Raw genomic sequence first — 230,686 nt, 5'->3', positions numbered from 1 at the left:
GGCACTAAGGTAATAGACACACATTCGCTTTTACGGCCGGAATATCCACAAAAATAAACAAAGCTACCACCACTAGCGGAATGAATCATGGACCGAATCAATTCCATCTTACGTACTGTTTTGCTGGGGCTGGTTTGGGTCGCGCCTGTCTGCTACGCCGAAGCGGATAAAACCTACGTTATTGTTAATGATGCCTATCGGGGACGAGTGCTGTTGGATTTTCAACGCACCGATGAACCCTGCCTGACTGCTCCACTATTGCGTGAATGGGGTGTACATTACGAAACCGTACAGAAGATGGCATTCTCTGCCAATTCTTGCGTAGTGCCCAAAGCGCTGGACCGGCTGAACATCCTGCATTTTTACGATCCTATTGCACAACTCCTGACGCTGGTGATCCCTGACGAGCTATTTTCCAATATGGAAAATGGTGTAGCTACCAGCCGCTGGGATGAAGGTGTAACCGCGATGTTCGTCGATTACCACATCAATTACGCCAGCTATCTTGGTGAAAAGTATCAGGATGCCGATCGCAACAATAGCCTGTATGCGGATATTACTACCGGCCTCAATCTCGGGGCCTGGCGTCTGCGCTATGAACCGGTGTATCAGAAAGACACCTGGGGCAATCCTCAATGGCATACCGAACGAGCGGTAGCATTTCGTAGCCTTCAGGCATGGCGCTCGCTTCTGACCTTGGGTGACAGCTCCACTTCATCGACGCTGTTTGACAGCGTGAAGTATCGCGGCCTGAGCCTAAACTCTGACGACCGTATGCTACCCGATGGATTGCGTACCTTCTCCCCGTGGATTCGGGGCTATGCCCGTAGTAATGCGGAAGTTAAAGTGCGGCAAAATGGCGAAGTGATCTACCAGACGTTTGTTTCTCCCGGTACTTTTATTCTGAAAGATGTTTATCCTCCGGCACACGATGGGGATATCGACATCACCATCAAGGAGAGCGACGGAACCGAAAGCGAGCGAAAGATCCCTTATTCAGCCATGCCAAATCTGGTTCATCCCGGGCAGTGGAAGTACGATTTGATTGTGGGTAAATATCAAAACTATTTTGGTGTAGAACAGCAGGAACCGGGATTCCAACAGGCTTCCGTCAGTTATGGTTTACCGGGCAATACCACATTGTATGGTGGAACCCTTAACTCAGGAATTTATCGCAGTACGGTCATGGGAATGGGCCGAAGTCTGGATAAATGGGGGGCGTTGTCGCTGGATTATAGCTATGCGGTGGCGGACGATCCGCGCATTAAGGGCAAAGATCGCGGCGGCATGGTGCGTATGCGTTACGCCAAAGCATTTCCAGCTCAGGAATCGGCTCTCAGCCTGTTAGCCCAGTACTATCCGAATCAGCACTACCGTACTTTGGGCGAAACGGTAGCACAGCAAAAGACCTACTGGTGGGATTGGGAAGACGGAGCGTACGTTGGTGATTTCGATGACGAAAGAAAATACCGGCTGGAAGCCCGCTATAACCAGTATATTTCTGACTCCAGTAACCTGTATCTGACATTGTCGCGTGAGGCAATGCGCGGCAAAGACAAAGGAGACACCAGCGTAGAGTTGGGCTACAGCAATACCTGGGGAGATGTGGACATCAATCTGTATGCGGAATATACCAACTACAGCTACAGCAAAGCGCAGGCTCAGGTCGGGATCTCATTCTCGGTCTCGCTGGGAGAGATAGGCATGCCGCGCATGAAGCTTAACTACGACCATACTCAGACAAAAAATGGTGCAAACAGCCGACGGGTAGGGGTGAGCGGCACCATGCTGGATGACTACAGCCTGAGCTATAACGCCAGCACCAGCCAGAGTCAGGAGTATGGCAGCAGTCAGGATCTCAGTGCTGATTACCAATATAACGCCGGGGGATTGCGGTTGGGCTACTCGCAGGGTGAAGGCTATCGCCAGAAAACCCTTGAACTGACCGGCAGTGCCATGGTCCATCAGGGGGGCGTCACGCTGGGACAAAGTTTGGGTGAAACCATGGCGATTGTGAATGTACCAGACCGGCCGGGAGTTGGGGTTGATAACCAGTATGGCACCACCACCGACTGGCGTGGTTATGCGGTGGTCACTACCTTAACCCCTTATCGGGTTAACCGACTTTCACTCAATACTTACGACTTGCCGGATGATGATGATTCTCCGCTGATGGAGATTGAAGTGGTTCCTACCGCTGGCGCTATTATGTTTAGCCGCTTTACGCCAGAGCAAAAAGTGAATTGATGATGTCTGATGGAGATAAACGAGGTGTCTCGTTTATCTCCTCAGGTGGCAGTGCTATCAGCTTTCAGCGCGATATATCACATCAAATAAAGCTTCCATTTTTTCGTGCAGAATAAACTGCAACGACTCTTTGATCGACGCCTCATCAATAGTTAATACCGCACTGGCAAGGGCAAGGCACTGTTCCGCCAGTTCCAGCAGATCGTTTGGGGTAGAATCGATCGGATTAACCATGAAGATATCCCCCATTTTTCAGGTAGTTTGCTGAAACAGGGGATCGTTTTTTCGATCCAGATCTGAAATTGGATCTCGGGTGATATATAAAATTGGGGCGAGTTTGGGTATGCTTCAAAACAGCCATGATGTTACTCCTTCTAACGTTGTGGTCAGAGACCCCGTAAGTGTTGCTGCACTGCGGGGTTTCGCTTTTTTAACTACCGGTAAATCTGCGGTAGCAAGGCTACGGTATATTTATACCGCCAACAGGGTCAATGGGAGAATCAGGCTATTGTTCAGGCTGTAGATACATACCGCAAAAATGATGAAAACAAGGGGAGATTTGCAGAAAAAGCCCCAGGCAAAACAACAACAGACTAAAACTCATTTCAAACGTAAGCTGCTTGAATCACATCAGTTTTGCGAGCATTATCGCAATAACTTCAAATTGTTAGCAGGCTGCTTATATGGTCACCAGTAAAACACTGCAAACGGCAATGTCTCATCTTTCCATCTGGCGTAAGGGAGATCAGCGTGCACCGCATAAGCCATTACTGCTGCTGTATGTTTTATCTGAATATCAAAAAGGTCATCAACGGCTATTTAGTTATGGAGAGGAAATACATCCAGCACTGATTGAGCTACTTAAAAGTTTTGGCCCCCAAAGAAGAGAACATTATCCTGCGATGCCATTTTGGCGCTTACGTGGCGACGGGTTTTGGGAGTTGAAAAACGACGATCTCTGTACTCCACAAACAGGCAGTAAAGAGCCTCCAAAGCGAGAGTTGATTGAACACAACGTAATGGGCGGTTTTGATCTGCAAAGTTATCAACTGTTACTCGACAATCCTAAGTTGATCGATAAGTTATGCCAACAGATCCTGAGTGAGCATTTTCCAGATAGTGTTCAGGAGCTGATTGCCAACCGTTTAGACCTGTCCCTTATTGATGTTCGTAAAGCTCGCGATCCTCATTTTCGTCAGAACATACTGCGTGCATACAACTATCAATGTGCGGTATGTGGCTATAACCTGAGGCATGACAGTACGCCCGTTGGATTGGAAGCTGCCCATATTAAATGGAAACAATATGGAGGTCCTTGCACTGTAACTAATGGGTTGGCGTTGTGCTCATTGCATCATTCTGCATTTGATATGGGGGTGATTGGTATTGATGACGGCATGAGGCTATTGGTTTCTGAAGGGGTAAACGGTAGCCAAATGGTTGATCGCCTGTTCTGGGATTTTGCCGGGCATGCGATCTTACTGCCAAAAAGCCCGGAATATTACCCACTGGAACAGTTTGTTGAATGGCATCAAAAGCAGGTGTTTAAAAGCTAATATCAGCAGTTAAAACCGGATAAATTTCACACACCCTCACTATGTTATCTGACAAGGCTCTCAGGCTAATGTCATCTCAAAACAACCTATCCATCATGTTGATTCAGATACTTGTAATGTTTTTGTTAAAATATCTCTGTTAATTTCACAACGCATTGGATTTTGTTTTTATCAATAATTATCTGGTTCAATAAAATTATTTTTTCAAATTTGTTGTTATTTTTCGTCAGATGAGTTGATATTTTGACTATGGTAGTTTTTATTATTTAATAAATAAATGCCCGGTTTTTATAATAGCCTTGTCGATCTTAAAAACTATTTTTTATGCTATGTATCAATATAAATTTTGATAACGTATTCGACCGTAAAATTTAATATAGCAAAAGATCCAAATCTCAAAATTTCCCATTAGTCAATACGGCTAAAAAACCACATCATTTAGAACTAAAATCTAACTTACTTAAATTATGTAGATTTTTAGATCGTTTACAGCATAAATTCGATATGTTAACTTAAAAATAAGAACGGGATCTGAACTGGGGTTTAATTGATTTCATCTGAAACAAAATTATATGTAAATTAAATTTAACACTCATTAAGTATTTTTATTTTCATATAAACGTTATGGCTATCCATATTTCGTTCAGACTCGTTTTTTCTAAAAATGAAACAGGGAGATTCTCTTCCTCCCTTATTTCATCGACTAAAACAGAAGAGAAGAAAAAACACTTTTATCAAAAAATGGAGTTTTTATGAAACTGAAGAACGTATTTTTATCCGCTGCGATTGTTGCTGCATTAGGAACTACAGCTGTACAGGCCGCTTCTAACGGTACCGTGAACTTTACCGGTGAAGTTATCGACCAAACCTGTGATATCACCATTGATGGTAACACCAGCCCGGCGACCGTAGCGCTGGATGCAGTTGATAAAGCGCAGCTGGCCAGCCCGGGTGCAACGGCTAAACGTACCGGTTTTAACATCGGCCTGTCTAACTGTTCCGGTACCGCAACGGTCACCAAAGCGTCCGCGTTCTTTGAAAACGGCGCAACGGTTGACCCAATCAACTACCGTCTGCTGAACACCCTGACCGGTGCTACTGCGGCAACTAACGTTCAGCTGCAACTGCTGGATGCCACTACCGGTACACCAATTCAGGTGGGTAACCCGAGCCAGGCCACTAACTCAACCACTTATGACCTGACTTCTGGTTCAGCCACCCTGCCATATGCCGTTGAGTACTATGCAACAGGTACTGCAACGCCGGGTCTGGTTGCCAGTGCGGTTAACTTCACCATTAACTATTTCTAATCGTTATACGGTGAATTTCCTTCAGGGTGGGGCATATGCCTCGCCCTGCATCAGGGAGGATGAACAAATGAATAACAGAATAATATTCCGTCAATTGACCGCGCTGGCCTTTGCCCTGTCACTAACCGCTCCGGCGTTGGCTGGCGTGGTGATCACTGGAACCCGGGTGGTTTATCCGGCAGGCGAACGTGAAGTGATGGTAAAAATTGATAACAAAGGCGACAAACCGGTACTGATACAAAGCTGGGTAGATGACGGCGATCCGGAAGCCACGCCGGAAACCGCTAAAGCCCCCTTCACCATTACTCCACCGGTTAACCGGGTGAATGCCGGTAAAGGCCAGACCCTCCGCCTGATGTTTACCGGAGAAGAACTGCCAACAGATAAAGAATCGGTGTTCTGGCTCAGCGTGTTGGAAGTGCCACCGCGGGCGAAAGAGCAGAAGAATCAGTTGCAGATGGCGTTCCGCTCACGCATCAAAGTTTTCTATCGCCCGCAGGCACTGCCGGGTGATGCCAATATCGCCGGTGAGTCTGTGACCTGGCGCAAAGTACAGGGCGGGGTGGAAGCCAAAAACCCAACGCCGTATTACGTCTCGCTGGCCAATATCGCCTCGGATAAAGAGGGTAAAAATCTGGTGGGTGAAGGAGGAATGATTGCACCTAATAGCACGCAATTTTTCCCGATGAAAAAAGGTCTGAGCACCATTTATCCGTCCTATATCAACGACTATGGCGGCATTCGACCAACGTTACAGCAGGTAGCTCCCTGACAGTATCAGAGTAACAGCAGAACAATAACGGGGAAGTCATGGCTTCCTGAAGATGAAATGATGTCCTGAGTGAAAGGAATTCACATGTCAGCTTTTAACCGTTCGCTTTCTCCATTGACAGCTGCCGTCTTGCTCGCCCTGTCCGGCTGGGCCGTAGCGGATGACGCCAATGACGAGTTTGAGTTTAACCCCTATTTTATGAGCCTGGATAGCCAGCAGCGTATCGATCTGACCCGCTACAATCAGGATTTAACGCCAGTTGGCACCTATCGGGCTGAACTGATCGTCAACGGTCGACGAATTGGTCGCGATGAAGTGTCGATTAAAGATCGTCTGGTTGATGGTAAAGCCATATCCAAAGTGGATGTCTGTATTAAGCGCAATACCCTGAGCGCGCTGGATATCAACGTCGAAAAGCTCAGTGCCGAAGCACAAACACAAATTAATGATGCTAAACCGGACAGCTGTCTGGCGCTGAATCAACTGCTACCGGAAAACAGCGTGGCGTTTGATGCCAACGATCTGACCCTCAATTTGGATCTGCCGGAAATCTATCTGATCCAGCGTCCGCGGGGCTATGTTAATCCCGAACAATGGGATCAGGGGATCACCGCCGCCACGTTGGGCTATAACCTCAATGCCAGCCGCACCCATTACGGCAATAAAGATTATGACAACCTGTATGGCAACCTGAACGCCGGTTTTAACCTGAAAGGCTGGTACTTTCGCCATAACGGTATTTACACCAAACCCAATGACAGCAGCGGCGATTACAACAATATCAATACCTTTGTGCAGCGGGATATTGCTGCGATACAGGGCCGCCTGTTAGTCGGTGATGCTAATACCAAAGGGGAGCTGTTCGACACCCTGTCATTTCGCGGTGCACAAATTGCCAACGAAGAGCAGATGCTGCCAAACGCCCTGCGCGGCTATGCCCCAGTGGTGCGCGGCAGTGCCCGTACTGCGGCGAAAGTAGTGATCCGCCAGTCCGGCGATATCATTTATGAGAAAAATGTGGCGCCGGGACCGTTTGAAATTACCGACCTGTATCCTACCGGTTACGGCGGTAATCTGGATGTCACTATTGAAGAGGCCGACGGCAGCTCACAGAACTTCCAGATGCCTTACGCCTCCACCAGTAATCTGCTGCGTCCGGGCACCCATCACTACAGCCTGACCTACGGTAAATTGCGTTCCAGCTGGCTGAAAAGCGAACCGGTGTTGCTGGAAGGTACCTATCGTCGCGGTATCAATAATAGCCTGACCCTGTACGGCGGCGTGCAGGGTAATGAAGACTATCAGGCGATACAGGGCGGGACTTCTATTGGTACGCCCATTGGTGCTTTCTCCTTTGATGTTACCCATGCCAAAACCAAGCTGGGCGAAGCCTGGGGAGTAGATCAGGGCTCGATGTCCGGCCAGAGCTATCAGCTGAAATACAGCCAGAATATTGAATCTACCGGCAGTAATTTGTCGGTGGCGGCCTATCGCTTCTCCACCGATGGCTATATGGATTTCACCACCGGCATGTCCACCCGGGAGGTGATGAGTAATGGTTACAACAAAGACTGGATCCGTCGGGCGAAGAATCGCCTGTCGGTGAGTGCCGCACAAACGCTGCCGGAGGATTACGGCCAGTTCTATATCAGCGCCTGGCAGCAGGCGTACTGGAATGACGATCGTACCGATCGCCAGTATCAGTTTGGCTATAACAATCGTTTCAAAAGTATCAGCTATGGTCTGAATATGACCCGCAGTCAGGATGGTTATGGCAAAGCGCAAAACACCTACATGCTGAACATTATGGTGCCGCTGGATAACCTGTTTGGTTTTAACCAGATGGGGATCACCGTTAACCGTGGGCCGGATAGCACCATGAATGAACAGGTGTTTGTTAACGGCACCGCCGGGGAAGATCGTCAATATAACTACAACATTAATGCCGGTATGACCCGCGATGGTCGTGAAGACAGCCGCAGCACCAGTCTGGTGGTGAATGGCTCTGCGCGCACCCCTTATACAACGGTTAATGCGCTGGCGGGGGCCGGTAAAGGTTATGAAACTTATTCTGCCGGTTTAAGCGGTGCCATGGTGGCCCACAGCGGTGGCCTGACCCTGACCCCATACAGCGGCGATACCTATGCGCTAGTCGAAGCCAAAGGGGCCAAAGGGGCGAAAATGGTCAGCTATCCGGGGATTAAGGTGGACAGCTTCGGCTATGCGGTCGTGCCTTATCTGACCGCTTACCAGATGAATGATGTGGAGATCAGTCCAAAAGGCCTTTCCAACAACGTTGAGCTCAACCTGACCCGTCAGAAAGTGGCGCCGTACAGCGGTGCTGTGGTGAAAGTGAGTTATGACACCACGGTGGGTTATCCGGCACTGATCAATGCGCCAATGGCCAATGGTAAAGCACTGCCTTTTGGTGCCGATGTGTATGACGAACAGGATCGGCATATTGGTGTGGTAGGGCAGGGTGGTCGTCTGTTTGCCCGGGTGCCGGCAATGGAAGGGAAATTAAAAGTGATATGGGGCGATGCGGTGGATCAGCAGTGCTCCCTGAGTTATCTGATGCCGAAGGAGGCGAATCCGGAGCAGGATAACGTAATTAAATTTAACTCAGTCTGTCAGTAAGGAGGACGTGATGATACGCCTAAATCCAGAGTGCCCTCATTGCCATCGTAAAGAGGGGATCAGAAAGCACGGAACCAGCAGAACCCGATTACAGCGCTATATGTGTATTGACTGCGGTAAGACGTTCCAGACCCGCTATTACTACCGGGCAAACTACCACAATATCAATAGCCAAATCAGCGATCTGGTCAGTAAGGGCTGGACACCGCAGAAGATAGGCACGCATCTGAAGATCAGCGTTAACACGGTAAACCGTCGGTTGAAAGACCTGTTAATTCATAATGACTCGCTAGCGGACTGAGGGACGAGTAATGAGGGAACCAATAGTGAAAGTGCTATGTGGCAAAAGGAAGATGGGGCTGGCAGGTAAGTTGATATTGGGGTTACTGGCGCTGGTGGCTGTAGAGGCAAAGGCGGCAACCTGCGCTCCTTACGATCCGGCTTACTACCGGGATCTTTCTGTTCCAGTGGTGGGACCGGGTATTGCCAGCGTTGGGGAAGAGGTGGCCGTTGGATCGATCATCTATTATGGCTCATACCAGATCGAATATATGAATATGGGATGGTGGTGTCATTGGGCTTTTGGGGAGGCGCCTGTCACCATAGAAGCCTTTACAAAAGTTAATGTGATTTCCCAGCCATCTGGTGCTCCGGTGCTGATGGGGAATAAAACCGTCTTTCCAACCAATATTCCGGGAATTGGCATGGCTGTTCAGATGAGCACGGGTATTATGACCAGTTGGCAATATCCGGTGGATTGGATTCATACTCCCTATGTGAGTACTTCACCGACAGGGGCAGGGATGTCGCATTCGCCTCTGGGTCATTTCAACGTTCAATTAATCAAAACCGGACCCATTTCAACTTCCGGAACTCAACAGGTACTGGCGTCATCATTTCCCGTTTTTGAGGCATCACAGGGAACGACGGCTCCCTCCTTTTTTAGTCAGAAATTCTGGACCGTGCGTTTTAACGGCGCGATTAATATTGTAACTAAAACCTGTCAGGTTGAAGATGTGGATGTAGATTTAGGTTCGCATCAGTTATCTGATTTCCCTACCAGATACAGTACTTCTGAGTGGAAAGATTTTAATATTACCCTGAAGAACTGCCCGCCTTTTCATGGGTATATGACAGGTACCGGCAGATATATTTATGACGAAAAAACCGGTCAAACAACCTCATCGGGCTCTCCGATAACAGCCAATAAATTGAATTTTTCATTTACCAGCGTTCACGGTAATTACAATACTTATGCTGCCAATACTGAAACCGGACCGGGTACGGCAGAAGGATTTGCCATTCAGATGGCAACTCAGGACAGCAGCAATGCAAATATTAACCTGACTTCAAACGTTCCCCATACTTCATTGGGTATTACGCTGACGACTAATGATGGGGCTAATTATGTGATCCCATTGAAGGCTCGATATTATCGGTATGGTGCTACGGCGAAGGCCGGGAAGGCGAATGGGGCGGTGACGTATACGGTGAATTATTATTAGGATATTTCTTGGTTTTTAGAGGGATTTAGTTTTTTAGTTCTGGGTTAGTTTCGTCCGCAAATAGTACAGTGTTTTACTTGGCTGTCGTGCGGCGGCCGAGCAGGGGGCGTTGGGGCGAACGTCCCCTGCACCCCCGCGCCTTCGCACACGAATTCAGGTCGCTGCGCGACTTCCTTCCTCCTTCGTTCGGGCTTACGCACCGGCATGGATTCGTTCCAGACGAAGCCATGCCTCGCCAAACTTCCATGTTTGGCGTGCTACCCTCTCTCAGTCGTCAGCTGAATTCCAGTGCTCCTGAAGGTCAAAGGATTAAGGTCAAGGGATTAAGGTCAAGGGATTAAGGGCTGGTCCGATCCGATACGCATTGACGCCAGATACCGATGGTCTTCCAGCCGAACACGAAGGTGATATAAGCAATATCATTTTTACGGCCGGAACAGGAACTGTTGCTGATTAATCTGGTTTATCCGCAGTCAAAAAAAGACGCCATTTGGCGTCTTTTTTATCTTACAACGCTAACTTACCGCTTATATCCTGGCTGTCGCCAGATATTTTGCCATTTCGACTTCCGGTACCATGCCGCCGCCGGTTGCCCATACCAGATGGGTGGCATTACGCATTTTTTCAGCGGTCAGTTGTTTACTTTCCAGATAGGCTTTATCGGCGGTGACGCGGGACGGGCCCGGCATACCTGCCAGTGCGGAAGGTTCCAGTTGAATGCCTTCGTCGCGATTCATTAAGCCTAACAGATCGTACATTTCCTGATCGCTTAAGGTGTAATAACCATCCAGCAGGCGTTCCATTGCCCGGCCAACAAAACCGGAGGCTCTGCCTACTGCCAGACCGTCGGCGGCAGTGACGTTATCAATACCGAGGTCCTGTACTGAAATGCCATCGTGCAAACCGGTATGTACGCCTAACAGCATACAAGGGGAGTGAGTTGGTTCGGCAAAAATACAGTGGACGTTATCGCCGAACGCCAGTTTCAGACCGAAGGCTACGCCGCCGGGACCGCCGCCCACGCCGCAAGGTAGATAGACAAATAACGGATGGTTTTCATCGACTACCACATTCATCTGCTCAAACTGGGCTTTTAATCGACCTCCTGCCACAGAATAACCAAGGAACAGAGTTTGAGAGTTTTCATCATCAATAAAGAAGCAGTTAGGATCGGATTCCGCTTCTTTACGGCCTTGTTCTACCGCAACACCATAGTCCTGTTCGTATTCCACCACGTTCACACCGTGGGAACGCAGTTTCTGTTTTTTCCACTCGCGGGCATCGGCAGACATATGGACGCTGACGCTAAAGCCCAGTTTGGCGCTCATGATGCCGATAGACATACCGAGATTACCCGTTGAACCAACCGCAATGCTGTACTGGCTGAAGAATTGTTTAAACTCTTCGGAGAACAGTTTGCTGTAGTCGTCGCTCTCTTGCAGTAATCCTGCCTGCATTGCCAGCTTCTCGGCGTGGGTCAGCACTTCATAAATACCACCACGTGCTTTAATCGAGCCGGAAATCGGTAAATGACTGTCTTTTTTCAACAACATTTTTCCTGTGACCTCAACGCCATAGCGCTGATTCAGGGTTTTCTGCATGTCAGGGATAGCCACGACGTCTGATTCAATAATTCCGTTAGTCACCTGAGTTTCCGGGAAGGCTTTGCACAAATAAGGGGCAAAACGCTTCAGTCGGGCTTCGGCTTGTTGTACGTCGCGGGTATTCAGCCCTACGTATGGCAGACCTTCTTTCAGCGTGGTGGCACGCGGGTTAAACCAGCTCACTTCTTCCAGATCAATCAGGCGTTTAACCAGAGGGAAGTCGTTGATTAATTGTTGAATCTCTGTGCTTTTCATAATGTATCTCTTTTTCAATTAAACCACGTAAGAAAGGAGGAATGTGCCAGCCAGGGCAATCAGCGAGGCGATAAAGGTCGCTGTGGTGTAATACTTGAAGGTTTCGTTCAGGGTTGCTCCGCAGTACTGTTTCACCAACCAGAACAGAGAATCGGTAACAATGGTACAACCGATAGCACCCGAACCGATAGCCAACGTGATGATTTCAGGGCTGATATCCGGATACATTGGCAGTAATGGCGAAACAATCGCCGTTGCGCCCATCATGGCGACGGTGGCGGAACCTACCGCAGCGTGCAGGATGATGGCGACCAGCTAGGCCAGCAGAATTGGATGCATATCCAAATTCGACAGAATAATGGCCAGCGTATCGCTCAGGCCGCTTCCTTTCAAAATACCGTTAAATGCACCGCCGGCACCGATGATCAGCAGGATGTTAGCAATAGAGCCAAAGCATTCCTCGGTTTTGACCAGCAGGGTGCTCATACCCATGTTGCGTTTAATGCCCAGAATGTAATAGGCCACAAACGCCGCAATAAACATGGCGGTAATGGGGTTACCGACAAACTCCAGCACGGTATATAGCGTGGTGCCTTTGGTCATGTTCAGTTCTGCGGCGGTTTTGATTAACATCAGTGCGATAGGCAGCAGAACGGTAAATAACGTCGCGCCCAGCGATGGTAAATCTTCTTCTTTACGCACTTCGATATCGGAAAACTCAGCCGGAACCGGTTTAAATGACAGACGGTTACCGAGAAACTTCAGGAACAGCGGGCCGCCGATTAGCGAAGCGAACAGGCCAACAATCAGACCGTACACAATCACCGAACCAATATCGGCACCCAGTTTATTGGTAACGTACAGCGCTGCCGGATGAGGAGGAACAATACAGTGAACCGCCATCAGTGCGGTACACAGAGGAATAGCCAGTTTTAATAAAGAAGTATTGGTTTTTTTAGCAATGGAGAATGCCAGAGGAATAAGTAATACCACACCGACTTCCACAAACAGCGTGATACCACAAACCAGACCCACCAGCACCATGATGACATCCGGTGAGAGCCAGCGGCACCGTTGCAGGGTGATACCAATGCGTTCTGCCGCACCGGATATCTCCATCATCTTACCCAAAATGGTTCCCAGACCAATGACTGCTGCCAGAAAGCCCAGTGTGCCGCCAATACCGCCCTCAATGGCGTTAACCATTTCCAGCGGGTTCATTCCCATCAGCGCACCGACATAGAAACTTGCCAATAACAGCGCCAGGAACGGGTGAATCTTCAATTTAACAATGGTAAAAACAATCAAAATGATACTTGTCAGTAAAGTACTGATAACCCAGAGATGTGAGTCCATATCCGACCTCGTTTTATAATAATAAATCCCGTTTGTATTGGATAAGAACCGGCGTTTCCTGACAAACGATAAAAACGACGTCTTAGATGAGTCAGATTGAATCAAATGAGTGATATTTATCAAAAAACCATCACGGTTTGCGCTTTGAATCACATAAATTCATGCTAAAAGCCTGTCAGGACATGCTCTTCGGTATACTTATTAAACGCTTTACCATCAGGTTTGAGACTTATGTATACCGAAGACAGCTACCTTGCCAGAAATCGACTGCTGAACAGTTATCAGTTATCAAAACTTCACACGTTTGAGGCAGCAGCACGTCACAGCTCTTTTGCCATGGCGGCGGATGAACTCAGCCTCAGCCCCAGCGCCGTTAGCCATCGGATTAATGGGCTGGAGGAGGAGCTGGGCATTAAGCTGTTTCAGCGTTTTCACCGTAAGATTGAGCTGACGCCAGAAGGGCAGCGGGTTTATTGGGCGCTGAAGTCATCGCTGGAGTATCTGAATCAGGAAATTCTGGAGATTAAAAATCAGGAGCTGTCGGGTAATCTGACGGTTTATTCCCGTCCCTCCATTGCTCAGTGCTGGCTGGTGCCTAAGCTGGCGGATTTTGGCCGCCAGTATCCTTCCATCAGCCTGAATATTCTTACCGGTAATGAGAATGTGAATTTTCGTGGTTATGGTATCGATCTGGCGATCTATTTTGATGATATAACGCCGGAAAAACTGGCCTGTCAGCATCTGATGGATGAGTCGATGGTGCCGGTATGTAGTCCGGAATATGCCCGACAGCATCAGTTGCAGGGAAATATCCATAATCTGAAGCACTGCACGTTGCTGCACGACCGGCAGGCATGGAGTTATGATTCAGATACCGATGAATGGAGTTCCTGGGCTGAGCACTTTAACCTCACATTAGACGCCGATCGCCACAGTATGGGATTCGATCGTTCCGATTTAGCGATTATCGCGGCAATTAACCATGCAGGGGTGGCAATGGGCAGGAAGAAGCTGGTGAATAAGCGGCTGGCCAATAACGAATTGGTAACGCCGTTTCCTGAGATGGAAGTGATGTGTGAACAGCGCTATTACATTGCAACCTTGCCGGAGCGTCGGGATCCGAAAATTGATGCGTTTATTGGCTGGTTAAAGGCGGTGGTGTGAGGGCATAATTTTGTGTTTTAAGGCAAGTTTGTTCACCGATCCTGTTTGTCTCACTATGCTCTCACAGTATAGCTCCTACAGAAGCCGACGGGCTAATATAGCCGAAGATCTTCCTCTAAAGTGATGAAGGAGGATCGACCATATTTTTTATAAAATCAATGGTTTCTTTTACCTGTGGAGATAACGCTTTATCTGCTACCCATGCCGCTCCCACTTCCAGATCGGGGATCTGCTCGCTAATATCACGCCGAATAATACGATTGCCTTCCAGTGACCAGGGTCTGTAGGAAAAATCGGACAGAATCGAGACGCCTAACCCGAGTGCAATCATGCTTCGAACCGCCTCAATGGATTTGGTTTGCAGTTTTATATTTGGGGTAAGCTGGTATTGTCCCCAAAACATATCGGCCGTTGCGACATGCCCTTCCATATCCAACAGCAGGTAGTCTTGTTCTGTGATATCGGCTAAAGATATTATCTCTTTTTTCTGAAGTGGATGGTGAGGTGAGAGCCAAAGCTTTCGTTTAGAATGCAATAATGGTGTGACTCGGATAGCGGAAGACAGCTTATAGTTCGATGTTAGCATCAGGGCGAAGTCGATGGTTTCTGCCAGCAGTGCTTTCTCCAACCCCTGCTGGTTGTTTTCAAACAAAATCATCGACAGTGCCGGAAAACGTTGGTCCATTGCCTGAAGAACATTGGGCATTAGATAAGCCGCGATGGTATCGGTGATACCGATACGTATTTCCCCGGCTAACGCCTGAGGTTGTTGATTGGCAGAATTGAGGGCGGTTTGAACTGAGTCCATAATTTGCCTGGCGTGTTCTAAGAACGATCGCCCAAAATCAGTGAGCCGGACCCCTTTGGCATGGCGGGTATACAGCTTTGTCCCAAGTATCTTCTCCAGATTTTGGAGTGAGATAGTCATTGAGGATTGTGAAATGTTACACCGCTGCGCCGCGCTTGATATCTTGCCGGTCTCCGCAACAGCGATAAAAAATTCAAGTTGCCTTAATGAGAATGACATTGATAGAACCAATAATGTGTAATGGATAATTTATATTAGCATTACTGGTAAGAGATAAGTACCATTTCAAGTCGGATTTTAATACGTTGTTTTTCATGTAATGATGAATGCATAATGGTATTATTCAATTCCAATTTTTTTTGTGGTGAGAATAATTAAAATTTAATTTATTTTTTATTGTTATATTTTGCTAACCATCTATTTTATGGGTTTTTATTCTGTAAAGTATTTAATTTACATCCTTGATAAATACAATGCTATATAATGACATATATATCATATCAAAGTACCTTACTTTCTTACTATGTTTTTTGTTGGGGGTTATAATTTTAACTACATGTATTTACTATAAATTTTATTGATAATAAAGGTATTGCTATTATTAATATTATTTTATAATTAATTATTTTCTACTAAAAATAACATATTAATTTTAATTCACTATCTTTTAATAAAGGTTGCTAATGTTCTTTGATTTATTTTTTAATATGTTTCTTGATGCGTATTTTCATGTTTTTAATTTTCTACTCATGAGAGGTGTTAATTTATAAAAGGTATTTAGCGTGCTATTTAATCATTTTTAAAAATATCAATAAATTATATAAATATTGATGTAATTATTAGGTCTGGAGTTAAACATGACGATTTTCTCAAAGAAGAAAAAAACTATTTGCCACATTTGCGGCAGAAACGATGGCACCAAGAAGTATGGTGTCGGGGCGGCCGGGCAGCAACGCTATTATTGTATGCACTGTAATAAAACTTTTCAGACAACTTACATATACAAAGGAAAGGAGTTCAACATTGCTGCTCAGGTAGAGGCGTTATGGGAAAAACATCATACACCTGAGCAAATCAGTACTGAGCTTCAGGTACCGTTAGTAAAGGTGAAGTCGCTTGTTATGCTGTTAGAAGAAAAAGATGTGTAGTTATCGCCGATAATCATGATTTCTGTTGAGCCGTCAGTGAATAATAGATAAAGAGCCCATGACTCCAGAAAGCAAAGGGCTCCAAATATTAAAGCCTGAAACACGATGTTATTCAGCGTGGTAGAGCGCCTGAAACAGGGATTCCATCTTTTCATGCAGGATAAACTGTAGCGATTCTTTTATTGCTGCATCATTAATTTTGATTACCGCATTGGCAAGGGCAAGGCACTGTTCTGCCAGTTCCAGCGGATCGACAGAGGTTGAATCGATGAGATTAAGCATGGGAGCATCTCCCGGCTTTCAGGCAACAAATAGAAATCGAGGATCGCTTTTCCGATCCGGATCTGCAATTGGATCGTTGCGAGTGTATAAATTCAGGGTGAGTTTGGGTATGCTTCACGACAGCCATGATGTTACTCCAGTAACGTTGTGGTCAGAGACCCCGTTAGTGTTCGCGCACTGCGGGGTTTCGCTTTTTTAGCTACCGGCAAAATTGCGGGTAGTGAAAGGACTGTATATTTGGGCAGTCTTGGGGTCAATGGGATGACTTGGTGGTTGAGGGGTTTATTTTAGAGTGGGGGGATGGATCGCAAAAAATTAAGAATCATTGCATAACAGCATATGATGGAAAGAAAATAGTAATTTTCTGGTGTTTTTACGAGGTGTTAAACCACCAATAATCGTGATAATTTACACATGTAATTGTGAGTCGATAAGTAACATTATGATAAGAATAACTTTAATATTAGTATTATTTGAAATAATAAAGTGAGTAATAAATTTTCTAACAATCTATCGTATTCATATATATGAAAAATAAGCGTTCATAACTTTTGGTGTGTTGATGCTATTTTGTTATCATTTTAATTAAGATATTTATTTTATGAAAAAAATTACAGATAGCTTAAGAGATCGTCATATAGGAAAAATAATATTATCAACGAGAAATTATATAAGGCTTAGTATTCTTTTAATATCGATAACGATAATATCTTTCGGTGCAAATTATGCACTTCTTGTTCAGTATGCTTTTATGCCTGAAGATGTAACAAACCCTGCCGTATATCGCTTTATGGAGTCTGATTTATTTAAAAGTAATACTAAAACTATTTTTAAAGAACTCGAAGATTTTAATAATGGAGTTCATGGAGCATCTTATCCAAAAGATATATATTTAAAATTTCCATCAAGCTTTGGCTTGAATATAAATTGGCATTATAAAATATCACCTATAAATAATTTTAATAACAATAAGTTAAAGTACGACTCTTTTATTAGTGTAAAATTAAATAATAATATATTGATTTTATTTATTTTAATAGAGAGTATTCTTTTTATTTTACTTGTTTATCTCATTTTAAATAAAAAATCTGAACCAGAAATAGAATATGAAAATAAGAGAATAGAGGAGTACTTAAAAGGTGAAAACTATCATATTGAAAATTATCATTATGATGCAATCAAGATTGTTACTGATATTTTTCATGGGTTTAATAGGTTTTATTTGCAACTAAACCAAAGATATAATAATAGGGCCAGTTTGGTAATAAAAGATGAGTATGATGTTCAGGATATTTTTAATGCTCTTTTAAAACTTCATTTTAATGATGTTAGAGCTGAGGAATATACACCGAGTCATGCGGGTTCATCTTCTAGAATTGATTTCTTACTAAATGATGAAAAAATAGCAATTGAAATAAAAATGACCAGAAATGGACTGAAAGATGCTGAACTTGGAGGTCAAATGCTAATAGATATTAATCGCTATTCATCTCATGATAAATGTAATTTTTTATTCTTTTTTATATATGATCCGAATTTTTTAATTAAAGAACCAGAGGCATTATGTGCCGATATTAAAAGTAAACATAAAAATGTAAAAGTTTTTATTTCGCCATTAAATATAAGTTAATTTATTTTTTACCTAATAATCAGAGGCTAAAATGAGTAAATATCTATACATAATTATCACAACCATAGTTTTTCTATTATCGCCTTCATTTTTATCTGCCTCAACCAACCTCAAAACCACCCAACTCCCCCTAAAATTCATGGATATCTATACCTGTGACTCTAACTGCGAGTCCCGTTACCCGATGCATCAGCTGTCCCAACTTCCCGCGCCACTCCAACAGTTAATCAACCAACAAAACCAGAAAAATATCTATAACCTGGACGGTGGTGAAGACGACGGTTACCTCTTTCTACCTGCACGAGGCGAGATACAAATTCTGATAGCCGCACGCTCCATCGTGGTTAACAGCTTTAGGTTAATGACCATAAAAGACAACAAACTTATCGACCAACAGCTGATTGGCTTTTCCGGCCCGGACGATACAGGCGTCATTAATTTCAGCATTGATAAAGACTATCGCCTGACGATCAAACGCGGAATATCAGATACCGAACATGAGAAGCCGGTTGTCTGGAGCGAACAGCGAGTTTATGAAATTAATGAAAACGGTAAACTTTCTGAAATCAGTAAAAAGACGTTTAAAGCGCAGAAGGGGAATGGCGGTTAATCTTCTCTGATGACTGGGGTTTTTTATTCACAGGCCACGAATAGCAGCCTGTGAACAGGCATGGTGATTAATGACAGAACTGGATCTCGCAGTTTTCGATAATCACTTTCTCACCGGGTTTGATCTCTTTCTTTGTGCCGGTTTTGGTATCGCTTAAATAGCACTTACCGTTTTCCAACGTAATCAACGAAACCTCTTTGCTCATGGCAATGCCTTTGGCTTTCAGCAGGATATCCATATCTGATGAGTAACCAACCTGAATCGCATCCTTACCCAGATTAAGCACATACTGGTTAATCGGTTTTGCCATACTGATGCCGCTCTGTTTCAACGGTTCAGAATAAACTGTCACATCAACCCAGCCTTTACGGAACATCACTTCAGCGCTTGCCACCACAATTCCGATAACAGCACCGGTTACCGCAACGCCGGTTACAAAGCCTAAATGGAGATACATCAGCAGGCAACCCGCTACGCCGCCGATTGCGCCGGCGATAATCGCCAACTTAGCGCCCATATTAGGTATGTTTCTGGAGACCAAAAATCCACAGGTCGCCCCACAGATACCCCAGCCAACAATACGGCCATAATAGGCAAACTCAGAGTTTGTCATAATGCAGAAATAGACAATCGCACCGCCAAGGGCACCAAACATAAGGCCCTGAAACAGAACAGCGGTCAGTTTTGATAAGATCGGGAAGGTTCGTGATTGGTAATAGGATTGACCAATTACGATAAATAACGAAATCAGCGCGGCATTATAGCCTCCACCAACGGACCAGCTTGTCAGTGGGCCAGGAATAGGTGTCGCATGGTACAACAACGCGCTGAGAAAACCGGCCACGCCTCCAGTGATGCCAAAAACGATACTTTTCTTGCCGTTAAAAATTGCCATAAAATCATCCAATTGATTTAAAGAGTATATCCAGAAAACATCTGTTTACAGGCCACTGAATATGGCCTGTAAACAAGGGTAGGCTTAGTTACAAAACTGGATTTCACAGTTCTCGACCATCACTTTCTCGCCCGGTTTGATCTCTTTCTTTTCGCCGGTTTTAATGTCATTCAAATAGCACTTATCGTTTTCCAGCGTAATCTGAAAAACCTCTTTGCTCATGGCAATGCCTTTAGCTTTCAGCAAAATATCCATATCCGCTGAATAACCAACCTGAATCGCATCTTTACCAAGATTAAGTACATACTGGTTAGTTTTCTTTGCCATGCTGATGCCATTCTCTTTCAACGGTTCAGAATAAACCGTCACATCAACCCAGCTTTTGCGGAACATCACTTCAGCGCTTGCCACCACAATCCCGATGGCCGCACCCGTCGCAATAACGCCTGTTACATAACCCAGATTGAGATACATTAACAGGCAGCCTACAGCGCCACCGATAGCACCGGCTACCATCGCCAGCTTCTTACTCATATTAGGGATTTTCTTGGATACCAGAAATCCACAAACCGCTCCGCTGATCGCCCAGCCAATAACGCGGCCAATATCTCCGGAGGAGGTTACCGCCATAAAGATGTATACCGCCAGACCGCCAAGGGCACCAAAAATGAAACCTTGAATCAGTATTGATATCAATCTTGATGTGACGGGAAGCGTTCGCGACTGGTAATAGGACTGGCCGATAACAATAAATAACGAAATCAGTGCAGCATCAAAACCGCCAGAAATTGTCCAACTTGCCAGTGCGTTGGTAATATTGACCGATTCATATAACAGAGCGCTGAGCAGGCCTGCGAACCCGCCGGTGATGCCAAAGACAATACTTTTTTTACCGTTAAAAACTGCCATAAAACCATCCATTTTATTAAGAGAATATCCGATAAATTCCAACCTGCGGATTTAAGCGTCCGGATAGTATCGTGAATTCCGGTTGCCAGTAAACCTGCTATAACCTCTTAATTTTTCAGAAATCAGTCAATGGAAATTAACCGTTTTATATCCCACAACCACAAGCTAAACCATTTAGGAAGTATATTAATAACCCCAACAGTGATTGTTGCTCTGCGAACGTTAAGTATAAATTGGTAAGCCTAAGCAGATAGATTGTTTAGCGTGTCCGAATTTTATTACTTATTGCGAATCACATGGAGATGAATAATCATGACGTTACTTAGTAAATTGATTAAAACTACTGCTGCGCTTTCCTTCTTAACTGCTTCTATTTTTTCGGCTCAGGCCGATACTATTCCGCTATCCGGAAACGTACAAACAGAGCTGCTTGTCGCGAAAGTAGTTTCAGTGGACCAGAGTAACCATGTCATTGTGTTGTCCGGTAAAGATGGTGAAGAGACTAGTTTTCAACTGACCGATCGGGCAAAAGATCTGGAACATGTAAAAACCGGCGACATGATTGAGGTCACTCTGGAGCATTCTGTTGCTGTAGCACTGGAAACCGATGTGAATCAGGCAGCCCCCATTATGCTGACAAAAGAAGAAGTCAGTCAGGCTACCAAAGATAATCCTACGCCAAACGCCAACGCACTCCGTCAGGTGAATATATCGCTGAAAATTACGCATATCGACCTTAAAAAGCACCAAATAACGTTCGAAGGCCCCGCAGGTCGTAGCAAAGTGGTTTCAGTTAAAAAACCTGAAGTTCAGGCTCGCTTAAAAGATCTGAAAGTTGGCCAAAGTGTACAAGTAACCTATACCGATTTGGTGAAGATTACCGCTGACCACGGTAAAAAATGATTTGATATAACTGCCACTGCTCTATTTATGAAGGAAAATTATTTATCCGAAATAATTTTCCTTCTTTTTTACTATGAATATTTCTAATTAAAATCAATACCGTAGTGGTATTTTATTGATTTTAACCAGATGCCCCTTATTCAGCTCAATGTAATTTCCTGTTCTGAGTTGCGATAACATTTTCATCACACCACTACGAGACAATCTCGTATGATCCTGAATATATTGAACGGCAGTAATATTATTCCTGACTTCTTCTGGCTCATTAATAAGATTAATCAATTGATTACGGGTGATTTCATAAGCACCGAGCGCAGTTATCTTTGTATGGTACTCATGCATGCGACGTATGATAAACGCCTGGAAAATAGATAATTGTTCCCACAATTTTTCACTTTCGATGATCTGTGTTGCCTTTGCGGTGGGGAGTATTGCGATGGTCGAAGTGGTCTTAGTAGTAAAGAAATAATCCTCTGCTCCCGGGATAAGATGGTTGCTTAACCCTAAAACGGTAGGAGCGTCTGCTGAATAGATAACCATTTCATCTACTACTCTGTGTAACTGCACATGACCATCCTGAACCAGATAACATTGGTCGGTACAACAAAACTTCTTATGGGGCGGACTGATTTGTTGATGAGCGTAAGGGAGTAATTCATTGATTAATGTTTGAATGGCATCTATTGGTTTATTGATACTGCTTAATGGCAAATCCATTCTCGTTCTCCATTCGAGTATGCTTATTATTTCTTGTTTGGTCTTATTGAGTATTTCCGCAAGCGGGTATTAAGTAAGTTTAAACATCCTGTTATAGGTTCTTCAACCATGCTTAATATCTTTACTGGATATTAATAGTGTCGAAAATAATGAAGTGGTTAACATATTGAACTACGGTTATTAAAAATGGATATAACTATAAAACAAGTGTTGCTTTCATCGTTTCTGTGAATCGTGAATTATTCTATGATGTTTTTATTATTACAAATTTTATTTTGTCTGTTTTAGGATTTTTTAATTAATGATAATTTCAATCATGGGGTTTTAAATATTAAAAGTTACCTAAAACCTTTGATTTACTCTCTTGAATATCACTTTTTTTTATTGTCTTTTATAAAGTGCTTTGATGTGCGGTGTAATTTTACACCGTTACTTTTTTATTGGTTACTGTATATTGTCAAGATTGTGAATGATGGAATAACTGAGCTCTTTATATAATTATAGACATATTAAATGCATGCCATAAAGACTATTTATTATATTATTGGAGCGGTTTCCAGAAACCGGAGAACAGCTTTTTCGCCGTCTTTAGAAAGATTGAACTTATCAGGTTCTGCCAGCCAATACTCAATGATACCAATAACAAATATCCTGATCATGGTGGCGTTTTTTTGTATATCAAAATTTTCCTGATAAACCCCGGACTCTTTACATTTAATGAGCGCAGACTCAATGTCGCCATCATTAAAAAGAATATTTTTACGAATGTTCTTTATTGCGTCATTTCTGTATGCCAGTTCACGATCGAAAAATATTAACGACATAATCATAGCCTGTTTTTTATCGTGATAAATAATATCTAATGTTTTAATTAGCGCTTCTTTTAGTGCAATAAACGGATTTGTGTTTAGCATTATATGAAAGGGTTTTATATGTTCAGACTTCATCATTTCAAAGTCGCAGAAAATTTCATGCAATATGTCGTCTTTGTTTTCGAAATGCCAATAAATAGCCCCTCTGGTTACCTTTGCTAAGGTGGAAATATCAGAAAGAGAGGTTGATGTGAACCCTTTGCTGGAAAATATTTCCAGTGCGGCATTCAGGATATTTTGTCGTGTAATGAGTGCTTCTATTTTTGTTTTTCTGGCCATAAGACTTGCTGAATATATTTTAGTTAAGATGTTTTCTTTGAGGATATAATGAAAAGTCAAAATAAATCTGCTTTATTCCAGTGTATTATTGGATTAACAATTGTACTTGCCATTACTGGCTGTAATGATGAAAAAAATACCAGTGCTGCATCGGTAGTACTTCCGGTTGATGTGGTTACCGTAAAAGGAATTATTCTTCCGGTTACGACAGAATTACCCGGACGTATTTCCGCTTATCGCACAGCAGAAGTTCGTCCACAGGTTGGTGGAATTTTACTTCATCGCTATTTCTCCGAAGGTAATGATGTTAAAGCCGGGGATTCGCTCTATCAGATCGATCCGGCGACCTATCAGGCAGAACTTGAACAGTCAAAAGCAGATTTGGCTAAATCATTAGCCGCGGCAGAGCTGGCAGGCTTAACGGTGAAACGTTACTCTCCTCTGAGAAAAAATCACTATGTCAGCCAGCAAGATTACGATAGTGCTGTGGCTACCTCGCGTCAGGCTGATGCGCAAGTGTAGGTCTCTCGTGCGGCGGTCGACACCGCCAACATTAAACTGAATTACACCAAAGTCATCTCTCCCATTAGCGGTCGCGCAGGCAAATCATCGGTTACAGAAGGTGCACTGCTGACCACTAACCAGCAAGATGCCATGGTCACCGTGCAGCAGCTTGATCCTATCTATGTTGACGTTACTCAATCCAGCGATAGCTACCTGAGCTTAAAACGCGCCATATCAAATGGCGAAATGCAAAGCCCGCAGCAGAACGGCGAGGTGAGTTTGCTGTTGGATGATGGCAGTCAATATAGCTTAAAGGGCCGTCTCGAATTTTCTGATATTACGGTAGATAAAGATACTGGCTCTATCACCATAAGGGCGTTATTTCCTAACCCTAAATATGAGCTATTACCCGGCATGTATACCCGTGCTGTTGTGAATGAAGGCACGCTCAAGAGTGCAATTTTGGTTCCGCAGGAAGGCGTAATGCGCGATCCAAAAGGCATGGCCACTGTCATGATCGTCGATGACGCCAATAAGCTTGAAATTAGACAAGTTAATGCAAGCCGGGCCATTGGGGAGCAGTGGTTGATTTCGGATGGATTAAAAGAGGGTGACAAAGTTGTGGTCAGCAATCTTCAGAAAATCAGACCAGGAATGACGGTATCAGCCACAGAACGTCACCTCGACAGTCAGGTTAAGTGAGACGGATTTCATTATTATGATTAAGGCAAAATAAGTATGTCTAATTTCTTTATTGAACGGCCAATATTTGCCTGGGTTTTGGCAATTATCGTCATTCTGGGAGGAACGCTGGCTGTTCTTAAACTTCCTATTGCGCAATATCCGACGGTAGCGCCTCCTGCCATTGCAGTTTCGGCCACTTATCCCGGCGCGGATGCTCAAACCGTACAAGATTCGGTCACTCAGGTGATCGAACAGAATATGAACGGAGTGGATAACCTGATGTATATGTCCTCAACCAGTGATTCGGCTGGCGGAGTGACTATTACATTAACGTTTAGCTCTGAAACTGACCCGGATATTGCTCAGGTTCAGGTACAGAATAAACTGCAGGGAGCCATGCCGTTACTGCCGCAGGAAGTTCAGCAGCAGGGTATTAGCGTGGAGAAATCCAGCAGCAGCTATTTGCTGGTTGCCGGTTTTGTTTCTGAAAATGCTGATTTAACCGATGCCGATCTGTCGGACTATGTATCATCAAATATCAAAGATGAACTGAGCCGCACCAGCGGCGTAGGGAATGTACAGCTGTTCGGTGCGCAATATGCGATGCGTATCTGGTTAGATCCCAATAAATTAAACAAATACCAGTTAACACCACTTGATGTGGTTAACGCGCTTAAAGAACAGAATGCGCAGATTGCAGCAGGGCAGCTCGGCGGTACACCGCTGGTGGATAATCAAAAACTGAACGTTTCAATTATTGCGCAAACCCGTCTTACTTCTCCGGATGAATTTTCACAAATTCTGATAAAAGTGAATTCTGATGGCTCGCAAGTCTTATTAAAAGATGTCGCCAGAATTGAGCTGGGCAGTGAAAACTACAACACGCTGGCGAAGATTAACGGCAAGTCAGCCACCGGACTGGGGATCAAGCTGGCGACCGGTGCCAATGCACTGAATACTGCCGCAGCAGTGAAAGCACGGCTGGTTGAACTACAGCCTTTTTTCCCGGAAGGGATGAAAACCGTTTACCCTTACGATACAACCCCATTCGTTAAAATATCAATTTTTGAAGTCGTAAAAACGCTATTTGAAGCCATCGTTCTGGTTTTTCTGGTGATGTATATCTTCTTACAGAATATCAGAGCAACGCTGATCCCAACCATTGCTGTGCCGGTAGTTCTGTTAGGGACTTTTGCCGTTTTAGCCGCGTTTAATTACTCGATTAATACATTAACCATGTTCGCGATGGTACTGGCGATTGGATTGTTGGTGGATGATGCGATTGTTGTGGTAGAGAACGTCGAACGAGTAATGGAGGAGGAGCTTTCGCCTAAAGAGGCCACTCGTAAATCAATGGGGCAAATTCAGGGGGCGTTGGTAGGCATTGCACTGGTGCTGTCTGCAGTATTCTTCCCGATGGCTTTCTTTAGTGGTTCTACCGGGGCGATTTACCGCCAATTTTCAGTCACCATTATTTCCGCCATGGTGTTATCGGTATTTGTTGCTTTAATACTGACTCCGGCACTGTGCGCCACGTTATTAAGAAGTCATGATGAGAAGCAGAAAGAATATGCCTTCTTTACCTGGTTCAATAAACTGTTCGAAAAGAGTGCCGACCATTACACCGATAGCGTTAGCCGGGTGTTGAGTAAGTCAGGGCGCTTTATTGTTATTTATCTGTTTATCTTTATCGGTATGGTGACACTATTTATTAAGCTACCAACCTCCTTTCTTCCTGATGAAGATCAGGGCGTTTTCATGACTATGGTACAACTGCCAGTAGGTCAGACTCAGCCTCAAACTCAAGTGGTTCTTGATCAGTTAACGGATTATTTTTTGACTCATGAAAAAGATAACGTTGAGTCGGTATTTACCGTTAATGGATTTAGCTTTAGTGGACAGGGGCAAAATGCGGGGCTGGCGTTTATTAGCCTGAAGTCCTGGGATGAGCGTAGCGGTTCGAAAAACAGTGCGCAGGCCATTATCGGACGGGCATTCCTTGAATTTCGAAAAATTAAAAATGCCATCGTTATTCCTTTTAACCTGCCGGCGATTATTGAACTGGGTACCGCAACGGGGTTTGACTTTGAATTAACCGATAAAGGTAATCTTGGTCATGAGAAACTGATGCAGGCCCGTAACCAGCTATTAGGTATGGTGGCAGAGCATCCTGATATTTTGCAGAACGTTCGTCCCAATGGTCTGGAAGATACGCCACAATATAAATTACAGATTAATCAAAGTAAGGCTCGTGCGCTAGGCGTATCGATTTCCAACATTAATCAGACCATCAGCACTGCGTTGGGTGGCAGCTATGTTAATGATTTCGTCGATCGTGGAAGGGTGAAGAAGGTTTACGTTCAGGCTGATGCTCCCTATCGAATGTTGCCGGAGGATATAACCAATTGGTTTGTTCGTAGTAACAACGGGGAAATGGTGCCTTTCTCTGCTTTTGCTTCATCCATCTGGACTTATGGTTCTCCACGTCTGGAACGTTATAACGGTCTGCCTTCTATGGAAATTCAGGGGGAGGCCTCTGCGGGTAAAAGTACCGGTGAAGCCATGACGCTAATGGAAGATCTGGTGGGAAAACTTCCTGCCGGTATCGGCTATGACTGGACGGGCATGTCCTATCAGGAACGTCTTTCAGGTAATCAGGCTCCTGCGCTTTATGTTATATCGCTGGTGATAGTCTTTTTATGTCTGGCGGCGTTATATGAAAGTTGGTCAATACCCATATCGGTAATGCTGGTTGTGCCACTCGGTGTCGTGGGTGCGCTGCTGGCGGCCACTATGCGAGGATTAAACAATGACGTCTATTTTCAGGTAGGGTTACTGACAACGATCGGTTTGTCGGCTAAAAACGCCATTTTGATTGTGGAGTTTGCCAAGGATTTGATGGAGAAAGAGGGCAAAGATCTTATTCAGGCCACCCTTGAAGCAGTAAGAATGCGTTTAAGACCAATACTCATGACATCGCTGGCCTTTATTCTGGGGGTATTACCTCTGGTTGTGAGCCACGGTGCGGGTTCAGGGGCTCAAAATGCCGTAGGTACTGGGGTAATGGGCGGCATGATTACGGCAACGCTGTTGGCAATATTCCTGGTGCCGGTATTCTTCGTGGTGGTTCGCCGTCGGTTTTCGAAGAAATAGCGGCTGAAAAGTATTATCAGACGCAGAAATAAGCGGGAGAGCATTATGCTCTCCCGTTTTTCATTTGAATTGTGCCCGCCTGTTTCCTGGCCCGGAGTCGTTCATTTACCTGTTTTTTTGTTGATAAAAAACCACGCAATTCAAATAGCATGATCGACTCTATGTCAGGGTAATTCATGCTGATGGTTTTAATCTGAAAACCCTGGTCGGCATCATTAACTATATGTAATTACTTCTGTGGTTAATTATATAAAACGGCTGTATTTGCAAGGCGTTATTGATTGTGCCCTAATGCGTTCTCCGTAAGAGAAGTGGCGTTTAAGAGCAGGTTTTGGCACTGGTAAATCATTCACATCAGACTGGTTTTCGCAAAGCTAATGCTTACTCGATGCCCGGAATAGAGAAGCGGACTATTTTTATCATGGTTTATGATATTCCTCTTGCTCAAGAGGGCGTCAATCCTGCTCTCTGGCGGAAGAGACAATGGTTAAACTTTCCGGTGAATTTATTGCTCTGTTAAATTGGCTGTTTTATTTTTCGGGTAGCAATAGTTTTAAACCGTAAGTGAAAAAGTGTACGAATGGTACAACTCAATGGAACGGTAAATGGATAATTTTCGCTTTGGAACATGGATGGTTGCCATCATCTTATGTGCCTTTTCACCAATAAAAACGGCGTTTGCCGACCAGACCGATATCATTCGTCCGGAGAAAACCGCGCTGACGGTGACGACGATGTCCCCCAAAATGATGGAGTGGGACAATACGCTGCTTGCGACCGGTAATATCGTTGCCTGGCAGGAAGCTAATGTAAGCACCGAAGCCAGTGGTTTAAGTATCACTCGAGTGTTGGTTGATGTGGGGGATAAAGTCGCTAAAGGCCAACTGCTGGTTGAACTACAAAATCATACGCTGGAGTCTGAATTAGCCCATGCGAATGCAGAACTGGTTCAGGCCATAGCACAGCGAGAAGAAGCGAGAGCCGACGCGGAACGTGCGCGTAAATTACAAAAGTCTGCTGCGTTGAGCGCTCAGCAAATTACCCAATATTTCATTACGGCAAAAATCGCAGAGGCGCGAGTTAAGGCCCACGAGGCAAAAGTCAGCTCCGCGCAGTTTCGCCTTTCTCAAACCCAAATTGTTGCCCCGGATGAGGGGACGATTACCGTCCGACAGGCTACATTGGGTCATGTTGTCTCCCCCGGCGATATCCTGTTTAAACTGAACCGTCAGGATCGCATGGAATGGCGTGGTGAGCTGCCGTCAAATGAACTGGCTCAGGTTCAGTCAGGGCAAAGCGTAAAACTATCGGTTAACGGACAACAAACCGTTACCGGTCAGGTACGGCAAGTTGCCCCTACGGTGGACCCAAAAACGCGTAATGGGCTGGTGTATGTTGAGTTGCCCAATACGCCACCGATTCGTGCTGGGATGTTTGCTTCGGGAAATATTACCATCAGCCAGCGCAAAGGGCTGGCAGTTCCCCTTTCAGCCTTACTGTTACAGGATGGGATGGCGTTTGTATCCCGGGTAGGTCCCGATAATAAAATTGTGCAAACCAAAGTGACTGCCGGACCTCAGGTTGACGGTTGGGTGCCAATCCTCAATGGATTACAACCAGAGGATACCATTGTTGTCAGCGGCGTCAGTTTCCTGTCGGAAGGTGATTCAGTACGTATTGCCTCCCATCAGGCCGACTAAGGAGAAATGCATGAACGTTTCATCCTGGTCTATCAATAACCCCATTCCGGCCATTTTGCTGTTTATGTTACTGACCATTATTGGGTTAGGGGCGTTTAATAGCATGAAAATCCAGAGCATGCCGGATGTTGAACTTCCTATTGTTACGGTTACCGCAACCCTGCAAGGGGCAGCACCTTCTCAGATAGAAACCGATATTGCACGCAAGCTGGAAAATACCATTTCGTCGGTACAGGACGTCAAACATATCATCACCACCGTACAGGATGGCGTCGCGACTCTGGTTATCGAGTTTCGGATAGAGAAATCGATTCAGGATGCAATGGACGATGTGCGTGATGCGGTGGCTCGGGTTCGCTCTGATTTACCTGCCGCCATGAACGAACCCATTATTGCCAAGTTGGATCTGGCCAATATGCCGGTTTTGGCCTATGCGGTGCACTCTGCCAAAATGGATGATCAAGCGCTGTCATGGTTTGTGGATAACGATATCGCCAAGACATTGTTAAATGTTAAGGGCGTCGGTTCCGTGAACCGGGTGGGTGGGGTGACGCGGCAAATCAACGTTGAACTGTCGCCAGAGCGGTTACTGGCGCTACAAATTTCCGCCGCTGATATCTCTCGACAGTTAAAAATGACTCAGCAGGAAGCATCCGCAGGGCGTGCTGATATTGGTCAGTTGGAGCAGCGCGCCCGTACGCTGGCAACGGTACGTAATGTTGATGAACTGGCAAACATGAATATGCTGCTATCCGACGGGCGTCAGGTGCGTTTAAACCAAATAGCTACCGTTAGTGATGCTACCGCAGAACAGCGCAGCGCCGCGTTTCTTGATGGAAAGCCGGTGGTGGCGGTTGAAGTGGTGCGAACCAAAGGCGGCAGCGATGTGGATATCATGTATGCCGTACGGGAACAGCTGGAAGAGCTTCATCAAAAGCACCCGGACATTGTGATAAGTGAAGCGTTCAACTTTGTTGACCCCACCATTGAAAACTATGAAGGTTCGATGAGCTTACTGTATGAAGGTGCTTTTCTGGCCATCATCGTAGTATGGATTTTTCTGCGTAACTGGCGGGCAACCTTCGTGGCCACGGTGGCGCTACCACTGTCGATTATTCCTACTTTTGCCGCAATGTACCTGATGGGATTTACCCTTAATACCGTCACATTGCTATCGCTGTCACTGGTGGTGGGTATTCTGGTGGATGATGCTATCGTTGAAATTGAAAACATCATGCGTCATCTGTCGATGGGGAAAACACCGATGGAGGCGGCCAGAGAAGCGGCCGATGAAATCGGTCTGGCCGTTATTGCCACCACCTTCACCTTGATTGCGGTCTTCTTACCCACGGCCTTTATGCCCGGTATTGTTGGGCGCTTCTTTATTCAGTTTGGCTGGACGGCCGCTATCGCGGTATTTTTCTCGCTGGTGGTTGCCCGTTTATTAACCCCAATGATGGCGGCTTATATGCTCAAGCCGTTAACGCATGCGCATCGTCAGGCTGGCTGGGAGCGGGGCTTTTCCCGGGCGGCAAGCTGGGCAATGAAGAATCGCCTCAAAACCGTGATGATTACCATGTTGTTTTTCTTTGGTGTGTTACTGGGGCTGGGGCCACTTCTGCCTACCGGATTTACCACGCCAGATGATTTGTCACAAACTCAGGTGAATATCACGTTGCCACCGGGCAGCCGCTTTGAACAGACATTGGCCCTGACTAAGCAGGCAGAAGCCATTGTTAAAACCCATCCCCATGTGCGAACCATCTATACCACCATTGGCGGTGGTGCTGCCGGGGGAATCTGGGGGACGATCAGGGGCCGGTTATGCTGGCGAATGTGGCAACGGTTACTGTGGTTGATGGTATCGACCAGATAAAACGCTACGATCGTCGCCGTACCGTGGATATCGAGATTGAACTCAACGGTATCCCCCTCGGTGATGTTGACGAGAGCGTTTACAACTTACCCAGTATGAAACAGCTTCCTCCGGGGATTTACACCACTCAGGTCGGTGATGCCGAACTGATGGTGGAGTTAATGTCAGGGTTTGCGGTTGCCATGGGCACCGGTGTTCTGTGCATTTTTGTGGTGTTGGTGCTGCTGTTTAAGGATTTTATGCAGCCAGTCACCATTCTTGCGGCATTGGTGCTGTCAGTGCCCGGAGCCATTCTGTCGCTGTTTCTTGCCCAAAAGGCCTTCTCTATGCCCGCCATGTTGGGGCTGATTATGCTGATGGGGGTAGCGACTAAAAACTCGATTCTGCTGGTGGAATACGCTATTAAGGCTCGGGCAGAAATGGGAATGGCGCGCTTTGAGGCGTTAGTCGATGCCGGTAAAAAACGCGCACGTCCTATTGTGATGACCACTTTTGCCATGGGTGGCGGTATGTTGCCGATTGCATTGGGGCTGGGCGTGGATCCCAGCTTTCGCTCTCCAATGGCGATAGCGGTAATTGGCGGCTTAATAACCTCTACATTCCTCAGCCTGATCGTTATCCCGGTGATTTTTACCTATGTTGATGATTTGCGCTTGTGGGGAATACGTTTTTTTGCGCGCCTGCGGCATCGCTAAGCGCTATTTTGTATCAGAAGGGCAAAACTCAGGTTTCGCCCTTATTTTATTATCAGCAATATTTTTATGCTCACCTTTCAAATTAAATTCTGCATTAATTATGATATTTCACTTTAGCAATCAATAAACTACCTTTTCTGACTGTTGATTTTCTTATGATTATTCATTAATCACCAGTTTAAAAATGTTAATAGGGTTATTTTATTTATTGTTGGTGAATATAACTACTCTTATGTAGGCTGGCCAATAGAATTGATCGTAAATTCATTTTATTTTTTATTTTTTATTTAATATTGATTCTCTTTTTTTTATTTATTTACAACACTTATTGTATTTTTGTTTTTATTTTTCAGCAAAGAATTGAAAGTGAAAAATAGTATTATGGGCTACATAACTAAGTAATGCCTGTTGAAAATTTTACCAGATAATCAAAAAACAGTTGTTTGTTGATGTTTTTTAGTGTTTTTAGTTGTAAAAGCTCGGTTTATTGCGTTTGATTGAAATTATTGATCGTGTTTCAATATGTAAAGAGTTGTTTTTATGTGTGAGTAAGGACATATTGAAATACTGAACGTGCTGAGAATTTATATATAAAAATATGGAGATGCGCTATGTTCAAAAGAAGGGTTTGTTGTCGTTATTGTTCCAGAACGAATGCTGTTAAAAAGCATGGTACTGCGCCTTCAGGGTACCAGCGCTATCGGTGTGGCCACTGCCAGAAGACGTTTCAGATAAATTATATTTACCAGGCCTATAAAACCTCTGATGAGGCGATTGTAAATAAAATGCAAAATGGTTTGGATAATGAGTTTAATGATTTAAGTATCAATGTTAATTATCTTTAATTATAAATACGTAAATTAATAGTCGGTGATTTTAACTATTACGGGGTATTTCTTACCTTCATTTTCTATCAGTTCATATTGATAAATAAAATATAGAAATATTTTAAAGAGTTAGTTAGTGACGTGTTTTTTAATAACTACCATTTAACGTTAGAAAATAATTAAAAGAAAAATATCTAAAGTTGCAACTCGTTTGGTGATGAATGATGTGCCGAATAGAGAGGATAGAAAAGTATCAATATGGAGAATTATAACATCATGAGAAAACAATGGAAAAAAGTGATGCCGGTAGTATTGGGGAGCTCTTTTCTTTATAGCCCCATGACTCAGGCAGCGGAACTGACAGATCAGTTTTATACCAGCAGCATTAGTTCGATTACCAGTGGAAACCATACCGTTAACAATGGTGATGTCACTTTAGATGCTTCCGGCTATACCGGGGCGTTTGCCTATCAAAGGGCAATCATCAATACAATGAATGGCGCGGTTAATATTGGTATTGGCCAGGGCAACACATTAACTATAAAAGGTTTTAATAATAATTCCTCTCAGCAAAATTCTACGCTTTACGCTTACAAGAGAGCGCCAACTCTCAGTGGAACCATGACCTTTACCGGCGGTAACATTGTTGTCAGTAACGAAGTCACCAATAGTTATGCCAATGTTTATGGTCTGTTTGCCGATAATGAAGGGCAGTTTAGTTTTAAAAGTGATGGTGACAATAAGATCAACCTGACTGTATTAATGCCACAGGCTGGGCTGGTGGATACCCATCGTCATGGTATTGCACTCTATCATTCCGGGCTCGATTTTGATGGTGGAAATTTTATCGTCAAAGTGGATGGCGATCCTGGTGCGAATTCTATTGACCGGCGGGTTGGCATTGCGGTATCGGCGGGGAGCAATGTGGATGTCAAAGCCGATAACGTTTTGATTGAGGCAAATGAGGTGGCGTTATTCTTCCCGGCTACTATCGGAGATTATCCTAATCATCCAACGGCTTACGATGTGGTAAATACGGCAAAGTTTGATGCTGATACCATTATCTTTAGAGGTAGTCAGGGCATTATGGCCGGACTGTCGAGTAATACCTTCAGAACTCGAAATGTGGTTGAATTTACCGGTAATACGTTAATTGAAGCCATTGTGCGAGGCGATGAAACCAACATTTTTGGTGAAATCGGCGGAGGCCGGGCAATCGATGTTATGGCGACGGATATCACCTTTAACAGTAATGATACCGTCAGGATTATTGGTGAAAACTTAACGCCATTGGGTATTCGCCCTGGCTATGAACATGACTATTTAGGATGGATAGACGGTTACTGGCTTAGAACCGTTTCTCTTACCGATGGTTCAACGCTGACATCGAATGCTGACCTGTCATTAAGCAGTGACGGTGGTTACTACAATACCGGCCTGTATGTATGGAAAAGTCAGGCGCAATTTAACGGTAAAACCGAGATTACGCTTAAAAATGGTGTCGACACCGCAAGAGCGGTGTATGTCTATGACGGTGGTACAGGAACCAGTAAGGCAGAATTTAACGATGATTTAAGCATTTCTCTGGTTGATACTCAGGCATCTTATATTGCCGGAATTGAGGCCGCGGCAGGTGGTAAGGTCGATGTGAAAAAGGGCCTGCTGTTAAATGATAACAGCGATATTTATTGGTCACTTTATTCCCGGGGGGCAAATAGTCAGATTGGCGTAAATACCACCGCGGCAGGAACGGTGCAGGTGGAAGGAGATATTGGCGCGATAAATGGTGGCGCAATTGATATGACGATGAATAATCAAAATTCATATCTGACCGCGGCCAGCTACACCTCGACTTCTGGTTCAACCAGCAGAGGTATGGTTAATCTGGATATTTCCAATCAGGCAGTCTGGAACATGACCGGAAACTCCAGCGTAACCAGTCTTTCTTTAGCTTCGCAAGGTCGGGTTAATATTCTGTCTCCGGACAATAATGGCTCGTTTAAAACGTTAACGGTTCACGGTGATTATACCGGCGGCGGTTCCCTGACGATCAATACTGCATTAGGTGGTGATGATTCTGAAACCGATAAAATGATGGTGGAGGGAAATACTTCCGGCATTACCGATTTGTATGTTAACAACTACAACGGCACGGGTGGACAAACCACTAACGGCATCGAAGTGATTAATGTTGCCGGTGAATCGGATGGTATCTTTCAGTTGGCTGCCGGACATCGGGTAGTGGCGGGAGCTTATGAATATAATGTCGCCAAATCGGGTAACAACTGGTATCTGGTTAATACCATTCCACCGGTTGTGATTCCACCGGAACCAACTCCAGAACCAGAGCCAACGCCTGAACCAACACCGGAACCTGAGCCAGAGGAAGGTGGTGAGAATATCAAAGTTATTCGCCCTGAAACCGGTGCTTATATTGCCAACCTGGCGGCGGCAAACTCCATGTTTACTACCCGTTTGCACGATCGTTTAGGTGAAACCCAGTACACCGATTTCTTAACCGGTGAAAACAAAGTGACCAGTTTGTGGCTGCGTCAGGAAGGGGGGCATAACCGCAGCAGAACCCAGTCTGGCCAAAGCAAAACCCAAACTAACCGTTATGTGGTGCAACTGGGTGGCGATATTGCCCAGTGGAGCAGTGACGGACTTGATCGCCTGAATTTAGGGGTAATGGCGGGTTATGGCTACTCTCATGGTAATACCAATGCTAAATACAGTGCTTATCGTTCCAAAAACACCGTGGATGGTTATGCACTGGGTTTATACGGTACCTGGTATGCCAATCAGGCCGATAAGTCCGGACTGTATGTTGATAGCTGGGTTCAGTACGCCTGGTTTGATAACAGCGTGAAGGGCGATGGTCTGGCGGAAGAGAAGTATGACTCAAAAGGTTGGTTAGCCTCGGTGGAAACCGGTTACAGCTTTAAACTGGGTGAAGCTGAGCGTGCCAGCTACTGGTTACAGCCGAAAGCGCAGCTGACCTGGATGGGGGTGCATGCGGATAAGCATTATGAAACCAACGGTACCAAAGTTACCGGCAACGGCGATAACCTATCCACTCGTTTAGGTTTACGGGCTTATGCTCAGGGGCACAGTGCACTGGATGATAACACCGGTCGGGTATTCCAGCCGTTTGTGGAAGTCAACTGGCTGTACAACAGCAAAAACTTTGGCGTCACCATGAATGATACCTCTGACTATCAGGCCGGTACCCGCAATATCGGTGAGTTGAAGGTAGGTATTGAAGGACACTTAAACAAAAACCTGAATATGTGGGGCAACGTTGCTCAACAGATTGGTGATGAAGGCTATAGCGATACTCAGGCAATGATTGGGGTTAAGTATAGTTTCTAATCTCTTATGATTTTATTCTCTGATAAAAAAGCAGAACTTAAGTTCTGCTTTTTTTTTGTCGTTCTATCTTCAAACTCATTATTCAATCGATAAATTGCAATAAGTTAGCTTAGCCAGCAAGAGGAGCACATTGACTATGGATACCAACCGAACCTGCACTAATTATGCTATCGGAAAAATAGCAATAGAGAAATTTAATTTTTTTCAATGAATACCTTAATTAAACGATATTTATGCCCATGAAATGATCTGTGATTAATATATTTGTTTTATTTGATGTGAATCATTTAATGATAAATATCTGCAACACATGTGTTTTTATTTAAATATTTATTTTTTTGATTAAAAAGTGTCATTAACTACATTTTTAGCCTATTGGTGGTGAAAGTGTTGGTTCATCGCGAATTGCTCGATCTGTTAATCTGGTGGTTAAGCTTAAATGTTTATAATAATCTGTGTTTGAGTATTTGATCGAGATTATAGATCGTGTTTAAATGTGTTTTAGTACATATGATGCTCATAAGAGCCGCGTGAACTCTATTAATTGGTTAAGCGCCGGTTTTATCGTCTTTAGAAAGTTAAGGCGTGTTTTTATTAATCGCTCACTGATTTTTATGGGGTTTTATATAGGCAGAATAATGGAGAAACACGATGTTCAAAAGAAGGATTTATTGTCGATATTGCTCCCACTCAAATGCGATTAAAAAGCACGGTACGGCACCTTCAGGCTATCAGCGCTATTTGTGTGGTCATTGCCAGAAGACATTTCAGGAAAACTATATTTATCAGGCTTATAAAAAAGCTGATGAAGTCGTAGTAAAAGAAGCCCAAAGGAGTTTGAGTAATGAGTTTATTACTCAGGAGGTTAGTACTAGCTAAATTTAATCAGACTTAATTATATTCGGAAAAATAAATATAAAACCAATTTTATCATTTGCATGGTTAGCTATTCCCCATTTTTAACTAGTGGTAGTAACGAGCAATTAAATAAAAAGTATATTTTTCGTTCCTGTTGGGGAATGCCATACAGAGATTAAGGATGGCGAAAATATCAAAATGGAGAGTTATAACATAATGAAAAAACCATGGAAAAAAGTGATGCCGGTAGTATTAGGGAGTAGCCTTTTGGGTGTTCCCTTAATGGCTGAAGCAAGAGAATTGACTGATGAAACTTATACTACCTGGATTAATCAAATTGATTCTGGTAATCACACCGTTAGTCATGGTGATGTGACGCTCGATGCCAGTGGATATACCGGAACTTATAATAATCAAAGATCGGTTATCAGTACGCTTAATGGGGCAGTGAATATCGATATCAGCGAGGGTAACACCTTAACGATAAAAGGTTATAACTATAATTCGGCAGACTATTATTCAGCACTGCACGCTTATAAAAGAGGCAATTTAAGCGGAACAATGACGTTTACTGGCGGTAACGTTGTTGTCAGTAATCATGCGACCAGTACTAACTCATTTAGTAGTTATGGAATGTATGGTCGTGCCGGTGGGATATTCGATTTTAAAAGCGACGGTGATAATAAAATCAATTTGACCGTTTATGTACCGGTATCTGGCAAGTCTACCAATCGGACTGGTATCTATCTTAATGATAGTGCATTCAATTTTGATGGGGAAAATCTTACCGTCAATATTGATGGTGTCCCTGCTCCTAATCTTTATAACAGTGAGACCCGCACGGGTATCAATATTAATGATAGCGCATTCAATTTTAATGGAAAAAATCTTACCGTCAGTATTAATGGTAACCCTACGCCTAATCCTTATAGCAGTGAGAGCCGAACGGGTATCAGTGCTTATGATAGTGACTTTACGTTTAATGGCGAAGATTTTACTGTCAGCATGGATAGTAATCTTGGAACAGGTGGACGTCGGACGGGCTTAAATATTAATAAGAGTGAGTTTAACCTTAACGGGAAAAACTTTACTGTCAGAATTGATGGTAATCCTGAGAGTGGCATGCTTGAGAACCAGATAGGGTTGAGAGTATACGGCGGAAGCAATGTCGATATTAATGCCGAACAAATTTTAATTGAGTCTGATGGCTATGCATTACGGATGGGAAACTACGCCTCTTATGATGCGATTAATTCGGCGAAATTTGAAGCCGATACCCTTATTTTTAGAAGCCGGGGTGGGATCCATGTTGGAAACCATGCCTATGCGTTAGGCATTTATGATGGTATTCGAAATACGCTCGAGTTTACGGGGCATACGCTAATTGAATCAATCGCCCGGGGTGGCGAGGATGATACTTATCGACTGAATAGTAATGGTCAGGCACTGAGTCTGGTGGGAACGGATGTCACCTTTAACAGTCATCGTGGCGTGACGGTTTATGGCGAAAACCTTACGCCCCAAGGACTCATTCCTGAAATAGTTGGAGATTTAGCGCCACTAGAACCCCAACCCTACTGGTTGCGAACCGTTTCTCTGATTAAAGATACCGAGTTTAAGGCTAATACAGATTTCTCCATAACCAGTAACGGTGGTTATTATAATACGGCGTTATATATATCAGAGAGTCAGGCGCAATTTAATGGCAAAACCAGTATTTCAGTGAAGAATGGCATAGATACTGCGAGGGGAATGTATCTCCATGGTGGTGTGTATGGTCGGCCGACTAAGGCGGTATTTAATGACGATTTGTCTATTTCACTGGCCGATACGCAGGCTGACTTTATCTCCGGAATAGAGGCGGACGCTGGCGGTAAAGTCGATGTAAAAAAAGGTCTGTTTATCAATGATAATAGTGACATCTACTGGTCACTTTATTCCAGTGGCGTGGATGATCAGGGGGTGGGAAGCCAGATTGACGTAAATAGCACCGGGACTGGTACGGTTCGGGTCGTGGGTGATATTGGCGCTTATGATAATGGTGTGCTTCAGATGACGTTAAATAATCAACACTCATATCTGACAGCATCCAGCTATACCTGGGACAATAGCGGTACTGTTAATCTGGATATTTCTAATCAGGCGGTCTGGAACATGACCGGAAACTCCAGCGTAACCAGTCTTTCTTTAGCGCAGCAAGGGCGCGTCAATATCTTGTCTCCGGATAATAACGGTTCGTTTAAAACCCTAAAGGTTGAGGGCGATTATATTGGTGGCGGTTCCCTGACTATTAACACTGCGCTAGGCGGTGATGATTCTGAAACTGATAAAATGATGGTAGAGGGTAACACCTCTGGCGTTACCGATCTGTACGTTAATAACTACAACGGCAGCGGTGCATATACAATCAATGGTATTGAAGTGATTAACGTTGCCGGTGAGTCAGACGGCGTCTTTCAGTTAGCGTCTGGCCACCGGGTAGTGGCAGGCGCCCATGAATATCATGTGGCTAAATTGGGTAAGAACTGGTATTTGACCAATACCCTTTCACCACAGCCACCCGATCCGACCCCGGAACCCACACCTGAGCCTGAACCAACCCCAGAGCCGACGCCTGAGCCAACACCGACTCCGGAACCTGAAGAGGGCGGTGAGAACATCAGAGTGATTCGCCCTGAAACCGGTGCCTATATTGCCAACCTGGCAGCAGCAAACGCCATGTTTACCACTCGCCTGCACGATCGTTTAGGTGAAACGCAGTATACCGACGTCTTAACCGGTGAAAACAAAGTCACCAGCCTGTGGCTGCGTCAGGAAGGAGGGCATAACCGTAGCAAAACTCAGTCGAGCCAAAGCAAAACCCAAACCAACCGCTATGTGGTGCAAATCGGTGGTGATATTGCTCAATGGAGCAGCGATGGTCTCGACCGTCTGCATTTAGGTGTTATGGCAGGTTACGGCTATGCCAGTGGTAATACGGATGCCAAATACACCGCTTACCGGGCAAAAAGTCGGGTAGATGGTTATGCGCTGGGTTTATACGGTACTTGGTACGCCAATCAGGCTGATAAGTCCGGACTGTATGTTGATAGCTGGGTTCAGTACGCCTGGTTTGATAACAGCGTGAAGGGCGATGGTCTGGCGGAAGAGAAGTATGACTCAAAAGGCTGGTTAGCCTCGGTGGAAACCGGTTACAGCTTTAAACTGGGTGAAGCTGAGCGTGCCAGCTACTGGTTACAGCCTAAAGCGCAGCTGACCTGGATGGGGGTGTATGCGGATAAGCATTATGAAACCAACGGCACCAAAGTCACCGGCAATGGCGATAACTTATCCACCCGCTTAGGCTTACGGGCTTATGCTCAGGGGCACAGCGCACTGGACGATAACACCGGTCGGGTATTCCAGCCGTTTGTGGAAGCTAACTGGCTGTACAACAGTAAAAACTTTGGCGTCACCATGAACGATACCTCTGACTATCAGGCCGGTACCCGCAATATCGGTGAGTTGAAGGTGGGTGTTGAAGGGCACTTAAACAAAAACCTGAATCTGTGGGGCAACGTTGCTCAGCAGATTGGTGATAAAGGCTATAGTGATACTCAGGCAACCATTGGGATTAAGTATAGTTTTTAGTGGTTGGTTGTTTTAACAATATATCAATTCATCGAATATACTTTTCAATCAAACACCACGCTTAACCGGCGTGGTGTTTTTTTATCAAGGTACTATCACGATGCGGAGTCATCATAAGCTTAATGGTTTTACCGCCGCTGAATTTCTTTTGCCAAATCGATAAATGCTCTTAGCCCCGCAGGAACAAGACGCCGACCGAGGTAGTAAAGTTGTAATCCGCCAAAATAAGGGCACCATTCATCCATCACACTAACCAGCGTGCCGGTGGCCAGATCTTTATTGATGAACCAGTCAGAAATAAAGGCAAGTCCAATGCCACTCAGGGCCGCCAAATGAATGGCTCGCATTTCATTCAGGATTATTCTGGGGGGAACAGTGACTGAAAATTTTTGCTGATTTTGCTGAAGCTCCCAATGGTAAATACCACCATGAGACATGCGCATACCGATGAGGTGGTGATGTCGTAAATCGTCCGGCGATTGTGGTTTTCCATGTCGGGCAAGGTAGTCAGGGGTAGCGACAATTAACATTCTGGCCTGACTGGTCAGGGGAACGGCGATCATATCCAGCGGAACGGATTCCGCAAGGCGGATACCGGCATCAAATCCCTCCGCCACGATGTCGACCATGCGTGGTTCACTGGTCATTTCCAGACGCATCTGGGGGTAGCGTTGTATATATTCCCGGATCAGAGGTTCAAATAATAACGTAGCGCATTCGTTAGGGGCATTAATCCGTAGGGTTCCTCTCGGTACACCCGGTTCACTTGCTATTTCCTCTGATGCCCGCTGGATCTCCGCTAATGCTGGGGCAATTCGTTCGACATAACGCCGCCCTTCATCCGTTAATGCCACACTGCGAGTTGAGCGGTTAAATAAACGTACTTTCAGGCGGTTTTCCAGCCCGGCTACGGCATTACTGACGGCAGTTGCTGACATTCCTAACTCTCTGGCTGCTGCACGGAAGCTCTGTTTATGTGCTACAGCCAAAACCACTTCCAGTTCAGTAAGGCCAGTACGATGCATAATGAATTGTCCTGATTTTCGGTACAGTCCATCCAGAATAGACCCGCTTATCCTTTTAGTCATGCTTTCCTATAATTTGAACATCATTAGTTTTTGGAGGCTGCTATGCATTATCTCGACAAGATTTATATCAATGGTGAATTCGTGACGCCGGACGGTGATGAGTATTTTGAACTGTACAATCCGGCAACGGAGGAGGTCATTGGTAAAGTACGTTTGGCTAACGATGTTGATGCACAGCGAGCCATTTCTGCTGCTAAAGCCGCGTTTGGCAAGTGGTCTAAAACCTCAAAGGCAGAACGTATCACTGTGTTGCAGCGGATGTACTCTTCGGTTGCGGCCAGAGAAGAGGAGCTACTTGAGGCGATTATTACAGAATATGGCGCTCCACAATCCCGATCTCGCTGGATGGCTAAATATCCGGCAGATGTCATCGCGCAGGCCATTGAGGCGCTGGAGAATTTTGAGTTTATAGAACAGGCAGGAGAGGCTCAGATCATTATGACGCCCGTCGGCGTTGCCGGATTGATTACACCGTGGAACAGTGATGCGGGCTTTATCTGTAATAAGTTAGCAACGGCGATGGCCGCAGGTTGCACCGCCGTCATCAAGCCCAGCGAAATGAGTGCGATTCAGACACAAATCGTAATGGAAGCGCTGCATGAGGCACAAGTTCCTGCCGGCGTATTCAATATTATTACCGGACGCGGAGAGGTGGTTGGTGATGTTATTAATCATCATCCTGATATTGCTAAGATTTCATTTACCGGTTCTACCGCAGTAGGTAAACATATTGTTGAGCGTGGGGCACAATCACTGAAGCGTATTACTCTGGAATTGGGCGGGAAATCTCCAACGCTGATACTGGAGGATGCAGACCTGACGCAGGCGATACCATTGGCATTGCAGGCAGGCTTTATCAATAGCGGGCAGGCTTGTATTGCAGGAACACGGATTTTAGTTCCGCACAGTCGGCTGGAAGAGTTCCGTCAAATGATTACCGTCGCGGTAAATAAAATACAGTCGGGAAATCCCCGCGATCCGGATACAGAAATAGGCCCAATGGTCAGTAACAGGCAGTGGAAACGTGTACAGGATTATATCCGTTTGGGGTTGTCAGAAGGGGCAATACTGCTGGCTGGTGGCGAAGGTCGTCCGGAAGGGTACACCCAAGGCTGGTATGTAAAACCGACAATTTTCCTGGGTAACAATCAGATGCGTATTGCACAAGAAGAGATTTTTGGGCCGGTTCTGATGGTTATTCCTTATGAAAACGAGGCCGACGCGATTGCTATTGCAAACGACACCGCTTATGGCCTCAGTGCCCTGGTGCTCAGCGGCGATCGTGCCCGGGGTGTCGAGGTAGCAAGGCATATTGATGCGGGGCGGGTGCTGGTTAATACTCTGGCCCATGAACCGAAAGCCCCATTTGGCGGATTTAAGCAGTCCGGACTGGGGCGCGAAATGGGTAAGTGGGGGATACAGACATACCTTGAACCCAAAACGCTGATGGTCGGTTAATCGAGATTTGTTTTAAGTTAAAGGCTATCAAATAGCGTTAATCACAGTATAACCCGAACCCCGCAGGTGTTAACTCCCTGCGGGGTTTCACTTTTTTAGCTACCCTTAATGTAATAATCATTAAGGAGCTGCTATGAGTGAGAAAATCCCTGTTGGTATCAGCGCCTGTCTGTTAGGGGAAAATGTTCGTTTCGACGGCGGACATAAGCGACTTGCGTTTGCGGTAGAGGAGCTGAGTCCCTGGGTTCAGTTTGAGCCGGTTTGCCCGGAAATGGCCATCGGCCTGTCAGTACCGCGTCCGGCGTTGCGACTGGTTAAACAAGATAATGGCGAGATAACTCTGCGCTACAGCGATAAGCGGCAAGGAGACTTAACCATTGCTATGCGTGAATTTTCACAGCAGCGCGTGGCTCAACTCTCCCATCTGTGTGGCTACATCGTTTGCGCCAAATCGCCAAGCTGCGGTATGGAGCGCGTGCGGGTTTATGAACCGGATGAAAACAATAACCGCAAGGCAGGTCGTGGCATCTATACCGATATACTGATGAAAGCCATGCCGTGGCTACCGGTGGAAGAGGATGGTCGACTACAGGATCCGCACATTCGGGAAAATTTTGTGGAGCGTATTTATGCCCTGCATGAACTGAACCAGCTCCATCAGCAGGGGCTGACTCGCGGTGCGCTCATGGCGTATCACAGCCGTTACAAGTTGCTGTTACTGGCACATTCTCAACCCGATTATCGGGAGCTGGGTCGTTTTGTGGCGGCAATGCATGAGTGGCCACAGCTGGAGGATTATTTTGCAGAATACCGCCTGCGGTTGATGAACCTTCTTTCACATCAGGCCACCCGGCGCAATCACACTAACGTTCTGATGCATGTTCAGGGCTATTTTCGACCTCATCTTAACCCACGCCAGCGCCATGAACTGACCATGTTGATTGAACGCTATCGTCAGGGGACTCAACCGTTACTTGCACCGGTGACCTTACTCAAACACTATATGTCTGAATTTCCGGATGCTTATCTGGCAGGACAGCGCTACTTTGATCCCTGGCCGGAAGCATTGCGCTTACGTTACGGACATTAATTCTGGATAAATATGGCTTCTCATTTGATGTGGTTTCGCGCAGATTTGCGTGTGCATGATAATCTGGCTTTGGCTGCCGCCTGTCGTTCCGACGACACGGAGGTACTGGCACTGTTTATTGCCCCGCTAAAGCAATGGCAGCAACATGATATGGCACCTCGTCAGGCGGCATTTTTACAAAGTCAGCTTAATGCCCTACAACAGGCACTGGCGGAGAGGGGAATTCCTCTTCTGGTTAAGCAGGTGGATGACTTCACCGCCAGCATAGAGGTGTTACGCGAAGTGTGTGAAACCCATAATGTCACATCGCTGTTTTATAACTATCAGTATGAATTTAACGAGCGTCAGCGTGATGTTGCTGTGGAGCAGGCGCTGACTGATGTTACCTGTCAGGGCTTTGATGATAGTGTGATGCTGGCACCGGGTAGTGTGATGACCGGCAATCATGACATGTATAAGGTATTCACACCGTTTAAAAATGCCTTTTTACGCCGATTGGGTGAAGATCTACCGGAATGCGTGAATCCACCCAAGGTGCGTCCGGCCGGTGCGCTGACCGGCAAGTTAGCACCCATTGAGCTAAATTACCCGCAGCAATCGTTTGATACCACTTGGTTTGCTGCCGATGAGAACAGTGCACAGGTCCGGTTGCGGCATTTTTGCCAATACGATGTGGCGAGTTACGACACGCAGCGCGACTTTCCTGCTGTTGATGGCACCAGTCGACTTTCTGCCAGTCTGGCGCTGGGGGCACTGTCGCCGCGCCAGTGTCTGCACGCTTTATTGAAAGCTCACCCCGATGCACTGGAAGGAAAAACCGGGGCAGTCTGGCTGAGTGAACTGATCTGGCGTGAGTTTTACCGTCATCTGATAACTTACCATCCAAACTTATGTAAACACCGTCCTTTTATCGACTGGACCGATAACGTGCAGTGGAATAACGATAGCGCTGCGCTGACGGCCTGGCAGCAGGGAAAGACCGGTTATCCCATCGTTGATGCGGCGATGCGTCAATTGAATCAAACCGGCTGGATGCATAACCGATTACGAATGATTGTCGCCAGTTTTTTGGTAAAGGATCTGTTGATCGACTGGCGGCAAGGTGAACGCTATTTCATGTCTCAACTTATTGATGGCGATCTGGCGGCAAATAACGGCGGCTGGCAGTGGGCAGCATCTACCGGCACCGATGCGGCACCCTATTTTCGTATCTTTAATCCCACTACTCAGGGGGAACGGTTTGATAAACAGGGGGTGTTTATCCGTCAATGGCTGCCTGAATTGACGGATGTTCCGACAACAGCGATACATACGCCATGGATATGGGCAGATAAGGCGCAGCGAACCATTGATTATCCGCGTCCGATAGTTGATCACAAACTGGCGCGGAACCAAACTCTGGCGGCTTATGAAGCGGCAAGAAAGAAAAATTAACAGGATATCTGCGTAATACTGATGGAAGTAAAAGGGGGGGCGGTTGAATAATCTCCCCTACCTTAAATTAGGTATTATTTCATTAATACAGCAGAGTTTACCTATATAAAGCCTTTTCAGTCTAATCATTAACTGATTTTAAGTTAATTTTAACACGCATATACTGTTTGATTAATATTCATTTTTGAATAAGCCTTAATTATTTGTGGTTATTCTTTATGTTATAAAAGTAAGTTGTATTAAAATAGTTTTCCAGTTAACTATATTATCTTGATATTAATCTGGTATGGTAAAGGTTATTAATTTTTAATACGCATTAACTTTATAATAACAATTGATTTAACTAATTGTTTTTATTAATTAAAACAAATAAAATTTCATTTTAAAAGAGTTGCTATTGAAAACATTATATTTTTATATAGAATGTTCATTGATTATATAACTATTTTTTGTTTTTTATTTACAACATAATTGCTTGTAATTGCTTGTAATTGCGTGTTTGATTAACTGTTGTTGATGGTCATTTTTGGGTTTTTAGCAACGCTTTAATTAAATGGACTTATAACGTATTTGAAATGGATGTCACTATGTCTGTTTATAGTAAGTATTTTCTTCTTATCAGTGCAGTAGCCACCCCTTCAATTGGCTTTTCAGTTAATGCCGCCCCTCCTTATTACAATGAATCTGGTACTGCCAGTAGCGGTCTGTGGGACTGGGAAAATAAGGGTAATGTTATTGGCGGCGACGATGGAAATCGCGGTGAGTTAATTCTGCAAGGTTCCGCCAGTTACAACAATATGTTTTCCATTGGCTATAACGGCGGCAACGGTGCACTGACAATCAAAGATAATGCTACACACACCGGTGAGACTACTCGTTTTTATGTAGGGTTTGTCAGCAATACGCAACCGCGAACCGAAGACACGGTCGGTGTTTTGAATCTGATTGGTTCAGGTATTGGGCATATTGATACCTCAGTGTTGAGGATCGGCGATACCACGGTATATGACAGACATACGGTGCGGGATAAAACGGTTACTGGCACACTCAATATTCTTGAGGGTGCCAGTGTCAATGTGGGCCCGGTTTCAGGTACGCCAGGAGGTGTTTCTGGTGGCGTGATGTGGGTGGGAACCGGAAACGCAGTGAATACCGGTACCGTTAACATCAGTGGTGCAAACAGCAAGCTTTCCCTGATCAATAAGGTTTTTGAGTCGAGTCCTTATGTTGAAGATTATGTTGTCAATGGCGATGCCTATTTAGGCTATTTCGGCGATGCTAATATTAATATTTCTGACGGTGGCTCACTGACTACCGGTCGTATGATCGCCTCATTTGCAAAATACAATGACGTCATCAATAGCGGTGAAAAATTATCCACGGTAAATATTAATGTTACCGGTGCAGAGAGTAAATTAGCTATTCAAAGCGTACTGGCTCTGGCTTCGAGTGCTGGCGGAGGTGTTTCAAGTATCGATTTTGCTGCCGACATTAAGGGCGTGGGAACCGCCATTTTAACCGTTGAAGACGGTGCGGAAGTTTATTTCGAAGGCAAAGCCTATGCGGATGCATTTGGCTTTCCTGAGAAAACGTCCGGGTTATTCCTGGCCAGTGATGCGGGTTCTTCTGCAACGGTTAATCTTAACGCGGGTGGTACCATTTCTATCTCTGACAGCAATTTATCGCCAACTAAAGATGGGATTGTCGCCGGTGCCGGTGATTATAACTTTAACCTGAATGGTGGAACGCTGCGGGTTAATTCATGTGAGTATTGCGACGATAAGCTAACGACCTCAGTTAATATGAATGTGCTGTCTGAGTCGTTTCTGGAAGCGGATACCGCCGATAAACGCATGCTGTTAAACGGTAATCTGGTAGGTGACGGTGGACTGGTTAAGACCGGTGAAGGAACCGTTATTTTCTCCGGTGAGAATAATTACACGGGGGGAACTCGCGTAGAAGCCGGTGAACTTCGGGCAAATTCTGCCGGGGCATTCGTTGATAACACCACCTATATTGTTAACGGTGGTCTGTTAAATCTGAATAATCATGATCTGATTATGTCATCACTGTCGGGTGCCGGTGGTGTGGTTGATGTCACGCCTGCAAATCTGACAATCAATCAAAACAATGATAGTTACTTTGCCGGTCAGTTTGCCGGTTCAGGTACTATCACCAAATCAGGAACCGCTCAGTTAGCCCTTAGCGGAGACAGCAGCGGCTATAGCGGTTTGACCACCGTTTCCAGCGGTAATCTTGATTCAACTAACTCGCTGGGCGGTCAGATCGTGGTTGAGCAGGGGGCTTTGCTTTCTGCTACCGGTTATCTTGGCGAGACCACCGTAACATCGGGCGCTAACATGATGGTGGGAAGCCTGTATCATACCAATCCACCTGCTTTATCTACGCTGAATATTGATACTAACCTCAATAATCAGGGAAATGTCTATGTGGGCCGAGCCAATAACAGCGACCCGTCACTGGTGGGTAATCAACTGGTAGTGAATGGTAACTATCAGGGCGGTGGCGCACTGCATTTTAATACGGTTGTTGGTGATGATAACTCTGTTACTGACCATATGACGGTAACGGGTGATACCTCAGGGGAAACCAAAGTCTATGTAACCAATGTTGGCGGTATGGGGGCCTATACCGAAAAAGGGATTGAACTGATTCAGGTTACGGGCCAATCCGATGGCGACTTCCAGCAGGGCGGCCGTATTACTGCCGGTGGTTATGATTATTTCCTGAACCGTGGCAATAGCGAAAAAGGGGCTGATGAGAAAAACTGGTATCTGACCAACTATCAGCCAAGCCCAACGCCGACGCCTGAAGAGCCGGCCCCTGAACCTGAACCAACCATCAGACCGGAAGCCGGTGGTTATATCCATAATATCGCTGCCTCCAATATGTTGTTTGTTCACCGTCTGCACGATCGTTTAGGGGAAACCTACTATACCGATGCGCTAACGGGTGAAGAAAAAGTCACCAGTATGTGGATGCATAATGTGGGTGGTCATACCCGCTCAAGAGACAGCAGCGGCCAGTTAAGAACACAAACCAATCGCTATATATTACATATTGGTGGTGATGTGGCTCAGTGGAGTACTGATGGACAGGATCGCTGGCATCTTGGGGTGATGGGCGCTTACGCTAACAGTCACAGTAATACCCGTTCAGCCGTTACTCACTACGGTGCGGATAGCTCAGTGGATGGCTACAGCCTGGGTGGTTACGCCACCTGGCAGCAGAATAAAGGTGAGAACACCGGCGCCTATGTTGATACCTGGGCCTTATACAGCTGGTTTGATAATGAAGTGAAAGGGCATCAACTGGCGACGGAATCCTATAAGTCTAAAGGGGTGACTGCCTCTATCGAAACCGGCTATACCTTTAAAACCGGTGAATATAAAGACAGCAAAGACGAAACCAATGAATGGTTTGTGCAACCTCAGGCACAAATCGTCTGGATGGGGGTTAAAGCCGATTCATTCAAAGAAGCAAACGGCACCCGGATTCACAGCGACGGTGACGGTAATATCCAGACGCGCTTAGGGGTTCGTACTTTTGTTAAAGGACATCATCAGTCTGATGAAGGAAAAGGGCGTGAATTTGAGCCATTTATCGAGGCTAACTGGATACACAACACCAAAAAATTCAGTACCGAAATGGGCAATGAACGCATCAAACAGGCTGGTACCGATAACATCGGCGAACTTAAACTGGGTGTGGAAGGCCAGATAAACCCTAACTTTAACCTGTGGGGCAATGTTGGCGTTCAGGTAGGCGACAGTGGATACAGTGATGCTGCCTTTACGCTAGGGTTTAAATATAACTTCGGGCAGGCTTCGAAGAGATAACTCGGTTGTTTTTGTGAGCGAATACCGATGCCCTGGCAATATGCCGGGGCATTTTTTTGCGCTGAAATGAGAGACAGCTCAAAAACTCCCATCACCTGACAGGACATGTCATCAACGCGACCCTTATAGTGAAATTTACTGTGGAGCGCGGTAATTGCGATCGTTAGCTCAAACCGGGAAATAAAATAGTGGTATTTCAATAAACCTACCCGACCCCCATCATGTTATTAAGCCGAGCTTTTAAATATGAATGAGATAAATTCACCAACCCAGCCGATCCCTCAGCCAATAGTGGCTGAGCAGAAAAACCAGAATACACCTGCTGTACCTGCGGCCGACAGTGATAGCCCGGCAGTGCTGATGGTGCCGGTAGGTATCTCGAACCGGCATGTCCATTTGTCCCGCGAAGATATGGATACGCTGTTTGGCACCGGTTCATCGTTAACCCGTATGAAAGCGGTAAAACAGCCCGGACAGTTTGCCGCCGAAGAGACGGTCACCCTTAAAGGGCCGAAAAAAGCGCTTCACCATGTGCGCATTCTTGGCCCGCTGCGTAACGAAACGCAAATTGAGATTTCGGTGGCGGATAGCTTTGTGCTGGGGGTGGATGCGCCAATAAAAATGTCCGGCGACCTTGCTGACTCCTGTCCGATTGAGATTATTGGCCCTGAAGGCAGTGTGAGTAAATCAGGCGGCGTGATTGTGGCGTGGCGGCATATTCATATCCCTTGTGATATGGCCGTACAGTATGGCCTTACTGATGGTCAGGAAGTCAGCGTGCAAATTGACGGCGAGCGAGCCGGTATTATGCAGCGGGTAGTGGTGCGGGCGACGGAAACTTCCGCATTAGAGATACACGTTGATGTGGAAGAGGCGAATGCTTACGGACTAAAAAATGATAGTCTGGTTAAAATTGTGAAATAGGGTATTGAGTAGGGTTAGCGCTTACTCAGCGGAAGAATTTATCTGGCGCCATCAATAAAGGAATATTAGACAGTAATGCTTTTGGCTATTGACGTTTATTATATTGATAATTCAGCAAAAACGGTTGGGGTTTTGTTCGATAACTGGCAGGCAGATTCTCCTGCGGAAATCTTAGTGGCTTATAAACATGATGTTGCGCCTTATCAGTCCGGAGAGTTCTATATACGCGAACTTCCCTGTATCACTGAGCTGCTTAAACAGGTCGATTTATCGACATTATCCGCCATTATTGTGGATGGCTATGTCTGTCTGGACAATCACGGAAAATCCGGTCTGGGAGACTATCTGTATCAATATATCGATCGGCAGGTGCCGGTAATTGGTGTGGCAAAGAAAGCATTCAATGAAAATACCAAATATGTCGCGGAGGTTTTTCGTGGCAAAAGCAGTAAGCCTCTGTATGTTACCGCGGTGGGTTTGCCATTAGAGCGCGTGGCGGAAGCGGTTGGCACTATGCACGGCAAGCATCGAATGCCAACGCTACTGACGCTGATGGATCAGCAGACGAAGATCTTTAAGCTGGAGTGATTGTTATTATCGCGGTAAATAGCCTGTTGCTCTGTTCAGACTATTTCCTTCCGGAGAGTTTTCAATTTCAATGGTTATTCCACTGAACCGACCTTTACAGAGCATTGCCTGCAAAGGTCGGTCTTTGATTAACGCGTTTCGGATGACAATATTGAATTACCCGATAGGCTACCTGGCTGATAATCAGACTGAACTCTCTGCGTTATCAAGCGCCTGAAACAGCGCTTCCATCTTCTCATGCAGAATAAACTGCAATGACTCCTTTACCGCTGCCTCATTGATTTTGAGTACCACAGTAGCCAAAGCAAGGCACTGCTCCGCCAGCTCCAGCGGATCGCCGGGGGTTGAGTCGATAAGATTAAGCATGATAATCCCCCCAAATTGTCAGGCAACTTGCTGAAACAGGGGATCGTTTTTTCGATCCGGATCTGAAAATGGATCCCGGGTGATATATAAAATTGGAGCGAGTTTGGGTATGCTTCACGACAGCCATGATGTTACCTCCAGTAACGTTGTGGTCAGAGACCCCGTTAGTGTTAGCGCACTGCGGGGTTTCGCTTTTTTAATTACCCGCAAATTTACGGGTAATCACCACAAGGTATATTTGTACAGAGAAAGGGTCAATGGAGCAGGGAGGGGATATTTGGAAATGTCGGGGAAGATCGCAAAAGTTTGCAAGTGGAATGTAAAAGTGGGGATATGTTTACCTGACGGTGCTAGGGTTTGTTTTCTATATTTTATTTAACTTATTGATATTTAATTGAACGCTATCGACGTGTCAATGATTAATGAATCAGATAAATAAGGCTATTCGTGGTGGCTAAATAATCAACCTGAATAATTCAGGTAGTATTACAGTAAAACCGACACAGAGGAGATAGCCTTGAAGACACTTTTAAAAACACTGGCGTTTTGCATAATGACGAGTGGCCTTATAGCCCAGTCGGTTAACGCAGAACCATTGATTATTCAGGAACAGGGAAGCTTTTCTGCCGGTGGAACTGTCATTACCACCCCCGGAAAGTTTGAGGCTAAAAACCCGCTGGATTCCGCCGGTCAGACTTATCATGGCGATCACGCTTCCGTGTTTTATCAAATTCCACCAAATCCTCATAAATATCCATTGGTTATGCTGCACGGTGCCGGGCAATTTTCCCGTACCTGGGAAAGAACGCCGGATGGTCGTGAAGGATTTCAGAACATTTTCCTGCGCCGTGGGTTCTCAACTTATCTGGTGGATCAACCTCGTCGGGGTAGTGCAGGCCGCAGTACGGTTGAAGGAACTATCACACCAAAACCGGATGAGCAGATGTGGTTCAATCAGTTTCGTGTTGGTGTCTGGCCTGACTATTTTGCAGGCGTTCAGTTCTCTCATGATAAAGACGCACTGAATCAGTATTTTCGCCAGATGACTCCAAATACCGGGCCTTTTGATATCAACGTCATATCCGATGCTATGTCGGCGGTTATTGATAAATCAGGCCCGGCTATCCTGTTTACCCATTCTCAGGGCGGTGGCCCGGGTTGGTATACGGCGATGAAAAACAGCAAGGTGAAGGCGATTATTGCCTTTGAGCCCGGCAGCAGCTTTGTCTTCCCGGAAAATGAATTGCCTGCACCAATGCCCAGCGCATTCGATACTCTGCAAGGTGAGCCGGTACCTTTGAATCAATTTATGGCATTAACCAAAATTCCAATTGTGATTTTTTACGGCGATAACATTCCGGATAAACCAACCACCATGCCTGCGCAGGATAGTTGGCGAGTTCGTCTGGCAATGGCTCGTGAATGGCGCGATGTGGTGAATAAATACGGTGGTGATGTTACGGTTATTCATTTACCTGAGATGGGCATTAAAGGTAATACCCATTTTCCGTTCTCCGATCTGAACAATGTCCAGATTGCCGATCTGGTTAGCAATTTTCTGAAAGATAAGAATCTTCAATAGCATCAATACCAAAAGCAGGATTCATCATTTTATTTATGAATCCTGCTCATTAACCCTAGCGAATTAGGGGCTCTAATCGAATAAATAATTTTGCGTTATGCTTCTTAAACACAATGCTTTGAGGGTGATGTTATGCAAACAGTAAAACTGAATAACGGTGTTGAAATGCCTCTGTCAGGCTTTGGTGTCTTTCAGATGACAGATGCCGCAGAATGCGAACGCGCCGTTATTGATGCCATTGAAACCGGCTATCGCCTAATTGATACCGCGGCTTCCTACCAGAATGAAACTCAGGTAGGCAATGCGCTTAAACAGAGCGGTATTGCACGAGATGAATTGTTTATCACCACCAAATTGTGGTTGCAGGATACCCACTATGAAGGTGCAAAAGCGCAGTTTGAACGCTCTTTGAATCGTTTACAGTTGGATTATGTCGACCTGTATCTGATTCATCAACCCTACGGCGACGTTCATGGCGCATGGCGTGCGATGGAAGAATTGCATCAGGCTGGCAAAATTCGCGCAATTGGTGTCAGTAATTTCCACCCTGACCGTCTGGCTGACTTGATCGCATTTAACAGGATTGTTCCCGCTGTAAACCAGATTGAAGTGAACCCATTTAACCAGCAATTGCATGCGGTACCGTGGATGCAAAGTCGTGATATCCAACCGGAAGCCTGGGCACCCTTTGCTGAGGGGAAGAATGGCCTCTTCCAGAACCCGGTATTAGCCGCTATTGGCAAAAAATATGGTAAGAGTGTGGGGCAGGTTATATTGCGTTGGCTCTTCCAGCGGAGCATTGTGTCACTGGCAAAATCGGTACGCAAAGAACGCATGGCTGAAAATATTAATGTAAGGGACTTCGAACTTAGCAATCAAGAGATTTTAAAAATCAGTGCGATGGATACCGCAACCAGTGCTTTCTTCTCTCATCGTGATCCAGCCATGGTTGAATGGTTAACGGGGCGTAAACTTGATGTTTAATGGTTCAATAGAGGGTGAATTGCTCAGTGTTGAGAACGGTAATGTTATTGGCGAATGTTAGTTCATTTCCTTACCGGTTAGCCTGATCCGTTAATGTTTTATGGTTTGCCGTAATTCACAGGCCATTTACTCAGAATAACGCAAAGCATTAATCATGAGAGCAAAAGCAGGGGATGCTGTTTTCTGCTGGGGTAGTAAAGGTAATAGCCAGGAAAATTTGTACACCATTCTTCAAGAACCTGAATAAGCTCACCAGATCTGATCAAGCCCTGAACCATATCCTCCGGTATGCACGCAATGCCGAATCCTGATAATGCGGCGTCTATTCTCTCTGACAACAAATTAAATGTCAGTTGTTCTTCAACTCTGACGCGTAGCGGTTTTCCTTCTCTTTTGAACTCTCAGTGATACAGGTCACCGGGAGTAGGCATGCGCGTATTGATGCACCGATGGTGCTGTAGTTCATTCAGTCCATACGGTCTTCGCTGTACGCTTACCTTTGAACAATATACTCATCGAGTGCTTGTTTGGCATTAATACAAAAGATCTTATATTGAATATTTGATTGGTTAATTTTTATCTTCATTAAAAATATTCAATAGAGGTGGTTTTTGTTAACAAATTGAATTTAAATTAATTAATTTTTTTAAAAAGAATTGTATTTGAAGTTATTCACAATTTATTAAACAAAATTAGTCATTTCACGGCGTGTAATATAGCATCAGACTTCAATCAATTGATTAGTAACTGAACATATGATCAACATTAAAAAATAAAGTGTTCAACTGATTTATTTAATAAAAGGTGTGTTGCTATGACGACTCATTATCAAGGTATTGGACGGCGCTGGTTATTATTTATTCCTGTCGCTAGTATTATGTATATGTTGGCTTTTCTCGATCGAACCAACCTCTCTTTTATCTTGCCCTATATCGGTGAAGACCTGCACTTGACCAACAGTACTAAAGGGATGGCCTCTGGCATTTTTTTTCTGGGATATCTGATATTGCAAGTCCCGGCGGCGTTGCTGGCTGAGCGCTGGAGTGCGAAGAAGACAATTTTTATTTTAATGATTCTGTGGGGATTGGCGGCGATTTGGACAGGATTAGTTCAAACAACCAATGAGTTATTAGTTGCACGTTTTGTGTTGGGTGTATTTGAAGGCGGGGTGCAACCGGCAACCTTAGTTTTGTTACTCAAGTGGTTTCCCCAGCGTGAAAAAGCCAGAGCAAATGGATTCTGGTTATTGTGTATTCCTATCTCTGCGATTTTGGCCGCTCCGTTAACGGGATTCCTACTGGAACACTTTAGCTGGCGAACCGTACTGGTGATTGAAGGTTTTCCTCCTATCATTTGGGCTATTGTTTGGTATGTCATGGTTTCAGATTCACCGAGTAAAGTGTGGTGGATGAAACCCGGTGAGCGTCAATATATTGTTGAACAGATAGCGTTGGATGAAGCCCAGAAAAAAGAGACGTTGGCACAGGATTCTGCTCGCTATCGTGATGTATTCCGTAATCCTAAAGTATTAATTTTAATTGGAGCATGGTTTCTTTATTGTGCCGGATTCTATGGTTTTACCATGTGGCTACCGCAGGTGATTGCCAATATTTCTAACTCGACACCGGGCGTTGTTGGTGTATTAACAGCGATTCCTTATATTGTTGGTTTGATTGGTATGGCAACCATTGCTGTTCGTACCGATAAGCGCGGTTTGAGTAAAACATCCGCTGCTTTACCCCTGACAATTGCCGCGATTGCTTTACTGATTGGGCAGTTTTTTCCATCACCGGTTATTCAGTTCATTTTCTTATGTATCGTGGCGGCCGGTTTATATATTCATGGCGCTTTCTTTGCTTTACCTCCACTTATTTTACGTACCGATATTCTGGCGTTATCGCTGGGATTGATTGGCGGTATTGGTAATTTGGGTGGTTTTGTTGGGCCATATATTGTCGGTTGGTTTATCGATATAACCGGAACGACGATGGCTGGTTTTGCCATTATGGCCGGGGCGTTATTCCTGTGTGGTCTGGCTTTAGCGTCGGTTACGCCAAAAGTGAAAAGCTCACAGACCGAGCGCCAGCCTGACGCTATTCCCGAAGCAGAGTAAACATAACCCGATGCTTTAATGACTAACAAGTAGGGAAAAAAATGAAAACGATACATGAAAAGTTAGGGTTAGAAACAAAATCAGAAGGTATTACCCTAATCGATGCGCACCACCATTTGTGGAATCTGGATTTGCACCACTATCCATGGTTGAAAAACTATGATCCCAACACGTTTCTTGGTGATTATCGTTCATTGATTCGCAACTATTTACTGGAGGATTACGCAAAGGATAGCGCCGGGCATCGCATACTGGCGACGGTTCATTGTGAAGCTGACCATGATTATAACCATGAGGTTTCTGAAACTCGCTGGGTACATGAACAGGCAGAACGAACAGGATTTCCAAATGCCGTAGTGGCCCATGTTTGGTTTCATCACGATAATTGTGAAGAGATTTTAACGCAGCATAAACAGTTTCCATTATTACGCGGTATTCGGAGTAAACCCGTAACCGCATCCTGCTCTGAGCAAGCGGAAACGGTAAAAGGTGCAGCGGGCAGTATGCAGGATGAGAAATGGTTGACGGGTTTTGCTTTATTGGAAAAATACCAGCTGTCATGGGATTTACGTGTTCCTTTTTGGCATTTAGAGGAAGCTGCGCAAGTGGCCCGGGCTTTTCCGAATACTCGCATTGTGCTTAACCATATGGGATTTCCGTGGGATCGTTCTGAACAAGGGTTAGCATTGTGGCGCAAAGGGATGAAGGCGCTTGCGGCTTGCCCTAATGTTTATGTGAAGATCTCTGAGTTGGGGCTACGCGATCAACCCTGGACAGTGGAAGGGAATCGCGGCGTAGTGTTAGAGACGGTAGAAATGTTTGGTATTGCTCGCTGTATGTTTGCCAGTAATTTCCCTGTAGCCGGGTTACAAATTTCTTATCATGACTTGGTTAATAATATATCGGAAATTTTGTCAGGCTTTAGTCAGCAGCAACGAGATGCCTTTTTCTGGCAAAACGCACAGTCTTTTTACCGTATAGATTTATCCTGATATTCATATCTTACTGATAATAAAAAGCCTCGATGAGCAATCATCGAGGCTTTTATCTGGTTGTTGCTTCATCCTTAAATGTGTCTATACATCAAGAACTGTCCCATACTAAAAATTTAGTATGGGACATAGCGGCAACCTTATTTCAGTAGGGCATACGCATGCTTCAGTATGTTCTCAACGCTAAAGCCAAACTCGGCAAACAGCTGTTCAGCGGGTGCCGACTCACCAAAGCTGCGCATACCTATAATGCGCCCATTCAGGCCTACATACTTAAACCAGAAGTCCGCAATACCCGCTTCCACGGCCACACGTGCACTCACGCCGGATGGCAGCACGGATTCACGGTAAGCCGCATCCTGACGGTCAAACACTTCGGTACAAGGCATCGATACCACCCGAACTTTACGGCCTTCTGCGCTCAGCGTATCTGCCGTTTCCACCGCCAGACCCACTTCTGAGCCGGTAGCAATCAGAATTAATTCCGGAGTGCCGACGCAGTTCTTCAGTATATAGCCACCACGGGCTACATTTGCCAGTTGTTCAGCCGTACGCGGCTGCTGTAACAGATTCTGACGGGAGAAAATTAGCGCGCTTGGGCCATCCAAATGCTCGATGGCCGCTTTCCACGCGATAGCTGATTCAACCTGATCGCATGGACGCCAGGTATTCATATTTGGCGTTAAGCGCAGGCTAGCCATTTGTTCTACCGGCTGGTGAGTCGGGCCATCTTCACCTAAGCCAATCGAGTCGTGCGTATAAACAAACACACTGCGGATTTTCATCAAGGCAGCCATACGGATGGCGTTACGAGCGTACTCCATAAACATCAGGAAGGTTGCCCCGTAAGGAATAAAACCACCGTGCAGAGCCAAACCATTCATTATGGCCGACATGCCGAATTCACGCACGCCGTAGTGAATGTAGTTACCCGCCAGATCGTCAACAATGGATTTAGAGCCGGACCACATAGTCAGGTTACTTGGAGCCAGATCGGCAGAGCCGCCGAGAAATTCTGGCAACAGTTTACCAAAGGCTTCCAGCGCATTCTGCGATGCTTTACGACTGGCGATATTGGCAGGATTAGCCTGAAGTTGTTCGATATAGGCCAGAGATTCATTTGCCCAGTTTGCGGGGAACTTATGTTCAACACGACGCTTAAACTCTGCCGCTAACTCAGGGTGGGTTGATGCATAATCAGCAAACTGCTGTTGCCACGCCTGTTCTTTGGCCTGACCGATCGCTTTCGCATCCCATTGCGCATAAATATTTTGTGGAATAACAAAAGCCGGGTGTTGCCAGCCTAATGCCTGACGCGTTGCCGCAACTTCCGCTTCACCCAGTGGTGCGCCATGGCTATCGTGCGTACCGGCTTTATGTGGGGAGCCAAAACCAATGACCGTTTTACATATTAATAAAGAGGGTTTGTTGGTTTCCTGACGCGCCAGCTCCACAGCCTGACGAATAGCGTCCGCATCGTGGCCATCAATGTCGCGAATAACCTGCCAGCCGTAAGATTCAAAGCGCATCGCTGTATCATCGGTAAACCAGTCTTCAACATGACCATCGATGGAAATACCATTATCATCATAAAAGGCAATCAGTTTACCCAGCTTCAGGGTACCGGCCAGTGAACAGGCTTCATGAGAAATCCCTTCCATCATGCAGCCATCGCCCATAAAGGTATAAGTGTAGTGGTCAACAATATCGTGGCCGGGGCGGTTAAATTGTGCTGCCAGCGTACGCTCGGCAATCGCCATACCTACGGCATTACAAATGCCCTGACCCAGCGGGCCGGTGGTGGTTTCTACGCCTAGCGTATACCCATATTCCGGATGGCCCGGCGTGCGGGAATGTAGCTGACGGAACTGTTTCAGGTCTTCAATGGACAAATCATAACCGGTGAGATGCAACAGGCTGTAAATCAACATGGAACCATGACCGTTAGACAGTACAAAACGGTCGCGGTTGACCCAGTTTGGGTTGGTTGGGTTATGGTTTAAGAAATCGCGCCACAGAACTTCAGCGATATCAGCCATGCCCATCGGGGCTCCGGGATGACCGGAATTAGCCTTTTGTACTGCATCCATACTCAGGGCCCGAATAGCATTCGCTAGTTGTTGATGAGAGGACATTGTTAGCTCCATTGGGGTAAACGATATCCAGAGTAAAATAGAACAACAGCGATACTTGTCTATTTACTCTGGAAGGTTAGTTGGTTAATAAGATAATTAAAGTCGTGCCGCCAGCATGGTTTCCAATTTCTCCTGATCTGCTGCAAACTGGCGCAAGCCTTCAGCCAGTTTATCTACTGCCATTGGGTCCAGCGTGTGCTGCCAACGAAATTCAGCTTCAGTCATTAAGCTTGGGCGATTTAATACATCATTGGTGGGGGAGAGCTTAAGCTCTACGGGCTGATTATTTTCTTGTAGCTGTTCTAACAGGCCCGGAGAAATGGTTAATCGGTCGCAACCCGCTAATGCCAGAACTTGTTCCGTGCGGCGGAAGCTGGCTCCCATAATTACTGTTGGATAACGGTGCTGCTTGTAGTAGTGATAAATATTCCTGACGGAGATAACTCCGGGGTCGTTATCCGCCTGATAATCTGCCGTTGGTTGTTTTGCCTGATACCAGTCATAAATTCGACCGACAAAAGGTGAAATCAGATAAACGCCGGCTTCAGCACAGGCTCTTGCCTGAGCAAAGGAGAAGAGCAAGGTAAGATTACAGTTGATACCTTCGCTTTCCAGCTCTTCAGCAGCGCGGATCCCTTCCCAGGTGGCGGCCAGCTTAATTAAAATGCGTGACTTATCGATGCCTGCTTTTTCATACAGCGAAATCAGTTTGCGCGCTTTAGCAACGCATAAACCGCGATCGAAAGATAAACGGGCATCAACTTCAGTTGAAATTCTACCGGGAATACTTTTAACAATTTCAGCACCAATATAAACGGCAAGCCGATCGCTGGTATTAATCAATTGGATATCTTTGCTGCCGCCTTGTTTTTTTGCATCGTTAATGGCTGCCTCGATCAGATATTCGTATTGTGGTAGCTCTGAGGCTTTAAGAATCAAAGAGGGGTTGGTGGTGGCATCAATTGGAGAAAAACGGCGGATAGATTCGAGATCGCCACTGTCTGCGACAACCGTTGTGACTTTCTTTAGTGCATCGAGTTGGTTCATAAGGGATTTCCTTTAATCGTCTATAAACCGTTGTCCGGCTCCGCATGATGAATATCGGGGAGCCGGAAATCACAGCATCAGATTAATTTTGCTGCATTTTTTGTTCGTAATAGCTGATTTTATCAACTTTAGGTCCTGAACTTTTTCCGTCGAACTCAGAGTCCAGCCAGTTTTCAACAATATTTTTGGCAAGCTCAAGGCCAATGACGCGAGCACCCAAAGAGATGATTTGTGCATTATTACTTTTTCTGGCGCGCTGTGCTGAATAAGCATCATGACACTGAGCGGCGCGAATACCCGGAACTTTATTCGCTGTGATACTCATGCCAATCCCGGTTCCGCAGATTAATATTCCACGCTCATGTTTGCCGGCTTTAATCGCTTGAGCAACGTCTACGGCAATATCCGGGTATACCGTGGGTTCAGGATGCTGATCGCAGCTGTAATCAATAACGGCAATGCCTTTTTGTTTTAAAAACTCAACAAGTTGGTTTTTCATCTCGATGGCAGCATCATCACAGCCGATAGCAATCGGTAACATATTTCACCTCTTAACATATTAAACGGTTATTCAGTTGTTCATTTTTATTGTCGCAATACTTCAATCGCTAGCCGGGCTAAGGGCATGACGATTGCCTGATTGCAGTAAAAATGAGCGCTTAACAAAAGTTCAATCACCGTTCCTTTGTTACATACTTATCCTTTTCATATGTTAAGTCAATAAACTTATGTTCATATAAATGCCTGTTTTTGTCTTTTTTGAGTTTTTAAGGCTGGGGAAGCAGGTCTTAATCGCTTTAAATCAGCCTGTATTACTGATTTAAAGTGGAGGGAAAGGGTTTTGTAACCGACGTATAGCGAAAACTGTTCAATAGTTTCCTAAATGTTCTTATGTCCAAAAAGATCGGCAGGTTTTTGCTGATAGAGAGGATTTATTGGATAGATAAAAAAATACCGACTCAAAAACAGGTTTGAATCGGTATTTAATCAGACCATACAGGCAAGTATTATTGCTGCTGCAGCATATTCAAAATAGTACGGGCATTGGAAGCGCTAGTGGCAATAATATCAATGGCACCGGTACGCAGAGCACCTAAAATAGCCAGCGCCTTCGTGCTTTCTGAGGCGATGGCGATAACACAAGGCATTTGGCGTAGTTCTTCCGTGCTAAGGCCAATAACGCGATCGTTCATTACAGTGTTTGCTGGTAGCCCTTGAGCATTAAAGAAATCATATCCGGCAATTTCTCCCGTAACACCCTGATGTAAGCTGGCGTCAACGATTTCTTGTGGGGTAAACCAACCCAGCTTCACCATATAGCTATTTTCATTCATATCACCAATACCAACGAGTGCGATATCGGCTTTACGGGCACGGTCCAGCGTTTCTTTAATGGTGCCATTTTGCATAAATGCTTCTTTTAATGCACGGTTTTCTACATAAGCAGGGGCATAAAGAGTTTCACTGGTTCCTCCGAATTTTTTCGCCAGACGTCGGCTGATATGGTCGGCGTTAATCGCGTCTCCGGGGCGATGGGTGCCGCCAATCCCACAAATAAACTTACAGCTTCGTTCCGGCACCATACTGACATGATCGGCTACGGCAGCAATATTGCGCCCCTGACCAACGGCGAGGACGGTATTGTCCTTTAAGTTAGTTGCCAGATAGTTAGAAACCAGAGAGGCAACCTGACGCCGTTGTTCATCTTCATCCTGATGGTCCAGGGCGATGAGGGCTCGTTTCAGGCCAAAATGTTCAATCAGTTGTTGTTCTAATCGGGTACTGAACACCGGGTGATAGCGCACAGTAATCTCAACAATGCCTTCAGATTTAGCCCGTTTAAGTAAACGACCAACCTTGATTCTCGATATACCGAACTTATGAGCAATCTCTTCCTGGGTCATTTCATCCTGATAATAAGCAACGGCAATTTCTGTCAGCAGTTCATTATCATGAGGAACAGTTTGTTTTTCCATTGAGTTCATGCCTTTTAGTTAATCATGATAATAATAACATTATGTTATTACATGGATTCTAATGATAGCGATCTTACTTAATTGGGCTTATTAGAACATTTGTTACTCATGATGAATAGAAATTTTTCATTTGTTCTGGTTGCGTACTTTTTATTATCTTCAGTAAAAACGATTCAGCTCACGAAATTAGAAATATAAGCCAATAAAAAGGACAGAATGCGATCTTTGTCTTTTTTTATTGCTTAATTTTTGCTGATATAGATGAACAAAAGTTTTGCATTTGTTCTTTTGTATTATTGAGGGCTAACAATAATACGGCAGTAGTAGTCGAAATAAGGAAAGCATTCCCTAAAGCTACGCAAAACAATAAGCGGAGGAAACCGAGCTTGTTAATTTGCAAAAGAAGAGAAACGGCTTCAGGTATGCCAACCCACTAATAAATCTTACCGATTAATAAAAGCGGTTTAGGGGAAGACTATGTTTCAACTAAGAGCCAGAACAAAGATACTCGCATTATTCTGTGTCATGTCTTTTTTAATGTATGTTGACCGAGTGAATCTGGCTGCAACAGCTGGGTTGATTAAAGATGAACTCGGGCTAAGTAATACAGAATTAGGTGTTATTTTTTCTGCATTTGCATACACCTACGCAATATTCCAGATAATTGGTGGCTGGTTTGTGGATCGCCTTGGCGCTCGCAGAATGATCATTTTTTGCGGAGTCATATGGGTGATCGCGACGGTATTAACCGGTTTTGTGGGCGGTTTTATTTCTCTCTTTATGGCGCGTCTGCTTCTGGGCGTAGGTGAAGGGGCTGCATTACCCTCGCAAGCTCGTGCAATTACTTACTGGTTTAAGCCTCAGCAGCGCGGTTTTGTTCAGGGGATCACGCACTCTTTCTCGCGTTTAGGTAATGCCATTACACCACCCATTATTGTTGTATTAGTTGCCTTCTGGTCATGGCGTGGTGCATTTATCAGCCTGGGGATTATCACATTTATTTGGTTAGTATCATGGATTATTTCATTTAAAGATGACCCAAGGGACCATAAAGACATTACGGCAGATGAATTAGACGGCGTACCAGTCTATGAGAAAAAGGATCTTAGTATAAAAGCAGAGCCAACTCCCTGGGGCCCGTTATTAAAAAGAATGGGACCTACTATGGGGGTTTATTTCTGCTATGGCTGGACAAGTTGGCTGTTTTTTACCTGGTTACCAACATTTTTTATGCACGGAAGAAATATGGATCTGAAATCATCGGCGCTGTTCACGGCTGGCGTTTTCTTATCTGGCGTTGTTGGTAATACCGTTGGTGGGCTAGTTAGCGATCGCGTGCTCAAAAATACGGGCAACGTGGTTACCGCCAGACGCAATATTATTATTTTCAGTTTTATTACGGTTTTGCTACTGCTTATTCCCGTGATTAATACCCAGTCACTCTTAGTGATGACCATTTGTCTGAGTGTGGCGTTCTTTTGCCTGGAGTTAACCATTGGTCCAATTTGGGCGGTGCCTATGGATATCACGCCAAAATATGTCGGGATTGCCAGTGGGTTAATGAATGCGGGGTCTGCCGTAGCGGGAATTATCTCGCCTATCGTTTTTGGCGTGATTATCGACAGAACAGGAAACTGGAGCTTGCCGTTCTACGGTTCAGTGGTGCTGTTGGTTGTTGGTATTTTCCTTACTTTCTTCATGCGTCCGGATATTCAATTACGTGTGCCGGAAAATAAATTTTGATTTAACCAAAAATAAATAGGTAATGATTATGACAATTCCATCAATAGCATTAATACTTGGCGATCCTGCAGGTGTAGGCCCTGAGTTAGTGGCGAAAGTATTATCAAAACAAGAGAATCGTTTAAAGGCTAATATTGCCATTATCGCCGATAAGGATGAGCTGGAAAAAGGGATGAAAATTGCCAATTGTCGCTTTTCTTATGAAGAAGCGGACGATATTGCCAATGTCATTTTTAAACCCGGTGTTCCGGTCCTGTTCCAACATAAAAACAGCCACCCTGCGCCATTTGAGTACGGTGTTGCTACCGAGCAAAGTGGTGTCTATATGCTGGAAACCCTGAAGCGTGCCGTAGAGATGACTCAGGCAGGTTTCACTCAAGGTATTTGTTTTGCCCCTCTCAATAAACAGGCGATGCATAAAGGTGGATTGAAACACCGTGATGAACTTCACTGGTTCGCCGAATTAACCGATTTTAAAGACTTTGCCTGTGAATTAAACGTGGTGGATAACATCTGGGCGGGTCGCGTTACTTCGCATATTCCGTTTAAAGATATTGTTGCTAATCTATCCATTGAAAGCGTTGTAGATTGTATTGAGCTGATGCAGAAAACATTAGTTCAGGCAGGCATTGCTCAACCCAAAATTGCCGTTCAGGCATTAAACCCACATGGTGGTGAAGGCGGGTTATTTGGTGATGAAGAACAGACCATTATCAAGCCAGCAATGGAGCTGGCTAAAGCAAAAGGGATTGATGTTTATGGCCCTTATCCTGCGGATACCACCATTAAGGCAGTTCAAGATCTTAAATTGGATGCCGTTGTATCTATGTATCACGACCAGTTTGCCACTGCGTTAAAAATGCTGGGATTTGAACGAGGTGTGACAGTTCAGGGTGGCGTGCCAATTCCTATTGCAACCGCTAACCACGGCACGGCTTATAACATTTATGGTCAGAATCTGGCTTCGCCACTGGCGTATGAAAATGCGCTGAGTATCACCGTTAATATGGCAAAAAATGTCCTTCTGGTAAGTAAACAATAAAGGATGATGTTGAGATGAGTATCAGAAAACCTAAAAAACTGCTTAACGATCCGCATAACGTTCCCGAAGAACAACTGGAGGGTTTGATTGCTGCCAGCGGTGGAGATATGCAAAAAGTTGAAGGCTTTTGTGCCACCGTACGTCGCGATATTCCTGATAATCAGGTTATTGTTTTAATTGGCGGAGGCAGCGGCCACGAACCGATGTTTGCTGGTTATGTGGGTAAAGGCTTAGCGGATGCCTCTGCGTTGGGTGAAATATTCACTTCGCCATCACCTGATATCATTATTGCCGCTGTGCAAGCGGCAGATCGTGGTAAAGGGGTGCTATTCGTTTATGGCAATTATGCTGGCGATAATATGAACTTTGATATTGCCGCAGAATTACTGGAAGAAGAGGGGATTCCAAGCCGGACAATCCGGGTTACCGATGATATCGCTATTGAGAAGAAAAGCGATCGCCGGGGTGTTGCGGGCGACATGATGGTGTTGAAAATTGCGGGTGCCGCTGCATCGCAAATGAAGGATCTTGATGAAGTTCATCGCCTGGCCGTTAAGGCGAATGATAATACGCGTTCTATGGGCGTTGCATTATCCGCATGTTCTTTACCGCTAAATGATGGCTTTAACTTTGAACTGGCTGATGATGAATTAGAGTTGGGAATGGGGATCCACGGTGAGCAAGGCGTTCGTCGTCAAAAGATGGTGACTGCAGATGAAATTGTGACCGAGATTGTTGAACGTTTATGCGCTGATTTACCTTTCAAGGCTGGCGATCGTGTGAGTTTGCTAATTAATAACCTCGGTGGTTCAACTGTGACGGAATTATTAATAGCTAACCGAAAAGCGCATCAGTTACTGAATGAACACGGGATAATTATTCACGATACCTTAGTCGGTAGCTTCTGTACCGCGCAGGAAATGTCAGGATATTCCATCACGCTAATGAAGCTGGATGATGAGTTACTTCCTTTGTATGACGCCCCTTGCCACAGTTTTGCTTGGAGAAAATAAGATGATGGATTTAACAACAACACGCAATGTTCTTCGTAGTACGGCAGAAAAAATGGTTGCCAGCGAGCCGGAATTAACCCGTTTAGATCAGGTTATTGGCGATGGTGATCACGGCTTAGGGATGCAAAGAGGTTTCGCCGCGGTTGTCACTTTACTGGATGGAGATAGCTGTAATCCTCAAGATATTGGCGCTCTGCTACTGCAAGTCGGTACCCGTATGATGTCCAGTATGGGCGGTGCATCCGGGGCGATTTTCGGTACGTTATTCCGTGCTGGCGGCAAAGCTATCGCCGGGGAAGCCAATTTAACCACACCGGTTCTGTCCCGGTTTTTGACTGAAGGATTGAATGCAGTATTTCAACGTGGTGGTGCAAAACCTGGCGATAAGACGATGGTTGATGCTTTAGCGGCGGCGGCAGAAAAAGCCCAAGCTTTGGGGAATACCTCGTTAGAGAAAGCACTGCCTGAAATTGCTGCCGCGGCTCAAGAGGGAGCAGAAAGAACCAAAGATATGGTTGCCGTGTTTGGCCGCTCTAAAACCTTAGGTGAGCGTTCACTGGGGCATGTCGATCCAGGGGCTGTATCGATGTCACTGATATTGGTGTTTATGGCCGAAGGTCTGGTGGAACGGGCTTAATAAAATAAAGAATATTTAAGGCAGAGTTCAGTAATACCCAGGGAAGCTAGCCTGTAAAGATTAGCTTCCCATCATCAAAACTAAATAAAGAAAAGATATCGTTAAAATAAAAAATATAAATTATTCAACGCGATAGGGGTAATCATGAAAACTCAACATACTGAGCAAATAGATGCTCAGGGAACGCTTACATCTGATGGAAAGCCATCTGAACGACCAACAAAAGTTCGTTGGACTATTTTTGCTATTATATTTGTACTGGTCGTTATTAACTTAATTGACCGGATATCACTTTCTATCGGCATGCCAACTATCGCCAAAGAGTTCGACCTATCACCAACCATGCAGGGGATTATCCTCAGCAGTTTCTTCTGGGCTTATGCGTTGTTGCAAATTCCTGGCGGCTGGCTGATCGATAAATATGGTCCGCGTAAAATTATTACTGGTTCAACCGTCTTTTGGGGTGTATTCCAAACGCTGGCTGCATTTTCCACCGGTGGTCTTTCGCTTTTATTCACCCGTATGGCATTAGGTGCAGCGGAAGCGCCGTTATTCCCCGCGGGCGGAAAAATGAACTCACTGTGGCTTTCGTCTAAAGAACGCGGACGAGGCGCAGTATTAATGGATTGTGGTGGTCCATTAGGCGCAGCTATTGGCGGTATTGTTATTGCTTATATGCTGGTTTCTCTTGGCTCATGGCGAATTGTTTTTGCTATCGCCGGGGTGGTCACTATTTTTCTGGGTTGGATTTCGTGGTACTACCTGCGGGATAATCCGGCCACTCACCCAAAAGTGAATCAGGCTGAGCTGGATACGATTAATGATGACATGGTGAATCCTGCTCAAAGTGCAGAAGAGGAAGTGGCACCAAAAGGGATTGGCGTTCCTGTTCGTTCTTTAACTGCCATTCTGATTGGTCGGGCTGCATGGGCAATGACCTGGTTTGGCTTATTAACCTGGGGACCAAGTTATTTATCGAATGCCCGAGGATTTGATTTACACACTATTGGTAACGCAACTTTCATTATTTTTATGGCCGGTGCTGCGGGTTCTTTAGCCGGTGGTTTCCTGTTTGACCTTTTGGTTAAACGCGGCATGAGCCATATTGTTTCGCTAAAAATTCTATTGGCGTTCTCCGGTTTAATCACTTTGGTCTCTTTTGCTTCATTGCCTTATTTGAGCGATCCGGCTATTGCCGTAGCAGTATTATCGATTGCCGCATTCTTCCTGATGTGGGGCAGTATCTACTGGAGTTTCCCGGCATTACTGGCACCAAAAAGTCGCGTGGGTATTGTTGGCGGTACGATGAATATGGCTGGTAATACCGGAGGTATTTTGGTTCCAATTTTGGTTGGTTTAATTATTGAAGCAACTGGCGGTTATGACAGTGTTCTGGTGTTCTTCGCCTGTTGTGCCGGTATGTATGTTTTTGGCACCTGTCTGATCGGTTCCAAAACCATCAAAAATACCGGGCAGTCAATTAACAGGAGCTGAAGATGACGAAACAATATTATGACGGACCAATAGTGGATGCCCACCACCATTTTTGGGAACCGGCGGTCAATCCCCACCCCTGGTTGGCTGATGATGTGTTAATTCCGTTTCGCTACGGTGATTATACTTCGATTAAACGTGAGTATTTACCGCCGGACTACTTTAAGGATGCGGCTAAGCATCATGTTGTGGAAACGGTTTACATTGATGCAGAGTGGGATCCGACCGATCCTACCGGTGAAACGGAGTATATTCACCGGGTAGCTAAACACTTTGGGGCACCAAATGCGGTTGTGGCTCAGGCCTGGCTTGATGCTGAAAACGCGGCTGAATTGCTTGCCGTTCAAGCTAATTATCAATTAGTGCGTAGCGTTCGGCATAAACCCGGTGGCGCAGCGACGCCGCAGAGGGCGGCAGACGGTGAACGTACCTTGATGTGTGACGATCGTTGGCTTCAGGGGTATGCGAAGTTAGAGAAAAATGGCCTGCATTTTGATCTCCAGACGCCGTGGTGGAACCTGCATGAAGCCAAAAGGTTGGCGGCTGATTTCCCGAATACGTTGATTATTCTTAACCACACCGGCTTGCCTTCCGACCGTAGTGCTGAAGGACTGGCCAATTGGCATCAGGCGATGACGAACTTTGCCGAGATGCCGAATGTCGTGGTTAAAATATCCGGCATTGGTTTGGCGGACAGGCCCTGGAGCATTGAGGATAATCGCTGGATTATTAATGAAACGATTTCTATCTTCGGCACTGACCGCGCCATGTTTGCCAGTAATTTTCCAGTTGATAGCTTATGTGGTTCTTTTGATACGATTTTTTCTGGGTTTAAGTTGGCAGTCCGTGAGTTGCCCTATGAAGAGCAACATAAACTGTTTTGTACCAATTCCCGAAAATATTACCGAACTCAAAACTTGAAGCCTTAATCCATAAGGAGCACAAATGACTTCCCAGTTAACTCAAATGGCGGTGAATACTGCCATGTTTGATGGGCATGATTTGGATAGTGCGTTTAGCACTATCCAACAAGCCGGATACCGCTATTTAGAGCTGGCTTATAATGAAGGTTATGTTGGAAATTTAAACGCTTCATTGTTTTCCACCAGTAGTATCAGTCATATCAAGGAGCTGTTGCAGAAATACGATTTATCTACCATTGCATTGGGTTGCACGATGAATCTGGCTGGCGCGAATATGTTAGAGAAGTTCCGTTTACGTATTCGTTTTGCCCATGCGCTCGGTATACGCTGCCTGAATGCCTGTACAACCGAACAGAAAGAGCGGCAGAAAATGATAGATAATTTAAAGATACTGGCACCGGAAGCGGCTGACTATGGCTGTGTAATTTGCCTGGAAAACGGTGGTGATTACAATTATGACGCCTTTACTAGCGCAGAAGACGGTATTCGTCTTTTGGATGAGCTCGACCATCCGGCAATCGCACTGAATATCGATCCCGGAAACATGCTTTCTCTTTGTCCGGAATTGGATCCTGTTGAGCAAGTTTTAGCAATGTTACCGTACAGCCAGCATTTTCATATTAAAGATGTGGAAATGCGTGGAGATCAATTTTGGTTTCCTGCGATTGGTGATGGAGTGATTGATTATAAAACTATTCTTCCTGCATTAGCGAAAAGGGCGATTCCCTGCAGCCTTGAAATTCCATTGAGAATGCACCGGCTAGCGGACAGTACGCCATTGAGAAGTGACCAGTTGGCTCCACTGGAAAAAAGTCTGGATATTCTTGTTCGTTCACGTTTAGCCATTGAGAAAATGCTGAACGGTTAAGGGCAATTGAAATTTTGTGGCTTCAGCGTTAATGAACTAAATAGTAGATAGATAAAAACCGGGCAGGTTAGCTGCCCGGTTTTTTTATAGCCTCTCATTCATCGCTTATCCGGCTTTTTGACTGTCTTCAATCAGGTGTAAAATTTGACAGAATCCTTCCCCTTGCCAGGTTGAGCGACCGATAAATAGGCCGTCCACATCCTGACGGGCAATGAGCGCTGTCGCATTTTGCGGGTTAACGCTGCCACCATAGAGCAGAGAGACTTTGCCCGCCGTTTCCACACCATACAAATCGACAAGTGCAGCACGCAGGCGTATATGGATATATTCGGCCTGTTCCGGTGTTGCTGGTTTGCCGTGTTCGCCGATGGCCCAGATTGGTTCATAGGCAATAATGACTTGCTCAACGAGGGATGGACTTAAACCTGACAGTGCGGCTTTCATTTGCCTGATAACCGTTTCTGCCGATGTACCCCATTCCATATCTTGTGCGCTATCGCCAATGCAGATTAATGGGCGCAGGCCGTGTTTTAATGCCGCCGCGGCTTTCTTTTGTACTGTCAAATCGGTTTCGCCAAAAAATTCTCGCCGTTCGGAGTGACCCATTTCAACCAGAATTGCACCGGTATCTTTCACCATTAAAGGTGATATTTCACCGGTGAAGGCACCACAATCTTCATAGTGCATATTCTGCACTCCGGTTAGACAACGAGTATGGCTGTTGGTGATGGTACGAGTAACATCGCGCACACAGGTGAATGGAGGAATAATAAAGGGCTGAATATGTTCTGAAAGTGTCGGAATAAATTTTTCCAGTATCTGGCAAAACTCCATGGCTTCCGACAATGTTTTATTCATTTTCCAACTGGTACCAATAAGCGTTTTTTTCATAAATTTTCTCTTAATAAGCTATTTTGGGTGCAATTTTTGACGAGGGTATAGCGTGCTGTTCATATGATTGTATATTGAACTAATGTTACGGGGTTTAACTTGATGACAGTCACGCTTTGAACCTCTCGGTCGGGACTTTGAGTTAATAAGGTCTGTGCAAATTACGGGCTCTTAGAGGCGATGGTAGCCTACGGTCCAGGAAAGGAGGGTTAGACGTTTTGTGCCACACTACTTCCCGCCAGCCTTGAACACTATTGATAAACCCGATTCTTTGCGCCTGTTGGAATTATGCTTTGGTCAGAATGGCTTCCCGAATGGTTCCTGCCTGCAATAGGATGGTTGTGGTTTTACAAATGAGTCGATGTAGGAACTGTTTTAATAATCGATATAGGTGATAAAAGGCGTATTTAATACTGTGTGGATGGTACAGATAATAAGAGCCCTGTTTTGTAATAATTAAAATAGCTAAATATGAAGTAGAGCATTATATGAATATTGGAAAGATCGCTGTGTTACGTTACAACGATCATATTGTGGGGCAGGTAACCATTGCTAGCAGACTTAGTGCTAGCTTTAGAATTGATTCATCAGGTATAGAACCTATGATGATTCGCCAAATACTCGTGGATGTCGGAGTTAAATGATAATAGAGCTAATTATTACTCTTTAATACTGAAATGCTGTTGATAAATACCATACGAATGAGAACGACAAAACTTACCCATATTTAGAACTTGATGGTGATTGAAGTGAGTACACCGAAACTAGATAAAAATTATTAAAAGGCAGGTAAACCACAAATCCCACCCACAAAAAAAGACGCCCTTAAGCGTCTTTAACTGTCATTCTAATGGTGCCTGAGGCCGGACTCGAACCGGCACACCCGAAGGCGGTTGATTTTGAATCAACTGCGTCTACCGATTTCGCCACTCAGGCACTGAGCAGAATGCGGAAAACTTCGGCATTATACCTGTCAGACAACGCTGCGCAAGCGTTATCCCTTAAATTTCATCTAACTGGTTTGAAAATAGCCGATAAGCCATAGTTGGTGGCCTTGCGGCCACCGGGTACTACTTTGGCGCAATCGTAATAGCATCGGTGTTCTTTATTGCTGGTAACAAACAAAGAGACGTTAGCCATGTTGGTTGCTATATCGGTACTGCTTACTGCAAGGTGACACACAGAGGTCTTCTGGTCCTCTGTGTGTCGTACAGTCACTTTATCGCATCGGAACAATAAAGAGACTGAATCACTATCGTCGGGGCTTACAGCGCCGCATTCAGGCGCGCTTTCATCTCATCGACAAAGTTTTCGGGTAATGGACGCACTACGCCCTGGCGCAGCGGCTGACACCATACCGGTTCAGGAAAGTGGCTGTCGTCTTCATTGCGCGGAATGATATGCCAGTGCAGATGCGGCAGGCCGGTACCCAGGCTGGCGACATTCATTTTTTTCGGGCTGAGTAACTGGCGAATGTTTTTCTCCACTTCAGCCACCACCTGCATAATACGGTTGCGCTGTTGCGGGTCTAAATCGCTTAATTCAGCCAGATGTTCATTCCACACGACCCGGCACCAGCCGGTAAAATCGGTCTGTTCCACAAACAGTACCCGGCACTGGTCATCGCGCCACAGCACATACTCATTTTCAGGATGGCAATAGCCACAAGATGCATTGCTCATAACGGCTCCATGGTAAATTCAGCTCATAGTTACCCCGGCAGATAATTCATGCTTATCAGCCTGGTACAGTATTTATTGGTCTTTGTGCCGCGAAAAACGCAGGTGCTGCGTTATTTATCCGGGGCGTTTAATTACGGAATCTCTGACCACCAGCGTTGGTGTAAATAAAAACTCTTCAGCATTGATATGAGGAGAATTCAGGCGGCTGATTAGCCGTTCCACCATAATGGTTGCCATATCCGCCAGCGGTGGGGCCACTGACGTCAGGGCCGGCGTGATTAATCCCGACAGTGAGATATTATCGATACCCACAATAGAGATATCTTCCGGAACCCGAATTCCCTTACTACGCAGGCCGGCAATCAGGCCAATAGCCAGCACGTCGTTAATCGCGACAATGCCATCCGGCTTAAGCGGTAATTCACTGATGGTTGCCGCCAGCTGGTTTCCCAGCTCAACCATCTCGGTATCACCGTAAGCTTTGGTGGCTTTGCCCTCAATGACCCGGGCGTGGGTTTTCATTCCCTTTTCGGCAGCCAGCGCCAGAAAGCCTTCTATCTTATGGCAACGGCTGATAGTGCGGGTGGTTTCGGTGACAAAGGCGATTTCACGGCAACCCTGATCGATCAGGTACTGAGCGGCAATGCGCCCGGCCTGCCGGTTATCCATTGAGACACTGTCATACAGAATCTGGTTAGACTCCGCATCGGTTACCGAACTTCCGTCATAGTTCACCATCACCAGACCGTTCTCTGCCGCTTCGGAAAAGTGGCTTTTTTCGATAGAGCTGGAAACCACAATAACGCCACGTACGCCGTGGGACATTAAATCGGTGAGAAAAGCCTGCTCTTCGTCCTCTTCCCGGTAGGTATTTCCCAACAGTACCCGATAGCCATGATTGTTTTTGGCCGCCAGATCCACTTCCCGCGCCAGCGCTGCAAAGCTGGGGTTAACGATAGAAGGGACCAGTAGCCCAATCATTTTGGCATGCCCGGTTTTTAACTGCTGGGCCGCCCGATTCGGGTGATAGTTCAGTTCCAGCATGGCGTTTTCGATGCGCACCAGCGTTTCCTGACGCATCTGATCGGTCCGCCCGTTAAGAACATTGGAGACCGAACTGACCGATACGCCTGCACGACTTGCTACATCACGAATATTTGCCATGTTATTCCCTGCTGCTGGTTTATTTTTATCAATGATTCTAAAGGTTTTTTATCCGTAAGCGATATCTATTTACGACAGCACGGTTCACTGGGCCCGCTATCGCAAATCAGAACGCTTATGGAGCCATCTGGCCGCCGTTTACATCCACAATCTGTCCGGTGATATAACCGCTGAAGGCATGGGTCGCCAGAAACAGATAGGTCGGTGCCACTTCCTCAATGGTGCCAAAACGGCCCATGGCAATAGAGTTACGCATATTAGTTAGTACTTCCTCACTTTTACCGTGATGGAAGGCGGTATCAATGCTGCCCGGCGAGACAATGTTGAAGCGAATATTGTCTTTGGTAAATTCTTTCACCCAGTTGCGATGAATATTATGCACCCAGGCTTTGGCGCTGCCGTAAATACCGGCACCGATACCGGCACCGTCGCGTCCGGCAATCGAACCGGTGCTGAGCACGGCGGTTGTCAGGCCAGTCTCTTTGGCGGCAGCGCGTAAATGCGGAATAGAATATTTAGTGACCATCAGCACCGAACGTACGTTCAGGTCCATAACGTGGTCGTAAAACGCATCGTCAATATTCTCCAGATTACTGCGACCGCCCAGACCATCGGCGTTGTTAATCAGCACGTCCATACCACCAAACTGAGTGACAAAATCGCTTACCAGTTTTTCGCAATGGTCGCTTTTCGTCAGGTCCGCAGGGAAGAGTGAATACTCACCCGGCAACTGATCCAGTTCCGCCAGCGTTTTGGCATCGTCAATACGGCTCAGTCCGTTAATGCCGACTTTGGCACCATAGCGTAAAAACAGTTTGGCGGTTGCAAGTCCGATACCTGCGGTAGAACCGGTGATCAGAACGCGTTTTCCTTTTAATTCTCTTAACATAATAAACCTCAGTTGTTTTTAATGATTAATTTATTGTTTATACGTCCGGCAATATCGGACATTGCCGTAAATGAGTGTTAGTAACCCATCAGTCTTGGCAACCAAACTGTGATAGTTGGCACCATGGCCACCACGATGATCCCGACCATAACCACGGCCAGATATTTCAGCATCGGGCGAATGACGTTTTTCATCTCTACGCCGCAAATGGCGCAAGTGGTATAGAGTCCGAGCCCGATTGGCGGTGAAAACAGGCCAAAGCCCATTGCCAGCACCATTACAATACCGAAGTGCAGCGGATCGAAACCCAGTTGAACCGCAATCGGTACCAGAATCGGAGCGAAGATAATCAGCGCCGGAGCCCCTTCCAGTACGGCACCAAAGATAATCAGAATTACGATAGTCAGTATCAGGAACAGCCAGGCACCGTGGCTAAAACCGATGGCAACCAGTGCGTCAGCAATCATTTGCGGAATCATCTGGATAGTCAGGGCATAAGAGAGGCTGGTGGCACAGGCCACGATAAACAGCAGCACGCCGGACATCGCCGCGATATCCACAAACAGTTTTACCGTCGCTTTTAACGTCAGTTCACCAAAGGCCAGACGACCAACTACCAGGGCGTACACCACAGCGAAAGCGGAGATCTCAGTGGAAGTAGCAATACCGGCAACCACGCCGCGGCCAATCATCAGAATCATAATCAGGCCAACCGCAGCACCCAGCAGCAGTTGCTTGCGTGGGCGTAGGATCGGATAGGCGTCGGAGATACTGATACGTTTGCCAAAGAAGTTAGCGGCAATCAGTAACAGCACCAGCAGACAGGCCGCAGGCACCAGACCGGCGATAAACAGCGCGCCAATGGAGATGTTGGCGACAAAGCCTAATACAATCAGGTTAACGCAAGGTGGGATGGTTTCTGCCATCATGGCCGAGGCAGCAAATACACCGGCGGCTTCTTCACTGTCCTGCTTGGCCCGACGTACTGCCGGCATTAATACTCCGCCTACGGCGGCAACGTCTGCCAGCTTGGAGCCGGAAATACCGGAGAAGAACGCCATGGCCAGCACGGTGGTCATATTCAGACCGCCGCGGAATTTACCCATACCGCGTACAATCAGTTCAACCAGTCGGGTGGACATACCGTTGACTTCCATCGCGGCACCGGCCAACAGGAAGAACGGAATCGCCAGCAATACAAAGTGGTCAACACCGGCAGCAACCTGCTGAGAGAAGAAGACAAACGGTAGCGATGGGTCACAAATAAAGAACACCATGGCTGACATGCCGAGCGTAAAGGCAATGGGCACACCGGCCAGAATACCTAACACAAAGCAGGAGAGCATTAATACCGCTGCCGCAGAGGAAGGGTCATCCATAAATGACAGTTTGGCATAGCCAATGGCGACTAATATTGCGATAGCCACGGCGCTCAGCATCACTACTCTCAGTCTTTCACGCAGCGCGTGTTCCAGTGCGGCCACCACCATCACGACTGAACCAATAAATACCGGAATGACGTAGATAACCTGTGGCAGGCCGGTTTCTGTGGTTTGCAGGCGGGCGGCCTGAACCAGATCGTAACTTGAAATTACCAGACCGATAGAAACCATAAACAGTATCCAACGGCTGGCGTGTACCACATAAGGGCGAACGTGCGGCGGCAGGAAGCGTAAAAACAGGTCTACGCCGATATGGCCTCCGCGACCGGTAGAGGTGGCGACACCAAAGAAGACCAGCGCAATCATTAACGCTCTGGCGACCTCTTCAGCCCAGTGCAGCGGTGAGTGCAGGGCATAGCGCCAGATAACGGAAGCGAATACCACCACTACGTTAATAAACAGCACTAAGGCGCCCGCCCCGGCGGTAATTTTGGTAAGGAATCGACTCAGGCTGCTGAGAATCATAATATCTCTCGGGCCTGATACTGGCGTGGTTTCCGCCGTGCCGATCTCTTTTTCGATAAGAGAGGAGTCTGACATAATGTACCTCTGTCGGTGGTCAGCCCGTGAAATAACGGCGCAGGGATCCCCGGAGCGATAGAGGGGAGTATCTCTGCGCCCAGCTGTTATTTCTGGAATAACCTTTCTAATTAATTATTTATTTTCAGCGCTGGTAATTTCATCAACGATAGGTTTGATATCCGGATATTTGGTAATAAATTCATCCCATACCGGCTGAACTTGTTGTTTGAAATAGTCCCGGTCGGTGGCTTTAAACACCACGCTTTTTTCTCCAGCTCGACAATGGCATTTTTTTCCATCGATTGTGATTGCTGACGCTCATAGTTGGTGGCTTCGGTTGCTGCTGCCAGTACGTCGGCGCGCAGGTTTTCCGGAATGCGTTCAAATGAGGCTTTATTCATGGCAATCAGCACCGGGTTGTAAATGTGCTGGGTGAGGGTGGCATTTTTAGCAATTTCATAATATTTGCTGGCGAACACCGTGGCAGCATCGTGTTCAACGCCGTCAATGACGCCCATTTGCAGGCCGGAATAGACTTCACCACCGGGCATTGGAATGGCAACCGTTCCCATACTGTTGAGGGTGGCAATAAAGTTAGGCACCGGTAATACGCGAACTTTTAAGTTTTTCAGATCGGCCGGGCTATCCACCACTTTCTTGGTGTAGATGTTGCGAGCCCCCAGACTATAGCCATAGCCCAGTACCATGACGTTCGCTTTTTGCATCATCATATCGGACAACTGTTTGCCCGGTTTGCCATCCAGCGCACGGCCAACGTGGTCGTAGTCTTTAAACAGATAACCTAAGTCCAGCACGCCGACTTCAGGCACCAGCGTAGCTGCCGGAAATCATCATATTGATGGCGCCAATACGCACTTGCTGAGTAGCATCGGCCTCTTTGCCTAACATACCGTTAGGGAAGTAATTCAGTTTGATTTTGCCTTTTAGATTCTCATTGGCTTCCAGATTGTTCTGGAAACGCTGAAACCAAACGTAGTGAGCTGAGTTTTCGTCAGCAGGCAATGAGGAATAAACGCGAAACGAGACGGTTGGCGCGGCGTTAGCCAGGCTGCTGATGGCTAATCCAGCCATCATGGTTAAGCCCATACAGGTACACACTAAAGTCTTTCGTAAAGAATGCTGAATCTTGTCGCTCATGATTATTTTCCTATAGTCTTCACGCTATTGATTTTTAAGTAATAAAGTCCTTTCCGGTAGGGCGGATACCATCAGACTTTATTCTCTAAAGCATTGTTCATTTTTTCTTCTGTAACGTTTTAGTGAACCGTTACAGAAAACATATAGAGAGAGGAAAAACAATTCAACCATTATTCGAGAAATTGGCTATTAAATAGCTAAAGTGTGATTTGAATCGATAAATCTTTGGGGGAAACGGGGGAGAAAGATCAGACTTTGGAGCGGTATTAAATATTGCCCCCGGATAAAAAAACCGGGGGCAATGGCAGAGCCATACACTATTTTTCCGGAGTGGAAACGTGGATCTCTACCTGCTGCTGTTTCAAATAGGAAGCCAGCTGTACCGGCGGCATCTCATCGGTAAACAGGGCAGTTGCCTGATTCACATTACCAATCTCTACCGCCGCAGAGGCATGATATTTGGTGTGATCGGCTGCCAGTAGCATATGGCGAGAATGGGCGATCATCGCTTTTACTATGGCAGCTTCATTAACATCAAACTCCAGAATGCTGCCGTCATTCTCAATGGCACCCATACTGGTAATCAGGTAGTCAGCGCGAAAGCCTTCAACAAACGACACCGCGCTGGGGCCAATAATTCCGCCGTTATGGGGGCGAATGGTTCCACCGGGAACCATGACTTCAAATGAGGTGTGTTTATACAGAATATGGGCAGCGCGCAGGCTATTGGTGATAACCCGTAAGTTTTTACGCACCTCCAGCGCTCTGGCAACGTGTTCTACCGTGGTACCAATGGTCATAAACAACGTACAGCCATCTGGAATGTACTCGGCAATGCTGCGGGCAATGGCAATTTTCTCATTGGTATAGGAAATTTCACGCTGTTCAAAAGCGGTATTCGTTACGCTGGAAGGGCGACCCGCACCGCCATGATGCCGTGAAATCAGCCCCAACTCGCTTAACTTACGAATATCTCGCCGCACCGTCTGAGTGGAAACATCTAAAATCTGTGCCAGATCTTCGATATTCATATAGCCGTGTTCGGCTATCAGGGTAATCAGATGGTCGTGCCTCGGATTACCCGTTAGTTCCGTCAATTCCATCCTCTGTCTCCCATAAATTGACATCGCTTCGCTTGCATGGTGACTATTCTATACACAAAGTGACAAAAAGGCGTCAGTTTGATGGCGATCCGGAATACCTGCCCGTCCTCCCGGCTGGGTACATTTTAGTGCCGCAACCGTATTGGCAAAGCGTACGGCCTGCGCCAGCGGCTGTTTTTCTGCTATTGCTAAAGCCAGTGCACCGTGGAATACATCCCCGGCTCCGGTGGTGTCTACTACCTTCACCTTAAAACCTGGCTGATGTTGTAGTGCTTGCTGTTGCAGCCAAAAACAGCCGGATTTTCCCCTGGTCACATACACGGTTCCCGGCGTCATCCGATCTGCCTGCGTGAGCGCTTTTGTCACATCGTTCTCACCGGTCGCTTTGATTAATCCCGGTTCAGAAAAGGCCGCATGATCCGCCAACTGAATTAATGGCAGGATGTTTTGGGGAGTAATGTCTGCATCTAGTAAGGTAGGAACATCGGCCGCTCTGGCCTGAGTAAAGGCGTACTCAGCGCCCTGATGCCAGCGGACATCCGCCAGTACCAGATCGTACTGGCTGAAATCAATTTGCTTCATCCAGTCGGGGTCATCAGGAAGGTCAGGACTGGGGTGATTAATAATAATACGTTCGCCCTGCTGATCCACCAACACCGCCGATTGTGAGGAGCGAGCCTGACTGAAGACTTTGGTCAGAGAGGTATTCACACCGGATGATTCCAGTTCTGACAACAGTGTTTTTCCTGCCGCATCATCGCCTAACCTGCCGATAAAATCGACCTGCGCTCCGAGTCGTGCAATGGCAACCGCCGCTGTCGCTGCGGGCCCACCGCCGATCTCTTTATAATCCTGTGCGACATATTTTCCACCGCCATGAGGCAGCTTTTCCACGTAATACAGGCGGTCCTGAACCGCAATACCAATACAGGCGATCTTTATCATTGTCCGGCTCCTTTTTCATTATTGTCAGATATTGTCGTATTGCTGTCCATTTTAATTCAAATAAATGCTTAAAGAGTGATTTGTGTCACTTTAATTACTTAAAATTACAAATAACATCAAATTCAATTTTAAAAATGACAAAAACGAACAGTTTCTATCAATAGTGATCAGGAGGTAGGGGATGGCATTCGTAGCATTTATTGGATTGGGACAGATGGGCGCTCCGATGGCCGCTAACCTGATTAAAAAAGGACATCAGCTCAGCGTGTATGACGTTAACCGTCAGGCGGTTGACGTATTAACTGGCCTGGGGGCAAAAGGTGCTGATAGCCCATCGGCTGCGGCTTCAGGTGCTGAGTACGTGATTACCATGCTGCCGAATGGTGATTTGGTTGAGCAGGTGCTGTTTGGCGATGGCGGGGTGAATGAGTCGTTGTCAAAACAGGCACTGGTGATTGATATGTCCACCATTCATCCATTACAGAGCGATCGTTTGTGTCAAAAAATGTCACAACAGGGTTTCAGCTATATGGACGCACCGGTAGGGCGCACTTCTGACCATGCCATTGCCGGTACGCTGTTGATTTTAGCCGGAGGAACGGAGACGCAGGTAGAAAAAGCCAAACCCGTTTTGATGTGTATGGGTTCTGAGCTGGTCAACTGTTCCGGTCCGGGCATGGGGATTCGGGTCAAGCTGATTAATAACTATATGAGCATTGCGTTAAATGCCCTGTCAGCGGAAGCGGCAGTGATGTGTGAGGCGCTTGGTCTGCCTTTAGAGGTGGCTATTCAGGTGATGTCCAACACGCCAGCGGGAAAAGGGCACTTTACTACCAGCTGGCCAAATAAAGTGCTGAAAGGTGACCTCAGCCCTGCCTTTATGATCGATCTTGCCCACAAAGATTTAGGTATCGCGCTGGATGTCGCCAATCAACTGCATGTGCCAATGCCGCTTGGTGCGGCTGCGCGTGAAGTATATAGCCAGGCCCGTGCAGATGGTCGTGGCAAACAAGACTGGACCGCCATTCTGGCCCATGTGCGAAAAATTTCCGGTCGTAGCGAAGCATAACCAACAGCCTATAACCCAACCGTAAACAGAAATTAAGGGAGAAGAAAATAATGCCGTATTTATCGGGTAAACAGATGATTCAACAGGCCTGGAAAGGTGGCTATGCCATTGGTGCTTTCAGTGCCCATAACGCTGAAACTATTCGCGCTATTTTGCTGGCTGCCGAGCAGGAGCAGTCACCGGTGATGATCCAGATTGGTCAGCGGGTGATTAATACTCTGGGTTTACAGCCAATGAAAAAGATGGTGGATGCGTTTATGGCGGAGTGTTCTGTGCCGGTATGTATTCATCTGGACCACAGCCGCAGCTTTGAACAAACCATGCAGGCGGTACGGGCCGGGTTTCATTCGGTGATGTTTGACGGTTCACACCTGAGTTTTGAAGAGAATGTCAGGATCACGCATGCGGTAGCGCAGGTTTCACACGCTTTAGGGATAGGTTCTGAAGGAGAAATCGGTAAAATCGGAGGAACGGAAGACGATATTTCCGTTGATGAGAAAGATGCCTTTATTACCAGTTGTGAAGAGGCGTTAGCTTTTGCCGAACAAACCTCCGTGGACTATCTGGCGGTGTCGATTGGTACCGCTCATGGAATGTATAAGCAGGAACCCAAACTGGCTTTTCAGCGCTTAAGTGAAATTCGCGACACGGTGAAAAAACCGATTGTGTTGCACGGTGGTTCTGGCGTGCCCGATGAGCAAATTCGTCGTGCGATTTCACTGGGTGTTGCCAAAGTGAATGTGGATACCGAGCTGCGTCAGGCATTTACTGAAGGTGTACTTGATGTGTTAGCCAAAGAACCTGATGAATACACGCTGGCGATCTCTTTGGGGCGCGGTTCTGAGTTTATGCAACAGCGGGTAAGAGAAAAAATTCGCTTGTTTGGCAGTAGCGGTAAAGCGGCAGAGTTCTGACAGACCGCACCGCTGCACTTTTTCTGATGGGCGTCGGATAACCATCAATCCGACGGCCTGAATAACAGCTTCTTTATGATTGGTAAGGATCTTTATGATGAGCAAAGTCACGAATGTCTTATTCTCAGCGGTAGGGGAAGTGACCACTGAATATCACGATCTGCCGGTTAAGCCTCTGGCGGCCCATGAAGTGCGTATTGCACCCGTTTATTTGGGGATTTGTGGTTCCGATCTCCACGTTCTGGCCGATGGTCACCCATTTGCCAAGCCGCCGATTGTTCCGGGGCATGAAATTGCCGCAGTAGTTAAAGAAATAGGTTCTGGCGTCACCAATGTCAGCGTTGGCGACCATGTGGTTGTCGACCCGATTATGGCCTGTATGGAGTGTCGTGCCTGTAAAGCGGGGCGTTTTAATTTGTGTGAGCCGCCTCAGGTTGCCGGATTCCGGGCGCCGGGTTTTGCCCGATCTTCCCATGTGGTTCCTGCCAGAAATCTGCATATCGCACCAAAATCATTACCGATGAACGTTCTGGCATTTGCAGAGCCAGCGGCTTGCGCCCGCTACTGCGTTAACCGTATGCCTAAAGCGTCGCGTGAAATCGTGCTGGTTATCGGTGCCGGTACTATTGGTTTGTCGGTGATTCAGGCGCTGCGCATTATGGGGGCAGAAAAGATCACCGTGGTGGAGCCGGACAGCAAAAAACGCGAACTGGCAATTAAATATGGTGCATACCGAGCATTGGCTCCGGGAGAGCTGGCGGATGACGAACGCTTTACTGGCGTCATTGACGTTGTTGCCTCACAGGCCACGATAACGGATGCCTGTACCAAAGTCATGGCCGGGGGAACCGTGGTTTGTATGGGGGTTCCGAGTGGTCCTCGTGAGATTCCACTACCGAGCATGCAGCGTTTTGAACGGGATTTGATCAGTTCGGGCATGTATGTGCCGGAAGATTTTGATGTGGTGATTGGCTGGTTGGCGGATGGTCTGTTCGATACGACCGATCTGGTAACGGATGTTTTCCCGGTCAGTCAGGCATCGGAGGCATTTGCCCGTGCTAAACAACCCGCTTCAATCAAAGTACTGATTAAGTTTGAACAATAACCGGCTGTTGTCTGGCTAATTATAACCTTGTTGTTTGTTTATCTCCGGGCGGTTGAGTTCTGAATATAACCAATGAACTAAACAGAATCTATCTGCCCGGCTTACCGGCTTTTCAGCTGAAAACAAAAATTAATCTATTACTGAAATAGTAAGGATACAAACATGACACAGACTTCAGCCCGAACGACATATCGGATAAGTCGCCCTCAGGATGTCATCGATATTGTCAATAATCATGCGGCACTGCGCTCGAATATTGGCATCGTTCTGATTGCGCTGGGTGGAATTTTAATCGATGCCTATCAGGCAGCGATGGTAGGTTTTGGTAACAAGTTTATTGCAGCAGAGTTTGGTATTTCTCCCGGACTGGCGGCGACCGTTAACGCCTCGGTATTGGTGGCGGCACTGATTGGTGGCCTGCTGGCAAACCGGGTGATTAATACCTTTGGTCAACGTAAAGCTTTTTTGATTGGAATGGGGCTATGCACCATTGGTGCAGCGGCGGTGGCGTTTGCGCCTAATATCTGGTGGGTTCTGGTGTCACGGGTGATTATGGGATTTGGTCTGGGTATCGACTTCCCGCTGGCAACCAGTGCGGTAGCTGAACTACGCGGAACATCGTCGAAGAAGTCGGGTTCTTCGGTTAACTTATGGCAAATGGGATGGTATGTCTCCACCACGGTTGTCTATCTGGTATTGATTCCTTTGCATCTGTCAGAAGTGGCTGATGGTCAGTTATGGCGTTATGGCATTTTTATTGGTGCAGGCTTTGCTGTATTAGTCATGGTGTTACGCTATGTGTTTATTGGTGAATCGGCCATGTGGGCGGCGCGGGTCGGTAAATATGCCTTAGCATGCAAGATTTTAAAACAGCGCTACGGCATTGATGCCACGGTGGGTGAGCAAATCCAGCACCAACCAGAAGGTGAACAAAAGGTCAAAATCGAAGGGGTGTACCGTATTCTGTTTAATCAGAAGTATCGTCGTCGCACCATTTTGGGCTGTATTGTTGCCACCATGCAGGCCTGGCAGTACAACGCCGTAGGGGTCTACTTGCCGCTGACGCTGGCGGGAATATTAAGTGGCGGGCTCACCGGAGCATTAACCGGTTCTGCGGTGGTGAATGCCTTGTGCGGCGTAACCGGTGGTGCCATTGGCTCGCTGATCGTCAGTAAGTTTGGTGCTCGCCGTCAGTCGATGTTTGGTTTTGCGATGGTCACTATTGCACTGATTGCGTTGGGCTTACTGGCTACCACAAATCCGTGGCTGTCGCTGGCGCTGTTAGGTTCGATAATCTTCTTCCATTCTGCCGGACCTGGCGGTTTAGGGATGACCATTGCAACCCTGTCGTATCCTCCAAGTATTCGCCCTGCGGGTGTGGGTTTTGCCCGGGCAATTATGCGTACCGGAGCGATTGCCGGATTAATCTTCTGGCCAATGTTATGGGGGGCGTTGAATACTCAGGCATTTTTCTGGCTGGCGATTGTGCCGTTCATCGGTTTTGCCACCTGTCTGTGCATTCGTTGGGAACCTATTGGTGCCAACGTTGATGCCGAAGACGAAGAAGTATTGGCACTGATTGAGTCTGAGAAGCCGAGTCGTTAACACCATGCACCGGCAGAACAAACGTTCTGCCGGTGATTGCTGCTAATCCTCAGCAATATCGTTGTTATTGGTCATAGCGCCTGTATCGGCTCAGGCTGGTAGCACGGAGGAACAAAGTATGGACGTGGATAAAAATCATATTGCCAATGACGGATTACCCGATGCTGCAATGCGTAAGGTGGTTGCAGCCAGCTTCGCCGGTGCTTTGCTGGAGTGGTATGACTTTTTCATTTTTGGTACGGCAGCAGGGCTGGTTTTTGGCCCACTATTTTTCCCGCAGGAAGATCCGGTAGTTGGTACTATCGCTGCGTTTGCTACTTTTGGCGTAGGCTTTTTGGCTCGCCCATTAGGGGGCATTGTTTTTGGGCATTATGGCGACAAAATTGGTCGAAAAGTTACCCTAATCTGGACGCTGGTGATTGTAGGTATATCCACTTTCTTAATCGGATTATTACCGACTTACGCCAATGCCGGGGTTTGGGCTCCTGCACTGTTAGTGATTCTGCGGTTGATTCAGGGTTTTGGTTTAGGCGGTGAGTACGGCGGTGCTGCGCTGATGACCATTGAATCGGCACCTCAAAGCAAGCGCGGTTTTCTGGGGTCGTTGCCGCAAACGGCGGCTTCTGCCGGGATTATGCTGGCAACCGGGGTGTTTGCTTTATGTAATGGTTTACTGACTCAGGAGCAGTTTATGGCCTGGGGATGGCGTATTCCTTTTCTGCTGTCGGCAGTGATGCTGATTGTTGGTATGTATATCCGTATTCACACGGAAGAAACGGGTGACTTCAAACATGCCAAACGGGAAGTGATCGCGGAGAAGCAGGCAATCCTGACGGTACCGATGGCTCAGCGAGACGAGAGCGGGCAGCAGTGGAAGAAAAAAGAGTCACTGCCCATTATTGAGCTGTTCCGCCGTCATCCTCGTAATATTTTTTTGGCTCTGGGAGCGCGTTTAGCGGAAACCGTCTCTTCTAATATTATCAATGCGTTTGGTATTGCCTATTTATCAACTCAGTTGGCAATGGACAGGCAAATTCCCCTCACCGGGATGTTGATCGCTTCTGCTATTGGGTTAATTAGTTGCCCGCTGATTGGCTGGATTTCCGATCGGGTAGGGCAGCGTCCGTTGTATATGGCCGGTGCAGCTTTTTGTATGCTGTTCGCTTTCCCGTTCTTCTTCTTGCTGGAAACCCAGCAGCCGGTAGTTATCTGGTTTGCCATGATTGTTGGTTATAACTTTGGTCCAACCATGATGTTCGCCGTTCAACCGACCATGTTTGTTCGGATGTTTGGTACCAAAGTGCGTTATACCGGTTTGTCATTCGCCTATCAGTTTTCCGCCATTCTCGGTGGGATGACGCCGTTAATTGCTTCATCGTTGCTGGCGTTAGGTGGTAGTAAACCCTGGTATGTGGCCGCCTATTTTGCCGGAATATCCGTTATCTCGTTGGTTTGCGTGCAGTTAATTCGCGTGAACTATGGTGACCCTCAAACTAAATAACGACTAAAAATATTATTAACCGAGGATAAATAAACATGACCATGGTTTTAGACAACAACTCGTATATGGCCGTCAGACAAGCATTTGATGCGCCCTGGGCTGGCCCGCGTGGGCCAAAAGTAGTACTCAGTAAAGGTGCTATTAAGGCGGTGATTTACCCTGAGGATGGCTGTCGTTTAGCTTCGCTTAATGCGTTTGGCTACGAACTATTACGCCAGTGGAATCCACAGCGACGCGCTTTTCAATATGGTAGTTTCCCGATGATTCCCTGGGTAGGGCGGATGGGAAATGCACAACTTGAGTTTGAAGGTCAACGCTATTCACTACCGATGAATAAAGCGCCTCATGCTCTGCATGGTATGGCCTGTTTCGCGGCCTGGAAGATGATAGAAACCACCGGCGATTCCGCGACGTTTAGCTTTAAGTTAGAACAACCCTGGCCGTGGCGTGGCGTGGCGAGGTGATTCAACGTTTCGAACTACAGGAAGATGCACTGCTGATCAGCCTGATGGTTAAGACTGCGAGTGAACCATTTCCTGCCGCGGCTGGCTGGCATCCCTGGTTTGCCAAGTGGATCGGTGATACGGAATATGTAACACAGGCGGTGCCTGGTCATGCAGATGATGAGCTACAGGTTAGCTTTAATGCCGACTGGCAAGAAGAGCCGGGCGATAACGAATTGCCCACCGGTAGACGAATCGAGCCGCAGCCGGGCCCTTGGGACGACTGCTTTGGTTTCAACAAGGGGATGTCCGCCACATTATTGTGGCCGGGTAAGCTTCAGTTAAACATGTCATCAGCGGCGCCATCGATGGTGGTATTCAATAAACAACCGGATGCCGCCTGCGTTGAGCCACTTTCCGGACCACCAAATAGTGTTAACACAGCGCCTGCTATTGTGACAGTGGATAGGCCATTAGTGATTGAAAGCGTCTGGAATATTCAGCCAGTTTAGAGGGTAAGTTAATCAAATAAGTTGTAATAAATATTTCAATATCGATATCAATGAGTGTTGTTTGGCGTCAAATTAACTTATATTTTATAAGGTTATTATGCTTCTTCTTACTATCACAGGATTGATATCGATATGTTTAGAATAATACTACCTCTAATCGTGACTGTGTTGCTCTCTGGATGTATGGCCGATTCCGTTGGAAAAAAATATAGTAACTATGGTTCAACCAGTGAGCGAACAGAGGTTACCGATCTGTTTAGTACCAATACTGCTGTGAAGTATATGAGTTATGAATACTTAAAGTCAGAGATGGAGAAGAACGCAAAAGTTAAAATGTACACGCCAGAAGAGATGAAAGTTCAATTCTCTGCTATTCCGGCAAATGGAATTGTCGTCGTAAGTATTTCTGCGCCGACCGTTAAATCCGTTAATACCAAATGGTGGTCTGCATTTATTACTGATGAGAGTGGTAAAGTTGTTCAACGCTATCAGCCTGAGTGGTCGGTGGGAACCTATGACATTGTGAATGGTTCAACATTCTGGCATAACAGCTTTAGCTTTGAGTTAGCTGTTCCTCCCGGGCAAACATTTAATGTTCATGTTAATACTGGCGTTCATCCTGACCAGCGCTGGAGTTATAAAATTTATCCTAATCAAGAGATAAAATAATCTTATTTTGAGTGTTCTGATTGATAAACCGGCCCGATCGATTGTCGTTTGGGCCGGTTTACGTTGAATTAAATCACATTCAACTGTCCCATCATGCCCAGCGTTTCGTGCTCCAGAATATGGCAGTGGTACATGCGTAAGCCTTTATGCTGCTGAACCAGCTTAATGCGTACTCGTTCATAAGGCTTCAGGTTGATGGTGTCTTTATGGCCGATATACTCCGGCAGACGTGACTGGCCGTTTAACTGATAGCTGACCACGGTAAACTGTGTACCGTGCAGATGGAAGTTATGGTCCATATGGGAGTTATTGAAAATTTCCCATTCCTCAACTTCGCCCACTTTGCTGGTGAGATCGATGCGTTTTGGATCGTGTTTTTTACCATTAATCAGGAAGTTCATGCCGGACATGCCTTTACCCATATCCATGGTTTCGGTGTATTCCAGCGTTTTCACTGCGCTGGCTTTACCGATATCAGGCAGGCTGGTCAGTTTCGTCGGTAAATCAGGTAACTGACTCGCTTTCAGATTAATGGATGCCAGCGAGCGGGTGACTTCTTCAGTGGTACAACCCATCTTGCCGCGATCGTAAGCCAGCGCCTGAAGGCTCTGTGTGCCAGATTTTTTCGGCACAATCAGAATTTCTGCCCGCTCTCCCGGCGTTAACAACAGGGTGGTGAGTTTATAAGGCTGTTCTAACAGACCGCCATCGGTACCTATCAGGTAGATATCAGCGTCATTCAGGGACAGATTAAGATAACGGCCCGAGCACGCGTTCCACAGACGAGCTCGGGTTGCCTGATTTAGTGTAATTTCCGGGTGTGATGCACCATTGATCAGAACAAACTGTCCCTCCCGACCGTTCATCCAGTCCATCATGGAGTTTGGTGCAATTTGACCATCTGCACTGAGTTTGAGATCGGAGATCAGCCAGTTCTGCACCGGAATATGCGACAGTTGATCCTGTTTTGGCTTAACGATAAACACGCCGGCCAGACCACGAAATGCCTGCTCAGCGACGGTGTTATGTCCATGAGGATGATACCAGTAGGTACCGGCACAACCTTCGGGCAGAGTGAATTTATAGACGCGAGAAGCGCCGGGAGCCACTTCATCTTGCGGGTTGCCATCCTGATCCGGCGGAACAGGTAACCCGTGCCAGTGTACGGTGGTAGGTTGTGGCAATTCATTTTTAAACAGAATCTCTACCGTGTCCCCTTCAAATACTTCAATGGCAGGGCCAGGGATCTGGTCGTTATAGGCCCAGAACTCGGTTTCGACCTGCGGGGTTAGCTGAACCCGAATCGGTTTTGCCGTAAGGGACGCGCTGAAATAACCCGGCTTATCGCTGGCGTTAAGCAGCTTTTTCAAATCAGGCAGCGGCAGGTTTTTAGGCAGGGCGGATTCCGGCAGCAAATTGCCGTTATGCATTCCCCCATAGGCATATTGCCCATATTGTGATGGGACATATTTCCCATGTCATGTCCGGAGGACATCTTTTCCATATGTTGAGGTTGTGCTATCACTTTAGCAGCGGCAAAAGTACCTACCGCCGCAGCCAGTTTAGTTAAAAATAGTCTACGGTTCATCATGTTATCCTCAACTGATCATCGTCAATGATGAACAGAGTAATGATGTGGCTATAAGCACATCAGCGATTGAAATCTGGATGCTAAAGCTGAAATACCGACAAGGGTCCGATAAGTCGCTTTAACCGGTTTAAACGAGATGATTTAAACGCTGAGATTTCTGGGAGGATAGGGTTCTGGTTGCAGAGAACGGGAGTGCCAGCTAACCGCAGAGAAACGGTAGGTCTCATGACCAAAGGAAGTGGCAACCGAAAGTGATATGGAAGGAACAACGGAAAAACAGAGCATACAGTGTGCATTATCGTTGCAGTGATCCATTGGGGCATCATGCTGTGACATTGAGGTATGGTGTTCCTGAGTAACGGATACCGGGGCACAAACATCATGATTTGTAGCCATTGCAAACCCCGGCGCGCTAAACAGCATGGCCAGAATCAAAAGCAATTTGGGCAACAGCAATGGTAACTTCATGATGATAAAGCGGCTTTCCCTGTAAGTTAATCAACCGTTAATCATGGCATGTTACTCGTGAGCATCGAGTGTTTCAATGCTCTTTAATCTTCTTTAATAATTAGCAGGGGAAGTAAATGGCGGTGATATCAGTTATCACCGCCATTTGAAGAGATTTAGCGTTTTTGTTTAAGCAGGAAAATACTGATAGCTAAAAACAGCAGGCTTGGTAATAAGGCACCAATAAATGGCGGTACGCCATACACCAAGCTGAGTGGACCAAAAATCTGGTCAAGCACATAGAAGATGAAACCAAAGCTGATACCGGTGACCACCCGAATGCCCATTGGCACGCTGCGCAGCGGACCAAAGATAAAGGATAATGCCATTAGCATCATTACCGCTACCGATATTGGTGACAGAACCTTGTTCCAGAAAATCAGCCGATAGCGGGCAGATTCTTGTCCGCTTTGCTTCAGGTATTTACTGTATTCATACAACCCACTGGCGGATAGGGATTCCGGGTTCATGGCGACCACCCCCAGCTTGTCTGGCGTCAGGTTGGTTTGCCATTCTTCATTGAGAGTTTGGGTACCAACAATTTTATCAGGCTGACTGAGGTCGGATTGGTCGATCTGGAATAACTGCCAGGTATTGTTGTTTTTATCGTAAGTGGCGGTACCGGCATAGCGCACTGATAGCAGCTTACGTTGTTTATCAAAATGATAAATGCTGACGCCGGAGAGCTTGTCTTCTTTTACGACGTTTTGGATATAGATAAAGTCATTCTTATCTTTTGCCCATATTCCATCGCGAGTAGAAAGCAGCGAACTACCGTACATCATTTGAGCGCGGGTATTACGGGCGGTTTGTTCACCCAGCGGAGCAACCCACTCGCCAATCGCCATAGTGAGCAGCACCAGAGGGATAGCGGTTTTCATTACCGCGGAAGCGATCTGCATCCGGGTAAAGCCAGAGGCTTCCATCACTACCAGTTCACTGCGGGTTGCCAGTGCGCCTAAACCTAATAACGCACCCAAAAGTGCCGCCATCGGGAAAAAGGTTTCTATATCTTTTGGTACGCTTAACAGTGTGTAAAGACCCGCACCTAAGGCGTCATAATCCCCTTTACCGGTTTTACGCAGCTGATCCACGAATTTGATAATTCCGGACAGGCTGACCAGCAGAAACAGGGTACTCATGATGGTACTGAAGATTGTACGGCCGATATAACGGTCTAAAACGCTGAACATAAATTAAACCGCTCCTCTCAGCCGGGCACGCAGGCGGCGGGAAGGTATGCTATCCCACAGATTTAGTAAAATACCCAAGGCTAAATAGCCCAGATTAACCACCCAAACCCAGATCATCGGATCAATTTTTCCCCGGCTGGCGTTCGATTTTAATGAGCTCTGCAACAGGAAGTAGATCAAATACAGCAGCATCGCCGGTAGCATACTGACTACGCGACCCTGACGTGGATTCACTTCACTTAGCGGTACCACCAGCAGCGCCATCAGCGGCACAGAGATAATCAGCGTTAAACGCCAGTTTAGCTCGGCTTTAGCCTGATGACTGTCTGAGGCGATCAGTGAAGACATGCTGGCTTGCTCTACATCACTGTCATCAAACATCGCTTCCTGATGCCCGATAACTGCCTGATAGTGGGTAAAATCGGTAATACGGAAGTCACGCAACAGGGCAGTACCTTCATAGCGGGTACCGGTATCTAAAAAGATCCGCTGATTGCCACTAGGGTCTTCAACGATGTGGCCTTTATCTGCCACCACTACCGAAGGACGTTGGTTGCCTGAAGGGCGTAACTGTGCCAGAAAAACGTCGGTAAACTGATTGCCTTCTACTTTGCCAACGAACAGCACCGCATTGCCATCCTGAGAGGGCTGGAATTGCCCCTCAACCAGCGCACCTAAACTTGGGTTGGCTTTGGCATCGGCAATAATTCGCTCCTGACTCTCGGCAGACAGCGGACCTAACCAGGCCGAGTTTATCCCGGCAGCCGCGCCGGTGAGTATCGAAAGGGCCAGTGCGGCAATCAGTAATACGTTTTTGCTTAAGCCGCAGGCGTGCATCACGGTGATTTCACTCTCCGAGTACAGCTTACTGAAGGTCATCAAAATGCCTAAGAATAAGCTCAAAGGCAAAATGAGTTGAGCCATCTCGGGAATACCGAGACCAAGCAAGGAAAAAATTAAGTTCGTCGGGATATCTCCCTCAACAGCCATCGACAAAACCCGTACCAGCTTCTGACAGAAAAAGATCAGAAGTAGGATAAACAGGATTGCGATTTGGCTCTTGAATGTCTCCCGGATCAGATATCTAATGATTATCAAGTTAATTACGCCTGTGAAAACTTGTTTTTTTACAGGAAAGCCGATACTTTCATCGTTAATTCGCCATTTTTACTAACATCTACCATAATGGCAGCCTATATTGCTAATAATAGTATTAATGGGCATAAAATATTAACACTATTTGTGTCACGTTAATAAAAACCGCAGGGGCGTTACGGATGTGTCTATTCTATCCATAACTCACCTGCCTTGTCTCTTTAAGATTCAGGAGAGTGCATGGAGTTCAGTGTAAAAAGTGGTAGCCCGGAAAAACAACGTAGCGCCTGTATCGTCGTCGGTGTTTTTGAACCTCGTCGTCTGTCACCCATAGCCGAGCAGTTGGATAAGATCAGCGATGGCTATATCAGTGCGTTACTCCGCCGTGGTGAACTGGAAGGTAAGGTTGGTCAAACTTTATTGTTACACCATGTACCAAACATACTTTCAGAAAGAATTTTATTAATCGGTTGTGGTAAAGAGCGCGAGCTTGATGAGCGCCAGTACAAACAAGTGGTGCAAAAAACCATCAATACCCTGAACGACACCGGCTCAATGGAAGCGGTCTGCTTCCTGACTGAGTTGCACGTAAAAGGGCGCAACACTTACTGGAATGTGCGTCAGGCCGTCGAGACCACTAAAGAAGCGCTATATATTTTCGACCAGTTGAAAAGCAACAAAGTCGAGCCTCGCCGTCCATTACGCAAAATGGTACTTAGCGTGCCAACCCGCCGTGAACTGACCTGTGGTGAAAAAGCCATCCAGCACGGTCTGGCAATTTCTGCTGGTATTAAAGCGGCAAAAGATTTGGGCAATATGCCACCAAATATTTGTAACGCGGCTTATCTGGCTTCTCAGGCTCGTCAACTGGCCGATGCTTTCAGTGAAAACATCATCACTAAAGTGATTGGTGAACAGCAGATGAAAGAGCTGGGAATGGATGCTTACCTGGCGGTAGGTCATGGTTCTCAGAATGAATCGCTGATGTCAGTGATTGAATACAAAGGCAATCCGGTCGCCGATGCCAAACCTATCGTTCTGGTGGGTAAAGGGCTGACGTTTGACTCGGGCGGCATCTCCATCAAACCTGCCGAAGGCATGGATGAGATGAAATATGATATGTGCGGCGCAGCGTCAGTATATGGCGTAATGCGTGCAGCAGCAGAGCTGAAACTGCCGCTAAATATCATTGGGGTACTGGCCGGTTGTGAAAACATGCCGGGTGGCCGTGCTTATCGTCCGGGTGATGTACTGACCACGATGTCAGGTCAAACCGTTGAAGTGTTGAACACGGATGCGGAAGGTCGCTTAGTGCTGTGTGACGTATTAACTTACGTTGAACGCTTTGAACCTGAGGTGGTGATTGACATCGCCACCCTGACCGGTGCCTGTGTCATTGCGTTAGGCCATCAAATTACTGGTTTGATGTCGAACCATAATCCACTGGCAACTGAGCTGGTTGGTGCATCCGAACAGGCCGGTGACCGCGCATGGCGCTTACCGCTGGCAGATGAATATCAGGAGCAGTTAGAATCTAACTTTGCTGATATGGCCAACATCGGCGGCCGTCCTGCGGGTGCGATCACTGCGGGCTGCTTCCTCTCCCGCTTTACTCGTAAATACAGCTGGGCACACCTGGACATCGCCGGCACCGCATGGCGCTCGGGCAAAGCCAAAGGCGCAACCGGACGTCCGGTCGCACTATTAACCCAGTTCCTGCTCAACCGCTCAGGCCAAAGTTACGACGAGTAATTGGGGGCAGGTATAAGCAGTTCGCTGTTTATTTCGGTTACCCGCATGACATGGTATTATCCTGTCAATTGATGTGATTAAAGGAGCACGCTATGCGTGCTCCTTGAGTTATTAAGTAATAAAAAAGCGATAATCGTAAACAGACTGGATACGTGCTCCTTTTTTAGTTATTAAGAAAGCCAATCGGAGGGAGAGATTGCCGTTGGGGTCGACTTGGCGTAAGCCAACGAAGTGCCCCTAGGGAATCTAGGCCCGACGCTCTCCGATATTAAGTACAGATGGTCTTCCGGTCGGGTACAACGCAGATATAAGCACGCTGCTTTTACGACCGGAATATCCTCTGAAGCTGACTTAAATGTATTTATCTGCAATCTCAATAAATAGAGCTAACTCCAACACCAACTATGAAAACAGCATCATTTTATCTGCTTGACCACAGCAACTCATCACAGGGCCTTTCTGCCTGCGAGGCGCTGGCCTGTAACGTAGCGGCTGAACGTTGGCGCATGGGAAAACGTATACTTATAGCCTGCGAAACCCAACAACAGGCAGAGCAGTTGGATGAAGCACTATGGAAGTTGGATACCGACCAGTTTGTTCCACATAATCTGGCGGGTGAAGGCCCTAAATATGGAGCTCCGGTGGAGCTGTGCTGGCCCGGTAAACGCAGCAACGCACCACGGGATCTTCTGATTAATCTACAGAGTCAATTTCCGGATTTTGCTACCGCATTCTATGAAGTGATAGACTTTGTTCCACATGAAGACGATTTAAAACAGTTGGCGCGCGAACGTTACAAAGTTTATCGCAGCGTCGGTTTTAATCTGTCTACGGCAACGCCGCCAACCATCTGAATGATATAAAAATACCATGGAAAAAACATATAACCCGCAAGAGATCGAACAGTCCCTTTATCAACATTGGGAAGAGAGTGGCTACTTTAAGCCGAATGGCGACACCAGCAAAGAGAGCTACTGTATCGTCATTCCTCCACCGAATGTCACCGGTAGCCTGCATATGGGACACGCGTTCCAGCAGACCATCATGGATGCCATGATTCGCTATCAGCGCATGCAGGGAAAAAATACCCTGTGGCAGGCTGGGACTGACCACGCCGGTATCGCTACTCAGATGGTCGTGGAGCGTAAAATTGCCGCTGAAGAGAACAAGACGCGTCATGACTACGTTCGTGAGGCTTTTATCGACAAAATCTGGCAGTGGAAAGCAGAGTCAGGCGGCACTATCACCGGTCAAATGCGCCGTTTAGGTGCATCGGTAGACTGGGATCGTGAACGTTTTACCATGGATGAAAGCTTGTCCAATGCGGTAAAAGAAGTGTTCGTTCGTCTGCATAAAGAAAACCTGATTTACCGCGGCAAACGTCTGGTTAACTGGGATCCAAAATTGCGTACGGCGATTTCCGATCTGGAAGTCGAAAACCGTGAAACCAAAGGTTCCATGTGGCACTTGCGCTACCCGCTGGCAGACGGGGTAAAAACCGCTGACGGTAAAGATTATCTGGTGGTCGCCACCACTCGCCCTGAAACAGTATTGGGCGACACCGGCGTAGCCGTTAACCCGGAAGATCCGCGTTATAAAGATCTTATTGGTAAGTATGTTGTTCTGCCGCTGGTCAATCGCCGTATTCCGATCGTGGGTGATGAACATGCGGATATGGAAAAGGGCACCGGCTGTGTGAAAATCACACCAGCTCATGACTTTAACGACTATGAGGTTGGACGCCGCCACGGGCTACCGATGATCAATATTCTGACCTTCGACGGCGATATCCGCGATAGCGCAGAGATATTTGATACCAATGGTAAACCAAGCGAAGATTATTCTGATGAGCTACCGTCTGAGCTGCGTGGGTTAGAACGTTTTGCCGCGCGTAAAGCCGTGGTTGCAGCTTTTGATGGTCTGGGCCTGCTGGAAGAGATTAAACCACATGACTTAACGGTACCTTACGGCGACCGTGGTGGTGTGGTTATTGAACCAATGTTAACCGATCAGTGGTATGTACGTACTGCTCCGCTGGCAAAAGTGGCTATTGAAGCGGTGGAAAACGGCGATATTCAATTCGTACCTAAGCAGTATGAGAATATGTACTTCTCCTGGATGCGTGATATTCAGGACTGGTGTATTTCCCGTCAGCTATGGTGGGGACATCGTATTCCTGCCTGGTACGACGCTGAAGGTAACGTCTACGTTGCCCGTAACGAAGAAGAAGTGCGTAAAGAGAATAATATTCCGGCCGATGTGGTTCTGACTCAGGACGAAGATGTACTGGATACCTGGTTCTCATCCGGTTTATGGACATTCTCAACATTAGGCTGGCCGGAAAATACCGAAGATTTACGTACTTTCCACCCAACCAATGTGCTGGTGAGTGGCTTCGATATCATCTTCTTCTGGATTGCCCGCATGATCATGCTGACCATGCATTTCATCAAAGATGAGAACGGCAAGCCGCAGGTACCGTTTAAAAACGTCTACGTTACCGGCCTTATCCGTGATGACGAAGGACAGAAAATGTCTAAATCCAAGGGTAACGTTATTGACCCACTGGATATGATTGACGGTATTTCGTTGGATGGCCTGTTAGAAAAACGAACCGGTAATATGATGCAGCCACAGCTGGCGGAGAAAATCCGTAAGCGTACCGAGAAGCAATTCCCGAACGGAATTGAAGCTCATGGTACTGATGCCCTGCGCTTTACCCTGACGGCGTTAGCCTCAACCGGTCGTGATATCAACTGGGATATGAAACGCCTGGAAGGTTACCGTAACTTCTGTAATAAGCTATGGAACGCCAGCCGCTTTGTATTAATGAATACTGAAGATCAGGATTGTGGTCAAAACGGCGGTGAGATGGTGCTTTCGCTGGCGGATCGCTGGATTCTGGCTGAGTTTAACCAGACGGTGAAAGCCTATCGTGAAGCGCTGGATAGCTATCGTTTCGATATGGCTGCCAACATTCTGTATGAATTCACCTGGAACCAGTTCTGTGACTGGTATCTGGAGCTGGCGAAGCCGGTGATGAACTCAGGTTCTGAAACAGAACTGCGTGGTACGCGCCATACGCTGGTTCATGTGCTGGAGTCATTGTTGCGTTTAGCGCATCCGATTATTCCATTTATCACTGAAACTATCTGGCAGCGCGTGAAACTGCTGAAAAATATCACTGCCGATACCATCATGCTGCAACCTATGCCGGAATACGATGCGGCACTGGATGATAAAGCAGCCAGAGATTCTCTGGAATGGATAAGACAGGCGATTGTTGCGGTACGAAATATTCGCGCCGAGATGAACATTGCGCCAGGCAAACTGCTGGATGTGTTACTGCGTGAAGCCAATCCGATGGCACAAAGCCGGGTGATGGAAAACGAAAACTTTATTAAAACGCTGGCGCGTTTGTCATCAATTACCATTCTGCCAGCCGGTGATAAAGGTCCGGTTTCCGTGACTAAACTGGTAGAAGGTGCCGAGCTGTTAATTCCAATGGCGGGTCTGGTAGATAAAGCCGCTGAGTTGGAACGTCTGGCGAAAGAAGTGACGCGCATTGAAGATGAAATCGGGAAAATTGAGAGCAAGCTGGAAAACGAAGGCTTTGTTTCTCGTGCTCCTGAAGCGGTCGTGGCTAAAGAGCGTGAGCGTTTAGCGACCTTTATCGAAGATAAAGCCAAGCTGCTGGAGCAGAAGGCAACTATTGCTGCGCTGTAATGTAAACCCGTATCTGATGAACGTTTAGAGTAGTAAAAAAACAAACGGCCCTGCCATGATTGGCGGGGCCGTTTTATTATGCACATCAGTAACAGCGATAACGTCGAGGCACATTAGCGGTTACTGTCTCATCCTGATTGTGCGGTGTATCCTTTCAAATGCTTCCTGCTTGTAACGCGGCCGCTTCCCTGCGGCTTTATTCCAGGGAGTTATATCTTCCCTGATTGCTGCGTTTACCATCCAAATTTCGCAGCGAATTCTTCCAGATAGTCCCTATCTGCTAACTTAATACGTCCTGTGATACGACGAGTGAGAACGGGGTTATTCGAACTTATCGTTAACATCCTGACTATGCTGCGTGTCCTTTCATATAGTCAGGCTGTTTTAATTTAACGGTTTCCATGTTGCCTTTATTACGCAGATGGATGCCATCTTTATCAATAGAATCAACAAATACGTCGCTGTAACCTTTAAGCATTTCACCAACGCGATAGTTAATTTCTTCACTGCCTTGTTTCAGAGTAGCCATGGATAAATCCGTATCATCGCTATAAACGATGGCACTGACTTCTACCGCGACAGGCGGTGCCTGAACGGCTGTCTTAGGTGCACTTGTTGGTTGATTAAATAACATCAAGTTCGCTGGCTCAGCGGCGACCTCCGTTTTTGCTTTATGGGGGTGTTTGGATGTACTGCTTAAGGCATAGCTCTTATGGTTGTCATAAGTGTGATAAGCCTGAAAAGCACCAAATCCAAAAACAACGGCGATCAGGGCAGGAACGGTATATTTATTGATAATATTCATTTGCACTATTTGGTACCTGTTTGGATAAAACTGAAAAGTCATGAACTCGTTGGTAAAGGGCTGAGGCCGTTGAGTCATGCTTGCTTGGAAGGTATTCTGCCGATCGTCATCGCCTAATTCCACACACTTGTGGTCCTAAAAAAAACCATCATGATTACTTGTTGTTATGAGCTTTTATTTAGATTAATTAAGTCAAATCCTAAAAATGACTTACCAATAATCATGTTTTTAACTGGTTATTGGTAAGTGAGTGGTGGGTTATGAGGCGTGTATATTTGAAGATAATGATTGAATGCACTCAGCTAAATACAGTTCATCTTGCAACATATAGCTTTTGAGTAACCTGAGCAGGGATGAATAAAAACCAAACTTATCTCGTTGTTGGCATAGTTTAACTAAACCCGGTAACCAACTAATCAGACGTTCTTTCAGGTAGTTATATTGTGAAGCAAAGGTGGGAGACTGACCATCACGGGACTCAATTAATAAAGCCATTACAGCAAGTTGAACGGCTAAATGGTCCGATGCCTCATTATTTCCGGTTTGTTGCTTCAGGTGATTTAGCCATTGGTTCATCACAATTCTTTCTTCCGCCGGAGAACTATGGGGATAGTGCCCGGCATAGGGAGATACCCCACTCGGTGGTGGCATCAAAAATAGTTCTGCATAATCAGCGGCCAGTTCAAGATGATTGTCCGAACGATTGATTAACGCCTTCACTTTACGCCTGAATAAATCGGCGGGAAGGCGTAGCTCAGGAATTGATTTCAACCCACGCAGTAGCTGCTGAAGTTCCGGCGAGCTTAATGAGGTCATATCGCTAACGGAGAGCTCCTTAAACAGCAGGCAAGCAAACCAACGGTAGATACTGGCCCGTTCCCGGGCCAGATTATCGGTTTTTATCATGCATGTGTTCCTTGAACTAGCTGCGGACCACCAAAACCGGTTACTGCAGGAATGACTCCCTGATAACGTTCAACCTGAACAATGGCTGTATGGGCAGAAGGACCCTGAGCAAGCTGAGATGTCCCTATATCAGCACTCAGCACGTTAGGATCGCCATAGGTGCAGAGGGTACCAGCTTTGCCACCTTCCTGCGGTGAGTACCAGGCACCTTCATGAATACGTATAACGCCTGGCGCATAATCTTCGCTGATAACTACGCCAGCTAATACCTGCCCGCGGGCATTAAATACTCTGGCGATATCGCCATTCTTCAGTCCGCGAACTTTTGCATCCGTCGGGTTGATATACAGCGGTTCACGCCCATTGACGGCATAAGTCTGGCGGTAGTTATCGCTGGAGCATATTTGAGAATGCAGGCGCTTATCCGGATGGCAAGACTGAAGATGAAGTGGGTAGGACTCCGCCTGTTTGCCGGTGTGGCTGCGCTCAAACGGTTCCAGCCATACCGGATGACCCGGGCAATCCTGATAGCCGAATCCGGCAATGGTTTTGCTGTATATTTCAATCAGCCCAGAGGGGGTACCCAGCGGGTTGAGGTCAGGTGACTCGCGAAACTCCCCATGACGTACCCAGGGGGTACCTGTCGGGTATTCAATGTAGCCTTCGCCATTCCAGAAGGTGTCAAAATCAGGCATGGTTATACCGGTTTCCTGACCTTGCTTACGGCCTTCGTCATACAGGCGCCTAATCCACTGCATTTCTGTCTGTTTTTCACTGTAAGTTTCATTCTGATTAAAACGCTTACACAGTTCGGTAAAAATATCGAAATCATGGCGAGCTTCAAATTGTGGTTTAACCACCTGACGAATGGCCAGCAGCCCTTTATTAGAATGGGTACCAAATTGCTCGATATCATTACGTTCATAGCGGGTGGTGACCGGCAGAACAATATCAGCAAAACGACAGGAGGCAGTCCACTGATGGTCAAGAACGATGATGGTTTCCAGCTTTTTCCAGGCCTCTATCATACGGTTACGATCTTGCTGGGCGTGGAATGGGTTGGCTGCGGTGAAAATAGCCATTTTGATATCCGGAAAGGTAAGGGTTTCGCCGTTAAAGGCTAATTTTTTACCCGGAGAGAGTAAACAGTCAACCATGCGGGAAACGGGAATGTGCGGTGATGCTCCACGGAAATTTGCGGCATGCACTGCTTTAGGTGGATTGTTTAACCCACCAAGACCAGAGAGAACGGGTCCTTTGGACGTTATCGTGCCGCCACCGTTATAGTGCCAGCCAAATCCTATACCGCCGCCGGGTAAGCCAATCTGACCCACCATTGTCGCCAGCACTACCAGCATCCACGGGTACTGCTCACCATGGTGCATCCGCTGCACGCACCATCCTCCCATAAACTGGGTACGTCCTTTAACTAACTGACGGGCTAATTCACGTATCTCTTCAGCACTGATACCGCAAATTGCCTCAGCCCAGTTGGCATCTTTTGGCTGTTTGTCGGTTTCTCCTGTCAGATAAGGTAAGAACTGCTCAAAACCAACGCTGTACTCCTTGATAAAGGCTTCATCGTGCAGTTTTTCACTATACAGGGTATGGGCCAGCCCCAGCATCAGTGCGACATCCGTCTGTGGATTGAGCGCCAGTTGCTCACAGCCCAGATAGTTTTGCGTTTTGCTGCGAACCGGATCGATACTGATAACCCGCATTTTTCCCTGCGTTACTTTTTCTTTGATTTGCTGCCAATAGCCGAAAGGCTCGTGATCGGGAACCAGATACTCAATTTGTAGATTCTTGATTGGGTCGCAGCCCCAAAGAATGATGATGTTGGTATTTTCAATCACCAGTGGTAATGAGGTTTGTTGCTCATACACTTCCAGTGAACCTATCACATGAGGGAGAACCACCTGTGCGGCGGCGGCGGAATAGTCACCTACAGTAGTCACATAACTGCCGTGCATGCTGAGTGCTCTGTCTATTGCTCCACCCGCTTTGTGCAATTTGCCAACCATTTGCCAGTCCGCGAAGCCGGTAAACACACCGGATGAACCGTATTGTTTCTGTACTCGCTCCAGCTCTTGCCAGAACAGATCCAACGCTTGATCCCAGGTAACACGTACAAAACGGTTATCACCTCGCTGTGAACGATCGGATTTTTCTCGCTTTAGCAGCCAGTCAAGGCGAATCATTGGATAGCGAACGCGAGAGGGGTTATACACAATCTCTCTCACTGCCTTAAGCATGTCACAAGGAAATTTATCATGCTTAAATGAACGTGTATCAGTCCACTCACCATTAACCACTTTGGCTTCAAAAGCGCCGAAGTGACAACCGGATTGAACCCACTGTTCCGGGTTGGTTTCTGCTGCCCAGGCTCGACTTATTAATGGACCAGAACTGATGGCACTCAGGGCTCCGGTGGCCATTACGCCCTGAATGAAGCGGCGTCTTGAAGAGCTTATCTTTTGAAAATTCATAGGAATATCCTCATTGTGTTCTTATTCTCTGGTGTCGCTGGCATGGGTTTGCAGGTATTTCAGCAGTGTGCTCTCTTCCTGCTTGCTTAAGCGGTAGTAAGTGGACATGGCTTTTAATCCGGCAATCCAGCCGTTGGCGTTGTATTGGGTGGTCGGAGGGGTGCTGTGACAGGCGCTACAGGTGGATTTCAACATGTTCTCTGCATATTGCCATACGGGCTGCAGGCTGGTGCTGAATCCCTCCTGAGATGTCCAGGCGGTAACGCTAATCTGTTCCCACTGCTGATGGGATACAGGATCTTCTTGCTGGCTAAGGATTTTTACCGCCGGTAACAGCGAGTCATCCAGTACAGCACTAAATATGCGCTTACCGGGATACTGAGTGATAACTCTTCCCCGACCATGACTTTCACGCCAGCCGATGATTTCTATCTGAACTTGATTATCCTGATGTGCCAGTACGGTGACTTTGGTGGCGGGCATCAGTTGGGCTTTACCTGCTTCACCATTGGCTACGGCAGCGATCTTTTTATCGCTCAGTGTGAACAGTTCTCGATTTTCAGGTAATTGTTGTGCCTGTTGCTGCAGCTTTTTGAAATCATCACGAAAGCCGCTGCTGGTGTCTGGTTTACGGTGTGCAATGCCTTTATGGCAGTCGATACACTGGCTATCTTTCCCTGCTGCTGAACTCATTTGTTGAGCGGCAGAAGAGGACTGTTTGCCATGGTCCATTGCCTGATAACTGTGGCAAGACTTACAGGCAGCGGAATTGCTTGCCGCCATACGAGACCACTCTTTATGCGCCAGCTCCGCTCGTTTAGCTTCAAACTTCTCTGGTGTATCGATAGACGGAGAAATCCATTGATAATAAAGTTCACTTACCGCCTGAGTTTTACGAACCAGCGTAGGAATCACTCCGGGTGGAATATGGCAGTCTTTACATTCTGCTCGTACGCCGGATGCATTCTTATAATGGACACTTTGCAGATACTCTTTTGCTGGTATGCTCATGGAATGGCAGGACAGGCAAAACTCGGTTTTGCTGGTGTAATGAATTCCCTGATAGCTTCCCCAAATGAGTAACAGCATTGATAACGCGCCGCTGAACATCAGTGACATTGCTTTTTTGTTTAGCTTACACATAGTTATCTCTCTGTTTTTTGTAAGCACGTTAACGGGGAAATACGGGTGACAGATAGAGACGGGGCGGTATTGCTAATAGGAACAGATAACACATTATGAGTAGTATCAATTTTTAGCGGGATGTTTCTCCCCTATGATGCAATGATGGCTTTTACACTCTCTTAACTTGATGGAAATGGCGGTTTAGTATGTTGGATATTCATCTGGACCCATCATCGGGTACCCCCTTGCAGCAACAGATATTTCAGACAATACATCAGGCATTACTGCAAGGAGAATTACCCGTTGGTTATCGGCTGCCATCGATTCGCGAACTGTCCCGAAATTTGAATGTGGCACGGATTACCGTTGTGATGGCTTATGACAAGCTGATTCAAAATGGCTATGTTAAAAGTCGTCCGGGTATTGGTTATGAGGTGGTTTTCAGTAGCGCGTTACAAAAGGCGCCTCAGGCCGCTCGCATTGAGAATGCCAGAGAGCCAGTCAGGCTGATGCCAGCCAGCGTAGGTCTGGATGTTTACTCTCCGGCTACTCCTGAACTTTATTGCCGATTAGGCGTTCCCGATCCTCATGCTTTTCCATGGCCAAGCTGGCGAAAGTGGAATAACTCAGCCAGTAATTCTAAACATCATTTACTAACCCGCTACCACTCTCCTCAGGGGTTGCTTTCGTTACGTACGGAATTAGTCAGATTTTTACGCCTGACTCGCGGTATTGAAACTCAGCCAGAAAACGTGATTGTGATTAACGGAATTCAGGAGGGGCTGGCTTTACTTGCCCAGCTTTTCATTCTCAATACCAAAGGTTGCAAAGTGGTCACCGAGTCCCCTTGTTATTCCGGGGCATGGCATCTGTTTAATTATTACCAGGCTGATGTAGAAACGGTAGCGGTGGATGAACAGGGGATTCAGGTTGAACAGCTTCCTTCGCATCCCGTTCAGCTTTGTTATGTAACCCCTTCTCATCAGTATCCGGTTGGCGGGACCATTTCCCTTGAGCGCCGCTGTGCTTTGTTAACCTGGGCGCAAAAGACCGGAGCCTATGTCATTGAAGATGATTACGATTCAGTATTTTCTTATAACAGTACGCCTCTGCCTGCGCTGAAAGCGATGGATGAAGACGATCGGGTGATTTATATCGGTACCTTTTCTAAAACGCTGGGGCCGGGTATGCGGATGGGATATATGGTGTGTCCGGATGCCATTTTGACCTCCGTACAAAATATGAAAGCGTTAAGTAACAGTGGAAGTAACTGGCTGCAGCAGCAGTTTCTGGCTGACTTTATGCATGACCAGCGTTATTACAGCCATTTACGTAAGTTAGAACAGGAGTACGCTAATCGTCAGCGTTTACTGGTGGAGGGGCTACAGCGTATCTTCCCTGAGGGAAAAGTTTTGGGTGTTGAAAACGGGCTGCATCTCACATTGGCATGCCCGCTCACGATTGAGCAGGTAGCGCAATTGCGGGAGCGCTGCCTGCAGGAAAACATTCGTTTTGATACGTTGACCGAATTGGCCAATGGGTCAGAAACAGCTTGGCTGAAGACGGTTGCTTCGCCGTTGCTATTTTTTGGTTTTGGTGGACTAAATCAGCAACAATTGCTTCATTTGCTGGCCGTTATTGAACAACAGGTAGCCATATTGCAACAGGAAGCAAGTGCTGAAATGGCTGTTATACCAACCAGTATGCCGCCTGTATGACACCTAAAGCAATCAGCCCGGCAATCACATCATCAATCATGATACCAAAGCCACCGGTGCAATGGTTATCAAACCAACGAATTGGCCAGGGCTTCAGAATGTCAAAAAAGCGGAAGGTAACAAACGCAGCGACCATCCAGATAAAACCCTGCGGCAGAGCGATGCAGGTGATCCACATACCGACAAACTCATCCCAGACAATGGCTCCGTGATCGTCCATGCCGATGGCATCCGTTGCTGACTGGCAAGCCCAGACGCCAAGGGCAAAGGTGAGTACCAGCATCACCAAATAGGCGGGCATTGGTAACATTTGCAACAGATAAAAGAATGGGATTGCAGCCAGAGAGCCAAAAGTCCCTGGCGCTTTAGGTGACAGGCCGGAGCCAAAACCCGTAGCAATCCAGTGCAACGGGTTAGCGATCGACAGTTTGTATAATTCAGGTTTAATCTTGATGCTCAACGTATAACGTCCAAATGTTTAAATGATCCGTCCCTTATGGGGCTGTGAATCAGTGATAATAGCGGCAGATTCTATCAGAAGATTACAGAATTTTTTCTGATTGATGTTGTTCATATATCGAGTGTGGAACCTCATCCGCAAAACCATAAGACTGCGAGCGGGAAACGATATTTTGTGCCCACATATGGTGGGTTGCTGGTTCACACATGGCACCGTTGGACTGAAAAACGGCACTGTTGCTATTAAGAATTTTTAGGGCATCAAGATAATCGGTGACCTGAACCTTAAAAGCATTATTGATATGTTCTATTTGCTTAGGGTGAATAGCAGTTTTTCCGACCAGACCATGTTCATTATCAATCTCCAGTTCGGCCAGCAGCACCGTCGGGGAGTCGATAATTTCACATACCGGGGCGGTCATATAAAATCCCTGAGCCCCAAAGATACAAACAATCATTTTTATCACATAGCCTAACGGGCCATCGTATAAGGTTCTGGAGCGATTACGGCGAATTCCCAGCACATGCATCAAGTCATTACCACCAATTCTTAATACGATGGTTTTCCGGGAAAAATAGGCATCATTACGCATGGTGTTCGCCAGGATATTCATCTTGGTTGCATCAAAGCAGTTTGCTGTCTCCAGCGTTGGCATGGCTAAAAGGTGTGTACTGGCGAGTGTCTGGCTCCACTCCTCCACCTGATCCAGTTCGAATTTAGGCAGGACGAATCCGGTTACTTTGCTTAAGTCCAGCCTGTCTATCAGGGTTTTAGCCATGGGAATATTGCGCGGACGGATAAATATCAGCGGGGCATCTTTCAAATTAAGATCGGCAATATTAGCCAGCAATTGACTGAGATTTTCGATTCCCAGCTTAATCTCTTTCTCAACTACTGCATCTTCAAGACAGATAACCAATGACTTTAAGTTAGGATACTTATTTTGAGCGATCACCTGAAACAGGTCGTTTCTGGTGGCGGGCATATACAAGGTTGCACCTAAATCGTAGGGAGTAATCATTCTTTACCTACCTTTTTAATAATGGTAATAGCTCGATAGGGGGCAATGGCGTCTCCAACTTCCTGTACCGGAATAGATAATTTTTCGGTTAAGTACATCAGCAGAGAAACATCGCTATCGGTTTTAGAACGCACTAATACATGGTCAGGAAGCCGTCTTAATACGGCACGCGTCGCTTCTGCAATACCCGGCTTAATACGATTAAGATTTTTGATGCCATACTGGTTAGCCAGCGAAGTCACGGTATCCTGACTCATTTTTAACAGCGGATAAACCGTTGGGTCATCGCATACCGCTGCTTTAATTGCGGTGATATCCATGCTATCCCATTGTTTGGTTACCGTATTAATAAAAGAGACGCTGCGGTCAAATTTGGCTAAATGATTACACTGGACGCTGCCGTGATAGTCATCACTCGACCAGATGGAACGCGATATTAGCCCGGAAACCGGCGCACCCAGAATGCCAAAGGGGATTAGCCAGTCATCAGTTGATGCACTTAACCACGCGCTACCACAGACGTCCGCCAATACCACTAAGCGATCGCGATCCGGATAGCCTGAACGCGTGGATAAAGAGCGGCGTAGCTCTTGGGTAATGGCACCTTTGCCCGTCCAGCCATCAACAAATACGATACCTTCTGTACCGTGCTGCTGTTCTATTTGAGTCATCGCAGCATTATCGATACCCCGGTCGCGGATAATGCTGATGCCATAGTGAAATGAACGGATGCCTAGCTTTTGAAGCGCCAGATGTAGCAAGACGCCAAGGGGAACTCCGGCTCTGACCAGGCTGATTAATACAATCTCCTGATTGGGCAGATTGTTGGCCAGCGCTTTGGCTAATGCCATCACTTCCGTGGCCAGCCGATAGCTTCCAGCCTCCAGCGCGCCCTGATAAAGTTCAAGATGAAAAGCACTTGGCTCAGGTTCTTCACTGAGCATATCTGAATAGTGTTTCTCTCCGCTTTGAATCAAACGCTCTTTTTCTTCTACTGGCGTTAATTCAGTAACGACGGTGTTTAAGAGAAAATTTATCCATTCAGTAGGATACGAGCCGGAAAATCCGTGTAATGCCACGTTAACTCCAATTTACGTAATTAAAGATGATAGAAATTGTGATAACTGACTATTTTTAGGCATGCCAAACCAGTCACATAAATGCAGAAAACGATGGTCGCTGGTGCTATCACCTAAACCCAATACCGGGCGGTCGGGCGCGTCTGCCAGTAGTCTGCTAAGCAGGTGTTTAACCGCCTGACCTTTATCGATGCAATGAGGCAAGAAGGCCACATTGTTGCCGTTGCGGTGCAGATAAAACGCCGAGCAATCCTGCTCTTTGATTAATTGGTCAGCAACCCGATAAATCTCTTCAGTTTTGGTGCTATCAGTGTGTTTCATCACAAAATAAACCGGCTGGTTATCATACTCATAGTTGATTCTGGCCCAGCCGTTAACCTGCATTTTGTTTAACAGTTGCTCACAGGCATCGCGGAGTTGTACCACTAATGGAGAGATATATTGCAGCCTGTTGAGCACAATGCTTTTCCACTCTTCGTCTGGCTGTCGGTCTTTATTCAAAATCACTGCGCCATGTGTGGCAATAGCCCAACTGGTAAAAGGGACCTGAACTCTTGATAGTTCTTCCGTACCTCTGGCGGTAACCGGGATGGTTTCTGCAGTACTTAATAGCCAGTTAACAAAATTAAACTGTTTTTCGGACATAAAACTGCGGGGCTGGTACTCCCTGTCCAGCGCTCCGGTATGTTTTGGCTCAATATTTAGCTCATTGAGCATCTTACGCTTGGTTTGAAAAATGGTGTCATCCAGATCGATCAGGGCGATAGGCTGTGAGGCGTTAGTCATGAACAATAACCTCCAGTGCGGCTTTACCACTGCTTAAATAGGACAACAGCTCAGGATCTAAAAACGCGTCGGGTGTTTCGCAGCACAGTAAGATGTGCTGATACTCATCAGGGACAATGTTATACATATAATTCGCAATACCCAGCCCGTAATTATCCGAGAAGGCAATGCCGCATTTGATTGCCATACCAATGGAGATCGGTGATCGGGTGGTAGAACTGAGGTATACCTCAGCGCCAGCCGCTTCCAACTGTTCGCCCAACAGAAATGGTTGCCACATAAATTCACCGGTACCCAAAACCAGCACTTTTTTTCCGATATATGGGGCGTAATCTCGCGCCAGAGTTAATGTATGTTGCTTACAGCCCAATCGCCCCCAGTTTTGTTGGGTAGCCATTGGGGCTAATCCACGAGCGGTGACGTTCACCGATGGCATCACCGGAATCTGCGCATCTTCTTTAGGCTGCCATGACCAGGAGCCGGATATCAGACAGACTTCATTGACCGGAATGTCTAATCGTTTAGCTAATGCGCCATCACTCCAGTTGGTCAGGGTTACGGTGACGATTTGCGACAGGTTTGACAGGCCTGCAGCCGATAATGACTGGTAAAGATTACAGAAAGTATTTCCGGTGGTGGCTTCATCATCAACCAGAACCAGAGAACGCGCCTGCAAAAACATCTCGCGCAGCTGTGGCTCTTCGGGAAGGTAAATCAGATGGTCGGTAGCATGGCTGTGATTCTCTTTGAATTCACAAAACAGTTCTCCATCCACCGGGTGACGAGTAGAGGTGACCAGACAAGCCTGCTTTCCTGCTCGCGTGTATTCACGGTGCACACCAGCGGCCAGCCCAACGGCAGTTTCAGCCATACCGATAAACAGTATTGGCGGTGGTAAGTCAGCGGGGATTTTCGTCGCTAAGGCACGGTGACTGGCCTTCATTGCTGACGGTGTTACCGGGATATGTTTTCCCAGTACCTTACTGACAAACAGAAAAGAACGTTTAGGATTATTTCTTTCTGCCATTTCAAACAGCGCATTAAAATCAGTCGGTTGCTCAGAACTTACTGAAATAACGCCGGTTGATAACTCGATTGTTAACATTCGATTCCCTGATGATATGAAAAGAAAACCGTTCTCTTCATTGAACAATAATGGCCTGCGTTAAAGGACGAACTCTAATATTTGGCAGGAGATGGTCTGTGGCGCTCACTGCTGGTTTAATATCAAGATAAGTTTGAACAAACAGTCCAGGCAGGCTGATACCTGAATGGCTTAAATAGCCAATACCTCCCGATGGACGGGGGTTTATCTCCAGTAAAACCGGGCTTCCGTCTGGTGCATTGCGGGTTTGCACATTAACAATGCCGTCGGCTTTAAGGATTGAAGCGCAAGCAATGGCTAAATCGATAGCGGGTCCCGATTCTTCAAAGCTTTGGTAAGATCCATTTTTAATTCTGGCAACCGCTTTAATGGTAACTCCCTGTTTGACAACCATATCAACCGAGCGTTCAGGGCCATCTAAATAAGGCATTAACACCAATGGCTTAAAGTCATTGGATTGTTTCATCGCATGTAAGAAAACATCAGTATTTACCATGCGTGAGTCGGTGTCGTAAAAGCATCGGGCGGCAGGAATATCATCTGAAAGCTTCCAGAAGCCCATACCATAAATGCCTTTTACTGGCTTAACGCAGTACAGAACATCATTGCCAAAAGGGCGGGATTTAAGTTCAGCTTCTAACTGGTCCGCACTGGTAATCTCTATTGAAGGTACCACAGGAAGCTGGTGTTGCTTCATCAACTGAGCAAAGCGAATTTTGCTGTCGGCAATGTCAAACATCTCAACATCAGAAACGCCGGTTACCAGCGTGACCCCCAGAGACTCAATGATATCGCGATGCGCTTCATACCATAACGTATGCTTGCCAGCATGGATCAGCTTTATGCCATATCTGCTAATGATATCGCGTAAAAAGGTCAGGCGGAGATCGGCATTTTTAGGTTCTGCTTCTGTGCTATCGGAGAACTCATGAATTTCGGGACGCTCTTGAGAGTGTGTAGACACAACAAACAGAGACGGAAACAGGGTTTTTATCTCAGCAATGATTTCTCTTTGTGACGATAATCCTTCGGTAAATAGTAACATGAGACGCTTCCTTAATCACACCGGCCTGAATTTATATAATTGCGTTTTTAGATAAAAACAGTGGTTATCTTACATTATATTGCGATATTGATAGATAAAACTTTTAGTTTATGGTCACTTTTCATTGAAAAGAGTATTTTTGTACATTGAAGTGAATTTATCATCATTTTATCAGTCGAAGAGTTTTAGTCTCAATAAGTAAATTTATATCTTAACCAAAGCGTCGTTCTTACAGATTAAATTTTGTTTTTTGGGAAAGAGACCGAATTTTTTTATTAAAATCTCTTTTTATTTTATTACGTTATGGTTTTTTTGAGTTTGTTGTTTAATCTGTTGATTAGTTTGTTGTGAAATTATTTCACCAGTAAGTTATTTTCTGGCTGAAAGTCCGATAAAAACCTACTCGCTTTCATAAAAAAGATATATTAGGCTAGTTAAATGATGAGCGGATGGGATTAAAATTAACATTTTTTAGGACAAATCTTCACAAGATAATGCAGTGTTATGCCGGTTTGATGTTGGTTTTCTTACCAAAGGTCAGAATTTTAACATTATAGGTAAACGAGAAAGCATCGGACTAAACGTTATGATATTAGGGCAGTATGCTTTTGAACGATATATATTTTAATTAATACGAAACAGTAAGTTATAGTATTCGATATAGTGATAATCAGCTGGCTGTAGCTGATTCAATGACATTGGAGCGTTATTTAGTGAAAGAACTCATCGCAGGAGGCAATGCCCCGGTCCCATCCTCCACTTTAAGAATCAAGATAATCTCCGGTAAAGCTGCCGATATTTCAGCCTATAGTTTGTACGATAACGATAAAGTATCTGGCGATTCAGATATGGTGTTTTACGGACAAAAAACCAATGATGACCTTAGCATTAATCTGATTGAAGAAGGATTGACTTCCGTCTTTGAAGTTAATCTCTCTAAAATGCGTGCTGCGGTTAAAAAAGTCGCTTTTGCGTTGACCTGTGATAAAAACGAGACCATTCAGTCGCTGGGGAAACTGGCTATTCAGGTTGAATCTGCCGGTGAGAGTTTGATTATCGCCAACTCAGAACTGGCAGGACGTAGTGAAGCTGCACTTATATTAGGTGAGCTGTACCGTCGTAATGATGAGTGGAAATTCCGCTTTATCTCCCAAGGCTTTAATGGCGGTTTGAAACCACTGGCTGAACATTTTGGTATTGAAGTGGCGGATGATGAACCTGCTGTTTCTACTCCCGCTCCGGCAGCGCCTGCGCCAACATCAGCTCCAGCTCCAGTTTCCGCGCCGGTTGTCGGGCCATCGGGTAAAGTTTCTTTAACTAAACACCAGTCAGTGTCGTTAACTAAAATGTCTTCCGCGTTATCGAAAGTTGACATCGGACTAGGTTGGGATCCTGTTTCATCAGGCTCCGGCGGCGGCTTCTTTGGCAAGCTGCTGGGAGGCGGTGGCAGTATCGATTTAGACGCATCCTGTATTTTACTTGATGCCAATAACCAGTTAATTGAGAATGTCTGGTTTATGCGCCTTAAGTCTAAATGTCGTTCGGTGATTCATCACGGTGATAACCTGACCGGTGAAGGGGATGGTGACGATGAAATCATCACCGTTGATCTGAAGCAGCTTCCGGCTAACGTGAGCACACTGGCGTTTACCGTAAACAGTTTCAGAGGCCAGACGTTTAATCAGGTCGCTAATGCTTTCTGCCGGGTGGTGGATTCGAATCGGAAAGAGTTAGTTCGTTATAACCTGACAGAACAGGGCGGTCATACAGGCGTGTTTATTGCTTCTCTTAGCCGTAATCATGGTGACTGGACGTTTAAAGCGCACGGTATTGCGATTAATGGTCGAACAGTCAAGGATATGATTCCACAAATTAAACGGGAGCTTTCTCAGTGAAAGAATTAATTGCAGGAGGCAATACCTCCGTTCCATCATCCATTTTAAAAGTTAAAATCATCTCCGGAAAAGCGGCGGATGTTTCTGCTTATCGATTGTATGACAACGATAAAGTATCCGGCGATGCCGATATGGTCTTCTACGGTCAGAAAATCAACGATGATGGCAGTGTGAGCCTGTTAGAGGAAGGGCAAACCTCCGTTTTTGAAGTGAATTTACCTAAGGTTAAAGCGTCGGTTAAGAAAATCACCTTTGCGTTAACCTGCGATAATAACGACACTATTCAGGCATTGAGTAAGCTGGCTATTCAGGTTGAATGCGATAATGAAGTGATCATTGTCGCCAATGTGGAAATGTCCGGTCGTGCAGAAGCCGCGTTAATTCTGGGCGAACTCTATCGTCGTAATGATGAATGGAAGTTCCGCTTTATCGATCAGGGATTTAACGGTGGCTTAAAGCCGCTGGCAGAGCATTTTGGCGTTGAAGTTAACGCCGATGAAACACCTGCTGCTCCGCCGTCACCACCACCGGCTCCTGCACCTTCTCCTGCCGCATCTGCGGGGCAGTCGACTGTAAACTTAAGTAAAATCTCATTAACCAAAGAGGGCCCTCGGGTTAATCTCAGTAAGAAAGATGATTTTGGACTGATTCGGGTTAATTTAAACTGGAATCAGAAAGCAGAAGGCAAAGGCTTTTTGAATAATCTGTTAGGTGCAAATAAGTCTATCGATTTAGATTTAGGTGCATTTGTTCGTCTGAAAGATGATGATAAGTGGGTAATACAGGCATTAGGGAATTCCTTTGGCTATTTTGATTCGGATCCTTATGTTGAACTACAAGGGGACGATCGGACCGGTGCCGTCACTGATGGTGAATGGCTGCATATCAACGGTTCCCAATGGAAGAATATAGAGGAAGTTCTGGTGTTTGCCTTTATTTATAAAGGGGTACCTAACTGGGCTCAAACGGATGGTGTTGTTACCATCCATATGCCGGGTCAGGGACCAATCGAAACGCGATTAACTGAAGGCCAGAACCGAAATGGCATGTGTGCGATAGCTCGCTTGGTTAACAATAACGGGTCTATCAACATTGAACGTATTAACCAATATTTCAGCGGACATAAGGATATGGATAATGCCTTCCGGTGGGGCTTTCGCTGGGCTGCTGGTTCAAAATAATGGAGATAAAAGCATGTTAGATAAATTAAAGGCAGCAATCCTGGCCGGTAAAGAGACGTTAACTAAAGAGATCGGTAAATTTAAAAACCGCGCTTTTATGGAAGCAACCGTAGCCGGTTGTGCCTTAGTTGCCGCCGCAGATGGTTCGGTAAGCAGCGAAGAAAAACAGAAAATGGCAACCTTTATCAAAAACTCGGATGAGTTAAAAGTTTTTGATATGGCTGATGTTATTGCCTTTTTCAATAAGACAGTTTCCAGCTTTGAGTTTGACCACGCGATTGGTGAAGCGGAAGCGTTAAAAACAGTAGGCAAACTGCGGACTAATGTCGATGCTGCTCGTTTAATGATCCGAGTTTGTATTGCTGTTGGTGCCAGCGATGGTAATTTCGACGAGTCTGAACAGAAAGTTGTTCGACAAATGGCAAAAGAACTGAACCTTGATCCACAGGATTTTGGTCTGTAACCCTTAATTTGGAAGGTAAGTAATTAGAATGGAAACAACTTCATTAGGGTTCCCTATTGAGACAGTTCTGGTCTTTATTGGTATTGCTCTGGCCGCAATCATTATTGATTTATATGCACACCGCAAAGACGCAGTAATGAGCCTGAAAAGTGCGGTGCTGTGGTCGTTATTTTGGGTTGCAACGGCGTTGGTATTTGGTGGTTATTTATATGTTCACCATGGTGAAAACGTTGCCAGCCTCTATATCACCGGATATGTGTTAGAGAAGGCGCTCTCCGTTGATAACCTGTTTGTGATGATGGCTATCTTCTCATGGTTTGCCGTACCTGATGTTTATCGCCACCGTCTGCTGTACTGGGGAATTATTGGCGCAATCGTCTTCAGAGCTATTTTTGTGGTGATTGGTACCGGTCTGTTGGTGTTGGGCCCTTGGGTCGAAATTCTGTTTGCGATTATCGTCGCCTTTACTGGGGTGATGATGCTACGCAGCGGCGGTGATGACGATGAGATTGAAGATTATTCATCACACTTTGCCTATCGTTTTGCCAAGAAGCTGTTTCCCTCTTATCCAAAACTGTCCGGTAATCGTTTTTTACTTAATCAAAAAGAGCTTGATACTGAGCTGGCCAAGCCAGAAAACTCAGATTTAGTGGGTAAGATTGGCAAGGGCATGTTCTATGCAACTCCGCTGTTTCTATGCGTAGTGGTGATTGAATTAAGCGACGTGATGTTTGCGTTCGACTCCGTGCCTGCGGTGATTGCCGTTAGCCGGGAGCCTCTGATTGTATATAGTGCCATGATGTTCGCAATTTTAGGTTTGCGTACTCTGTATTTCGTTCTGGAAGCGATGAAGCAATATTTAGTCCATTTGGAAAAAGCGATTATTGCACTGCTATTCTTTATTGCGGCAAAACTGGCGTTAAACGCATCTGCGCACTTATTTGGACACGGATATACCATTGATCCAACCACCAGCCTGTTTATCGTTCTGGGAATGTTAGCTGTCGGTGTGTTGGCGAGTCTGATTTGGCCTGAAAAAGAAGAAAATGATTCAGAGTCAGTATCTTAATTTACAAACGCTAAATGATTAAAGGAGTAAGGTAATGGGTGTTAGTTTATCAAAAGGTGGAAACGTATCGTTAAGTGAAGCCGATCCACAAATGACCCGTGTACTTATTGGTTTAGGATGGGATGACCGTTCTACCGATGGCGCAGATTTTGACCTGGATGCTTCCGCGTTTTTGCTGTCTGCGAGCGGTAAAGTTCGCGGTGATAATGATTTTATTTTCTATAACAACCTGAAATCTAACTGTGGTTCTGTTGAGCATACCGGCGACAACCGTACTGGTGACGGTGACGGTGATGATGAATCATTGAAAATTAATTTGGCAAGCATCCCTGCTGATGTGGAAAAAGTGGTGTTTACCGTAACCATTCATGATGCAGATTCTCGCCGCCAAAATTTTGGTCAGGTTGCTAACGCATTTATCCGCGTTGTGAACGAACTGACCAATATTGAAATTGCACGTTATGACTTGAGCGAAGATGCTTCAACCGAAACGGCGATGGTATTTGGTGAGCTGTATCGTCATAACGGCGAGTTTAAGTTCAGAGCGGTAGGTCAGGGTTATGCCGGTGGTCTGGCAGCCATGGCGACCCAATATGGTATTCAGGTTGGCTAACAAGAATAATGGGCACTCATTGAGTGCCCACTTTGTAACATCTTACTCAATTAACAGGAATTAATACTATGGCAGTATCATTAAGCAAAGGCGGTAATGTTTCTTTAACTAAAGAAGCACCTACAATGACTAAAGCAATGATTGGCTTAGGTTGGGATACTCGTGTTACTGATGGTGCAGACTTCGATCTGGATGCATCTGTTTTCATGGTGAATGAAGCGGGTAAAGTGATTAGCGATTCTGGTTTCATTTTCTTTAACAACAAAACCAGCCCATGTGGTTCAGTTGCTCACCAGGGTGATAACCGTACCGGTGAAGGCGATGGCGATGATGAGAAAGTGCTGATCACTCTGGATAAAGTTCCTGAAGATGTGAAAAAGCTGGTTTTCTCTGTGACCATCCATGAAGCTGAAAAACTGAAGCAAAACTTTGGTATGGTTAGCTCTGCTTATATGCGCGTTGTGAATAACGATAATAGCCAGGAAATTGCACGTTTTGACCTGAGTGAAGATGCCTCAACTGAAACGGCGATGATTTTTGGTGAGCTGTATAAGCACGGTACCGAGTGGAAATTCAAGGCGATCGGTCAAGGTTTTGCCGGTGGCCTGGCTGCATTAGCTATTCAGTACGGTGTAAACATTTAATCATCTGCTGATTATGGTTTAGTAAAAAAGCCGCGAGATATTCGCGGCTTTTTTATGCTTAACGAGTCGGTAAATTAGTTATCTACCATTTGAACAACCACCAGTCTGCCGCCTTCTTCTGTAGACAGCACAAACTGGAGCCCATCGGTGAGTTCCAACTTATCACCAATAGCAATTTGGCGTTTGTCCGGCAGAACCAATAGCTCCTTAATACCTTCATTTACCAGCCACCATTGATTGTTATGGAACTGGAAGTAACCAACGCGCTTCTTCTGTTCTGCAGTGGTACGTTCATTCGGTGCAATCAGGCGGTTAACGTGCCATTGATAAATTGACTGTCCGGTCCATACCATCAGGCGATGATCGTCTGGCCGAAACGATCCCTCTTTACGAGATGAATACAGATTGAGGATTGGCAATTTACCTTTATATGGGGTTCCACAATAGGGGCAAGAGGGCTGCGTTTTACCGGAGAAAACATACCATTTCTGCTCACAGGACTGATTCTGGCATGGCTGAATCAGATCAACGGTTTTAACCAGTGCGGTTTCCCATTCATCTGCGGTTGGTCTTTTCGACGGTTCATGCAGGCCGGTGATAAATGCCTTTTCAAACAGCGCTGACAGATAAGGGCCCATCAGAGTGTAAGGCAGTTTATTGGTATCGGCCCATGGCAGTGAGGACGCTTTAACCTGATTTAGCTTTACCGCATTACTGCGGTCGGTTGGGTCTTCAATAAACAGGGCTTTTTCACCCATGGAAAGGGATTCATCACGCAGTTCATCATCAATGTCATGAATTTTACCGCCGCGTAGCGGGTGCCGATAAAACAGATACATATAGATCAGTACTGACAGGGCGTGGCGATCGGTCAAAATGCTGGGCAGGAAACGGTTTTTATCTTCCTTCGGCAGATGGCTGGTTTTCACCACTTCAGGCGCGATAAAGTCAGGCGTGCCTACCACATCAGGAGGGTATTTGCCGGGTACCACTAAACCATCAATATCGATGACGCAGGCGTGTCCCTGTTCCGGATCGATCAGCACGTTTTTGTAGCTCAGATCGCTGTGGCACAAGCCCGCTGCATGCATTCTACGTACTGCCCGAGCCAGCAGAATACAGACTTTCAAATAATTCAGGGTATTACCACGTTCACGGGGATCGAGGAATTTATTCTGGTTGTTGGCGCTGGCAAACCATTTACCTTCTTTCTCTCTTCCCTTAATGGCAAGAAAATCGTCATTTTTGGAACCGTATTTGAAAAAGAAATGGCTTTGATAAGTGGGCACGACAATTCCCAACTTGCCATTATGTTCAATCATATCGGTTGGCCAGCAGAATAAGTCTTTCCAGTACTCTCCGCCAACTTGCTCAAAGATGCTTTGTTTAAACCTGCCGGTAATCATTTGAATACGATCGACGGCTTGAGCATCCTGCTGGGTTTTGTAGAAAGCCACAACATAAGATTTATCAGGAGAAAAATAGACATCTTTCATGGCGCCGGAGCCAATGATGTTGTCGACATACTGTACGGTTTTACCGTCTACAGTTTTACAAGTGATGATATTTGCCATGTACACTTATCCTTTCTGCATTACCAGCTAACAGCTATGGTGCGATCGTCATGATTACCCGGCGAGAAGAAGTTTAACCACTCTGTGAGTTTCTCTGCGGCTTGGTCAGATTGAAGGCAAGGTAGAATTTCATTAACCAGAAGATCCCATTTATCGCTGGAGATCAGTCCATTATCCGTTTCAAAATAGGGATCGGATACGCCATCGGTCATCAGTATCAGATAGGTAATCTCAGTCCATTTTCCAATCATGATGCGGTTATTAAAGCTACTGTCGTTAATTGCATCATTATCCAGAAAACGCGTCTGACCGGCGTATTCACCGCTGTCCGGCATTCCCAGTAAACGAACTTTTCCAACCGGGCCGTAAGCGGCAATAGCACCATCGCCCATCCAGAATGCTGCGGCAAACAGTTCATCATTGATACGAATAGATACCGTCGCCAGCAACGTAGTGGAGTAAGACTTGGTGGTTTGGGCCATATCGATAGCTTCGCTTTCGATGGCATTAACCGCCAGTTTAGCCGCGTTTCTGTATAGATCAGAGAATAGGGGACCGATCTGTTTCTGTGATTCCGGCTGCCAGTCTTGAATCAGGGATTTTAATTTATGCCCTAACTCTCCCTGCATTTGTTTACTCAGGTAACTTCCCGCCGTCTGAGAGGCCAGCTGTGAACCACGTCGGGAGTTTTGAGCACTACCAGCACCGTCGGCGACGATCATAATACTCCAGTCGGTTTCGCTATCATGAGAGATAAAAAAGTCATCATCTCTGAATGAACCAACGTGTTCATGAGAACGTCCGCGACGGCTGACGGCGGCAATTTTAACCCCGTCCTGATCGATCATTTGATTATCCGTGTTGGGTTTAAAATACTTATCGTCCGCCGGTGGCTCGATGATTTTCCACAGGCTGCGTGGATCGGGATTAACAATCATTAATGCTTCAGAGGAGTGGGATGATTTCCCATCGATAGTCCATTTGATAAACAGTTGATAATCACCATCAATGGTTGGCGTACCGTATAACTCCTGAGTTTCAGGATTAAAGCTAATGCCAATATCCTGATTAAACTTAATTTCCTGAACCGTCACAGGGTCGCCATAATGACTGCTGGCATCAATTTTGGAGAGGTAGGCAGTACCTACTCTGGCATTGGCGAAGGCAAAATTAACTTTTGGCATTGATGCCTCTTTAGGTGCTGTGGCTGGAGCCGCAGACTGAGCAGGCACCTGTCCTGGTCTCAGTGGTAAAATTGGCACTGCAACCTCGGTAGCTGGGGGCTCACTGGTTTCTGTTGCTGTGCCAGTTTCTGAATTAATGCAGATGATAATGTCTTCAGCAACCAACGCGATTTGTAGCGCTGTCTCGCTGTCGTTTTCGGCGAGAGGGCTATTATCTGTTGTGATGTCACTCTCTGCCGCCGCCGGGGCGATTTCATCTACTGGAGCGATTTCTAAAACGGGTTCAGCTTGCTCAATTGGATCAGCAGACAGTGGAAGTGGCGCATTGAGTTGCTGAACTTTTTCATTCAGCTCCTGGCTGAACCGGCTGAGAATGTGCTGAATCTCAGGCTGTTTTTCCAGATGGCTGAGTTGAAGTTCAGATAAACGTGGCGTTACATTGCTTAGTCCAGCGGTCAGCAGCGCTCGCGTATTATGTGTCATTTAGCCTTTTCCTCTGTTTACGTCAAAGTCATGGTCGCTACCGTGGTCGTTAAATTTGATGGTCTGTTTGCACCACGGGCAATTGACGACTTCCGGGCCATTAACGCAGATTAGCTTTCCACAGCCACAAACGGCAAAAGCCGTTGAGTTGCCACAGTGTGGACAACCTGGTACCCCTTCCAATTCGGAGGTGTTAACTTGCAGGGTAGATACCGAGTTATCGCTCCATGAGAAGTACTCTTCATCAATGGGAAAACAGCCGGTTAAGTTAAAGCGATTAAGGTTTAGCTTAAAATTCAGTGATGAAGTATTAACGTTAGGACGCTCATATTTGATCAGATAAGGTCGTTCCGTTTTATTACAGCGGCCTACCAGAGTCACGCATGAATCATCATAAGCACGTGCCACTTCATCTTTGGCTAAACGCACGATTTCATCGGTTTTAGACAATAGTGGAGGCGGCTCTTCACCCACGCTGCGGCTGTGAGCTACCACGGAAGCCGTTATCCATTTTACAAACTTAGTGAAGTCACCCTCTTGAGTATCTTCAAACAGCAAGACGTTATCGGTTAACTGGCGCAGTATGTTGAGATCTGCCGACTGACCAAGGCCAATGGCAATCAGATTGGCTTTTTTCGCGTATTGTTCTTTCCAACGTTTAACTGTGTCGGTGTAATTATCGGTAGGGCGGCCATCTGTCAGCAGGTAAACGATAGGTTTCCAGTCTCCTTTGCGATCGGCGGTGGTTTTTATCACATTGCGGTCGATTTGATAGGCCAGTTCATCAAGTGCTCCACCGAGGGAGGTTCCGCCGCCAAGAGGTAATCTTGGCGGGTAAAATGAAACAACCTCAACCAATGGTGCAATGGTTTTAGCAATACCGGCAAAGGCGATAACAGAGATATAAACCGTTTCTAACGCATGGGGATCTCGTTTTAGATCGCTGATGATCATTTGCAGACCATCATTGAGCTTTTTCAGATTTTCTCCAATCATCGATTCGGAACAATCGAGAACGAAAAAAATGGGAAGTCTTCTCATAACCTAAATCCTTTATGTCAATTTGAGTTCTATTTTTAACTGAAGACCATCATCGGTAACTGAAATGACCTTTAGGTAAAAATGACAAATAGCACTAAACATTAGTTGCTTAGCCTGGCTGGCGTAAATAGGAATGGCAAAGCTAAGCTGAACTTTGCCATTCGGATTTTACAGAACCAGTTGAATTTCCGGCGGAGGAGGAGGGAGGGTACTTTGTGTGTTTGCAATCCCTGCACTACTGCTACCAATGGAAACGCTTGCCGATACCCATTTGAAAAAGCTGGAAAAGGCTGTGGAATCTAATGTATCGAGAGAAACCACCTGATCGGTTAGCTGGGTCAAGTATTCATGCTTGGCTTTAGGCCCTGCGGCACAGGCAATAATTGAACCAAAAGGACGTTTCTTGATTTCACCAATCGCCTGAGTGTAAGCATAAGCATCCGATGGACTACCGTCGGTCATCAGGAACACCAGCGGTCGCCAGTCGCCTTTTTGATCTTCGGTTGAACGCTTAACGTCACGGTCTACCAGTTCAATCAGTAATTCAAGGCCTGCGCCCATAAAAGTTCCACCGGCACTGGGTACTTCAATGTCAGTAAACTGAAAGTTCTCCAGTGCGGTCAGTGGGATATGCTCTCTGGCTTCATTATCAAAGGTGATAATTGAAATATGTACGCTTTCTAATGCATAGGGATCTTGCTTAAGCGCATTGAGCATGGCCTGAATGCCAACATTAACTGAATGAATAGGCTCCCCACGCATTGAGCCCGATGTATCCAGCAAAATATAGACGGGTAGCCTTCTCATTAAACGTAGTCCTTCAGGTGTGATACGAAGCTATCTGAAGGTGATGGTTCACCAATAGCGTTAAGTTTCCAACCGCTGTCTTCTCTGACTAATTCCGCAAACAGCATTGAGCACTGGTTTGCATATTCAGCACCACCGGACAGGTTGAAACGTGCCATTTCGACATTTTTGGCATCAACCGCACGAATATAGGCGTTTTTCACTTTTCCAAAGTTCTGTTTTAATTCCTGACCTTTGTAGATCTGTACGATAAATACAATCTTGGCGTATTCCGGGCTCAGAGTGTTTAATTTAGCAATGATTTGCTCATCATCACCGTCGCCTTCGCCGGTACGGTTATCGCCGGTTAACCAGATTTGGCCTGACTTATGTTTCTGGCTGTTAAAGAAAACAATGTCGCCATTAACTAATGTCGGGCGACCATTAGTTTGGTTACCCAGATCTCTGACTTTGCCATTCTCATCACATAAGAAGGCGGCAACATCTAAATCGTAATCTTCGCTTTTCTTACTCATCAGACTACCAAAGAAGCCTTTTTTCTCTTCGTTGATATCCCAACCTAAACCAATAGTTACTGAAGATAAATCAAACTCATTTTTCTTTAAACTAACGCCTTGTCCTTTGCTTAAACTAACAGCCATAATTTCTCCTTAATTTTAATTCCGTTAAAGTACAACGTTAACTTCTGGTGGTGGTGGAGGTAAATCATCCAGGCCGGTAACTTCTTTTTGCCCTGAATCAACTTTTTGACTACCGACTGAAATACTGGCAGATACCCATTTGAAGAAGGCTTTGATGGAGTTGGAATCTGCGGTATCAAGTTGGAGTACCACTTCAGTCACTTCCTGTAGCACTGAAGTGTCTGCATGTTGACCTGCGGCACAGGCAACAACCACGCCGGTACGTGCTTTCTTAAAGTCAGCCAGACCTTTACGCCAGTCATCGGTTGGTGCGCCGTCGGTCATGATAAATACCAGCGGGCGCCAGTCACCTTTAATTTCTGCCGTGGTTTTTTGTACTTCTTTCTCAATGCTGCTGGCCAGTAGTGATAAGGCTTCGCCGAAGGCGGTTGTGCCGGTCGCTACTAAATCAGGGGATTTAAAGTTCAGCAGTTCAGTGAGAGGGATAACTTGTCGGGCAGATGAATCAAAGGTGATAACAGACAGATAGGCAGTTTCTAATGCATAGGGATCCTGTCGTAGGGTTGATAACAGGGTTTGAACACCATTTTTTACTGCTTCAATGGGTTCTCCGGTCATCGAACCAGAAGTGTCCAGCATCAGGTAAATCGGAAGTCTTCTCATGAGTATCCTTACTGAATATAACGATAAGTTTTATCAAGTGATGCCAAGATATTAATTGATTTCATCAGTAACGCAACCACTGATCTTAAACCTGTGGTAAATGTTGATGGGTATGAACCGGCGAGGCTTTTTGAGGTAAAAAAGTGAGCTAAGAACAGGAATTGATAATTTATATAACAAATTGATTTATATTAACTTAATCTAAATGCAACTAAATTAGTTTTAGTTGAAATAATAACGGGCGAATAAAGCAGTTTGTTATTTTATTCGCCCGGCTTGACTGGCGGTTAAAGCATTTCCAGAGGTTTTTTCCTCGATGGCGGTGGGAACGCCGCATCCAGCGTAACGTAATCCTCATGCTCCAGATGAATACTTAAACTACCAATATTCTCTATCATATGTTCAACGCTGGAAGCTTTAGGAATGGTAATAATATTATGATCGCGTAATACCCAGGCCAGTGCAATTTGCGCCGGTGTAGCATGGTGGCGCTTTGCCACTTCGATCAGAGCAGGGTGCTCCAGCAGACGGGCCTGTTCAATGGGAGAATAGGCCATAACTGGCATACTATTACTACGACACCATGGCAGCAAGTCGTACTCAATTCCCCGGCGGGAGAGGTTATACAACACCTGATTAGTGGCAATTCGCTCATTGTCCACAATGGTCATCAGCTCTTCCAGATCGTCAACATCGAAGTTGCTGACGCCCCATTGACCGATTTTCCCTTGTTCTACCAGATCTTCCAAAGCGTTAACGGTCTCTTCCAGTGGAATATGGCCTCGCCAGTGCAACAAATAGAGGTCAATGTATTCCGTGCCCAGGCGCTTTAAACTACCTTCACAGGCGGCAATCGTTCCCTGAGCACTGGCATTACCGGGAAGCACTTTACTTACCAGAAACACGTCATCGCGACAGCCCTTAATTGCCGCTCCGACTACTCGTTCGGCACCACCATCAGCATACATCTCTGCAGTATCAATCAGTGACAAACCCGTTCAATACCATGACGCAGGGTTTGAACTTCGCGTTGAATATCGGAGCCGCGCTCCCCCATAAACCAGGTACCCTGACCAAATACCGGGACATCGTCCCCGCTAGGCAAAGTGATATAACGCATGTGCTGTCTGGCCATGCAATCAACCTCCTGTTAATGAAAATTAATGGCGTGTTCCGTTATCATCCTCATCCACAGGATATTCGCCGTCGTCCTCATCATCATCGCTACCGTTAGGATCTTCGAAATAGGTGCCCCAACCGTCGTAATTGATGTTGTAGCGATCCGCAAGCTTAATAAGCTGTTCAACTTGTTTATCAATGATATCAGCGTTGAGAGAAACTTCACTGATCACATCACAACAAAGAACGATTAAGCCATCTTCTACTTCTAATTCTTCCGGCTCGGTCACTTCATAGCCGAGTTTAAACGCTTCTACTGCTGCTTTTTCCAGCGTATCGAAATCTTCTGCGGAAAGGTGATGTTCGATAGCGTACAGTGCATCAGGATCGCTGCCATCTTCCAGCAGCTCTTCGATAATCAGGCGGGTCTCTTCGCGTTGTTCTTCCAGCAGGATACTTAGTTCGTCGTTAGCCATGATATTTTTCCCATTAGGATGGTTAGTTAGCGGTATTCTCACATAGTGCAACCGGTAGCTCCACAGGAAAGAGAAAGTTTTCTGTATTATCAGGTTGATTGTGAATATTAATTCATATAAATTGATTTTTAATTCAATTAGTCAGATATCTTCTATTTTATTAAGCTCAGGGAGACAGCCCAATGCCTCAGTTCTATCAGCGTCATCTGCTTCGGTTACTTGATTTTAGCCCAAATGAAATTGCCGCATTGCTGGCTTTATCCGCCAAACTCAAAAAAGATAAAAAAAGTGGAACTGAGCAGCCGTTATTAAACGGTAAGAATATTGCCTTAATTTTTGAGAAAGATTCCACCCGCACACGCTGTGCTTTTGAGGTAGCCGCTTTCGATCAGGGAGCGAGAGTCACTTATCTTGGCCCGAGCGGTAGTCAGATTGGGCATAAAGAGTCTATTAAAGATACCGCCCGGGTATTAGGGCGTATGTATGACGGTATCCAATATCGTGGTTTTGGTCAGAAAATTGTTGAAACACTGGCTGAATTCTCTGGCGTTCCGGTATGGAATGGCCTGACAGATGAATTTCATCCCACTCAGATTTTAGCTGACCTGTTAACTATGCAGGAACACTCACCGCAAAAATCCCTGTCTCAGATTAAGTTCGCCTACTTAGGGGACGCTCGCAACAATATGGGAAATTCGCTGCTGGAAGGGGCTGCACTGATGGGAATGGATATCCGTCTGGTGGCACCAAAAGCCTGCTGGCCGCAAGAATCTTTGGTGGAGAGCTGTCAGGCCATCGCTAAAAAGACCGGAGCCCGTATCACCCTGACGGAAAACGTCGCTCAGGGAGTTGAAGGGGTTGATTACCTGTATACCGATGTTTGGGTGTCGATGGGCGAGCCAAAAGAGGTGTGGAAAGAGCGTATTGCTTTACTTAAGCCTTATCAGGTTAATCAGGCCATGATTGAGTTAACCCACAATCCACAGGTGAAGTTTCTGCACTGCCTGCCTGCGTTTCATGACGATCAAACGGTCATGGGCAAACAGATGGCGGAACAGTATGGATTGCATGGCGGTATGGAAGTTACTGACGAGGTGTTTGAATCGGTGCACAGCGTAGTGTTTGATCAGGCGGAGAACCGGATGCATACCATTAAGGCAGTGATGGTGGCGACGTTGGTATACACATATTAGTCTTTTTAGTAAAACTGATAATAAATTAATTTTGAGAAAGTTATTTAGGTCAAGGATGTTATCCCTTGACCTTTTCTATTTGAGCACTGGAATTCAGCCGACAACTGAGAGAGGGTAGCACGCCAAACATGGATGTTTGGCGAGGCACTGCTTCGCCGGACAAAATTGCAGGAGCAATTTTGAACAGCACAACGTGCTGGCCCCGTAGGGGTGAGCCTCATGGATGAGGCGAATAAACGGAATCAGTGCCGGTGCGTAAGCCCGAGTGAAGGCGGAGGGAAGTCGCCGTCAGGCGGCCTAGATTCGGGTGCGAAGGCGCGGAGGTGCAGGAGGCGCTCGCCTAAGCGCCTCCTGCTCGGCCACTGGCACAGTTGGCTATTTGAACACGATACTGTTAGTGGACGAAATTTACTCAAAACTCAATTTAATATGGCATCACTAAAATTACGATCACGCCATATCATGCCAATCGTCAACCAAACAGGGCGATTCTGTATTGATGACTTTACAGCGCGCTCACCAACATTTTAACCACAGCCTTACGGACATGAGCCGGTTTGCCAACGGCGCACAGGGGTTTGTGTACTTCGCCCGGGTAGAAGACGATAAAGTCACCTTCCTGCATAATCATCTGTTTTTCCTGTTCGCCAGAAGGCAAAAAAGCGATGTCTTTATCTGCCAGCCAGTTATCGGTAGGTGTGCCAGCTGGCAAGTTACTGAATACCATACCTTCTTCACCTTTCAGTACGATTTGAATATCCAGATAGCGTTCATGATACTCAGCACGACGGTTTTGCAGTTCATCGGTGCTATCGTTGGAAATCAGTACAAATACATTATTGCCATCGATGTCATGTTTACCTAATGGCGTATCGTCGGTGATGTTGCTTTTAATGTATTCGATAGCCTGTTTCAGCTTGGCTGGCAGGTAAGGGACAAGCGCTAAATGATGGATGTTTCCGGTAATCATAGTTATTCCTTTTGAAAAATGAAATGCTGTTTCATATTCTATTATGTCCGGGGAATAAGCAAAGTATTTTATTGTCAATAGTGGACGCTTATCACATTAGTATGTTGTGTTGAATAGTTAAGAATTATTGGATTTACTTTCTTTGTTTCACGGCTTATGGTGCATCTTTCTGTAAGCGCCTTATAATGACCGGCGTGATTGATCTCAATATGAAAAAAACGACACTTATAAACTAAGGAGAATTCATGTCCCACATTATTAATACTGACAAAGCACCAGCGGCAATTGGTCCGTACGTACAGGGCGTAGATTTAGGCAGTATGATTATCACTTCTGGTCAACTTCCTATCGATCCTAAAACAGGTGCATTTCCTGAGGATGTAGCCGCTCAGGCTCGTCAGTCTTTAGAAAACGTAAAAGCGATTGTTGAAGCTGCGGGTCTGAAAGTGGCTGATATTGTAAAAACCACCGTATTCGTTAAAGATTTAAATGATTTCGGCACGGTTAATGCGGCGTATGAAGCCTTCTTTAAAGAGAATAACGCACCATCATTCCCGGCACGTTCTTGTGTAGAAGTGGCCCGTTTACCAAAAGATGCAAAAATAGAAATCGAAGTGATTGCCGTTCGTCGCTAATACTCATCGATAATGACATCACCGGTAAGATTCTTTGGCTATCAGAATCCTACCGGTTTAAATCCCTCGGGCAATAATTCCTCAATGAGACAGTCCTGTTGGCGTGTCTGCCGGAAATTTTACACCGGTAAGCGCGCGTATCTCAGTCAGAATACGAGAGGTACTGCGTGAGACCGGAATGCCGGCATGGTCAATACACTGCCGTTCAATGAGTCCGGCAAAGACGGTTGCTTCATAGAACATGGTGTTTTCGTGCTGTGGCAGGGAAATGTCCTCTGACGGACCGCCCCGTGGGGTAAAGATAATTTTCTGACACTCAGATATTTTCTCGATTATCAAAGTACCGTCTTCTCCCTGTATTTCACTGGGAATATCAGAATTACTTACCTTGGAATGGAACAGAACCACATCAAAATAACCGTAGTTCATCCAAACCGTTCCGTGTCCATCTACTCCGGAATCCAGCAATCCTGCACTGGCATCCAGTCCTTTCGGTTCACCAAACAGGCTGATAGCACTGGCCAGACAGTAGTAACCAATATCCATGATTGAGCCGTTGGAAAACGCAGGATTAAAGGTATTAGGGTTCTCACCGTCCAGATAACGTTGGTAGCGGGAAGAGTACTGGCAGTAGTTAATAAATACTTTACGCACTTTACCAATACGCAGCAGCATCTGTTGTAGCAGAATAAAGTTAGGTAACCAGGCGGTTTTAAACCCTTCAAACAGCACCACCTGATGTTTATTGGCACAGGCAATCAGGGTTTCTACTTCCTGAATATGTGAAGCCAAAGGCTTTTCGCACATTACATGTTTATGGTGCTGTAGCATGAGTAGTGCTTGTGAATAGTGAAGAGAGTTAGGGCTGGCGATGTATACCGCATCAATCTCCTGGCTTTCGGCCAACGCCTGAAGGTCGTCAAACAGCAGCGTTACCTGATTAGGTTCAGCAAAGGCGCGAGCACTTTCCAACGAACGAGAATATACCGCAGTGAGTTTCAGCTTTCCGGTAGCATGTGCAGCGTCAATAAAGCGTTGAGTAATCCAGTTGGTTCCAATAACAGCAAATCGAATCATAACGAGCCCCATTTAGCGGAGGGTTAAGTTTATCCCGCAATCTGGCGACGACAATGACTGGTGATGAAGATAAAAGCCAGATTCAGGGGGAAAGGTTCGAATTAACGATGCGATAGGTATCCCTTAAGTATATTACTTAAGGGATCGATTGGTTATCGTTTATTTGCGGTTTTTTTGTCTTTCGGTGCTGATGATGGACGGCCCATGATGGATTGATAGACTTTAAAGCGTCCGGTTTGAGCCAAGACTTCATGGCTGCCAAAAGTAGCATCCAGAAGGTCCGGGTAAGGCAGGAAGGCGTTAGCAACGATACATAACCGCCCCCCTAGTTGCAGATGTTTTGTTGCACCACGGATCAGAGACTCAGCGGCGGTTAAATTGGTCTGTAACCCATCATGAAACGGCGGATTAGAGATAATCAAGTCAAAACGCCCTTCAATATCAGAGAACACATCGCTGGCAATCACTTTGCCTTGTAATCCATTGGCGCTGATAGTGGCTTTGCTGGATTCAAGTGCGGCTGCGTTAACATCGCTTAGCGTCAGAGTAATGTCCGGATTTTCATGAGCAAGAATTGCTGATAGCACACCTGCACCGCAGCCTACGTCCAGTACTTTGCCTTTTACGTTATCCAGGGCGGAAAGCAGTAACTGGCTACCCACATCAAACCCATCGCGGCTGAACACACCCGGCAATGTTTTTACTATTACATCATCAACCTGATACTCATCCCACCATTGAGATACATCAAACTGTGCCTGACGTTCTGAACGGAAGTGGTAAAGGCTACAGCGACGAGCGCTGTCAATTTTAGCGATGGGGCCAAAATCGGCTAACAATGTTTCGGCGCTGCGCACGCCACTGCGGTTTTCACCAACAATAAACAGATCTGTACCTACAGGTAGCTGGCTGAGCAGGGCATTTAATTGAAACTGTGCTTCCTGCTTGCTTTTAGGCCAGTAGAAAACCAGAGTATCGCAGCCATCAAGCAGTTCTGGTGCCGGCAGTAAGCTAAACTGGGCTTTTTCCCCCAGCGTACGAGCGAGCTGACGCCAGTGGTGATACTGAGAACAGTGAACCCGAACTTCTTTGGCCTCAAACTGGCAGGGAAGATCGTCTTGCAGATCGCCAGCAAATAATACGCGGCGTTCGGTAAACTCATCGGTATGGCGCAGCATCACTTCACTGGCCGGACAAAAAGCGGACATAGTCATTCTCCTGTGAGGCAGGCGGATAAATCGGTTATGGGAATGCCTCAAATGGTATTTGCGCCGAATTATAGAGCTTTATTGGCGGTTATTCGATGGGTTTGCTAGCATAGCGCAGCTTAATTCTGAAATTGATAGCGAGTAGTGGGTATTCATGACGACATCACGGCGTGACTGGCAACTGGAACAAATGGGCATCAGGCAGTATCAGCTGAGGCGTCCGGCTGCGTTACAGGGGGAAGTTGCTATGGTTTTGCCAGCTAACCTCAAAGTGATTCTGTTAGCAGAAACGTTACCTGCGCTTTCTTCTCCTTTGATGCAGGATATTTTGCGAGCCATGTTACTTTCGGTGGAACAGGTTTATTGTCTGACACCTGAACAGGCCATGATGGTGCCGGAAGATACCCGTTGCGTATTCTGGCTGATGGGCGTGGCGCAATGTCCTGATTTACCCGCTGCTCTGGCTGAGTTACCGGTCTTAAGTACTCCTACGCTGCCTGAACTGGCGGATAATCCTGAAGCAAAACGTACCTTATGGCAGCAGATTTGTCGCGATGAATACCATTTCCTTCCTCAAGCCGGATGATTTACCGGAAGTCTGGCAGATTGAACAGGCAAGCCATGCTTTTCCCTGGACAGAAAAAACGCTAAACAGTAATCAGGGAGATCGCTACCTGAATCTGAAACTAAGCGTTGATAATACTATTGCTGCTTTTGCCATCACTCAAGTGGTGCTTGATGAAGCAACGCTATTTAATATTGCGGTTCATCCTGATTTTCAGCGTCGAGGCCTGGGGCGAGAGCTTTTGCAACATCTGATCGATGCGCTAATTCAACGGGACGTTATGACGTTATGGCTGGAAGTTCGGGCATCCAATCTGGCGGCTATTGAACTGTATCGTGCGTTTGATTTTAATGAAGTGACGGTGAGAAAAGGTTATTACCCGGCGGCAGAGGGGCGGGAAGATGCGGTGATTATGGCGTTAACGCTGTAGTTATCATCCATTGATAAAAATTTAAAGCGCGGATTGGCTTATAACCGTCCGCGCTTTTTTTGTTTATTGTCCGAGCGCTAAATTATTTTACCAGCAGAGAGTTCTCTACAGAATGTACTCCGACTACGGTTTTAGCCACATCTTCAGCGGCGTTGGATTCATCTTTAGAACGCACAAAACCACTTAGCTGAACTTTGCCTTTAAATGTGGTGACGGTAATTTGGGTGGAGCGAATGGTTTTTTCACCTAAAAGCGCGGCTTTTACTTTTGTGGTAATCACTGAGTCATCAATATATCCACCGGTACCTTCAGTTTTCGCCGTAGGTGAACAGCCGGCGACTGCGATGGTCATAATAATGGCACCCAACAGGGCTGCAAGTGACTTTGCAATCTTCATCCTTTCTACTCCTTAGTGGTTGATGATTTTGTTGTGACAAGCGTTATTAAAAATAGCGCTACACCTCAGTGATATATTTAACACACTGAGATGATTCAATTCGTTTATTAATATAGTAATTAAATAACCTGATAGCTAATTTTTTCATTGGGTAGCGGGTAGTTATCGTTCCCTGACAAGGCGTTATTGGAAGCCTGTATCGTTATGTTCAACGGCAAGAGTGCTCTTGTTTACCCAAGCGTGTTATTTGTTTTAATCGTGGACTAATCAGTGAGGAGCCTATCCTTTCTTGGTCTATGTGTGTAAAATTCCCGCCAATTAACGATAATTCCCTTTTTGTGCACCCTGAGAGTTTCCAGAGAATCCCTGATGAAAGATACGTCAAGAGCTGCCGAGATCGCGTGCCGACGCACGTTTGCGATTATTTCTCACCCCGATGCGGGTAAAACAACCATCACTGAAAAAGTTCTGTTGTTTGGACAGGCAATTCAGACCGCCGGTACGGTAAAAGGGCGTGGTTCCAATCAGCATGCCAAGTCCGACTGGATGGAAATGGAAAAGCAGCGCGGTATTTCGATTACTACCTCGGTAATGCAGTTCCCGTATAAAGAGTGTCTGGTAAACCTGCTAGATACCCCGGGGCATGAGGACTTCTCTGAAGATACTTACCGTACGCTAACCGCCGTTGACTGTTGTTTGATGGTTATCGATGCGGCAAAAGGTGTAGAAGATCGTACCCGTAAGCTAATGGAAGTTACTCGCCTGCGCGATACGCCAATTTTAACCTTTATGAACAAGCTGGACCGGGATATTCGCGATCCTATGGAGCTGCTGGATGAGGTAGAGAGTGAACTGAAAATTATGTGTTCACCGATCACCTGGCCAATTGGCTGCGGTAAGCTATTTAAAGGGGTTTATCACTTATATAAAGATGAAACCTATCTGTATCAAAGCGGTAAAGGCCATACCATTCAGGAAGTTCGTATTGTAAAAGGGCTGAATAACCCGGAACTGGATGCGGCGGTGGGTGAAGATTTAGCCGCACAACTGCGTGAAGAGCTGGAACTGGTACAAGGCGCTTCCCATGAATTTGAACTGGAGTCTTTCCTTGCGGGTGAATTGACGCCGGTATTCTTTGGTACTGCATTGGGTAACTTTGGTGTAGACCATATGCTGGACGGCTTAGTTGACTGGGCTCCGGCACCAATGCCGCGTAAAACCGATGTACGTGAAGTTTCTGCTACGGAAGAGAAATTTTCTGGTTTTGTGTTTAAGATTCAGGCCAATATGGACCCGAAACACCGTGACCGCGTGGCCTTTATGCGTGTAGTGTCAGGCACTTATGAGAAAGGAATGAAACTGCGTCAGGTTAGATTGGGCAAAGATGTGGTTATCTCTGATGCTCTGACTTTCATGGCCGGTGACCGTTCTCATGTGGAAGAAGCTTATCCGGGCGATATTATTGGCCTGCATAACCACGGTACTATTCAGATCGGTGATACCTTCACTCAGGGTGAAGATATGAAATTCACCGGTATTCCAAACTTTGCTCCAGAGCTGTTCCGTCGCATTCGCCTGAAAGATCCTCTGAAACAGAAGCAACTACTGAAAGGGCTGGTGCAGCTTTCAGAAGAGGGTGCGGTTCAGGTATTCCGCCCAATCGCCAATAATGACCTGATTGTGGGTGCCGTTGGGGTACTTCAGTTTGATGTGGTTGTGGCTCGCCTGAAGAGCGAATATAACGTAGAAGCAATTTATGAGTCAGTAAACGTTTCTACGGCCCGCTGGATTGAATGCAGTGATGCGAAAAAACTGGAAGAGTTTAAGCGTAAAAACGAGCTGAACGTGGCGTTAGACGGTGGTGAAAACTTGAGCTATATCGCGCCAACCATGGTTAATCTGAATCTGACTCAAGAACGTTATCCGGACATTGTGTTCCGTAAAACGCGTGAGCATTAAGAGTGATAGCTAGCTGCTAATTTCACTATTTTAGTGCAGTACACAGGCCTGACGGTTTACGTCGGGCCTTTTTTATTCTATTTAATCGGCAGTTGGCTTTGCAATTATAAGCAGACTTACAAAAATTTTGTGATCTATACAACAGTTTACCCGGGGTGTTCTATAATTATACAGGTAGCTAATCGTATATCAGGGCTAATATTTAACAGATTATATCAAGGTGTTGCTGATAGGTGACAGTTAGCGTCCAATTAATTCAATGAGTTATAATGCTGTGTTATAAAAATGTTATTAATACATTGAATTTGTCGCTAAAAAACAACACTTTTACCTTCTGTTATATTCTATGCTATCAGTAACCTATTGATTGATAGTTACTTCATCTGATGTGGCCCAATAATTGCAACGCTATTTATAGTTATTGGCTAACAGTATTATGCAATTAGCTGATATGACCTGATAACTCAATAATAAACAGTGAGTTATTTGGTATTCCTGTATTTAAACCTAAAGGTAACCATCAATGAAAAATGTACCCTTAGCACGTTCTATTATCGCCATAGTATTCAGTACGGTTGTTGTCAGCGGGAGCGCATGGGCTGAAGAAACCGTGGCAACTAAGGCCGAAAATGCCGTTGAAAAAGTCAGTACATCCATTGATAAGTCGGTTGATAAAGTTGGCTCTTCTATCGATAAGTCGATGAAGAAAGTCGATAGCTTTATGGGCGACAGCACCATTACCGCAAAAATAAAAAGTGCGTTGTTAGACCATAAAAGTATTGAAAGTACACATATCTCCGTTGAAACCACGGCCGGTGTCGTCACCCTGAGTGGTTTTGTCACCAGTACCGAACAGATGACCCAGGCCAATGAAGTGGTAGAAAAGGTCGAAGGGGTGAAATCTGTTAGCAACAAACTTCAGGTACAAGAAGATAAAAGCGGTACGGTAGAGGGTTATGTGAGTGACTCTGCGATTACCAGCGAAGTTAAAGCCAAATTCCTGGCAGATAAAATCGTCCCTTCTCGCAAAATCAAAGTTGAAACCAGCGAAGGGGTGGTCTTACTAACCGGTAATGTTGATAAAGCGACTCAGGCTAAACAGGCTGAAAGTATCGCTAAACAAGTAAAAGGCGTTAAAACCGTGAAAAACGATTTGGTTGTAAAACACTAACCGTTAAGATGACGCAGTAAAGCGTGTTACCGCTTTACTGCCAGTCTGACTGAGGAGCTATTATGATGAATAGTGATATTATTCTGGGCAGACTAAAGCAGTGGAAAGGTTCTATCCGACTCTGGTGGGCCGAGATGGCCGGTATAGAAGATGAATTTTTTGCCGGAAACAGTGATTGGCTCTCGGGAATTCTGCAAGAGGATTACGGAAAAGAGCAAGAAAGGGTATCCTCTGAATCGGGAACCCATCATTAATAATTAAAAGGTTAGTATTTGGGAAACAGAATACCGGTCACTCTGGGGCGCAAAGAACCGTTGATCCATAAGCCAGAAAAACCAGGCAAAATTGCACTGGTTTGTGAGGGCGGAGGACAGCGGGGGATTTTTACTGCCGGAGTTCTGGATCAGTTTCAACGTGCAGGCTTCGATCCCTTTGACCTTATGATCGGCACTTCTGCGGGAGCACAAAACTTGTCGGCCTATATTTGTGGTCAGGCAGGCTACGCTCGCCGGGTTATCGTTCGTTATTCCACCTCACCGCAATTTTTTAATCCTATTCGTTTTGCCCGTGGTGGGCATATGATTGATATTGACTGGCTGATCGATACGGTCACCGATCAAATGCCACTGAACATTCCTTATGCGCTTGATCGTATGGCGAAAGGGAGAGAGTTCTACATGTGTGCCTGTCGCGGCGATGATTTTACACCAACCTATTTTCCTGCCGAGCAGAAAAACTGGTTACAGGTACTGAAGGCGTCCAGCGCTATTCCCGGATTTTATCGCGCCGGCATAGAGATCGATGGTGTCTACTATATGGATGGCGGCATCAGTGACGCGGTTCCGGTAGAAGAAGCCTATCGACGGGGAGCCGATACCATTGTGGTTATCAGAACCGTACCGTCGCAGGTTTATTACACGCCAGCCTGGATGAAGCATATGGAACGCTGGTTTCCTGACGATACCAGTCTGCCTCAAACATTACGCATTCTTCACCAGCACGAAGTTAGCTATACCCGAACACAGCAGTTTATTGAAAATCCACCTGACGGCGTGCAGGTCTTAGAGATCTTCCCACCAAAGCCATTGGCCAGCAAAGCCTTGGGTAGTCGCATTGCTTCACTGAACCGTGATTACCATCTGGGTAAACAATGCGGTCGCTATTTTCTGGCAACCCTCGGACGCTCTTTACTGCGTTATGAAGAGCTGAAGCAAAAGAACACCACGAATATTCTTTCTCGTCCGCTACAGCCTGATATGATAAGTCCGCAATAATTCTATTCCCCCCATGGTGGAGGTTGTGTGACGCCTGTATTTATCGATACCCATTGCCATTTTGACTTCCCTCCTTTTGTTCATCATGAACAAGAGAGCCTGACACTCGCCGCTGAATCTGGCGTCGAGCGTATTATTGTACCGGCGGTCACCAGCGAAATGTTTGACGGAATAGTTCAACTCACTCGCCAGTTTCCGGCGATTTACGGCGCCTTAGGTTTGCACCCGCTGTATATCGATTCACACCGGGAAGAAGGGTTACAGCAGTTAGCACAACGATTAGAACAGAATGACGGTAAGATTATTGCGGTAGGAGAGATTGGGCTGGATGACTATATGGAAACGCCACAGTCTGAACGGCAATTATGGCTGTTGTCAGAGCAACTTAAGCTGGCAAAGCGCTTTGATTTACCGGTGATTCTGCACTCTCGTCGCACCCATGATAAGTTGGCCAGTGTATTAAAACAGCATCCATTACCCCGCACAGGTGTCGTACACGGTTTTTCCGGCAGCTTGTCTCAGGCGCAGGCCTTTATCCGGTTGGGCTATTCTATCGGTGTTGGTGGTGTCATTACTTATGAGCGGGCGCAGAAAACTCGCAAGGTCATGGCTCAACTTCCGCTGACATCATTGGTATTAGAAACGGATGCGCCGGATATGCCGCTGTCAGGATTTCAGGGGCAGCCTAACCGACCAGAACGCGTTAAGTTAGTGTTTGAGCAACTGTGCCAACTGCGAAGCGAGCCGGCCAGTGAGATTGCTCAGCAGCTGTATGCCAATAGCATTGCGCTGTTTGATTGCCGTTAACGGTAGGGACGCTTTTTGTGTGGACGCTTCTTCTTATGCACTTTATGTACCGGTTTTTGAACGTCAGAAGCAGGATGAGACACTTCTTCTGGTTCTGAATTTCCGGCGGTTAACAAATAAGGCGACTTTTTCCATCCGCTACGTTGCTGCATCAGTAACGTGCGGCCCAGAATAATACCAATCACCATCGCCAGCAGTAGCATCAGACGTAGCATATTGGTGGTATTGTCCACCTGTTCAGATTCTGTTGCCAGCACGTGAGTGTCCAGCGTCAGGCGGATAAATCCCAGTGGCCCATCTTTGCTATTAATCATTTCTACGATCTGCTGATTGAAATAGCTACCGGGGCGTTGCCCATCAAGCGCGAGCCGGTCTCTTACACTGGTACCATCACCCTGTTGCGCAATCAACGTGCCATCCACTTGATATACAGAAGCGTCAAGGATCCGACTATGTTCTGTCAGATGTTGTAGAATGCTCTTAATTTTCTGGTCATCAACACCATCAACCGGGCCGTCTAACAGTGGAGCAAGGGTAAATGTCACCTGCTTTGCCAGCGTGCGGGCCAGTTCCTGAGATTGTTTCGCTTGTGCTGCCTGACTGTTTAAGCTGAAATAGGAAACTCCCTGCATCAGGGCCACTAATAATGCCAGACAGAACAGAACGATAACAATCCGATGTAGGTGGAATTTGAACTTAAGCCGTTTGGTCATGCAACTACCTTATGTGCCGAAGATGTTTTATGTTGCCAGAACTCTATTCATTAGGATAGCTTGGAACGCTGTTTTGCCATTGAAACCATTTTTTTGTGCAAAGAAGCCTCGTTTTTAAGGAGTTGTAGCATGCCAATTAGCCTGACCTATAGCGATTTACCCGCGGAAATAGACTGCTGGCCGGGGTTGCCACTGTCATTGAGTGGTGACGAGGTCATGCCGCTTGACTACTGGGCCGGTCATACTGGCTGGCTACTGTATGGTAAAGGATTAGATAAACAGCGTTTATCTCAGTTTCAACGCAGGCTTTGCGAACCATTGGTAGTGGTTTCCGCCTGGACGGTGGAAGAGTATCAGGTGATACGTCTGGCAGGCGTGTTGTCCACTAAAGCGAAGAAGATCGCAGAAGAGTATCAGTTTGATGTTGCCCTAATGGGGAATTTGCCATCATTACGCACGCCGGGCCTGCTGGTGATGGATATGGACTCTACCGCCATTGAAATTGAGTGTATTGATGAAATCGCTAAGCTGGCTGGCGTTGGTGAACAGGTTGCCGAAGTCACTGAACGGGCAATGCGTGGTGAGTTAGATTTTGCCGCCAGTTTACGTCAAAGAGTGGCGACGCTGAAAGATGCGGATGCCGCTATTCTTGAACAAGTCAGAGAAGGCTTACCGCTGATGCCGGGGTTAACCAGACTGGTGGAAAAGCTGCATGAAGCTGGCTGGTATGTAGCGATTGTTTCCGGTGGATTTACCTATTTCGCCGACCATTTAAAAGAGCGACTGAATCTGGTGTCAGTGTCCGCCAATCAGCTTGGTATTAAGCAGGGTAAACTGACCGGCAAAGTCACCGGGCCTATTGTGGATGCCAAATTTAAGGCGCTTAAACTACAGCAACTGGCAGAAGAGTTGTCGATTCCAATGGAGCAAACGGTCGCCATTGGTGATGGTGCCAATGACCTGAAAATGATTAAAGTAGCGCGTTTGGGTATTGCCTATCACGCTAAGCCGAAGGTGTATTCTAAGGCGAAGGTAGGGATTCGGTTTGCGAATTTGTTAGGGGTGTTGTGTATTTTGTCGGCGAGTCAGAATCATGAGGGGAAATAACATAATATCCTCTCTTTCGTAGGTTTCGACCGCTTTAGATGAGATGTTTTGGTTCGAAATTGTGCGGGGGTCGAGCAAGGGGCGTTAGGGCGAACGCCCCCTGCACCCCCGCGCCTTCGCACAGGAATTCAGGTCGCTTAGGCGACTGCCCTCCGCCTTCATTCGGGCTTACGCACCGGCACTGATTCGCTCCCGGCGAAGCAGTGCCTCGCCAAACTTCCATGTTTGGCGTGCTACCCTCTTTCAGTTGTCGGCTGAATTCCAGTGCTCATTGGTAAGGTCAGGGACCAAGAACTAAGGCCAAAGGCCAAAGGTTGACGTGTTATTTGTTTTTTATTGTATGAACTGTTTTGGGATATTTTGAGGTAATTATGGCGAAGCCAGCGAAACGAGCGTTTGTATGTAATGAGTGTGGTGCGGATTATCCGCGCTGGCAGGGGCAGTGTAGTGCCTGTAATGCCTGGAACAGTATTACTGAGATTCGTCTTGCGGCCGCCTCTTCATCTCGCTCTGACCGTTTTTCTGGCTATGCCGGGGAAGGTGGCGTTAGTAAGGTTCAGAAGCTGTCGGAGATTAGTCTGGAAGAACTTCCACGGTTTTCTACCGGATTTAAAGAGTTTGATCGGGTGTTGGGTGGTGGTGTGGTGCCGGGCAGTGCGATTCTGATTGGTGGTAATCCGGGAGCAGGTAAGAGTACTTTATTGCTGCAAACCATGTGTAAGCTGGCCAGCCAAATGAAAACCCTGTATGTCACGGGGGAAGAGTCGTTACAGCAGGTGGCGATGCGTGCCCACCGTCTTGGTTTGCCAACGGAACATTTGCAGATGCTGTCGGAAACCAGCATTGAACAGATTTGCCTGATTGCAGAGCAAGAACAGCCTCGTCTGATGGTGATTGACTCTATTCAGGTGATGCATATGGCTGATATTCAGTCTTCCCCGGGCAGCGTTGCTCAGGTAAGAGAAAGTGCCGCCTATTTAACCCGTTTTGCCAAGACCAAAGGTGTCGCCATTATTATGGTGGGCCACGTTACTAAAGATGGTTCGTTAGCCGGTCCTAAAGTACTGGAGCACTGTATTGACTGCTCGGTATTGTTAGATGGTGATTCAGATTCCCGTTATCGCACAATGCGCAGCCATAAAAACCGTTTTGGTGCGGTTAATGAGCTGGGGGTATTCGCCATGACAGAGCAAGGGTTGAAAGAGATTAATAACCCATCGGCTATTTTCCTTAGTCGTGGGGATGAGGTTACTTCCGGTAGTTCGGTGATGGTGCTTTGGGAAGGGTCACGCCCTCTGCTAGTGGAGATTCAGGCGCTGGTGGATCACTCTATGCTGTCCAATCCTCGTCGGGTAGCAGTTGGTCTTGAGCAGAACCGGGTTGCGCTGCTACTGGCTGTACTACACCGCCACGGTGGCTTACAGATGGCGGATCAGGATGTATTTGTGAATGTGGTGGGTGGGGTTAAAGTGACGGAAACCAGTGCGGATCTGGCGCTGTTGCTTTCACTGGTTTCCAGCCTGCGGGATCGCCCGTTGCCGGAAGATTTAGTGGTGTTCGGTGAGGTTGGGCTGGCAGGTGAGATTCGCCCGGTTCCCAGCGGTCAGGAGCGTATTTCTGAAGCATCAAAACATGGTTTTAAACGCGCTATTGTTCCTCATGCAAATGTGCCGAAGAAGAGTATTCCTAATATGCAGGTGTTTGGGGTGAAAAAACTGTCGGATGCATTGAGTGTGTTGGAGGATCTTTGATGGGGCCGATAGGTGTTATGTCTCTATTTCAGCGGATATTCCGGCCGTAAAAGCTATGCACTAATATCGGCTATGTGCTCGGCCGGGAGGGCCATATACTTGGCTTTTGTGTGCTCCATAGTTAAGGATAAATTGTTTACCGACCGCTATCGGTGCCGATATAAGCACCGTGTTTTTACGGTCGGAATATGTATAGTTGCTGATTTATTAGGCTGATTAGCAGTTCCAAGGGGCGCAAAGCGCCCCTTCTTATTTATTAGGTCAGGCGTAATCCACCAGCGGACTTAACTTCTTCAAGAGCGGGTCGAAGTATTGGTTTACCTGCTTGTAGACTTCGCCATTGAGCTCATTGTAGAAACGGTGATTTTCCATATCAGGCATAAACTTATCCCCTGTGCGCACCAGTTTCTGCGTTGCCTGTTCGTAGCTGTCAAAGGCACCTACAGCCATGCCGGCGTTAATGGCGCATCCTACCGAGGCGGAGCCTTTCATCACGTTTCGGCTGGTTGGAATACCAAATACATCAGCGAAGATTTGCATAAACAGATCGCTGTTGGCACCACCGCCGGAGATGATTAGGTGTTTGAATGGCGTATTAAGCTCTTTGGCCATCTTATCCATATGATTTTTCATAGTGAAGGCAATGCCTTCCAGTACCGAGCGATACATATGGGCGCGGGTATGGCGGCCATCAAAACCCATCATGACACCTTTACGGAATTCGGCTTCTGATGGCGGTGCCCAGTCGTGAATAGTGAGCAAACCCTCGCAACCGGCAGGGACTTTTGAGGCTTCCATATTGAGCAGTTCTTCAATGCTGACGCCGGTTTCATCGGCATCTGCCAGAGCAGATTCGCCAAACTGATCGCGGAACCAACTGATAGTCCACATCCCACGGCGAACCCCCATGCACTCATACAGATAGCGTCCGGGAATGGAAGCCTGGAACGGCCAGAAATTCTGAGCGTCTTTAACATTGGCATGACCATGAACCATGGCACCGATATAAGTACCCAGAGAAATCAGGGCTACGCCCTCATCCAGTGAGCCAGCGCCTAATGCTTCAACCGCTTTATCATGGGCGGTAGCAACCACCGGAATACCCGCCGGTACGCCAATTTGTTTTGCCGCCAGTTCAGATACATAACCCAGAATTTCTCCCGGCTTCACCACATCCAGTACGTTTTCTCGCGCCAGATTACAGCTCTTCCAGACTGCAGGATCGGTACTCCAGTCCAGCGTATCGTTATCCATTGGCCACCAGCCAATGTAGTTGGCGCAGGTATCCTTAAATTCTCCCGTCAGGCGATGGGTAATATAGCCAGAGGTCGTGGTGACATAACGTACCCCTTTATAGGCATCAATGTACTCATAGGGTTTGTTTAAGCGCTTATCCATCCAGTTAATGACCGGATAGGCCAGTTCGCCATTCTCTTTTAGCAACACCCGACAACAGCGAATAATACACACACCCATTACCAGAATATCTTCAGCTTTTCGGCCTGCCTGAGAGAATTCTGTCATAGCCCGTTGAAAGGCCAGTTTTAAGGAGTCCCAAAGGTCGTCATCCGGATGTTCAGCCAGTAAAGGTGCGGGAATATCCATTTTGCGCAGCGCCTGTTTTCCTTCGCTAACCACATTACCCTGAAGGTCGAATATCACCACTTTGGCACTTTGGGTTCCAACGTCGACACCCATCAAATATTTGTCACTCATTTCTTAACCTCGTGATTAAAACAATAATGTTCAAATGGCGTTATTCAGTTATCGGGCTTGGTATTGCAGCCTGCTGGCTGGCGCGCTTCATGTTGTTAAACAACAGGAAAGTAAACACAATGACCAGACAGGTAGCCCCCAGTCCCATCAACCACATGTTGCGATAGGCTTCCGCAGGGGGCAGAGAGTCTTGCCAGTAACCGACAATCGGGTAGACAAAAACATCAGGTAAGAAACCAATTACTGAGCAGATACCGACAGTGGTTCCCATAATATATTTTGGCGTGCGAGCCTCGCCAATACAGGCAAAGTAGAGACCGCGAGAAGCGTAGCAGGCAAAAGCCAACAGCAGAATCAGGCCAATACCAACAACGACAGAGCCCGGATTTTGATTGGTAAACAACAGCGCACAGAGGGTGATAACGCTGATTACGGCCAGAAACTGAATGACTCTGGTAGGGGATTTGAAGCGGCTGTAAGTGGTTACTAATCCACCTAAAGGACCGCACATGGCACGGAAAATTTTGTTGATCACAATTCCCATATAGCTGGCAGCCACCAGCGTCATACCATACATTTCAGTCAGATAGTTGGTGGAGTAACTAAGAATGGCGTAGATGGTATACACGCCAAAGATAATCATACTGCAATACCAGGTCGTGCTGATTTTCAATACTGACAGGATGTCGCTCAGTTTAAAGGCAGGTTTATCTTTTTTCTCACTGTCACTTTCTGTGCGTGAGGTATAACCATCGCTGACAAAGAACCAGCACAGGATACCGAGCAGAATATAAACTCCGCTGTAGATCAGAATCACCGATTTCAGGCTGTTTGGATCTTCCGGCATAAACAGCGAAAATACCCACATGGTAAATACCGCCAGTAGCATGACGCCCACGCCGCGCAGACCCTCCATCCAGCCCATGATTTTTCCCTGCTCTTCATGATTACCAAGCAGTGAAGCGGCTTTGATGGAAACAGACCACAACATCAGAATAGTGGTAATAGCAAAAGCCACCTGAATCAGAATCATCACCCAGAATGGCGGGTAAACAGACATCAGAAAGCCAAGTAAACCGGTCGCTATCATGGCGAAGGTCATCATTTTTCGATGGGAGAACTTATCGGCAACCACTCCGCTGGGGGCGTAAAGAATAATGGCGGCAATACCAAAGGTACTCATGATGAAGCCGATTTCTGTATTGGTAAATCCCATAAATTTTGCCATAGGGATTTGATAAATATATCTCAGGTAAGCCAAATCAAAACTGACGCCGCCGCTGATACTGATAATCGCCAGCGTTAACCAACGGCGAAAATTATTATTTTGCATGGTGTTATCTCAGTTATGGAACATTGATTTTAGGGCAAAAAAAAAGAGAAAAGTAAGCTCCCCGCATTAAGCGGGAAGTTACTTTTCTCTTTTTTTTTGCGTTTTAATCAGGAATCAAAGGGGTTACACCATGTCACTGAATGCGTTGGATGAATTTTCTCTGGATTTTTTCTCACTCAAAGGCAAAACGGCGATTGTTACCGGCGGCAACAGCGGTCTGGGCCAGGCGTTTGCCATGGCGCTGGCTAAAGCGGGTGCCAATCTGTTTATTCCAAGCTTCATCATGGATAAGGGAGAAACCCGCGAAATGATTGAGAAGCAGGGGGTGAAGGTTGAGTTTATGCAGGTGGATATCACCGAAAAAGGCGCGCCGGCTAAAGTGATTGCCCAGTGTTTGGAGTACTTTGGCTCGGTGGATATCGTCGTGAATAACGCCGGTATTTGTAAGTTGAATAAAGTACTGGATTTTGGTCGTGCAGACTGGGACCCAATGATAGATATCAACCTGACTGCCGCATTTGAACTCAGCTATGAAGCGGCGAAAGTGATGATTCCTCAGCGCCACGGCAAGATTATCAATATCTGTTCGCTGTTCTCCTATCTGGGTGGACAGTGGTCACCGGCTTATTCCGCCACCAAACACGCACTGGCCGGTTTCACCAAGGCTTATTGTGATGAATTAGGCCAGTACAACATTCAGGTTAACGGGATTGCTCCGGGCTATTACGCCACCGATATCACCACTGAAACCCGTAAAAACCCTGAAACTAACAAACGCGTTCTTGACCATATTCCGGCAAATCGCTGGGGTGAAACTCAGGATCTGATGGGGCGATGGTCTATTTAGCCAGCCGTGCTTCTGACTATGTTAATGGTCATTTGCTGGTGGTTGATGGTGGCTATCTGGTGCGTTAAGTCGAAATGTTGATGTTTAAGTTATTTGTTCTCCACCGCCATGGCATAAGACATGCCATAAAAATGTACTGAAAGCAGGAAGGATTAATCATGTCGCTGACAAGAGAAGCTATTGTTGAGAAGCTAAAACAGATCGTAGGCTCCGAACGAGTCATTACCGATGAAAAGGTGCTGCAGAAAAACAGTATTGACCGTTTCAGAAAATATGCCGATATCCACGGTATCTTCACGTTACCGCTACCGGCTGCGGTAGTGAAGTTAGCCAATACTCAGCAGGTTTCAGAGGTGCTGGCATTCCTGAATGAAAACCATATCAACTGTGTACCGCGTACCGGTTCTTCTGCCACTGAAGGCGGCCTGGAAACTGTTGTAGAGAACTCCGTGGTTCTGGATGGTTCTGAGTTAAATCAGGTTATCAATATTGATATTGAGAACATGCAGGCTACCGCTCAGTGCGGCGTTGCGCTGGAAGTATTGGAGAATAAACTGCGTGCTAAGGGATATACCACCGGACATTCACCGCAGTCTAAACCATTGGCGCAAATGGGGGGATTAGTCGCCACCCGCAGTATCGGTCAGTTCTCAACGCTGTACGGTGCTATTGAAGATATGGTGGTGGGCCTTGAAGCGGTATTCCCTGACGGTACCGTTACCCGAATTAAAAACGTACCGCGTCGTGCCGCCGGACCGGATATTCGCCATGTGATTATTGGTAACGAAGGTGCATTGTGTTATATCACTGAAGTTACAGTCAAAATCTTCAAATATATGCCGGAAAACAACCTGTTCTATGGCTATATTCTGGACAACATGAAGACCGGCTTTGATATTCTGCGTGAAGTGATGGTTGAAGGGTATCGCCCGTCTATTGCGCGTTTGTATGATGCGGAAGATGGTTCTCAACACTTTACCCATTTTGCTGACGGTAAGTGTGTACTGATCTTTATGGCAGAAGGGGCCAAAGAGATTGCCCGCGCCACGGGTAACGGAATCGAAGCCATTGTAGCCCGTCATCCGGGTTGTCAGCGGGTAGACAGTAAACTGATTGAAACCTGGTTTAATAACCTTAACTGGGGACCGGATAAAGTCGCCGCTGAGCGGGTACAAATCATGAAGACCAAAAACATGGGCTTCACTACTGAAGTCTCTGGAGACTGGCGTTCAATCAATAAAATTTATGAAAATGTGATTCACCGCATTCGTAATGAATTCCCACATGCGGACGATATCACTATGCTTGGCGGTCACTCTTCTCACAGCTATATCAATGGTACCAATATGTACTTTGTGTATGACTACAACGTGGTGGATTGCTCACCGCAGGAAGAGATTGATAAGTACCATAACCCATTGAATAAAATCATTGTGGAGGAAACCATTAAGCTGGGTGGCTCAATGGTGCACCATCACGGTATTGGTAAGCATCGTGTGCACTGGACTAAAGATGAACATGGTTCAGCTTACTACATACTGAAAGCGTTGAAAGAGGTGTATGACCCGAACGGTATTATGAATATTGGTACCATCTATCCAATTGAAAGTTAATGCGTCTCTGACCGGGGCCGTCTGTTACAGACGGCCCGGTTTTTATATAAGGACTGCGAATGGTCGTTACTGCTGAATGAGAACAATTATGTTAATAGCCAACAGAACAATAGCGACACCTCCTACCCCTTCTCCTGTCCGCATGGATGATATTCCCTTAAACCGTTTTCATATTAAAATTGCAGGCCTGACCTTTGGTGCACATTTAACCGATGGTTATGTGCTGGGCGTAATTGGCTTTGCGCTGACGCAAATTAGTCCTCAAATGGGGCTGTCTCCCTTCTGGCAAGGAATGATAGGTAGCTCGGCATTATTTGGCCTGTTTCTTGGTAGTCTGATCCTCGGATGGATCTCCGATCATATTGGACGCCAGAAGATATTCACCTTCAGCTTTGTGATTATTACGCTGGCGTCATTTTTACAGTTTTTTGCCTCTTCTCCCGAGCAGTTATTTTGGCTACGGGTACTGGTAGGCGTTGGCCTGGGAGGAGATTACTCCGTAGGCCATACCATGCTGGCGGAATTCTCCCCACGCAAACACCGTGGGTTACTGCTTGGCTCCTTTAGCGTTATCTGGACGGTGGGCTATGTTTCTGCCAGCTTTATGGGCCACTGGATGACGGATGCGGGACCGGATGCCTGGCGTTGGTTACTGGCATCGGCATCCATACCGGCGCTGTGTATTATGATTTTACGCTGGGGGACACCGGAATCCCCGCGCTGGCTGATGCGCAAAGGCCGCATCGATGAAGCTCATGAAATCGTAAAGCGCTGCTTTGGTCCAAACGTCGTGTTAAACGATGAGATTCCGGTCGAAACTGCCCGTCATCTGCGTACCCTGTTTTCCCCTCGCTACTGGCGCAGAACTGCATTTAACAGTCTGTTTTTTGTCTGTCTGGTGATCCCGTATTTTGCTATTTATACCTATCTGCCTTCGATGTTGCGTGCTCTGGGATTAACCGAGAGCTTCGCCACCGACCTGATGCTAAATGGCTTATTGATCGTAGGAGCACTATTAGGCATAGGATTTACTCAATTCTGCTCCCGTCGGGGATTTTTGATTACGGCATTTGTGATCCTGATGCTAAGTCTGATGACCCTGGCATTTGTTCCTTCCTCACAAACCGGCATGATGCTGTTACTGTTCGCTATTTTTACTCTGACCATTTCAGCAGTGAGTAATTTGGTGGGGGAGTTTCCGGCAGAAAGTTTTCCAACCGACATTCGTTCATTGGGGGTGGGTTTTGCCACCTCAATGAGCCGTTTAGGTTCAGCTATCAGCACCGGATTGCTGCCTGTCGCCATACTGGCACTGGGAATTCAGTACACCATGTTGATTTTAGTGGCGGTATTGCTGGTAGGGTTGTGGGTGTCGGTACTTTGGGCACCGGAAACAAAAAATCTGACGCTGGTGGGGGCATCAACAGTGAAAAAAGTGCCACAACAGGAGAGGAGGGCCGACTGTGAAGATTTTGCTGGGTTTTAAAGCTTCGCCTGATTTAAGCATGATGGCAGAAAAGGACTGGCAGGCTGACGATAGTCTGCACATTGATGTCAGCTTTACTCAAACCATGTTGAACTGTTTTGATGAGAGTGCCGCAGAGCTGATGTTGATGGTACGCGACAGGGCTGTCTGGCAAGAGGGAGAGCTCAATTTAAGTGCCCTGACTATTGGTGAGAGCCGTAGTGAACACTATCTGAAGCAGATATATGCACTGGGTTTTCAATCCGCGATCAGAATCGATCCAACTGCATCGATTGACCTGCGTTTTAATCCTCTGGCAATAGCTAAGGTGATGCAGGCCTATCACCAACAGATAGAACAGCAATCCCTGATAGTTTTAGGTATGCAGAGTAGCGAAGGCCATAACATGCAAACGGCGATGCTGTTGGCGGAACTATTGAACTGGCCTTGCATCACTCAGGTTTGTGACTTTCGGGTTATCCGAGAGAGCAAACAGGTAATAGTGATTAGACAAACGGAAGATGAGCAACAAACGCTAACCATTAATACACCGGCGGTATTGGCGGTAGGTAATTCAACTCAGGCCAGCGCATTGCGGGTGCCTACGTTGAAGCAGAAGCTGGCCGGTGCTAAAAATAGTATTCACCGTTATTCGCTGGACGATCTTGGGTTGGCTCCACAGGAATTACAGCAGAAAAATGATAAACAGCTCACTAAGCTTACGCGTCAGCAAAACCGGCGAGCTGGTGTGATCATTACCGGCGGAACTCCACAGGAGAAAGCCCGACGGCTGTACCATGACTATCTGCAAGGGAGATTAGGCTGATGAAAATAGCATTAATTCTTGATGCAGATTCTCCTTCCTTTTTACAACAGGCTCAGGAGATCAATCGGTTTTTACAGCAGAGTCATCTGGCCGCTTCTGAAGTAGCATTATGGCTGTTTCACCGAAACAGTCAGCCTGATGGTTTACCGCAGTTTGATTGCCCGATTACGCAGATTCAGTGGTTAAAAAGTCCTGAATTGCTGCTGGCAGATTTGGTGTTGCCGCTGCTGGAACGGGTTCACCAAATTTATCCGGCAGAATTATTGTTGTTTTCTGGCTGTTCGTTGGGAAATGAACTGGCGACTCGCCTGGCTTTTCGTCTGAATGGCGCTTCCTGTCTGGGGGTGATTAGCGGACAGATGAATGAAAACGGCTGTCAGGTGGAAAAATCTGTGTATGGCAACAATATGTTGGCAACCTTAACGCTACAGGCAACGCCCTGTTGTCTGGCGGTGGCTCGTCAGGGCTCTGCAGCAGCGTCAACCCGGGATTATCAGAGTATTGAGCAGCAACTGATATTGACCGAAGTTGAAGCGCCGACATGGCTGGCAGAGCATCAGATAAGCATACCGGAACAACAACCGCTGCTTAATCGGGCCGAAAGGGTACTGGCCATCGGGCAGGGTGCTGGAAATAGCCAAAATGTTCAGCGGCTGAATGAAATTGCCCAGGCGTTGGGTGCCCAGCTTGGGGTTAGTCGCCCGGTGGCGATGAATGCCTGGAGCAGTATGTCGACCATGTTAGGGATGTCTGGTGCTCTGGTGGCACCAGAAGTATGTATTACCGCGGGGGTATCCGGCGCGGCTGCTTTCTCGGTGGGGATCCGCCATAGTAAATTGATTGTGGCCATTAATACCGATCCGGATGCGGCTATTTTCTCGCAGGCCGATGTGGGAATTATTGATGATATGAATGCAGTATTAGAAGCGCTGGTAGCCTGTGTTCAGCAGTCAAATATCCGGGGTGTTCCGTGAGTTTGTTGATGGATCTGCATACTCATACTATTGCCAGCGGTCATGCCTACAGCACTCTGAAAGAAAATCTGGAACAGGCCAGAGAACGAGGGTTACTGGTGATGGGTATTTCCGATCACTCTTGTGTACCTCCAGCCCCGGCAATTCCTTATTATCTGCGTAACTTTAAGGTATTTACCCCCTACATGCTGGGCATTCGACTGCTAAAAGGCGTTGAGGCTAATATTGTCGACTATCAGGGAAACATTGATGTTGAAGAGCAAGATCTGGCCCGGCTGGACTATGTTATCGCCAGTCTACATCAACAGAATTTGGCTCCGGGAAGCAGGTTGCAGAATACTCAGGCAATATGTGGCGCTATTCGCCATCCACGAGTGAATATCATCGGTCATCCCAATGATGGCGTTTATCCAATCGATTTTGCTGAAGTGGTACCTTTAGCTAAACAGCATCAGGTTGCGTTAGAGTTGAATAATGCTACGTTACGCGCCAATGCCGGACGAGAACGCCCCAGAGAGTTAGCCATCGAAATGCTGGAATTGTGTAAACAGCATCAAACATCAGTGATTGTCGGTAGTGATAGCCATATTTATTACGATGTGGGTGAATTTAGTCAGGCGAAAGCGCTGCTGAGGGAAGTCCATTTCCCTGAGGCATTAGTTATTAATCATCAACTTGAACGACTATCCCGGATAAAAATTCATCTCTGATAGCCATTACAACATCAGAACTTCAGTTGCCAGACGCCGGTATTAGTGGTGGAAACTGCGCTGGCACCTGCATTTAACGCATTGGTGGCATCTTCGTGATCGCAAACTAACCCACCTGCAATAATCGGTAAATCGATCTGTTCCGCTACCCATCCCAGCACTTTAGGCATACAGCCTGGCAGAATCTCTATACAGTCAGGATTGGACTGGGCTACCTGCTTATCAATATTGTGGAATGAGATGGAGTCCAGCAGAAATATACGATGAATACCGTAAAATCCCTGAGCTTTCGCTGCCTTAATCATTGACGCTTTGGTACTGATAATACCGTCAGCGGCAGTCACCAGCTTTAAAAAGTTAATTACGATCTCTTTATTAGAGGTTCCGTCTAACAGGTCGACGTGAATAAAGGCGTACTTATCTGCTTTTTTGATACGCTGAACAATGGTGCCAATATTACAGATATTGCCATACAGGATAGAGATAATCTTACAGTCGGACGCCAGAGCGGTATTCAGACTTTCCGTATCTTTTACCGCAGCAATAACGGGATGTTGTTTCAATAACTGCAGTATGGACACAGGCAAGATCTCCGCTTGGCTTTTATTATTTTTGACTACCGTTCAGGGTACGGTAAAAAGTATCGGCGCAGGGTAGCATAACCGCGAATCGGCCTCCCTGCGGCACTTCACATATCCCGTATTAGCCAAACCGAAAGGTTACTCCGTAACCAGCAGCGGGGTAGCGCCAGCGCGCCAGCGTCTTTTCATCACACAGTAACCGACAACTGCCACACTCCAGACAGCCATGATAATCAAAGCTCAGACTGCCATCCGGATTGAGCTGATAAAGGCCTGCAGGGCAGACGTTAACCAGTTGCCGTAATATTTGTCGATCCGGATGATCCGCAGGAATAATATGGGGCTGGTTTTCATCAATGACATAATGATTTTTACTGAGTTTCACTTCTGTTTTCACAGGCTGCGTGCTCCTCTGATTAAATCTTTAAACAGCGTTATCAGGCCCGCCCGGCGGGCATGTTTCCACAAAATGCTGCGCAGAGGTGGTGCAGGATGGCGATTAATTTCAAACAGCTCACGTAAAATATCACTGGTCATTTGCGGATATTCGGCAAAATAGCGCGGATTTTGTAACAGGGTATCAGGTAGTGAGCGGTACTGTTTTAACACTGCCCAGAGGGTGCTGTTTTCCAGATGGGCTTGGTAAGTCGCCAGCGATGTTGTGCTGAAGTCATCCTTTTGTAGCGCGACTGTCAGAGTATTTGCCACGGCCTGTGCACTGATAACTGCCAGATCCATGCCCCGAACAGTGTGACCCGCGTTTACACAAAATCCGGCGGCATCACCGGCAATCAGGTAGCCAGCACCAAACGGCGGGTTAAGTGCATTGATTCCCCCTTCAGGAATCAGGTGTGCACCATATTCCAATAGTTCAGTCTCTTTCAGCAACGGGCGCAGCAGCGGATGTTGTTTAAAATTTTCCAGCATCTGCGGCAAGGTGTTTTTTCCGTTGCTCACAACTGACAAATTACAGACTAATCCTAGGGAGAGCGTATCGCGATTGGTATATAAAAAACCACCGCCGGCTTTTCCTGCGATAGCTTCACCAGCGAACAGCCAGGCGGTACCCTGATTATTTTCCAGTGAAAAACGTTCTTCAAGACGAGATTGGGGAAGGGCCAACACCTCTTTAACGCCAATTCCCATAGTATGGGGCTGAGGTTTTTTAACTAACTGATGTTGTTCCGCCAACAGGGAGTTAGCCCCTTCAGCCAGAACAACTACGCGTGCATCCAGTCGGTCTTCACCGATCTGAATGCCACAAACAGCGCCATTTTCCTGAATCAGGGCATCTACCTGAACGCCGGTTAAACATTGAGCTCCCGCATTTTGAGCCTGTTCCATTAACCAGGGATCAAAACGGGCTCGCAGCACCGAATAGGAAGTGGCATCCTGAGCAAATTCAGGGTGACGATAATCCATAGTGACACTGGATTCATGGGTCAGCAGGCTAAGTTTTTCCTGAGCGATCTGTCGTTCAACGGGCGCTGATTGAGCAAACCCAGGCAGAATGGTTTCAAGACTATAACTATAAAGGCGACCTCCGGAGATATTCTTGCCTCCGGCCTGCTCCGCGCGCTCCAGCAGCAAGACATTCACTCCTGCCCGAGCCAGTAATAACGCACTGGTACAGCCAGCAATCCCACCACCGATAATGATGACGTCGAATTTGTCGTCCATTAACGCATCCCGCTAAGCCAAATCAGAACCTGATTATACCATCTGACTATGGTGGTTTATTGATGCAGGCAGGAATTATTCCAGCGAAAACCAGAAAATATATGGAGATAATAGATTGATAGAATTAGTAATTAGTGTGAATGACGCGAAGAAAGATGTATTCGGGATGTCTTGATCAAATTAAAAAATAGTCAATCGTCGGGACAGCTTTACAGGCTAACCGCCCCCCAGGAAAGGTAGGCCCGACAGGCTCCTCAGCCAAGTACAGATGGTCTTCCGGCCGAGCACAAAGATAATATGAACACTTTGCTATTACGGCCGGAATATCCATCAATGCTGATTCATCAAATACTCAACAACAAACTAAAACTCAATCGCTATCTTACCCGTCATATGACCTTCCAACTGCTTCGCATGAGCTTGAGTGATTGTCTCTACGCTAAGGCCATGTAACGTAGTATTCAAGGTACCTTTCAGATAGCCTTTATCAATCATATTGGCTACCTGCTGCAGAATACGACCCTGCTCCGCCATATCTGGTGTTTGGTACATACTGCGGGTAAACATCAGTTCCCAGTGCAGGGCAACACCTTTAGAACGAATCAGTGATTGTTCCAGCGGCTGGGCGCTTTCTACGATTGAGCAAATATGACCAAACGGCGCGATAACTTCACTCATGGATTTCCAGTGGCCATCGGTATCGTTCAGACAGAAAATATAGTCAACCTGCTTAATATCGTGCTTTAACAGGTTCTCTTGCAGATTGCGGTAATCAACGGTCAGATCGGCACCACGTTCCAGACACCATTTAGCTGACTCAGGTCGGGAAGCGGTCGCAATAATGCGTACTTTGCTGCGTAACGCTGCCAGCGGAATGGCTAATGAACCAACGCCACCGGCACCGCCAATAATCAACAGGGTCTTATCACTGTCGGCATCCTGAATTTTCAGATGTTCAAACAGACCTTCCCATGCGGTTAGTGCGGTAAGCGGGATCGCAGCAGACTCTACCCAATTCAGAGATTTTGGTTTATGGCCGACAATACGAGAATCAATCAGTTGATGGGTAGTATTGCTGCCTGAGCGGGTGATATCTCCGGCATACCAGACTTCGTCACCTGGAGCAAAACCCGTCGCTTTAGGACCAACCGCGACGACGATACCCGTCGCATCCCAGCCCAGAATGCGAGGTTGCGGTAAACCATTTTTCTTCAAACCGGCATGAACTTTAGTATCTACCGGGTTCATGGCAATCGCTTTGACTTCAACCAGCAGATCAAACTCGCCCGGAGTCGCTTCAGGCACCGGAATCTGAATAAATTGTTGCGGGTTTGCCGGATCGACAGCGATAGCATATTTGGACATGGGATATTCCTTTCAGGATAGTAATTGGCATTCAGTCTAGCGGTACAAATAAAAAGTGATAAGATGAAATTTGACAAACAAACTGTTTATCTATGGTGAACAATAGTGTTTAAACAATTGCAGGATATGGCGTTATTTACTCTGGTAGTGGAAACCGGTAGTTTTACCGCCGCAGCTAAACGAGCAGGGCTGCCGAAATCGAGCGTCAGTCAGCGAATCAGTCATCTGGAGCAGCAACTGGGATTGCGTTTGCTGATGAGAACTACCCGACAGTTAAGCCTAACCTTTGCCGGAGAGCGCTATCTGGTTCACTGTCAGGAGATGATACAAGCATCGGAACGAGCCAGTCAGTCGCTGCAAATGTTGAAGGCATCGCCCAGTGGCAGAGTGAGAATCACTGCACCGGCAGGGCTGGCGGTAACGCTGTTAGCGCCTATCGTGACCGATTTTCAGTTGCGTTACCCTGAGGTATCGATAGAAGTTTATGTTTCAGATACGGTAACCGATCTGGTCGGGGCGGGATTTGATATGGGTATCCGCACCGGAAAACCGCAGGACTCTACGCTAATTGGCCGCTTTCTTGGCCTGTATCCCCGTTATTTGCTGGCTTCGCCGCAATATTTATCACAGGCGGAGCCAGTCACTCACCCCAGTCAGCTGCAACAACATCGCTGTATTACTCACCGAGCCTGGTCAGAGTGTTGGTTGCGAAAGGGGGATGAAACCTATCGCTGGCTGCAGACGGCACATCATGTGACTGACAATTTACTGTACGCCCGTCAGTGCGCGATAGCGGGTGCTGGCATCACGTTTCTGCCGTCATTTCTGGCGACAGAAGTGGTTAAGCAGGGATTATTACAACCGGTGCTGGAGGAGTGGCGCGCGGAAGGAAACGAGCTTTATCTGGTTTATCCTAATCGCACATTAAATATGCCCGCGCTGGAACGCTTTGTTGAAGCGGTGATGTCTCATCCTCTGGTAGCCGAATATGCCACGGGACCAAAAGCAAAACGCTAAATCTGATTTTCCGCCGCTTTTTCTCGCAATTTATCAGACTGAATGATTTCAATAGCCGTTGAAGCAGGAGCAAAAGCTCGCATCCAGAGAACTTTAGCGACATCACTTGCCTGAATTGATTTCCACTTTCCGGGAAATAGTTTAAATATTGGGGCCGCAATCAGCTCATTTGCTCGTGGAGTTGGTCGATCGCCAAGTAACATTGAGGGACGGGCAATGGTTAAATGAGGCCAGTGTTGAGCCATCAGACTCTGTTCCATTTCACCTTTGGTTCGATTATAGAAGAACCATGATTTAGCATTGGCACCGATTGCGCTGACCACCAGATAGTGAGTCGCCCCCAACCGCAGAGCGGTTTTGCCGCCATGTACCGGCAAAGTTACATCACTAAAGTGAAAGGCCTCACGACTGCCAGCCGTTTTTATCGTGCTGCCAAGGCAACAAAAAGCCATATCAACCGGTTCTGTCAGCCCATCCAATAGTGCCTGTAAATCATCACCAACCGAATTCACCACCTTTGAAGCAACTCCCGATAGCGGACGGCGACTTGGCGCATAAATGCGGGCAATACGGGAATCGGATTCCAGCATACGAAGTAACAGGCTACCAATAAGCCCACTGGCTCCAAGTATTAAGACGGTTTTTGGCATAGTGGCTCCGGATAGTATTAATAAATTTATTAGAGAACTGACGGAAATTAATCGGAGGGAGAGGGTGCCGTGGGGGTCGACTTGGCGTAAGCCAACGAAGTGCCCGTAGGCAGCCTAGGCCCGACGCGCTCTGGTGCTAAGTACGAATTGTTTACCGGCCGAGCACAATGGCAATATAACTATTTTGCTCTTACGGCCGGAATATCCAACAATTCTATTGATAAAGCCCCATTCCGGGGCCCTATCAACAACACTTACAATAAGAATAGACCAGAACTACTTGGCGATCTTCTTATACTTAATACGATGTGGTTCCAGAGCTTCAGCCCCCATGGTGCGTTTCTTCCACTCTTCGTATTCAGTAAAGTTACCTTCGAAGAACTCAACTTTACCTTCATCGCCGTAGTCCAGAATATGAGTGGCAATACGGTCAAGGAACCAGCGGTCATGGGAAATAACCATCGCACAACCTGGGAACTCCAACAGGGCGTTTTCTAACGCACGCAGGGTTTCAATATCCAGGTCGTTGGTCGGTTCATCGAGCAGTAACATGTTGCCGCCAACCTGCAATAGTTTAGCCAGATGCAGACGACCACGTTCACCACCGGACAGTTCGCCAACGCGCTTGCCCTGATCGGTACCTTTAAAGTTGAAGCGGCCTACATAAGCGCGACTTGGTAATTCAAAGTTACCAATCTTCATGATATCCAGACCACCGGAAACTTCTTCCCATACGGTCTTGCTGTTGTCCATACTGTCGCGGAACTGATCCACAGAAGCCAGCTTCACGGTTTCACCCAGAATAATGGACCCGCTGTCAGGCTGCTCTTGCTGTGAAATCATACGGAACAGGGTGGATTTACCGGCACCGTTAGGACCGATGATACCGACGATAGCACCCTTCGGAATCGCGAAAGACAGATCGTCAATCAGCATACGGTCGCCATAGGATTTGGTCAGATTACTGACTTCCAACACTTTATCACCAATGCGAGGACCCGGTGGAATGAACAGTTCGCTGGTTTCATTACGTTTTTGATACTCAACGTTGTTCAGTTCGTCAAAGCGAGCAAGACGCGCCTTGCTCTTGGCCTGACGACCTTTAGGATTCTGACGAACCCATTCCAATTCTTTTTCAATCGACTTACGACGAGCGGCTTCAGAAGAGGCTTCTTGTTCCAGTCGCTTATCTTTTTGTTCCAGCCACGAAGAGTAGTTACCTTCCCATGGAATACCTTCACCACGGTCAAGTTCAAGGATCCAACCGGCAACGTTATCCAGGAAGTAACGGTCATGGGTAATCGCAACCACGGTACCTTCATAGTCGTGGAGGAAGCGTTCCAGCCAGGCAACAGATTCGGCATCAAGGTGGTTAGTTGGTTCGTCGAGCAGCAGCATATCTGGTTTTTCCAGCAGCAGACGACACAGTGCTACACGGCGACGTTCACCCCCGGACAGGTGCTCTACTTTGGCATCCCAGGGCGGTAAACGCAGAGCATCAGCCGCACGTTCCAATTGGTTATCGAGGTTATGACCATCGTGAGATTGAATAATCGCTTCCATCTCACCCTGCTGTTTTGCCAGCTTGTCAAAATCAGCATCGGGTTCAGCATAGGCGGCATAGATTTCATCTAAACGGGTTAGCGCATTTTTCACTTCGCTAACCGCTTCTTCTACCGCTTCGCGCACGGTTTGATCTGGATTTAGCTTCGGTTCCTGCGGTAAATAACCAATCTTGATACCCGGCTGTGGACGTGCTTCACCTTCAATATCGGTATCAATACCCGCCATAATGCGTAATAGGGTTGATTTACCGGCGCCGTTTAAACCCAGTACACCAATCTTGGCGCCGGGAAAGAAACTGAGAGAAATATTTTTCAGAATATGCCTTTTCGGGGGAACGACTTTCCCAACCCGATGCATCGTGTAGACGTATTGTGCCACTGTATTATAAGCCTCTTAATTACTGGGTTTTTTGATTATCCGTAAACGCTATACAACATAATCACCGAGCTATATCCCTTCGTGCTGCGATATCTGTTGGACCAGCCCAGTTGATAACCATCGACTGCGATAACAGTATTTTAGCCGACGGATATTATGATGGCGTAGTTTAGCCCTTTTCATCGCGCTATCCCAGTTATCTGCGCGTAATGTTGCAACAAAGTGAGGTTTGACACGGTTTCATCTGAAATCAGGCGACAGATTGAGGATATCTGTTCTGATTTTTTAAAGTTTTCTGGTGTGATTTTAGTGCGTAGCTGTTTGTTTTCTTGTTATTCCAATGAGTTAATTAATTTATTAAATAATAAAAATTTCTTTTCTATCATTTAATTCTAACCGGTTGTTTTTTAATACCTCAATGAGTTTTATATTGATGTGTTTAGATATAATACATTGACTTAGCTTCGCTTGTAGGCATTATATATACCTTATTTTTCAGCGTTTGCAATGCCACCTTACAAGGATGTCCCATGAATAAAAAGAAATCGACCCAGGAAAAGAAAATAACTCACGGATTATATAAAGTCGGTGAATCTAATTATTTACTATCCAACGGTCCGGACATGATTAGTGCCCATCTGCGCAAAGGCAAAGTATGGGAACAGGCTTGCCTTGATATTGCACAGCTATTAATTGAAAGAATTCAAAATCCGGTTTTGGTTGATGTTGGCGCAAATTTAGGTGCGTGGTCAGTACCAATGGGGCAGCATGTCAAGAAAGTTGATGGTCGAATTTATTCTTTTGAGCCACAGCGTCAGGTGTTTTATCAACTGTGTGCCAATTATCTAATTAATGATTTATCTAATTGTTATGCAAATAATATGGCGGTTGGTGATTATAACGGTGAAATAGATGTTCCTCAGTTAGATCCTCATCGTTCACATAATCTGGGCGCGCTGTCTTTAAATCCGGAAATTCGGATAGAACAACAATTTGTTATTTCTCCGGAAACTCGCTCAGAGAAAGTACGTATTGCTACCTTAGATAGTCTCAATCTGCCAAAAGCTCATTTAATTAAAATAGATGTAGAAGGTCTGGAACTTGAAGTTATTTCCGGGGCAAAAAACTGGCTATCAGAATCTGGTTATCCTCCTATTTTGTTCGAAGTATGGGGGGATTATATGCAGGGTATGATCGCTAAAAGAAACGAGTTGATGAGCCTGGTTGAAGGGCTGGGATATCATGTCGATCTGTTTGGTGAATTGTGTATTGCCCAGCATCATTCCAATAAGCGTTTAGGGCTGACAATCGGTGAAAACCAATTAACTATACAACGGTTATAAGATTTCTAATCTGCTGTACGATATAAACCCTCTTCGGAGGGTTTTTTGTTATCTGGCCTTTTTGAGGGAATCAAACGGCCAATTGATTGTCTGAATAAAATTACGCTCTCTGGCAATTTTAAAAGAGATGCTATCGCCAGCAATGGTAAAGTTTAATTGTTCATCATTGATATGATGTTTTTATCTGATTAATTTTTTCAGAGCCCTGTTTTTCGGCGTCGGCATGATAACGCTATACTATTATTGGTGTGATGATCGTGGTGTGGTTATTGGGTGTGATGCGAAATAAGTTGGCTCTGAAGCAGGCTAATATTTATAGCTTAATGACAGGAAAAGTGAGGATGTTTGTGACGGAAAATTGGCGCAGCTTAATCAAGAAAAGTACATTTGTAGCGGGGCTAATGGTGGCCGTAACGGCTCAGAATGCATGGGCTGATTCTCTCGGTGCCCAGCGCGAACGCTATCAGCAAGTGAAAATGGCATGGGACAGTAACCAGATGGATGAGGTTTCTCGCCTGATGCCTACGCTAAGCAGCTATCCACTTTATCCCTATCTGGAATATCGCCAACTGACTCAGGATTTAACCGCTTTAAGCGTTAAACAAGCCGGGCAGTTTGTAACGCGTTACCCTGCATTGCCGCTTTCGCGCAATCTGAAAAATAACTTTATTAATGAACTGGCCCGTCGTCAGGACTGGAACGGTATTGTTAGTTTTACCGCAGAAGCGCCATCTTCTATCGCGGCTCGCTGTAATTTCCACTATGCCCAGTGGGCGACAGGTAATCGCCAGCAGGCTTTTGATGAGGCCAAAACGATTTGGTTGAGCGGTAAATCATTACCTTCTTCCTGTGACAAACTGTTTGGCGAATGGCGTAATGCCGGTCATCAAACGGCATTGGTCACACTGGAGCGTATTCGCTTAGCCAGTGAAGAGGATAACACTTCATTAGTTAACGCCCTGATTTCACAGTTACCTGCCAGCTATAAAAGCATCGGGGATGGGCTCAGTCGGTTACAAAAAGATCCATTAAGCGTAGATGCATTTGCCCGTGAGTTTTCACCAACCGATTTTACCCGGGAAGAGACGCGTTTAGCCTTCGCAAAAGCGGCCCGTAAAGATGTGGAAAGGGCGCGGGCGATGTTACCGCAAATCGCCAGCGCGCAAAAAATGAGTCAGCAGGATAAGCAGGCGCTGGAAAGCAGCATCGCTATTCGCCTGATGAATAATAATGTCACCAGCGAGCAAGCCAGCTGGCGCGATGCCGCAGTGGCTCGTAGCACCGATGGTGACTTAATTGAACGCCGTATCCGCCTGGCATTGAGTAATGGTGACCAAAATGGTGTCGCTCAGTGGATTACCCGCTTGCCAGCTGAATATGCGGCAAAAGATGAGTGGCGCTACTGGCTTGCCGATAGCCTAATCACTAAAGGCAAGAAGAGTGAAGGGCAGACTATTCTGCGTGACTTAATGAGCAATCGCGGTTTCTATCCGATGGTTGCGGCCCAACGCCTGAATGTACATTATCCGGTCAGGGTAGAGAACGCAGTTAAACCAACCAAGTCGTTAACCCAACGTGCTGAAGTTAATCGGGTACGTGAGTTGATGTACTGGAATCAGGATAATCTGGCTCGCTCTGAGTGGCGTAATCTGGTGGAGAGTTTACCAAAACAGCAACAGGAAGCGTTAGCCCGATACGCTTTTGAGCAAGGCTGGGCGGACCTTAGCGTTCAGGCAACTATTGTCGCTAAACTGTGGGACCATATTGAAGAGCGTTTCCCGCTGGCTTATCCAAGTATGTTTAAAACTTCAACCAACGATAAAGATATTACCGTGTCCTTCGCTATGGCGATTGCTCGTCAGGAAAGCGCCTGGAATCCACAGGCTCAGTCACCGGTAGGTGCGCGTGGGTTAATGCAACTGATGCCAGCCACGGCGAAGCAGACTGCACAGCGTAATAGCGCTATTAGTTATAATAATGTCAGTCAGTTGCTCGATCCTGAAACCAATATCCAGTTGGGAACAACCTATCTGGAACATACTTATCAGATGTTTGGCAAAAACCGTATTCTGGCTGCCGCGGCATACAACGCGGGCCCAAGTCGGGTTAATAGCTGGCTAAATAACAGTGCCGGGCGTCTGGATGCGGTGGCGTTTGTGGAAAGCATCCCGTTTAATGAAACCCGTGGCTATGTGAAAAACGTATTGGCTTATGATTTGTTCTACCGTAGCTTTATGAGCCAGCCAACGATAGTTATGACTGACTCAGAGTGGAAACGTAGCTATTGATAAGATGTTTATCTCTGCATTTTTCTCCGGCTTATGCTATCGTACTAGCAAGATAGTTCATCAGCCGGAGAAAACCTCATGTCAGCATCAAATCAACAGCAAGAGTGGCAAGATTTTGTCACTCTGTTACAGAAATCTTTTGCCGATGAATATCAGCTCGACCTGCTACAGCTATTAATGACGCCAGATGAGCGAGAAGCTCTGGGCACTCGCGTAAGGATCATTCAGGAACTTATGCGTGGTGAAATGAGTCAGAGGGAGCTGAAGAGTGAACTGGGTGCAGGTATTGCTACCATTACCCGTGGTTCAAACAGTTTAAAAATGGCCAGACCTGAATTCAGAACCTGGCTGGAAGAGACATTGCTTAAAGACATTGATAAATAAACTGACTTTGAGCCTGACTTATTTATCATGTATCTGATAAATATCGTTATGAAAGGGTACAAAAGCCAGCAAAAGAGCCTGTTGATAGACGCTGGTTCGGGAAAGTCGGCCTTCAGTAAACAGGCCAATTGCCCCACCTTGTTGTTTAATATTGCTGATCCCGGTTAATTGAGCCATTTCATCACCCAGCTCTTTACCTTCATACAGGCTTTTCAGGATCACTGGAGGTAGCGTCAGGCTGGCTGAACGCGCTTCACCACGACACTGATTATTTTCAATGACAATTCAGGCAAATGTCATATCATCATCGATTCCGGCTTCGATACCAATCCAGAAGTCAGCTTCCGGTCTGACCTGACGGGCAGACATGACCCGATGACGGGCGCCGGTACGGGTTTCTTTATCGCCCATTGGTTGATTAGGGACTCCGCTGTTGACTTCAACGCTCTCGATTCGACAGCTATCAGGGCCAAACAGTTCGGTGAATGCCTCGCTAATGGCATTGATCTTAGCGGGGTTAGTGGTTGCTGCAATCACATGATACATAGAATTAAATCAAGGTAGTAAGAAAACAATTTCCACAGTATAACGGATAACAGGCATGACACAGGTATACTTAATTCGACATGGTGAAACAGAATGGAATGTTGCTCGCAGAATTCAGGGGCAAACGGACAGTAAATTAACCTCTTTAGGTGAATTGCAGGCCTGTCAGGCTGGTAAACGCTTAAAGAATATGGGTATCACTCATATCATTGCCAGTGATTTGGGACGCACTCGCCAAACCGCCCAACTGCTGGCTGAATATTGCCGTATTGAACCTACCTTTGATTCCCGTTTACGCGAGTTGAACATGGGTGTTCTGGAACAGCGCCGCGTCGATTCTCTCACGCCGGAAGAAGAACAGCAGCGTATGCTGATTCTTAACGGCACGCCAAATGGTCGAATTCCTCAAGGGGAATCACTAACCGAACTCTCAACCCGCATGCGAGCCGCATTAGAAGACTGTAAAAAGTTACCTGAAGGCAGCCGTCCGATTCTGGTTAGCCACGGTATTGCGTTAGGTAGCCTGTTGGGAAATGTGCTGGGACTGCCGCCTTATGCAGAACGTCGCTTACGCTTGCGTAATTGCTCTCTTTCTTTAGTAGAGAGCCAAAACAGCCCATGGCTGGCGCCGGGATGGATCGTGGAATTTGCCGGAGATACTCAGCACCTCACGGCAGATGCACTGGATGAGATCCAGCGTTAACGCTGGATCGGAATCATATATTCACCCGAAATTACCGCAGGGGCACTGTCACCGACTTTGACGCCTTTAGGATGGAATATTTCAATATCATAACCTTTACGGCGCGTCAGCTTCAGAAGCGGCAGGCAGGTTCCGTAGAGCGTCATGACAAACTGTTGTAATCCATCTGGCGGTCCGTTATAGCGGAACAGGGCGTATTCGCCTCCCTGAAGGATAATTTCATGGCCTTCAACGCCTGGTGGAGCATGTTCAGGTTCAATGGCGGTGGTATAGAACACTTCCTGCTCATCATCTTTTTCCTGACTCGGCCGGGTGTGGTTAAGGCCATACAGGATAGGCGGAACGTCTGTCAGGCCATGACCCAAATATTGAGTCCAGAACTGTGTCCGAATTGCCGTTTTGGAACGAGATAGTTCTTCCAGAGTACAGGTATAGCTCTGAGTCATTCCCACCAGCTGTTTCTCTTCCTGAACAACATACTCTACGGGTACTAAATTGTTGCCGGATAACTTAATTGGCGGACACATACCAATAGCGCTCCATGAGTCTGAGCGACGATAGAATGCCGGCGTTTGAGCAAATTGCTTTTTGAACGCTCGGGTAAAAGTTTGTTGGGAGTCAAAACGGTACTGTAGCGCCACATCCAAAATTGGCCTGGCCGTTAATCTTAAAGCTACGGCAGCTTTAGATAAACGGCGAGCGCGAATATAAGAACCAATAGCTTGCCCGGTAACTTCTTTGAACATTCTTTGTAGGTGCCATTTAGAATAGCCTGACTTTGCGGCAACATTATCCAGAGATAATGGTTGATCTAAATGATTTTCTAGCCAGTCTAGAAGATCGTGGATAATACTGGCTTGATCCATAAAAAAACTTCCTCATTAATTGGGCGCATTATCTACAGAATTGGCGTAGTCATACTGACTTATAACACTTTATAGTTAGTTTTAAACACTGCATCACAAAAAATATTTTTTAACAGGTGAAGGATACTGGCGCAATCTTTAGCGTGAAACAAGGTATTACTGTGCTATATCACAACATATCCCCTGCATCATAACAATTTTTAAATGTTCTGTTCCACGTCTATTTGACATAAGTTTATAGCTATGGTTTATCAGGTTGCAACTGGGCTTTAGTTGTGTACCGACCGACCATAATTGCATTAATATAGTAATTAATGGATGTTCACTGGAGATAGCTAATGAAGAAGGCCATTTTAGCACTTTGCTCTGCCACACTGTTTTGGTCGGTCTGTGCTCAGTCAGAAGAGATTGGCTCTGTTGATACGGTATTTAAATTATTGGGGCCTGACCATAAAATTGTCATTGAAGCTTTTGACGATCCCGATGTTCAAAATGTGACTTGTTATCTGAGTCGGGCAAAGACCGGAGGTATAAAAGGTGGACTGGGGCTGGCGGAAGATACCGCTGATGGCGCACTTTCCTGTATTCAAGTGGGGCCTATCACCCTCACCGATCGGATTAAAAATCGTAAAGCAGATGGCGAAGAGGTATTCCGTAAGCGTACTTCGATAATCTTCAAGAGTATGCAGGTGGTTCGCTTTTACGATAACAAACGCAACACGCTGGTGTATCTGGTCTATTCCGATAAAGTGGTCGATGGTTCGCCTAAAAATGCGTTGAGTACTGTGCCTATCATTCCCTGGGGCAATAGCCACTAATCACGGTTAGTCAGGCAAGTAAATTCAGATAACAAAAAACCAGCATAAATGCTGGTTTTTTTTATTTGTTATTGCTAATTATTCTTCAAGGTCGCCGCAGAAACGGTAGCCTTCACCATGAATTGTAGCAATGATTTCCGGTGTATCCGGCGTTGATTCAAAGTGCTTACGAATACGACGAATAGTTACATCAACCGTACGGTCATGAGGTTTTAACTCACGTCCGGTCATTTTTTTCAGCAGTTCTTCACGAGACTGAATTTTGCCCGGGTTTTCACAGAAATGCAGCATCGCGCGGAATTCACTACGAGGCAGTTTAAACATTTCTCCGTTAGGGTTAATCAGAGAACGGCTGTTGATATCTAAAGTCCAGCCATTGAACTTATAGTTTTCAACCAGCTTACGCTCTTCACCACTCACTGCGCCAAGATTCATCGTCCGGGACAGCAGATTGCGTGCACGGATGGTCAGTTCGCGTGGATTAAATGGTTTAGTGATGTAATCATCCGCACCAATTTCCAGGCCAAGAATCTTATCTACTTCGTTATCTCTGCCGGTTAAAAACATTAATGCAACCGCAGCTTGCTCACGTAACTCACGAGCTAGCAGTAGTCCATTCTTGCCGGGCAGATTGATATCCATGATGACCAGATTAATATTATGGTCGGACAAAATCCGATGCATTTCTGCACCATCATTGGCTTCAAAGACAACGTATCCTTCCGCCTCGAAAATGCTTTTTAATGTGTTACGAGTTACTAGTTCGTCTTCAACGATCAGGATATGCGGGGTTTGCATGTCTGTTACCTAATTTGCCAACAAAATCAATTTAATATTACAGTGGTCTGGTTCTGTTTTTAAAACTATCTATAGCTAAAACAGATCACTGCAGTATAAGGGACGAATCCCCGTGCTATTTCAAATTTCAACACAATCGCTGGTTCGGCCAAGGCAAACTACCTACATACCTGTGATTTGTTAAAACCGATCACTTATTACTCTTTATTGTAGCAGCAATATAACAGGAGTCTTTCTTTTGCCGATCAACAAACTTCTGGCTTGTTGATATATATCAATAATAGTTATAGCACATTAGCTGATTTGTGAGAAAAATCTACAAAAACAATGCATATCACATGCCAATTTTTGACCTTTTTTTCACAATTCAACCTCAATAAAAACCTTAATCTGAAACATTTATGTCGCTATATTTTCCACCAAAGCCAAGGCGTGTGTGGCAGCGAAGGGATTTTCCTTCTTTTTATCCTAAAAAGAAATATATTTTAACAAATATTTTTCAATTGCAACTTTTATGAACATAAAAACGCTTTCGAGATAAACAAGATGCAGTAACAGATAATGCCTTAATATTATAACAAATATTGCCAATATTGAGACGGTTTCTTCATTTTTCATCTGAACGCTGTTGGTTTGTCAGGTTTAGTGACAGTGGTTCCCATCATTATCAAAATGGGAAGACATCGATGAAAAATAAGATGTTAAATGAGTAATGATGATTAAATGATTTTAATTATTTGAATTTAATTGAAATTATTCTGGTTTGATACAAAAGACCCTGGTGAAGTCAGGGAATAAATTTTGCTGAAATATCAAAAATAATTTGACTCTGAACTACAATTGCTTTAACCAGTATATAGCGTTAATAAAACAAACCAGAGACAAACACCAAACATGCAAAACGTTAGCCTGATGATTACAATCATTACCACCACCGGTACAACCAGTAGCGGGGCGGGCTGACGCTTACAAGAAATAAAAAAAGCCCGCACCGTAGAATCGAGTGCGGGTTTTTTTTTGCGAATAATTTACATCATAACTGGATTAAGGCAGGAGAGGCCAAGAGATGCGAGTTCTGAAATTTGGCGGTACATCAGTAGCAAATTCCGAACGCTTTATGCGCGTGGCGGATATCATTGAAAATAATGCGCGTCAGGGCCAGGTTGCTACGGTACTGTCTGCTCCGGCAAAAATAACTAACCATCTGGTTGCCATGATTGAGAAAACGGTAGCCGGTCAGGAAGTCATGACCAATATGATGGATGCCGAACAGATCTTTGCTGAACTGCTTTCCGGATTGGCTGAAGAGCAGCCAGGGTTTGAATATGGTCGATTAAAGAGTTTTGTGGAGCAGGAATTTGCTCAGCTGAAACATGTACTCCATGGTATCTCTTTGCTGGGTCAGTGTCCTGATAGCGTTAATGCTTCTATCATCAGTCGTGGTGAAAAACTCTCTATCGCTATCATGGAATCTGTTTTTCAGGCTCGGGGATATGGCGTAACGGTCATTAATCCGGTTGCTATGCTGCTGGCTCATGGAGACTATCTGGAATCTACCGTAGATATCACTGAGTCAACCCGTCGTTTGGTTGAGCTGGGTATCCCCGATAACCATGTCATTTTAATGGCAGGTTTTACCGCCGGTAATGAGAAAGGCGAACTGGTGGTCCTGGGGCGTAATGGTTCCGACTATTCAGCCGCCGTGCTGGCAGCCTGTTTGCGCGCTGACAGCTGTGAGATATGGACTGATGTTGATGGAGTGTATACCTGCGATCCACGCTCTGTTCCGGGAGCTAAGTTGCTTAAGTCAATGTCTTATCAGGAGGCGATGGAGTTATCCTATTTTGGCGCTAAAGTTCTTCATCCTCGTACCATCGCTCCCATCGCTCAGTTCCAAATCCCTTGCCTGATAAAAAATACCGCTAACCCACAAGCTCCCGGCACTCTCATCAGTCGTGAAAGCGGTGACGATCGTTATCCGGTTAAAGGCATTACCAATCTGAACAACATGGCGATGATTAACGTTTCTGGTCCGGGTATGAAAGGAATGGTGGGAATGGCTGCCAGAGTATTCTCAGTGATGTCTCGTGCTGGTATCTCTGTGGTTCTGATTACTCAATCCTCTTCTGAATACAGCATTAGCTTTTGCGTACCGCAAAGCGAGCTGGCCCGCGCCAGTCGTTCGCTGGAAGATGAGTTCTATCTGGAACTGAAAGATGGATTGCTGGATCCGCTGGATGTGGTCGACAAACTGGCCATTATTTCAGTGATTGGTGACAATATGCGTACCTTGCGCGGTATGTCCGCTCGTTTCTTTAGTGCATTAGCTCGCGCTAATATCAATATTGTCGCTATTGCCCAAGGTTCTTCAGAACGTTCGATTTCTGCGGTAGTGAGTAATGACTCGGCGACCACTGCCGTCCGTGCCAGCCATCAGGTACTGTTTGATACTAACCAGGTGCTGGATGTGTTCTTAATCGGCGTTGGTGGTGTGGGTGGTGCATTGCTGGATCAGATCTACCGTCAGCAGCCGTGGCTGAAACGTAAGAATATCGAACTGCGGGTATGTGGCATCGCCAATTCTCGCGGCATGGTGACCAATACGCTGGGAATCGATTTAACTAACTGGCGTGAAGCGCTGGCAGCGGCAGAAGAGCCGTTTAATTTGGGGCGTTTAATTCGTCTGGTAAAAGAGTATCACTTGCTGAATCCAGTGATCGTCGATTGTACTTCCAGTCAGGAAGTGGCTTCTCAATATGCTGATTTCCTTGCTGATGGCTTCCATGTGGTAACGCCAAACAAGAAAGCCAATACCGATACGATGAACTATTACCATCAATTGCGACAGGCGGCCAGCAGCGGTAACCGTAAATTCCTTTACGATACTAACGTAGGTGCCGGATTACCGGTTATTGAAAACTTACAGAATTTACTGAATGCCGGTGATGAACTGATGCGCTTCTCTGGTATTCTTTCTGGCTCGTTGTCGTTCATTTTTGGCAAGCTGGATGAAGGATTAAGCCTGTCAGAAGCGACCCGTCTGGCGAAAGAAAAAGGTTATACCGAGCCGGATCCGCGCGATGATTTATCCGGTATGGATGTGGCGCGAAAATTACTGATTCTGGCTCGCGAAGCAGGTCATTCGCTGGAATTAGACCAAATTAACGTTGAGTCTGTATTACCGCCATCTTTTGATGCCGGTGGTGATGTGGCAACCTTTATGGCGCGTTTGCCACAGTTGGATGCGGAGTTTGCTGAACGTGTAGCCTTGGCTGCCAGCCAGGGCAAAGTGTTACGCTATGTCGGTATGATCGAAGAGGGTGAATGTCGGGTGAAGATTGATGCGGTGGATGATAACGATCCATTATTCAAAGTGAAAAATGGCGAAAACGCACTGGCATTCTACACCCAATATTATCAGCCACTACCACTGGTATTACGCGGTTATGGTGCCGGTAACGATGTTACCGCCGCCGGCGTTTTTGCCGATATGCTACGTACTCTGTCAGGAAAGCTGGGAGTTTAACATGATAAAAATTTATGCGCCGGCCTCGATAGGCAACGTTAGCGTGGGGTTTGACGTATTGGGCGCAGCAGTATCGCCCATTGATGGAGCTCTGCTGGGCGATTGCGTCAGCATTCAATCGGCAGACCGCTTTAGCCTGAGCAATAAAGGGCGTTTTGTTAGCAAATTACCGACAGAGCCTAAAGAAAACATCGTTTATCAATGCTGGGAGCTGTTCTGCCAGCGTTTAGGGCGAGAATTGCCGGTGGCGATGGTGTTAGAAAAGAATATGCCGATTGGTTCCGGATTGGGTTCCAGTGCCTGCTCTGTGGTAGCGGGTCTAATGGCACTGAATGAATTCTGCGACCGACCGTTTAACCAGACCGAACTGCTTGGCATGATGGGTGAGCTGGAAGGGCGCATCTCCGGCAGTGTGCATTACGATAACGTGGCTCCTTGCTATTTGGGGGGCATGCAATTGATGCTGGAAGAGAATGGCATTATCAGTCAGTCGGTACCCGGTTTTGATAACTGGTATTGGGTGATGGCTTATCCGGGCATTAAGGTTTCGACCGCTGAAGCGCGAGCGATTTTACCGGCGCAGTATTTGCGTCAGGATTGTATTCGCCATGGCCGCTATCTGGCCGGATTTATTCACGCTTGTCATACTCAGCAGCCAGAGCTGGCAGCTAAATTAATGCAGGATGTGATTGCCGAACCGTACCGTACCCGTTTGTTACCAGGCTTTGCTGAAGCACGTAAAGCCTCACAGGATATCGGTGCGCTGGCATGCGGTATTTCTGGTTCTGGCCCAACGTTGTTTGCGGTGAGCGATCGTCTGGAAACGGCTCAACGTCTTGCCGACTGGCTGGCAAAACACTATGTACAAAATGATGAAGGCTTTGTTCACGTTTGCCGTCTGGATACTGCCGGTGCCCGTAAATTGGATTAATGGAAAATAGCGACACAATGAAACTGTATAACTTAAAAGATCATAACGAACAGGTTAGTTTTGCTCAGGCAGTACGTCAGGGATTAGGTAAGCAACAGGGGCTATTTTTCCCTGCTGATTTGCCAGCTTTCGATAGTTCAGAAATCGATAACCTACTCTCACTGGATTTTGTTACCCGCAGCGCCCGCATTTTGTCAGCCTATATTGGTGATGAAATATCAGCAGATGCCGTTGCTAAGCGAGTGGCTAATGCTTTTCAGTTCCCTGCTCCGGTAGTGGCGGTTGAAAAAGATATTGCGACCTTAGAGCTATTTCACGGCCCAACGTTAGCGTTTAAAGATTTTGGTGGCCGCATTATGGCGCAAATGCTGGCCGAAGTAGCTGGCGATACGCCGGTGACTATTCTGACGGCTACCTCCGGTGATACCGGGGCCGCTGTTGCCCATGCATTCTATGGTTTAAAGAATGTACGGGTAGTGATCCTTTATCCTGAAGGTAAGATCAGTCCACTACAGGAGAAATTGTTCTGTACTCTGGGTGGTAATATTCATACCGTGGCTGTTGATGGGGATTTTGATGCCTGTCAGGCGCTGGTAAAACAGGCTTTTGATGATGAAGTACTGAAAAAGGAGCTGGGTCTTAACTCTGCTAACTCTATCAATATTAGTCGTCTGTTGGCTCAAATTTGTTACTACTTTGAGGCGGTAGCGCAACTGACTCAGGAACAACATAATCAATTAGTGATTTCGGTTCCAAGCGGTAACTTTGGCGATCTGACTGCGGGTCTGCTGGCTAAATCATTAGGTTTGCCCGTGAAGCGCTTTATTGCTGCCACTAATGCCAATGATACGGTGCCTCGCTATCTGGCGAATGGCCAGTGGCAGCCGCATAAAACGGTTGCGACCTTGTCTAACGCCATGGATGTTAGCCAGCCAAACAACTGGCCGCGTATTGAAGAGTTATTTCGTCGTAAAGAGTGGCCAGTCAGTTCATTAGGTTACGGTGCGGTTAGTGATGAAACGACGGCTAAGACATTGCGCGAGCTGGCAGCACTGGGATATACCTCTGAACCTCATGGTGCTATCGCTTATCGTTTGCTGCGTGATGAACTAAAGGATGGTGAGTTTGGATTATTCCTGGGTACCGCGCACCCGGCTAAATTTAAAGAGAGCGTAGAACAAATTCTCGGTACTACATTGCCACTGCCAAAAGCCTTGGCCGATCGGGCTGAGTTACCGTTACTTTCTCACTATTTACCGGCAGATTTTGCACCACTACGTGCATTCCTGATGGCGTTACCTGCGTAAGTTTTATTGAATAAAAATGGCCTCCTGATGCACAACTACACGGAGGCCATTTTTTGCCTGTAACGCTATTGGTGATTACTGTTCAGGACGTTTAAATACCAGTTCATTGCCCTGAGATGCACTTTCATCAAACTGATAGCCTTCCAGATTGAAATCAACTAATTGTTCCGGGCGGGTTAGTCGGTTTTTAATAATAAAGCGGCTCATCAGGCCGCGGGCTTTTTTAGCATAGAAGCTGATGATTTTGTATTTGCCGCTTTTCTGATCCAAAAATACCGGTTTAATGATGGTACCGTCTAACGATTTAGTTTGGATCGATTTAAAGTATTCATCTGAAGCCAGATTAACCAGAATATCGTCACCCTGGTCTTTCAGGGCCTGATTTAACTTATCGGTAATCCGTTTACCCCAAAACTCGTACAGATCTTTACCCCGTTGGTTTTCCAGCCTGGTCCCCATCTCAAGACGATAAGCCTGCATTAGATCGAGCGGACGTAAAACACCATACAGTCCGGATAGCATACGCAAATGCTGCTGGGCAAAATCGAAATCATCATCGTTAAAATCATTAACGTGTAGGCCGGTGTAAACATCACCTTTAAACGCTAACAGCGCCTGGCGAGCATTTTCTGGTGTGAAATCCGGTTGCCATTCTGAAAAACGAGCGGCATTCAGACCGGCTAATTTATCACTGATACTCATCAGGCTGGCGATTTGCGCTGGGGTTAACTTGCGACACGCTTTAATTAAAATTTTCGACTGGTCCAGCATTTCAGGTTGAGTGTAACGTTCAGTCACCAGAGGGCTTGTATAATCGAGAGTTTTTGCCGGAGATATAGTAATCAGCATAATCATATCCTGTGATAAATCATTTTTTGCTACTCTAGCAGAAAGTGACAATGGAAAAAGCGATGGATTTAATAGGGAGCGCGGGAAATCTTTTGCGAAATGTAATTTTTGTATTATTTATCATTGAGTAATCATCTGGTCAGTCGATGGGGTAAGATAAATTTTTTGACTAAAATTTGCGACCCATACGTTCCGTCGTTGCACCCTTGTTAAGTCATGTTATTATCAGGCTAGTCCGATAATACTTCGATGCCTCACAAGCTTAACAAGAGATCTATCATGACAGATAAACTTTCCTCTCTACGTAAAATTACTACCGTTGTGGCTGATACCGGCGATATTGCAGCAATGAAACTGTATAAGCCTCAGGACGCGACAACCAACCCTTCTCTGATTTTGAATGCAGCTCAGTTACCTGAATATCGTAAATTGATTGATGATGCGATTGCCTGGGCAAAAGGCCAAAGCAGCGATCGTGCACAACAAATTGTTGATGCATCCGATAAGCTGGCAGTAAATATTGGTCTGGAAATTTTAAAACTGATCCCTGGTCGTATTTCTACTGAAGTTGATGCTCGTCTCTCTTATGACACTCAGGCCAGCATTGTTAAAGCGAAGCGCTTAATCAAACTGTATAACGATGCAGGTATCAGTAACGATCGTATTTTGATCAAACTGGCCTCTACATGGCAGGGTATTTGCGCGGCAGCTCAGCTTGAGAAAGAAGGCATCAACTGTAACCTGACTCTGTTGTTCTCCTTCGCTCAGGCTCGTGCTTGTGCTGAAGCGGGCGTGTTCCTGATTTCTCCGTTTGTTGGTCGAATTCTTGACTGGTACAAAGCTAACGGCGATAAGAAAGAGTTCGCACCTCACGAAGATCCGGGTGTGGTTTCTGTAACCAGCATCTACGAATACTACAAACAGCATGGTTACAAAACGGTGGTCATGGGTGCCAGCTTCCGTAATTCTGGTGAAATTCTGGAGCTTGCCGGTTGCGATCGTCTGACCATTGCACCGGCATTATTAAAAGAACTGTCTGAAAGCCAGGGCGAAGTTGAACGTAAACTGGCCTATAGCGGCGCAGTAAAAGAGCGTCCGGTTCCGCTGAATGAAGCACAGTTCTACTGGGAGCATAATCAGGATCCAATGGCAGTTGATAAACTGGCAGACGGTATCCGTAAGTTTGCTATCGACCAGGAAAAGCTGGAAAAGATGATTGCAGATTTGCTGTAATTATTTTTGATAACGATATGAATACCGGTCATCAGGCCGGTATTTTTTTATCTGTGATTCACTACGGATAATTGCATCCACTGTGCTTGCCGCGCTGCAAAAATAGCGCCAACAATAGTATGATAGCGCGCGAGCAAGAGTACAGTTTAGTGACAGAGGATTAGATATGAATAAGTTACGCATTGGTTTGGTTTCTATCTCCGATCGCGCATCCAATGGGGTTTATCAGGATCAGGGGATTCCGGCGCTGGAATCATGGCTAAAAACGGCGTTGAGCAGCGAATTTGAAACTCAAAGCCGATTAATTCCTGATGAGCAAACGTTGATAGAAGAAGCACTGTGTGAACTGGTTGATGAAAGAGGCTGTCACCTGGTTCTTACCACCGGGGGAACCGGTCCGGCTCGCCGCGATGTTACTCCGGATGCCACGTTAGCCATTGCCGACCGCATTATGCCGGGGTTTGGTGAGCAGATGCGCCAGATCAGTTTGTATTATGTGCCAACGGCGATTCTTTCCCGTCAGGTTGGGGTCATTCGTAAACAGGCGCTGATCATTAATCTTCCCGGGCAGCCAAAGTCTATAAAAGAAACGCTGGAAGGGGTGAAAGATAAAGACGGAAAAACCGTGGTATCCGGTATTTTTGCCAGTGTCCCCTATTGTATTCAACTGCTGGATGGTCCTTATGTAGAGACGCATTCACAGGTGGTAGAATCCTTTAGGCCTAAGAGCGCAATCCGCGATATAAAAGGTTAAATTAAGACTTTTTGCAAAATAAGATTTCCATCTACTGGTGTATCGTAATGAGTACGATATAGTAAAAATTAATTTACAGACTGAAAGTTAATTTTTTTATCAACCTATAGAAAAAGATGGAATTTTATGATTCAGCAACAAAACCGCCGACTAAACAAACAGGATTATAAAACGCTGACTCTGGCAGCATTAGGCGGTGCGCTGGAGTTTTACGACTTTATTATCTTTGTATTCTTCGCTGTCGTTATCGGTCAACTTTTCTTCCCTGCCGATATGCCTCAATGGCTGGTGCTAATGCAAACTTACGGTATTTTTGCCGCAGGTTATCTGGCCCGCCCGTTGGGGGGAATCATTATGGCCCACTTCGGTGATTTGGTAGGGCGCAAACGCATGTTCTCTTTGAGCATTTTACTGATGGCGTTGCCTACGCTGGCCATGGGGATGCTACCAACCTATCAATCTATTGGTATTGCGGCTCCACTTTTACTGCTATTGATGCGTATTTTTCAGGGCGCGGCTATTGGTGGTGAAGTTCCGGGTGCCTGGGTGTTTGTAGCAGAGCATGTACCTTATAAACGTATCGGTATTGCCTGTGGTGTATTGACGGCGGGCCTGACCATCGGAATTTTGTTGGGTTCTCTTATCGCAACCATGATTAACTCCATGATGAGCGTGGAAACGATTCATAACGGCGGATGGAGAATACCTTTCTTCCTGGGCGGTATTTTTGGTCTGATCGCCATGTATTTGCGCCGCTGGCTAAAAGAAACGCCGATATTTATTGAGATGCAGCAGCGTAAAGCGCTGGCGGCAGAGCTGCCGTTAAAATCAGTGGTTGTGAATCATACCCGAGCGGTAACGGTTTCTATGCTGCTCACCTGGTTACTCTCTGCTGGTATTGTGGTGGTTATTTTGATGACACCAAATTACCTGCAAACTCAGTTTGGCATCGAGCGAGTCATTGCGTTGAAGGCTAACAGCATGGCGATTATCTCACTATGTGTAGGCTGTGTAATTGCAGGTATGTCTGCCGATCGTTTTGGTGCCAGCAAAACCTTTATTGGTGGCGGTTCACTGCTGGCGGTTGCCAGTTGGACGTTTTACCATTCGGCCACCAATGTAGATCTGCTATTTATTACTTACAGTATCGCAGGGCTGTGTGTGGGAGTGGTAGGGGCCGTTCCTTATGTGATGGTACGAGCGTTTCCGGCTGAGGTTCGTTTTTCTGGTATTTCTTTCTCTTATAACGTCTCTTATGCCATCTTTGGCGGTTTAACGCCGATATGTGTCACTTCTTTGATGAAACTCACACCAATGGCTCCGGCATATTATGTTTTGGCGCTATCAGTGATGGGAATATTGCTGGGAATTTATCTGCGTAACGATCTGAGAGCGACGGATAGCATTGCGGAACACCGTGATTCAGAGTTAGAGAAGGCACCAGTAACGGCCATATAGACGAAGCTTATGATGTGTCAGTTAAAAGCTGTAGGTGGCTTTAGATTGATGACAAAGTTTGATCGTTTCACTTTGTCCTTAAAGATAGTCAATCGTTGGGAGGGATGGGTGTTGGGGTCGTAGCAGCTTTAGCTGCCGGAGCGCCCCTAACCCAGCCAGGCCCAACGCACTCTGCGGCTAAGTACAGATGGTCTTCCGGTCGAGCACCAAGTCAATATAAGCATTTTGAATTTTACGACCGGAATATTCTCAAATGCTGATTTATTAGGTTTATCAGCAATCTGAAACTATCGGTTAGACAAGTGGCTTTAATATTAAAGATATTTAATAAATTTAGTTTGCCCATCGGCCTGTAAACCATCCTCAATCCATCCCAAATAGCGATAGAACCCATTGGCGCGTACATTGAGGTTACTGTCCGTTTCCAGCCATATTTGGGCGCATCCCATCTCTGCCAACCATTGTTCTGCTGCAATCATCAGCTGTCGACCGATTCCCAGGCCTTCAAAGTCAGGTTCAACAAAGAGTGCAAAAATGCTGGCTTCAGTCGCATCAGCCATAGCAAAAGCCACTATTTGTTGTTGATCTTCTGCTACCCAGCCTCGTCCCTGATTGATTAACATGGCAGGAAGTGATTGATGGGTGATTCCATGGGCGCTCAACTCTTCCAGCGTCATTTTATTGTCATTAACGCTGAGGCGTACGCGGAACATCTCTGTTACGTCATCAGGAAGTGCGATTCTTATTTGCATCTGTTATTTCCTGTTTATTGGGTTATGAGAGTAATACAAACAAAAACGCCTGCATTAAGCAGGCGTTTTTTAGTGATAAATAAAACCAGGATTAACCTGCTTTACGTTCACCAATTGGCAGAACGGTACGGCCATACTGTTCATTCAGTACTTCCGCCATAGCCAGATAAATTGCGCTGGAACCACAAACGATACCAACATAACCGGCGACGTTCAACAAACCTGTATTGGCGGTAATGTTACCGATAGATAACATAAAGAACAGTACCGTCAGGCTGGCAAAAACAAACTGTAAGCCACGGTTAGCGCGCAGGGTGCCGAAGAACATAAACAGAGTGAAAATGCCCCATAATGCTAAATAGATGCCCAAGAAGGTAGCATCTGTAGCATGGGCATGTCCGACTTCAGGGAGCAACCAGATACCCACTAAGGTCATCCAGAAAAAGCCATAAGAAGTGAATGCGGTAACGCCAAAAGTATTACCTTTTTTGAATTCTAAAATACCGGCAATAACTTGTGCCATACCACCATAAAAAATACCCATAGTAATAATTGCTGTGGTTACCGGAAAGAATCCGGCGTTATGGATATTTAACAGAATAGTGGTCATCCCAAATCCCATTAATCCTAGTGGACCTGGGTTTGCTAATTTATTCGAGTGCATATTTCCTCTGTACTCACGAATGCTGATTTATTAAATGGATTTTTATCCGCATAGAGGCGGAATTAACTAACAACGACCACGGGTAAATAACACCGCGTATTACACGTGAGCGCGCATAATAATGAGGCGCGAGTCACGAAACAATGGTTTTGATCAGGATTAATGCGAAATTTTTTTTATTTGCCCCCCTTGATGCCGGATTTGTCGCCCCCATCTTATGAACAACGGTGAAGCAAGCCTATGGATGTAAGACTTTTATTGGCAGTTGAAAAGTCATTTTGCACCCCCATATAGGTGAGTATGTGAACGAATATAGTTTTTAAGTGGAGAACATGTAATGGGTAAAATTATTGGTATTGACCTGGGTACAACGAACTCATGTGTTGCTGTTATGGACGGCACGCAGGTTCGCGTAATTGAGAACGCGGAAGGGGATCGTACAACTCCGTCAATTATCGCGTATACCCAGGACGGCGAAATTCTGGTTGGTCAGCCTGCTAAACGTCAGGCGGTGACTAACCCACAAAATACACTTTTCGCTATTAAGCGTCTGATTGGTCGTCGTTTTGGTGACGAAGAAGTTCAGCGTGACCGTGACATTATGCCTTTTAACATTATTGGGGCAGACAACGGCGACGCATGGGTTGAAGTAAAAGGTCAAAAAATTGCACCACCTCAGATTTCTGCTGAAGTTTTGAAAAAAATGAAGAAAACAGCAGAAGACTTTTTAGGTGAGCCAGTAACCGAAGCGGTAATTACCGTTCCGGCTTACTTTAACGATTCTCAACGTCAGGCAACTAAAGATGCCGGTCGTATTGCTGGTTTAGATGTAAAACGTATCATCAACGAACCAACCGCAGCGGCTCTGGCTTACGGTCTGGATAAAGAGATGGGTAACCGCACTATCGCCGTGTATGACTTAGGTGGTGGTACATTCGATATCTCTATTATTGAAATTGATGAAGTTGACGGCGAAAAAACCTTCGAAGTATTGGCAACCAATGGTGATACTCACTTAGGTGGTGAAGACTTTGATACCCGTCTGATCAACTACTTAGTCGATGAGTTCAAGAAAGAACAAGGCTTTGATTTACGTAATGACCCGCTGGCGATGCAACGACTGAAAGAAGCGGCAGAAAAAGCGAAAATCGAACTCTCTTCTGCTCAGCAAACGGATGTTAACCTGCCGTACATTACTGCAGATGCAACCGGTCCTAAGCATATGAATATTAAAGTGACTCGTGCGAAACTTGAGTCACTGGTTGAAGATTTAGTTAACCGCTCTTTAGAGCCGTTAAAAGTTGCATTACAGGATGCTGGCCTGTCAGTAAATGAAATCGACGATGTTATTCTGGTCGGTGGTCAAATCCGTATGCCATTAGTACAGAAGAAAGTCTCTGATTTCTTCGGTAAAGAGCCGCGTAAAGACGTTAACCCGGATGAAGCAGTGGCTATCGGTGCTGCGGTTCAGGGCGGCGTGTTAGCGGGTGATGTCACTGACGTATTGCTGTTAGACGTAACACCTCTGTCTCTGGGTATTGAAACCATGGGCGGCGTGATGACTTCGCTGATTGCGAAGAACACCACTATCCCGACTAAACACAGTCAGGTGTTCTCAACGGCAGAAGACAATCAGTCTGCGGTAACGATCCATGTTATTCAGGGTGAGCGTAAGCGTGCAGCAGATAACAAATCACTGGGTCAGTTCAATCTGGACGGCATTCAGGCTGCACCACGCGGTATGCCACAAATCGAAGTCACGTTTGATATCGATGCTGATGGTATTTTGCATGTATCGGCAAAAGATAAAAACAGCGGTCGTGAGCAAAACATTACCATTAAGGCTTCTTCGGGTTTGAACGAAGAAGAAATCCAAAAAATGGTGCGTGAAGCAGAAGCTAACGCCGATGCTGACCGTAAGTTCGAAGAGCTGGTACAAACACGTAACCAGGGTGACCACCTGTTGCACAGCACCCGTAAGCAAATTACGGAAGCGGGCGACAAGTTACCAGCGGATGATAAAACCGCTATTGAAGCTGCGTTAAGCGCGCTGGAAACTTCTCTGAAAGGTGAAGATAAAGCGGATATTGAAGCGAAAATCCAGGCGCTGGTTGAAGTATCTGGCAAGCTGATGGAAATGGCTCAGCAGCAACATGCTGAAACCACATCAGAAGGCGCACAAAGCGCGCCAGGTAAAGATGACGACGCCGTTGACGCTGAGTTCGAAGAAGTTAAAGACAAGAAGTAATCGCCCTTAAGCGGGCACGGTAATGATGCTTAAATTGTGGTATCGTTAACGGAACTTGGCACGGGCGTTGAGGTAACTCTACGCCCGTGTACGCATATATAGGGTAAAGTCCACAGATGGCGAAGAAAGACTATTACGAAGTCCTGGGCGTAGGCCGTGACGCCGATGAGCGTGAAATAAAGAAGGCCTATAAACGCTTAGCGATGAAACATCACCCGGACAGAAATCAGGGTGATAAAGACTCTGAAGAGAAGTTCAAAGAGATCAAAGAAGCTTATGAAATACTGACCGATGCTCAGAAGAAAGCCGCTTACGATCAGTATGGCCACGCTGCTTTTGAACAAGGCGGCATGGGCGGTGGTGGTTTTGGCGGTGGCTTCAGCGGCGGCGGTGATTTTAACGATATCTTTGGCGACGTATTTGGCGATATCTTTGGTGGTCGTCGTCAACGCGCAAGCCGGGGTTCCGACTTGCAATACACCATGACATTAACGCTGGAAGAAGCGGTTCGCGGTGTAGCCAAAGAGATCCGTATTCCAACGCTGGCTGAGTGTGACGTTTGCCACGGCAGCGGTGCGAAAGCAGGAACCAGCTCAACCACCTGTTCAACCTGTCATGGTGCAGGTCAGGTTCAGATGCGTCAGGGCTTCTTTGCGGTACAGCAAACCTGTCCAACCTGTCATGGTCGCGGTAAGATCATTAAAGATCCATGCAATAAATGTCATGGTCAGGGTCGGGTAGAGAAGACTAAAACGCTGTCGGTTAAGATCCCGGCAGGTGTTGATACTGGGGATCGCATTCGTTTGTCTGGCGAAGGTGAAGCCGGAGAGAACGGAGCACCGGCGGGTGATTTATACGTTCAGATTCAGGTGAAACAGCATCCAATCTTTGAACGTGATGGTAATAACCTCTATTGTGAAGTGCCGATTAACTTTGCAATGGCCGCTTTAGGTGGTGAAATTGAGGTTCCTACGCTGGATGGTCGGGTAAATCTGAAAGTTCCGGCAGAAACTCAAACCGGCAAACTGTTCCGAATGCGCGGAAAGGGTGTTAAATCAGTTCGCGGTGGCAGCCAGGGTGACCTGCTGTGTCGTGTTGTGGTTGAGACACCGGTTAAGCTTAATGAGAAACAAAAACAACTTTTACGCGAGCTTGAAGAATCTCTGGGTGGAGAAAAAGGGGCTAAAAATAGCCCGCGCTCTAAGTCATTCTTTGACGGCGTGAAGAAGTTTTTTGATGATTTGACAGGCTAATTATTTAGCGTCTGATTCTCAGAATAAAAATCCCCGATCAACAATCGGGGATTTTTTTTGCCTGAAATCAAAAGGTAACCGGCTAATTTTACCGTTTAATGATGAATAAAAAGCAAGTGCTTCATTTTTAGTGGTTATTAATATTACAGCATGATTAATAAGGGTGTTTTAGTTTGCTTGCTATGAGTAACTCTGGGTATTAGTGTGATTAAAGGCTGCTTTTTGTAAAATTATGGATTCTTAGTCTAATTTTAAAGCGTTAGGTGAAGTTTTATAGTACCATCACGATAGTGCTAATTTGAATAATAACATTAAGGTATCTTGTTTTAAGATATTAAAGGAGCCGTTTTTATCATGACTCACTATTTGCGCCAGTTTCTAAAGTTAGAGGCATCAGGCGGTATTTTACTGATTATCGCAGCATTAATTGCCATGATTATGGCTAACTCACCTTTGCTGAATGCATATGAAGGTTTTCTGCATTTACCCATAGTTATCAAGATTGCCGCTTTGGATTTAAGTAACTCACTGGCCCATTGGATCAATGATGGTTTGATGGCAATCTTCTTTTTAGTTATTGGACTGGAAGTTAAAAAAGAGCTGATAGAAGGATCGTTGGCGGGAAGAGATAAGGCCATGTTTCCGGTAGTCGCGGCGATAGGGGGTATGATTCTCCCCGCGCTGGTTTATCTGATATTTAACATGGATGATGTGGTAACTCGTACCGGTTGGGCCATTCCCGCGGCAACCGATATCGCCTTTGCACTTGGGGTTATGGCGTTATTAGGAAGCCGGGTACCAACCAGCCTGAAAGCATTTCTGATGGCGTTAGCGATTATTGACGATTTAGGGGCGATAATTATTATTGCTCTGTTTTATACCAAAGATCTTTCAATGGTCGCACTTGTCGGTGCCGCAGTGACGATTGCTATTATGGCGGTGATGAACTGGCGCGGCGTAGGTAATAAACTGGCCTATATTATTGTTGGCGCAATACTCTGGGTGTTTATGCTTAAGTCTGGTGTGCATGCCACATTGGCGGGCGTAATTACCGGATTTTTCATTCCTCTTAATGGCTCTGAAGGCAGTAAGCCATTGGATAGTTTGATTCATCAGTTACATCCTTGGGTCACTTACTTTATTTTACCGCTGTTTGCTTTTGCCAATGCCGGTGTTGCTTTGGCTGGTGTGACGCTAAGTTCACTGAGTGGTATTTTGCCATTGGGAATTATGTTGGGCTTGGTAGTCGGTAAGCCGCTGGGGATCTTTGGTTTCTGCTGGGTTGCGTTAAAAACCGGTTTAGTAAAAATGCCGGAATCTATCCAGTTAAAGCATATCTTCTCTGTTTCTGTGCTCTGTGGTATTGGCTTTACGATGTCTATTTTTATCTCTTCTCTGGCATTTGAAGGTTTGTCCGCTGAATACATTACCTATTCACGTTTAGGTATTTTGATTGGCTCAACGGTGGCCGCAGTATTAGGGTATTTCCTGTTAAAAATCTCATTAACAAAATTACCGCCACATGAGATTGTGAAGTAATTAATAATAAAGCCTGATTTCTTCAGTCTTGTGTTTAAAAGAGCTAATTGTCGGGAGGGGCTGCCGTGGGGGTCGACTTGGCGTAAGCCAACGACAAACAGGCAAAGCCTGTTTGAACAGCGCTCACGCTGGCCCGTCAGGGTGAAACACCGCAAGGTGTTTCATAACTGCCCGTAGGCAGACCAGGCCCGACACGCACTGAAGCTAAGTACAGATGGTCTTCCGGTCGAGCACAAAGCTAATATGAGCATTTTAGATTTTACGACCGGAATATTCATTGAGGCCAATTTCTTAGGTTTATCAGCAGTCTCAAAGGTTCTGCCAAAAGGCAGAACCTTTATCTTGGTAAAATGAAAGATGATATCAAGCTACCGGAACCTTAAGATTTTTATAGCGCTGGAAAACGGGCATATTGATCTCTTGTGGATTCTGTAACTGCCACAGATTTCGGTTTATACCATCGTTAATCAGGTAGATAACCCCAGTCTCAATGGCGGACATCAGACACATCATGACGGGTTCATTAGAGGTATAGCCTACTTCACCTTCCAGCAGGCGCTGATAATCGATAAAGCGGAATACACCTGCCTGAACTTCATAAGAAAGAATCGTTTTACTGGTATTCACTGATGAGAGGATTTCACCAGTGCTAACATTGACGACCCGTAAGTTAACGGCAATCTGATCGAGTTGATACTGGGTACTGCCCCCGATACCAAAATACCGTGCACCGATTCCCCCTGATTTCACGTTGCTTTCGTAACCAATGATGGAGCCTTCAATCAGTACGTTTGCTGCAACCAGTGAGGAAAGTGGCTGCATATTATTAACTGCCGCTTTACCATTCTCTTGAGCTGCCCGAATAATTTTCCGTTCATTTAACAGGTTTTGTAGACCTTGTCGTTCCAGTGGAATAAACCAGTTGGAGTCCTTTAAGGCTGATATCAACATAGCCGTCGCGCTCTGTGGTACAGAAGTTGAGAAGTTACTGGCAGGATAGGGTTTAAACTGTCCGGTTTCATCCTGAATATTGTATACCGAGACAAAGATTTTACCTTTTGGCGTCGGTAACTGAATTAAATCCTGATAACTTGGGCTGCGAGGCAATAATGTTGGTTCAGCTGCTTATCTTGGTGGATTGGTTAAACAACCATTTAGTAGAAACAGGCTGGCAAGTAATAAGAGATGGCGCATAGGTCGTTACCTTGTCTTAGTTAGCGCTGATACTGGTCAAGCCATCGACTTGAATGGTCGAGCTTTTACCACTGGCACGGTCGAGAATGTTCATGGTTAAGTTACCGTCGGTGTTAGTGACATCAACAATAAAGTCTTTTGTCACCAGTCGGCCCGGTTTTCCCTGATTGATGTTACCCATCAGGCTACCCAGAAGTTGTGACTGAATGGCCGAGGTAAAATTATCCAGCGCTGAAGGCGTAGAGGATTCAAAATCATATCCATCAGGATCTTTATAGGAGTTTTGGGCATTGGCTTCCGATAACAGAAAAGAGCCATTGTTTGGGTTACCGCCAAAGTTAGGGTTTACGAACTGGAATACCATGTTTCCTCCCCAAGAGAGGGGAGAGAACAGAAGCAAAGATAGAACCAAGTTTTTGATGCGCATAATACTCTCCTTAAAACTCATCGCGGGTTAAGTCACCGGTATTCAGAAGGCTTTGGTCTATCTGTCTTCTGGCCAGTTTCTGTGCCACCTGATCAATGGCCAATTCTACGTTACGGTTAAAGTCGCGTTTGCTTGGAAACAGAAACGCCTGATGTAGCACATCCTGATCGATTTTTATGGTTATCCAACTTCCCCAGCGAGCGCTGGGTTTTTCACTGATAGTGATATTTCCTTTAAAATCTTTTTCCCATTTATCACTAAAGGCGCGGTAAAAATCGTGTCCGGTGGCGGTTACCGTGTGATCGGTAATCAAACCCGGCACTTCAACTTCTACAGCAGATGCGATTGGGCTAAACATTAAAAAGAGTGAAATGATAGCCGCCGACAGATAACCGTTCATGACTCAGCGCCTAAGATGTTCATTGGCCCAGGTTGCTGCCTGAGTGCGATTCTTCAAGGAGATTTTCTTAAACAGGTTATACAGATGAGTTTTTACCGTGTTTTCACTGATAAACAGCAGTCTGGCAATCTCCAGATTGGAGGCTCCCATACATAGCTTATGCAGGATCTCTTTCTCTCGTTGTGTCAGGTCGGTCGCACTATCACCATGGTGATAGTGGTAAAAGCGGGATTGATTGAGCAGGTGACTGGCTAATCGCTGAGAAAAGTAATACTCGCCACCCATGACGCTATTAATCCCTTCGATTAATTTTTCCTGGTCGGCAGATAGATAAAATACAGCACTAATCTGTGGCCATTTTTCAATTTCTTCAAAGTGATAATCTTCAGGCGTATTAAGCAAGAGCAATTTGATACGATCGCGATTTTGGTTGAGAACCCCTTGCCAAAAAGTAATCAACTTTCTATCTACGCTCATCAAATCAAAAAGAACCAACACCTTTTCAGTTGGTGGTTCATCAAGTGGTTTATGAATGTTTTGCAACTTAACATTAATGGGTAAGGCTGTATTTAACTGATGTAATAGCGCTGTAGCTAATAACGATGGTTGTGTTATTAATAGCAACAAGCTCCTGTTTGCTTCATTACTCATAATGAAACTCCGAAATAATAGACAAACCCATCCGCGCAGAATCTTAGAGACTGCAGTAAACGTAATTATTTAATGACTTTCTATTTTTAATAAAAAGATTTCATTTGAAATATATATGATAAATAAATTGGTGTTTTTCTGTTTATTGATTCCTTTGATTGTGTGTTTTTACACATACTCAATCTAGTATTAACGATTTCTAAAGCAAGGTCTATTTTTGTTGCAAAATGTTTCTTTTGGTTTATAACATTTTCAATCAATTCAACTAACTAATGATGGGTATGATATAAAAAATCAATAAAATCATGCGGTAGTACTATTTAATAAAGCAATTCACAATGTGAAACGTAATTTTTTTCTACGCGATATGGCGCATTTGAGATGTATCTAATAGCTATTCATTATTGCTTAATGATGAATGAGTTAGTGTGATTTTTAAATTTAGATAATTAATGGAATATTTTTTATTTTTTTTTGTGATCGTTGATTGGGTAGTATGGTAGCTTTATTTTTTTGAATATGAATTTTTTATATGGATGAAATGATTTTTTTCTCTTTTTAAAATTAAAGTTTAATAAATAGAACGGTTTCTTACCTACCCTAAAACTTTTGTATCAATACTGGTTATTTAAAATACGAAAAGAGGGTGAGTTTTTTATTTCCGAGCGATTGCATACTCAAATCATTATGTAGCGAAGTAAATAGTCATGATGGTTAATTATCTGAAAGATAATCATTGATTTTATTATTCATGTTTATGCGAAGTCAGCCCATTAGATTTAATTAGGGTGACAAAAATGAAAAGATTGATATGTGCATTAGCGTTGCTTTCTGTTTCTGGTGTATCGATAGCTCAATATGACATGGCAGGTTCTGAATTTGTTTCATCTGATTATCAGATGAATCGAAGTTCTGCTGTGGGGCAAGGAAATCGAGCGAATATTCAGCAAAACGGTACTTCCAACCTGGCCATTGTTATACAAAAAGGTGGAAACCAGGCACAGATTAAGCAATCGGGGAGCAATAACACGGCTGTTATGGCTCAAAGAGGAATCGCAAATAACGCTGAAATTATTCAGACCGATGCTAACAATGTGGCTTATATAGCACAGTCCGGTGCGGCCAATTCAGCGTCTATTGAGCAATCAGATTTTGATAATGAAGCTTACATTATCCAAAAGGGTAAAGGGAACGTAACGCAAATTATTCAAAACGGTGTAAACCGGTCAGCCGGTGTTATACAAAATTCGTCAGGAATGGCCATTCGAGTGATCCAACACTAGGAATGACTGTTTTTTTGACAATCATAGAAAGCCTATATACGACGGGGTAGTATCATGAAACTGTGGAAAATTATTGCATTAACATCATTAGTTCTTTCTGGCAGTGCCATGGCTGGTCGTGATGACCATCCAGCTCCAACACCAACTCCAACTGTACCTCAGTACACCTCAGCATCTGCTGAAATTCGTATCTATCAGGCAGGTACCAGCAACTTTGCTGATGCCAGCCAAACCCAGGCTTATAAATCTTTAACGGATGTTGAGCAACGTGGCGATCGTAACAAGTCTTACAGCAATCAAAGCGGTGACAACAGTCTGATTAACGTTGACCAATTTGGTAATGATAACCTGAGCGTTGCGGCACAAACTGCCAATAAAGCAGCAATCTACGTTTCTCAAAGCGGTAGCGGTAACGTTTCTGGCGCATCACAAAGCTATGATGGCGGCTTAATCTCCGTTACTCAACTTGGCGCAGGTAACGTCGCATACTCTAACCAACACTAATTTCAGTTCTTTCTATGTAAAAACAGGGCTATTTGCCCTGTTTTGTTTTTTGGTTTTTCCTGAGGAGTTCTTATGTCTTTTTTACTCGCTGCCGCCCTCAGTAACCAGCTCTGGTTTAGTATGCAGCAGGATGCCCGTTACTACACTGTTACTCCCATGGTAAACCTCGATAGTAGCTGTGAATGCACTATCTCAATAGAGGTTAAACGTAAAGGCAGTCAGGGAGAGAGTCGAAGCCTGCAACAAAACCATATCTCTCTGAAAGCCAAACAAGAGCATGCATTAGGACAAATGAAGTTCAATGTTTCTCAGGGCGATCGGGTGGATATTACTGTTACGCTAAGCAATGGTAGCAATATAGAAATAAAGAAGCAGTGGAGTTCATCACCCGAGGTTTGATTTTCAGGTTGAAGCGATTTTTCTGAACATTGTTAAATTGCAGACATAAAAAAACCGGCATCGCCGGTTTTTTTAAGAAACGCTCAACATTAATTACATAGCGTTGATTTGTGCAGTCAGGTTTGACTTATGACGTGCAGCTTTATTCTTATGAATTAAGCCTTTTGCTGCCTGACGGTCAACAATTGGTTGCATGTCATTAAATGCTGCCTGAGCAGCAGCTTTGTCACCTGCTGTAATCGCCATTTGTACTTTCTTGATGAAAGTACGCATCATGGAGCGACGGCTAGCGTTATGCTTGCGGCGCTTCTCAGATTGGATGGCGCGTTTCTTAGCTGATTTGATATTAGCCAAGGTCCAACTCCCAAATAGTTTCTTGAGGACATTCTAAAGGCGAAGGAATATGCCCTTTCGACCTTCTTTTGTCAACGGATTTGTGCAAATTAGCGCCGCCATTTTCTCTTTTTACTAAAAAAGAAGGGGCGACACCGCGGTTATCGATGGCGCAGAATTCTAACAGCTTTGTACAACAGAATACAGTAATTAACGCGTTTTCTTTATGTAGATGTTGAAGATATAAGCATTACTGTATATTTATCGGTAGATTAACGGCCTGAGACCATAAACCACAGAAGATTTTCGTTTATCGCGTAATCGCGGGTTAACCTTAGGCGCGGCTATTGCTATAATCGATGGTTTCCAACTGTACAGAGCCCAAAACTGATTATGGAGCTGATTCGCGGTATACACAATATCCGACCTCGCCACCACGGGTGTGTTTTGACGATTGGTAATTTTGACGGCGTTCACCTGGGTCATCAGGCGTTATTACGTCAGTTAAAACGAGAAGGGAAGCGCCTGGGCCTGCCTACCATGGTGATGATCTTTGAACCCCAGCCGTTAGAGTTATTTGCCCCGCAGCAGGCACCCGCAAGGCTGACGCGCCTGCGTGATAAGTGTAAGTATCTGGCGCAGGTTGGTATCGATTATCTGCTGTGCGTGAAGTTTGATGCTGTTTTTGCAGCCAACAGCGCAGAACAATTTATTTCTCAATTGCTGGTAGATTTGTTGGGTGTTAAGTTTTTAATGGTTGGCGATGATTTTCGCTTTGGGGCGAAGCGGCAGGGAGACTTCTCTTTGCTGAAAACTGCCGGAGAAACCTTTGGTTTTTCTGTCGCCGATAGCGAAAGTTTTTGCGAGTCGGGTACACGAATCAGTAGTACCATCATTCGTCAGGCATTGAGAGACGATAATCTGGCACTGGCGGAATCTTTACTTGGTCGGCCATACAGCATGTGTGGAAGGGTCGTCCATGGTGATGAGTTGGGGAGAACTATCGGTTTTCCTACGGCGAATCTCCCCATGAAGCGACTGGTAGCGCCAATTAAAGGTGTGTATGCCGTAGAAGTTCAGGGGCTGGCCGATAAGCCATTACCCGGCGTTGCCAATATTGGCACCCGACCTACGGTTTCCGGTGTACGCCAACAGCTTGAAGTACATTTATTAGATGTTGATATGGATCTGTATGGTCGCCATATTGATGTAATAATCAGAGAAAAATTACGCAGCGAGCAGCGTTTTGCTTCGCTGGATGCTTTAAAACAGCAGATTGAAAATGATGTCGTGACCGCCCGTGAATATTTTGGGCAAGCGGTACGGACTTAAATATCTAGCCGAGAGATAGGGAACCGAGAATCGAATGACTGACTATAAGAACACGTTGAATTTGCCGGAAACCGGTTTTCCAATGCGCGGCGATTTAGCCAAGCGCGAACCGGATATGCTAAAACATTGGTATGAATCTGACCTTTATGGTGCGATTCGCCAGGCTAAAAAAGGGAAGAAAACCTTTATTCTTCACGATGGCCCTCCTTATGCAAACGGCAGCCTTCATATTGGTCATGCGGTAAATAAAATTCTCAAAGACATTATTATCAAGTCAAAAAGCATGTCCGGATACGATGCGCCCTATGTTCCGGGCTGGGACTGCCATGGGTTGCCTATTGAGCTAAAAGTAGAACAATTGGTGGGTAAACCAGGTGAGAAAATCAGCGCTGCGGAATTCCGTAAAGCTTGTCGTGACTATGCGGCGGAGCAGGTTGAAGGCCAGAAAAAAGATTTTATCCGTTTAGGTGTGCTGGGTGACTGGGATCATCCATACCTGACTATGGAATATAAGACTGAAGCCAACATCATCCGTTCTCTGTCAAAAATCATCGGTAATGGCCACCTGCATAAAGGCGCTAAGCCTGTGCACTGGTGTATTGATTGTCGTTCATCTTTGGCTGAAGCAGAAGTTGAATATTACGACAAAACCTCTCCTTCTATTGATGTGCGTTTTGCAGCCGTTGACTCAGCAGCAGTCGCCGCTCAGTTTGGTGTAAGTCAGGTGAATGGTTCAGTTTATGCCGTTATCTGGACCACGACCCCATGGACTTTACCAGCCAACCGCGCCATTTCTCTGCATCCTGAGTTTGAATATCAGTTAGTTCAGGCTGGAAGTGACAACCTGATTCTGGCCGCCGATTTGGTTGAAAGCGTGATGAAGCGCGCTGGCATTGATAGCTGGAAAGTTCTGGGCAGTGCAAAAGGTGCAGATTTAGAACTGATGCGCTTTAAACACCCATTCCTGAACTTTGATGTACCGGTTGTTCTGGGTGAACATGTGACGCTGGATGCGGGTACTGGTGCGGTACATACTGCGCCGGGTCACGGTCCTGATGACTATGTGATTGGTCAAAAGTATCAGTTAGAAGTGGCTAACCCGGTTGGTCCGGATGGTTGCTATCTACCAGGAACTGGTGCTGGCCTTGATGGATTAAACGTATTTAAAGCTAACGACGTGATTGTTGAAATGCTGCATGAGCATGGCGCTTTATTACACGTTGAAAAAGTACTGCATAGCTATCCATGCTGCTGGCGTCATAAGTCCCCTATTATTTTCCGTGCAACTCCTCAGTGGTTTATCAGCATGGAACAAAATGGATTACGTAAGCAGTCGCTGGAAGAGATCAAAAGCGTTCGCTGGATCCCTGACTGGGGTCAGGCGCGTATCGAAAACATGGTAGCAAATCGTCCGGACTGGTGTATCTCGCGTCAGCGTACCTGGGGTATGCCTATGTCTTTGTTCGTTCACAAAGATACTGATGAACTGCATCCGCGTGCATTAGAAATCATGGAGCAGGTAGCTCAGCGCGTTGAACAGCATGGTATTCAGGCATGGTGGGATCTGGATCCTAAAGATGTATTAGGTGAAGACACCGAAAATTATGTGAAAGTGCCGGATACACTGGACGTTTGGTTTGACTCGGGTTCGACTCACTCCTCCGTCGTTGATGTGCGTCCAGAGTTCCACGGACACAGTGCGGATATGTATCTGGAAGGTTCTGACCAGCATCGCGGTTGGTTTATGTCTTCCCTGATGATTTCCACCGCAATGAAAGGTAAAGCACCTTATCGTCAGGTTCTGACTCATGGTTTCACCGTGGATGGTCAGGGTCGTAAGATGTCGAAATCTATCGGTAACACCATTAGCCCACAGGACGTAATGAATAAACTGGGTGGCGACATCCTGCGTTTATGGGTAGCCTCAACGGATTACACCGGAGAAATTGCGGTATCCGATGAGATCTTAAAACGTTCAGCGGACGCTTATCGTCGTATTCGTAACACTGCACGTTTCCTGCTGGCTAACCTGAATGGTTTTGATCCGGCAAAAGATATGGTGAAGCCAGAAGAGATGGTGGTTCTGGATCGCTGGGCCGTGGGTCGTGCTCTGGCGGCGCAAAATGAAATCGCTGCCAGCTATGATAACTACGACTTCCATGTAGTTATTCAGCGTCTGATGCAGTTCTGTTCCGTTGAGATGGGCTCGTTCTATCTGGATATCATCAAAGATCGTCAGTACACCGCAAAAGGCGATAGCCTGGCGCGTCGTAGCTGCCAGACTGCGCTGTATCATATCGCCGAAGCATTGGTACGCTGGATGGCACCGGTTATGTCATTTACCGCTGACGAAATCTGGAACTACCTGCCGGGGGAACGTGAGAAGTTTGTGTTTACCGGTGAGTGGTATCAGGGATTATTCGGTCTGGCCGATGGCGAAAGTATGAATGACAGCTATTGGGAAGAATTGCTGAAAGTCCGTGGTGAAGTGAATAAGGTGCTGGAGCAGGCGCGTAACGATAAGCAGTTAGGTGGCTCCCTTGAAGCATCGGTTACTTTATTCGCCGACTCAGAGCTGGCAGATAAGCTGAATGCGCTGAAAAATGAGCTGCGTTTTGTGTTGCTGACTTCGGGTGCGAAAGTTGAACCTATTGCTCAGGCAACCGCAGACGCGCAGCAAAGCGAAATGATGAAAGGTTTGAAAGTTGGGCTGGCTAAAGCTCAGGGCACTAAATGTCCTCGTTGCTGGCACTATACGCTGGATGTGGGGCAAAATGCAGAACATCCGGATCTTTGTGGTCGCTGTGTAACTAACGTTGCTGGCAATGGTGAAGAGCGTAAGTTCGCCTGATGAGTAAATCTATTGGTTCTACCGGACTCCGCTGGCTATGGCTGGCGGTTGCCGTTTTGATTGTCGATCTGGCCAGTAAGTTTTGGGTGGTAAGGAATTTCCGCCTGGGCGAATCGGTGGATTGGTTACCGTTCTTTAATTTCTACTATGCGAGAAATTATGGCGCTGCGTTTAGCTCCTTTATGGGACAGCGTTGGGCGTTGGCTGCGGTAGCGATAACGATTACCATCGTATTAATGGTGATGATGTATCGTACAGCGGCAACGGCTAAGTGGAGCAACATTGCTTTCGCATTGATTATCGGTGGGGCATTGGGCAATCTGTTCGATCGTCTGTACCATGGTTTTGTCGTCGACTTTTTTGATTTTTTCATTGGCGACTGGCACTACCCAACTTTCAACGTTGCTGACTGTGCGATATGCATCGGGGCAGTGATGGTGGTACTGGAAGGGTTTATTTTCTCTAAAAAAGAGAAAAAGCCAGCGTAATGCAAGTCACAGTGATGTAACGGTTTTATTAACGGTGTAGCCAGCATGGTTGCTGACTACACCGTATATATATTTGGAGAGTAAAAATGCAGATATTGTTAGCCAATCCGCGAGGTTTCTGTGCAGGAGTCGACCGGGCTATCAGTATTGTTGAACGTGCGCTGGAGATTTATGGCGCCCCAATTTATGTACGCCATGAAGTGGTGCATAACCGTTATGTTGTCGACAGCCTGCGCGATCGCGGAGCGGTATTTATTGAACAGCTTAATGAAGTTCCCGATGGTGCGATTTTGATTTTTTCTGCACATGGCGTATCTCAGGCGGTTCGTGCGGAGGCTAAATCCCGCGATTTAACGGTTTTCGACGCTACTTGCCCGCTGGTAACTAAAGTTCATATGGAAGTGGCTCGTGCCAGCCGTAAAGGCCGTGAAGCCATTCTGATTGGTCATGCCGGGCATCCTGAAGTGGAAGGCACCATGGGGCAGTACAGCAATCAGGAAGGCGGCATGTATCTGGTGGAGTCACCGGAAGATGTGTGGCAGTTAAAAGTCAAAAATGAGAAGAACCTCTGTTTTATGACGCAAACTACGCTATCTGTTGATGATACTTCCGATGTGATTGATGCACTGCGTGAGCGTTTCCCGGATATTATCGGTCCGCGTAAAGATGATATCTGTTATGCCACTACCAATCGTCAGGAGGCAGTACGCAATTTAGCGCTGCAGTCAGATATGGTATTGGTGGTTGGTTCGAAAAACTCGTCTAACTCAAACCGTTTAGCTGAACTGGCGCAACGAATTGGTAAACCCGCCTATCTGATTGATACCGCAGAAGATATTCAGGAAGAGTGGCTGAAGAATTTGAGTTCTGTTGGTGTAACGGCTGGCGCTTCTGCTCCCGACGTTTTGGTTCAGGCAGTGATCACTCGCTTGCGCTCTCTGGGTGGCGAACCTGCGGTAGAAATGGAAGGGCGTGAAGAGAGTATTGTATTTGAAGTGCCAAAAGAGCTAAGAGTTAAGCAGGTGGATTAAACCTGAATAGCTATTTTTGAGCAAAATATTTGCGGGCTGATATATTCAGCCCGTTTTTATTTTCATCGTTTTGTATTTCATCAATATAAGCTTAGCTTTTAATTAGTCCGGCATAATTAGTAAATTTATTTGTCACCGTTCAGGGTGAACGTTAATCTGGTAGTTAAGTTACTTACAGAATAAAAATTCAGAGGATCATTATGACCAATAAGCAGGTTAGGATTGCGATTGCCGGTGCCGGTGGACGAATGGGGCGTCAGCTTATTCAGGCTGTTCATCAGGCAGAAAACGTAACGTTAGGGGCTGCACTGGAACGACGTGGCTCTTCACTGGTTGGTGTTGATGCCGGTGAACTGGCGGCCATTGGTCAGATTGGTATCCGGGTTAGCGATAATCTGGAGGCAGTAGCGAAAGATTTTGATGTGTTTATTGATTTCACTCGCCCTGAAGGCACTCTGGAGCATATCTCTTTTTGTCGCCATCACCATAAGGCAATGATTATTGGTACCACCGGATTTGATGATGCAGGTAAAGCGGCTATTCAACAGGCTTCAGCAGAGATTCCGATCGTATTTGCCGCTAATTTTAGCGTTGGGGTTAATCTGGTGCTTAAATTACTGGAGCAGGCAGCAAAGGTAATGGGTGATTATACCGATATTGAAATCATTGAAGCGCACCATCGCCATAAAGTTGATGCGCCTTCGGGTACTGCCCTGGCAATGGGAGAAGTCATTGCCGAGACATTAGGCAGGGACTTAAAAACTTGTGCAGTGTATGGCCGGGAAGGACATACCGGCGAACGTGCTCGTGAAACGATCGGATTTGCTACCCTGAGAGCGGGTGATATTGTTGGAGAACACACGGCGATGTTTGCTGATATTGGCGAACGAGTTGAAATAACGCATAAAGCCTCCAGTCGGATGACCTTTGCCAATGGTGCTGTCAGGGCTGCCGCCTGGTTAAGTCAACATAAGTCTGGTCTTTATAGTATGCGGGATGTTTTATCGCTTAACGATTAATTTTATATATTTATATCGAGATTAATTGACTTAAATTTTCATATTGATCTCGATTTTTATTTTTAAATTCATTTATATTCAATTGGTTAATTGGTTAATTGGTTAATTGGTTAATTGGTTAATTGGTTAATTGGTTAATTGGTTAATTGGTTAATTGGTTAATTGGTAATTATTGTATTTATTTGGTTTTGACCTATTTTTCACTAATTGATTATATTTTATATTATTAACTCTATTTTTTTATCCTCAAGTCTCATTTTTTCATCCGTATTTTTCTTTTTTGTATTCAAATATCGATTTATTCTATCATGTGCTTTAGCAATCGTTTTCTAAGCATGGTTTATTGATGTTTATTGCCATTACATCTCAATTTTTATGTTGAAGTGCTAAAAATATAACAAAAAATGTGTGTTTCGGTAGACAAGAGACGGTTCGATCATTAGAATGCGCCCAATTTGCCCAAAATCTGCCAGTAAGGCTTTTTTTGTGCCTTTGAAAAAGGTATAGTTGTGAATTAATATGCATATTTTGTGACTGTTTATTCTAGGAGGGTGTTTTGAGTAAGACAGCGCTACTGGTTCTCGAAGACGGAACCCAATTTCATGGTCGGGCCATCGGGGCTAAAGGGATGGCAATTGGGGAAGTGGTTTTTAATACCTCAATGACAGGCTATCAAGAAATCCTTACTGACCCATCTTATTCCCGCCAAATTGTTACTCTTACTTATCCCCATATTGGAAATGTCGGCACGAACTCTTCAGATGAAGAATCCACATCGGTTCATGCTCAGGGATTAATTATTCGTGATTTGCCGCTGATTGCCAGTAACTACCGCAATCAGGAAGGACTGTCAGAATACCTGAAACGCCACAATATAGTTGCTATCGCTGATATTGATACTCGTAAACTGACCCGTTTGCTCAGAGAGAAAGGGGCCCAAAACGGCTGCATTATTGTTGGTGACCAGCCGGATGCTCAACTGGCTCTGGAGAAAGCGCGAGCCTTCCCAGGCCTGAAAGGCATGGATTTAGCTAAAGAAGTGACCACTCAAGAGTCCTACAACTGGGCTCAGGGCAGTTGGACGCTGGAAAATGATTTACCGGCAATAAAAAGTGATAGCGAATTGCCTTACCACGTGGTCGCTTATGACTATGGTGTAAAACGCAACATCCTGAGAATGCTGGTGGATCGCGGCTGCCGTCTGACGGTGGTTCCGGCACAAACTTCCGCAGAAGACGTTTTGAAACTTAATCCGGATGGTGTTTTCTTATCAAACGGACCGGGAGACCCGGCACCCTGTGATTATGCGATTAAAGCTATTCGTCAACTACTGGAAACGGATATTCCGGTATTCGGTATCTGTCTGGGGCATCAACTACTGGCTCTGGCTTCCGGCGCGCAAACCATCAAGATGAAGTTTGGTCATCACGGGGGTAACCACCCGGTGAAAGATCTCGATGCCAATAGCGTCATGATCACGGCACAAAACCATGGTTTCGCGGTAGATGAGACCTCATTACCATCAAATCTGCGTATCACCCATAAATCGTTGTTTGATGGCACATTGCAGGGTATTCATCGTACCGATAAAGCAGCGTTTAGTTTTCAGGGGCATCCGGAAGCCAGCCCGGGTCCACATGATGCTGCACCACTGTTCGACCATTTCATCGAACTGATTGAATCTTATCGTTCTACAGCTAAATAAATCAGGAGCCTTGAACCATGCCAAAACGTACTGACATAAAAAGTATCCTGATTCTTGGAGCCGGCCCAATTGTTATCGGCCAGGCTTGTGAGTTTGACTACTCCGGAGCACAGGCCTGTAAAGCCCTGCGTGAAGAGGGGTACCGGGTTATTCTGGTGAACTCCAACCCGGCAACCATCATGACTGACCCGGAAATGGCTGATGCAACCTATATTGAGCCTATTCAGTGGGAAGTGGTACGCAAAATTATTGAAAAAGAGCGCCCGGATGCGGTTCTGCCTACCATGGGCGGACAAACCGCTCTTAACTGTGCGCTGGAACTGGAGCGTAAAGGTGTACTGGCTGAATTTGGCGTAACCATGATTGGTGCCACTGCGGATGCCATTGATAAAGCAGAAGATCGCCAGCGTTTTGATAAGGCGATGAAAAAGATTGGCCTTGATACGGCGCGTTCCGGCATCGCTCATAATATGGAAGAGGCCTATGCGGTAGCTGCCGATGTCGGCTTCCCTTGTATTATCCGCCCGTCATTCACCATGGGGGGAACCGGTGGTGGTATCGCCTATAACCGTGAAGAGTTTGAAGAGATCTGCGAACGCGGTCTGGACCTTTCTCCTACCAAAGAGCTGCTGATTGATGAGTCGCTGATTGGCTGGAAAGAGTATGAGATGGAAGTGGTGCGGGACAAAAATGACAACTGCATTATCGTCTGCTCCATCGAAAACTTTGACGCCATGGGGATTCACACCGGTGATTCGATTACCGTAGCACCAGCACAGACGCTGACCGATAAAGAGTACCAGATCATGCGTAACGCCTCGATGGCGGTGCTGCGTGAGATTGGTGTGGAAACCGGTGGTTCCAACGTGCAGTTCTCCGTGAACCCTAAAAATGGTCGTCTGATTGTTATCGAAATGAACCCTCGGGTTTCTCGCTCTTCCGCGCTGGCCTCTAAAGCAACGGGTTTTCCGATTGCTAAAATTGCTGCCAAGCTGGCAGTTGGCTACACCCTCGATGAGCTGATGAACGATATTACCGGAGGCAGAACCCCGGCATCGTTCGAACCGTCTATTGACTATGTTGTGACAAAAATTCCTCGCTTTAACTTTGAGAAGTTTGCCGGTGCCAATGACCGTCTGACTACTCAAATGAAATCCGTTGGGGAAGTAATGGCCATTGGTCGTACGCAGCAAGAATCACTGCAAAAAGCATTACGCGGTCTGGAAGTCGGCGCCAGTGGATTTGATCCAAAAGTGAGTCTGGACGATCCGGAAGCACTAACCCGAATTCGCCGTGAACTGAAAGAAGCCGGTGCTGAGCGTATCTGGTACGTTGCTGACGCATTCCGCGCCGGTATGTCAGTAGACGGTATCTTTAACCTGACTAACATAGATCGCTGGTTCCTGGTACAAATCGAAGAGCTGGTTCGTCTGGAAGAGCAGGTGGCTGAACGCGGCATTAACGGTCTGGACTATGACTTCATGCGCTTGCTGAAACGTAAAGGTTTTGCCGATGCGCGTCTGGCTAAGCTGGTTGGTTTCTCCGAAGCTGAAGTACGTAAACTGCGTTATAAGCATGGCATTTATCCGGTATATAAGCGGGTTGACACCTGTGCGGCTGAGTTCGCTACGGATACTGCGTATATGTACTCAACTTATGAAGATGAGTGTGAAGCTAATCCAACCAATGACCGTCCAAAAATTATGGTACTGGGCGGTGGTCCTAACCGTATTGGGCAGGGAATTGAGTTTGACTACTGCTGTGTTCATGCTTCGCTGGCGCTGCGGGAAGACGGTTATGAAACCATCATGGTTAACTGTAACCCTGAAACGGTTTCAACCGATTATGACACCTCGGATCGCCTCTACTTCGAGCCGGTTACGCTGGAAGATGTACTGGAAATCGTGCGCGTAGAGCAACCTGCCGGGGTTATTGTTCAGTATGGTGGGCAGACTCCATTAAAACTGGCGCGTTCATTAGAAGCCGCCGGTGTCCCTATTATTGGCACCTCTCCGGACGCGATTGACCGGGCAGAAGACCGTGAGCGCTTCCAGCAGGCGGTTCATCGTCTGGGCCTGAAACAGCCGGCAAACGCAACGGTATCAGCGATTGAAATGGCGGTAGATAAGGCTGCTGGTATCGGTTATCCGCTGGTGGTTCGTCCTTCTTATGTGCTGGGCGGACGGGCAATGGAAATCGTTTATGACGAGACCGATCTGCGTCGTTACTTCCAGACAGCCGTTAGCGTTTCTAACGATGCACCAGTGCTACTGGACCGTTTCCTGGATGATGCCATTGAAGTGGACGTTGATGCCATCTGTGATGGTGAGCGTGTACTGATCGGCGGCATTATGGAGCACATTGAACAAGCGGGTGTTCACTCCGGTGACTCTGCCTGTTCTTTACCGGCTTACACCTTAAGTCAGGATATTCAGGATGAAATGCGCAGGCAGGTTGAAAAACTGGCATTTGAACTCTGTGTTCGTGGCTTAATGAACGTGCAGTTTGCGGTTAAAGGAAACGATGTTTATCTGATAGAAGTTAACCCTCGCGCTGCCCGTACCGTCCCGTTTGTTTCCAAAGCAACCGGCGTACCACTGGCTAAAGTTGCTGCACGCGTCATGGCGGGTAAATCACTGTTGGAGCAAGGTGTCACCAAAGAAGTTATTCCACCTTACTACTCGGTAAAAGAAGTGGTGTTGCCATTCAATAAATTCCCGGGAGTAGACCCGATTCTGGGGCCGGAAATGCGTTCAACCGGTGAAGTGATGGGCGTTGGCCGCAGCTTTGCTGAAGCGTTTGCTAAGGCGATGTTGGGCAGCAGTCCAAATCGGATCCCGCGTGGTCGTGCACTGTTATCTGTACGTGAAGGCGATAAAGCCAGGGTGGTGGATTTAGCCGCCAAACTGCTGAAGCAGGGCTTTGATTTAGATGCTACTCACGGTACTGCGGTAGTGTTAGGCGAAGCAGGTATTAATCCACGTCTGGTGAATAAGGTACACGAAGGCCGTCCGCACATTCAGGACCGGATCAAAAACGGCGAGTATAACTACATCGTCAACACCACCGAAGGGCGTCAGGCCATTGAGGACTCTAAGTTGATTCGCCGCAGTGCGCTTCAGTATAAAGTTCACTACGACACCACGCTAAACGGCGGTTTTGCTACCACGATGGCAATGAATGCGGATCCAACGGAGAAAGTGATTTCCGTTCAGGAGATGCATCAGTTGTTGAAGTAGTGAATGGATCATTGGTTTAACTATTCAGCCCCATTAACATGGGGCTGAATAGTTAGTAGGCGAAACTTACACCAGACTTAATCTTCTAACCCACACATTGTGGAAATTAGCCTGTTTGATAATCTGCACCTAAACTTTAAAAACTATAATAAACAGTAACTGAGCGTTTGAAGCGGTTTAAAAATCAGTGTTATTCTAACTGGCGCTTTTGAAAGCCCGGCAAACGGTAGGGTTATCCGTTTATTTCCTCTCTATTTCACTCAGGTAAACATAAAGTGGAATTTGATAAAGTCCATCAACGCCAGCGGGAGATCACCCGTTTGTGTATACAGTGCGCGCTGTTATTGTTGCAGCACGGTGCGGAAAGTATGTTGGTAGAGCAGCTTTCTACCCGTCTGGGCAAGGCGCTGGGGGTTGATGAGGTAGAAAGTTCTATCTCCGCAAATGCAATAGTGTTAAGCACCATCTACAAAGGGCACTGTCTCACTTCTACACGTAAGAATGTCGATCGCGGCATAAATATGCATGTGGTAACCGAAGTTCAGCGAATAGTGATACTCACTGAGCACCGCTTGTTAGGCATTGATGAGGTGGAAAAACGCTTAAACCATATTAAGCCGTTACGTTATCCACGCTGGTTAATGGTGCTGATGGTGGGCTTATCCTGCGCCAGCTTCTGTAAACTGGCCGGTGGCGGTTGGGACGCGGTGCTGGCGACGCTGTTAGCCAGTGGTGTTGCCATGTATTCCCGTCAGATTATTACGTCTTTCCAGATTAACCCGCTAATTAACTTTTTTGCCACCGCCTTTGTGGCAACCACCGTGGCTGGTTGGTTAGTCGACTGGATGGAGATTGATAAAGCTTCAATAGCCATGGCTTCCAGCGTATTGCTGTTGGTTCCCGGATTTCCGCTAATTAACTCGGTGGCGGATATGTTTAAAGGGCATATTAATACCGGCATTGCCCGTTGGGTGATGGCCAGTTTGTTAACCCTTTCAACCTGTATTGGGGTTGTGGTGGCAATAACCGTCTGGGGATTTAGGAGCTGGCTATGAATCTGATATTAACGCTTATCGAAAATATGCTTCTGGCGGCTATTCCGGCGGTTGGTTTTGCTCTGGTATTTAACGTACCGGTAAAGGCGCTGAAGTATTGTGCATTGTTAGGCGCGATAGGCTATGCCTGCCGTACCATATTGATTTATTATCAATTTCCTCTGGAGTGGAGCACATTACTGACCTCTATGCTGATAGGTACTATCGGTATTCGCTGGTCACGGCGTTTTCTGGCTCACCCAAAAGTGTTTACCGTTGCCGCGGTGATCCCTATGTTTCCCGGCGTTTTTGCCTATAAGGCAATGATTGCTCTGGTGGAGATCTCCCATAAGGGGTATTCTGCCGAACTGTTTGAAACCATGATTACTTATTTTTTAAGGGCTTCATTTATCGTTGGAGCATTGTCCATTGGGCTTTCTTTACCGGCATTGTGGTTGTATCGCCGTAAACCCAGCGTATAAACGCCCGTTAGCAGGATGTTGTTATGATTATTAGTCTGATTGCCGCCATGGCAGCAAACCGGGTGATTGGTGCAGAGAACGCCATGCCCTGGCATCTTCCCGCCGATCTGGCCTGGTTTAAACAAAATACCCTGAATAAACCGATAATTATGGGGCGTAATACCTATCTGTCTATTGGTCGCCCGCTGCCAGGTCGCTTGAATATTGTGATCAGCCGACAAGCTCAAACCGACGAAAGAGTTACCTGGGTGACTTCACTGGAGCAGGCTATTCAGGCGGCAGGAGAAGTGGAAGAGGTGATGATTATTGGCGGAGGAAGTGTCTATCAGCAAGCATTAGCGCAGGCTGACCGGCTATATCTGACCCATATTGAGGCCAACCTGCCGGGAGATACCCATTTTCCTGATTATCAACAACTGGCATGGAATCAGGTATTTTCTCAACATCATCAGGCTGATGAAAAGAACCCACATGCCTATCAGTTTGAAATACTGGAACGACAAAAATAATATTTTTTCGGCACATCAGAACGATGTGCCTGCTCGGTTTTATGAGAGCGTCACCCTGCCTTTGAGAATCAATAAATTGTATAATATTCAATGGATTATTTTTTGGTTTGTGAAGGTTGATTATCGTTGCTTGTGGATACTTTGTTGACGTTCAATAACGGATTGTAGTGAGTAATCTTATTTTTGTACGTTCAAGCGCAGATCTGACAACACTCTAACAATATGCAAAAAGCCGTTCCGACCATTGGGCCGAATATCACAGGTCCATTCTCCAGTATTTAGTTTTCTGACAGTTATTATTGTTCAGGACACATTGCTTTAAGTTTTTGGTAATTTTCCCCGAGATTTTTGGTTATTGATGTTAGTGTCTCTATCTCTTCTTTATCGGGGTAAGATATATAACGATGAACCGCGTTATAATATTGAATCAGTCGAATCATACTGAGGTTACCAATAGCGATTGGGTTGCTTTTATCAACTCCCGGATATTGAGCTGACTTAGCCATTAAAGCTTTAAGTTGTGGGTCGTAACCGGTATCTGACCATTTATTAAAAGCATTCAATGTAACCGTTCTATCTTGTATTGCTTTGCTACCTTTCTCTGTAACGGTTTCTGTTACAGAGATCAGAATTTTTGTCGAATCATCAAATAGTTCAAATGCGATTGCACAATCTTCTTTATGACCAGCCATGGTGAACATTGGTAATGTTAATAAGGCTATTCCTAGCGCCTTTTTCATATTATCCCTTATGTAACTCAAATTATTATTGCTGGCAGACTATGACTATTATGAATTTTCTTAACAGCTATTCTGGTTACACCATAAACACCAGCCTTGCCCTTAATACACATTAACCATTTTCTGTCGTCAATAATACATTCCGGATTTTGTAGATTTCCTGGAAGAAAGTATTTATCAAACATTAAAAATGAATGGGGGCCAGCGATTAGTCATCTGTTTCGGCAGTTTTCGCCAGAGAATCTTGTTGAAAATACTGTTTATCTTCCCATCTCAGCATGGTGAGTTTTCCCCCCCAACAACAACCGGTATCCAGTGCGTAAATCCCTTCCGGGGTACCTTTTCCTTCCAGCGAAGCCCAATGTCCAAAAACAATCGAATAGTTTTCAGAAACCGGCCCGAAGAGCTCAAACCAGGGTTTTAACGGTGCGGGTGCTTTTTTAGGCACATCTTTACAGATCATATCCAGACAACCGTTTGGATAACAGAAACGCATGCGGGTTAGTGCATTAGTGGCATAGCGCAATCTGGGTAAGCCTGACAGCTCATCGTGCCAGCAGTTGGGTAAATCACCATACATGGAGTCCAAAAACAGCGGATAGCTATCGCTGGAGAGAATAGCTTCAATTTCACGGGCGCAGCGTTTGGCGGTATCAATATCCCACTGAGGCGTGATGCCTGCGTGTCCCATTACCAACGCTTTTTCTTCGTCGACCTGCAATACAGGTTGGCGGCGTAACCAATTGATTAATTCATCACAGTCTGGTGCTTCCAGCAATTCGGTCAGATTATCTTTGGGTTTATTACGGCTAATGCCGGCATAAATTGCCAACAGATGAAGGTCATGATTACCTAATACAATACGGACTGAATCGCCCAGCGATCGAACATAACGAAGAACTTCAAGAGAGTCCGGACCTCGGGCAACTAAATCACCCGTTAACCAAAGGGTATCTGTGGCGGGGTTAAAATTGGCTTGCGCTAGCAAAGCCTGTAGTTCCTGAAAACAACCGTGTACATCACCGACTAAAAGTGTTGCCATAAGCGGGAGCTAACCTTTTTATTATTATTGAATCTTTTTTAGTGAATCAGGGACGGAATCGCCAGGCGGAATACCGGAATCACTATCTGAAATGGTTGCCCCATATGATCGATCATATTGTAGTGGCCTTCCATTGTACCCAGCGGCGTTTCCAGAATAGCACCGCTGGTATATTGAAACTCATTGCCTGCTGAAATAATCGGCTGCTCACCAATAACGCCTTCACCCTGAACTTCAGTGTGCTTGCCGTTAGCGTTAGTGATGAGCCAATATCGGCTAAGAAGCTGTACCTGCTCCCGACCCAGGTTGCGAACTGTCATGGTATAAGCAAAAACAAAGCGCTCTTCATCCGGCAAAGACTGGGCTTCAACATAGAAACTTTGTGCCTGAATAAAAATCCTGGGTTTATCGATCACGGTATTACTCCTGTTCAGCCTCCGGCAGTTTGGTGCCTTTGGTTGATAACCAATTTGCCATTTTGCAATACAGTTCAACAGAGATATTTTCTGCCCGCATATTCAGATCTAAGCCTAGTTCTGTCAGTTGGTCTGGTGTGAACAGATGACCCAGACTATTGCGGATAGTTTTACGCCGTTGATTGAATGCCTCTGTAGTCAGACGACTCAGGATACGAATATCTTCTACAGGATAGGGGATGCTGTCATGCGGAATCAGACGTACCACCGCTGAGTCTACTTTTGGCGCAGGGCGGAATGCCGTTGGTGGCACTTCCAGTACCGGAATGATCCGGCAATAATATTGCGCCATTACGCTTAACCGACCGTAGGTTTTGCTGTTTTCTCCCGCTACCAGCCGGTTAACGACTTCTTTCTGTAACATAAAATGCATGTCACTTATCGCATTAGTATAGCTGAAAAGATGGAACATCAGCGGCGTTGAGATGTTATACGGCAGGTTGCCGAACACCCTCAGCGGTTGCCCCATCTCTTTTGCCAGCGCCGCAAAATCAAAGGTCATGGCGTCTTGCTGATAGATAGTCAGCTTATCTTTCAGCTTAGGATTAACCGCCAGACGAGCCGCCAGATCGCGGTCCAGCTCAATAACGGTCATATGTTCTAACCGTTCAGCGACAGGTTCGGTTAATGCGGCAAGGCCCGGGCCAATCTCCAGCATAGCCTGTCCCGGTTGTGGATGAATCGCCGAGACGATGCTGTCGATCACATAAGGATCGCTTAAAAAGTTTTGCCCAAAACGTTTGCGGGCAAAGTGGCCCTGATGAACACGATTATTCATTACGATTATTTATCATTTTAATAGCGAGATTAAGCGCAACGGTAAAACTACCTGAATCGGCAGTACCTGTAGCGGCAAGGTCTAATGCGGTGCCGTGGTCGACAGAGGTTCTGATAAACGGAAGTCCCAGCGTGATATTCACAGCCCGGCCGAATCCCTGATATTTCAAAACAGGTAACCCCTGATCGTGATACATGGCTAATACAGCATCAGCATGTTGTAAGTATTTAGGCTGAAAAAGGGTATCTGCCGGAAGTGGCCCAATCAGGTTGATGCCCCGTTGGCGCAGCTTTTCCAGAGTAGGGGAGATAATTTCTATCTCTTCATGGCCCATATGGCCCCCTTCACCAGCATGAGGGTTTAGTCCACAAACATAAATTTGTGGGTGCGGAATACCAAACTGAGTAACCAAATCATGGTTCAGAATGGTGATAGTTTCCGTCAAACTCTCGGAGGTAATTGCTTCAGAAACGCGGGACAGCGGTAGGTGAGTGGTCACTAAAGCAACGCGTAACTCTTCTGTTGCCAGCATCATGACTACGCGTTGCCGATGGCTGCGTTCTGCAAAAAACTCAGTGTGGCCGGTAAATGCATGTCCGGCATCATTTATAATGCCTTTATGTACCGGTCCGGTAATTAATGCGGCAAATTCACCGCTCAGGCAGCCATCACAGGCTCGTGCCAGCGTGTCTATGACATATTGGCCGTTTTGAACATTAAGCTCTCCGGGAGTAACGGGATGGCTTAATTTAACCGGCAAAATGGTGAGTGTTCCTTTCTCCTGAGGCTGGGGGGATTGCTCTGGCTGGTAAACACGTAATTGCAAAGGCAGCCCGAGGAGGGCTGCCCTTTGCTGGAGCAATTCTGGCGCGGCGCAAACCACCAGCTCAACGGGCCATTCCCGTTGAGCCAGCTGAACCACTAAGTCAGGACCCACACCGGCAGGTTCTCCCGGTGTGATCACGACACGCTGAGTATTACTGACCATTTGTACTGCTGCTGTTGCCAGCGTTCATAATTTTAACGTAAGCACTGGCGCGAATCTCTTGCATCCAGCTAGGTACTTCTTCAGAGAACTTACGATTGAACAGCATACGGTAAGCACGATCTTTCTGTGCAACGTCAGTTTTATCAACCTGACGAGTATCCAACAGTTGGATCAAATGCCAGCCAAATGAAGAGCGAATCGGAGCGCTGATCTCATTTTTCTGCAGGCGCATCAGGGCATCGCGGAATGCCGGATCAAAGACTTCCGGTGAAGACCAACCCATATCACCACCCTGACGAGCAGAACCTGGATCTTCTGAGTATTTACGTGCCATTTCGGCAAAATCTGCTTTTCCACTGCGAATATCGTCAGCAATAGACGCCAATTGAGATCTGGCCTGATCGTCTGTTACAACAACGGTTGGGCGAATCAGAATATGGCGAGCATGTACTTCCATAACAGAAATAGATTTTTGCTCACCACGGATGTCGTTGACTTTTAAAATATGGAAACCGACACGAGAACGAATTGGCCCAACAATGCCACCTTTCTGGGATGATTGTAGCTCGCTGGCAAAAATGGATGGTAGCTCCTGCATCTTAGCCCAACCCATTTTACCGCCTCTCAGCGCTTGTGGGTCTGCTGAGTAAGTTGCTGCCATTTTGCCGAAGTCAGCACCATTCTTTAACTGTTCAACGATGCTTTTTGCTTGCTCATCCGCTTTGGCAACTTGATCCGGACTTGGGTTTTCACCTAAAGGAATCATGATATGGCTCAGATTCAGTTCAGCACTGGCATCTAACTGATTAGCCATTTGACCGGCCAATGCGTCAACTTCCTGAGGTAATACAGTAACCCGACGGCGAACTTCGTTATTACGTACTTCACTCATCAGCATCTCTTTACGGATTTGCTCACGGTAAGTTTTGTAGTTCATTCCTTCGGCAGAAAGACGGCTTTTTAACTGAGCGACGCTCATACGGTTTTGCTGAGCAATATCAGCAATACCTTTATCAAGCTGAGCATCATCAATCTTAATGCCCATACTGGTGCCTAACTGACTAATGATGCTATCCATAATTAGTCTTTCAGTAATTTGGCTACGCAAGGTTGCGTCGTCTGGCAACTGTTGACCAGCGCGGCGAGCGCCATTCTTAACGGAAGACATCATATTGTTGACGTCACTCTCTAAAACGACGCCGTTATTCACGATGGCTGCAACGCGGTCAACGTGTTGTCCGGCAGGTGCAGCAAGTACAGCATGTGAAGCCAATGACATTGAAGTGACTGATGCACAGAGCGCCAGACTTGCGGCAAGCGATCTCCAGTTTTTCATTACTTTTCTCATATAGTCCATCCGCACGGGGCGGTTTATCTTAAAAATAATACCAACGTCTTCACGATGGATATCAGAAAGCCTGTTGATATGGCAAAATTCCGGTACGTAACATTTTGCTTCCGCCTAAGTTATGGTTGCCACTTAAGCCGCGCAGTTCGATGTTAAAGGATACCTTGTTGTCGTAATCACTCTGGAAGTCACCCTTCGAGTTCCAGCCAATAATTTTTCGTTCATAGCCGACACCAATTGCCCAACAGCAAGTGTTGTACTGAACGCCTATTAGACCATCGGCAGACTGTTTTAGTTTCGTGTCATAGTAATATGCGCCAGTAACAGACCATCTGTCTGCAATTGGCCAGGTTGCGATACCACCAACTTGTGAAATATCCTGATTATACGCGGTATAACCGTTAGATATGTTAGTGGTCATGGCTGACACATACTCTTTACTGGCATAACGATAGCTAAGCTGAACGACACGCTCGCTGTCTTTACGATATTCGGCTACCGCATTACCGACAGCAAAAGTATCCAGACGCGTATCATATTGTACGCCACCGCGCAGGCCGAAGTTAGAGTCAATCTTCCAATAGCTGTCAGCAGCCCAAACTACGCTGCCGGTTTCTTTATTCTCATCTATTTTATTTGAATAGTAATCGTCATCACCGGTACGGGATTTCTCAAAGAAATAGATTTGTCCGATAGAGGCATTAAAACGCTCATTTTGACGGTCGTCATAAACCCGGGTAGTTAAACCGGTGGTTACCTGATTTGCTGAGGCGATACGGTCCAGACCACCGTAGGTACGGTCGCGGAACAGGCCGGTATAGTCTGACTGTAGCAATGTTGAGTCATAAACATAAATATCACTCTGATCCTTATACGGAACATAGAGATATTGAACCCGCGGTTCCAGCGTCTGAGTAAAGTCCGCCCAGGTATCCATTGGACGGTCAAACACCACTTTGCCGGAAATTTTGTATTGCGGTAATACCCGATTGACTGAATCTTTCAGGTCTGGGGCTCTGGTACCATAATATTTATAGAAATTATCTGAAAAATCTTGCTCGTAGTGAGTGGCCATCAGTTTGAATTCACTATCGATACTTCCCCAATTATTGGCGATTGGATAGTTAAACGTTGGCTCAAGGTGTGCCCGCACTGCGGTTGGGTTATTTGGGTTCTCACTGGAGAATTTGGATAACTGACCATAAGTATGCAAGTCGAAACCAGCAATGTTGTACAGGTAGTTATTGATATCAATTTGTGGCTCTGCGCGATAGGCGTTAATGTTACCGCCGCTGGCGAAGATCTGGAATTTTTTCATTGCGATAGTCGCATCCCAGTTCTGATTAGCATATCCCACACTGTATTTCTGGGTAGCATAGCCATCGGTACTGGAACCGTATTCGCTGGTAAAATCACTTAAATAACGACTGTCACTAAGCTTGGTATAGTCGATATTGAAACGCCAGTGTTGATCCATTACCCCATTGTGATTCCAGTAGAATAACCAGCGATCGGTATTTTTCTCATTTGGGAAATCAGAGGCATACTGGTCATCACTTTTCAGCCAGTCAAACTCCATGATGCCTGCACCAGGGGAGAGTAAGTAACGAAACTCATTCTGGAACTGCATACCACGCTGTTCAATATAGTGTGGTGTAATGGTGGCATCGAAGTTTGGTGCAATGTTCCAGTAATACGGCAGAATAAATTCGAAACCGCTGTTGTTACCGTACTTGGCATTGGGTAACAGGAAACCGGAACGACGCTTATTGCCGGTAGGTAATTGCAGATAAGGGCTATAGAAAACCGGAACCGGGCCAATTTTAAATCGGGCGTTCCAAATTTCTGCCAGTTCTTCTTCATTGTCATGAATAATTTCAGAACCGACTACGCTCCAGCTATTATCGTCAGGCAGACAGGAAGTAAAGGTACCGTTTTCTAAAATGGCATAACGGTTATCTTCCCGCAGTTTCATGGTATCAGCCTGACCGCGCCCCTGGCGCCCAACCATCTGATAGTTACCCTGATAAAGGTCGGTATCTTTAGTATTTAAATTAGACCAGGCTTTTGGTCCGCTAAGTTTGATCATATTGTCATCATACTTAACGTTGCCTGTTGCCGTAACGGTACGGATCGGCTCAGCCTGACCTTGCTGTTCTGTCTGGTTTACTTCTGCCTGATCGGCAATCATTAGCCGATTACCCTGCTCAACGATAACGTTGCCGGTAAAAATGGCACTTTCAGGATAGTTAACCTGACTGTCATCAGATTCAATATTGACTGGTAAAGAGTTTGGATCGCCCGACACCAGCGGACGCTCATAAATAGGGATTCCAAGCCGACATTGTTCGGCCAGAGGGTTAGCCAAGGCATTCTGGCTATATAATGCCATCCAAATTGTGGTGGCCAGCAGTGTGGGATAACGTTTTTTCATACGGTTATTCTTGGTATTCCGTTGGTTACGGCTATGTAGGCAGAAGCAAACCCGATGAGATTATCGTACTCGTCTCTGTTACACCAGCGTTAAATCTTACCATCACCGTTAGGTGGTTCAATATTTGGCAGGTATGATAATGCAATTTGCGACAGACGGCATTGTCAATTGAGGGTGATATGCAGTATTGGGGAAAAATCCTTGGGGTTATATTAGGTGTGATATCCGGTGGTGGCTTCTGGGCAATCGTTCTGGGGCTGATTGTTGGTCACATGGTAGACAATGTAAGAAGAGCTCGTCGCGGTGGTTTTTTTGCTAATCAGCAGGCGCGTCAGGCGCTATTTTTCCGCACTACCTTTCAGGTTATGGGCCATTTGACCAAATCAAAAGGTCGGGTAACCGAAGTTGATATTCAAAACGCGTCTATGATTATGGATCGTATGCAGATACATGGTCTGCGTCGCAGTGATGCCCAGCAAGCGTTTCGTGAAGGTAAGCAGAGTGGTTATCCTTTGCGGGAAAAACTGCGTGAGTTAAAAAGCATCTGTTTTGGTCGTGCCGATTTGATTCGTATGTTTCTGGAGATTCAACTGCAGGCAGCCTTTGCCGACGGCGTACTGCATCCCAATGAGCGTCAGGTGTTATATGTGATTGCTGAAGAGTTAGGTATTTCTCGTGTACAGTTAGATCAACTACTGAGCATGATTGATAGCGGTCGCCAGTTTGGGCAATCCGGCGGATGGCAAGGGCAGCAGCATAGTGGTTATCGCCCGGCATCCGGACCGACACTGGAAGATGCCTGTAAAGTATTAGGTGTAAAACCAGGTGATGATGCCGCCACCATAAAACGCGCCTATCGAAAATTAATGACAGAACATCATCCCGATAAGCTGGTGGCAAAAGGTTTACCACAAGAGATGATGGAGATGGCTAAACAGAAAGCTCAGGAGATTCAAGGTGCTTATGATTTAATTAAGCGAGAGAAGGGCTTTAAGTAATTAATCCTCCTTTTGTGCGATTGATTGAACAGTATCAGTTAAAAAGCGTGTGTAATTAAGTCAAATCTTGGTATGTTGCTGTAGATTAATTTTTTCATATATTCATTGCCTTGAGCTTTTATAAAAAAGCTCAAGGCAACAGCCAAAGCAGTATCAGTTGTCCGGATCTTTGAAACGGAGAGCGTCATCTTTCAAACCTATCCGTTTAAAGCCATCCGTTCAAACTGGAGATAAACCAGAAGTAAAGATTTGCACAAGTCAGAAATGACTCATCTTAATTGACTGGAGGCTTAGATGTTAATCGTATTTAGCGGGTTACCAGGTGTCGGTAAAACTTCAATAGCCAAAGCACTAACAAAAAAGATGGGCGGTGTTTACCTTCGAATAGACTCTATTGAACAGGCCATTCGTAACGCTGGAGTGCTGCTGAAAGATGTGGGAACCTCCGGATACGACACCAGCTATATGCTGGCAAAGGATAACCTGTTGTTAGGGCAAACAGTGATTGCTGACTGTGTGAATCCGGTTAGCTGGTCGCGGGATAACTGGATGCAGGTTGCTTCTGATGCAGACGTTCCTGGTGTGGATATTGAGATTATCTGTAGTGATATTGATGAACATCGCCTGCGGGTCGAATCCCGCCAGAGCGATATTCCTCATCTGGTTCTGCCCGTCTGGCAGCAAATTGTAGAAAAAGAGTATCAGGAGTGGAAACGTCCGCGCATTGTAGTTGATAGCGCGGGTAAGGATGTGGAAGGCTGTGTGGACGAGATTCTGAACCATCTTCAGGTGTGTACCTGAAGCAATCCTGAGTTGAATAGATTAAAAGTCCGGTTCACATTTAAAATGCATTGGACCATCAAACGCAGGGTGATGGATGCATAGCTCCTGTGCGTGCAGTTGTAACCGTGACGCCATCGCTTTAGCCTCCGGGTGGGCATAAAACTTATCGCCTAATATTGGATGGCCCATCTCCAGCATATGTACACGCAGCTGGTGAGAACGTCCGGTAATTGGCATCAGTTTTACCCGTGTGGAGCCATCATCATCACGACTCATCACCTGATATTCTGTTTGGGCACTTTTGCCCGTGTCATAACAGACTTTTTGTTTTGGTCGATTCGGCCAGTCACAAATCAGCGGTAAATCAATTAATCCCTCATCTTTTTCCAGATGTCCCCAGACGCGGGCAATATAGGATTTTTTTGGCTCACGTTCACGAAATTGCCGTTTTAATTCTCGCTCTGCTGCTTTGTTTAACGCTACTACCATCACACCGCTGGTCGCCATATCCAATCGATGGACCGATTCGGCGGCGGGGAAATCACGTTGAATTCGCGCCATGATGCTGTCGTGGTGTTCCGGTGCTTTGCCGGGAACGGAGAGCAGGCCACTGGGTTTATTCACCACCATGATATGTTCATCCTGATACAGAATGTATAACCAGGGGTCTTGTGAAGGATGATAGGCTTCCATCATGTTGGGGAATCTCCGGTGATATCAGGTCTGAGTCAGTACTGATACCGGTTGTACACAGAGTAGCAACCGGTATCCTGAACCATCGTTATTGATGAGAAACGACTATCATACGTATGGCATCCAGTCGCCAACTGGCTTGCTGCAGGCAGTCGAGAATTTGTTGACGGTTATCTTCAATGGCTTGCAGTTCGTCATCACGAATCGTTGGATTGACGGCTTTCAGCGCATTCAGACGATTAAATTCCAGCGTCAGGGTATCATCCGCTTCCTGCTTGGCACCATCAATCAATGCCTGTGCCTGTTTGGCGATTTCTGTTTCTGCCATTTGCAGTACTTCATGAATATCTTTCTGTACTGCGTTAACCAGTTTGCTGCCGGTATGGCGATTTACCGCGCTGAGCTGGCGGTTAAAGCTTTCAAAGCCAACTTGTGCAGCAAGGTTGGTTCCTTTGCGATCCATCATCAGGCGAATCGGTGTTGGCGGCAGGAAACGAGTAAGCTGCAAGTTTTTGGGTGCCTGAGCTTCAACCACATAAATCAGCTCCATTAGCATGGTACCAACGGGCAGAGCCTTATTTTTTAGTAGGGAAACGGCACAACTTCCGGTGTCCCCTGACAGAATTAAATCCAGACCATTACGTACAATCGGATGCTCCCAACTGATAAATTGCGCATCTTCCCGCGACAGTGCCTTTTCCCGGTCAAAGGTGATGGTACAGCCATCCTGTGGAATTCCCGGAAAATCAGGTACCAACATATGGTCAGAAGGGGTAAGGATCATCAGGTTATCGCTGTCATCTTCCTGATTGATACCAATAATATCAAACAGGTTGATGGTGAAGCCGATCAGGTCAACATTATTATCCTGCTCGGCAATCGCCTGAACCAGCGCCTGAGCACGTTCTCCGCCGTTGGAGTTCATCTCCAGCAGGCGGTCACGGCCATTTTCTAACTGAGCCTTCAGGCTAAGATGCTTCGCACGACAGCGCTGGATAAAATCATCAAAGCCAGCTTGTTCAGCCGGTTCGGCAAGATAAGTCATCAGTTCATCATGCACTGCATCATAGACCGGGCGTCCGGTTGGGCAGGTGTGCTCAAAGGCATCCAGCCCTTCATGGAACCAACGAATTAGAATAGCCTGAGCGGTATTTTCCAGATAAGGCACGATAATTTGGATATCGCGGGTTTGGCCGATACGGTCCAGACGACCAATTCGCTGTTCTAACAGGTCCGGATTAAACGGTAGGTCAAACATCACTAACCGGCTGGCAAACTGGAAGTTACGGCCTTCAGAGCCAATTTCAGAACACAGCAGAACCTGAGCGCCATTCTCTTCAGCGGCAAACCAGGCAGCAGCCCGGTCACGTTCTATGATGGATAAACCTTCATGGAATACGGCCGCATGAATACCTTCACGCTCGCGCAGCGTCTGTTCAAGTTGTAAAGCGGTTGCGGCCTGTGCACAAATCACCAGAATTTTTTCGTTGCGATTTTGCTTCAAATACTCCATCAGCCATTCAACGCGCGGATCAAAATTCAGCCAGCTAACGCTATCCCCTTCAAAATTCTGGAAGATTTGCTCAGGATAAAGCATGTCATGCGCCTGAGTACCAATTGGCTTTTTGCCATTCATTATTTTGGCGACTTTAAATGCGGTTTGATACTGAGTTGGCAGAGGCAGTTTTATCTGATGCAAATAGCGAATAGGGAAACCTTTCACACCCTGACGGGTATTACGGAACAGAACGCGACTGGTGCCGTGGCGATCCATGAGCATATTAACCAGTTCTGTACGGGCTGATTCATTCTCTTCACTGTCAAGATTCGCCGCCTTTAATAATGGCTCAATATCCTGTTCACTGATTAATTCACTCAGGGAATTTTTCGCCTGATCGTCCAGCTTTTCGCCGCTGACTAATAGACTTACTGCGTCAGCAACCGGGCGATATTTCTGTTGTTCGTCGACAAACTCCTGATAATCATGGAAACGATCCGGATCCAGCAGGCGCAGACGAGCAAAATGGCTTTCTTGTCCCAGCTGTTCCGGGGTTGCCGTCAGCAACAACACGCCGGGCGTATGCTGAGCCAACTGTTCAATGGCCAGATAGTTGCGGCTTGGTGCTTCTTCGCTCCAGGCCAGATGGTGGGCTTCATCAACCACCAGCAGATCCCAGTTAGCTTCAACCAGATCGTTCAGGCGCTGTTTGCTTTGGCAAACGAAATTCAGGGAGCAGATAACCAACTGTTCGGTTTCAAATGGGTTGTCGAAGTCCTGACGACTTTCTGCATAGCGCTCTTCATCAAACAAAGAAAAATGCAGGTTAAAGCGACGCAGCATTTCAACCAGCCATTGATGTTGCAGGGTTTCTGGTACCACAATCAGTACCCGCTCAACCCGACCCGCCAGTAATTGCTGGTGGATAATCATTCCGGCTTCAATGGTTTTTCCCAGACCCACTTCATCCGCCAGTAAAACACGCGGTGCGTGGCGATGGCCAACTTCATTGGCAATGTGTAATTGGTGGGGAATTAAGCTGGCGCGTATGCCGGTCAGGCCGCTCCACGGCATACGGTACTGTTCGCTTTGATATTTTCTTGCCCGATAGCGCAGACTGAAACGGTCCATACGATCGAGCTGGCCGGCAAACAGGCGATCCTGGGGTTTGCTGAACGTCAGTTTGCTGTCCAGCATCACTTCCCGCAGAGTGCTATTTTCTTCATTGGTATCAAGACGACGACCGATATAGGTCAGTACGCCATTTTCTTCTTTAACGCTGTCAACCAGTAACTGCCAACCTTCGTGGCTGGTTATGGTATCTCCCGGATTAAACATGACGCGGGTTATCGGAGAGTCAGCTTTAGCATACAGCCGATTCTCCCCAATGGCAGGAAACAATAAAGTTACGGTTCGGGCATCCTGCGCAACGACTGTTCCTAGTCCTAAATCACTTTCCGTATCGCTAATCCAGCGTTGACCTAAAGTAAAGGGCATATATTTATCGGCTTCTCATTAATTAACATTTACCCCAAGGTTGCCATCGGGGAGCGATGGAACACAACGTAGTCACTTATTTATGATGATTTTTAGGGGTATGGAGCAAGGGCGCTATGGTAATGATCGGCGGGCGTTAAAACAACCCCATTTGACCAGTAACCAGTGAATCAAAATTATCGTGCATAAACGGCAATATTGCATCAGCAATCGGTTCTAACTGACGAGAAATATAGTGTTGATAGTCAATGGGTGACTGTAGGTTTTCCAGCGGCTGCGGGCCCTGTAGGGTAATTAAATAGCGAATGGTTCCCCCATTTTGATACTGCAGGGGGCGACCATGGGCCTGATTATACTCATCGGCCAGTTTTGCGGCTCTGGCATGTGGCGGCACATTTTTCTGGTATTCCGACAGACGGCGGCGCAGCCGTTTACTGTAGATCAGCTGTGAATCAAATTCGCCATTAAGGGTTTTTGCCACATAATCGCGGATAAATTCCTGATAAGGTTGATTATGAAATATCAACGAGTACAACTGTTGCTGGAAATGTTGCGCCAGCGGAGTCCAGTCGGTTCGTACCGTTTCCATGCCTTTATAAATTATCTCATCATCACCATTATCGCTTAAAATCAGCCCTGCATAGCGTTTTTTACTGCCCTGTTCGGCTCCGCGGATGGTTGGCATTAAGAAGCGGTTAAAGTGAGTTTCAAACTCCAGTTCCAGCGCTGACTCAAGGCCCATCTCCTCTTTTAGCATGGTTTGCCACCACTGATTAACATGCTTAACCAGCTCTCGTCCTATTTGGTTAGCCTGTTGATTGGTATGCGCCTTTTTTAGCCAGACAAACGTTGAGTCCGTGTCTCCGTAGATCACCTGATATCCCTGTTGTTCAATCAGTTCCCGGGTTTTTAGCATAATCTCATGCCCCCGCAGAGTAATTGACGACGCAAGACGAGGATCGAAAAAACGACAGCCGCTGGAACCCAACACGCCATAAAAGGCATTCATGATAATTTTCAGCGCCTGAGACAGTGGTTTATTCTCAGAACGTTTAGCTTCTTCACGCCCGTGCCAGATTTGCTCAACAATGTTGGGCAAACAGTGGGTAGTGCGGGAAAAACGGGCATGACGGAAACCGGGTACCGTTTGCTGTTGATCTTCTTTTAACGTTCCGGCAATCAGACCGACGGGATCAATGAGAAAAGTACGAATAATTGAGGGATACAGGCTTTTATAATCCAGAACCAGTACTGAGTCATATAGCCCGGGAGTGGAAGACATTACATAGCCACCGGGGCTGTGTTCTTCCGGTAAAGTGCCTAAATTAGGTGCCACATAGCCAATGCGATGCATACGAGGAAGATAGAGATGGGTAAACGCCGCAACCGAGCCGCCGCTGCGATCGGCTGCTAAACCCGTCACCGTTGCCCGTTCTAACAGGAAGGTCATCAACTGGGTTTTATCAAAAATGCGAGTTACCAGCACGCAGTCCATCAGGTTGTAGTAGGCCAGAGCAGGTTTATCTTCCCTGAACATGCGATTGATTTCATCCATTCGCTGGTAGGGGTTATCGATGGCTTTTCCTTCGTTCAATAGTTCCCGGGAAACATTTTCCAGACTAAAGGAAGCAAAGTTCCAGGTGGCGCTTTTCAACGCTTCAATACCATCAATAATTAATCTGCCGCTGGCAGAAGCAAAGAAATGTCCTTGTTTGAAGCCATGTTCTCGCCATTCCAGTGGACTATTATCCCGGCCAAATGTGAGGGGTATCTGATAGCGTTCCGCATGTTTCTGTAACACCCGCAAATCAAACTGCACCAGATTCCAGCCAATAATGGCATCGGGGTCGTACTCAGCTATCCATTGATTTAACTTTTGCAGCAGCAAGGGGCGGCTGGCAACATACTCAAGATTAAAGTCACTCTGGTGAGGCGTGCCATTCTCCGGGCCGAGTATATAGACTTGCTTTTGCCCACAGCCATACAGACCAATAGAGTAGAGCTCCCCATGTTCTGTGGTTTCAATATCCAGAGAAACGGTAGTTAAGTTGGGGCGATAGTCAGGCGCGGCTTTTATCCGGACATTAATCAGGCTGCCATCGGCGGCTTGCTCTCCCTGAAACCAGACCGGCGCCGTAATAAAGCGCTCCATCAGGTAGCGTTCCGGCGGGCGAATATCGGCTTCATACAGCGTAATACCGGATTCGTTCAAACTCTTTTCTATGCGTTGCAGTTGACGATACTGGCGACAGTACAATCCATCTACCGGCTGGCAGCTAAAATCCTGCATTTCCAGCGGACGTAAACTCCATCCTCGTTCAGAGGAGAGCAGTGTGGTGATACGGGCATTGCTGGATGCGGGAGAAAAAGCAACGGCTTGCTGTAATGGTAAACGTATACGCTGTGGGCCACTGTCTGTTGCCAGCCAGTAGTCAATTTCAATGCCTGAAGGGGTATCCCGCCAGTGACGCGTCAGGATAAAACCTTGTTGAACTGAATTCACGTATGCTTACCTTTAGTCGTTTAATGCAGTAAAGAACCGAGCTATTGGAAGTATATTCTAATATGTATATCCATACAGCTATTATCTGTTTTCATTTTTATTGGGAATGAAATCGTTTTGTTCTATCTTTAAATAGCAGAGATCTTCTTTTTAATTGCCATAATGACCTACGATATATTCTTTGTGACCTGATTTTTAGATGTATCCATTGGGTTAGGGCGTTTAATCAGAAATAATAGGTAACAACGCTACGCTAAACATATTTATCGGGTATTGGCTTCGTTGCTCCCGCTTTTATTCAACGGTTGGCTCAGAATTATCGTGAAGGACAAAAGTATTATGAAAATACAAATATGGTCTGATTTCTCCTGCCCGTTTTGTTACATCGGCAAACATCATCTTAATCAAGCGCTGGCCTCTTTTACGGAAAAAGAGAGCGTTGAGATTGTGTTGCGTAGCTTTGAGCTGGATCCCAGTGCGCCAAAATCCAAACAAAAAGATATTTATACCCATCTTTCTGAAAAATATGACATGAGCATACCCGAAGCCAACGAAATGACGGCGAACATTGCTCAGCAGGCAAAACAGACCGGACTTGATTTTCATTTTGATAAACTGATACCAACTAACACGTTTGATGCACATCGATTATTGCATTACGCCGCAGAGCAGGGCGTGATGGACGCGACGAGTGAGGCCCTGTTCAAAGGCATGTTTACCAATGGGCTTAATCTGGCGGATATTGATACGTTGATTAATCTGGCAAATGAAGTTGGACTGGAATCATCCGAAGTTAAAGCAGTATTGAATTCCGATCGTTATGCAGAGAGTGTCCATGCTGATGAGTCTTTTGCCCGGCAGCTAAAGATAACCTCGGTACCTTTCTTTGTTTTTGATAATAAATATGCGGTATCCGGGGCTCAACCTGCCAGTGTATTTAGCGAAATTCTGGTAAAAGTGCAGGAAGAAAAGGCGCGTCTGATTCAACTGGATAACGCGTCACAAGGACCATCTTGTTCTGATGATATTTGTTATTGATTATTATCTGACAGATATTTTTCCGGCCGTGGGCATTTGGGCCGGAAAAATATTGGGTGTTTGCGGAAGCTTACTCAATATCAATAACTGAGATTTAGATAGTCACACCCAATATGCGTGCCGCATCGGATTTTCCACGGAGAAGGTCCTGTGTTGAGTCGTCATAAACGATATTACCTTCGACGACCAATAGCGTTCTTGGTGCGATACGCGCTGCATCATCCAGATTATGCGAAACCATCATCAATGTGAGTTGTTGTTCGTCACATACGCTTTCCAACAGGGATAGCATGTCATAGCGTAAAGCGGGATCCAGAGCAGAGAAAGGCTCATCTAAAAGCAGAATGGGTTTATCTCTGACCAGACAACGGGCCAGAGCGGTACGCTGACGCTGTCCACCGGAAAGCTGAGAGGGCAAGCGGTCAAGATAATCAATGAGTCCTACCCGACGGCAAATTTCCAGCCGTTTCTGTTGTTGCTCTGGCGTTAGTTTAAGGCCTGGATTAAGCCCCAAACCGATATTTTGCTCAACGGTAAGATGAGCAAACAGATTATTTTCCTGAAATAACATAGAAACCGGACGTTGAGCCGGAGGCGTATGGCTGTGCTCAATATTGTTTAGCCATAAACTGCCGCTTTCAGGCATAACGAACCCGGCAATCAGATGCAATAAGGTGCTTTTTCCGGCTCCACTGGGGCCAAGAACCGCAACTCGCTCACCAGCCTGAATATTCAGGTTAAAACACATGGATAGCGGTGGATAAAGATAGCTTAATTTATTCAGGGCGATCATGGCTACGTCCGGGAAGTCGTTCAATCAAAGTGAACAGGAAAAAGCACAGCAGTAATAACAGTAATGCCGTTACGGCACCCGATTCACTGCGATAGTTTCCCAACTGTTGATAGAGATAATAGGGTAAGGTGCGGAATTGTTCATTGCCGAACAGCGCGATAACGCCAAAATCACCGATGGACAACACGCTGGCAAAGGCTAATGCCTGAGCAAGAGGCCGCTTCAGCGCTTTTAATTCGATCCACCGCAGTCGATTCCAGCCTGTTAATCCTAAGGATAAGTTAAGTAAAGTGTAGCGCTCTCCCAGATCGCGCATTGGGTTTTCCAGGACTTTTAACGCATAAGGAATTGCCATCAGCGCATTAACCAGTATTACGATGCCATCAGCGGAGTCAGGTAGCCCTGTAGTACTGTTCAGCAGCAAAAAGAAACCGGTGGCTAACACAATGGCCGGCATAGCTAAAATGACCATGCCGCTGATTTCGAGTCGGGCCCCCCAGAGGCTGTGGCGTAAGCGAAGTTCTCTGCTGCTCCACAATAGCATCATGGTTAGCGTCAGGCTGAGTAATCCGGAACCCACAGCAATGCGCAATGAGGTGAATAATGATTGCCACATGGCGCTTTGTTGCAGCACTTCAAACGCCGCACTGTTAATACCATCCAATACTACGGCCGCCAGCGGAGGAACCAGCAAACATAACGTCAGGAAAATAAGCAGGCCATCGATTATTTTACTTAACCGGGAGTCTTGCCTGTCCCTCCACTGTTGACCATAGGTATTTCCCACGGGTAACGACGGATTGAGACGTTGGCAGAGCAGCACAATCGACAGGCAGCAAATCAGTTGAATTAACCCTAATAAAGCGGCGCGCTGTGGATCGAAGTCATAATGCAGCGCCTGATAAATAGCCAGTTCAACGGTGGTTGCTTTAGGGCCGCCACCGAGGGAGAGTACAGTAGCAAAACTGGCAAAACATAACATAAACACCAGCGCACCAGTTGGCAGGATTTGGCGCTTCAGGGCGGGCCATTCAACAAACCGAAAACGTTGCCATGTGTTCATACCTAATTGTGCTGCGAGTTGGCGTTGTTCAACCGCAATACCCTCCAGCGACTGGAGAAGAAGTCGGGTTGCTAAGGGTAAATTGAAGAACGTATGCGCCAGCAAAATGCCCTGTAATCCATAGGGCGAAAAACCATAGTCGAACCCCAGAGAGCTTAGTAAATTAGCCAGCCAGCCTCGTTGGCCATATACGCTAAGTAAACCAAACACGGCGACCAGCACCGGTAATACCAGCGTCATTGCGCACAGGCGTAACATCAGCGTTCTGCCAACAAAACGTCGGCGATAGAGTGCCCGGGCAACAAAAATAGCCGGTATTAATGATACCAATACTGACAGAAATGCCTGCCAGAAGGTGAAGCGTACCACATGCCACAGGTAGCTATCGTTCAATAGTTGTCGGATATCTCCGGTGGGAGAGTAAAACCACAGCGCCGCAAACGCCGCGAACGCAACGCTGAGGATCAGCGTTGCGGCAATCAAACCCGGCCAGAGCCAGCAGGGAATTAGCGGCTGACGGCGTTTTGCCATGCCTGAATCCATGAACTGCGGTGTTGTGCTACATCTTCTGGGCTAAACTCCAGCGTTGCTGTTGGTTTCGCTGTTTGAGTAAACGCTTCCGGTAGTGGGATATCGATAACCGGATACATCCAGTTAGTGGTTGGAATTTCCTGTTGGAATGCAGGCGTCATCATAAAGGCCATAAATTTAGCCGCCAATTCAGGCTGTTTGCTATTCGCCAGCAGACCGGCAACTTCAACCTGCATATAGTGACCTTCACTAAAGCTGGCTGCGACATAGCGATTATCTTTCTCTTCAATCACGTGGTAGGCCGGAGAAGTGGTATAGCTGAGGACTAAATCCGCCTCGCCTTTAAGGAACAGACCATAGGCATCACTCCAGCCTTTGGTTACGGTAACCGTTTTCTTCGCCAGTTTTTGCCAGGCCTGTGGAGCCTTATCGCCGTAGACTTTTTGCATCCACAACAGTAGACCAAGTCCCGGTGTGCTGGTGCGTGGATCCTGATAGATGACTCGCCATTTTTCCGGGCTTTCAATTAACTCATTCAGGCTTTTAGGCGGCGTCTTTAGCTTTTCTGTATTGTAGACAAAGGCGAAATAGCCATAGTCATAAGGGATAAACGTATCGTCTTTCCAGCCGCCCGGTAAGGTGAGTGAGTGGGCATTTACATCCAGCTTGTGCGGGACGAACAGGCCTGATTGCTTTGCGGCAACCAGCAAGTTGTTATCTAAACCCAGAACCATATCTGCGGTACTTTTTTTACCTTCCATCTTTAAGCGGTTAAGCAATGAGACGCCATCAGCCAGCGGAACCAGCTTTAATTCACATTGACACTGTGCTTCGAAGGCTTTTTTAATCTTTGGGCCAGGGCCCCAGTCAGAGGCAAAAGAGTCATAGGTATAAACCGTCAGCGTTGGGCGGTTTTCCGCCCCATTGGCCAGTAGCGGACAGATGACAAGAAGTCCGATTGCGGTAATGAGTTTTTTAAACACTTTGTACTCCCCTAAAAAATATCAGTCGGAAACAAAGGTCTTTGAGTAATTTAAGCTATTCAGTGGGCAGATGAAAAAACTGAACAGACTCTCAAATCCCTCCGCCGGGATTAACCGGATCAGGTTCGACGGGTATGGTCTGGTGTGATTGCACACGATAAACACATTCTCAGCTTTACTGCACCCCGTTGAGAAGGGCACATTGTAGAGTCTGTTTTGCCCATGGGGAAGGGGATTATGATTGGGAGTGAATACTAACTTATTTATTACGATTATCGACTATCCGTTGGTGAGTGAAAAAATCATAAATACAGAACCCGGAGAGAGCGGTTTATTACCCTCCTTCCGGTGATGTCTGTTATTAGCCCATAAATTTATGCCAGTACAAAGATATAGGGATAATAATGATTAAAGCGGGTAAGAAATTGACGACGGCAAAGGTTTTTATCTGAGCGATGCGTAATCCAACCGCAATCATAATAATACCTCCGCAGGCGGAGAAATCCCCCAGCGTAATCTCTGTCATATACGGCATAATTAAGCGAGCAGAAAAATAGAGCCCACCCTGAACCAAAAGCTGAGGAATCGCGATAGACATGACGGCCGCCCCCATGGAGGTGGCAAAAATCATGGCGGTGAAGATATCCAGAATGGATTTAACCACCAGCAGTTGGTAGTTACCCGTCATCCCTTCGGTGAGCGCACCGACGATACCTGTGCCACCAGCACAAAACAGAACGATTAATGCGGTAAAGTTTTGGGTGTAAAGTTCCGGCGTCATACTATGGTTACGTACGGGAATAATTCGAGCCAATCCACGCTGTATCAGGGAGCCGAATTTTTGTACGCCTTTCTCCATGTAGCATATTTCACCGATGGCCAGCCCCACGATCAATGCAAGTGCAACAGCAGGCAATTGCTGAACTTTAATGGTCATTACTACACCCATGGCAATGGATATCATGGCAAATGCAGCGGGCAGGCCATCCTGCAAACGTTTAGGCATCAGTGGTGCTAAAAAAAGACCTAATCCTCCGCCGACAAAAACGGCTGCGCTGTTCAGTAATGGACCAACCATAATTTCTTCCTACTTTTGTTTTTTTACAGGCAACGTCATCCTGTTACTTTGGGGATAGCATGGCTATCAGTACCAATAAGGGCTTGAGGATGGGCGTATATGGGGTTTGTTGTTGCCAGAAGGTACAGATTCAACAACAAAGAGTAATGTAGATGATATCTCATTTTATCTGAATTGTTTTTGCTTATTGTGGGTAAATTTATATCACGTAGCGTGTAAATCAAAAGTGACGGGAGATGTAATAGAAAACCAGAGTGATTATACGGAATGACGAGACAGAACCAGTGGCTTTTGATGCTTGTCAGGATAATCTTGTTTTTATTAGCTATTTATAAAAAATATATTTATCAGAAACTGACGTTAATATATTCTGCTTTATAGCTGAAATAATATTCATATATTTGTAAAAATAAGTATTTTCTAGGTATTTTACTTATTTTTAATTTAATCTTTATTTAATCGATAAGTATTATTTGCGCCATTTTAATGCATTAATCATCAGGTCTTATATAGGATATAAAATTAGTTTAAATCAATAGAAATAAAAAAATCATTTGTGATAAAAATAATCACGCCTTAAAACTTTGAGGCTTTTATTTCGACCATCAGCTTTTGATTGGTTAATATATCTATAAAAGGGAATTATCATGCGTGAATTACAAAACAGTGAAATTGAACAAGTAAGCGGTGCTTGGGCTGCAAACTTTACTGATGCTCTGGAAGGTGCTTTAGTTGGTTTCGGCGAAGGCTTCTCAACTGGCCTGGGTTTAGGCACTAAAGTTGGTGGTTCAGGTGGCGGCGTATTAGGCTTTGGTCTGATCGGTTCTCTGGTTGGTGCTTTCGTTGGTCCAGTTGTTGGCGGCGTTTACGGCACAATCGGTGGTTTTGCTTTAGGTAAAGATGAAATCAAATCTATCGCTAAAGACTACCGCGACGCGTTCACTCGTTAATCTGTTTTTAGATTATAACTTGTGTTTAAAACAGAGAGCCTGGCTCTCTGTTTTTCGTTTCTGGCTATAATGATTTTAAAATGAAAAGGTACTTTTAAATATCACTGGCTGCCATCTAATTAGTCTCCTTCCGTACGATAATGATCAAAAACAATTAGCCTGCAAAGCTAACTAATTGCTCAACGCTATGATTTATAAAAATTAATTTATTAATAATTGATTAATATGATTCAACGCTTTTAAGGTGCGTATACTTGCCTGGATTCAAAAAAGAAAATTCGTTAACAGGTCAATTATATAATTTAAAGTGTGTCACTTGATTAACGAATGATAGGAAATTATCTTAGTCAGGTGAAATATTATGCATCCAAAACTAGTTTCTTCTGCAAGTAACAGCACTTTCGTTGCTATTTCTCCTGCCTCTGTAAATTTGTTTTCTCAAGCCCAAAAGATCGCTAAATACCATGTTCCGGTGTTGATTACCGGGGAGACAGGCACGGGGAAAGAGTGTATTGCCCGATATATTCACCAGCATGCTTTTGGCAAGGATACTGCCCCTTATGTTGGCGTAAACTGTGCAGCTATTCCGGAAGATATGCTGGAAGCCATGTTGTTTGGTTATGAAAAAGGCGCCTTTACTGGTGCGGTAAGCAGTATGCCGGGAAAGTTTGAATTAGCGAATGGTGGAACACTACTTCTGGACGAAATTGGCGATATGCCGTTATCGCTTCAGGCCAAATTATTACGCGTTTTACAAGAGCAAGAAGTGGAGCGATTGGGGAGCCACAAGAAGATTGCTTTAAATATTCGTCTTATTGCCTCTACCAATAAAATACTGGAAACGGAGATTGAGCAAGGGCGTTTCCGACAGGATTTATTCTATCGTTTATCGGTTGTTCCTATTCATATATTGCCATTGCGGGAACGTCCGGAAGATATTTTACCGTTAGCTAAGCGTTTTATTCGTAAATATAGTTCTTTCTCGGATGATGTTCTTCATTTGGATGAGTGTGCAGAACAGGCGCTTTTACGCCATGCTTGGCCAGGTAATGTACGGGAGCTGGAAAATGTTATTCAGCGAGGCATTATTATGAGTAATGGCGGGCTAATTCAGCATATGGATTTAGGGCTAAATAGTGGTCTTGTCTTCGAGATATCTCGTGCTTCAGATTTATCAGAACCATCAATAAAAAATTTAAAAACTCACGGACGTTTGGCCGAACATCAATACATTATGGACTTGTTGAAGCGGCATAAAGGGAGCAAGTCTAAAACAGCACAATTTCTTGGTATTACGCCTCGGGCGTTGCGCTATCGACTTGCCTCTATGCGTAAGCTGGGTATTGATGTGGAGTGTATTTCGTCATAGTGCTGTATATCTACTAACTTATTATATCCGGGTAGATAATATCTGATGGTTATGTGCGCTAAGCGTACTGCATTCATGCATTCGCTGCATGATATCGTTCCATAATTCTTTCGCCTGAATATGATGATTTGCAGGCAAGCGAGAAAATAGAAACAGAATGCCTTCGTCATGAGGAGGAATGCACAAGTTTTTTAGTGTTGAAATGCGTTTCTGTGCGGACTTGGTCAACTGATGATAAATATGACTAATACGTTGATTGAGCTCATCTATTGCATCTGTTTTCCGTGCGGTAATCATAGTCTGTTGTTGTTTTAGTAATAAAATAAGCTTGATATAAGATCTTCGATCCAGCTGAAGTTCCGTCAGCAATTCCATAACTTGCTCTTGTAGCATTTTCACTTGTCTGTGCCCCGATAATATTCCAGGATTGCGTTGGCAATGTGCTCTGGATTGACGCCTATTCTTCCAAGTTTGAGTGCTGTTTTAATCGTTGTGACTTTTTGAATATCGATTTCCGGCAAAATTGCGAGTATTCGCAAGGCTTCTTTCAGATGTGAAGGTGATGCTTCCTCTGTTTGTATATCATGACTTCCTTGCAATGGTTTAGCTAAGGTTGACTGGTTTTTACTGTGATATACAAATAGATGTGGGTGAGTTTCTTGAGTATGAGTCGCTTTCATAACGCTTCCTTTGGCTTGCTTCATCAGACGCAAGCCATCTGCTGTTATCATCGAACGTATAGAGTTACGTTCCCTGGTAAACGGGCACTTACCTGATTTTATTCAGGTGAGTGCCGGTTTTGTCATACTCAGGTTAAGCGGTTGTGCCTGGCTAAAACTTTAATCGTTTTATCAGGAATTTTATTTAAGGTGACTTCGAGCTCTGTCAGAATGACCAAAAGGATTTTTTTGCCGTCGTATTATTAGGGTCCGGTATCATACTGACCGGTGAACCATCAATATTGGATATCTTACCTTCAACCGCACTATTGGGATAAACAAATAGTAATCCGTTCTGAGAAACGATTAGCTGGTCGGTTCCTACCGCATAGCTACTGAGCGCCAGGCTACGTTGCTTATTAATATCTATTACACTATTGATCAATTCGTCGTGCTCTGGATTGTAATAATAGAGCGGTGTGAATTTGAAATCAGGATATTTATCGTAATGATTTTCTTCATCCAGTATCATTTTGCCTTTAAAAATGAATCGATCATCCGTTGGGTTGGTTATGCTGACTAACAGATTCTCAATACCAGAATAGAGACGAATGTTATAGATTTCGTCTTTTTCAGACAGCAGATCATAAAAACCAATTTGTGTGTTGAGATTGATATCGGTTAGCGAGGGTACCCTGACACATTCTGGCACAGTATATGGCCCGGCAGATACGGTTCCAATACATAACCCAGTCGTAACTGTCAGAAATAATAGTATTTTTAATTTATTAGCTATGACAAGTAACCAATTCATTTAATTTTCTCTCTGTTTCCCGATAAACCAAGGTATTCAATTTTTGGCTGTTAACCCGCCAGTGAAAAATGTTCATGCTAAGTTCTTTACTTTCACAGGCTGACTGAATTGAGAAGGTGTAATGCAGCATTGCATCGGTAGCCCGGTAGTAAGCATGAATAATGGTTTTTGAGTTACTCAAATGCTGGTTAATTTTATTCAGCGACTCTTTTAGCCTTTCAGGCACGCTATAAGGCTCTTGCTGGTTTGGTGTAGATTTCTTTGTTACATGGTGAAGTATTATATGGTCATAAGGCTGAACCTGGTCTCTTAATACACTCATTCCATCCGGAGGGGAAATAGGTTTGGGAGAGCTTAATAATATTTTGTTAGAAATCAGGGCGATCAGTATTATTGCTGCTATTGCAAAAAGATATTTCTGTTTTTTTGCCAGAATAGCGGTGACTTTACGTGTCTTAGCTGGAATTTCTTCCTGTTTAAAGTCGTCAACCAGATAGGCTTCTTCAGCAATAATTTCAGTTCCTGTTTGATGCTCTGCTGATTGATATTCAATCAGTTCGGTATCTTTGATATCAGTATCAAAAGGAGCTTCCTCGTTAATGATTTCACAGGTTTCATACTGGCAATACTCTTTCTCCAGCAAATAGCCTTTTTTGGGAATAGTTTTAATAATACGCTGATGTTTGCCGTTATCATCCAGTGCAGATCTCAGAGCATGAATAGCATTCGGTAAACTGTTATTACCAATAACTCGATTTTCCCAAACCAGATTAGTGAGTTGCTCTCTTGAAAGTACGGTCCCTGCATGTTGTGCCAGGACGTCCAGTAGCTTTAACTGATATTCACCAAGGCGTTTAACTTCCTTTGTTTCTCTGTGGTTAATCGATCCTTGTTGGAAATCGATTAACCAACCGTCGATGAAACAGTGTGTGTTAGTTACGTTCATTTGAATGAAATCTAGCCTTTTCAAGTTGTGTTTTAAGTAAGTGATGCTATAGGTAATTTGATATAGAGAGGTGAAGGAATAGTTATTCCGTTTCAATAAGTGTTTTATCATTAAAACAATGAAGAGTTCCATTCAGGCAGGAGAAACGAAAGGGTGTTAAAAATGTCTGGTTAATTATTAATCCTCAAGCGGAGATTTCAGACAGTTGTATAACGTTTATTTTAACCTTTACCTAATTATCGTATATTCGATGGCTATATTTTTACGCGAATACTTATAAGCATTCAATTGTTTTGAAATAATACTGATATTAATAGTTGTAACAAAATGAGATTTTCTTGTTTTTTGATTATTTAATTTATTGATTTTATTTGTTTTATTTTCATTAATTGTTTTTGTTAATTATGTCTACAGGCGTTGAGTTGAAGAATTTATCTCTGTGCTAATAATGTTTTTATTGTTGACTATTTGTTGTTTTATTATTTTGTTTTGTTAATTTTAAAGTGTGATTTGATACATGTATGATATTGGTTTATTGAGTTTCTTAATGATAATAATTACTGTTTTTAATTTTGAATAGTATTAAAAAATATACATCATTAATCAGTGCTAAGTGGTGCTATAAAATAATGTTTTATGCTGAGATTTTATAGGAGGTTGATTGAAATACCCACTAATTTATAGCGGGTATTATTTAATAAATAATTTCATTTTTTTAGATGCGTTTTTATAAGTGCTCATAATTAATTTATAAAATTTATTCATACTATTATTTTTCCTAATTATTTCATCACGTAGCTAATCTTTCGGAAATGCGGAAGGTGGTGATTTTCCTGTTTTCCGGAAGTGTTGCTTCCTCTATTTATCTATTTCATTGTTTTTTAAAACAATAACTTTTGGCATGTGAATTGCTATAGAAAGCTTAGGGAATAGCCTGAGAAAAATCAGGAAATTTTTAAAGCATTAGCGTCATGACCATCCAAAACAAAGGATACATGAGCATTCACATGCCAGCGGGCTTGCTGGCCTAAAAAATGGATAAGCAAAAGGACATGTTACTACCAGGTAACAGCAGCTTTTGATAGGGAGTAACAGACCACATGCAAACCACAGCACGCAATATAGTAGACATTAAAGCCCCTGTTTCAATGAGTTCTCAGGAAGAAGGGCAATATTTGCAATGCTATTTGCCTTTGGTAAAACGAATCGTCAATCAGCTAGCTTATCAGGCAAATAGCGTTATGGACCGTCAGGATATGGAACAAATCGCACTGATGGGACTGTTAGAAAGCCTGAGACGTTATGGCCGCCCCGATGAACAATTCGCGGCTTATGCGGTACATCGGGTCAGAGGCGCAATTTTAGATGAGCTTCGCCAGCTAGACTGGCGACCACGCAGTTTACGCCAGAAAACTCATCGATTTAATGACGCCATTAGAGAATTGGCTAAAAAACTGGGCAAACAGCCAGATTTTGAAGAGATCTCAAGTGCTTTAGGTATTTCAGCGAAGGAGTATCTGGAATATCAACTGCTGGAAGGCGCAAGAGCAATGGAGAGTCTGGATGAACTATTAATGCCGGAATCGCATTGTGATGCGCTACAAAGCCGCTCTATTGAAGATCAGGAAGTCACGCGAAGAATGTTTGTTGACGCCATTCGTTCGCTGGATGAAAAGGAGCAAATTATTTTGCGCCTGTACTATCAGGAAGATATGAACCTGAAGGAAATTGCGCTGGTTATGGAATTAACCGAGGCGCGTATTTGTCAGATAAATAAGAAGATATCTGAAAAAATCAGACGTTTCTTCTATCAGTAGTTGTTATTGGGTGTTTTGTCGCTGCTGATAAATCAGCAACTGTGAATATTCCGTCCGTAAAAATGATATTGCTCATATCACCGTTGTACTCGGCCGGAAGACCACCGGTACTCTGCTGTGGAGCGTGAGCACTGTTCAAACAGGCCAGCATATTGCTGGCCTGTTTGTTTTTGGTTTAATTCCACCAATTACCGTAAAAATACCGGCTGTTTAGCCTCATAATCGCTGATAGCGTCATTATGCTGTAGTGTCAGACCGATACTATCCAGCCCATTAATCATGCAATGTTTACGGAAAGCGTCGATATTGAACTCATAGCGTTTACCACCGGCAATCACCTGCTGGTTTTCCAGATCGACGGTAAATTCAACGCCTTCCTGGTTGGCGACCAGCTTAAACAGCTCATCGACTTCAGCTTCAGTTAAAATAACCGGTAACAGCTGGTTATTGAATGAGTTTCCGTAAAAGATATCAGCAAAACTGGGGGCAATAACCACTTTGAAGCCGTAATCGGTCAAAGCCCAGGGGGCATGCTCTCGCGAAGAACCACAGCCAAAGTTTTCACGGGCCAACAAAATTGAGGCACCCTTATAACGCGGCTTATTTAAAACAAAATCAGGATTCGGCTTTTGACCTGCATCGTCCAGAAAACGCCAGTCGTTAAACAGATGCTGACCAAAACCGGTACGGGTTACTTTTTGCAAAAACTGTTTAGGAATAATGGCATCGGTATCGACGTTTGCTGCATCTAACGGAACTACAATGCCGGTATGTTGAGTAAATTTAGTCATGTTGTAGTCTCCTTAGCTCAGCTTGCGAATATCGGCAAAGTGACCAGCAATTGCTGCCGCTGCGGCCATTGCCGGACTCACCAGATGAGTACGTCCACCGCGGCCTTGACGGCCTTCAAAATTACGGTTACTGGTTGATGCACAGCGCTCTCCCGGTTCTAACCGGTCATTATTCATCGCTAAACACATGGAACAACCTGGTAAACGCCATTCAAAACCCGCATCAATAAAGATCTTATCCAGACCTTCTGCTTCAGCCTGAGCTTTGACCGGACCTGAGCCAGGCACGACCATTGCTACTACACCAGCGGCAACTTTGTGGCCTTTGGCGATAGCGGCAGCAGCACGCAGATCTTCAATACGAGAGTTAGTGCATGACCCGATAAAGACTTTATCAATAGCGACATCGGTCAGTTTAGTTCCCGCTTTTAAATCCATATAGGCCAGCGCTTTTTCTGCTGATGTACGTTCAACAGGATCGCTGAAAGACGTTGGATCGGGAATGCTTTGATCGATAGCCATGACCTGACCCGGATTGGTTCCCCAGGTTACTTGTGGTGCGATGTCGGCGGCATTCAGGGTAACGACGGCATCAAATTTAGCACCGTCATCAGATTTCAAGGTGCGCCAGTAATCGACGGCGGCATCCCATTGTTCTGCTTTAGGGGCAAATTGACGACCTTTAACATAGTTAAATGTAGTGTCATCCGGAGCAACCAGACCGGCTTTAGCACCCATTTCAATCGCCATATTACACAGGGTCATACGGCCTTCCATCGACAGCGCTTCTATGGCTTTACCGCAGAATTCCACCACATAACCGGTACTACCGGCATGACCAATTTTACCGATAATAGCCAATACAATATCTTTAGCCGTAATGCCTTCGGCGGTATCACCCTGAACTTCAATCTTCATGGTCTTAGCCCGAGCCTGTTTCAGGGTTTGAGTCGCTAAAACATGCTCAACTTCAGAAGTACCAATCCCAAAAGCCAGCGAACCGAAAGCACCGTGGGTCGCAGTATGAGAATCGCCGCACACAATGGTCATGCCCGGCAACGTCATGCCTTGCTCCGGTCCGATAACGTGAACAATGCCCTGATAAGGATGGTTCAAATCGTATAAAGAAACGTTGAACTCTTTACAGTTCTTAATCAGTTCCTGCATTTGGATGCGAGCCATCTCGCCACAGGCGTTAATGTCTTTGGTTTGCGTGGAGACGTTATGGTCCATGGTGGCAAAGGTTTTTTCCGGTTGGCGTACCGGACGGTTCATTGCCCGTAAACCATCAAAAGCCTGTGGTGAGGTGACTTCATGCACCAGATGGCGATCGATATACAATAATGGTGTTTCGTTCGGCGCTTCATAAACAACGTGGGCGTCGTACAATTTTTGATACAGTGTTTTAGCCATTTTATGCCCCCTGAGCGACGAACTGAGCGATGATATCGCCCATCTGACTGGTGCTGACAGACTTGCCGTTACCGGCTAAATCTGAAGTACGGTAACCTTGCTCTAATGCCTGATTGATGGCTTTTTCGATGGCATTAGCGGCATCATCAGCATTCAGGCTGTAGCGCAACAATAATGACAGCGAAAGGATTTGAGCTATCGGGTTGGCGATATTTTTTCCGGCAATATCCGGTGCAGAACCACCTGCTGGCTCATATAAACCAAAGCCTTTTTCGTTCAGGCTGGCTGATGGCAGCATTCCCATTGAACCGGTAATCATGGCGCATTCGTCTGACAGAATGTCACCAAACAGATTGGAACACAGCACCACATCAAATTGAGAGGGTTCTTTCACCATCTGCATGGTGGCGTTATCAATATACATATGGTTTAACGCGATATCCGGGTACTGTTTAGCAATTTCAGTGACCACTTCACGCCATAAAATAGAGCTTTGTAATACGTTAGATTTATCAATAGAGGTGACTTTGGCGCGACGCTTACGGGCAGCTTCAAAAGCGATATGGGCAATGCGTTCAATTTCAAAACGATGGTAAACCTCAGTATCAAAGGCTTTTTCTTGTGGGCCAGAACCTTCACGACCTTTAGGTTGACCGAAATAAATACCGCCGGTTAACTCGCGGACACACAAAATATCGAAACCTTTATGGGAAATATCGCTTCTTAACGGACTAAAGTCTTCTAAACCCTGATACAAACGGGCAGGGCGTAAATTACTGAATAACTGAAAGTGTTTACGTAAAGGCAACAATGCACCGCGTTCTGGTTGCTCTGCCGGTGGCAGATGTTCCCATTTTGGCCCACCTACGGAACCAAACAAAATCGCATCTGCCTGCTCGCAACCGGCTACGGTTGCAGCGGGTAATGGCATGCCGTGACGATCGATGGCAGCACCACCTACATCATATTCATTGGTGGTAATCTTGATATTAAAGCGCTGGCGAACAGCATCCAGTACTTTGATTGCCTGCTGCATCACTTCCGGGCCAATGCCATCTCCGGGCAATACTGCAATGTGGTAAGAACGCGTCATAATTGCTCCATACTTTATGGTTGTTTTGTTGCAACAAATGTTGTTGTAGCTAATGTTTGCTTAAAAATAAAAGGTAAATATTACTCGGCAGTTTGCGCCAGGCGTTGTTTTTGCACTTCCACCTGTTGAGCGCGCCAGATATGATTCAGTACGTGAACCAGTGCCTGAGCAGAAGATTCAACGATGTCCGTTGCCAGACCAACGCCGTGGAAACGACGCCCTTCATACTCAGCAACAATATCTACCTGACCTAAAGCATCTTTTCCCTGACCTTTCGCAGTTAATTGGTACTTCACAATAGAAATAGGGTAGTCAGCAATACGGTTAATTGCCTGATAGACCGCATCTACCGGGCCGTTACCCGTTGCCGCTTCAGATTTGATTTCACCACCGCAGGCCAGGCGCACAGAGGCGGTTGCCATCAAATTAGTACCTGACTGCACGCTGAAGTAATCCAGTGCGAAAT

The 230,686-nt window shown here is 46.0% G+C and carries 188 protein-coding genes, 1 tRNA gene, 13 pseudogenes, 1 riboswitch and 1 other annotated feature (1 of these 204 running past the window's edge); of the genes and pseudogenes, 107 read left to right on the top strand and 95 right to left on the bottom strand.

What is annotated here, in order from left to right; genetic code table 11:
- Positions 1–87 precede the first annotated feature (87 nt).
- Positions 88–2,247 carry a fimbria/pilus outer membrane usher protein gene (locus EKN56_RS14960; RefSeq protein ID WP_130592518.1) on the top strand — a complete coding sequence of 720 codons (2,160 nt, stop codon included), beginning with the start codon at positions 88–90 and terminating at the stop codon, positions 2,245–2,247.
- Positions 2,248–2,304: 57 nt separating this feature from the next.
- Here EKN56_RS14960 and EKN56_RS20970 read toward each other — a convergent pair whose 3' ends face one another.
- Positions 2,305–2,481: a hypothetical protein gene (locus tag EKN56_RS20970; RefSeq protein WP_168189664.1), complete on the bottom strand. Its 177-nt coding sequence runs from the start codon at positions 2,479–2,481 to the stop codon at positions 2,305–2,307.
- 449 nt (positions 2,482–2,930) lie between these two features.
- Between EKN56_RS20970 and EKN56_RS14955 the strand changes: the two genes are divergently transcribed.
- The 6 genes from EKN56_RS14955 to EKN56_RS14930 all read left to right on the top strand — a co-directional run bounded on the left by EKN56_RS14955 (position 2,931) and on the right by EKN56_RS14930 (position 10,027).
- Positions 2,931–3,803 (top strand): phosphorothioated DNA-binding restriction endonuclease, encoded by an 873-nt coding sequence (locus EKN56_RS14955; protein ID WP_130592517.1) that lies wholly within the window; start codon positions 2,931–2,933, stop codon positions 3,801–3,803.
- Between the two features lie 752 nt (positions 3,804–4,555).
- On the top strand, positions 4,556–5,113 hold the full coding sequence (locus EKN56_RS14950) for a fimbrial protein (protein WP_130592516.1): 558 nt from the start codon (positions 4,556–4,558) through the stop codon (positions 5,111–5,113).
- A 67-nt stretch (positions 5,114–5,180) separates the two neighbouring features.
- Positions 5,181–5,885 carry a fimbrial biogenesis chaperone gene (locus EKN56_RS14945; protein ID WP_130592515.1) on the top strand — a complete coding sequence of 235 codons (705 nt, stop codon included), beginning with the start codon at positions 5,181–5,183 and terminating at the stop codon, positions 5,883–5,885.
- A gap of 84 nt (positions 5,886–5,969) precedes the next feature.
- The gene (locus tag EKN56_RS14940; protein WP_130592514.1) at positions 5,970–8,522 is read left to right on the top strand and encodes a fimbria/pilus outer membrane usher protein; all 2,553 of its coding nucleotides are present in this window, start codon (positions 5,970–5,972) and stop codon (positions 8,520–8,522) included.
- Positions 8,523–8,532: 10 nt separating this feature from the next.
- Positions 8,533–8,823 carry an IS1 family transposase gene (locus tag EKN56_RS14935; RefSeq protein WP_130592513.1) on the top strand — a complete coding sequence of 97 codons (291 nt, stop codon included), beginning with the start codon at positions 8,533–8,535 and terminating at the stop codon, positions 8,821–8,823.
- A gap of 10 nt (positions 8,824–8,833) precedes the next feature.
- Positions 8,834–10,027, top strand: a complete 1,194-nt coding sequence (locus tag EKN56_RS14930; RefSeq protein WP_130592512.1) for a fimbrial protein — start codon at positions 8,834–8,836, stop codon at positions 10,025–10,027.
- Between the two features lie 527 nt (positions 10,028–10,554).
- Here EKN56_RS14930 and EKN56_RS14925 read toward each other — a convergent pair.
- Entirely contained in the window at positions 10,555–11,886 is a 1,332-nt protein-coding gene (locus EKN56_RS14925; RefSeq protein ID WP_130592511.1) for a D-serine ammonia-lyase, read from the bottom strand.
- A gap of 18 nt (positions 11,887–11,904) precedes the next feature.
- A pseudogene (dsdX, locus tag EKN56_RS14920) lies at positions 11,905–13,242 on the bottom strand (D-serine transporter DsdX).
- Positions 13,243–13,473: 231 nt separating this feature from the next.
- Between dsdX and dsdC the strand changes: the two are divergent.
- The gene (gene dsdC, locus EKN56_RS14915) at positions 13,474–14,406 is read left to right on the top strand and encodes a DNA-binding transcriptional regulator DsdC (RefSeq protein ID WP_130592510.1); all 933 of its coding nucleotides are present in this window, start codon (positions 13,474–13,476) and stop codon (positions 14,404–14,406) included.
- Between the two features lie 115 nt (positions 14,407–14,521).
- Here the strand turns inward: dsdC and EKN56_RS14910 are convergent, their stop codons facing one another.
- Both EKN56_RS14910 and EKN56_RS21650 read right to left on the bottom strand, forming a co-directional pair.
- Positions 14,522–15,214, bottom strand: coding sequence for a LysR substrate-binding domain-containing protein (locus EKN56_RS14910; RefSeq protein ID WP_246019841.1), 693 nt, complete (start codon positions 15,212–15,214; stop codon positions 14,522–14,524).
- A 39-nt stretch (positions 15,215–15,253) separates the two neighbouring features.
- Positions 15,254–15,433, bottom strand: a pseudogene (locus tag EKN56_RS21650) (LysR family transcriptional regulator); the annotation flags it as partial.
- A 638-nt stretch (positions 15,434–16,071) separates the two neighbouring features.
- On the opposite strand from EKN56_RS21650, the gene EKN56_RS14905 reads away from it, so the two are divergent.
- Complete coding sequence (locus EKN56_RS14905) at positions 16,072–16,362, top strand: IS1 family transposase (protein ID WP_130592508.1); 291 nt, start codon at positions 16,072–16,074, stop codon at positions 16,360–16,362.
- A gap of 108 nt (positions 16,363–16,470) precedes the next feature.
- Here EKN56_RS14905 and EKN56_RS20965 read toward each other — a convergent pair whose 3' ends face one another.
- Positions 16,471–16,644: a hypothetical protein gene (locus EKN56_RS20965; protein ID WP_168189663.1), complete on the bottom strand. Its 174-nt coding sequence runs from the start codon at positions 16,642–16,644 to the stop codon at positions 16,471–16,473.
- A gap of 601 nt (positions 16,645–17,245) precedes the next feature.
- Here EKN56_RS20965 and EKN56_RS14900 point away from each other — a divergent pair.
- On the top strand, positions 17,246–18,274 hold the full coding sequence (locus EKN56_RS14900; protein ID WP_130592507.1) for a PD-(D/E)XK nuclease domain-containing protein: 1,029 nt from the start codon (positions 17,246–17,248) through the stop codon (positions 18,272–18,274).
- 139 nt (positions 18,275–18,413) lie between these two features.
- Entirely contained in the window at positions 18,414–18,884 is a 471-nt protein-coding gene (locus EKN56_RS14895) for a hypothetical protein (protein WP_168189662.1), read from the top strand.
- A 67-nt stretch (positions 18,885–18,951) separates the two neighbouring features.
- On the opposite strand, the gene EKN56_RS14890 is transcribed toward EKN56_RS14895, so the two are convergent.
- A complete protein-coding gene (locus EKN56_RS14890; protein WP_130592505.1) occupies positions 18,952–19,779 on the bottom strand; it encodes a hypothetical protein in 828 nt (275 codons plus the stop codon).
- 84 nt (positions 19,780–19,863) lie between these two features.
- Positions 19,864–20,688, bottom strand: coding sequence for a hypothetical protein (locus EKN56_RS14885; protein WP_130592504.1), 825 nt, complete (start codon positions 20,686–20,688; stop codon positions 19,864–19,866).
- Positions 20,689–21,000: 312 nt separating this feature from the next.
- Here EKN56_RS14885 and EKN56_RS14880 point away from each other — a divergent pair, with 312 nt between their 5' ends.
- Positions 21,001–21,591, top strand: a complete 591-nt coding sequence (locus EKN56_RS14880; protein WP_130592503.1) for a hypothetical protein — start codon at positions 21,001–21,003, stop codon at positions 21,589–21,591.
- Positions 21,592–21,684: 93 nt separating this feature from the next.
- Here EKN56_RS14880 and EKN56_RS14875 read toward each other — a convergent pair whose 3' ends face one another.
- Positions 21,685–22,308 carry a winged helix-turn-helix transcriptional regulator gene (locus tag EKN56_RS14875; protein ID WP_130592502.1) on the bottom strand — a complete coding sequence of 208 codons (624 nt, stop codon included), beginning with the start codon at positions 22,306–22,308 and terminating at the stop codon, positions 21,685–21,687.
- A gap of 536 nt (positions 22,309–22,844) precedes the next feature.
- On the bottom strand, positions 22,845–23,459 hold the full coding sequence (locus EKN56_RS14870) for a TetR family transcriptional regulator (RefSeq protein WP_130592501.1): 615 nt from the start codon (positions 23,457–23,459) through the stop codon (positions 22,845–22,847).
- A gap of 48 nt (positions 23,460–23,507) precedes the next feature.
- Between EKN56_RS14870 and EKN56_RS21645 the strand changes: the two are divergent.
- The 9 genes and pseudogenes from EKN56_RS21645 (at position 23,508) to EKN56_RS14835 (ending at position 40,758) form a co-directional block, all read left to right on the top strand.
- Positions 23,508–24,665 (top strand): annotated as a pseudogene (locus tag EKN56_RS21645) (efflux RND transporter periplasmic adaptor subunit).
- A 36-nt stretch (positions 24,666–24,701) separates the two neighbouring features.
- Positions 24,702–27,800 (top strand): efflux RND transporter permease subunit, encoded by a 3,099-nt coding sequence (locus EKN56_RS14860; protein ID WP_130592500.1) that lies wholly within the window; start codon positions 24,702–24,704, stop codon positions 27,798–27,800.
- A gap of 605 nt (positions 27,801–28,405) precedes the next feature.
- Entirely contained in the window at positions 28,406–29,500 is a 1,095-nt protein-coding gene (locus tag EKN56_RS14855) for an efflux RND transporter periplasmic adaptor subunit (protein WP_130592499.1), read from the top strand.
- 10 nt (positions 29,501–29,510) lie between these two features.
- Positions 29,511–31,376, top strand: a complete 1,866-nt coding sequence (locus EKN56_RS14850; RefSeq protein WP_210405307.1) for an efflux RND transporter permease subunit — start codon at positions 29,511–29,513, stop codon at positions 31,374–31,376.
- On the top strand, positions 31,325–32,071 hold the full coding sequence (locus EKN56_RS21035) for an efflux RND transporter permease subunit (protein ID WP_210405306.1): 747 nt from the start codon (positions 31,325–31,327) through the stop codon (positions 32,069–32,071). Before EKN56_RS14850 ends, EKN56_RS21035 begins: the two co-directional genes overlap by 52 nt.
- A gap of 611 nt (positions 32,072–32,682) precedes the next feature.
- Positions 32,683–32,916 carry an IS1/IS1595 family N-terminal zinc-binding domain-containing protein gene (locus EKN56_RS21735; RefSeq protein WP_456085566.1) on the top strand — a complete coding sequence of 78 codons (234 nt, stop codon included), beginning with the start codon at positions 32,683–32,685 and terminating at the stop codon, positions 32,914–32,916.
- A gap of 258 nt (positions 32,917–33,174) precedes the next feature.
- Positions 33,175–36,270, top strand: coding sequence for an autotransporter outer membrane beta-barrel domain-containing protein (locus EKN56_RS14845; protein ID WP_168189661.1), 3,096 nt, complete (start codon positions 33,175–33,177; stop codon positions 36,268–36,270).
- 651 nt (positions 36,271–36,921) lie between these two features.
- Positions 36,922–37,149 (top strand): IS1 family transposase, encoded by a 228-nt coding sequence (locus EKN56_RS14840; protein WP_130592497.1) that lies wholly within the window; start codon positions 36,922–36,924, stop codon positions 37,147–37,149.
- A 195-nt stretch (positions 37,150–37,344) separates the two neighbouring features.
- Positions 37,345–40,758: an autotransporter outer membrane beta-barrel domain-containing protein gene (locus EKN56_RS14835; protein ID WP_168189660.1), complete on the top strand. Its 3,414-nt coding sequence runs from the start codon at positions 37,345–37,347 to the stop codon at positions 40,756–40,758.
- Between the two features lie 128 nt (positions 40,759–40,886).
- On the opposite strand, the gene EKN56_RS14830 is transcribed toward EKN56_RS14835, so the two are convergent.
- Complete coding sequence (locus EKN56_RS14830; protein ID WP_130593725.1) at positions 40,887–41,783, bottom strand: LysR family transcriptional regulator; 897 nt, start codon at positions 41,781–41,783, stop codon at positions 40,887–40,889.
- 105 nt (positions 41,784–41,888) lie between these two features.
- Here EKN56_RS14830 and EKN56_RS14825 point away from each other — a divergent pair, with 105 nt between their 5' ends.
- The 6 genes from EKN56_RS14825 (at position 41,889) to EKN56_RS14800 (ending at position 51,200) form a co-directional block, all read left to right on the top strand.
- Positions 41,889–43,304, top strand: coding sequence for an aldehyde dehydrogenase family protein (locus tag EKN56_RS14825; RefSeq protein ID WP_130592495.1), 1,416 nt, complete (start codon positions 41,889–41,891; stop codon positions 43,302–43,304).
- Positions 43,305–43,437: 133 nt separating this feature from the next.
- Positions 43,438–44,394, top strand: coding sequence for a YbgA family protein (locus EKN56_RS14820; protein ID WP_130592494.1), 957 nt, complete (start codon positions 43,438–43,440; stop codon positions 44,392–44,394).
- A 12-nt stretch (positions 44,395–44,406) separates the two neighbouring features.
- Positions 44,407–45,828: a deoxyribodipyrimidine photo-lyase gene (phrB, locus tag EKN56_RS14815; protein ID WP_130592493.1), complete on the top strand. Its 1,422-nt coding sequence runs from the start codon at positions 44,407–44,409 to the stop codon at positions 45,826–45,828.
- Positions 45,829–46,415: 587 nt separating this feature from the next.
- Positions 46,416–49,688, top strand: coding sequence for an autotransporter outer membrane beta-barrel domain-containing protein (locus EKN56_RS14810; protein WP_130592492.1), 3,273 nt, complete (start codon positions 46,416–46,418; stop codon positions 49,686–49,688).
- 246 nt (positions 49,689–49,934) lie between these two features.
- A complete protein-coding gene (pduL, locus tag EKN56_RS14805; RefSeq protein ID WP_130592491.1) occupies positions 49,935–50,612 on the top strand; it encodes a phosphate propanoyltransferase in 678 nt (225 codons plus the stop codon).
- A gap of 75 nt (positions 50,613–50,687) precedes the next feature.
- On the top strand, positions 50,688–51,200 hold the full coding sequence (locus tag EKN56_RS14800) for an endonuclease V (RefSeq protein WP_130592490.1): 513 nt from the start codon (positions 50,688–50,690) through the stop codon (positions 51,198–51,200).
- A 183-nt stretch (positions 51,201–51,383) separates the two neighbouring features.
- Here the strand turns inward: EKN56_RS14800 and EKN56_RS14795 are convergent, their stop codons facing one another.
- Positions 51,384–51,566: a hypothetical protein gene (locus EKN56_RS14795; protein ID WP_130592489.1), complete on the bottom strand. Its 183-nt coding sequence runs from the start codon at positions 51,564–51,566 to the stop codon at positions 51,384–51,386.
- Between the two features lie 517 nt (positions 51,567–52,083).
- Between EKN56_RS14795 and EKN56_RS14790 the strand changes: the two genes are divergently transcribed.
- Both EKN56_RS14790 and EKN56_RS14785 read left to right on the top strand, forming a co-directional pair.
- Complete coding sequence (locus tag EKN56_RS14790; RefSeq protein ID WP_130592488.1) at positions 52,084–53,148, top strand: alpha/beta hydrolase; 1,065 nt, start codon at positions 52,084–52,086, stop codon at positions 53,146–53,148.
- Positions 53,149–53,280: 132 nt separating this feature from the next.
- Complete coding sequence (locus tag EKN56_RS14785) at positions 53,281–54,132, top strand: aldo/keto reductase (RefSeq protein WP_130592487.1); 852 nt, start codon at positions 53,281–53,283, stop codon at positions 54,130–54,132.
- Between the two features lie 126 nt (positions 54,133–54,258).
- On the opposite strand, the pseudogene EKN56_RS14780 reads toward EKN56_RS14785, so the two are convergent.
- Positions 54,259–54,599 (bottom strand): annotated as a pseudogene (locus EKN56_RS14780) (LysR substrate-binding domain-containing protein); the annotation flags it as partial.
- 347 nt (positions 54,600–54,946) lie between these two features.
- On the opposite strand from EKN56_RS14780, the gene EKN56_RS14775 reads away from it, so the two are divergent.
- Together EKN56_RS14775 and EKN56_RS14770 are read left to right on the top strand one after the other, a co-directional pair.
- Positions 54,947–56,245 carry an MFS transporter gene (locus tag EKN56_RS14775; protein WP_130592486.1) on the top strand — a complete coding sequence of 433 codons (1,299 nt, stop codon included), beginning with the start codon at positions 54,947–54,949 and terminating at the stop codon, positions 56,243–56,245.
- Between the two features lie 41 nt (positions 56,246–56,286).
- A complete protein-coding gene (locus tag EKN56_RS14770; protein ID WP_130592485.1) occupies positions 56,287–57,237 on the top strand; it encodes an amidohydrolase family protein in 951 nt (316 codons plus the stop codon).
- 140 nt (positions 57,238–57,377) lie between these two features.
- Here the strand turns inward: EKN56_RS14770 and tkt are convergent, their stop codons facing one another.
- The 4 genes from tkt to EKN56_RS14750 form a co-directional block, all read right to left on the bottom strand.
- The gene (tkt, locus tag EKN56_RS14765) at positions 57,378–59,372 is read right to left on the bottom strand and encodes a transketolase (RefSeq protein ID WP_130592484.1); all 1,995 of its coding nucleotides are present in this window, start codon (positions 59,370–59,372) and stop codon (positions 57,378–57,380) included.
- Positions 59,373–59,468: 96 nt separating this feature from the next.
- Positions 59,469–60,419 (bottom strand): transaldolase, encoded by a 951-nt coding sequence (gene tal, locus EKN56_RS14760; protein WP_130592483.1) that lies wholly within the window; start codon positions 60,417–60,419, stop codon positions 59,469–59,471.
- Between the two features lie 82 nt (positions 60,420–60,501).
- Positions 60,502–60,960: a ribose 5-phosphate isomerase B gene (gene rpiB / locus EKN56_RS14755; RefSeq protein ID WP_130592482.1), complete on the bottom strand. Its 459-nt coding sequence runs from the start codon at positions 60,958–60,960 to the stop codon at positions 60,502–60,504.
- A 466-nt stretch (positions 60,961–61,426) separates the two neighbouring features.
- Positions 61,427–62,395, bottom strand: a complete 969-nt coding sequence (locus tag EKN56_RS14750; protein WP_130592481.1) for a sugar-binding transcriptional regulator — start codon at positions 62,393–62,395, stop codon at positions 61,427–61,429.
- Positions 62,396–62,872: 477 nt separating this feature from the next.
- Between EKN56_RS14750 and EKN56_RS14745 the strand changes: the two genes are divergently transcribed.
- From EKN56_RS14745 to EKN56_RS14715, 7 genes are all read left to right on the top strand, one after another.
- Positions 62,873–64,138, top strand: a complete 1,266-nt coding sequence (locus tag EKN56_RS14745; RefSeq protein ID WP_130592480.1) for an MFS transporter — start codon at positions 62,873–62,875, stop codon at positions 64,136–64,138.
- Positions 64,139–64,166: 28 nt separating this feature from the next.
- Positions 64,167–65,180: a 4-hydroxythreonine-4-phosphate dehydrogenase PdxA gene (locus EKN56_RS14740; protein WP_130592479.1), complete on the top strand. Its 1,014-nt coding sequence runs from the start codon at positions 64,167–64,169 to the stop codon at positions 65,178–65,180.
- Positions 65,181–65,194: 14 nt separating this feature from the next.
- Positions 65,195–66,193, top strand: coding sequence for a dihydroxyacetone kinase subunit DhaK (locus EKN56_RS14735; RefSeq protein ID WP_130592478.1), 999 nt, complete (start codon positions 65,195–65,197; stop codon positions 66,191–66,193).
- A 1-nt stretch (position 66,194) separates the two neighbouring features.
- Positions 66,195–66,830, top strand: a complete 636-nt coding sequence (gene dhaL / locus EKN56_RS14730; RefSeq protein ID WP_246019837.1) for a dihydroxyacetone kinase subunit DhaL — start codon at positions 66,195–66,197, stop codon at positions 66,828–66,830.
- Between the two features lie 144 nt (positions 66,831–66,974).
- The gene (locus tag EKN56_RS14725) at positions 66,975–68,324 is read left to right on the top strand and encodes an MFS transporter (protein WP_130592477.1); all 1,350 of its coding nucleotides are present in this window, start codon (positions 66,975–66,977) and stop codon (positions 68,322–68,324) included.
- Positions 68,325–68,326: 2 nt separating this feature from the next.
- Positions 68,327–69,253: an amidohydrolase family protein gene (locus EKN56_RS14720; protein WP_130592476.1), complete on the top strand. Its 927-nt coding sequence runs from the start codon at positions 68,327–68,329 to the stop codon at positions 69,251–69,253.
- A gap of 16 nt (positions 69,254–69,269) precedes the next feature.
- Positions 69,270–70,115, top strand: a complete 846-nt coding sequence (locus tag EKN56_RS14715; RefSeq protein ID WP_130592475.1) for a sugar phosphate isomerase/epimerase family protein — start codon at positions 69,270–69,272, stop codon at positions 70,113–70,115.
- Between the two features lie 105 nt (positions 70,116–70,220).
- On the opposite strand, the gene EKN56_RS14710 is transcribed toward EKN56_RS14715, so the two are convergent.
- The 9 genes and pseudogenes from EKN56_RS14710 to EKN56_RS14670 form a co-directional block, all read right to left on the bottom strand.
- Positions 70,221–71,006: a triose-phosphate isomerase gene (locus EKN56_RS14710; protein WP_130592474.1), complete on the bottom strand. Its 786-nt coding sequence runs from the start codon at positions 71,004–71,006 to the stop codon at positions 70,221–70,223.
- Positions 71,007–71,857: 851 nt separating this feature from the next.
- Positions 71,858–71,942 (bottom strand) — tRNA-Leu (locus EKN56_RS14705).
- Positions 71,943–72,271: 329 nt separating this feature from the next.
- Positions 72,272–72,688 carry an HIT family protein gene (locus EKN56_RS14700; protein ID WP_130592473.1) on the bottom strand — a complete coding sequence of 139 codons (417 nt, stop codon included), beginning with the start codon at positions 72,686–72,688 and terminating at the stop codon, positions 72,272–72,274.
- A 114-nt stretch (positions 72,689–72,802) separates the two neighbouring features.
- Positions 72,803–73,852 carry a LacI family DNA-binding transcriptional regulator gene (locus EKN56_RS14695; RefSeq protein WP_130592472.1) on the bottom strand — a complete coding sequence of 350 codons (1,050 nt, stop codon included), beginning with the start codon at positions 73,850–73,852 and terminating at the stop codon, positions 72,803–72,805.
- Positions 73,853–73,967: 115 nt separating this feature from the next.
- On the bottom strand, positions 73,968–74,741 hold the full coding sequence (locus EKN56_RS14690) for an SDR family NAD(P)-dependent oxidoreductase (protein ID WP_130592471.1): 774 nt from the start codon (positions 74,739–74,741) through the stop codon (positions 73,968–73,970).
- Positions 74,742–74,818: 77 nt separating this feature from the next.
- Positions 74,819–76,723, bottom strand: a complete 1,905-nt coding sequence (locus EKN56_RS14685; protein WP_130592470.1) for a TRAP transporter large permease — start codon at positions 76,721–76,723, stop codon at positions 74,819–74,821.
- Positions 76,724–76,833: 110 nt separating this feature from the next.
- Positions 76,834–77,614: pseudogene (locus EKN56_RS14680) on the bottom strand (TRAP transporter substrate-binding protein).
- 566 nt (positions 77,615–78,180) lie between these two features.
- A complete protein-coding gene (locus tag EKN56_RS14675; protein WP_130592469.1) occupies positions 78,181–78,966 on the bottom strand; it encodes a DeoR/GlpR family DNA-binding transcription regulator in 786 nt (261 codons plus the stop codon).
- Between the two features lie 48 nt (positions 78,967–79,014).
- Positions 79,015–79,911 carry a sugar kinase gene (locus EKN56_RS14670; protein ID WP_130592468.1) on the bottom strand — a complete coding sequence of 299 codons (897 nt, stop codon included), beginning with the start codon at positions 79,909–79,911 and terminating at the stop codon, positions 79,015–79,017.
- Positions 79,912–80,092: 181 nt separating this feature from the next.
- Here EKN56_RS14670 and yihU point away from each other — a divergent pair, with 181 nt between their 5' ends.
- From yihU to EKN56_RS14635, 7 genes and pseudogenes are all read left to right on the top strand, one after another.
- A complete protein-coding gene (yihU, locus tag EKN56_RS14665) occupies positions 80,093–80,980 on the top strand; it encodes a sulfolactaldehyde 3-reductase (RefSeq protein WP_130592467.1) in 888 nt (295 codons plus the stop codon).
- Between the two features lie 50 nt (positions 80,981–81,030).
- Entirely contained in the window at positions 81,031–81,894 is an 864-nt protein-coding gene (locus EKN56_RS14660; RefSeq protein WP_130592466.1) for a class II fructose-bisphosphate aldolase, read from the top strand.
- A gap of 97 nt (positions 81,895–81,991) precedes the next feature.
- Entirely contained in the window at positions 81,992–82,999 is a 1,008-nt protein-coding gene (locus tag EKN56_RS14655; RefSeq protein ID WP_130593723.1) for a zinc-dependent alcohol dehydrogenase, read from the top strand.
- Positions 83,000–83,161: 162 nt separating this feature from the next.
- On the top strand, positions 83,162–84,604 hold the full coding sequence (locus EKN56_RS14650) for an MFS transporter (RefSeq protein ID WP_130592465.1): 1,443 nt from the start codon (positions 83,162–83,164) through the stop codon (positions 84,602–84,604).
- 118 nt (positions 84,605–84,722) lie between these two features.
- Complete coding sequence (locus tag EKN56_RS14645) at positions 84,723–86,105, top strand: MFS transporter (protein ID WP_130592464.1); 1,383 nt, start codon at positions 84,723–84,725, stop codon at positions 86,103–86,105.
- A 35-nt stretch (positions 86,106–86,140) separates the two neighbouring features.
- Positions 86,141–87,060 (top strand): annotated as a pseudogene (locus tag EKN56_RS14640) (aldose epimerase family protein).
- Between the two features lie 183 nt (positions 87,061–87,243).
- On the top strand, positions 87,244–87,729 hold the full coding sequence (locus EKN56_RS14635; protein ID WP_130592463.1) for a hypothetical protein: 486 nt from the start codon (positions 87,244–87,246) through the stop codon (positions 87,727–87,729).
- A gap of 68 nt (positions 87,730–87,797) precedes the next feature.
- Here EKN56_RS14635 and EKN56_RS14630 read toward each other — a convergent pair whose 3' ends face one another.
- The 5 genes from EKN56_RS14630 to lptF form a co-directional block, all read right to left on the bottom strand.
- Positions 87,798–89,159: a multicopper oxidase family protein gene (locus EKN56_RS14630; RefSeq protein ID WP_130592462.1), complete on the bottom strand. Its 1,362-nt coding sequence runs from the start codon at positions 89,157–89,159 to the stop codon at positions 87,798–87,800.
- Positions 89,096–89,320, bottom strand: a complete 225-nt coding sequence (locus EKN56_RS21300; RefSeq protein WP_130592461.1) for a hypothetical protein — start codon at positions 89,318–89,320, stop codon at positions 89,096–89,098. Before EKN56_RS21300 ends, EKN56_RS14630 begins: the two co-directional genes overlap by 64 nt.
- 141 nt (positions 89,321–89,461) lie before the next feature.
- Complete coding sequence (locus tag EKN56_RS14620) at positions 89,462–89,716, bottom strand: hypothetical protein (RefSeq protein ID WP_130592460.1); 255 nt, start codon at positions 89,714–89,716, stop codon at positions 89,462–89,464.
- Between the two features lie 227 nt (positions 89,717–89,943).
- Positions 89,944–91,020 (bottom strand): LPS export ABC transporter permease LptG, encoded by a 1,077-nt coding sequence (gene lptG / locus EKN56_RS14615; protein ID WP_130592459.1) that lies wholly within the window; start codon positions 91,018–91,020, stop codon positions 89,944–89,946.
- Positions 91,021–91,023: 3 nt separating this feature from the next.
- Positions 91,024–92,118, bottom strand: a complete 1,095-nt coding sequence (gene lptF, locus EKN56_RS14610; RefSeq protein ID WP_130592458.1) for an LPS export ABC transporter permease LptF — start codon at positions 92,116–92,118, stop codon at positions 91,024–91,026.
- Between the two features lie 237 nt (positions 92,119–92,355).
- Here lptF and pepA point away from each other — a divergent pair, with 237 nt between their 5' ends.
- The 3 genes from pepA to EKN56_RS14595 all read left to right on the top strand — a co-directional run bounded on the left by pepA (position 92,356) and on the right by EKN56_RS14595 (position 97,593).
- Positions 92,356–93,867, top strand: coding sequence for a leucyl aminopeptidase (gene pepA, locus EKN56_RS14605; RefSeq protein WP_130592457.1), 1,512 nt, complete (start codon positions 92,356–92,358; stop codon positions 93,865–93,867).
- Between the two features lie 404 nt (positions 93,868–94,271).
- On the top strand, positions 94,272–94,721 hold the full coding sequence (locus EKN56_RS14600) for a DNA polymerase III subunit chi (RefSeq protein ID WP_130592456.1): 450 nt from the start codon (positions 94,272–94,274) through the stop codon (positions 94,719–94,721).
- A 16-nt stretch (positions 94,722–94,737) separates the two neighbouring features.
- A complete protein-coding gene (locus EKN56_RS14595) occupies positions 94,738–97,593 on the top strand; it encodes a valine--tRNA ligase (RefSeq protein ID WP_130592455.1) in 2,856 nt (951 codons plus the stop codon).
- Positions 97,594–97,942: 349 nt separating this feature from the next.
- On the opposite strand, the gene EKN56_RS14590 is transcribed toward EKN56_RS14595, so the two are convergent.
- The 4 genes from EKN56_RS14590 to EKN56_RS14575 all read right to left on the bottom strand — a co-directional run bounded on the left by EKN56_RS14590 (position 97,943) and on the right by EKN56_RS14575 (position 102,936).
- Positions 97,943–98,398 carry a type II secretion system protein N gene (locus tag EKN56_RS14590; RefSeq protein WP_246020093.1) on the bottom strand — a complete coding sequence of 152 codons (456 nt, stop codon included), beginning with the start codon at positions 98,396–98,398 and terminating at the stop codon, positions 97,943–97,945.
- 258 nt (positions 98,399–98,656) lie between these two features.
- A complete protein-coding gene (gene torD, locus EKN56_RS14585; RefSeq protein WP_130592453.1) occupies positions 98,657–99,304 on the bottom strand; it encodes a molecular chaperone TorD in 648 nt (215 codons plus the stop codon).
- Positions 99,301–101,793 carry a trimethylamine-N-oxide reductase TorA gene (gene torA, locus EKN56_RS14580; RefSeq protein ID WP_130592452.1) on the bottom strand — a complete coding sequence of 831 codons (2,493 nt, stop codon included), beginning with the start codon at positions 101,791–101,793 and terminating at the stop codon, positions 99,301–99,303. The genes torD and torA overlap by 4 nt, the downstream gene beginning before the upstream one ends.
- 21 nt (positions 101,794–101,814) lie before the next feature.
- The gene (locus EKN56_RS14575; protein ID WP_130592451.1) at positions 101,815–102,936 is read right to left on the bottom strand and encodes a NapC/NirT family cytochrome c; all 1,122 of its coding nucleotides are present in this window, start codon (positions 102,934–102,936) and stop codon (positions 101,815–101,817) included.
- A 188-nt stretch (positions 102,937–103,124) separates the two neighbouring features.
- On the opposite strand from EKN56_RS14575, the gene pdxR reads away from it, so the two are divergent.
- Positions 103,125–104,636: a MocR-like pyridoxine biosynthesis transcription factor PdxR gene (gene pdxR / locus EKN56_RS14570; RefSeq protein ID WP_130592450.1), complete on the top strand. Its 1,512-nt coding sequence runs from the start codon at positions 103,125–103,127 to the stop codon at positions 104,634–104,636.
- Here the strand turns inward: pdxR and EKN56_RS14565 are convergent.
- The 6 genes from EKN56_RS14565 to EKN56_RS14540 all read right to left on the bottom strand — a co-directional run bounded on the left by EKN56_RS14565 (position 104,608) and on the right by EKN56_RS14540 (position 110,132).
- Positions 104,608–105,096 carry a phosphatidylglycerophosphatase A family protein gene (locus EKN56_RS14565; protein ID WP_130592449.1) on the bottom strand — a complete coding sequence of 163 codons (489 nt, stop codon included), beginning with the start codon at positions 105,094–105,096 and terminating at the stop codon, positions 104,608–104,610. The two genes, pdxR and EKN56_RS14565, sit on opposite strands and share 29 nt — an antisense overlap.
- Positions 105,097–105,178: 82 nt before the next feature.
- Positions 105,179–106,117, bottom strand: coding sequence for an HpcH/HpaI aldolase/citrate lyase family protein (locus EKN56_RS14560; protein ID WP_130592448.1), 939 nt, complete (start codon positions 106,115–106,117; stop codon positions 105,179–105,181).
- Positions 106,114–107,196 (bottom strand): cysteine protease StiP family protein, encoded by a 1,083-nt coding sequence (locus EKN56_RS14555; RefSeq protein WP_130592447.1) that lies wholly within the window; start codon positions 107,194–107,196, stop codon positions 106,114–106,116. The genes EKN56_RS14560 and EKN56_RS14555 overlap by 4 nt, the downstream gene beginning before the upstream one ends.
- Positions 107,197–107,208: 12 nt before the next feature.
- Positions 107,209–107,982 (bottom strand): HAD family hydrolase, encoded by a 774-nt coding sequence (locus EKN56_RS14550; RefSeq protein ID WP_130592446.1) that lies wholly within the window; start codon positions 107,980–107,982, stop codon positions 107,209–107,211.
- A complete protein-coding gene (locus EKN56_RS14545; protein WP_130592445.1) occupies positions 107,975–109,087 on the bottom strand; it encodes a phosphoribosyltransferase domain-containing protein in 1,113 nt (370 codons plus the stop codon). The genes EKN56_RS14550 and EKN56_RS14545 overlap by 8 nt, the downstream gene beginning before the upstream one ends.
- A gap of 37 nt (positions 109,088–109,124) precedes the next feature.
- Positions 109,125–110,132: an ATP-grasp domain-containing protein gene (locus tag EKN56_RS14540; RefSeq protein ID WP_130592444.1), complete on the bottom strand. Its 1,008-nt coding sequence runs from the start codon at positions 110,130–110,132 to the stop codon at positions 109,125–109,127.
- Positions 110,133–110,824: 692 nt separating this feature from the next.
- Between EKN56_RS14540 and EKN56_RS21500 the strand changes: the two are divergent.
- The 7 genes and pseudogenes from EKN56_RS21500 to EKN56_RS14510 form a co-directional block, all read left to right on the top strand.
- Positions 110,825–111,313, top strand: a pseudogene (locus tag EKN56_RS21500) (TerD family protein); the annotation flags it as partial.
- Between the two features lie 126 nt (positions 111,314–111,439).
- Positions 111,440–112,027, top strand: a pseudogene (locus EKN56_RS21290) (TerD family protein); the annotation flags it as partial.
- Positions 112,024–113,208, top strand: a complete 1,185-nt coding sequence (locus tag EKN56_RS14530; protein ID WP_246019835.1) for a TerD family protein — start codon at positions 112,024–112,026, stop codon at positions 113,206–113,208. The pseudogene EKN56_RS21290 and the gene EKN56_RS14530, both read left to right, overlap by 4 nt.
- Before the next feature lie 13 nt (positions 113,209–113,221).
- Positions 113,222–113,671, top strand: a complete 450-nt coding sequence (locus EKN56_RS14525) for a tellurite resistance TerB family protein (RefSeq protein WP_130592442.1) — start codon at positions 113,222–113,224, stop codon at positions 113,669–113,671.
- 28 nt (positions 113,672–113,699) lie between these two features.
- Positions 113,700–114,740: a TerC/Alx family metal homeostasis membrane protein gene (locus EKN56_RS14520; RefSeq protein WP_130592441.1), complete on the top strand. Its 1,041-nt coding sequence runs from the start codon at positions 113,700–113,702 to the stop codon at positions 114,738–114,740.
- Positions 114,741–114,774: 34 nt separating this feature from the next.
- Positions 114,775–115,353 carry a TerD family protein gene (locus EKN56_RS14515; protein WP_130592440.1) on the top strand — a complete coding sequence of 193 codons (579 nt, stop codon included), beginning with the start codon at positions 114,775–114,777 and terminating at the stop codon, positions 115,351–115,353.
- 68 nt (positions 115,354–115,421) lie between these two features.
- Positions 115,422–115,997 carry a TerD family protein gene (locus EKN56_RS14510; protein WP_130592439.1) on the top strand — a complete coding sequence of 192 codons (576 nt, stop codon included), beginning with the start codon at positions 115,422–115,424 and terminating at the stop codon, positions 115,995–115,997.
- Between the two features lie 74 nt (positions 115,998–116,071).
- Here the strand turns inward: EKN56_RS14510 and EKN56_RS14505 are convergent, their stop codons facing one another.
- The 8 genes and pseudogenes from EKN56_RS14505 to rraB all read right to left on the bottom strand — a co-directional run bounded on the left by EKN56_RS14505 (position 116,072) and on the right by rraB (position 123,985).
- Positions 116,072–117,571, bottom strand: coding sequence for a helix-hairpin-helix domain-containing protein (locus tag EKN56_RS14505; RefSeq protein ID WP_130592438.1), 1,500 nt, complete (start codon positions 117,569–117,571; stop codon positions 116,072–116,074).
- Between the two features lie 20 nt (positions 117,572–117,591).
- Positions 117,592–119,238 carry a PP2C family serine/threonine-protein phosphatase gene (locus EKN56_RS14500; protein ID WP_130592437.1) on the bottom strand — a complete coding sequence of 549 codons (1,647 nt, stop codon included), beginning with the start codon at positions 119,236–119,238 and terminating at the stop codon, positions 117,592–117,594.
- A complete protein-coding gene (locus tag EKN56_RS14495; protein ID WP_130592436.1) occupies positions 119,239–120,279 on the bottom strand; it encodes a TerY-C metal binding domain-containing protein in 1,041 nt (346 codons plus the stop codon).
- Between the two features lie 168 nt (positions 120,280–120,447).
- On the bottom strand, positions 120,448–121,086 hold the full coding sequence (locus EKN56_RS14490) for a vWA domain-containing protein (RefSeq protein WP_130592435.1): 639 nt from the start codon (positions 121,084–121,086) through the stop codon (positions 120,448–120,450).
- A complete protein-coding gene (locus EKN56_RS14485; protein WP_130592434.1) occupies positions 121,086–121,727 on the bottom strand; it encodes a TerD family protein in 642 nt (213 codons plus the stop codon). Before EKN56_RS14485 ends, EKN56_RS14490 begins: the two co-directional genes overlap by 1 nt.
- A gap of 24 nt (positions 121,728–121,751) precedes the next feature.
- Complete coding sequence (locus EKN56_RS14480; protein ID WP_130592433.1) at positions 121,752–122,390, bottom strand: vWA domain-containing protein; 639 nt, start codon at positions 122,388–122,390, stop codon at positions 121,752–121,754.
- 287 nt (positions 122,391–122,677) lie between these two features.
- Positions 122,678–123,510: pseudogene (locus tag EKN56_RS14475) on the bottom strand (aldo/keto reductase).
- A gap of 40 nt (positions 123,511–123,550) precedes the next feature.
- On the bottom strand, positions 123,551–123,985 hold the full coding sequence (gene rraB, locus EKN56_RS14470; protein WP_130592432.1) for a ribonuclease E inhibitor RraB: 435 nt from the start codon (positions 123,983–123,985) through the stop codon (positions 123,551–123,553).
- Between the two features lie 182 nt (positions 123,986–124,167).
- On the opposite strand from rraB, the gene argF reads away from it, so the two are divergent.
- On the top strand, positions 124,168–125,178 hold the full coding sequence (gene argF / locus EKN56_RS14465; RefSeq protein ID WP_130592431.1) for an ornithine carbamoyltransferase: 1,011 nt from the start codon (positions 124,168–124,170) through the stop codon (positions 125,176–125,178).
- Between the two features lie 505 nt (positions 125,179–125,683).
- Here the strand turns inward: argF and EKN56_RS14460 are convergent.
- Positions 125,684–126,148: a YhcH/YjgK/YiaL family protein gene (locus tag EKN56_RS14460; protein WP_130592430.1), complete on the bottom strand. Its 465-nt coding sequence runs from the start codon at positions 126,146–126,148 to the stop codon at positions 125,684–125,686.
- Positions 126,149–126,393: 245 nt separating this feature from the next.
- Between EKN56_RS14460 and ridA the strand changes: the two genes are divergently transcribed.
- A complete protein-coding gene (gene ridA, locus EKN56_RS14455) occupies positions 126,394–126,783 on the top strand; it encodes a 2-iminobutanoate/2-iminopropanoate deaminase (RefSeq protein ID WP_130592429.1) in 390 nt (129 codons plus the stop codon).
- An 81-nt stretch (positions 126,784–126,864) separates the two neighbouring features.
- Here the strand turns inward: ridA and EKN56_RS14450 are convergent, their stop codons facing one another.
- A complete protein-coding gene (locus EKN56_RS14450) occupies positions 126,865–127,860 on the bottom strand; it encodes a Gfo/Idh/MocA family protein (protein ID WP_130592428.1) in 996 nt (331 codons plus the stop codon).
- A gap of 152 nt (positions 127,861–128,012) precedes the next feature.
- Positions 128,013–129,068: a 16S rRNA (guanine(1207)-N(2))-methyltransferase RsmC gene (gene rsmC / locus EKN56_RS14445; protein WP_130592427.1), complete on the bottom strand. Its 1,056-nt coding sequence runs from the start codon at positions 129,066–129,068 to the stop codon at positions 128,013–128,015.
- Between the two features lie 154 nt (positions 129,069–129,222).
- Here rsmC and EKN56_RS14440 point away from each other — a divergent pair, with 154 nt between their 5' ends.
- Entirely contained in the window at positions 129,223–129,654 is a 432-nt protein-coding gene (locus tag EKN56_RS14440) for a DNA polymerase III subunit psi (protein WP_130592426.1), read from the top strand.
- Entirely contained in the window at positions 129,623–130,063 is a 441-nt protein-coding gene (gene rimI / locus EKN56_RS14435) for a ribosomal protein S18-alanine N-acetyltransferase (protein WP_130592425.1), read from the top strand. Before EKN56_RS14440 ends, rimI begins: the two co-directional genes overlap by 32 nt.
- A gap of 82 nt (positions 130,064–130,145) precedes the next feature.
- On the opposite strand, the gene EKN56_RS14430 is transcribed toward rimI, so the two are convergent.
- Complete coding sequence (locus EKN56_RS14430) at positions 130,146–130,460, bottom strand: BON domain-containing protein (protein WP_130592424.1); 315 nt, start codon at positions 130,458–130,460, stop codon at positions 130,146–130,148.
- A 369-nt stretch (positions 130,461–130,829) separates the two neighbouring features.
- Here EKN56_RS14430 and prfC point away from each other — a divergent pair, with 369 nt between their 5' ends.
- The 5 genes and pseudogenes from prfC to EKN56_RS14405 all read left to right on the top strand — a co-directional run bounded on the left by prfC (position 130,830) and on the right by EKN56_RS14405 (position 135,671).
- The gene (prfC, locus tag EKN56_RS14425; RefSeq protein ID WP_130592423.1) at positions 130,830–132,419 is read left to right on the top strand and encodes a peptide chain release factor 3; all 1,590 of its coding nucleotides are present in this window, start codon (positions 130,830–130,832) and stop codon (positions 132,417–132,419) included.
- Between the two features lie 523 nt (positions 132,420–132,942).
- Positions 132,943–133,590: a molecular chaperone OsmY gene (gene osmY / locus EKN56_RS14420; protein ID WP_130592422.1), complete on the top strand. Its 648-nt coding sequence runs from the start codon at positions 132,943–132,945 to the stop codon at positions 133,588–133,590.
- A gap of 62 nt (positions 133,591–133,652) precedes the next feature.
- Complete coding sequence (locus EKN56_RS14415) at positions 133,653–133,844, top strand: CsbD family protein (protein WP_407656489.1); 192 nt, start codon at positions 133,653–133,655, stop codon at positions 133,842–133,844.
- An 18-nt stretch (positions 133,845–133,862) separates the two neighbouring features.
- Positions 133,863–134,855, top strand: a pseudogene (locus EKN56_RS14410) (patatin-like phospholipase family protein); the annotation flags it as partial.
- A 36-nt stretch (positions 134,856–134,891) separates the two neighbouring features.
- Positions 134,892–135,671, top strand: a complete 780-nt coding sequence (locus EKN56_RS14405) for a TatD family hydrolase (protein ID WP_130592420.1) — start codon at positions 134,892–134,894, stop codon at positions 135,669–135,671.
- Here the strand turns inward: EKN56_RS14405 and EKN56_RS14400 are convergent.
- On the bottom strand, positions 135,668–136,384 hold the full coding sequence (locus tag EKN56_RS14400) for a YtjB family periplasmic protein (protein WP_130592419.1): 717 nt from the start codon (positions 136,382–136,384) through the stop codon (positions 135,668–135,670). The genes EKN56_RS14405 and EKN56_RS14400 overlap by 4 nt on opposite strands.
- Positions 136,385–136,513: 129 nt before the next feature.
- On the opposite strand from EKN56_RS14400, the gene serB reads away from it, so the two are divergent.
- Together serB and radA are read left to right on the top strand one after the other, a co-directional pair.
- Positions 136,514–137,491: a phosphoserine phosphatase gene (serB, locus tag EKN56_RS14395; protein WP_130592418.1), complete on the top strand. Its 978-nt coding sequence runs from the start codon at positions 136,514–136,516 to the stop codon at positions 137,489–137,491.
- A 371-nt stretch (positions 137,492–137,862) separates the two neighbouring features.
- Positions 137,863–139,242 (top strand): DNA repair protein RadA, encoded by a 1,380-nt coding sequence (radA, locus tag EKN56_RS14390; RefSeq protein WP_130592417.1) that lies wholly within the window; start codon positions 137,863–137,865, stop codon positions 139,240–139,242.
- Positions 139,243–139,503: 261 nt separating this feature from the next.
- Here the strand turns inward: radA and EKN56_RS14385 are convergent, their stop codons facing one another.
- Positions 139,504–140,958 (bottom strand): FGGY-family carbohydrate kinase, encoded by a 1,455-nt coding sequence (locus EKN56_RS14385; RefSeq protein WP_130592416.1) that lies wholly within the window; start codon positions 140,956–140,958, stop codon positions 139,504–139,506.
- Positions 140,959–140,998: 40 nt separating this feature from the next.
- Positions 140,999–142,291, bottom strand: a complete 1,293-nt coding sequence (locus tag EKN56_RS14380) for an MFS transporter (protein WP_130592415.1) — start codon at positions 142,289–142,291, stop codon at positions 140,999–141,001.
- A 130-nt stretch (positions 142,292–142,421) separates the two neighbouring features.
- Between EKN56_RS14380 and EKN56_RS14375 the strand changes: the two are divergent.
- The 6 genes and pseudogenes from EKN56_RS14375 to EKN56_RS14350 all read left to right on the top strand — a co-directional run bounded on the left by EKN56_RS14375 (position 142,422) and on the right by EKN56_RS14350 (position 148,726).
- Positions 142,422–143,206 (top strand): annotated as a pseudogene (locus tag EKN56_RS14375) (SDR family oxidoreductase).
- 90 nt (positions 143,207–143,296) lie between these two features.
- A complete protein-coding gene (locus EKN56_RS14370; protein ID WP_130592414.1) occupies positions 143,297–144,751 on the top strand; it encodes an FAD-binding oxidoreductase in 1,455 nt (484 codons plus the stop codon).
- A 109-nt stretch (positions 144,752–144,860) separates the two neighbouring features.
- On the top strand, positions 144,861–146,237 hold the full coding sequence (locus EKN56_RS14365) for an MFS transporter (protein ID WP_407656557.1): 1,377 nt from the start codon (positions 144,861–144,863) through the stop codon (positions 146,235–146,237).
- Positions 146,215–147,042, top strand: a complete 828-nt coding sequence (locus EKN56_RS14360; protein ID WP_130592413.1) for an electron transfer flavoprotein subunit beta/FixA family protein — start codon at positions 146,215–146,217, stop codon at positions 147,040–147,042. Before EKN56_RS14365 ends, EKN56_RS14360 begins: the two co-directional genes overlap by 23 nt.
- A complete protein-coding gene (locus EKN56_RS14355; RefSeq protein WP_130592412.1) occupies positions 147,042–148,016 on the top strand; it encodes an electron transfer flavoprotein subunit alpha/FixB family protein in 975 nt (324 codons plus the stop codon). The genes EKN56_RS14360 and EKN56_RS14355 overlap by 1 nt, the downstream gene beginning before the upstream one ends.
- Entirely contained in the window at positions 148,013–148,726 is a 714-nt protein-coding gene (locus EKN56_RS14350; RefSeq protein ID WP_130592411.1) for a phosphatase, read from the top strand. The genes EKN56_RS14355 and EKN56_RS14350 overlap by 4 nt, the downstream gene beginning before the upstream one ends.
- A 14-nt stretch (positions 148,727–148,740) precedes the next feature.
- Here the strand turns inward: EKN56_RS14350 and EKN56_RS14345 are convergent, their stop codons facing one another.
- The 4 genes from EKN56_RS14345 to EKN56_RS14330 all read right to left on the bottom strand — a co-directional run bounded on the left by EKN56_RS14345 (position 148,741) and on the right by EKN56_RS14330 (position 152,352).
- Complete coding sequence (locus EKN56_RS14345; RefSeq protein ID WP_130592410.1) at positions 148,741–149,307, bottom strand: glycerol-3-phosphate responsive antiterminator; 567 nt, start codon at positions 149,305–149,307, stop codon at positions 148,741–148,743.
- 121 nt (positions 149,308–149,428) lie between these two features.
- A complete protein-coding gene (locus tag EKN56_RS14340; protein WP_407656488.1) occupies positions 149,429–149,704 on the bottom strand; it encodes a ferredoxin family protein in 276 nt (91 codons plus the stop codon).
- Positions 149,701–150,987: an FAD-dependent oxidoreductase gene (locus EKN56_RS14335; protein ID WP_130592409.1), complete on the bottom strand. Its 1,287-nt coding sequence runs from the start codon at positions 150,985–150,987 to the stop codon at positions 149,701–149,703. Before EKN56_RS14335 ends, EKN56_RS14340 begins: the two co-directional genes overlap by 4 nt.
- A 363-nt stretch (positions 150,988–151,350) precedes the next feature.
- On the bottom strand, positions 151,351–152,352 hold the full coding sequence (locus EKN56_RS14330) for a zinc-binding alcohol dehydrogenase family protein (RefSeq protein ID WP_130592408.1): 1,002 nt from the start codon (positions 152,350–152,352) through the stop codon (positions 151,351–151,353).
- Between the two features lie 105 nt (positions 152,353–152,457).
- On the opposite strand from EKN56_RS14330, the gene EKN56_RS14325 reads away from it, so the two are divergent.
- Complete coding sequence (locus EKN56_RS14325; protein WP_130592407.1) at positions 152,458–153,369, top strand: LysR family transcriptional regulator; 912 nt, start codon at positions 152,458–152,460, stop codon at positions 153,367–153,369.
- Here the strand turns inward: EKN56_RS14325 and EKN56_RS14320 are convergent.
- Entirely contained in the window at positions 153,366–154,019 is a 654-nt protein-coding gene (locus EKN56_RS14320; protein ID WP_130592406.1) for a Rossmann-fold NAD(P)-binding domain-containing protein, read from the bottom strand. The genes EKN56_RS14325 and EKN56_RS14320 overlap by 4 nt on opposite strands.
- Before the next feature lie 276 nt (positions 154,020–154,295).
- Entirely contained in the window at positions 154,296–155,963 is a 1,668-nt protein-coding gene (ettA, locus tag EKN56_RS14315; RefSeq protein WP_130592405.1) for an energy-dependent translational throttle protein EttA, read from the bottom strand.
- Between the two features lie 530 nt (positions 155,964–156,493).
- Here ettA and EKN56_RS14310 point away from each other — a divergent pair.
- The 3 genes from EKN56_RS14310 (at position 156,494) to trpR (ending at position 159,978) form a co-directional block, all read left to right on the top strand.
- The gene (locus EKN56_RS14310; protein WP_130592404.1) at positions 156,494–157,306 is read left to right on the top strand and encodes an FkbM family methyltransferase; all 813 of its coding nucleotides are present in this window, start codon (positions 156,494–156,496) and stop codon (positions 157,304–157,306) included.
- Positions 157,307–157,647: 341 nt separating this feature from the next.
- Positions 157,648–159,594, top strand: a complete 1,947-nt coding sequence (gene sltY, locus EKN56_RS14305; RefSeq protein ID WP_142665265.1) for a murein transglycosylase — start codon at positions 157,648–157,650, stop codon at positions 159,592–159,594.
- Between the two features lie 78 nt (positions 159,595–159,672).
- Positions 159,673–159,978, top strand: a complete 306-nt coding sequence (gene trpR / locus EKN56_RS14300) for a trp operon repressor (protein ID WP_130592403.1) — start codon at positions 159,673–159,675, stop codon at positions 159,976–159,978.
- Between the two features lie 18 nt (positions 159,979–159,996).
- Here the strand turns inward: trpR and yjjX are convergent.
- A pseudogene (yjjX, locus tag EKN56_RS14295) lies at positions 159,997–160,524 on the bottom strand (inosine/xanthosine triphosphatase).
- A gap of 55 nt (positions 160,525–160,579) precedes the next feature.
- On the opposite strand from yjjX, the gene gpmB reads away from it, so the two are divergent.
- Positions 160,580–161,227, top strand: coding sequence for a 2,3-diphosphoglycerate-dependent phosphoglycerate mutase GpmB (gene gpmB, locus EKN56_RS14290; RefSeq protein ID WP_130592402.1), 648 nt, complete (start codon positions 160,580–160,582; stop codon positions 161,225–161,227).
- Here gpmB and robA read toward each other — a convergent pair.
- Positions 161,224–162,093, bottom strand: coding sequence for an MDR efflux pump AcrAB transcriptional activator RobA (gene robA / locus EKN56_RS14285; RefSeq protein ID WP_130592401.1), 870 nt, complete (start codon positions 162,091–162,093; stop codon positions 161,224–161,226). The two genes, gpmB and robA, sit on opposite strands and share 4 nt — an antisense overlap.
- A 338-nt stretch (positions 162,094–162,431) precedes the next feature.
- On the opposite strand from robA, the gene creA reads away from it, so the two are divergent.
- On the top strand, positions 162,432–162,911 hold the full coding sequence (gene creA, locus EKN56_RS14280) for a protein CreA (protein ID WP_130592400.1): 480 nt from the start codon (positions 162,432–162,434) through the stop codon (positions 162,909–162,911).
- A gap of 78 nt (positions 162,912–162,989) precedes the next feature.
- Here the strand turns inward: creA and arcA are convergent, their stop codons facing one another.
- Positions 162,990–163,709, bottom strand: coding sequence for a two-component system response regulator ArcA (gene arcA, locus EKN56_RS14275; protein WP_130592399.1), 720 nt, complete (start codon positions 163,707–163,709; stop codon positions 162,990–162,992).
- Positions 163,710–164,610: 901 nt separating this feature from the next.
- Positions 164,611–164,729, top strand: a sequence feature (Thr leader region).
- 46 nt (positions 164,730–164,775) lie between these two features.
- On the opposite strand from arcA, the gene thrA reads away from it, so the two are divergent.
- The 3 genes from thrA to thrC are packed head-to-tail and all read left to right on the top strand — an operon-like array spanning position 164,776 to position 169,473.
- Positions 164,776–167,235 carry a bifunctional aspartate kinase/homoserine dehydrogenase I gene (gene thrA / locus EKN56_RS14270; RefSeq protein ID WP_130592398.1) on the top strand — a complete coding sequence of 820 codons (2,460 nt, stop codon included), beginning with the start codon at positions 164,776–164,778 and terminating at the stop codon, positions 167,233–167,235.
- Position 167,236: 1 nt separating this feature from the next.
- The gene (thrB, locus tag EKN56_RS14265; protein WP_130592397.1) at positions 167,237–168,166 is read left to right on the top strand and encodes a homoserine kinase; all 930 of its coding nucleotides are present in this window, start codon (positions 167,237–167,239) and stop codon (positions 168,164–168,166) included.
- A 17-nt stretch (positions 168,167–168,183) separates the two neighbouring features.
- Positions 168,184–169,473, top strand: coding sequence for a threonine synthase (gene thrC / locus EKN56_RS14260; protein WP_130592396.1), 1,290 nt, complete (start codon positions 168,184–168,186; stop codon positions 169,471–169,473).
- 75 nt (positions 169,474–169,548) lie between these two features.
- On the opposite strand, the gene yaaA is transcribed toward thrC, so the two are convergent.
- Positions 169,549–170,322, bottom strand: a complete 774-nt coding sequence (yaaA, locus tag EKN56_RS14255) for a peroxide stress protein YaaA (protein ID WP_130592395.1) — start codon at positions 170,320–170,322, stop codon at positions 169,549–169,551.
- A 279-nt stretch (positions 170,323–170,601) separates the two neighbouring features.
- On the opposite strand from yaaA, the gene tal (EKN56_RS14250) reads away from it, so the two are divergent.
- From tal (EKN56_RS14250) to EKN56_RS14240, 3 genes are all read left to right on the top strand, one after another.
- On the top strand, positions 170,602–171,555 hold the full coding sequence (gene tal, locus EKN56_RS14250; RefSeq protein ID WP_130592394.1) for a transaldolase: 954 nt from the start codon (positions 170,602–170,604) through the stop codon (positions 171,553–171,555).
- A 166-nt stretch (positions 171,556–171,721) separates the two neighbouring features.
- Positions 171,722–172,309, top strand: coding sequence for a molybdopterin adenylyltransferase (gene mog, locus EKN56_RS14245; protein WP_130592393.1), 588 nt, complete (start codon positions 171,722–171,724; stop codon positions 172,307–172,309).
- Positions 172,310–172,435: 126 nt separating this feature from the next.
- Entirely contained in the window at positions 172,436–173,767 is a 1,332-nt protein-coding gene (locus tag EKN56_RS14240; protein ID WP_130592392.1) for an MFS transporter, read from the top strand.
- Between the two features lie 314 nt (positions 173,768–174,081).
- Here the strand turns inward: EKN56_RS14240 and EKN56_RS14235 are convergent, their stop codons facing one another.
- The gene (locus EKN56_RS14235) at positions 174,082–174,519 is read right to left on the bottom strand and encodes a GNAT family N-acetyltransferase (protein ID WP_130592391.1); all 438 of its coding nucleotides are present in this window, start codon (positions 174,517–174,519) and stop codon (positions 174,082–174,084) included.
- A gap of 91 nt (positions 174,520–174,610) precedes the next feature.
- Positions 174,611–175,183, bottom strand: a complete 573-nt coding sequence (satP, locus tag EKN56_RS14230; protein WP_130592390.1) for an acetate uptake transporter — start codon at positions 175,181–175,183, stop codon at positions 174,611–174,613.
- Positions 175,184–175,520: 337 nt separating this feature from the next.
- On the opposite strand from satP, the gene dnaK reads away from it, so the two are divergent.
- The 3 genes from dnaK to nhaA all read left to right on the top strand — a co-directional run bounded on the left by dnaK (position 175,521) and on the right by nhaA (position 180,223).
- Positions 175,521–177,431 carry a molecular chaperone DnaK gene (gene dnaK / locus EKN56_RS14225; protein WP_130592389.1) on the top strand — a complete coding sequence of 637 codons (1,911 nt, stop codon included), beginning with the start codon at positions 175,521–175,523 and terminating at the stop codon, positions 177,429–177,431.
- A 116-nt stretch (positions 177,432–177,547) separates the two neighbouring features.
- Positions 177,548–178,684: a molecular chaperone DnaJ gene (gene dnaJ / locus EKN56_RS14220; RefSeq protein WP_130592388.1), complete on the top strand. Its 1,137-nt coding sequence runs from the start codon at positions 177,548–177,550 to the stop codon at positions 178,682–178,684.
- Positions 178,685–179,038: 354 nt separating this feature from the next.
- Entirely contained in the window at positions 179,039–180,223 is a 1,185-nt protein-coding gene (nhaA, locus tag EKN56_RS14215) for a Na+/H+ antiporter NhaA (protein ID WP_130592387.1), read from the top strand.
- A 363-nt stretch (positions 180,224–180,586) separates the two neighbouring features.
- Here nhaA and csgG read toward each other — a convergent pair.
- The 4 genes and pseudogenes from csgG to csgD all read right to left on the bottom strand — a co-directional run bounded on the left by csgG (position 180,587) and on the right by csgD (position 182,895).
- Positions 180,587–181,417, bottom strand: a pseudogene (gene csgG, locus EKN56_RS14210) (curli production assembly/transport protein CsgG).
- Between the two features lie 16 nt (positions 181,418–181,433).
- The gene (csgF, locus tag EKN56_RS14205; RefSeq protein WP_130592386.1) at positions 181,434–181,844 is read right to left on the bottom strand and encodes a curli production assembly/transport protein CsgF; all 411 of its coding nucleotides are present in this window, start codon (positions 181,842–181,844) and stop codon (positions 181,434–181,436) included.
- 10 nt (positions 181,845–181,854) lie between these two features.
- A complete protein-coding gene (gene csgE / locus EKN56_RS14200; protein WP_130592385.1) occupies positions 181,855–182,244 on the bottom strand; it encodes a curli production assembly/transport protein CsgE in 390 nt (129 codons plus the stop codon).
- A 3-nt stretch (positions 182,245–182,247) separates the two neighbouring features.
- Positions 182,248–182,895 carry a biofilm master transcriptional regulator CsgD gene (gene csgD, locus EKN56_RS14195; RefSeq protein WP_130592384.1) on the bottom strand — a complete coding sequence of 216 codons (648 nt, stop codon included), beginning with the start codon at positions 182,893–182,895 and terminating at the stop codon, positions 182,248–182,250.
- Positions 182,896–183,692: 797 nt separating this feature from the next.
- On the opposite strand from csgD, the gene EKN56_RS14190 reads away from it, so the two are divergent.
- From EKN56_RS14190 to csgC, 3 genes are all read left to right on the top strand, one after another.
- The gene (locus EKN56_RS14190) at positions 183,693–184,178 is read left to right on the top strand and encodes a curlin (protein WP_130592383.1); all 486 of its coding nucleotides are present in this window, start codon (positions 183,693–183,695) and stop codon (positions 184,176–184,178) included.
- A gap of 54 nt (positions 184,179–184,232) precedes the next feature.
- Positions 184,233–184,682 (top strand): curlin, encoded by a 450-nt coding sequence (locus EKN56_RS14185; protein ID WP_130592382.1) that lies wholly within the window; start codon positions 184,233–184,235, stop codon positions 184,680–184,682.
- 72 nt (positions 184,683–184,754) lie between these two features.
- Entirely contained in the window at positions 184,755–185,081 is a 327-nt protein-coding gene (gene csgC, locus EKN56_RS14180; protein ID WP_130592381.1) for a curli assembly chaperone CsgC, read from the top strand.
- Positions 185,082–185,174: 93 nt separating this feature from the next.
- Here the strand turns inward: csgC and rpsT are convergent, their stop codons facing one another.
- Entirely contained in the window at positions 185,175–185,435 is a 261-nt protein-coding gene (rpsT, locus tag EKN56_RS14175) for a 30S ribosomal protein S20 (RefSeq protein WP_130592380.1), read from the bottom strand.
- 372 nt (positions 185,436–185,807) lie between these two features.
- On the opposite strand from rpsT, the gene ribF reads away from it, so the two are divergent.
- The 10 genes from ribF (at position 185,808) to folA (ending at position 199,104) form a co-directional block, all read left to right on the top strand.
- Complete coding sequence (gene ribF, locus EKN56_RS14170; protein ID WP_130592379.1) at positions 185,808–186,746, top strand: bifunctional riboflavin kinase/FAD synthetase; 939 nt, start codon at positions 185,808–185,810, stop codon at positions 186,744–186,746.
- Positions 186,747–186,780: 34 nt separating this feature from the next.
- Complete coding sequence (gene ileS / locus EKN56_RS14165) at positions 186,781–189,597, top strand: isoleucine--tRNA ligase (RefSeq protein WP_130592378.1); 2,817 nt, start codon at positions 186,781–186,783, stop codon at positions 189,595–189,597.
- Positions 189,597–190,085 (top strand): signal peptidase II, encoded by a 489-nt coding sequence (gene lspA / locus EKN56_RS14160; RefSeq protein WP_130592377.1) that lies wholly within the window; start codon positions 189,597–189,599, stop codon positions 190,083–190,085. Before ileS ends, lspA begins: the two co-directional genes overlap by 1 nt.
- Before the next feature lie 86 nt (positions 190,086–190,171).
- Positions 190,172–191,116, top strand: coding sequence for a 4-hydroxy-3-methylbut-2-enyl diphosphate reductase (gene ispH / locus EKN56_RS14155; protein ID WP_130592376.1), 945 nt, complete (start codon positions 190,172–190,174; stop codon positions 191,114–191,116).
- Positions 191,117–191,316: 200 nt separating this feature from the next.
- Entirely contained in the window at positions 191,317–192,135 is an 819-nt protein-coding gene (gene dapB, locus EKN56_RS14150) for a 4-hydroxy-tetrahydrodipicolinate reductase (protein ID WP_130592375.1), read from the top strand.
- 556 nt (positions 192,136–192,691) lie between these two features.
- The gene (carA, locus tag EKN56_RS14145; RefSeq protein WP_130592374.1) at positions 192,692–193,840 is read left to right on the top strand and encodes a glutamine-hydrolyzing carbamoyl-phosphate synthase small subunit; all 1,149 of its coding nucleotides are present in this window, start codon (positions 192,692–192,694) and stop codon (positions 193,838–193,840) included.
- A gap of 17 nt (positions 193,841–193,857) precedes the next feature.
- Positions 193,858–197,079, top strand: a complete 3,222-nt coding sequence (carB, locus tag EKN56_RS14140; protein ID WP_130592373.1) for a carbamoyl-phosphate synthase large subunit — start codon at positions 193,858–193,860, stop codon at positions 197,077–197,079.
- Between the two features lie 275 nt (positions 197,080–197,354).
- Complete coding sequence (locus EKN56_RS14135; protein ID WP_142665261.1) at positions 197,355–198,134, top strand: threonine/serine exporter family protein; 780 nt, start codon at positions 197,355–197,357, stop codon at positions 198,132–198,134.
- On the top strand, positions 198,131–198,595 hold the full coding sequence (locus EKN56_RS14130; RefSeq protein WP_130592371.1) for a threonine/serine exporter family protein: 465 nt from the start codon (positions 198,131–198,133) through the stop codon (positions 198,593–198,595). The genes EKN56_RS14135 and EKN56_RS14130 overlap by 4 nt, the downstream gene beginning before the upstream one ends.
- A 23-nt stretch (positions 198,596–198,618) precedes the next feature.
- The gene (gene folA, locus EKN56_RS14125; protein ID WP_130592370.1) at positions 198,619–199,104 is read left to right on the top strand and encodes a type 3 dihydrofolate reductase; all 486 of its coding nucleotides are present in this window, start codon (positions 198,619–198,621) and stop codon (positions 199,102–199,104) included.
- A 296-nt stretch (positions 199,105–199,400) separates the two neighbouring features.
- On the opposite strand, the gene EKN56_RS14120 is transcribed toward folA, so the two are convergent.
- From EKN56_RS14120 to lptD, 7 genes are all read right to left on the bottom strand, one after another.
- The gene (locus EKN56_RS14120) at positions 199,401–199,844 is read right to left on the bottom strand and encodes a hypothetical protein (protein ID WP_130592369.1); all 444 of its coding nucleotides are present in this window, start codon (positions 199,842–199,844) and stop codon (positions 199,401–199,403) included.
- 208 nt (positions 199,845–200,052) lie between these two features.
- Entirely contained in the window at positions 200,053–200,886 is an 834-nt protein-coding gene (apaH, locus tag EKN56_RS14115) for a bis(5'-nucleosyl)-tetraphosphatase (symmetrical) ApaH (RefSeq protein ID WP_130592368.1), read from the bottom strand.
- Between the two features lie 38 nt (positions 200,887–200,924).
- Positions 200,925–201,302, bottom strand: coding sequence for a Co2+/Mg2+ efflux protein ApaG (gene apaG, locus EKN56_RS14110; RefSeq protein WP_130592367.1), 378 nt, complete (start codon positions 201,300–201,302; stop codon positions 200,925–200,927).
- Between the two features lie 4 nt (positions 201,303–201,306).
- On the bottom strand, positions 201,307–202,140 hold the full coding sequence (gene rsmA / locus EKN56_RS14105) for a 16S rRNA (adenine(1518)-N(6)/adenine(1519)-N(6))-dimethyltransferase RsmA (RefSeq protein WP_130592366.1): 834 nt from the start codon (positions 202,138–202,140) through the stop codon (positions 201,307–201,309).
- Positions 202,133–203,128 carry a 4-hydroxythreonine-4-phosphate dehydrogenase PdxA gene (gene pdxA / locus EKN56_RS14100; RefSeq protein ID WP_130592365.1) on the bottom strand — a complete coding sequence of 332 codons (996 nt, stop codon included), beginning with the start codon at positions 203,126–203,128 and terminating at the stop codon, positions 202,133–202,135. Before pdxA ends, rsmA begins: the two co-directional genes overlap by 8 nt.
- Positions 203,118–204,476: a peptidylprolyl isomerase SurA gene (surA, locus tag EKN56_RS14095; protein WP_130592364.1), complete on the bottom strand. Its 1,359-nt coding sequence runs from the start codon at positions 204,474–204,476 to the stop codon at positions 203,118–203,120. Before surA ends, pdxA begins: the two co-directional genes overlap by 11 nt.
- Before the next feature lie 61 nt (positions 204,477–204,537).
- On the bottom strand, positions 204,538–206,910 hold the full coding sequence (gene lptD / locus EKN56_RS14090; protein ID WP_130592363.1) for an LPS assembly protein LptD: 2,373 nt from the start codon (positions 206,908–206,910) through the stop codon (positions 204,538–204,540).
- Between the two features lie 179 nt (positions 206,911–207,089).
- Between lptD and djlA the strand changes: the two genes are divergently transcribed.
- Both djlA and EKN56_RS14080 read left to right on the top strand, forming a co-directional pair.
- Complete coding sequence (gene djlA / locus EKN56_RS14085) at positions 207,090–207,908, top strand: co-chaperone DjlA (protein ID WP_130593717.1); 819 nt, start codon at positions 207,090–207,092, stop codon at positions 207,906–207,908.
- 294 nt (positions 207,909–208,202) lie between these two features.
- Positions 208,203–208,709: an AAA family ATPase gene (locus EKN56_RS14080; protein ID WP_130592362.1), complete on the top strand. Its 507-nt coding sequence runs from the start codon at positions 208,203–208,205 to the stop codon at positions 208,707–208,709.
- 21 nt (positions 208,710–208,730) lie between these two features.
- On the opposite strand, the gene rluA is transcribed toward EKN56_RS14080, so the two are convergent.
- The 3 genes from rluA to EKN56_RS14065 form a co-directional block, all read right to left on the bottom strand.
- Positions 208,731–209,384, bottom strand: coding sequence for a bifunctional tRNA pseudouridine(32) synthase/23S rRNA pseudouridine(746) synthase RluA (gene rluA, locus EKN56_RS14075; RefSeq protein ID WP_130593716.1), 654 nt, complete (start codon positions 209,382–209,384; stop codon positions 208,731–208,733).
- 88 nt (positions 209,385–209,472) lie between these two features.
- On the bottom strand, positions 209,473–212,379 hold the full coding sequence (rapA, locus tag EKN56_RS14070) for an RNA polymerase-associated protein RapA (RefSeq protein ID WP_130592361.1): 2,907 nt from the start codon (positions 212,377–212,379) through the stop codon (positions 209,473–209,475).
- A gap of 136 nt (positions 212,380–212,515) precedes the next feature.
- Positions 212,516–214,882: a DNA polymerase II gene (locus EKN56_RS14065; RefSeq protein ID WP_130592360.1), complete on the bottom strand. Its 2,367-nt coding sequence runs from the start codon at positions 214,880–214,882 to the stop codon at positions 212,516–212,518.
- A 339-nt stretch (positions 214,883–215,221) separates the two neighbouring features.
- On the opposite strand from EKN56_RS14065, the gene EKN56_RS14060 reads away from it, so the two are divergent.
- Positions 215,222–215,920: a DsbA family oxidoreductase gene (locus EKN56_RS14060; RefSeq protein ID WP_130592359.1), complete on the top strand. Its 699-nt coding sequence runs from the start codon at positions 215,222–215,224 to the stop codon at positions 215,918–215,920.
- A gap of 94 nt (positions 215,921–216,014) precedes the next feature.
- Here EKN56_RS14060 and thiQ read toward each other — a convergent pair whose 3' ends face one another.
- From thiQ to EKN56_RS14040, 4 genes are all read right to left on the bottom strand, one after another.
- A complete protein-coding gene (gene thiQ / locus EKN56_RS14055) occupies positions 216,015–216,713 on the bottom strand; it encodes a thiamine ABC transporter ATP-binding protein ThiQ (RefSeq protein WP_130592358.1) in 699 nt (232 codons plus the stop codon).
- Positions 216,697–218,307, bottom strand: a complete 1,611-nt coding sequence (gene thiP / locus EKN56_RS14050) for a thiamine/thiamine pyrophosphate ABC transporter permease ThiP (protein ID WP_130592357.1) — start codon at positions 218,305–218,307, stop codon at positions 216,697–216,699. The genes thiQ and thiP overlap by 17 nt, the downstream gene beginning before the upstream one ends.
- On the bottom strand, positions 218,283–219,290 hold the full coding sequence (gene thiB, locus EKN56_RS14045; RefSeq protein WP_130592356.1) for a thiamine ABC transporter substrate binding subunit: 1,008 nt from the start codon (positions 219,288–219,290) through the stop codon (positions 218,283–218,285). The genes thiP and thiB overlap by 25 nt, the downstream gene beginning before the upstream one ends.
- A gap of 78 nt (positions 219,291–219,368) precedes the next feature.
- Positions 219,369–219,488: riboswitch (TPP riboswitch) on the bottom strand.
- Between the two features lie 163 nt (positions 219,489–219,651).
- Entirely contained in the window at positions 219,652–220,368 is a 717-nt protein-coding gene (locus tag EKN56_RS14040) for a DUF554 domain-containing protein (protein ID WP_130592355.1), read from the bottom strand.
- Positions 220,369–221,015: 647 nt separating this feature from the next.
- Here EKN56_RS14040 and EKN56_RS14035 point away from each other — a divergent pair.
- Positions 221,016–221,318, top strand: coding sequence for a DUF5862 family protein (locus EKN56_RS14035; protein WP_130592354.1), 303 nt, complete (start codon positions 221,016–221,018; stop codon positions 221,316–221,318).
- Between the two features lie 361 nt (positions 221,319–221,679).
- Entirely contained in the window at positions 221,680–222,687 is a 1,008-nt protein-coding gene (locus tag EKN56_RS14030; RefSeq protein WP_130592353.1) for a sigma-54 interaction domain-containing protein, read from the top strand.
- A 21-nt stretch (positions 222,688–222,708) separates the two neighbouring features.
- Here the strand turns inward: EKN56_RS14030 and flgN are convergent, their stop codons facing one another.
- The 4 genes from flgN to EKN56_RS14010 all read right to left on the bottom strand — a co-directional run bounded on the left by flgN (position 222,709) and on the right by EKN56_RS14010 (position 225,106).
- Positions 222,709–223,080: a flagellar export chaperone FlgN gene (gene flgN, locus EKN56_RS14025; protein ID WP_246020083.1), complete on the bottom strand. Its 372-nt coding sequence runs from the start codon at positions 223,078–223,080 to the stop codon at positions 222,709–222,711.
- A 2-nt stretch (positions 223,081–223,082) separates the two neighbouring features.
- Positions 223,083–223,391 (bottom strand): flagellar biosynthesis anti-sigma factor FlgM, encoded by a 309-nt coding sequence (locus tag EKN56_RS14020; RefSeq protein WP_168189658.1) that lies wholly within the window; start codon positions 223,389–223,391, stop codon positions 223,083–223,085.
- A 181-nt stretch (positions 223,392–223,572) separates the two neighbouring features.
- Positions 223,573–224,160 (bottom strand): hypothetical protein, encoded by a 588-nt coding sequence (locus tag EKN56_RS14015; protein WP_130592350.1) that lies wholly within the window; start codon positions 224,158–224,160, stop codon positions 223,573–223,575.
- Entirely contained in the window at positions 224,135–225,106 is a 972-nt protein-coding gene (locus EKN56_RS14010; RefSeq protein ID WP_168189657.1) for a winged helix-turn-helix domain-containing protein, read from the bottom strand. Before EKN56_RS14010 ends, EKN56_RS14015 begins: the two co-directional genes overlap by 26 nt.
- 1,100 nt (positions 225,107–226,206) lie before the next feature.
- Here EKN56_RS14010 and EKN56_RS14005 point away from each other — a divergent pair.
- Positions 226,207–226,923, top strand: coding sequence for a FliA/WhiG family RNA polymerase sigma factor (locus tag EKN56_RS14005; protein ID WP_130592348.1), 717 nt, complete (start codon positions 226,207–226,209; stop codon positions 226,921–226,923).
- A gap of 188 nt (positions 226,924–227,111) precedes the next feature.
- Here EKN56_RS14005 and leuD read toward each other — a convergent pair whose 3' ends face one another.
- The 4 genes from leuD to leuA all read right to left on the bottom strand — a co-directional run.
- Positions 227,112–227,714 carry a 3-isopropylmalate dehydratase small subunit gene (gene leuD / locus EKN56_RS14000; protein WP_130592347.1) on the bottom strand — a complete coding sequence of 201 codons (603 nt, stop codon included), beginning with the start codon at positions 227,712–227,714 and terminating at the stop codon, positions 227,112–227,114.
- A gap of 12 nt (positions 227,715–227,726) precedes the next feature.
- Positions 227,727–229,127, bottom strand: a complete 1,401-nt coding sequence (gene leuC, locus EKN56_RS13995) for a 3-isopropylmalate dehydratase large subunit (RefSeq protein ID WP_130592346.1) — start codon at positions 229,125–229,127, stop codon at positions 227,727–227,729.
- A gap of 1 nt (position 229,128) precedes the next feature.
- Entirely contained in the window at positions 229,129–230,220 is a 1,092-nt protein-coding gene (leuB, locus tag EKN56_RS13990; RefSeq protein WP_130592345.1) for a 3-isopropylmalate dehydrogenase, read from the bottom strand.
- 80 nt (positions 230,221–230,300) lie between these two features.
- A protein-coding gene (gene leuA, locus EKN56_RS13985) for a 2-isopropylmalate synthase (RefSeq protein ID WP_130592344.1) crosses the window boundary here: on the bottom strand, positions 230,301–230,686 show its 3' portion. 1,168 nt of this gene lie beyond the right edge of the window; only the last 386 of its 1,554 coding nucleotides appear in the window; its start codon lies off the right edge, out of view; it ends in the stop codon at positions 230,301–230,303.

The sequence above is a fragment of the Limnobaculum zhutongyuii genome (genome assembly GCF_004295645.1).
Lineage (GTDB): Bacteria > Pseudomonadota > Gammaproteobacteria > Enterobacterales > Enterobacteriaceae > Limnobaculum > Limnobaculum zhutongyuii.
This window is presented reverse-complemented; position numbering and strand designations above follow the sequence as displayed.

Bases quoted from the DNA above. Each gene is read 5' to 3' on its own strand.
- EKN56_RS14430 (WP_130592424.1), bottom strand. From the start codon at position 130,460: ATGAAGATTGCAAAGTCACTTGCAGCCCTGTTGGGTGCCATTATTATG.
- EKN56_RS14715 (WP_130592475.1), top strand. From the start codon at position 69,270: ATGACTTCCCAGTTAACTCAAATGGCGGTGAATACTGCCATGTTTGAT.
- EKN56_RS14035 (WP_130592354.1), top strand. From the start codon at position 221,016: ATGCGTGAATTACAAAACAGTGAAATTGAACAAGTAAGCGGTGCTTGG.
- EKN56_RS14460 (WP_130592430.1), bottom strand. From the start codon at position 126,148: ATGATTACCGGAAACATCCATCATTTAGCGCTTGTCCCTTACCTGCCA.
- tal (WP_130592394.1), top strand. From the start codon at position 170,602: ATGACAGATAAACTTTCCTCTCTACGTAAAATTACTACCGTTGTGGCT.
- EKN56_RS21735 (WP_456085566.1), top strand. From the start codon at position 32,683: ATGTTCAAAAGAAGGGTTTGTTGTCGTTATTGTTCCAGAACGAATGCT.
- ispH (WP_130592376.1), top strand. From the start codon at position 190,172: ATGCAGATATTGTTAGCCAATCCGCGAGGTTTCTGTGCAGGAGTCGAC.
- EKN56_RS14950 (WP_130592516.1), top strand. From the start codon at position 4,556: ATGAAACTGAAGAACGTATTTTTATCCGCTGCGATTGTTGCTGCATTA.
- EKN56_RS14905 (WP_130592508.1), top strand. From the start codon at position 16,072: ATGACGATTTTCTCAAAGAAGAAAAAAACTATTTGCCACATTTGCGGC.
- EKN56_RS14015 (WP_130592350.1), bottom strand. From the start codon at position 224,160: ATGAATTGGTTACTTGTCATAGCTAATAAATTAAAAATACTATTATTT.
- mog (WP_130592393.1), top strand. From the start codon at position 171,722: ATGAATAAGTTACGCATTGGTTTGGTTTCTATCTCCGATCGCGCATCC.
- EKN56_RS14595 (WP_130592455.1), top strand. From the start codon at position 94,738: ATGGAAAAAACATATAACCCGCAAGAGATCGAACAGTCCCTTTATCAA.
- ribF (WP_130592379.1), top strand. From the start codon at position 185,808: ATGGAGCTGATTCGCGGTATACACAATATCCGACCTCGCCACCACGGG.
- leuC (WP_130592346.1), bottom strand. From the start codon at position 229,127: ATGGCTAAAACACTGTATCAAAAATTGTACGACGCCCACGTTGTTTAT.
- EKN56_RS20970 (WP_168189664.1), bottom strand. From the start codon at position 2,481: ATGGTTAATCCGATCGATTCTACCCCAAACGATCTGCTGGAACTGGCG.
- EKN56_RS14550 (WP_130592446.1), bottom strand. From the start codon at position 107,982: ATGACTAACGCCTCACAGCCTATCGCCCTGATCGATCTGGATGACACC.
- EKN56_RS14860 (WP_130592500.1), top strand. From the start codon at position 24,702: ATGTCTAATTTCTTTATTGAACGGCCAATATTTGCCTGGGTTTTGGCA.
- EKN56_RS14955 (WP_130592517.1), top strand. From the start codon at position 2,931: ATGGTCACCAGTAAAACACTGCAAACGGCAATGTCTCATCTTTCCATC.
- EKN56_RS14440 (WP_130592426.1), top strand. From the start codon at position 129,223: ATGACGACATCACGGCGTGACTGGCAACTGGAACAAATGGGCATCAGG.
- EKN56_RS20965 (WP_168189663.1), bottom strand. From the start codon at position 16,644: ATGCTTAATCTCATCGATTCAACCTCTGTCGATCCGCTGGAACTGGCA.
- EKN56_RS14635 (WP_130592463.1), top strand. From the start codon at position 87,244: ATGGCCGATTCCGTTGGAAAAAAATATAGTAACTATGGTTCAACCAGT.
- sltY (WP_142665265.1), top strand. From the start codon at position 157,648: ATGTTTGTGACGGAAAATTGGCGCAGCTTAATCAAGAAAAGTACATTT.
- leuD (WP_130592347.1), bottom strand. From the start codon at position 227,714: ATGACTAAATTTACTCAACATACCGGCATTGTAGTTCCGTTAGATGCA.
- EKN56_RS14590 (WP_246020093.1), bottom strand. From the start codon at position 98,398: ATGAATATTATCAATAAATATACCGTTCCTGCCCTGATCGCCGTTGTT.
- EKN56_RS14185 (WP_130592382.1), top strand. From the start codon at position 184,233: ATGAAACTGTGGAAAATTATTGCATTAACATCATTAGTTCTTTCTGGC.
- thiQ (WP_130592358.1), bottom strand. From the start codon at position 216,713: ATGATCGCCCTGAATAAATTAAGCTATCTTTATCCACCGCTATCCATG.
- rpiB (WP_130592482.1), bottom strand. From the start codon at position 60,960: ATGTTACCGATTGCTATCGGCTGTGATGATGCTGCCATCGAGATGAAA.
- EKN56_RS14310 (WP_130592404.1), top strand. From the start codon at position 156,494: ATGAATAAAAAGAAATCGACCCAGGAAAAGAAAATAACTCACGGATTA.
- pduL (WP_130592491.1), top strand. From the start codon at position 49,935: ATGAATGAGATAAATTCACCAACCCAGCCGATCCCTCAGCCAATAGTG.
- osmY (WP_130592422.1), top strand. From the start codon at position 132,943: ATGAAAAATGTACCCTTAGCACGTTCTATTATCGCCATAGTATTCAGT.
- EKN56_RS14910 (WP_246019841.1), bottom strand. From the start codon at position 15,214: ATGGACTCAGTTCAAACCGCCCTCAATTCTGCCAATCAACAACCTCAG.
- dhaL (WP_246019837.1), top strand. From the start codon at position 66,195: ATGATGGATTTAACAACAACACGCAATGTTCTTCGTAGTACGGCAGAA.
- lptG (WP_130592459.1), bottom strand. From the start codon at position 91,020: ATGTTCAGCGTTTTAGACCGTTATATCGGCCGTACAATCTTCAGTACC.
- pepA (WP_130592457.1), top strand. From the start codon at position 92,356: ATGGAGTTCAGTGTAAAAAGTGGTAGCCCGGAAAAACAACGTAGCGCC.
- EKN56_RS14930 (WP_130592512.1), top strand. From the start codon at position 8,834: ATGAGGGAACCAATAGTGAAAGTGCTATGTGGCAAAAGGAAGATGGGG.
- EKN56_RS14495 (WP_130592436.1), bottom strand. From the start codon at position 120,279: ATGAGAAGACTTCCCATTTTTTTCGTTCTCGATTGTTCCGAATCGATG.
- flgN (WP_246020083.1), bottom strand. From the start codon at position 223,080: ATGCTACAAGAGCAAGTTATGGAATTGCTGACGGAACTTCAGCTGGAT.
- EKN56_RS14080 (WP_130592362.1), top strand. From the start codon at position 208,203: ATGTTAATCGTATTTAGCGGGTTACCAGGTGTCGGTAAAACTTCAATA.
- EKN56_RS14830 (WP_130593725.1), bottom strand. From the start codon at position 41,783: ATGCATCGTACTGGCCTTACTGAACTGGAAGTGGTTTTGGCTGTAGCA.
- EKN56_RS14600 (WP_130592456.1), top strand. From the start codon at position 94,272: ATGAAAACAGCATCATTTTATCTGCTTGACCACAGCAACTCATCACAG.
- lspA (WP_130592377.1), top strand. From the start codon at position 189,597: ATGAGTAAATCTATTGGTTCTACCGGACTCCGCTGGCTATGGCTGGCG.
- rapA (WP_130592361.1), bottom strand. From the start codon at position 212,379: ATGCCCTTTACTTTAGGTCAACGCTGGATTAGCGATACGGAAAGTGAT.
- EKN56_RS14545 (WP_130592445.1), bottom strand. From the start codon at position 109,087: ATGTTAACAATCGAGTTATCAACCGGCGTTATTTCAGTAAGTTCTGAG.
- EKN56_RS14825 (WP_130592495.1), top strand. From the start codon at position 41,889: ATGCATTATCTCGACAAGATTTATATCAATGGTGAATTCGTGACGCCG.
- satP (WP_130592390.1), bottom strand. From the start codon at position 175,183: ATGCACTCGAATAAATTAGCAAACCCAGGTCCACTAGGATTAATGGGA.
- thrC (WP_130592396.1), top strand. From the start codon at position 168,184: ATGAAACTGTATAACTTAAAAGATCATAACGAACAGGTTAGTTTTGCT.
- nhaA (WP_130592387.1), top strand. From the start codon at position 179,039: ATGACTCACTATTTGCGCCAGTTTCTAAAGTTAGAGGCATCAGGCGGT.
- EKN56_RS14650 (WP_130592465.1), top strand. From the start codon at position 83,162: ATGACACAGACTTCAGCCCGAACGACATATCGGATAAGTCGCCCTCAG.
- thrB (WP_130592397.1), top strand. From the start codon at position 167,237: ATGATAAAAATTTATGCGCCGGCCTCGATAGGCAACGTTAGCGTGGGG.
- EKN56_RS14750 (WP_130592481.1), bottom strand. From the start codon at position 62,395: ATGGAAAAACAAACTGTTCCTCATGATAATGAACTGCTGACAGAAATT.
- trpR (WP_130592403.1), top strand. From the start codon at position 159,673: ATGTCAGCATCAAATCAACAGCAAGAGTGGCAAGATTTTGTCACTCTG.
- torA (WP_130592452.1), bottom strand. From the start codon at position 101,793: ATGAATTTTCAAAAGATAAGCTCTTCAAGACGCCGCTTCATTCAGGGC.
- djlA (WP_130593717.1), top strand. From the start codon at position 207,090: ATGCAGTATTGGGGAAAAATCCTTGGGGTTATATTAGGTGTGATATCC.
- radA (WP_130592417.1), top strand. From the start codon at position 137,863: ATGGCGAAGCCAGCGAAACGAGCGTTTGTATGTAATGAGTGTGGTGCG.
- EKN56_RS14485 (WP_130592434.1), bottom strand. From the start codon at position 121,727: ATGGCTGTTAGTTTAAGCAAAGGACAAGGCGTTAGTTTAAAGAAAAAT.
- EKN56_RS14560 (WP_130592448.1), bottom strand. From the start codon at position 106,117: ATGATTACTCCCTACGATTTAGGTGCAACCTTGTATATGCCCGCCACC.
- apaH (WP_130592368.1), bottom strand. From the start codon at position 200,886: ATGGCAACACTTTTAGTCGGTGATGTACACGGTTGTTTTCAGGAACTA.
- csgD (WP_130592384.1), bottom strand. From the start codon at position 182,895: ATGAGTAATGAAGCAAACAGGAGCTTGTTGCTATTAATAACACAACCA.
- EKN56_RS14450 (WP_130592428.1), bottom strand. From the start codon at position 127,860: ATGATTCGATTTGCTGTTATTGGAACCAACTGGATTACTCAACGCTTT.
- surA (WP_130592364.1), bottom strand. From the start codon at position 204,476: ATGAGAAAAGTAATGAAAAACTGGAGATCGCTTGCCGCAAGTCTGGCG.
- EKN56_RS14880 (WP_130592503.1), top strand. From the start codon at position 21,001: ATGACGTTACTTAGTAAATTGATTAAAACTACTGCTGCGCTTTCCTTC.
- serB (WP_130592418.1), top strand. From the start codon at position 136,514: ATGCCAATTAGCCTGACCTATAGCGATTTACCCGCGGAAATAGACTGC.
- EKN56_RS14845 (WP_168189661.1), top strand. From the start codon at position 33,175: ATGAGAAAACAATGGAAAAAAGTGATGCCGGTAGTATTGGGGAGCTCT.
- EKN56_RS14500 (WP_130592437.1), bottom strand. From the start codon at position 119,238: ATGACACATAATACGCGAGCGCTGCTGACCGCTGGACTAAGCAATGTA.
- dsdC (WP_130592510.1), top strand. From the start codon at position 13,474: ATGTATACCGAAGACAGCTACCTTGCCAGAAATCGACTGCTGAACAGT.
- EKN56_RS14940 (WP_130592514.1), top strand. From the start codon at position 5,970: ATGTCAGCTTTTAACCGTTCGCTTTCTCCATTGACAGCTGCCGTCTTG.
- tal (WP_130592483.1), bottom strand. From the start codon at position 60,419: ATGAACCAACTCGATGCACTAAAGAAAGTCACAACGGTTGTCGCAGAC.
- EKN56_RS14400 (WP_130592419.1), bottom strand. From the start codon at position 136,384: ATGACCAAACGGCTTAAGTTCAAATTCCACCTACATCGGATTGTTATC.
- EKN56_RS14685 (WP_130592470.1), bottom strand. From the start codon at position 76,723: ATGTCAGACTCCTCTCTTATCGAAAAAGAGATCGGCACGGCGGAAACC.
- EKN56_RS14005 (WP_130592348.1), top strand. From the start codon at position 226,207: ATGCAAACCACAGCACGCAATATAGTAGACATTAAAGCCCCTGTTTCA.
- EKN56_RS14855 (WP_130592499.1), top strand. From the start codon at position 28,406: ATGGATAATTTTCGCTTTGGAACATGGATGGTTGCCATCATCTTATGT.
- argF (WP_130592431.1), top strand. From the start codon at position 124,168: ATGCCTCAGTTCTATCAGCGTCATCTGCTTCGGTTACTTGATTTTAGC.
- EKN56_RS14510 (WP_130592439.1), top strand. From the start codon at position 115,422: ATGGCAGTATCATTAAGCAAAGGCGGTAATGTTTCTTTAACTAAAGAA.
- EKN56_RS14030 (WP_130592353.1), top strand. From the start codon at position 221,680: ATGCATCCAAAACTAGTTTCTTCTGCAAGTAACAGCACTTTCGTTGCT.
- csgE (WP_130592385.1), bottom strand. From the start codon at position 182,244: ATGAACGGTTATCTGTCGGCGGCTATCATTTCACTCTTTTTAATGTTT.
- EKN56_RS14020 (WP_168189658.1), bottom strand. From the start codon at position 223,391: ATGAAGCAAGCCAAAGGAAGCGTTATGAAAGCGACTCATACTCAAGAA.
- EKN56_RS14660 (WP_130592466.1), top strand. From the start codon at position 81,031: ATGCCGTATTTATCGGGTAAACAGATGATTCAACAGGCCTGGAAAGGT.
- EKN56_RS14810 (WP_130592492.1), top strand. From the start codon at position 46,416: ATGTCTGTTTATAGTAAGTATTTTCTTCTTATCAGTGCAGTAGCCACC.
- EKN56_RS14835 (WP_168189660.1), top strand. From the start codon at position 37,345: ATGAAAAAACCATGGAAAAAAGTGATGCCGGTAGTATTAGGGAGTAGC.
- EKN56_RS14770 (WP_130592485.1), top strand. From the start codon at position 56,287: ATGAAAACGATACATGAAAAGTTAGGGTTAGAAACAAAATCAGAAGGT.
- EKN56_RS21300 (WP_130592461.1), bottom strand. From the start codon at position 89,320: ATGATGAACCGTAGACTATTTTTAACTAAACTGGCTGCGGCGGTAGGT.
- EKN56_RS14515 (WP_130592440.1), top strand. From the start codon at position 114,775: ATGGGTGTTAGTTTATCAAAAGGTGGAAACGTATCGTTAAGTGAAGCC.
- pdxR (WP_130592450.1), top strand. From the start codon at position 103,125: ATGTTGGATATTCATCTGGACCCATCATCGGGTACCCCCTTGCAGCAA.
- EKN56_RS14720 (WP_130592476.1), top strand. From the start codon at position 68,327: ATGACGAAACAATATTATGACGGACCAATAGTGGATGCCCACCACCAT.
- EKN56_RS14330 (WP_130592408.1), bottom strand. From the start codon at position 152,352: ATGTCCAAATATGCTATCGCTGTCGATCCGGCAAACCCGCAACAATTT.
- EKN56_RS14480 (WP_130592433.1), bottom strand. From the start codon at position 122,390: ATGAGAAGACTTCCGATTTACCTGATGCTGGACACTTCTGGTTCGATG.
- EKN56_RS14925 (WP_130592511.1), bottom strand. From the start codon at position 11,886: ATGAAAAGCACAGAGATTCAACAATTAATCAACGACTTCCCTCTGGTT.
- ileS (WP_130592378.1), top strand. From the start codon at position 186,781: ATGACTGACTATAAGAACACGTTGAATTTGCCGGAAACCGGTTTTCCA.
- EKN56_RS14710 (WP_130592474.1), bottom strand. From the start codon at position 71,006: ATGAAAAAAACGCTTATTGGTACCAGTTGGAAAATGAATAAAACATTG.
- EKN56_RS14725 (WP_130592477.1), top strand. From the start codon at position 66,975: ATGAAAACTCAACATACTGAGCAAATAGATGCTCAGGGAACGCTTACA.
- EKN56_RS14380 (WP_130592415.1), bottom strand. From the start codon at position 142,291: ATGCAAAATAATAATTTTCGCCGTTGGTTAACGCTGGCGATTATCAGT.
- EKN56_RS14415 (WP_407656489.1), top strand. From the start codon at position 133,653: ATGATGAATAGTGATATTATTCTGGGCAGACTAAAGCAGTGGAAAGGT.
- EKN56_RS14620 (WP_130592460.1), bottom strand. From the start codon at position 89,716: ATGGCTACAAATCATGATGTTTGTGCCCCGGTATCCGTTACTCAGGAA.
- leuB (WP_130592345.1), bottom strand. From the start codon at position 230,220: ATGACGCGTTCTTACCACATTGCAGTATTGCCCGGAGATGGCATTGGC.
- EKN56_RS14745 (WP_130592480.1), top strand. From the start codon at position 62,873: ATGTTTCAACTAAGAGCCAGAACAAAGATACTCGCATTATTCTGTGTC.
- rsmC (WP_130592427.1), bottom strand. From the start codon at position 129,068: ATGTCCGCTTTTTGTCCGGCCAGTGAAGTGATGCTGCGCCATACCGAT.
- EKN56_RS14505 (WP_130592438.1), bottom strand. From the start codon at position 117,571: ATGGCAAATATCATCACTTGTAAAACTGTAGACGGTAAAACCGTACAG.
- lptD (WP_130592363.1), bottom strand. From the start codon at position 206,910: ATGAAAAAACGTTATCCCACACTGCTGGCCACCACAATTTGGATGGCA.
- EKN56_RS14320 (WP_130592406.1), bottom strand. From the start codon at position 154,019: ATGCCAAAAACCGTCTTAATACTTGGAGCCAGTGGGCTTATTGGTAGC.
- EKN56_RS14840 (WP_130592497.1), top strand. From the start codon at position 36,922: ATGTTCAAAAGAAGGATTTATTGTCGATATTGCTCCCACTCAAATGCG.
- prfC (WP_130592423.1), top strand. From the start codon at position 130,830: ATGAAAGATACGTCAAGAGCTGCCGAGATCGCGTGCCGACGCACGTTT.
- EKN56_RS14575 (WP_130592451.1), bottom strand. From the start codon at position 102,936: ATGTGTAAGCTAAACAAAAAAGCAATGTCACTGATGTTCAGCGGCGCG.
- EKN56_RS14060 (WP_130592359.1), top strand. From the start codon at position 215,222: ATGAAAATACAAATATGGTCTGATTTCTCCTGCCCGTTTTGTTACATC.
- EKN56_RS14335 (WP_130592409.1), bottom strand. From the start codon at position 150,987: ATGGACGACAAATTCGACGTCATCATTATCGGTGGTGGGATTGCTGGC.
- EKN56_RS14870 (WP_130592501.1), bottom strand. From the start codon at position 23,459: ATGGCCAGAAAAACAAAAATAGAAGCACTCATTACACGACAAAATATC.
- EKN56_RS14670 (WP_130592468.1), bottom strand. From the start codon at position 79,911: ATGATAAAGATCGCCTGTATTGGTATTGCGGTTCAGGACCGCCTGTAT.
- EKN56_RS14385 (WP_130592416.1), bottom strand. From the start codon at position 140,958: ATGAGTGACAAATATTTGATGGGTGTCGACGTTGGAACCCAAAGTGCC.
- EKN56_RS14235 (WP_130592391.1), bottom strand. From the start codon at position 174,519: ATGCAAATAAGAATCGCACTTCCTGATGACGTAACAGAGATGTTCCGC.
- EKN56_RS14645 (WP_130592464.1), top strand. From the start codon at position 84,723: ATGGACGTGGATAAAAATCATATTGCCAATGACGGATTACCCGATGCT.
- csgC (WP_130592381.1), top strand. From the start codon at position 184,755: ATGTCTTTTTTACTCGCTGCCGCCCTCAGTAACCAGCTCTGGTTTAGT.
- EKN56_RS14735 (WP_130592478.1), top strand. From the start codon at position 65,195: ATGAGTATCAGAAAACCTAAAAAACTGCTTAACGATCCGCATAACGTT.
- dnaJ (WP_130592388.1), top strand. From the start codon at position 177,548: ATGGCGAAGAAAGACTATTACGAAGTCCTGGGCGTAGGCCGTGACGCC.
- EKN56_RS14355 (WP_130592412.1), top strand. From the start codon at position 147,042: ATGAAAATAGCATTAATTCTTGATGCAGATTCTCCTTCCTTTTTACAA.
- EKN56_RS14540 (WP_130592444.1), bottom strand. From the start codon at position 110,132: ATGTTACTATTTACCGAAGGATTATCGTCACAAAGAGAAATCATTGCT.
- dapB (WP_130592375.1), top strand. From the start codon at position 191,317: ATGACCAATAAGCAGGTTAGGATTGCGATTGCCGGTGCCGGTGGACGA.
- EKN56_RS14190 (WP_130592383.1), top strand. From the start codon at position 183,693: ATGAAAAGATTGATATGTGCATTAGCGTTGCTTTCTGTTTCTGGTGTA.
- robA (WP_130592401.1), bottom strand. From the start codon at position 162,093: ATGGATCAAGCCAGTATTATCCACGATCTTCTAGACTGGCTAGAAAAT.
- yihU (WP_130592467.1), top strand. From the start codon at position 80,093: ATGGCATTCGTAGCATTTATTGGATTGGGACAGATGGGCGCTCCGATG.
- EKN56_RS14875 (WP_130592502.1), bottom strand. From the start codon at position 22,308: ATGGATTTGCCATTAAGCAGTATCAATAAACCAATAGATGCCATTCAA.
- thiP (WP_130592357.1), bottom strand. From the start codon at position 218,307: ATGGCAAAACGCCGTCAGCCGCTAATTCCCTGCTGGCTCTGGCCGGGT.
- pdxA (WP_130592365.1), bottom strand. From the start codon at position 203,128: ATGGTCAGTAATACTCAGCGTGTCGTGATCACACCGGGAGAACCTGCC.
- thrA (WP_130592398.1), top strand. From the start codon at position 164,776: ATGCGAGTTCTGAAATTTGGCGGTACATCAGTAGCAAATTCCGAACGC.
- torD (WP_130592453.1), bottom strand. From the start codon at position 99,304: ATGATAAAAACCGATAATCTGGCCCGGGAACGGGCCAGTATCTACCGT.
- EKN56_RS14935 (WP_130592513.1), top strand. From the start codon at position 8,533: ATGATACGCCTAAATCCAGAGTGCCCTCATTGCCATCGTAAAGAGGGG.
- EKN56_RS14630 (WP_130592462.1), bottom strand. From the start codon at position 89,159: ATGCATAACGGCAATTTGCTGCCGGAATCCGCCCTGCCTAAAAACCTG.
- EKN56_RS14800 (WP_130592490.1), top strand. From the start codon at position 50,688: ATGCTTTTGGCTATTGACGTTTATTATATTGATAATTCAGCAAAAACG.
- EKN56_RS14885 (WP_130592504.1), bottom strand. From the start codon at position 20,688: ATGGCAGTTTTTAACGGTAAAAAAAGTATTGTCTTTGGCATCACCGGC.
- rimI (WP_130592425.1), top strand. From the start codon at position 129,623: ATGAATACCATTTCCTTCCTCAAGCCGGATGATTTACCGGAAGTCTGG.
- EKN56_RS14010 (WP_168189657.1), bottom strand. From the start codon at position 225,106: ATGAACGTAACTAACACACACTGTTTCATCGACGGTTGGTTAATCGAT.
- EKN56_RS14900 (WP_130592507.1), top strand. From the start codon at position 17,246: ATGAAAAAAATTACAGATAGCTTAAGAGATCGTCATATAGGAAAAATA.
- EKN56_RS14740 (WP_130592479.1), top strand. From the start codon at position 64,167: ATGACAATTCCATCAATAGCATTAATACTTGGCGATCCTGCAGGTGTA.
- rsmA (WP_130592366.1), bottom strand. From the start codon at position 202,140: ATGAATAATCGTGTTCATCAGGGCCACTTTGCCCGCAAACGTTTTGGG.
- ridA (WP_130592429.1), top strand. From the start codon at position 126,394: ATGTCCCACATTATTAATACTGACAAAGCACCAGCGGCAATTGGTCCG.
- EKN56_RS14960 (WP_130592518.1), top strand. From the start codon at position 88: ATGGACCGAATCAATTCCATCTTACGTACTGTTTTGCTGGGGCTGGTT.
- folA (WP_130592370.1), top strand. From the start codon at position 198,619: ATGATTATTAGTCTGATTGCCGCCATGGCAGCAAACCGGGTGATTGGT.
- EKN56_RS14820 (WP_130592494.1), top strand. From the start codon at position 43,438: ATGAGTGAGAAAATCCCTGTTGGTATCAGCGCCTGTCTGTTAGGGGAA.
- EKN56_RS14695 (WP_130592472.1), bottom strand. From the start codon at position 73,852: ATGGCAAATATTCGTGATGTAGCAAGTCGTGCAGGCGTATCGGTCAGT.
- rluA (WP_130593716.1), bottom strand. From the start codon at position 209,384: ATGGAAGCCTATCATCCTTCACAAGACCCCTGGTTATACATTCTGTAT.
- dnaK (WP_130592389.1), top strand. From the start codon at position 175,521: ATGGGTAAAATTATTGGTATTGACCTGGGTACAACGAACTCATGTGTT.
- csgF (WP_130592386.1), bottom strand. From the start codon at position 181,844: ATGCGCATCAAAAACTTGGTTCTATCTTTGCTTCTGTTCTCTCCCCTC.
- EKN56_RS14120 (WP_130592369.1), bottom strand. From the start codon at position 199,844: ATGAAAAAGGCGCTAGGAATAGCCTTATTAACATTACCAATGTTCACC.
- EKN56_RS14040 (WP_130592355.1), bottom strand. From the start codon at position 220,368: ATGGTTGGTCCATTACTGAACAGCGCAGCCGTTTTTGTCGGCGGAGGA.
- EKN56_RS21035 (WP_210405306.1), top strand. From the start codon at position 31,325: ATGCTGGCGAATGTGGCAACGGTTACTGTGGTTGATGGTATCGACCAG.
- EKN56_RS14525 (WP_130592442.1), top strand. From the start codon at position 113,222: ATGTTAGATAAATTAAAGGCAGCAATCCTGGCCGGTAAAGAGACGTTA.
- EKN56_RS14700 (WP_130592473.1), bottom strand. From the start codon at position 72,688: ATGAGCAATGCATCTTGTGGCTATTGCCATCCTGAAAATGAGTATGTG.
- creA (WP_130592400.1), top strand. From the start codon at position 162,432: ATGAAGAAGGCCATTTTAGCACTTTGCTCTGCCACACTGTTTTGGTCG.
- EKN56_RS14890 (WP_130592505.1), bottom strand. From the start codon at position 19,779: ATGGCAATTTTTAACGGCAAGAAAAGTATCGTTTTTGGCATCACTGGA.
- EKN56_RS14490 (WP_130592435.1), bottom strand. From the start codon at position 121,086: ATGAGAAGGCTACCCGTCTATATTTTGCTGGATACATCGGGCTCAATG.
- EKN56_RS14795 (WP_130592489.1), bottom strand. From the start codon at position 51,566: ATGCTTAATCTTATCGACTCAACCCCCGGCGATCCGCTGGAGCTGGCG.
- rraB (WP_130592432.1), bottom strand. From the start codon at position 123,985: ATGGCTAACGACGAACTAAGTATCCTGCTGGAAGAACAACGCGAAGAG.
- yaaA (WP_130592395.1), bottom strand. From the start codon at position 170,322: ATGCTGATTACTATATCTCCGGCAAAAACTCTCGATTATACAAGCCCT.
- EKN56_RS14655 (WP_130593723.1), top strand. From the start codon at position 81,992: ATGAGCAAAGTCACGAATGTCTTATTCTCAGCGGTAGGGGAAGTGACC.
- EKN56_RS14690 (WP_130592471.1), bottom strand. From the start codon at position 74,741: ATGTTAAGAGAATTAAAAGGAAAACGCGTTCTGATCACCGGTTCTACC.
- phrB (WP_130592493.1), top strand. From the start codon at position 44,407: ATGGCTTCTCATTTGATGTGGTTTCGCGCAGATTTGCGTGTGCATGAT.
- EKN56_RS14850 (WP_210405307.1), top strand. From the start codon at position 29,511: ATGAACGTTTCATCCTGGTCTATCAATAACCCCATTCCGGCCATTTTG.
- EKN56_RS14130 (WP_130592371.1), top strand. From the start codon at position 198,131: ATGAATCTGATATTAACGCTTATCGAAAATATGCTTCTGGCGGCTATT.
- gpmB (WP_130592402.1), top strand. From the start codon at position 160,580: ATGACACAGGTATACTTAATTCGACATGGTGAAACAGAATGGAATGTT.
- EKN56_RS14785 (WP_130592487.1), top strand. From the start codon at position 53,281: ATGCAAACAGTAAAACTGAATAACGGTGTTGAAATGCCTCTGTCAGGC.
- EKN56_RS14945 (WP_130592515.1), top strand. From the start codon at position 5,181: ATGAATAACAGAATAATATTCCGTCAATTGACCGCGCTGGCCTTTGCC.
- EKN56_RS14240 (WP_130592392.1), top strand. From the start codon at position 172,436: ATGATTCAGCAACAAAACCGCCGACTAAACAAACAGGATTATAAAACG.
- EKN56_RS14520 (WP_130592441.1), top strand. From the start codon at position 113,700: ATGGAAACAACTTCATTAGGGTTCCCTATTGAGACAGTTCTGGTCTTT.
- EKN56_RS14775 (WP_130592486.1), top strand. From the start codon at position 54,947: ATGACGACTCATTATCAAGGTATTGGACGGCGCTGGTTATTATTTATT.
- EKN56_RS14895 (WP_168189662.1), top strand. From the start codon at position 18,414: ATGGATATCTATACCTGTGACTCTAACTGCGAGTCCCGTTACCCGATG.
- EKN56_RS14675 (WP_130592469.1), bottom strand. From the start codon at position 78,966: ATGGAATTGACGGAACTAACGGGTAATCCGAGGCACGACCATCTGATT.
- EKN56_RS14370 (WP_130592414.1), top strand. From the start codon at position 143,297: ATGTCGCTGACAAGAGAAGCTATTGTTGAGAAGCTAAAACAGATCGTA.
- arcA (WP_130592399.1), bottom strand. From the start codon at position 163,709: ATGCAAACCCCGCATATCCTGATCGTTGAAGACGAACTAGTAACTCGT.
- carB (WP_130592373.1), top strand. From the start codon at position 193,858: ATGCCAAAACGTACTGACATAAAAAGTATCCTGATTCTTGGAGCCGGC.
- tkt (WP_130592484.1), bottom strand. From the start codon at position 59,372: ATGTCCTCTCATCAACAACTAGCGAATGCTATTCGGGCCCTGAGTATG.